Here is a 172,298-nt window from a genome sequence, read left to right as displayed (position 1 = left end):
TTACAACATTTTAAATTCTTCTCAAAATTGTTCCTTTTTTAAAATTACCCAACGGTAACCCGCTTCCCCTGTCCTTCGCTACCCCACTTCTTTCCACCAATTTGCAGTACACACATAAACCAGTATGTACTCAACCGGCTACGCAGGCTTAACAACTATGCAAAAAGGCCTACCCTTCGAGGGTGGTTTTTGCAAATGGTGGTATACACCCAGGGAGCATATTGCCGCATGGCCAACTATCGATCCTGTTACACAATACTTAAGTTCCGAGCCTACCCTTGCCACCGGCAAAGTTTGGTATGGCCCCGTATACGTACCCAATACACAAATTGGGTTCGAGGAACCCATCAAACGCAATGCCGCTGGTTTATTCTACAATCAAAAACTATCCGGCTATCAACCGGGCGATGATCCTGCTGCACGCATAACCCGCAGCAATATGCCCTACCATCAATATGTGGTAATAGGCCAGCAACGGGCAGGTGGTTTTTTCCTGGTATTGGGCAATCAGCAAAGCGGCCTTCGGTTCGATCCTGAATTTACCACCGGCCCGGGTGTAGCCAAACCAGCCGGCAATAGTTACACCTTAACAAAGCAAAGCCACAACCCCGCATTGCCGCTGTTAATGTTCAGCCAAAGCCCATTAGAGCCCCCACCCATCATAGAAACAAATACCAACAATGTGGAAATCATAACATTCAACACAGAACTGGAAAAAACCTTTGAATGGACGGCCCTGCGCCTTTCCAAATTCGGGCAATTCCCCACCATACAGGTATGGCAAACCGGCGATGTGGCAGAGCCCATCATCATCACCGTACCCATTAATGTAGATGCTGCCCCACCCGATAATACCCAATTCACCATATTTACCCCGGGCGTACCGGGTTTCATTGTAATAAAATAAAAAGCTATGCCCAAAACCTTAAAAACAAGTATTAACCCGGCAACAGCACTGCATAGCAGCTTTACTTGCGTCGCACTCTTGTGCGTTCGCCTAAGTAGCAGCTTAAAAGCCAGTACCAAAGCCCTTGCCACCCTATTATTAGCCTTCGCCATCACCAATGCAGCCAGCGCACAGGTAACCTATATTTATGGGGATACCACTAAAATCAAAGCCCGTGGCACCGGCAATAACGAGTTACAAATCTTCAATGCCACCCGCAGCGTAGAAGGCTTTCTGTACAATACCGGTGGCGGCTTAACCAAGTTTAAACCCGCCATTGATACGGCAATTGCTCTAAACGATTCTACCGTTCGTTTCTCCCGTGGCAGTGCATATTTCGATATTACTATTCACTCCACCATCGGCGGCACCTCAACAAGTGGTTGGAGCATCACCGGTAATGCAGGCACAACAGCAGGTACCAATTTCATCGGCACAACAGATGCGCAAAGCCTGTACTTCAAAGTAAACAACGTAGTATCTGGATGGTTAGATGCCATTGGCACCAACACATCTTTTGGCGTAGATGCACTCACCAGCATAGGCAGTGCAGGCGCTAACACCGCCATAGGCCACGAAGTACTACACAACAACAGCACAGGCATACAAAATACAGGGTTAGGTTACCAGGCATTAATGGCCACCACCAGTGGCGATTATAATACCGCCCTCGGCTCCTATGCCCTAACAGGTATAACAACCGCCACACATAACACCGCAGTAGGTGTATTTAGCTTAAGCAGCTTAAGTACAGGCGCAGCGTACGCCAACAACACCGGCATAGGCTACAATGCAGGTTACGGAATGATCAGCAGCGACTACGGCACTTACCTTGGCTACAAAGCCACCGGCAGCAACGACCTAAACAGCGCAACCGCCATAGGTGCCTACGCCAAAGCCGAGCAAAGCAATAGCCTTATATTAGGTAGTGTAAACGGTAAAAATGGCGCAACCCAAACGGTACGTGTTGGTATAGGCACCACACAGCCATCCACAACCTTGCACCTGGTAGGTGATCTACGTATACAAACCGGTGGCGAAGCCTCCGGAAAAGTATTAACCAGCGATGCCGATGGTAATGCCAATTGGAATTACCCAAATGCCGGATGGTCCTTAGAAGGTAATGCAGGTACCAATCCTTCAACCAATTTTCTGGGGACAACAGATGCACAGAGTTTATTATTTAAAGCCAACAGTATTCTTGCCGGGCAAATTGATTTAGATCATACCAATACTTCATTTGGCTATCAATCCTTATTAAATAATACCAGCGGTACCAGCAATGTTGCATTTGGCGATCAGAGTTTAAAAAGCAATAGTTCAGGTACAGATAATGTGGCAATTGGCCATGCAACTTTATATAGCAATACAACTGTTAATGGTAATGTAGGTATTGGTTCTCAAACCTTATTCAACAATGTAACAGGCACAGGGCTAACAGCAATAGGCGCTTACTCTTTATTAAACAGCTTAGGCAATAATAATATAGCTATTGGCCAATCAGCTTTGCCAACGGTGGTAAATAGTACCGGAAATATTGCTATTGGTAATAATACCGATGTTGTAAGCGACGTGATTACAGATGCTATTTTAATTGGCCATGGTGCAAAGGCAGGTGTAAGCAACTCCATTATTTTGGGCGATACCGGAACAGTAAAAAAGGTGGGTATTGGCACGGGTTACCCTTCAGCTAATTTTCATGTAAAAGGTAGTTTAAGATTTGCCACTGGCAATGAAGCTGCAGGCAAAGTATTAACAAGTGATGTAGATGGAAATGCAGATTGGGCTGATGCTCCAAGTGGCACAAATATTTATAATAGCGATGGAACGTTGACAGGAAATAGAATTTTGGATGGAGACAGCCATAATTTGACAATGCAGAATTTAGATGCCATTACCTTGAAATCTGCAACTGATTTGCTTTTGCATTCAGGCAATACAGATATAGGCAACCCAGACGATGCAACCTACTCAGGTTCATTAAATATCAAAACGCAATATCTGGGTATAAGTTCTGCAAATTTTGAAATGACAGCTTTAGAAGCAGGCGATTATGATGGAAGTTTGCCAAAAGCTAGGCTACAATTTTCGCCTAGTGCATACGGTTATGGATCTGATGCTGATATTTATTTAGGTCCGCGATATGCAAGTCAGGATATAGCATTTACACAAGATTACCCTTTTACATGGACAGATGTAGCCGCAAAAAATATTACTGAGCTTTTAATAAATGATGCAGGCACCGCAAGCGGAGGCCATTTTTTAAGTGGTTACGATGAAGATGCAAGAGGTTACGAACCATCAGCATTATTGCACTTAAATGCAACAGATAAAGGTTTTTTAATACCTCGCATGACAACAGCCCAGCGTGATGCCATCAGTAGCCCGGCAAATGCGCTAATGATTTACAATACTACAACAGAAGCATTTGAATATTATACTGGTCTCACATGGACAGCTATAGGTAGCACCACAGAAACCGAACCCCTATTTACCGCCAGCGATGCAGCCGGTATAAGCAGCAGCGATATAACCAACTGGAACGGTAAACTAAACATAAGCGATACCTCTTCAATGCTTAGCCCTTATGCAAGAACAACATCCGTAGCAATTAAATTAAGTATATCAGACACTTCCAGTATGTTAAGCCCTTACGAACGTGCAGCACATGCTACTGCAACTTTTGCAGTAAAGCCGAGTGGAAGTAGTATTTTAAAAGCAAATGGAAGTGGCGGTTTTACCAATGCAACTGCCGGCACAGATTATGTGAGCCCATCAAGTACTGAAACACTTACAAATAAAAGTATAAGTGGCAGCGCCAACACACTTTCAAATATTCCGGAGAGTGCAATTACCCAATACACTAAAACGCATTATGGCACTAGTTTTAATACTACCAATACAATTGGGGCAAGCACTACAAATTACCTGGCAATTCAAGCAAGTGGTGCTACCAATGCCACAGAAAATAACAGACTTTGGGTAGTACCTGAATCAGGCACACTTAGAAATTTATACGTAGCCATTGCATCTACACAGCCTGCAAGTGGAAGTCTTGTTTTTACGATAAGAAAAGGCACAGTTGGTAGTTTAACCGACCAGTCATTTACATTAACAATAGCAGCAGGAAGTACGGCTGGGGTATATAGTAATACATCTTCTACGCTTTCTGTAACTGCAGGTGATATTCTTAGTTACAAAATAGTAAATAATGCAACTGCAACCAGTGCAGGTATTGTAGTAACCTCTATTATTTTAACCAATTAATAATTATTTCTATGCCACTAATTACTTTAGAAAGTTTATCAATCACTCCTGCTCTACTAATAGATATGCCAAATATCATATTGGCTAACACCGAGTACAAGCGCAAAATGAAAGTACTAAAATTGGAATTTAATCCGGCACAGAAAATCGTTAAGGTAGATACTGTTATTGATCTGTTTAACCTGAATGATGAGCCAATAGATTACAGTGTAAACAACTATGCCAAGCCAATTAATTACAGCGTAAATGCTACTAATAACGCGATTTGCAATGCAGTAACCGGTGCTCACATTTGTTACCTGAACGAATTGGGTGATGATACGCTGGAGCAAAGCCCGGCATATGGCATTAACTATATGTACTCGTTTGATTTCTTTTATGCTATGGCAGCTGGTTCGCCTGTAATTATCAATGCAACAATAACTCAATTTTTAATGCCACACATTTTAGCAGGTGATTGCGATTAGCCCCCACAGCCCCAAACGCATAAGTGAGCGACGCAAGCGGCGATGCCATAAGAACCCACTGATCGGTTAATAAACCTTTAAATAAAAACAATGAAAAAACTCATCTTTATGTTGCTGCTTACGGTTAGCCTGGCAGCAACGGCACAAACCAATTTTGGAGTATTAGTAAATAGCAGTGGTAATTTTAATACCACAGATAAAGCCCTAATGGCCCAGCAATTGGGTGTACCATTTGTACGCGAAAACATTATTCTAAACCAGTTTAACGGCACAGAAAAAAGCTTTGATATTTATGAAAGCTATGGTTTTAAATTTTTGTGTAACCTTAACTGGATGGCTGGTGTAAACACCTTCCCCAATATGTCCGCATATACCGCCGCCCTGGAAGATGTTGCCAATAGCAAATACGGCAATTGCCCGGTGTACATTCTACAAAACGAAGAATTAAACCCAAATTTTAACAAGTTTACGGCTGCTCAATATGTACAAATGCTGCAAGCCGCAGCCGGTGTAATGCACCCGCATGGTTTAAAAATTGCCAATGGTGGCATATATGGCACACCCATGTATCAGCTTACTTACAAATTTTTACACGATACCTACGGCGTTGCCGTAGCAGATGAATTTGCCACAAATGCAAAGCTTACCACCAGCCAAAAAAAGCAGGCAATTGGTACACCAAGCACCAAAATGAAAGACATGCAAACGGTAATTGATGGCGTAAAACAATACTGCGATTTTATTAATGTTCACCACTATATTGATCCTAAAAAAGGCATCACCTCGCAGACCGTTTGGCCGCAAGTAAAAAGCTATTTGGAAATGTACACGGGCAAACCCTGCATTACCAACGAAACCTGCATACGCAACAGCGATGATAGCAGCTATGTATCCGCCACGGTAAACACCTTTAAAACTACCAATACATTTTATTGCAGTTGGTTTAGTGGCGATAGTAATATGGCCGGTGCCCGAAGCCTTTTTAACCTAGATAAAACTATACGTGCCAGCGGCATTGCATTTACAGAAACTACCAAATAAAAAAGGGGCAGTGGTAGGCCATAAGCATGTAGTCATGTAACAGCACAAATCAGCATAAAAAACACAACGGGTTTACACTGCCCTTTCACTGTCCTTTATCACCTGCATGAATCAGATAAAATTTGTATCACAATAAAAAGAACATCAAAATTTTCACCATGAAAAAATTATTTGCAATTGCCTTATTATTAAGCTTTACGTTGGCGTTTAGCCTAACGGCTACAACCAGCCATGCACAGTTAATTAAAACTGTTACGCTAAGTAAAAGCTCACTAAGCAGCACTGATACTGCTTATGTTGTAGTAAGCCCGGATGCCAGCTATGTAAGCCTTGAATTAAAAGCAGTAAAAACCAGTGGCACACCCGCAGGCAAGGGATACGTATATGGCATTTTTCCGGATGGTACCAACTCTACAAAACTGGATAGTTTAACGGTAACCAATGTAGCAACAGATCAAACACTACTATTTGCAATACCGGCAAGGATAAATTATAAAGCCTATAAAATACAGTTTGTAAGTAGCGGCGGTGTATGGGTGCCAACTCTATATTCACTCAGGCGAAGTTGATTAGACTAATCACTGTCCTTTCACAGGCATATGTAATAGATCAATTTTACACTATGAGTTTCAAAAAGGTATCGGCAATATTACGAGGTAACTGGCTAATAGATAAAGGTTGGGCGCAAAGCCACATGCCTTTAGTACATAGCTTTTTACAAGGCAATGCACAAGCCGGTGCCCTTATTATGGGCAGTAGCGAAAATGATGATGAGGAGGAAGATGATAGCCCTGAATTAGTACCCAGCACAGTAAATGTGTACGAGGTTTGCCCACGTACCAAAGTGGCTGAAATACCTTTTGGCGCTATTGCTAATGTAGATATTGTTGGCCCCATGATGAAAGATGGCGATTGGTGCAGCTGGGGCATGTGCGATTATGCTATTCTGATGGATGCTTTAAGAGAAGCACCCAATGTTGCCGCAGTGATCATTGACATAGATAGCCCTGGTGGGCAGGTAGATGGCACCGCTACATTAGGCGATGCCATTCGCAATTGTACTACAGTTAAACCTGTTGTTGGATTTATAGATGATGGCATGAGTGCCAGTGCAGCATATTGGTGCATTAGCCAATGTACTGAAGTATATGTAGGCCAGCCAACTGATGAAGTAGGCAGCATAGGTGTATACTGCACTATTGCTGATTGGAACGCTTATTATGCCAGCTTGGGATTACCTGTTACAGATGTATACAGCACTTTAAGCGAAGATAAAAATGCTACTTATAAAGAAGCCATAAAAGGCAACGAGGCACCGCTACAGGAAAAGCTTGACTTTATAGCCAATGCCTTTATTGATGCAGTAAAACAAGGCCGTGCTGGTAAAATAAAAGGCACAGATTGGGCAACCGGTAAAATGTATTACGCACAGGATGCGCTTGCCTTAGGCCTTATTGATGGCGTAAAGAATTATACTCAATTGGTACAACGTACCAACTCCCTCATTAAAATTTATCAATTTAAATCGATACCAATGGCATTTAATAAAATGTTGGAAATAGCACAGGCTGAATCCTTTGCTGTTACAGATGAAGGCTTTGCAATGAGCGAAGAAAACCTAAACCGCATTGAAGCTGCTTTAACTACAGCCGAAACCAATGCCGCCGCTGTTACCGCTTTAACTGCTGCCAATCAACAGCTAACCGCAGATGTGGAAGCCAATGGTGGACAGTTAATCAAGGCAACAGAAGATCTTGCTGCAGCCAACACATTAAACGTGCAGTTGCAGGAAGAAATTGCCACTTTAAAACAAGCAGCCATTGTAAGCGGTACCACCATTGCAACCCTAACCGGCAAGGTAGAAGCCCTTGAAAAAGGCGATGGTAAAAAAGGCTTTACCGGTGCAGATAGTGAGAAGGATGATATTGATACTGAAGATGTAGAAGATGCCAGTTCAATGGCTTTCCAAAGAGAACTCTTCAGCAAAGTATAGCTTCAACCCTAAACTTTTTTTTACAAACAAACAATCATAAAATAAACCCATAACCCATTAAAATTCTTAAAACATGTCAATAGTAGTAACAGATGTGGTAAGCCAGTTTGGTAGCTATTACAAAGCTGGTGGCGACAATTTCTTAACATTGAGAAACGCTATTTATCAGGCATCTCAAACAGCAGCATATTTTCAGTTGCGCCCAACTGAAGATACTCAATGGCGTGGAACATATTCTTCTTTAAACAGGGTGGTACAGCCTTATCAAAAAGCCTTTACCCCTATTGGTACCTTAACTTTTAAGCCTAACAAGTTCGACTTGTTTAAGCTTAAAATAGATCTTCAGGAAACTCCTGACGATCTGGAAGCTACCTACCTTGGTTTCTTAACATCAGTACCTGATGCAGACCGTGCCAACTGGCCATTTGTACGCTGGTGGTTAATGAACCATGTAATGCCAAAGAAAGATGAAGACCTGGACTTAAATGAGTACTTCGATGGTGTACATGCTGATCCAACACCTGGTACTGCAGGCGATGTAAGTACTGCTATGGATGGTTTGAAAAAAATCATCAAAGGCTATAATACGGATAGCCGTACCAATTTAGGTAATGGCCCAATTGTTACCGGTGCAGCTGCCGCAGATGCCGCAGATTTCTGTACTCAGGTAGAAGATTTTGCCGCATCTATGCCGCATGTATTTCGCAAAAAGATTGACTTCATCTTTATGAGCGCTGATCTTGAATTGCGTTACAAGCAAGGCAAGCGTGCAAAATACAATATGAATTATGCCCAGGCACCTGATTTGATTACTGTAGAAGATTTCCCTAACATGAAAGTGGTAGGTCTGGAATCTCATGGCAGCAGCGAATTAATGTGGGCCACCATTGCCGCAAACCGTATTCGCCCAATGAAGAAAGCTTCTTTGGCTGATACCATGCAGGTAAAACAATACGCTCCGCGTGTGGTAAGTGCCTACACAGATTGGTGGGAAGTATTAAACTTCGAAGTACCGGAGTTTATCTTCCATAACGATCAGGATTTAGCTTAACAGCAGTTCTCCCATTCATACATAACCCTGCTGCTTCGTGCAGCGGGGTTTAAATAAAAATCATTCCACATCACAAAAATATTTTTATGGCAAAGAAAACCATAGAGGAGGAATTACAGGAAGCACTTGGAAACTTGGCCCAGGCTAATGAGCAATTAGGCATAGCAAATGCCAAATTGGAAGCTGCCAATAGTGCTTTCGAAGCATTAACTGCAAAGTCAGCTGATGTAGAAAAATCCAATGAGGAATTAGCTGCCAAACTACAGGAAGCATTGGCCATTAACGATGACCTGCAGAGCGAAATTGAAAAGCTTACTGCAACACCTGCTAATGCCCCAGCCAAAGAAAAAGCCCCAATAAAAGCCGGTGATTTTTCTTTTGAACTGGATGGTGCCAAATACGGTTTTAAATGGCCGGTCGTAACGCTTAACAAGCAACGTGTAACTGCGGAGGATATTTGCAGTAACGTGGAATTGCAAAAGCAACTGGTAGCTGCCAACAGCAGCATGTTAATTGCATTATAAGCCTGCTAAACACAGGTAAAACATACACCTTAAACGCTTAAAAAAACTACAATGTCAAACCTTTATAAGGCTTACGGAAAAGGAGATGTAAAAAATGCTGATGGTGGTTACAAACCCCTCATCAAATTTGCACCAATTGATACCTTTTTAACCATCGCTCCAACCGTTGGTACCACAGCGCTGGGCGATACTAAGAAAATCAGCACAGCACATACTTTTGGTGTAGATGATGGTTTTATTGATTTGCTGTGTAAACAACATTCAGTAACTGCCAAATCGACCACCATTGGCGATGATGGCGCCAGCAGCCTGCAACATACTTTTGAAGGTGAAATAATTGGAGATGGAGCTGTACTAATGGAAGAATTGGAAAAGCAATTAAATGATCAATGTATGTATCTGGTAAAAGATGCAGATTGCATTAATGCTACTGATTACGTACAGTTTGGCGATGACTGTGTGCAGCCAACCATTAAGCTGGAATTTGATGGTAAAACCACCAAAGACGGTCTTAAAAAGGTATATAAAATTACCGGTACCATTATTGGCCATAAGTATTTTTATAGCGGTGCAGTAACTGATAAGCCTGCTGAGTAAACCCAATTTAAAAACAGGTAAATAAAATACCCATGGTACAATTTAATAACAATCTGGTAGCTGCCAAATACGAGGCTGTATTTGATAAAGACAAAAACATTACCCTGCCAGGTAAGTTTAGTGGAAAGTTAAGCAATATAACTCCCGAAGTGGCAGAGCTTTTAATACAAACTGGCGATAACCAGATAAAACTAAAAGCCGCTCCAGCACCAAAACCTGAACCAGGTAAAAAAGAAAAAGAAGATCCTAAAAATTAAGTGTGAGTTGTAAAAATGAAAGCCCCGAACGCTGCATGCGTAGCGGGGCTTTTTTATACCAGTTGCACCTATCCATTATACATTCTTGCGTCGCACTCTTGTACGTTCACCTAAAGCCCAACAAAATATGTTTGAACAAAAAGACATAGAAGCCCTTAATACCGATGTTGAAATTTGGGCAGATAATACGCAGCAAAAAGTTGTAGACCAAATTAATGCCCTATACATAAAACACTACCCCTATTCCACAAACCCGGTACCATTAAGCAAAGCCATAAGAAATACCGTAAGCAAGAAAAACGGGTTAGCCAGTCGTATTGGTTATAAAATGCCAAAAAGTGGTGTATTTCTACACAAAGGCGTAAGCCGTGGCCATGGCATAAATAACCCACGCACGGCTAAAGAATTCATTGACCCCGTAATAGATGCCAATATTGATGAATTAAGAGATATAGTGGCCGATGGCCAAGGCACCCTAATTATTAATGCCCTAAAAATCAAATAGCAAATGGGTAACATTAGCAGCAAAACGGTAAGTATATATATTGATCAAACCGCAGCGGTAACTGCATTAGAAAATTTACAGTTTAAAGCAGATGGCTTTAGCAAAAAAATTGAAAATGCCCGTAAGGAACAGGAGAAACTTAAAAAGCAAATTGAAGATACCAGTGCTGCCGGTGGCAGCATTACCAAACTACAGGAGCGCTATGACCAGCTGAGCACTAAAGTTAATGGCTATAATAAAACACTTCGCGAAACTGCAGAAGCTCAAAAGAAAATTCAAGATAGTATTGATAAGGGCCTTCGACCCTCATTTACCCAACAGGAAAGATTGGTAAATGCCTTACGTAATCAGCTAAGGCAAATGAGTGAAGATGCACCCGGATATGCAGAAAAGTTTAAAAAATTCAGAGAATCATCTGCCGAGTTAGACCGTATGAAAACCGCCATTAATGGCGTAGATAAAGCCCAAAGCAATTGGTTTCAGCAAGCAAAAACCGTGGCGTTTGGTGTATTAATTGGAAATACAGTTCAAGCAGCAGTCGCTGCAATTGGCAGCTATTTATCTGGTATTGTAAGTGGCAATGCCAAACTAAGTGATAGCTTGGCAGATGTACAAAAAACTACCGGCTTAACTGCCGCGCAGGTAGCCAGTTTAAATAGCCAGTTAGGTAAAATAGATACCCGTACAAGCACTGCCAATTTAAGAGAAATTGCTATTGGCCTGGGGCAAATAGGCGAAGCTGCCACCGCTGCCAATGTTGCGGCCATTGATAAAATTGTAGTGGCCCTGGGTGATGAATTTGGTGGTGGTGCCAAAGAAATTACCACTACCTTAAGTGTACTTCGTAACAACTTACAGGATATAAAAACCGGTGATTATGGCACCGATGTTGCCAATATTGGTAATGCCTTAAACGTATTGGGTGCAAATGGTTTGGCAACGGCTCCAGTTGTAGTGGATATTGCCAACCGAATGGCTGGTGTTGCCGGCACATTTAAATTAAGCAGTGGCGAAATATTGGGTACTGCAGCAACTTTTCAAGAATTGGGTATTGAGGTTGAGCGTGGCTCTACTGCCTTTACCAAAATACTGCAAAAAATTGCGGTTGAACCAGAGAAGTTTGCCAAGGTAGCAGGCGTACCTATAAAAGAATTTACCAACCTGGTTAATACCAATATGCTACAAGCATTTAGCAAGGTAGCAGAAGGTGCAGGTAAAGCAGGCAGCAGCAATGTGGCTTTTGCCAGAATATTAAAAGAGCTTGATGCTGATGGCACTGGTGCCGGTGAGGTATTGAGTAAGCTGAGTAAAAATCAGGAGCTATTAACCAGCAAGGTAAGCCTTGCCAGCGAAGCACTTACCAACCAAAACAGCTTAACGCAGGAGTTTAATTTAAAGAACGAAAACCTTGCGGCCAACTTAGAAAAGCTGGGTAAAATTATCAATTCATTATTTGCCAATAGTGTACTTTCAAATATACTGGCAAGTATTACCGGTAGTTTGGTAGATATGGCTAGCAGTACCAAAACTGCCACTGAACGTTTTGATGAACAGCAGACCAGCGTAAATAACCTGGAGAAAAATATAAACCCATTGCTGGACAGGTACGATACCCTTAAATCAAAAACCAATTTAAATGCCACCGAGCAGGGCGAATTAAAAAAGATCATCGCCAGTGTTACTTCTATCCTACCATCTGCAGCCAGTGAGTTTGATAAATATGGCAACGTAATTGCCATCAATACCGGAAGGGTCCGTGAATTTATTGATGCAGAAAAAGCCCGTTTAAAAGTCACCAATGCCTCTGCTATTCAGGAAAATAACAGCAAACTTTCAGAGATTGAACAAAGGTTGGCTATAACCAAAAAGCAGATTGATCAAATTGCGAATACAGGGTCATTCCTGGTTACTGTAAAGGAGTCCGGTGATGGTAAAACTGGTGGCACCACATTCCAAAGAAAAGCAACCGAGGCAGAAATAAAACAAAAGCAGGATTTATACCGGGAATTATTATCGCAGCAGTTAGGTTATAGTGCTGAGGTAAAGCGGTTGAACGGTGATCAGTTGCAGGAGCAGATAGATGCAGCAAAAAAATCTACTGAGGAACAATTAAAAAACCAACAAAAAGCAGATGCAGCTTCACTATCTCAAACAATAGAAGGCAATGCTAAAAAAGATCAGGAACTGGAAAAAGCTTTATCCCGTTTAAAAGCCCTTTCCGAAGAATTTAGCAAACTCTCTCAATCAGATTATGCATATGCTTTTCAACAGATCTTCCAGCAAAAGGCAGAAGATGAAAAACTATTCAGAGAAAAGTTTGCAGGTGAAGCGCTTACCAAAGCCTTAGACCAACTACAAAAAACCACCGAGCAGAAGATAATTGACCTTAACGAAAAGCTAGGTAGCAAAGCAAAGGATAACCCGGTAGTGGTAGATGTGGTGCCTGAAATACAGGAGGAAGATATTGCCCTGTTAAAAGCATCGATGGGAAGGTTCTTAAAGTCGCTCAGCGAAGATGAACGCAATGCCGCAGCGAAACGTGCCTTAGCATTACTAAACGGCAACCGCAAAGAAAAACTAAATGCCACTATAGGTAATTTGGATGCAGCCGAACAGAAAGAATTAAGCAATACTGAATTACTTGAAAGTGAAAAGGAAGTAATCCGAGAAAAATACAGGCATCAACGCAGCCAGGCAGAACAGGAATCATTAAATGAGGAACTGGATAACATCAGTAATGCCCTCAGTTATTTTCAGGAAGCGGTAAATATTGCAGATAAGTTTAACCAGGCAAAAACCAGTAAAGAAAATTCTGCTTTATACAAACAGCTTAAAAGCAATGATGTAGAAAAGCAAGCATATAAAAAATTACTCGATACCAAACTAATTACCCAGCAGCAATACAATCAGCAGATAGATAGGCTGGATAAAGATGCAGACGCCAAAAAAGAAGCCTTACAAAAAAAGCAGTTTGAAAGGCAAAAGAAACTGGAATTAATTAATGCCGGTATCAATGGTGCCCAGGCCGTACTTGCTACCATCAAACAATTTGGCGCACCCATACCGCCCAACTTTGCAGGTATAGCAGCTTTTGCATTTACATTGGCCACCGTTGGTGCAGAAATAGCGACCATAGCTTCAAAAAAATATGCATTGGGTGGTAAATTAGAAGGCCCCAGCCACGAGGCAAACGGAATAAAAAGGAATGTAAATGGCCGTCATGTAGAATTTGAAGGCGATGAGGGCGTAATTAAAAAAAGTGCCATGCGCAGTAACCGCATGTACACGGTTACCGGTACACCCAGCCAAATTACAAGCAGCTTAAACGGTATGTATGGCGGTGTAACCTGGGATACAAGCGCCATCGTTACCCCCAGCTATAAACGCCGCCCCTACCAGGCGGTAGATTATAGCCGCATCAATAGCAGCTACAGCAATTTAAAATTTGCCGAAGGTGGTATTACTCCCGGTACCAATGGCAACGGTGGCAATGGGCAGCCGGTAATCATTAATAACAGCGATGAGGAAACAAAAGCACTTATGCGGGCCGTACTAAAAAGGTTAGAAAATCCAGTAGCGCCATACGTGAATTTCAAATTAACTAAACTGGAAGATGCCCAAAGCCAAAAGGCAAGAATTCAAAACAACGCTGGTTTTCATTGATTAAAATTTTGTTTAATACTATCGCCATAATTGTATTTAATTACTAAACAAATAAGATTTTAGTAAATTAAGCGCTCAAATCAAACCCGAAGACTACCATGGAATTAGTGAAGTACCTGAAGAGAAGCGATGGCCCTGAACACAGGAATACTATTGCAACTTTAGTAAAAGAACTAACACCACTGTTTGACAAAAAGCCGGACAAAATCACAAGTGAATTTGTCTTATTATCTGTCTGGCAGTTCGATGAAGACAATGATTTGGCTTCCTCTATTTCTTTTATTGAACAACTAACCCTAACCCTTACGTATCAATTAGCAAACGAACATGATCTGCCTATGAGAAATCAGATTATGAAGCAAATTGAAAAACTAAAAAAACTGCAGCAACTGTTAACTGTATTGTATGGTTGCTGCTAATACAACGCAATGCTGCCCTTTTGGGTAGCATTTTTTGTTTGTATATAATAAAACTTTCGCTAACTTCATAACTCAAAAGTGAGCCACACGTAAAACTGCCAACCGTTATGGATAAAGAATCTGTACATAAATTAATCAATCATGATGGCATTACAGTTGTTTACCGCAAAAAGCCGCCAGTATTTACTGCACAAATAAATACAAGTACTTTTGCTTTAACCAATATTCTTTTTCTGGAACCTATTGAGGAAGGTAAAAAGGAAGCACTATACAAAAAAGCCATCGCCTTTACCAAACACTACTTACGCACCCACAATGACAACAAACGAAGCCTTTGAGCAAATGATTAATACCCGTGGAATTTTTCGTATATTGGGTTTAACTAAAGGTACAGTAGGTAAAATGCGCAGCGACATGCGTGCCGGGCTAAACAATATTTCTTTGGATAAGAAAATTGCGCACCTGCAAAAGGCTGGTTATATTATTAAGCAGGAAATGAAATGGGCGGAAAAAGGGAATACGCAACACGAATAAAACCAATATAAAAATTATTAAGATGGAAAATATATCCTCCATAAAACATCCGGACTATGGATTTAATGTAGATGAAATTGCTTCCATCTTAATTCAAAAGAAAGGGCAGGATGGTGCATTATTATTTTGCGATGAATTGATTGCTAAAAAAAATGAGGAGATTAAAGAATTGATGTTAGATAGCAGTATCTTGGTAACGTCCTTGCTAAATAAAATATATTTCTATAGCCTGGTTAGAAATAGGGTGGAAAAAGGATTTGAATAAATAAATTTCTAATATATTGTAACCATTATCCTTTTTGGTATAGTTATTGCATGAAAGTTAATGGTTTTTAACAGTCAGCCAAATTACTATTTATTATCACCCCAAATTAGTAAGCTATGCCAATAATGCATATACTTTTAATCTCATTTCCAAGTTGTAACAATCCAATATATTACCTTAAAAAAAGTATATAAATCCCTTATTATATTATATAAGCGGTTTGTTTTTTACTTTTTTATTTAGTCTTGCAAATCTATTTAATATAATCGCAATCAATAGCAGCCATTATAACTATCCAATGGTATACGCATTCAAACAAAATATAGACCCCTATCCCAGCAATTGCTTGTTTGATTTAAAGCTAATAGTATTGAATGTTTTAGCCTCAGTAAAAAAAATATTTAGTGATACAACCTTACTCTCTGGATTTATTGATTATGTAAACAAAGACCTTAATAGGCTGCGCAATAGGGTTGAATTTATAAAAAGTATAATCCCCCAAATCCAGAAGGAAGAACTTGCAAATGATTACATAACTATTGAAAAGGCAATAAAAAAATTCAATAAAATTTACGCCTCTTTCGAGAAGTCCAATTTTTTTGATAATGAAGAAAATAAAAAATTATCACAAGGTATTTTGGAAGATTTGTACAGTGTAGAAAACCATTTAAGACATATCCTTTTTAATGAAAATCCAATTCCTGCTTCAGATAAAGAATTGCATAGAATTGCATCCATAATTTCTTTTAAGTCATTATCAAAGCATTCAAAACCATATGCCATATAATCAAAGAGATGTTGTTTATTTAACTGATCCGGTAAGCTCGCCTAAAGGGCAAAAAATTACTCATCCGGTTTTAATTATCAGTAAAAATAAATCAAGTGGGTACGAAAACCATTATACTGGTGTAATGCTATCGTCAACACTGCATAAAGACCGGTATACATTTTCTTGTGACGATACTATGTTTGAAGGAAGTTTAAAGCCCAATTCTCAAATACGTACTTATTTAATTTATTCATTTCATGAATCGGACATAAATATGGTATGCAACAAAATGAAACCTTTTCATTTTAAATTGCTGCTTGAGGAAATTAAAAATACCATATTTATATTTGAATAGCTTTAAAATACATCAAAACCAATCCTAAGGGATTAATGTAAACCCTGTTATGCATAGCATGATGGGGTTTTCTATAGACAGTTGAATAATATTCCCCCGCACAAGAGTGCGACGCAAGTAAAGCTCCAACCCCATTCCCCTGCCCGGCAAAAAAATAATCTTCAATTTCTGCTATCCGCACAATTGTAAAATCGGTTTACACTGTCCTTTACCCGCCCGTATATGAAAGGTATTTTGCATGTGCAATGATACCGGAAACAATTACACTAAAACAAATGGTGCAGGCGATGGATACGGGCCAAACTTTTAGTATTGGCTTTAGAACCTGCAATACCCAATTGAATACAGGTGGCGAGTGGCTGGAATATAAGGAAGCTTACAAAGAAAAAGCCCCCACCCATAATGGTATTGCCAGCGGCGGCCCCATGGAAACCAGCCGCCATAAACGTAACCCCAAACATTGGCAAAACAGTACCCGCAACATAACCATACTGCCCGATGGCAATTTGGTTAAAATTCATTTGCGGCTGGTGCGCCGCTTTAACAATAAAGTAGTAATGTAAATGAGTAATAACGTAATTATAAAAGACGGTATTGGTTATGGTGTTACTACCAAAGCGGCCTTCTATACAGATGCAGTAACCGATAAAAAGAAATTTACCACCGGCAAACCTGGTCCTGAACTAATTAGCAGCGAATGGAGCTTATGGGGCGATAACAATATGGAGCCCATTGCCATTGCCGATGATATTAAACATTGCGGCGTACTAAGTGCAGCGGTACAAACCGAAAGCCGACTTGCCATGGGCCGTGGCATTGATGCTTACCTGCTGATGGATAAGGATGTAGATGGCACTGAACATTTGGAATGGGTTAGTGATAGTGAGATAAATGATTTTCTGGAAGCCAACGACAGCTTTACGCATGGCTATCTAAACCATTATAATATGCTGGGCTATGGCTGGGGAGCCACACAGTTAATGTTAAACGGTGCCCGTAACCGCATTAACCGCATTAAAGCCACAGATATTGCCATGGCCAGGCTGCAAAAGAAAGATACCAGTGGCAATATAAATAATATGTACCTGTGTGGCGATTGGAGTTTAGCCCCTACCACTGCAGATGGCGATAAGGTTAAAAAAGTGCCATTGCTGATAGAAGGCTATGAGCATGATCAACTGGTACAATCGGGCAGTGGCTATGAGTTTGCCATGTTACACCGCATTTTAATTAATGGCCATAACTACTACCCTCAACCCCTGCACCGCAGCGCCAAAGCCTGGGTAGATATTACCCGCAGCGTACCGAGTATTAAAAACGCCATTAACAAAAACCAGATGACGGTTAAATACCTCATCATAGTATCGGAAACCTATTTTAAAAGGGTACACCGCAAATGGGATAGTTATAGTCCGGAAAAGCGGCAGGAAATAATTGATACCAAGTACAACGAGGTAAACGAATTTTTGATGGGCGAGGAAAAAAGCGGCAAAAGTATAATGGCCGGCCGCTACTATGATGTATTAAGCCAAAGCATGGTAGATGATATTACCATTACCGTATTAGACGATAAAATGAAGGATGGCAAAATGCTGCCAGATAGTGCAGCTGCCGATAAACAGATATTATTCAGCATGTTTTTTAACCCTGCAATTTGGGGTGGTAACTTATTAGGGGATGGTGCCAGCGGTGGTGCAGGTAGTGGCAGCGATATTCGCGAAGCCACTCTTGTACTGCTCATGCTGCTTAATCCAGAAAGGCAAAACAACCTGAAGGTGTATAACCTGATTAAACGTTTTAACAGCTGGGACACCCGTTTGCAAACATCCAGACAAATATTCCCGGTTAGTGGTACAGGTGCAGCCCGAACCATAACCCCAAGGCTGGTATTCAGGTACAGCAGCAGCGTCTTAACCACATTAGACACAGGCGGTAGCACACAGCCATTAACTATATAACCATGGCATTAATTACAGACATAAATACAGTTAGGGCCAACGGCGTAAAGGTTATGTTTATTAATAACGACAGTCAGTTGGCCGATATGGAAGCCGGTGAGCTGCGTTTTATTGAACCAGTATTGGGCAGTAACCTGTACAACCGTTTGGTGGCAACCCCTACCAATGCCACATTTACCACCCTGCTAAAAAAAGTACGGGCAGCATTGGCGCCTTTGGCTTACTGGCTTGATTTGCCCAATATTCAAAGCCAAATAACCGACCGTGGTGCAGGTACATTTAGCAGCGATAATATGCAACCCCTGCACCATTGGGAGTTTGAAGCCCTGCGGGATGCACTGGAAGATAAGGGCTGCTTTGCGCTGGAAAACCTGTTGGCATATTTATATGCCAATACTAGCACACTCAACTGGCAAATGCCCGGAAAGTTTGATATTATTTTTAAAACAGGTGAGGAGTTTAGCAATTACTATGTGTTAGAGCAGCCGCACCGCTGCTTCAAAGATTTACGCCCCTGGATAAAGCAGGTAGAAAACATGTACCTAAAGCCCACCATTGGCGATGATTTTTATACGGAGTTAAAAAACAAAACTGCCCCCACTGAAGAGGATAAAATTGCCATTGAATTAATAAAAAATGCAGTGGCCAATTACACCATAAAAACCGCAGTAGAAAAAATGCCAGTTAAGCTAAGCAGCAACGGTTTTTATACAAGATTGGGCAGTGGCGGCACCAGTAATTTGGTTAAGCCAGATGAGAAACAAAGCGACAATAGCGACAGGTTAATGATTCGTGATAGTGCGGAAAAAGATGGTGATCGATACCTGTTAAGGCTAAAAGAATACCTGGACACAAATGCAAGCGATACCATTTTTGCCAGCTACAAAACAAGCAGCTATTATGTGGCACCTGTTGATCCAAGTTTGGTAGTAAACCCAAACACCACCAGGGGTGGCATATATGGTTTTTAGCCAGGCAGAAGAATAAATGTTAGGCTTTACTTGCGTCGCACACTTGTACTATAACAAATAACTCAACCATAAAAAATTACCATAACCAAAGCCCAAAAATTCACGTATGGACAATGTAACAGGCACCGCCATTTCAGAAGCTTTTAAATACGATTTCCTCATTGGTATTTTAACCGTGCTGCTCTTCCTATGTATTGTAGGCATGGTAATGATGTGGAAATATATGACCAACAGCTTTACCAAAGTAGTTGGGGAATTTAATCAAAGCCTTAGCGAGTTCACCGGCATGCTGCACGAAATAAAAGGATCTATTAACTCAAGAAAATAATTATGACCAAAGAAGCATTTATACAAGCCTACCTGCCACATGCTGTACAAACACAGCAAAAAACCGGTATTAGTGCCATTGCCATTTTAGTACAGGCAGCATGGGAAAGTGGCTGGGGCAAATTTGCACCAGGTAATATGTTTTTTGGCGTAAAAGATACCGATGGCATAAATGGCAATGAGCAGCTATTAACTACAACAGAATATAGCAGCCGGGTAGATGCCAAATTTGCCAATATTATTAAAGTAGAACCAGTGGTAAGAAATGGCAAAAAGCTATACAAGTATACCATCAAAGCCTATTTTAGAAAGTATGCTACACCAGAGGAATGCTTTACCGATCATGCCAATTTTATTATTAACAATCCACGCTACGCAAAAGCATTGGCAGTAAAAGCAAACCCTGTACAATTTATTGAAGCCATTGCTGCAGCCGGTTATGCAACAGATCCTAATTACGCCACCAATTTAAAACAGCTGATTGCCAGCGTTGAAAAAATTATACAAACCCAAACCAATCAACCTTAAACATTCAACCCTAAACCCTTTTAATTATGTGGGACAGATTAAGTAAAGTAATGGTACAAAATGCAATAGCCGTAATAGTTATTATCGGCTGTCTGGTAATAGTTGTAATTGGCTGCTACCACGAGTACCCAAAAGAAAACCAACAGGTAATAAACAAGTTTTTCGATATGTGCCTGGTGGGCGTTATCGGATGGCTTTTTACCCAAAGCAAAACAAAAAATCAATCATGATACAATTAAGTAACCACAAGCATTTTTTTACTACTGCAGCAGTGTACACTATTTTTTTAATAGTGGTTACCGTAATTCTGCTGGTAGATAGCTGCCATCATATTGAGATGGCCAAGGATGATGCGCAGATAGAAAAAATAAAAGAAACACCTGTTACCCGCTACACCGATGTAAACGGCAATCATCATGCAGAAAAACAGGTAGTGGTGGCAGATATTACCACCGTTAAAGCGCATTACCAGGCTATTATTGATAGCCTGTTGGGGGTTATACGTACCAAACCAAAAAACATTAAAGCCATTATAAAAGCCGGCACCATTACACAGGGAACTTTTACCCCTGAATTTGATTACGGACAAAGCGATATTGGTAAACCATTCAGTGATCATACCATGACACTGGAAGCTTTAATTCCAAAAACAGATTCCAATAAACGGGAGTACACCATGCCTATTGATGCATGGAAAGGCAACACCACCCCGTTGTATATTGATACGGATACCACGTTATCTATCCATTTTGAAGATAAATGGCTTACCATTAATGGCAGTTTAACAGATAAGCCCTGGACGTATAGCATACGTGATAGCCTAACTTTTGTAAGCTACTATAAAAAGAAAGGGCTGTTTAAAAAACAGTTGGTATTAAACGCCTACAGCGCCAACCCCAATACCACCATCACCGGGTTAACGGCCATTGATATTGCCCAGCCCAAACCCAAACGCTTTGGCATTGGATTACAGGCAGGCTATTACTATACAGGCAAAGCATTTGTACCAGCGGCCGGCATTGGCATCACTTATAATATCATCAGGTTTTGATTGAACTGAAATACGATAAAACAAAAACCATACTGCTTGCGGAAAAAGATGATTTAACCAGCAAGCAGTTTATTGCATTGGCCGATGTGCTAAATGCCCAATACAATGATATTGCCATATCGCTGGATAAAGCTTTGTTTGCGCTTTACAGCAAAAGCCTGCTGCGTTTTCTGCTTACCCCGCCTGATATTCGCCAGCGCTGCTATGAACATATTGGATGGGTATTTGAAAAGCTAAGCATCACCAAACAGTTAATACCACAGTACCGGCACAGGTTTACCACGCTCTACGGTCCGGCAAGTGATTTTGATAATTTAAGGCTTAGTGAATTTCACCATAGCGAACATGCTTACCATAAAATAATCCATTCTGAAACAATGGAAGATGAACTGGAAGCATTGAACGAACTGGTGGCCGTTCTTTACCGAGAACCCAAACCCAATTATGATGTACAACGGAATAGCGATGGCGATTGCCGTAAACCATTTAAACCGGCTGATACCGATTACTATATAAAAAAAGTAGCCCGCTGGCCCCTGGTTGTAAAGCAGGCCATACTTATTTGGTACGACAGCTGCCGCGAAGATCTTCGGGATAGTTACCCTGAAGCATTTAAAAGTAGTGGAACAGAAACCACCGGAGATTATTATGAAGGTTTATTCGGATTAATCAGAAGCCTAAGCGGTAACAAGTATGGCACTTTTCAGGATACAGAAAACCTATTTGTACACAATGCCTTTATGGAAATAGTGGCCAGTATTGAAGAGGAAGAAAAACTAAAACGCATGTATGGCAAACAACAATAATTACGGTTTATCCGGGTTGGGTTTTATAACACCCAACAGCGGCAGTTTTTTAGCATTAGCGCCAAGTGTAAAAAGCTGGCGTTTTCGTTTTAGCTGGGCTGATATTGAAACGGCTGAGGATGTATTTGATTTCACGTACATGCAGCAGCAGTTTGAATATGCCACGCAAAACAACTGGCCAATTTGGTTTAGTGTTACAGTGGGGCCCATTGCCAATACACCAGCCTATTTATTAACAGCACCATACAATGTACCTGTAGTAGAAACTACTTCAGGCGAATACCCGTATTACCTAAACAGCGATTTTATTGCCCGTTACGATAATATGCTGGCGCAGGTTAGCCTGTTTTTGCAAAGCCTGCCAGATAATATAAAAAACAATATTGTTCGCTGGCAAGCCAGCGAAGGAAAAACCGGTGATACAGACCCTTACGCAGGTACCATCACCAATGCCTATATTGATGGTGCACCAGTTGGCGATGCCAGCGTGTATGAAATTCTGGATGAAGACTGGCAAAACCGTAAGCGGGATATTTGGTATAATTTAAACCTTAACCTGGCAGCCAATTTACCCGGCATACAATTGCTGATAAACCCAGGTAACGATTTGCAAAATCTTGCCTATGTAAATAACAATTACCCCAATGCCAATATAAAAACCGGAGACCCAACACATAGCTATGGCATACCGTTTGAAAAATACCTAACCACTTATCTGCAACCATTTAGAGAAGGCGCAGGCGAAACCAAACGCATTGGTGGCGAGTTTGAACAAACATTAGGGCTTGCATGGTTTCAGGAATCGTATAAGCAAAACCTGTTTGCATTATTGTGCAGCGCCTTACACCAGGGTATTGATATTGTAAACATTGCAGCGGGCAATAGTTATACTATGTTGGGTAATGATGGCAGTGCCTACGAGTTTTTTAATAAACATGCCGGCATACGCAGCGCCGCCGATGGGCTGGGCTTTTGTGCCTTTAGGCAGGTGATTGATGTGAATGATGCTACTACCTATGGCATTGAATACGGGGTAATTATTGACCCTGCATTAACCGCCAATTTTACTGCAGCCATTGATAATATCATAGCACAAGGCTACCCAGCTGAGCAGGAGCAGTTTTATATTACCAATAAAACCATTGAGTATTTAAACCCTGCCCGTATAGCTGCACTAAGGGCAGCCTACCCCGATGCGGCATATCATACCATTAGTAATGATGCTGATCAGGATGCATATAATCAGGATTTTGGTGTAGACATGATACCCGGTAACTATTGCCGCTACCTTACGCAATACGATGCAGAGGGAACCAGTAAAGGTTATTGGCGTGTAGGCCCAACGGGTGGTTATCTTGGCCGCTTTGCCCGTGGCTTTGATGTGGTTAATGAGAAAACCGCCATTTTCCTAATAGCAGATACGGATTTGGTGAGTAGTAATTTTTATACCGTAACCATTCAGGTGGCGGTTTTTGATGATGGCAATAATATTTGGGAACTCCGCTATTTTAATGGCAATGCACAGGCAGTTGCCGCCACCATGACCAATACCAATACCGGTGAATGGTTAATACATAGCTTTACGATAACGGATTTTTATGGTGGTAACCAGTTAACCAATGGTGCAGATATTATTTTAACTGATGCCAGCGGCCACAATACCATATTTGGTTTTGTAGAACTGCAGGTGCAGCAGCAAAATATTCCCACCAATACAGTGCCCGATGGTGCCTACAAAAAACGCAGCGACTATTTTAAAAACATAGCCAACAGTAGCCGGGTAGTTGCGCATAACAGGCCGGTGAGTGTGGGCAGCACCGATTTGCGTAAAAGCTTCCACCGCATAAATGATGAAGATGAACTGAATGCAGCCTGTGCCAATTGGGCGCATTTCCCCTGCGTGGTGCATTTAGATTATAGCATGCGGTTTAAAGAAACCGGCAGTTTCCCCGGTAACCGGTTGGTAAATGATAGCCTGATGTTTTTGGCAAAGATTGACATGGATGCCTACGCCAATAACCTGGCAGATGGCATTGAAGCCGCCTATAACGAAGCAGAGCGGGCAATGAATTTGTATATCAGCTTTATGGAAAATGATTATGAAACCAATGGCAGCTGTGGCGGGCTATTTTATTTTGATGAGGGCAAAATTACCGTTAGTAAGATTGGTCCGGTAAACGATAACCTGTTTGGCTGGGTATTGCAAATGCAGGACGAAGCCCCGGCAAAGGAATTGCTATACAATGATGAAGATTGGTATTAATGCATTATTAGCCCGGCAGGGGAATAACCATGAAGCTTTACTTGCGTCGCACTCTTGTACGGTTTGATTATAAATGAGCAAATAGTAAAAATTGGCAAAAATTAAATCATTAAAAAATGGAAAAACCAAAAAATTGCACCGATGTAAAATGTATGCAATTGGGTTGCAAAAACGGAGCATCACATAAAGTTGGTGAGCAAAATATTTGGGACAAAGAAACTGAAAGTGAACAGCACGAACAGTTTAATCAAAGGCATGAATTGACAACTTATTTGTGCGACGAACATTTTAATAAGTTGATGGAAAGGGAAGAATATTATGGAGATGTATTAAAATACAAATCACCAGATTCATCATTAGATGGATGCCCATTTAATTATTGTGATAGCAACCCGAAATGTGAAGGCAAATGCAGGTATGCTTAATTTATTCTTTCGCCAGAAATTTAGCAAATACACCTGTCCTATGCAATTGGCTGTAAAAAGCTGATTTTTAGGTGAACGCACAAGAGTGCGACGCAAGCAGGATGCCCTTTGATTATTGGTTTGGCTAAAAATATTTTTTATGACATTAGATGAACGCCCATATAGTTATTGCTATAGCAAAAATGAAATCAGGTACGTATTTACACTGGCTGATTTAAGCAGGGTTGATTTGTTGCTTCAGGTAAAAATTATGTATGCCGAAATGGGCAGTAGCAGCTTTACCGAACTGATTACCCTGCCATTGATACCCAATGCAGATGGTAAGATTTATTTTTATCTGCAGTCGTACTTAAACAGCCTGGTAAATGCAGTATCGCCCATACCTGCCACCACTATTACCAATGCCAACGATAGTTGTCGACAGTTTTATATTGAATACCGCGAAGTAGATGCCGATAATTTGGACAGGGAATTTGTTACCACTGAAAGTGATCATGTTTGTGTGGTGATTAAGGGCGGCATTGAGTATCATAAAAGCAGCCGCAACAATATTTTTATCAACTATATTGAAAGCGATAAACCCTTTTTAACCTGGCAACCCACCAACCGCTTTATTTATGCAAATGAATTGGTATACCTGAGTTTTTTAAATTTTGATGAAGCCGGCTTTATTGTAAAAATTGATATGGTGGGCGTTAGCGGTGCAGCAACGAGTTACTCATTAAACTACAATGAGGAAACGGGCTTTTTGTATCACTTGTTTTTACAGCCTTATGATTTGGAATTGGAAAGCCTGCTGGGTGAGCCCATTTATTATTTTAATGTAACCATTACCGATGTAGCAGGCACCACCGATAAAGTAAATGCTTACCGCTTTTATATTGAGTACCGCCCGGTATATGATAGTTATGATTTGGTGTATACCAACAGCCTTGGCGGCGCCGATGGAGTGCGGGTAATGGGCGAAACCAATATTAATTACGAAAAAAGCAGCGATGCGGTTAATACCGGCATTGATGTAAATGAATGGAACAGTAACCGCAGAAAAGCCAAAAACAGCACCACCAATATTCTGCTACAGCGTAACTACAAAGGTGATATTGGTCTGATACGTACCAAGGAACAGCAGGAAGCTTTTATGGATATACTGGCCAGCAAAAATATAAACATGGTTATTGATACCCGTATGATTCCGGTAAATAGTATACAGAAGGGGCAGCAATTGGGCAACCGGCTGGATGATCTGTTTAGTTTTCCGCTGGAATGGCAGTTGGCCGAGCAGAACGAGGTATTTACCCCGAGTTATAAAACATTTGGTTTAGGTAGCCTATAAAACTACAGACGCATGTACAAAATAAAGTACCAAAATGAATTTTTTGATATTGCCCCTGATGAGAGCATAGAGATTGAAAGGAAAAGCCCTTTGTTTATTGTGGATGATATTATTATGGAGAATAGTACACCCATCAGTTTCGTTTACACCGATAAGAACTGCCGTTTATTGGGGCAGTATTTTTTTGATATTACGGTTAAAGCAATTAAGAAAATTGCCGTTGAGCTTTACGATGATGATAGTTTTGACAGCAATTGCACCCTGGTAGTTGAGAGTGCCGGCATGGACAGAATGTTTAATGAAAAAAGCAGTGCCAGCGGTTATTTGCTAATTGGCATCAGCAATTTTTACAGTACTATACAAAACAAAAAACTTACTGAACTTTTTTTAGATGGTGCCCGCAGCTTTACGTTTACCACATGGGATGCAGCGGATAGCAGTGGCGGCTTTATGCAGCATTTTCAGGATACATGGGATGGTACTTATGATTATGTAATTGCCCCATGCCGTAATGAGTTTTGGAATGGCATTACTGATGATGTGTACAGCAGCGGTTACATGAATGAAATTGATGAAAATGGTAATCTGAAAGCCGAACAGGATATTGTGCCATTTATAAAACTGGCTTATGTGCTGGAAAAGATTTTTACTGAAAATAACTGGCAGGTAGATTTTACCGGTCTAAATGATACGCAATGGCAAAAGCTGCTATTGTTTTGCGTTAAAGCCATTATTACCAGAACCAGCAGTTATGATATATTTAGCCCTACAGTAGTAACCTCCATACCAGTAGACTCATTAAGTTTTACGCTGAATAATTTTATGCCTGCGGATTACACCTGCAGTGATTTTATTGTGCAGATATGCAAACGCTATGCATGGGTGCCCATTTTTGATATTAATACCAACAGCTGCCGGTTTATTGCTTTAAAAGAAATGAAGAATAAACCGCGTAAGGACTGGACAAGATATGCCCTTTCTACCATTGAAAGCACAGTAAACGGTGAGGCGGTTGTTTTTGGTTTTAAAAACAATTTTGACGGCAACGACAATTTTGTGAGCAGTCCGGATTTTGAAAACTGGAACATTGGCAGTGCGGTATACTCCAAAGCAGATCTACCAGATATTTACGGCTTTACCGGTTTTGACAGTGTGCAGGATAATACATTGGTATACGTGTTTGCAGAAAATAAATATTACCATGTGGTTTATGAAAGTGGTAGCCGCCAATGGGTGGTTTTTGCCGATAATATTTACGATGAAACCAAAGACACAGTAACCAACAGCTTTGAAACCAAGTGCACTACCCTGCCTGTTTACAATACTTTATACCGCACCTTAAGCGGTATTGATTATTATGCATTACTGCCTTATTGCGAGCAGAGCCGTTATGAGAAAGCCGGTTTAAGAACCCTGCTTTATCATGGCATGGTAGATGAAACCAAATTGGATGGTACTGCAGGCCCCAAGCAATACCCATACATGAGCAGTATACATATACCGCCCACGGGCACACCTGCATTAACCTGGAGCAATGTGTACCGCCATAAATATGGCGATGATGATTTTGGGTTAATTAAATATTGGTGGCAGGATTGGATGAACATGATAAGCGGCCCCGAAGATGCTGCCAAACAGCAGTTTTTATTACCAGCCTACGAGCTGGCAAAATTCCAATGGGATGATAAGGTATTGGTAAACAATGTTGAGTACCTGTTTAGAAGCTATGTAAAAAAGCCCATGCAGGATGGCCATGTTTTAATTGAAGCCACTATGCAACGACTGGTATATGGCCAGCAGATTGAAGTGCCTGTTGAGGGTGGCGGTACCATTTACCTGCGACTTGAAGTAGAAATACTAGGCACTGAGCAAACCTTTGATTATTATAGCGGCGGTAACCATACCTATTACACCCATGTTACCAATGCAAATGTATTTGTGCGTGGATATATCGATGCAGCGTGCACCGTAAGGATAAGCCTAACCAACCTGTTATTTAAATACAGGGTTGTTACTACATTGGGCGGTGGATTGTACACATCTGTAAATAGCACCTATTTGCTAAATGGTTATGAGGTAAATATTATACCTGGTATGTTTAGGTTTATTGATTATACCGTGGTGTATACCTGGACGAGTGGCAGCCCGCCACCCAATGGCCATTATGTAATTACTTATGAATTAATTGCGGATGCGGCATATACAATTATACTGTAAGTAGTATATTTGTACTGCCCACGTTACTTATTGCATATACGATCTATAACCTCTCCTGGAGATGAACTTCCGGGTTGAGGTAATTCCGGCTGTAAAAGGTTATGGAATTCGTTGCGTGAGTAGCGTGGGCGCCTCAACCTCTTTTTTATGAGTGAAAATACTACGCCCCCAGCGCCTACCCCACAGCTTAACGCATTAAATGTTTTCTGCAGTTTGTATGCACCCGCTTCAGAAAATAATTTTACCGACACATTTACGAGTTTAGCCATTCAACATATGGTAGAAAAGCATACCGGTATTGATTTAATGCTTATGGAATTGCATGAAATGATGCAACAAATGCATTATGAATATCTTATGATTGATGATGAATTTGTATGGATAGTAAAAAGAGATGAGGCCGCGTGATAAATCACGGGGTGCGTGATTTATCACAGGAAAAATGGCGTGATAAATCACGTTGTTTTGTATTTAACTGATTAATATTTTTGCAAAACAGATTACCATTTACCCGATTGATAACAATAAACCTAACCTTATGCCTAACCTTAATATTGGCTTGTGGAGTGCTGTTTTTTTGGCATTAATAATTTTTGTATGTGGAATTATTTTGGGTTGCATGATAATATCTATGTACAACGATCATGTAAGGAAACGGGATTTAAAAGAGTTGGAAGACAAATTATAAACACATTTACTTGGGGCATAGTTATAGATAGCCCGGGTATTTTAATACAAGGGCGTTATTTAAAAATTTGGTTTCTGCTTTCTGTCATAGATGGTTTTTTGAGGTTAAGCCCATGCATTGGTTATGCGTGGGCTTTTTTGTACCGTGCAGTATGATGCGCATGGGGCTTTACTTGTGTCTCACTCTTAGGCTGGGGTAACAATACTCAGCTATTAATGAATAAGTTTTTATTATCTTAACACTTTAAAAAATACAAATGAAACAAGTTTTATTCACGATTAGTTTTTTGGTTATTGTAAGTTGCTCGATTGCGCAGGTAAAAAAAAGTGATTTTAAAGGTTTATTAAGTGCACATTGTACAAAGGCAAGGTTAGAATATGATTTATCAATTGAGGTAGAGGATGTAGATGATATGGCAGTAACCAGTAACTTTTATATGGTAACTTTCCCATTGTTGGTTGATTCTACATCAAACCCAATTATTAAGAAAAACAGTGCGGCAATAAAGAAGTTTATGAAAAATTTAGTTTTTTTTGGTGATTCAAAGGAAGGGTATTTTCTTTCTGACCATAATAAATTGCCATTTATAGTTTTGAAGAAAGAAACGGGAGAAAGTGTATTGATTTTAAATGCTTTGAAGTCGGATGATATTCTAAATACACTAAAATTAACTGCTAAAGAACGTGCTGCAAAAGAAGCTGAAGCATGGATTTTACCTGCATTAAATGAAATTCCTGATGATTTGGACAAATTAGGTCTCAAAACAATTGGCATTAATATAGTATATGCATCCAAGGATTTTAGTGATGATTCTTATGGAGCAACAAAAGCTGAAAATCTGGTAGTATTGGCCCCTATTATTCAGGTAAAAAAATACAAGAACGGTGATATTACTGAAAACCAATTATTGAAATTATCAGAAGCTTATATGTGCAGCAGAGAAGTTGGTAATGAATTAAAGAAAATTGATTTAGTCATTCAATAAATATTTTTATTTTTAAGTGAACAACAGGCCTGTGTATTTTGATGCATGGGCCTTTTTTGTTGCCCTAAGTTATGGTGTACAAGAGTGCGACGCAAGCGGTGTTTAATGGGTGTGCGGTCGTTTGGCCAATACTGTCCTTTGCCGTTGGGTTTACTGTGCGGACATTGCGGTATGGAAATGATTGAACGCTGGTTGAAGGGCAGCAGAAATTTTATCATCGGCAAAACGCTATACCTGCGCTATGGGCAGGATGGTGCATTGAAAAAAGCCCTAACGGGTGCGGAAACCCCTGCCTTAAAAGTTAAGTTATTGCAAGCCATGCAAGCCCTTTGTGCTGCTGGTGAAAAAACCCCTGCCCCAACTACCGATAAGGGCGAGAAGATGCCCGATGCCCCCAACGATAGCATTTTACAGAGTATAACTGAAGATTGGAAAGCGAAGTATGCAAAAATGAAGTATCTGCAGTATGAGTTGGATAAATACGGTAGCGATAACAGCGATGCTACCAGGAGCACTTGCCATGAAATTTGCAAGCAAATTCTGGCACTTGAAAAAGAGATTAACGCACTGTGGGATAAACGGGATTACTACATTGAAAACGGAACTGTACCAGATGTTAAAACCGATGATTTTACCATTCCTGAAGACCCGTTTAAGCATGCCAAGCTAATTGATAATTTGACCAAATATGTACGGCGTTACAGGTTGATTTGCAGCAAAGAGCCGGGCAATAGCAATGCGGCCGCATTGTTGAAGAAATACCAGGATCAATTAAATATATGCCATGGCAAGAAGGATTGATTTTAATCTGTTTGCCAAACCGGCAGCAGCTACCAATAGCAGCAGCATTATGCCCGAGCAGCTAACTACGGTTATGAGTGATAGCCTTAAACTGGCTGATACCATTAACAATATTGCCCCGGGCTGCTGTGCATTTTGGGTGAGTGATGGAGAATGGAGCATGCACCAAATGCTTATGGCTATTTTGGATAAGACCGGCCCTGCCGAAGTGTACATGAGCACCTATGCCATGAGTGAAACACCGGCACGTATAATTGCTCAACTGGTGGATGAAAAGGTTATTATCGATTTGTATTGTGTGCTGGATAACCGGGTAGATGTACGCACTGCCGGCAGTTTGCAAATTATTAAAGCCATGGCCACTAAATACGCGATGGTGGATACGCATGCAAAAGTTACCGTTATTATAAATGCCCAATGGAAAATTGCTGTAGTTGGCAGTGCCAATTATACAGAGAATAAACGCTATGAAAGTGGTGTAGTGGTTTGCGATGATGCGATTGCAGACCAACAGATTAAATGGATTAAACAAGCATTAGCCGATGGAAGATCTTAACCTTTTGGATGCCATTAAACGTTTAAGCGCTGCGGGGTATACTCCGGAGCAAACTGCATTTAGGCTTGGGCTGGATAAAGATGATTTTAACAGAAGGCTTTCGGTTGGTGAAGACGAATGGAGTGTGGCCTATTTTACCGGGTTTAATAGCATTGAACTGGTAATAAGGGAGAGCGTATTTAATTTGGCGGCAAGCGGTAGCAGTCCGGCACAAACATTAGCAGTAAAAATTTTAGAAGATACCCGTAAAACCTTACGTAAAGATGGAATTGGCGAAAACGAGATTTAGTGATACCAACAGGGATGATATTGTTCGCTATCTGGAAGCAGGCGGCAACAATAATACCGAAGGTTTGATATTGAGTGATAAGCAAATGGAGCTTTACCATCGCTGGCAGTTTGCTGCTGAAAAAATACGGGAGCAAAAATATAAGCGGGAACAAATTTCCCAATTTATTATTGGTGCTTATGGTGTTAGTCGTGATACTGCTTACCGGGATATTGTAAATGCTGAATATGTATTTGCTGCCAGTTACCCGTTGAATAAGCAATTCCTGATCCAGAACAGAATTGAGTTTTTGCAGAAGAAAATTAATGATGCTTTTATTGATAAAGATTATGCCAGTGCTGCCAAACTGGAAAAGGAATTGCGGGAGTATATTGATATGTACCCTGAGAGTAAGCCGATAAGGGCGCCTAAAACCATCAACTTTATTATACAGAATAATTTAATTGTTACTCAATTAACTGCAGACCAAGCTTTTGCTGAAGCAGAAGTGGTAATTAAAGAATTGGAGGGCAAAGATGAATTCTGATAGTATTGAAGTAACCCTTCATGATAGCCAGGCATTAATACAAATTATTAATGCCAACGTTACTTATGCTGCATGGCAAAGGGGTGGCGGTAAAACAGGTGGTGGTATGGGCCCACGCATACAACGGTTAAGTGAAGTGATGCCACGCAGCCAGATTCTTTTATTTAGCGATACATATAAACGATTGAAGGAAAGGATTGTGCCCAATATTATTTTCTTTCTGGAAAAGAAGTTTGGATGGGTAGAAGGTATTGACTATGTAAAATACAAACGCCCTCCGGAGCATTGGGCAAAGCCATTGATACCATTGGATATATTTGAAAATGTTATCAGCTGCAGTAATGGATGTGCATTTTGTTTGGTTAGCCTGGCAGTTGAAGGTAGCGGCAATGCCTTTAATGCACAGGCGGCAATTGGTGATGAGGTTAAGTATTGCGATGAAGATAAAATAAACAGTGAGGTATTGCCGGCATTGCGTGGTGCAGAAGAATATTTTGGTCATTTGCCTGAGTACCTGAGTGTATGGATGTTTACGGATAAGTACGGCCCGAAAGTAAAATGGTTTTTGCGCAAGAAAAAGCTGATGAACGAGAAGGCTGTTGAAATGGTATATGTGATGCAGATGCAGATTCTTTTATGGAAACAGGAGATGCAGCAATATACCAGCACCAAAACGATCTATGAGTATAAAAATAAAATAGATGCTTACGAGGATAAGCTGAGGCGACTTAGAAAGAACCTGGTTTACTTTAGTGATATGAAACCCTTTGAGAACAAAGCCACGCTGGGTGAGTTCTTTTTTAAACGTGCCAGGCGAATATCGAGAAGTGAGTATGAGTTTAATGTATCGTTCCTCAACCATGATCCTGATAAGGTAGAGCATGCTTACTACCCTACTTTTACCAAATTAAATAAGTACAAGAGTACCAATGATTATAACCCAACCCTACCCTTTATTGGGGCAATGGATTACAATTTCAGGATTAGTCCGTTACCTGTAGCGCAGGTAAGTAAACTACCTAACTCAATTTTTGAAACGGTAAACGTGATTGATTATATCTGGGAGCTGGCGCCCAATGGAATTGAAGATACAGTAAAGGGGTTTTGTGAGAAGTACAAGCATCACCAGAATAAAGAATTCCATTACGTGTATGATCATACGGCCATAGGTAGGTCGCCAAGTAAAACAACCTTCCGCGATATATTTATAAATGCGTTCCCCGATGATTGGGATGTGATAGAACATCCGATAGGTAAAGCACCGGAACATGATACTAAGTTTGACAATTTTAAAATATGGTTGGCCAAGAGTGGGCAACATGCGATAAGAGTTAATGAGCTTACGTGTGATACGTTGATAAAAGCGATAGAGCAAACGAAAGCAGAGATTCAAGGTAATGTTACAAAGAAGGATAAGAAGAGTGAGAAGAATCCAAACTTCCCAGCAGAAGAAAGTACGCATGGGCCAGATGCATTTGATACGATAGTGTGGTGGGTATTTGAGTTTGATGGAGTGCATACATTATCAGATGGCTCAGATTTTATGAAAACAAATTAGGGCGTTGCTCACCTTCGGATGAGCCGGGCTTTCCGTTCCAAGTCCTCGCTTCGCTGTGGGCTTTCCACTTCTATCCCTAACGCAAGCAACAATTCAAACGTTATTGCATAACGCTACAATTGTTGCAACAGCCAACGTTAAATAATCATCTCCCGCACTACACCTCACCCGGCATGCCTGGGTGAGGTTCCATTTGTTAGATGTTATTAAACTAATACAATAAGGACATCTTTTATCGCATTGCTATATTGCTTTTGTCCATTCATTCACTGCGTTCATTTCTGTCTCAAATCAACTCAACAATGCTAATAGTAACAGCACTTTGGTTTTCAACCAAACAGCTGTATAAGGGCGGTCTTATGCCTCAATACTTCGGCATAAGGGGGCTGTCCGCTCGTAAACTCGCTCATAAGGGGGGCTTTTCGCCATATAGCGCACCACGGAGCGTAATAGGGCGCACTGTGGAGCGCCATATATCTATGAAAGCCATTGTCCGCACACCTGAACTTTAGGACACGCCGTGCAACTCCGTTGGGGTTCAGACGAATTTTATTTAAAAATTCGCTGAAACACTTGATTTTATTGGGTTTCCTGTTTAAAAAATAATACAAAACTTTTTACCTTAAAGTTTGTATATATTAAAACCTTTTAGTAAATTAGTGTATTATTAAAACGGTGAGACACACCGCAAAAACTGTCCGATTTTTATGTCTATTATTAAAGACACTCCGACCAATGGCGCAACCAAAGATGTTAAGCCAGCAGCAGCCCCAAAACAAGAGCAACCAAAAGCCCCCGAGCAAAAGCCCGAACTAAGCAATTTTGGAGTGCCCGCCCCCGCTAAAACCCCGAGCATTGAAGACCGCATGAACAAATTTCACGCCCTTGGCAAATTGTTAGAACGCAGGGAAAAAATTAGTGATGCAGTTGACAGCCTTTCAGATTTTTACATTAGCCCTTCAGGGGATAGTTGCAACGTTCGCCTAACAGATAGCAAAGGCAAAACCTTTGCCATCTCACACCCTATTGTAATAGGCGAAATAGTGGCAATGGCTAAAGCCAAATTATTGGCTGAACTGGCTACCATCGATAACGATTTTAATTTTAATTTCTAACCAAACCCCCACCAATGCAGCTGCATAATGCAGCTGCATTTTTTTACCTCACTACAACTTTTTAATTAAAAATTTATGGCACACAATATTAACCGCAACGCAATTACAGGAATGGACAGCTTTTTTTCAGTTAAAGAAAAAGCTTGGCACGGATTAGGGCAAATAGTTGAAAACTACCCCACCAGCGCAGAGGCAATTAAATTGGCAGGACTGGATTACAACGTAGTTAAAAAAGACCTGTTTACAGATAGTCAAAAAGTACCCAACTTTTTTGCCACAGTTCGAGAAGACACCGCCCAAATTTTGGGCATAGTTGGCGCAAAGTACCAGGTGGTACAAAATGAAACTGCCTTTACATTTTTCGATAACCTGGTGAGCGATGGCAGCGGCATAAAATACGAAACTGCAGGAGCTTTGGGCAACGGTGAGCGCATCTTTATTACCGCTAAAATGCCCGATGTTATTCGCGTTGGTCGTAATGATGATATAGAAAAATACATTTTTCTTACTACTTCGCACGATGGCAGCGGCTCAATTATGGCAGCATTTACACCCATTCGCATAGTATGTAACAATACCTTAAACATGGCGCTAAGAAACCACAGCAATGCAGTATTTATAAAGCATACAGCCAACGCAGCTGAGAAGTTAACCGAAGCCGCCCGTATTATTGCAATATCTGATAATATTACCGACCAGCTAACCACCCTATTTAACAAATGGGCTAAAACCCGTATAACCGATGAGCAGTTAAAAAAATTGGTACAGCTTGCCATGGCACCAAACAAAGAAGTATTTCAGGCAATAGTAACAGAAAATGCTGCTTTCGAATTTAGCAGCCAGTTTGTTGATACCGTTGATGATGTATTAAGCTATGCATTTGCCAGCCCAACCCAACAAATGGAAACAACGGCAGGCACTTTGTTTGGCGCATACAACGCCATAACAGGCTATTATCAAAATGTGAAAGACTATAAAAATGCCGATGCAAAGCTAAATTCTATCCTGTATGGTACAGGGTTAGTCCGCACTAAAAAAGCCTTTGAAATATGCAGTAAATACAGCGATTTTTTGAACTAACCTGAAACCCACATATTAAGCTTTACTTGCGTCGCACACTTGTGCAGCACCAAAAAGCCCGGCATTGCCCGGGCTACTTTCTTTTTTACTGCGCTTCGCTCACTCCCTCATGCTTCAGTCGTTCGCTCAGCTTGTTAAAAGAAAGTAGCAAAGAAAAAAAGTTATTTTCAGAGGATAATAATTAATTGCAGCATACAAGATGCTGATTTTCTGCTAAAACAGCTAAACGAGTTAGAAATAATTATATATGATATTGATTACCCAAATGGCAAGTATGTGCTCTACATTAATTAAGAACAGTCGCGACATCTCTGCATCACTAATTGCTTCAATCTCATCAATTATTTTCTCTGATAGTACATAAGGATACAAGTATTTTTTAATGTTGTTGCGTACAACCCCTGTGCATTTGCTGATTGATTTTACTCGTTTTTAGGGGGTCAATTTGCACTGGCGGTAGGGGGTCAGTTTACGCTGGTATTAAGGGGTTAATTTGACTGGATTTTCTCCTGATGTTCTATCGACCGTGACTGTAAGCCATTATCCTTTTTGCGTTCCCGTGTCATTGTCTGTTTAGATTTGTGTAATATCTTCTTAAATTTTCTGTTTGAAATTTTCCACCTGACCCATTACTTGATCGAACACTTCATCATTGTGTTGCGGTGGATAACCATTATTTATCAAACAAAAGAATATTTTTTGATTCAAGTCTGCTTTTACATTGGTATTGTTAAGCCAGTCCGTAAACGATGATTGCACATCAATCAACTCTTTAATTTTTTGAGCTAAAACTTTACATTTATCGTTTATAATTAAACTACCCACCTTTTTATCTACACCAAACTCAAAGTTATACTTGTCTCGTAGATGCATAAGTATATCATAGAAAGCTTTTTCCTCAAAAGTTAACCCCAGTTTTCTAAAACTATCTTTGTCTTCTCCTAATTTTGAGAGTATATCCAATGCCTGTTGAGTGGCATTTCTGATAATTGAATTTACCGCCTCTGTTTGTGTTTCTGTGGCTTCTGAAGAAGATAAACTTTCCCTTCTATTGTGGTATTCATCAAGTGTTTTCTTAAGTAACTCTTCATATTTCTCAGCTGCTATTTTGTTTGTATCCTTGTACTCTTTAATCGATTTACGAAGCATCTTAATCAAGACTTCAAGTTTGGTAGCTGGTAATTTTATGTTTTCCAATTGTTCAACAAACTCTGGACTAAAAATGCTTTCTTCTACATCGGTTTGTAGAATACTTACAACAGAATTACATTTCAACGCCTCAGCAACCATTTTTTCAACGGCACTATTCATACTTTCTGTATCGTGTTTTTCACCAGAAGTTTTTCTGATATAAGATGCTACCGCCATAAGGCACTGCGATAACGAGAGTTGCTCATTAGTAAGCACATTTGATGGCTGACAAATGTCATATGCAGTTCTCAATCGCTTCACGTGAGCTAGGAAGAATGTCTTAACGCTAACGGTTTTGGGTTTTTCCCTTTCATTGCTAAGATTTAGCTGCTCTGTCAAAGTGATTATGTAGTCGGCAGCCGATGACAGGCACTCTAATCTATCCAAAGGACTCGTTTTTGGACCAGTAAATGGTGTGATGTCAAAACCGACAAATACTTCTTTGAGTATTTTCAACTCAATAATTAGAGCCTCTAAGGCTTGTTGAACATCATCTTCACTCGGGCCAAATGTTTCTCCTCCAAACTTACGCATTGCCTCCATCATATTATCGCGAATACCTATGTAGTCAATAATATATCCGAACTCTTTGCCTGTATACTTTCGGTTTACACGACTAATTGTTTGAATAAGACTCTGTTTTTGAAGTGGCTTGTCGTTGTATAGATAAGTTAGAGAAGGAACATCGAAGCCAGTAATCCACATATCAACAACAATAACAATGCGGAAATTAGAATGGTCCGTTTTGAATGCATCATCTAACTTTTTACTGCGGGCTTTATCCCCTATGTAGGTATACATATCCGCTGGATCATCTTTACCACGTGTAGCAACCATTGCTATAGTAGGCATTGGAGAAAGTTCTTTAAACTCATCAGAAGTTAATTTACTATCGTCAGGAGATTTCCTTTCTTCGAACCATTGAGGCTTTTGTTCTCTAAACTTTTGGAGTAATCTGTAGGCAATTTTTCGCTTGCTGGCTACAATCATTGCTTTTTGTACTACATCGGGTTTGTTTTCGCAAGCATTTGAGTAGTGTTCTATAATATCTTTTGCAAGGCGACCTAAACGGTCTTCATCACCAAGAATTACTTCCATTGCACTCATTGCTGTTTTGCTGGCAGCCACATCATCTTCTGTTGCACCATCATCAGCGCATTGCTTATAGTACGCGTCTATCTCTTTTACTTTTTCGCTATCGAGCGTAACATTTGCTATGCGAGGTATATATTTTAATTCAACTGTAATATCATCTTCAACAGATTGTTGCATTGTGTATCTGTCCACAACCTCACCAAAAACTTGAATAGTCTCATCGATAGGAGTGCCAGTAAAACCAACAAAAGTAGCATTGGGAAATGCACTACGTAGATGCTCAGCATAAGGCTTTGTTATGAATGCTCCGATAGGTGTATCATCTATGCTTATGCTTTCTGTTTTTTTATCTTTTATTTTTAACTGCGAATTCAAACGTACTTGACTGCGATGTGCCTCGTCAGAAAAGCATATAATGTTTTTGCGGGTATTCAGTTCGCCTATCTCTTCGCAGAATTTTTGGATGGTACAAATAAAGAAACCGCCAGACTCTCTGATGGATAGTTCAGTTTTAAGATCTCTTCTATCAGCAATTATTTTGGCTGCACCCAACGATAAAAAATCTTCTGAACGTAGGAATAATTTACCTGCTTGTGTTTGCAGGTCATCTCTATCAACAATCATCACAATGGTAGGGGAGCCAAGCTCCTCACAACGTAAGGATAGCTGACGAGCCAAAAACATCATTGTATAGGTTTTACCACAACCAGTTGCTCCAAAGTATGTTCCACCTTTTCTATTGTTTGCAGCGTGTGCTTTTAGTACACTCTCCTTAAGCATTCTGGTAGCAAAAAATTGAGGGTAGCGACACACTACCTCTTCATCTTTGTCGTATTTTTTGTCAGGGAAATAAACGAAGTCCCGAATAATTTCTAAAAAGCGATTGGGCTCGTACACTCCTGCAACAATGGTTCTAACCTGGTCGCTACCTCGCTTTGCAGACTCGTCCTCATTATTTACTTTCTTCCACGCATAGTAGTGATTGTAGGGTGTGTAACTTGTACCAAGTTTTGTATTGTTTACCGTGGCATCGCTAATACAAGAGAGTACAGAATAACGTAAAAGATGTGGTATATCTCTTTTATATCGATTATGAATTTGGTCATATGCATTTGCTATTGTTGCATTGAAGTCGATTGGGTTTTTAAGTTCGAAGATACATAGCGGAATACCATTAACGAAGAGTAATACATCGGGTATGCGTTTATCGTCTTTCAGTCCATATCCTACTTCGAATTGATTTACACAGCGATAAATATTGTTACTATTTTCAGCCTCAAAATCGACAAACTCGATATCAAATGTTTTTCCATCTTGATTGCGTGTATAACGAAATCCATCACGCACAAGGTAGTAGGTGTTACGAAGTAACTCGAAATGGGTTTGACCACTTACATAGCGCAAGCGGTTAGTAATTTCTTCAATATCACTCTTCTTTAAATCGGTATAACGTTGCTCAAGATAATCGGTTAAATCATTTACAAGTAATACTTCACGATTGTTGCGAGCTATACTGCCCCCGTGTTTGTACTCCCAACCTTGCTGAACAAGCAGGTCGATAAGGGCTTCTTCATAATCGCTTTCGTAATATTTACCTTTCATATAATCATTCATTTTACTATCCATTTATGGCTCTTTGCACCAATGCAGGACAGAGGTTTTTCATTTTTTCACGAGCATCGTTTGCAATCTTTTTTGCCTCTTCGGCACAATTATATATATCTACAATTGCTTGTTGTACCTCAGGTGGTGGAAGCGGAATAAGAACTTTACATAATTCGCTCCAGTCAAAAGTTTCTCTGGCACTGCCCCAAGAGTTAAAAATTGCATATCTATCAAACTCTTCCCCTCTGAAAATTAGATGCAAGAACCCAATATTTAATTTAGACTCATCTTTAGAACGAATAACTTTATTGACTTGGGTAACAACATAAGTCTCGTTAGTCATATTAAGTGCATTTGCAAAACATTTCTCATTCTTAGTAGTTTGCACATATGACAAATGATTTGGTGGAACTAATTTGTAGCCCTCTAATTCATCTTTATTGACTTTTGCACCAGTTTCTTTGAACTCCTTGGTTACAGATACACTTTTTACAGCTTTTATTTTCTTATCAGAGTTTCTTTTATCATACTCCTCTATATACCCCCCAAGTTCAACTTCAGGGTGCTTTTTTTTGCAATCTACAATATAGGCCTGACAAGCCTCGGTGAGTGGTTTGATTAAGGCTTCGTTTTGTTCTGCCAATGCCTTTAATCCATTATACGTATCAACTAATTCCTGCTGAATCTCAATATCGGGTAGTGGTATTTGAATGCGACAAAACTCACTCCAATCAAATGTTTCTCTGGCACTTCCCCACGAATTAAAGCGAGATAAACGATCAAACTCAGAACGGCTTAAAAATAAATACAGGTATTCTGGTAATAATTTCTTTGTATCAATTGAGCGAAACGTTGTATAAATTGAAGAAATCAGAACAGGTTTATTAGTTGTGTTTAACCCCAACGCAATTTTGTCACCTCTTCGAGAGGTGTCTGATACATATGCAAATTCATCTCTATGAACCACTTTATAGGATGTCAAAGAGACTCCGTCTAAATTTGCTTTTGTTGGGATAAACTTTTTTTCTGTGCTTATTCCTTGAATATCATCAAGTGTATATTCTTCATCATTATTTCTTTCATCGCAAAGCTCAATATAGTCTCCCAAACGAACCAAGTTAGTATCCTCTTTATTAACACTCATAACCAAGTTGCTTAAGGGCGTTACGTAATGTTTCATCGTTTTGTTTTTGACAATTCAATAGCCTCGAAACGGTCGTTGCTGTTTCTGTCAATACTTGATGATAGTCGATGGTGGTGTCACGGTCCACGAACTCGATATATCGGCTTGGAACAAGCGAATAACCATTCTTATCTAACTCTTCAAAGCCAACAGAACGATATGTTTCGGGTTCGGCATAATTTGTTCCATCCGTACCCTCGCTTTGCCACTTGAAATAAATTTGTGCTGCTTTTTTAATTTGGTCGGCTTTCAGTTCCACTTTCTTTTTCTGCTCACCCTTTACCGGGTTTTCAGTCCACTGGCGTAAGTCCATAAACAGAATTTCTTTTTGTCTGTTACGCAATTTGCGACCATGCCACATTCCACCCTTTTTATTCTCGTTCAATATCCAAAGCGTTACAGATATATCGGTAGTATAGAACAGTTCACGGGGTACTACGATAATGGCCTCAATTTTATCATTTTCAATTAGCTTTTTCCGAATTGCTACAGCATCACCATCACCCAAAGCACCATTAGCAAGTAAGAAACCTGCTAAGCCCTTACCAGCCTTCAACTTCGATAGCATATGCAAAATCCAAGCATAGTTGGCATTGCCTTCAGGTGGCACTGAATAGTCTGCCCAGCGTCTATCTTTACTCATTGATATATCATACCATTTCTTTAGATTAAATGGAGGATTTGCCATAATAAAGTCGAATGTCAACCCTTTGTGCAAATCATTGGAAAATGTATCGGCATTTTGCTCTCCAAGGTGATGTGAGATACCACGCATAGCAAGATTCATTTTGGCAAGCCGATATGTTGCTGGGTCTCTCTCCTGTCCATACACGTTCACCATTTTAATATCACCTTGTTTTGCCTCAACATACTTTGCACACTGAATAAACATACCGCCCGAACCACAGCAAGGGTCATAAAGCGTTCCATCATAGGGCTCAATAAAAGCGGCTATCAACTCAACTATATCGTGAGGTGTATAAAATTCGCCTTCCTCTTTAGTTGCATTCACTGCAAAAGACTTTAGGAAGTACTCATACACACGACCAATCAAATCTTTCTCTTCGCCAAAGGTTTTATGCGAAATTTTATTCACCTCGTCAACAACTTTCTTAATAACGTTAGCTTCAAGGTTAATTTGAGTAAACAAACCGATACGTATGCAGCCTTTCAAGGCTTCACCACTATTCTCAAGTTCCTGAATAGCATCATCAAGTGAGGCATTTAATTTTGAAGAAGGTTGGTCTATAATCATCGACCAACGTGCTTTTTCAGGTACAAAGGCTATTCCTTTATAACGACTTGGGCTATTTAGGAATGATTTTATTACTTCTTCATCAGTAATGCCATTGTTGAGACATTCTTGTCTCATTTCACTCTGTGTATTTTCAAACTTCTCGCCAATAAATCGCAAGAATATCAGCGTTAAAAGCAAGTCACGTTTGTCCATTAACGAAGCATTACTTCGTAAATATTCCCTGCAATTAAATAGAATGGATTCTAAATTGAGTGTATCTGTTGTTTTTTGTTTCTTGGCCATATTAAATTATTCATTTCAATTTTATGATTTCCGTGTCAGGATGTCGCTGTCTTTTTACACTTGCTGCCTACGTCGAGAATTAACGCAAGGGGGGGGATATTAGCATTCCGTCTGCCCACTGGTCAAGCCCATTTAGTTGCGCTTTTAATAAAGTTAGCGAAAAAGCAAATTAGAAAATGTCAAGCCGATAACCAATGTACAATACACACAGCCGAAGTTTGAACGTCAAGCCCTGCTTGCACAAAACCCCATGGTACCAGCTGGCATTCGTGTAAGCCGCTGTCACTGTCCGTTGTGAGTGATTTTCAACATTTCCCAACCATACCTTTTGTTTGCAATTGTCATACAGTCAACAAAGGCAATCCGTGTTTTAAGAAAACTGTATTTGCCGTCAACCATATAATCGTCATACTTTTTTAGTTTAATAAGTTCTGATAAAATAATTCTAATTTTTTTGGAACCGATGTCCTTAACTATTGAATTAAAGTCTGCTTCGACGGACAGCGTATGTCCATAATTTTCAAGTATGTCGTCAGCATATTGGTCGTTTAAAAGACCTTGAATTGCCAACGCCCAAACAAGGTTTCTGGCATAGCGAACAAAGAAATATTTATTTTCGCCTCTGCTTTCGATTTCTTTGATAATGGCATTTAGTCTAAATTGAACTTTGTACGAAATAATGATTTTCCTTGTGTCGGCTTTTATAAAATCAGGTCTAAATGTTTTCTCATATAAGGTGTCCGTTTCAAATACTTTCCCAATTTCTGAAACCTTGTCAATTTCACCTTGTATTGCTAAAAATGTTTGAGCCAGTTTTTTTATTTTGATTTCTTTATGGTGTTCAATTCCTAATTCTTCAAGGTCAGAATCTCGTAGGTTAGCAAAAGAATTTTCTTGTCTTTCATAGAATATTCCGTCATTACGAAACTTGTCATCAAATTCAAGTTGTATTAAATCGTTTGCTCTTAAATTCCAGGATTCGACAGGATTTTGTTTATTATTTGAAATTGTTACTTGAGTTACAAACTCCTGTGTACCGTTTGTAATTATTTTTCCGATTACTTCAATTTGTTTTAAAGTTTCTTCGTATTCTGAAAAGTTTGGTTGCTTTTGAATGTCTTCGACAAACCGAGATAGTGTTGTAATTGTCTGTGCTCCATTTAACACACGAGGTTCAACTATTTTAGTTGTTCCGTTTTCAGATTCTAATTTTTCAGCAAATAGTGTTATTCCATTATGATGGAATGTAAAATATTCAGGACTGATTTTTTTATTTAGTACAATGTCTTTGAGTGATTTTTTAATTGCTTGATTTGGTGCTAAATCAGCTTCAAGTCCTGCACGGATATTCTTTTCAAATAGACGTTGTTTCATATCTACGAACATTCTGTAAAGGTCGTAAAGGCTTATGAAACCTAAATGAAGCATTTCGTTACCCGATGCTTTTTTTACAGACTGTGCTTTAAATGCAATGTTGTATTGGAAAGTTTTTTTAGTTCTTGATGTTTGATTTATTTTTTTTGTTTCATTTGAGATATACTGAATTGTCAACGTTATTTCATTGCTGTTAAAGTAGCTGTCTATAAAATGCTTTTTAGATTCCAGTTCCTCCCTTAAACTTTCTAATACTCTGCTTCCTTCTGCCTTTTCAGGTTCGCCATTGAATACAAAGCATATATAAACCTTGTTGATTATGTCCTTATATTCTTGTAATTCGAGTTTGAGTTTTGGAACAACTTTATTTATAAATGAGTCGGTATAAGGGTCGCCAAAAATTCGTTCAACTCCGTGTTTGATTAGCCTTTTATAAGTTTCTTTAAATAATTCATAATTGTCGCTCCACTTGAACTGATACAAATAAAGATTTTTGGCTTCTTTGTCAATATAGTAGCCGTCAATACCATAATCGTTATTTCCAAAAGCACAATTGTCTAAAATAGATTCGATTGGTCTTTCAAACTTATCAGAAATATATATTGGAGTAAAGTAATCTTCTTTTAGTCCGCCGTATTTTGATTTTAAAAGATTGTGGGTTTCTGTCAACCTGTCCAGTGTTATTGCCATTTGTGAAGTTGGTTTTGTCTGTACCTTTAAATTATTAGATTGGTTGTTTTTTGTTTACCGGTAACGTTCCGGGGCTTAGCGAAGTTGGGGATTTTATAACTGTCCGCCCAGAACCGATACTGAATTTATAATTAAATTTTGAAGTTGCGTACAAATGCCCGGTGATGTTGTGTCCGCCCGAACCAATGATGATAATGATAAAATGTTGAAGCTATGTTTGTCCAGCCCCAATTTTGCTAAACCACCTGTTGTAGGCAGTTTTGATGTCTATTGTATTTTTTCCTTGTCAAAACCAAAGGCGTCTGCTTTAACTACTAACTTATAGAAAGAAACTTCAGGAAGTGTTTGTTTTGATGCGGCGATTATTTCGTTTTGTGTTTCTTCACTTGTATTTAGTCCAAAAATGATTTCTTCAACAGCGTCTGCAGGAAATGTATTTACTCTATTTCTATAGAAACCCACACCCACTGTTAAAAACCTTAATTCTTGTTCAGATTGCCACTTTGTTGATTTTCTGAAAAGTTCTTTTTCAAGCAATCCAGAGTTGTCACCCATTATATGATAATCTAAAGGTGTGTCATTATAATCTACAAGTCCAACTGCACAATTTAAAACTCTTGCTAATTTTACTGTGTTGAAGCCGATTGCAAAACCGTTATGATTGTTTCCATAATGAGCCCACATTGGTTCATTGTCAAATGCCGAACAGAAACTAAGCACACCAATAGTGTCATATCTTGAACTGTCAAGGACGTAGTCCATTCTATTCTTTTTAAAATAGGTGACTGGGTCTTGGATAATAGATTGCAATCTTATTTCCACTTCTTGCTCTAATTCTTCATCAGATAAGTCAGGTCGTATTGATTTGCCTGAGTCTCTAATTCTTTTCCGTGCTACTTCCACATCAAAGTTGGGTACAACAAAATTGTAAGGAGGTCTCACATCATACGGGTCATTCAAAGTATGCGGTTGTGCAAAGTATAGCTCTTGCTGTGTTATAATTGTTTTATGAAAATCATTTTCCCAGTCTCTGTACTTATAAATTATTGGAGGTGTTTTTTCTGAAATTTCCTTTGCAATTTCTTCAAAGTTGTTATAAACTGTCATAATAATTGGTTTTATGTCCTGCCGTTCTTTAAAATATTAGAGTGTGTCTGCAAATTGCCTACAACTCAAGGATTGATGATATTATTTGTTATAATATATAATTTAAACACATTGATAATCAACAAACTGTTATTATACATTTTGTATTGTTTATAGCATCAATCTAATTAATTAAAATAGCTACAAAGCAGTTTAACAAATTTATATATCCTGGTAATACAAAAAAGCGTGATTTATCACGCAGTTTGGTCTGTGATAAATCACGCACCCCGTGATTTATCACGTTTTTGGCTAAGGTTTATAGCAATTTAAATTTGTGGCACGATTTTATTTTTAAAATGGGCTGTTTTGCCTTTGTAATAGCCCAATAATAATCCCACCGCACAAGTGTGCGACGCAAGTAAAGCCAAATGCTTATTCAAGTGCCTGGCTAAAAATTTCTATAATGTAAATTGCTGCAGTTAATAAAATAGGCGCCGAGTTTACGGTTGTACCGTTCCATTATGGCGCTGCTCCTGTGGCGGTTTTGCATTTGCTGCCATTTATAACCCATGCTTGCGGTTCGGAGTTCATCTGCATCAATTCTTAAGTATCGCTCCTGATAGCTAGTTAATTCTATCAAGTGCCCGATTTATTCCAGCTTTAATCATATTACCATATCCATTGTCAGGAAGATAAGTTGAAAAAGAGAAAGCTGCCTTGTAATTGATTTTTGCATTTTCAAAATCACTTAGGTCTTCATAGCATTTTCCAATGTTCAAATAAAGAGAGGGCAAAGTTTCTTTAATGCTATCATCGTTAATTTTTAAAGCATGTTTTAATGCCGTATTGTCCCAATTTAATTTATCCAAAATGCTTTTTTGTTGTCGAGCCATATAATGTGCAGCAGTAAATTTTTCAAAGTCAGTTGAAGCAAAATTCCATGCTTCTTCAAACCGATTGTTGGCTTCTATTAATTTGCCTTGTCCTTCCAGTTCCATGCCTGCAGCACAAAGTTGCACAACCTTATTGTCTTGATTAAATTCCATTGATGCTTGAATATATTTCTGCCTTAATTGTCAAATATCGGTTTACCTCGTAGGGTCTCTTTACAATGACCGCTAACCCAAACGGATTGGCGACCAGTTTGCATTTGAAAATCCTCAGCCCGTAACCGCTGCTAAATTTATAAATATAAATTCATTGTTTATTCGTTTGCTCGGCTTTATTCGTCGGCTGGATCTGAAGACGATCAGCGAATAAAAAATTGAGAATATATTCGTCGCCCCGCCATATTGTCAAACCGATTTTTACCGGTTGCTTTGGTTTTTCAGGTCGTCAAATTTTATGTAATTATATTCTGGTGTACATTTTAGAAGTTGGTCTAAAATCGAAATATGTCCTGCTCCAAATAAAACTAAAATTCTGTCATTTGATGAAGTTGTAATTCGTTGAATATTTCTGAAAATTCGCAAATTTCGGTCATACCAATAAGTGGCTAATGCGTCTGCACCATTGTATTTTCCGTTTTTAAATTCTCCCGATAAATAATATCCATAATCACGCAAAAATCTTTTCTGGGAATTAAAATACTTGAAATACTCAAACAGTGGTACTTTTAAATTCTGCTCTGTTTCGTACTCAATCCATTTTTTGTAAGTAGGAATAGCCTTAAAAGAATAGTCCTTGAATATTTCGTCGATATATGGTTTAATTACAGTTGAATCTTTTGATTCGCTTAAATCGTCAGCAATTGTGCTTGCATCAACACAGTAAACTGTATCTAACTTGAATCTATCCATAAGTCTAAATGCTATTTGCTGAATTTCGTCTCGTCCTAATTCTTTTTTCCCTGTTTTATACATTCTATACTTTTCCATTGCATTCCATTGTACAGGAGCTTCAATACAAATTTTAGTTGGCCTAAATATGGCTATATAATCTAACAGTTTTTGTAATTCCTTCTGTTTTTGTTCTGATAAAATATCAATTTGTTTTGACTTGTCCACTTTATTTGCGTCTAAATTTGGATATTCAAAATGAAAAGAACCTAAAAGAAATATTTTAGGTAAGCTGTCAACTCCTTTTGGAATTAAAAAATCATCTGGGTCTTTAATTTTTTGTGCTTGTAAAAAAAATGAAGTCAGTAAAAAACCTACTAATAGAAATTGAGTTCTAAAATTTGTCATATTATATTTTTTTGTGAGTAGTCTGAATTTTCGGTAAAATTACAGATAACGAACCAGTATTGCCGCAGATGGGATATTTAATGCTGTGTCTGCCCACAACTGCAGCCTAATAATAATTTAAAAGTACAAGTTAACAGCTATTTGCCGAACAGAATTCCGTCAAGCTCGGATGCAGTACAGTAGCGATTTTGTCTCGTCCTAAAATTAGTTGACTCGTTAATTCATATAAATTATTTTCCTTAGGAAAAATTCCGTGATTTTTTAAATTGTCAATAATTTGAACAATTTGATTTTTTAAATCTTGTAGAGTCATAATTATAATGGTGGTGAAATATTACGCCCAACGAACATGGCTTTATGCAGGTTGGGAATTAGAATTCCGTCTGCCCTGGCCGCTGCTGATTGTAAATATTTTGTTGAAATTAAAACTAATGCTCAATATTGTTTGTCCAGCCGTAACCAATGCCCGCCTTTGCAATTGACTGAAATTAGTTTCTCAAGCCTAACTTGCATAAAACCCCATGTTGTAGGCAGTTTATTCATATTTTCTCATGCTATTTCTAATTTGGTGCATTTGATTTCTTAACTCTGTGTCAGCTATTTTATATTCTTCGCCAACTTTTTTCATTGCTTGGTCTAAATTATTTTCTGCATCGATATAAATTTGATAGGCCTCAGCTTCTTGATTACCACCGATATTTCTTAAATATTGATCATGTGTAAACTCTACATTTTCTGTATATGGAGCTAACATATTTAGGCTATCATAAAAATGTGTCAAAATTTGATTTGAAGTGAAGTTTGATTGTAAATCAAAATATAGTCCTATTGCGTTGGATAAAGCTAGAGATGAACTATTTGCCAAAGCGATTTTGTCGTCGATTTGCTTTAAAAAATTATTTGTTAAGTCTTGCCCAACATTCGAATCGCTCTCCCTATAACGACTATATAAAATACTTAATTGGTTTAGCGCTTCAGAAAAATGCGAGTATTGCATTATAGCAGCTTCAGCTGCTTGTAATTTTTTTGAGAAAAATTGTTTTTTTAATTCAAAGGAAAATTCATTTTTCTGTTGTACAATCTCCAAAAATTTCGTGATTATTACTGTCATGGTTGACCCAACTAAACCACCCAAAATTCCGATTAGTTCTCCACTCATATTTTAAATTTAGTAGTAACGTCGATGAAATCGCCTACAACTCAAAGATTGATGCTATTAATTGATATAATCCAAAATTTAAAACCATTGATAATCACCAAAGTGTTATTATACATTTTGTATTGTTTATAGCAGCAATCTAATAAAGTAAAATAGTTTGAAATCCCTACCACAAATTTATATATCCTGGTAACACAAAAAAGCGTGATTTATCACGCGGTTTGGTCTGTGATAAATCACGCACCCCGTGATTTATCACGTTTTTGGCTAAGGTTTATAGCAATATGAATTTGTGGCACGATTTTATTTTAAAAATCTGCTTTTTTGCCTTTGTAAAAGCCGAGTAATAATCCAACCGCACAAGTGTGCGACGCAAGTAAAGCCACATGCTTATTCCCCTGCTTGGCTAAAAATCTCTAAAATGTAAATTGCTACAGTTAATAAAATAGGCGCCCAGTTTACGGTTGTAGCGTTCCGTCATGGCGCTGCTGCTGTGGCGGTTTTGCATTTGCTGCCACTTAAGATCTATATTGTCTTTGTTGTTTAACAAGTAATCAATATTACCGGTATGTTTAAGGGCGTACATATCTTTTGTAATGCCCATTCCATTCTTAACAGTGTCAAGCCATCGGGCGGTGGCACGTTGGCGGTTAAGCTTTGTTTTGCCGGGCATAAAACCGGTACTATCGCCACTAAAAATGTAATAATTGCCGGGGTAATTTTGCAGGTTAATACTGGCCAGCAGCTTTTTTAGCGGCGGCACAATTTGCACGTAAGCACCCTGTTTATTTTTAGTTTCGCCCTTTGGGAAACGAATAATGTTTTGCTGCAAATCAATATCAGCAATTTTTAAACGGGCAATTTCGGCAGGCCGAGCCCATGCAAAATAGATCATGCCGAGAAATACAATAAAAGGCTGCTGCCCTTCGCGCAGGTTATGTAAAATAATATCTAACTCCTTACTACTAATAGGTTCAAAACGTTCCACCTTGGTAGGCTTCTGCGTTTTTTTCATGCGATCAATATTATCAAACGGGTTTAGCAAACACCACTTTTTTACTTTGATGGCATGTTTCCAAATGGCCGTAAAATAACTTAGCGAAGAATTGATGGTTTTAACGGATAGGTCCAACTCCTTATCCATATACACCCGGTAATCATCGGCCTGCTGCTCAGTAAAATCTTGCATAGAAAATGATTCCAGGTTGTGGGCTTCTACAAACTTTTTAAACCGGTTAAGTTGCTCGTTCAAAGTATCAATCTTGTATTTGGATGCACTGGCGGTTAAATCTCTAATTATCAATTGCAGTTGGTCAAGCACTGGTGGCATTTCCTGTTTATCCTTTTCAATTGCCGTATAGGGGCTCCAACCACTTTGCAGCTTTTTGTTCATGAACTTCACAAACTCGTTGCCGTAAGCAAGTCTATCTTGTAAATTGGGGATGCGATTGATGTTAAAACGCTCTTTAAATCGTTGGTAGGTATCGGTGGTACCGGGCTTTAGGTAGTAATATTCAATGTACCATTCCTTTGAAAGGTCTCCTTTGGCGAAGTAAAGCTTGGCTTTTTTAAATAAAAAAGAAGTCATGGGTACTTGATTTTTGAATTGTTCAATTAGTCCATAACTTCTTTCTTTTGCCCGACTTTTCGCCCGACTTTTTTTATCGGCATAGCGTAAGTCGTTGGTTTTCAACGGTTTATTTTGTAGAGCGTACGGGAATCGAACCCGTGATTCCTCCGTGAAAGGGAGGTGTCTTAACCCCTTGACCAACGCTCCATTAAGAAAACAAGGTTAAACCTTGATATCCTTTTTTGTTTTGGGAGTGCAAAAATAGGCGAGTGAAATTAACTGGCAAAACTTTTTTTATTTTTTATTCTATTCTTACCTGCAAAGCATTGTATTACCCGTTTAAAAATAATCCCTTTCCTATGCTTCTTTATTTATTATAATCAATGTAGCCTTTTAGGCCTATCTGTTTAAGATTCAACTATTCAACAAAAAAATATGTGGCGAAATGAAGTAAAAAGGGCTAAAAAATCCTGCGTTTCAAACGAGGATTTCAATTAATAATGAAAAAATATCATAAAAAATCTACCGAATCATTGTAAATTCGCGAAGTTTTTAAAAACTTAAATAAATAAAACATGAGCACAGTAAAAGTTGCGATCAACGGTTTCGGACGTATCGGCCGTTTGGTTTATCGTCAAATCTACAACATGGAAGGTATTGATGTGGTTGCAATTAACGATTTAACCAGTCCTAAAGTATTAGCACATTTATTAAAATATGATAGTGCCCAAGGCCGTTTCGATGCTACCGTTACCGCTACTGAAGATTCAATCGTTGTAAACGGAGATACCGTTAAAATATATGCACAAAGAGATCCTGCACAAATTCCATGGGGCGCCCATGAAGTTGATGTAGTAATCGAAAGCACAGGTTTCTTTACCGATAAAGCAAAAGCAGAAGCACATATTACTGCAGGTGCCAAACGTGTAGTTATATCTGCACCAGCAACAGGTGATCTTAAAACAGTTGTATACAATGTAAACCACAACATTTTAGATGGCAGCGAAACCATCATCAGCTGTGCATCTTGTACAACCAACTGTTTGGCTCCAATGGCTAAAGTGTTAAACGACAGCTATGGTATCGTTACTGGTATTATGACTACCATTCACGCTTACACCAACGACCAAAACACATTAGATGCACCGCATCCAAAAGGCGATCTTCGCCGTGCACGTGCAGCGGCAGCCAATATTGTTCCTAACTCAACAGGTGCAGCAAAAGCCATTGGTCTTGTATTACCAGAATTAAAGGGCAAACTGGATGGTAGCGCACAACGTGTACCAACCATCACTGGTTCTTTAACTGAATTAACTTCTATCCTTTCTAAAAAAGTAACCGTAGAAGAAATCAACGCAGCCATGCAGGCCGCCAGCACAGAAAGCTTTGGTTATACCGAAGATGAAATTGTAAGCAGCGATATTATTGGCACACACTTCGGTTCTTTGTTCGATGCAACACAAACCAAAGTATTAACCGTTGGCGATACACAACTGGTTAAAACAGTAAGCTGGTACGATAATGAAATGAGCTATGTAAGTCAACTGGTACGTACTGTAAAGTTCTTCGCCGGTTTAATTACAAAGTAATTTTTTAGCCAGGGGTAAAGCACAGCTATGTAGCTTTACTTGCGTCGCACACTTGTACTTACAAAACACTGCGCAGCAAAGCGCTAAGTATAAAAGAATAAAAGCCGCAGTGGAAACGCTGTGGCTTTATTTTTTAAGGTAAATTATCAACCATTCATTCAATTGAACCAAACTTATTACCATGATCACATTTGCAGACCACAATTTCGCCGGACAAAAAGCACTGGTACGGGTAGATTTTAATGTACCGCTGGATAAACAAACCCTGGCTATTACTGATGATACCAGAATGACTGCCGCATTACCCACCATCAAAAAAATACTTGCCGATGGCGGAAGTGTAATTCTAATGAGTCACCTGGGCCGCCCCAAAGGTGGACCGGAAGATAAATATTCATTAAAACATATTGTAGCCCATTTAAGCGAATTACTACCTGGCACCAGCGTAATATTTGCCAACGATTGTATCGGTGAGCAAGCATATGAATTTGCTGCAGCGCTGCAACCAGGTCAGGTATTATTATTAGAAAACCTGCGCTTTTATAAAGAAGAAGAAAAAGGCGAAGAAGCTTTTGCACAAAAATTATCAAAACTCGGCGATATTTATATCAATGATGCATTTGGTACAGCACATAGGGCACACGCTTCCACTGCCGTAATAGCGCAATATTTCAGCAGCGATAAAAAAGGCTTTGGCTTATTAATGAATAGCGAAGTAGCCAGTGCAGAAAAAGTTTTACATCAGGCCGAAAAACCTTTCACAGCTATCATTGGTGGTGCCAAAGTTTCTGACAAGATTCTCATTATCGAAAACCTGTTGGAAAGAGCCACAGATATTATTATTGGTGGTGGCATGGCTTATACATTTATGAAAGCCCGTGGTGGTAAAATTGGCAATTCACTTTGTGAAGAAGACCGTTTGGACACAGCCAAAGAATTATTACAAAAAGCCCTGGATAAAAATGTAAGTATACATTTGCCCGAAGATTCTGTAATTGCCGATAAGTTCGCAGCAGATGCTGATACCAAAGTATGTATGAGTGATGCCATACCAGATGGCTGGATGGGTTTAGACATTGGCCCAAAAGCTGCCGGCATATTCTCTGAAGTAATTCGCCGCTCAAAAACTATTTTATGGAACGGTCCAATGGGCGTTTTTGAAATGGAAAAATTCCAGGCTGGTACAAAAGCGGTGGCAGTTGCCATTGCAGAAGCAACAGGCAATGGTGCCTTTTCGCTGGTAGGTGGCGGCGATAGCGTTTCTGCCGTTAACCAATTTGGCTTTAATGATAAAGTAAGCTATGTTAGCACCGGCGGTGGTGCCATGCTGGAATATTTTGAAGGCAAAGAATTACCAGGTATTGCTGCTGTAAAGGCATAAAACTAATATCTAAATCATTAAATGCATAAAACTGAGGTGTAATAAGTGGGGTTATATGCCATTTTTGATTGAATAATACGGTAAACCATATTACCACAAAAGCCACCGAATTTACCGGTGGCTTTTGTTTTATGCTATATTGTCATATTTCATTTTCGTGGTGTACGATTTGATGTATATTTATTCAATAAAACAGATAAAGATCATGAAAACTAAAAACCTTGCATTAATAGTTATTGTTGCTTTAATAGTTGTACTGGGCGGTTGTGGCTGCAGCAGTTATAACGGGCTAGTAAAAGGAGATCAGGATGTAAAACAGGTATGGGGAAATGTAGAAACCAATTACCAACGCCGTACAGATTTGTATAGCAGCGTTATTAAAACCATTGAAGGTTCGGCCAATTTTGAAAAATCTACTTTAAAAGAAGTAATGGAAGCCAGGGCAAAAGCCACCAGTGTTACAGTTGACATTAACGATCCCGAATCTCTGGCAAAATACCAGGCAGCACAGGGACAGTTACAAAGTGCATTTGGCCGTTTAATGGCAGTTGCAGAAGCTTATCCTGATTTAAAAACTACCAAATCTTTTCAGGATTTTCAGGTTCAGATTGAAGGAACTGAAAACCGTATAAATCGTGCACGCCAGGATTATAACCAATCTGTAAACGGGTATAACCTAAGTGTAAAAACTTTCCCTAACAGCATTTTTGCAGGTATTTTTCACTTTACTGAAAAACCATACTATAAAGCAGATGCAGGTAGCGAAAAAGCACCGGATATTGAGTTTAACATCAAATAACCTACAACACCAAGATGTTTTCACTATTTAAGAAAAAAGCAGTTGATCTTTTATCGCAGGCAGAAAAAGAGTTGATTTTGCAGGCAATACAGGCAACAGAAAAAGCAACCAGCGGAGAAGTGCGTGTTTATATTGAAACAAATTGCACTTATGTAGATGCCATGGACAGGGCAGTTGAGTTATTTTATAACCTGCAAATGGATAAAACAGTGTACCGCAATGCCACGCTGGTATATGTTGCCTTAAAAGATAAACAACTGGCTGTTTTTGGCGATGAAGGTATTTATGCTAAAACAGGCAAAGAATTTTGGCATGAGGCGGTAGCACATATGTTACAGCATTTTAATAAAAGCGATTATGCCAGAGGCATTTCGGCAGTAGTTACAGAAATTGGTGCAGCGCTGGCCCACCATTTCCCCTACGATGCAGCTACCGACAAAAATGAATTGCCTGATGAGATTGTTTTTGGAAAATAATCAAAATAAATGCTGCCCGTTTGGGCAGCATTTTTCTATATGACCATGAAAAAAATATTACTCTTTTTAATAGTTAGCACAGTTGCCATTAACTCATGGTCACAGGATGTATTACCCAAACCAAACCCGCAACGTTTGGTTACTGATGCCGGCGAGGTGCTTTCACCTGAGCAGGAAGCGATTCTAGAGGAAAGATTGGTGGCATTAGACGATAGTACCGGAAACCAGATTGCTATTGTAACCATACCAACACTTAATGGATATGATGTGGCTGATTATGCCAATAAATTATTTAGGGACTGGGGTATTGGCGGCAGCAAACATGATAATGGTGTATTAATATTAGTTGCAGTAGAAGATCACAAAATAAGAATTGAAGTTGGTTATGGACTGGAAGGTGCCATACCTGATATTACGGCTAAAAGCATTATAGATAACGATCTTACCCCCAACTTTAAAGCCGAAAATTATTACCGTGGATTTGATGAAGCCATTACCTCCTTAGGTAAAGCAGCTGCCGGGGAATATAGCGAAGCCCGTTCTCGTGAAAATAACGATAGTGGCGGCGGATCAATATTTACATTTTTGATTGTGGTGGCTGTAGTAATCATGTTGGTATCCCGTGGTGGCGGTGGTGGACGTGGTGGTGGTATGATGAGCCGCAGAGGATATGGTAATTTACTGCTTCCATTTTTATTAAGTGGCGGTGGCCGCGGTGGTGGCGGTGGATTTGGCGGCGGCGGTGGCGGTGGCTTCGGTGGATTTGGCGGCGGCAGTAGCGGTGGCGGTGGCGCAAGCGGTGGCTGGTAAAGCTGCATTTTAGCTAACAATATTTTTTAAAGGGCAATGGAATTTAACCATTGCCCTTTAATAAAGCTGCATAACCCAAACCCTTTTGCTGAATAGCATTACCATACGTACAAGAGTGCGACGCAAGTAAAGCTGAAGCTATTGTTTAGCCGGCCTAATAAATATGCTAAATTTACTCCAACTCCACTGCTGCAAAAACATCCAGAGATTTACCTTTTACAAGAATATGTTGTGTTGCATTATGCAGTTCTTTCTGCAGCTGCTTGATTTTATTTTCCCGAAACTTGATATCTTCCTCATTTGCTGATTTATGGATCTTGTTTTCGTGAAATTTAATTTTAACGTGTATCATTTGCGTTAATATTTCAATGGCTTCCTGAGCTGTAAAGTGCCCATTTATTAATTGTATTATCATGGTATTTTATTATTGGCCCTGCCCTAATGAGAAGGCATCAATGTTATTAAATGAGTAAAGATTTTCAGTTTTAATAGTATCTATATTATTGGCAATGGCACTGCTTAGCAATTGAATAATATGCTCGGGGAAAATGCTTTTGCCAACCACTGGTTTATACCTGCAGCGCCAATGATCGGTACAAAAAGTTTCTTCAAAACCTTCGGGCCACACTTTGATACCACGATTTGTAATCATGGTTAATTTAATAGCATTGGTTTCCATTTGTTGCATGATTGAGGCCAGCGTAGCCGGGTTGGTGCCAGACCAATGTACAAATACATCCACCCCCTTTAATTCCTTTTTAGCGGCTGGCTTGCGTTTATAGGCAGGTAGTTGCAAAACATGTTCTTTCTCGTAAGAAACCGGTTTAAAGGAATGTGGTGTTTTACCAAGATTATTTATTACAGCCTGCGCAAACTCTTTGGTACCTAGTTTTTGCAGGCTTACCCCTTCTTTATAAATATCGTTTGTATGTAACCCTTTTTCAATCGTTGTTAACCATGCATTTTGTATTTTTTCGGCTACCTCACTTTGTCCAATATGGTTTAGCATCATAATAGCGCCTTGCAGTAAACCAGAGGGGTTGGCCCTGTTTTGTCCGGCCATTTTGGGGGCAGACCCATGGATGGCTTCGAACATGGCGCAGGATTCACCAATATTTGCAGAACCAGCCAAACCCACTGAGCCAGTAATTTGTGCTGCTACATCAGAGAGTACATCACCATATAAATTGGGCATTACAATAACATCAAACATTTCGGGTGTATCGGCCATTTTTGCTGCACCAATATCTATAATCCAATGTTCATTTGCAATTTCCGGATACTCAACAGCAATCTCATCAAACACCTTATGAAACAATCCATCTGTTTGTTTCATTATATTATCTTTTGTAAAACAGGTTACTTTTTTTCTACCATATTGCCTGGCATATTCAAAAGCATATCGTACTATTTTCTCGCAACCTGGTCTGCTAATAAGTTTTAAACATTGCACTACTTCATCTGTTTGCTGGTGCTCTATTCCTGCATATAAATCCTCCTCGTTCTCCCTGATAATTACAATATCCATTTGCGGATGTTTTGTTTTTACAAATGGGTGAAGGCTAACACAGGGCCTTATATTGGCATATAGCCCCAAAAATTTTCGGGTGGTTACATTCAGGCTTTTGTACCCTCCTCCTTGCGGAGTGGTAATGGGGGCTTTCAAAAAAATCCGGTTGCGGCGAATAATATCCCAGGCATCCTTGGCAATACCAGCTGTATTACCTGCCAGATACACCTGCTCTCCTACCTGTATTTCTTCTACCTCAATTTGTGCGCCTGCAGCAAACATAATTTGAAGGGTAGCATCCATAATTTCCGGACCTATCCCATCCCCTTTTGCAACTGTAATTTTTGTCATATATGCGTGTTTAAATATTTGATGCCGCAAAATTGAGCAAGCCAAAGCATATATTTTTATTTAACTTTATAATGACTATCATAAAATATATTTATGAACTACACTTTACATCAGCTACAGATTTTTTTAAAAATCACTCAAACACAAAGCATTACAAAGGCTGCGGAAGACCTGCACCTTACACAGCCGGCCGTTTCTATTCAGCTTAAAAACTTCCAGGATCAATTTGAAATTCCATTGATAAACATAATAGGACGGCGCATTTTTATTACCGATTTTGGGAGGGAAATTGCAGTAGCAGCAGAAAATATTTTAAATGAAGTATATGCCATCAATTACAAAACAATGGCGCATAAAGGGCAGCTTACCGGGCGACTAAAAATTTCTATTGTTTCAACAGGGCAATATATTATGCCTTATTTCTTATCCGATTTTTTGCAGCAGCATACCGGGATAGAATTAATGCTGGATGTGACCAATAAAGCAAAAGTGCTGGAGAGTTTAAAAAACAACGAGGTAGACTTTTCGCTGGTGTCTGTGTTGCCCGAACAATTGCCCATTGATAAAATTACATTGATGGATAACAAATTATTCCTGGTGAATAATAAAAACACGAGTTTTAATACTAAAGCCTACGATAAAAATTTTCTGGAAACACTGCCCCTTATTTACCGGGAGCCGGGTTCTGGAACCCGTTATGTTATGGAGCAATTTATTGAACAGAATAATTTATCAGTGCGCAAAAAAATGGAACTCACCTCTAATGAAGCGGTTAAACAGGCAGTAATTGCGGGCCTTGGATGCTCTATCATGCCATTGATTGGTATAAAAAACGAGATTACAAATGGCGACCTGCAAATTATACCGGTAAAGGGTTTGCCCATCATTTCCAAATGGAATATTATCTGGATGAAGAGTAAAAATTTCTCGCCTGTTTCAACTTCATTTTTAAAGTATTTAGAGGAAGAAAAAGACAGGATTATGCTGGAAAAATTTGATTGGATAAAATAAAAATTATAAAAAATGGTGATACCAACTGTAGTATTTTATGGCATCGACTGTTGCGTCGCAATCCTTTCATCTGCAGATTAAATATTGAGCAAAAAACATGTATTACTACCAAATTTGCTGCAATGCATTCTGGAGTAAAAGTGTGCGACGCAAGTAAAGCCTAATTTATGCAATTAGCCAGGTACATTACACAGGAAAATTTAACAAACACACCAAAAAATTTGCAGTATTTTACAAATGATATGCATAGGAAAATGAAGATATTATTACTGGCAACGGGATTATTTATTTGCCACCGTGTACAGGCCCAAACCATTGACAGGATTGAATTTCACTTGTATACGGATAGTTTAAAAAAGGTTGTTCACAACTACATAAACGTAGATGCAACATTATCAAACGGGAAATATTTACCGCTTACCCAAAAGGAGCTTATTTTTTGGAGTAATACGGGCAAGTTTATAAATAACGATTTGATTATTGACTCAAGTTATAAAGGAGACTCTGTAATAATAAAAGCCACACTTAAAAACAATACTTCTATAAGCGCCCTTATTACCGTATTTATAAAAAAAATACCTGATGACTCCATTTTAAAAACTGAAGCAGAAATACTGCAGGAAATAAGGAAGAATAAAAAGAACAAACCATAATTTATTGTTGATATACCAATTCACCATCAATATAAGTGGATTGTACGGAGAAAGTTTCATTGACGGCTAAATGACCCGTAAGTGCTTTGTCGAGAATGATAAAATCAGCCTTTTTACCAGTCTCTAAACTACCATTCAAATGATCAGTACCATTAGCTTTGGCAGCACCCAATGTATATGCATATATTGCTTCCTGAAGGGTAATTTGTTCTCCATTGCCCAATGTATTACCTGCAATATCATTTCTGTGTAATGCAGCAATTATGCCGGTAACCGGGTTAAAGTCTTTTACCACAGGTGCATCGCTGGATAATGCCAGATTTACGCCGGCATCCAGTACAGACCTGTATGGATAACAACGATCTAATCTTTCTTTTTCCAGATACATGGCAAAATTTTTGCCTAGCTCTTTTAGAAATATACTTTGCGATACACAATGAATTTGCATGGCCTGCATTTGCTGCAAATCGGTTACAGAAGGTAATCCCAGGTGTTCTATACGCAAGCTCCTATGCCCTTCATTATACAATTGTTTATATACTGCCAATACCACCTCAATTGCCCTGTCGCCTATGGCATGTGTACCAATACCAAAACCTTTAATGACTGCTTCTTTGGCAAGTGGATAAAAAAAATCTTCTGTTAAACGAAGAACGCCAAGAGAATCGCTGTTCTTATATGGTTTATTCATGGCAGCTGTCATACCGCTAAGGCCACCATCCGCAAAAAACTTTACTGTATTCACCTGTAATTTTTCACTGTTGTATAGTTCAGGAACAGGCAAAATTTCACTGGCACCATCCGGCACGCGAATTGGCATGGCATTAATGCGAACAAGTAATTTTTGCGCTGCCGCCATTTGATAATAGGTGGCTAATAAATCGGGCATTACTGCCGGATCTGTTGCAGCCGTAATACCATAACTGATAAGTTCATTTTGGGCAGCTTCTACCATTAGCGCATAATCATCTGCAGTATAGGCAGGAATATGTTGGGTAATTAATCCTAAAGCAGTTTCGGTAAAAATGCCATTTAAGCTACCGTTGGCTTGTAACCGCATTTCGCCGCCAACCGGAATGGCAGATTGATTGGTAACCCCAGCTAATGCTATTGCAGCTGAATTGGCTACGCCAATATGAGCACAGGTGCGTATTACCCATAATGGCCTGTTGGGTACCACTTTATCAAGATCTTCTTTTGTGGGCATGCGGCCCTCTTTCATATTCGCCTCATTAAAGCCACGGGCCTGAATCCAGCTATTTCCAGGGTTTTGTTGTACAAAATCAGAAATCCGATCCTGCATTTCCACAATGGAGGAAACACCACGAAGATCAAGGAGAAATGTTTTTAAGTTACCTACTTTCCAAATGTGAATATGGGCATCTATAAACCCTGGCAATATCGTGTTACCCTTGGCATCTACAACTATTGTATTTGATTGCTGTAAGGGCAGTATATCATCAGCATTACCTATTGCTGTAATGCTGCCGTTTTCTACAGCAAATGCATTTGCAACAGGCTGTTGCGTGTTTTGGGTGAGTACCTGTGCATTATATACAATTAGTTGTGCCACAAAATGCTATTATACTGTTTTGGAAAAATGATGGCATACCATGGTAAAACCTTTGTTTAAATAAAGGCGATGGGCATCAAAACGGGTGTAACCTGAGTCGAGTGTAACGGCGGTATAATTTCTTTTACGTGCTTCTTCGCAAACAAAATCTATTAGCATGCCAGCAAAGCCATGGCCCCGCTCTTCGGGAAGTGTGCTTAAATCATCAATATAATAATGTTTGCCATTATACAAATATTGCTGATATCTGTACCCTACTACTGATGCTGCTTTACCATTGTTTTCAATAAATGCCAGTATATACCCTTCCTGCATCATTTCTTTTACAAGGGGTAAAAAATTTGCTGTCTGCAGATGAGGACGAAGTACCAACATTACGTCCAGACATTTTTCTATATCTGCATCTGTTTTTGCTATTTGAACCTGCATGAAAACCTGTATTAATTGCTGATAATATATCCAGGCCCTGAAGTGTGCGACGCAAGTAAAGTTGCATTAGCTTTCTACTGCCGGGCCCATTATTTATTTACTTCTTTTTGCATGTGCCCTTTGAATGGCGGCTTCCAATACTGCCAATCCTTCGTGCAGTTGATCGTCGTTCATTACAATTGGGGGCAGCAGGCGAATACAATTGCTATATAAGCCGGCACGTATTAGAATAATACCATGTTGTACGGCATCTTTTAGTACTTCCATAGCCAGTTCAATATCGGGCTCTTTGGTGGTTTTATCTTTTACAAATTCTACCAGGCACATGGCACCTATGCCACGTACATCGCCAACAAGGGCATATTTTTCTTTCCATGCATCAAGTGTAGTTTTTATAAGCGCACCAACGTGTGTAGCTTGTGCAAGAAACTCTGGAGTGCTTAATATTTTCAACGCTTCTATGGCGGCAACGGCGGCAACGGGGCTACCTCCGTAGGTGCCACCCACACCACCCAAATGTGTGCAGTCCATAATTTCTGCTTTACCTACTACTGCGCTTACTGGCATACCTGCGCCCATTGATTTGGCGATGGTCATCATATCGGGCACTACGCCGGTATGCTCTATGGCAAATAGTTTACCGGTGCGGCCACTGCCGCTTTGAATTTCATCGGCAATCATTACAATGCCGTATTTATCACACAGTTCGCGAATTTTTTGGATAAATGGTGCAGGCATTTGTATAAAACCGCCTTCCCCTAAAACGGGTTCTATAATAAATGCGGCTACTGCTTCTGGGTCTACCTGGGCTATAAATGCATGCTCCAGATTACTGATACACCAATTGAGGTATTGCTCTTCAGTCATACCCGCAGGGGTACGATAAAGATTGGGCACCGGCAACCGATAAATATCGCTCACAAATGAGCCAAAACCCTTTTTAAATAAACTGTATTTACTGGTTAAGGAAAGTGTAAGCATACTACGGCCATGATATGCCCCTTCGAAACAAATAATGGCCGGCCTTTTGGTATAATATTTTGCCAGCATAATAGCATTTTCTACCGCTTCGGTACCGGTATTGGCCAATAAGGTTTTTTTAGGGAAATCACCCGGAGTTAACCTGTTTAGCATTTCTGCCAATTCGATATATGGTTCAAAAGTGGTAACCAGCGAACAGGTATGAATGTATTTATCCAGTTGGTCTTTTATGGCGTTTACTACTGTTTCCGGTCGGTGCCCCACATTAATCATTCCAATACCACCGGCAAAGTCGAGCAGTTGATTACCATCTACGTCCCAAACCAGTGCACCTTCTGCTTTTTCTACTACCACTTCTGTTGATTTGGCAAGGCCCTTTGGTGTGGCTGCTGCCCTACGTTCCAGCATTAAGGCACCCTTAGGGCCAGGTATTGCTGTTTTTAATTGAATGTAAGCCATGATCGTTATTTATATTTTTAGTGTGTTTATATATTTTTATCAACCGGTAAAACAATGATAGCGCCTGCATTGCCACAGGTAGGATCGTTCAGATAATCTTTCATTAAACCCCTTATTTCGAACCCTATTTTTTCCTGCACAGAAACGGTAGGATCGAACAATTCGTGCGACTTTACTTTATCGTAATAGGCTTCTATGGTCATGTAAGCACTTTGTTTGGCATAACCATTTAACATGCCCACCGTCATTTGCCCTTTTAGGTTTAACTGTTTACAGGTAAAATGTCTTGCCCTATATAATGCTTTGGCAATGCCCAGGTTGCGGTATTGGGGATGTACACTTACATCCATACCATATAACCATTCTCCATTTGGTTCGTGGGTAGTAAACCAGCCACCGCCCATAATTTCAAAAAAGCTGTGGTGCTCAATTATATCCGGATTAAAATGGTACCGGATAGAACTGGTTGCGCCAATTATTTTTTCGCCATCTGTAGCTACAAATTGTCCTTCAGGAAAAATATTTACATGTTGCCTGTATTGTGGTGCATGTAAAATCTCATCTTCCTGTAAATCGGGGAAAACGATATACTGCAGCTGCTCCAACGCATCAGCATGAGATTGTTGCATGGGCACAATACTTATTCCTGATGGCAAAATTTCTGAATAATTCATATCTGCGTTCAAATACAATTTTGTAATAGTTACCGGCTGTTTTTGCCGCCACTTGTTTTACAGTACAAGAGTGCGACGCAAGCGGTGCTTAATTATGTTATTTAGTCCGGCTAATACTGACCTTTTTACTTTAATAAACAGTATAGCCAAAAATAATATAGGCAATACAGCTTAGTGCAAAAGCCAGAAAAGCATAGGGCAATTGAGCCAATCCATTATCTAAATTACTATTCTCTGTGCTTTGCGATGTTAAAACGGTAGCATCGCCATATAAACAGGCATTGGCACCAAATACACCGGCACTTACCACGGCCCCGCAACAAACCAACACATTACCCCCCAGATGCTGCGCCAACGGCACTACAATGGGTATTGCCACTGCATATAAACCCCAGGAAGATCCGGTAGTTACAGAAATTGTTGACAAGGAGAAAAACACGGCAAAAGGCAACCATTGTTTACTAACATAGGGCGATACTGCATTTAACACATATTGCGTTAAGCCCATTTTATCATTTACATCTTTCAACACATAACTCATCATTAAAATAGCCAGGGCATATACCATACTGTTAAAACCGCTAAAAACCGTTTCGCTTAACTGGTGAAATGTGCCCAGTTTAATAATCAGGTAATAAATAAAGGTAAAAGCAACAGCAATCATTACGCCTTTTAAGGCATCTATATCAAACCAAATGGTGGCGGCCAGTGCAACGGCCATGGGTAGAATAAAATAGATAACTTTTGATTCTTTCTTTGGGTTTAATAAGGTAATATCCAATACACCCGACATGGTTAAACTGCTGCCAAATAAATTACCGGTGGTTTCGGCGCGTTCGTTGGCTTTTTTCATTTTACCAAACCAGGGAAAAACGCCATAAATAAACAATGGTATTAGCAACACACTTATATAACCATAGGCTACAAAAGGAATCATTTTCCAATAAGTGGCTAGTCCCTGACCAGTAGCGGCTACATGCGTTGTTTCGAGTATTGACCCAATAAAAATTGTCCAGGTAGAAATAGGTGCAATTACACTCCATGGGGGTGCAGTGGTGTTTACAATATAGGCCAGTGTTTCTCTGGGTACTTTATAGGCATCAGTAATTTTGCGCATAGAAAGGCCAACAGCCAATGCACTTAAATAATCGTCTAAAAAAATAACCAAACCCAATAACCAGGCACCCATTAAAGCTCCTTTTTTCGAGCGGATTCTTTGCAGTGCCCAATCGCCAAATTTTAATGTACCACCGCTTCGCACCATTAAACCAATCAGCGAACCATACAGACCGCAAACAAGAATTACCCAAACTGAGCCACCGGAAGAGGAATCTCCAATTACACGCATGGTAGATTCAACAAAATCAGTAAAAAAATTGGTTTGATTATGCGTTGCAATTATTACAAACCCCACCAAACACCCAATCAGCAAGGGCTCGAAAGAGGTACGCATAACAATGGCAAGTACAATTACTACCAGGGGCGGTATCAAAGCAAGGGCGCCGTAATCCATGTAATTCTAAATTGGTTTGTTGGTGAACATAATTATTGCACAATCAATTTTTTGTAGCCCATCATGGCAAGGCTATTTGGCTTTACTTGCGTCGCACTCTTGTGCGGCAACAATACTATGCAGCAAAACAGCCATACCACTTATAAAGATCCAAAACTTATCAGCTTCTTCTCCATGTATTCATATAAACCTTCGCTGCCACTTTCATGTCCAATACCACTTTGCTTCCACCCGCCAAACGGGGCTTCGGTACCATGTGGTGCCCATTCGTTAATACCTACCATTCCAAATTCAAGTGCTTCTGCAAAAAAGAATGCATCGTTTATATTATTCGTCCAAACATAAGATGACAACCCATAGGGCGTACTATTGGCCCATTCCACCACTTCGTTCTTCGATTCCCATTTAATTACAGGCATAACAGGCCCAAATATTTCCTTATTTACGGCTGCTGATTGCGCATCGATATCTGTTAACATGGTAGGTGGTACAAACCAGCCTTTATTATTTGGTATTGTTCCCTCAGCAGCTGTAGCACCGGCATTTTTTGCATCTGCAATAATTTGCAATACCTGCTGTTGCTGGCGCTGATTAATTAATGGACCCATATTACTGTCAGCATCCCAGCCAAAACCCACTTTTATATTGCGAATGGTTTCACTTGCAATTTTTACAAACTGGTCGTAAACAGCAGCATGCACAAAATAGCGTTGCGGGGCAATACAAACCTGTCCGGCATTGCGCAGTTTTGCAATTACTGATGATTTGGCCAGTGCTTCAATATGTACATCAGGCGTTATAATTACCGGCGCATTACCACCCAGTTCCAAGGAAAGTTTGGTATTGGTTTGCGAGGCGCCATCCATTAATAATTTGCCTACCCGGGTACTACCTGTAAAGCTTATTTTTTTAACAATGGGGTTGGATAAAAATTCGGCCCCTATTGCTGCAGCATCACCGTTAAGGTTGTTTATTACACCGGCAGGCAGACCTGCTTCTGCCAAAGCTTTTACCAGGTTATTGGTGGTGCGTGGCGTAAACTCAGAGCCCTTGGTAACCAGGGTACAACCCGCAGCCAATGCTGCAGCCCATGCCCTTGCCGGATTATAGGCAGGAAAATTCCAGGCTGTTATAACACCTACAACACCCATTGCTTGCCAAATGGTCAGGGAGCGTTTATCGTTACGTGCGGTGGGGATGGTTTGCCCATAAGCCCGTTTGGCTTCCTCGGCATACCATTCAAATAAATTGGCAGCCACGGCCCATTCTCCTCGGGCTTCGGCCATGGGCTTACCACTTTCAAGCACCGTATCATGGGCATATTGATCTATATTGGCACGCATAATATCAGCCGCTTTTTTAATGATGGCAGAACGCTGGTACACATTGGTTTTACTCCATCCTTTAAAAGCGGCTTCTGCTGCTTCTATGGCGTTAATACAATCGACTGTATTACCCCATGTTAAGGTATCAATTTGCTCTTCTGTTGCGGGGCTAATCAGCGGTTCTGTTAGTCCGGATTGCGCCGTTACATAAACGCCATTTATATAGTTCAGAATCATGGTTTACATTTTTATAGATTACCTAAATCTTTGTCATGTTTTAATTTAACCCAAGGCTGTTTTGGCTGACTATGGTTTTACAGTACAAGTGTGCGACGCAAGTAAAGCCGGGTATTATTTCTTTGCCTGGCCAATACAATTAAGCCAGTTCTTCAATTACAGATTCCAAAATATCCAGGCCTTTGTTTAACAGAGTTTCCTCAATTACCAACGGACTTAAAATTCTTATAACATTGCCATTAACACCGGCACTAATTATTACTAAACCTCTTTCGGCACAGGTATTCATAATTTTAGTGGTAAGTGCAGCATCGGGTTGCAGGTAGTCGCCGTTTTTAACCAGCTCAAATGCAAGCATGGCGCCCAATCCACGCACTTCACCTATGATTTGCGGAAACTGATTTTGCCATTTTTCGAAACGGGCCCTAACAATATTGCCCACTTTTGTACCCAGTTCATTAATATTAATCTGCTGCATATATTGGATAGTGGCCAGCGAAGCAGCACAACAAATAGGATTGCCTGCATAAGTACCTCCAATGGTACTTGGCGCTGCTGCATCCATTATGTGTGCCTTACCCATTACAGCTGCAATTGGCACCCCGCTACCCATGGACTTAGCCCAGGTTGAAATATCGGGTATTACATTATAATGTTCATAGGCCGCCCATTTGCCGGTGCGACCAAAGCCACTTTGTACTTCATCAAAAATCAGCAGGATGCCAGTTTCATCGCAAAGGCGCCTGAGTTGTTGGATGTACGATTTTGGGGCCACAAAAAAACCACCTTCGCCCTGTACAATTTCTATAATGATGGCGGCAACATCCTCGGCACGTACATTGGTTTTAAAAAAATCTTTTAGCCTGCGTATTTCCTGTTCCGCAAATGCTTCTTCAGAAATGGTTTGCACGGCTTTACGGTATACCGGAAAATCTATGCGGTATACTTCAGGGGCAAAAGGGCCGCAGCCTGCTTTATAATTTACTTTAGAGGTAAGTGTCATTCCCATCATGGTACGGCCATGAAAGCCACCGCTAAATGCAATCACCGCCTGTCTTTTTGTTGCCTGACGTGCAATTTTAACTGCATTCTCTACGGCTTCTGCACCACTGTTTAAGAACATCACTTTGGTAGCATCACCATGAGGCAGTATTTCTACCAGCTTTTCTGCCAGTGCTAGGTATTCTTCATAAATAGCCACATTAAAACTGCTGTGTATGAGTTTCTCCGCCTGTTTTTGTATGGCTTCAACCACCGGTGGCGGACAATGCCCCGCGTTTAATACACCTATACCTCCAGCAAAATCAATTAACTCTTTTCCATCTGCATCAATCATAATGGCACCATGTGCATATTGTACCGAGGATGGATTAAAAATGCCCAATCCGTTTGGCACAACCGCTTTTCTGCGTTGATATAATTCGTCTTTCTTAGAAATTAGTGCTGCAATTTGTTCCATATAGCAAGTATTTTATAATAAATTCAATTTGTCTATAAAGCTTGGCCCTGCCAACATCCTAACTGATATAAACAGTTTTCAGGTTCATAAATTCTTTTATACCAAAAGAAGAAAGCTCTCGTCCATAACCGGATTTTTTTATGCCTCCAAAAGGATACCTTGCATCGGATTTTACCATGGCGTTGATAAACACGCCACCTGCATTTATTTCTCCGGCCATATGTTCCGCTTTGGCAATATCTGCCGTCCAGATAGAAGCGCCCAAACCATATCGGGAATCATTGGCAATAGCAATAGCATCTGCTTCATCTTTTGATTCCACAATACAGGCCATTGGACCAAAAGCTTCCTCATCATAAGCGGGCATGCCTTTATGTACATGAGTTAACAAAGCGGGATTAACATTACAACCATTACGTTCGCCACCCGAAATTAGTATAGCCCCATTTGCTATCGAGCCTTTTAACTGACTTTCAATTTTCTCTGCCAGGTCAATTCTTGCCATTGGTCCGGTAGTGATATTTTCATCAAAAGGATTGCCTTGTTTTAATGCAGCTATTTGTAATTGTAACTGATGTAAAAAAGCATCTTTGGCTTTGCCAACGGTAATAAAACGTTTGGCAGCTATACAACTTTGTCCGGCATTCTGCATTCTTGATAAAGTTGCTACTTGTGCTGCTTTTTCCATATCGGCATCTTCCAGAATAATCAGCGGATCGCTGCCACCCAGTTCTAATACTGATTTTTTAATGGCTTTACCCGCCAATGCACCAACCTGCGAGCCTGCAAATTCACTACCAGTTAAAGTAATGCCCTGTACAATATCATGATCTATAATGTTTGGAATAATATCTACATCCACTATCAGTGTTTGAAAAACTCCCTTTGGAAAACCAGCTTCAATAAAAATATCCTGAATGGCCAGTGCAACACCACACACATTTGGCGCATGTTTTAATAATGCCACATTGCCTGCCATTAAATAGGGCGCTGCAAAACGAAACACCTGCCAAAAAGGAAAATTCCAGGGCATGATTGCGAGCACAGCACCTATGGGATCGTATCGTACATAACTATTGGCTGCATCAGAAAGCATATTAACTGGCTGTAAAAACATGGCAGCATTTTCTGCAAAATAGCGACAGGCACCAGCACATTTCTCTACCTCGCCTTTTGCCTCTTTAAAAGTTTTACCCATTTCATAGGTAATTAAACGGGCAAAATCATCACTCTTTTTAAGCAATATATCTGCAACTGTTTGCATCAAACCGGCACGACACTCAAAGCTGGTACGGCGCCAATGCGCAAACGCTTTTGATGACAATGTTAAACAATCATCCACTTCGGAGGCAGACATTACAGTATATTCTGCAATCTGCTCTCCGGTGAATGGAAATATGGATTTAAAAACGGGTATCATTCTATGGGTTTTGTGCTTTTTCAGCTATTTGCAATCGTTACGGTATCATCAATTTTTATGAAGCCAGCATTTAGTTATTTGGGCATCTGCGCTTGCCACGCTCGGTTCAAGGTTCCGGTTGCATGGCAGCAAAGACCTAATACAAGTGCGTCGTATTTAATATCCCGGATTTTGCGTTACCAACGAATTAGTAGCACTTATTTCGCGTTGCGGTATTGGCATGATGGGGTTTACACCTTCGCCCAGGTATTCGTCTACCTTACCTAAACGTACCAGATCAAATAAGCGGTGGCCTTCAAAATTTAATTCAGCCCTGCGTTCATCTAATACAGCGGTAATAAAAGCACCTTCGCCGGCAACATCTTCGTTGGTTAATTCTGTCATACCTCTTGCTTCTCTTATTGTATTTAGATCGGCAAGGCCATCAACGCTACCCAATGCTTCTGCACGTATCAGGTACATTTCAGCCAGGCGGATAATGTATGCCGAATTATCCTTTGCTGTTTCGCCACGGTACTTTTGGGAACGGCCATCGGGTTCAATACTAACATCGTTGTTTATAAAATCAACCAGAGCGCTACGTTGATCATCGGGACGGCTTTCAAAGAACGTATTCAAATCTGCATTGGCTAAAAAGGTAACATCAGAACGTAGGGCATCATCTCTTAAATAGGTAGCCCCATTAAAAAAGCTGGTATTTTGCGGATCGAATTTTAATTCAAACACACTTTCTTCTGTAAGCTTATTGGTATATATTTTTTGAAAATCGGCTGCATCAAATAAGGCATAATTATTATCGTTTATTACTTCTGTAGCATAATCTGCAGCTTGCTGCATATCGCCATGATACAGGTATACCCTGGCCAGTAATGCATTGGTAGCTGCCAAAGAGGCATATTGATTACCCTGATAGGAGTTAAACAAAGATTTTGCCTTTAACAAATCAGTAAAAATTTGCTGATAGGATTGTTCTACGGTACTGCGAGCCACAGATTGCGCTGGCGCATCGGTATTGGTTACAATAGAAATACCATAGGCCGAGGATTTATCCCAATGCTCGCCCCAGAAACGAAGCAAATCAAAATTGGCAAGTGAGCGGATAAATAAGGCTTCTGCCAATGTGTTATCGTGTTCTTCTGATGAAAGATTGGGCACAATATCTATATTATTGATTACTTTATTGGCAACATAAATGGTGCTGTAAATAGCATTATAATTTTGCTGAATATATATATTGGTTGGGCTAACAGTTCTTCCGGCCAGATCGTTTAAATCAATTAAATCGTAACCGCCGGTTGAACCATTATCGGTATAACTTTCTGCCACCAACTGATAATAGCCCCCGTAATAATTTCTATCCTGCAGGCTGCTGTACATGCCTATACGTGCATTACGTAATCCATCCACAGAAGTAAAAACAGTGTTATCATCCACCTCGTTGGGAGATACCACATCGAGTATTTTTTTGCAGGAAGTTTGTGCAAGGCTGCTTAGAATAAGCAGCAGCAGACTCCATTTACGGATGAGGTATTTAGTATTTTGAACTGCTATCATAATATATTATTTGTAGTGTTGTAATTTGTTTGTGTTTCTTTTTTGCTGCCCTACCAGACGAACGTACAAGTGTGCGACGCAAGGAAGCTTTATAGCCTAACTATTGCCGGGCCAATTATTGTTTTAAAAATTTAAGTTTACCCCAAATGTGATAGTGCGTGCCTGCGGATAAGCTGCATAATCTACACCGGCAGTTTGTTCAGCATCGCCACCATTGGAGCTTACTTCGGGGTCGAACCCATAATAATTGGTTAACACAAAAAGGTTTTGCACCTGTGCATACACCCTTAACGAAGAGAATACCTTACGGCTTTTTGGCCTGATATTGTAACCCAGATTTACCGTTCTGATACGGAAAAAAGAGGCGTCTTCAATAAACTGTGATGAGTTTTGCAGGTAATTCTGGAAAATGAGTGAAGCCCTTGGAATATCGGTTTTATCTCCCGGATTTTTCCAGCGGTTGTTTACAATAGCTGCATTGTTGGCATATACCTGATACAGGTCTCCATTTTCGTCCCAACCCTGATCGCTCCAGCCCAGTGTTTGGTATGTGGCGCGGATAAGGTTATACACTTTGCTACCTACACTAAACTGTGTGGCAATAGACATATCCCAGTTTTTGTAACGGAAATCGTTGGTAAGTCCGCCAAAAAAATCTGGCGTTGCTTTGCCTAAAACGCGGCTATCGGCATCATCTATTACACCATCTTTATTCAGGTCGTTATAGATAGGGTCGCCGGTTTGAGGGTCTACCCCATCGTATTGAATACCCCAGAAAGAACCTACTGCTTCTCCTACTTTTAAAATATGGGTTGGGAATAAATCGGTATAGGCATTTATGAGTTCATTATCTGAATACAGGGATTTGATACGGTTTTTAATAAAGCTGATATTGAAGGAGGCATTCCAGTTAAAGTCTTTTTTCTTAATTACATAGGCATTTAATGAAAACTCAACACCGCTGTTTTCTACATTACCTGAATTGATGGTAAGTGAGGAGAACCCTGATGTGGCGGGTAATACAGCATTGGCCAGCAATTTGGTTCTGTTACCTTTAAAATACTCTACCGACCCACTGAATTTACCTTTAGCAATTTCAAAATCGGCACCTATATTAAACATTTTATTGCGTTGCCAGGTAAGATCGTTATTACCCAGATTTCGCGGACGTAAACCCGCATAACCATCATAACGGCCGGGTGACCAATAGCTGAGGTATTGAAAATTACCAATTTCCTGATCGCCGGTTAAACCATAACTGGCCCTTATTTTAAGATTGGTTAGCCATTTGGAATGATCGAGAAATGCTTCTCTGGTTAATACCCAACCTGCAGAAACAGCCGGGAATACACCCCAGCGGCCGGAAGGATTAAAACGGGAGGAACCATCATAACGGGCACTGGCAGAAAGCAGGTATTTAGAATCATAACTATAATTGGCACGGGCAAGAAATGAAACCAATCCCCAACCCGTGTTTATATCACTGGCAGCCGTTATAGAAGAGGCACTGGAAATATTCTGTAACCCGCTACCAGCAGGAAAACCCTGCCCACGGATAGAGGAAGCATTTATTTTGGAAGACTGCACACTAAAACCACCCAGTACGGTAAGACTGTTTTTCTCTTTAAATGTATTTTGATAGGTTAATGTATTCTCGTTAATCCATGTAGTATTGCGGAACAACCCTTTAATAGCTTTACCTCCAACTGCCACACCATCTGTGGTAGAAGGGTCAAAAAATTGATCATCATTAATATTGGAATAATCGGTACTAAAGGAGCTTCTGAATTTAAGATTGTTTACCACATCTACATCAGCAAATACGGTTCCTATAAAACGGTAGCTGGAAGTGTAGGCAGTTATTTTTTTGGCCGACTTTACCGGATTATCACTTAACCAGCTAGCCTGGTATTCTGTGTAATCGCTAAAGCTGCCATCCTCGTTATACACCGGTTCTAATGGAGATGCGCCAATGGCATTGGTAACAATACCTGTATAGGCATTATCATTAAAGCTTCTGTGATTACGGGAATAGGTAAAGCTGGCGCTGGCGCCAATAGAAACCCGCTCACTTACTTTATTATCGAGATTTATTCTAAATGAGCCTCTTTTATAAGAGTTTTCTATTACAGTTCCTTGCTGATCAAAATAATTGCCGGCAATGAAAAACCTGGTTTTATCATTACCACCACGGGCAGATAATTGAATATTGCTTATTGGTGCTGTATGAAAAATTTCGTTTAGCCAATTGGTGTTTACACCCGTATTCCATGAGGATGGCAGTGGGTTGGTAAGAATACGGGAATCAAAATCATCGCCAAATAAAGATGGATCCTGCTGGTATAATGTATAGTCCTGGGCACGGGCATCTTCTGTAAGTGCAACAAAATCAGCACTGCTTAAAAAGGGAATTACCCTTGCCACATTTTGCACGCCTGTATAACTATTAAAGCTAAAATCTGTTTTACCCGATTTACCCCGCTTGGTGGTAATTAGTACCACACCATTTGCAGCACGAGCCCCATAAATAGAAGCTGAAGAAGCATCTTTTAATACTTCTAAGGATTCAATATCATCCGGGTTTATATCGGCAATTGAGCTAATGTTCTGCCCCTGCCCTACTACTTCACCATCGGTATTATAAGAAGTGGCTAATGATGAATTACTTTCACTTATCATCGGCACGCCATCAACTACATATAAGGGATTACTGGAACCACGTACACTTACCAGCAAGCCTGCCCCTGGCGTACCCGAAGGGGTGGTAACCAGGATACCTGCTACCTTACCTTGTATACTTTGAGCAATATTTACTACCGGCTGGTCTTTAAAATCCTTATTACGGACAGATGAAATGGCCCCGGTAATATCGCTTTTCTTTTGTTTAATATAGCCGGTTAACACCACATCATTCAATACACTTACTGATTCTTCGAGCTGTACACTTAAGTTGGCAGCGGCGCCGTTAAATGCCAGTTCTTTGATGCTGTACCCAACGGTAGAAAAAACTAATACACCAGAAGCTTCTTTAGTTTTTAGTGAAAATGTTCCATCAGCATCGGATAAGGCAGCTGCTTTTGATTTGCCTTTTACCACAATACTTACACCGGGCAATGGCAAACCATCCTTACCCGTTATTTTCCCTTTTACAGTTATTTCTGCGGTTTGGGCATGGCTATGCATAGCCGTAGCCGTAAACAAAAACAGTACAAATGCCATCAGTAATTTCTTACCATTCATAAGCGTTGGTTTTATGTTTGTTACTTACTAAAACAATTATTTCACCCACAGATCTTTTACCAGGTCAAGATCGGGTTGGGCTATTTTAAATACTTTGAGATACATATTGGTTTCTGTTTCAAATACCCCTTCCAATGGATGAATGCGCTCCATTAATTCAATCAGGTGGTTATTATCACGGCACTGTACATTCAATTCCAGATCGTATTTGCCAGAAATCATGGCTAAAAAACTTACTTCGGGGAATAGGGATAATTTTTCTGCAGCTTCCTGTATAAGCTTGGCAGGTTTTACTGAAATAAAAATTCTTGCGTAGGCATGAAACCCCACTTTATTGGGGTCTATTCTGCCAATAATTTGTACTGTATTATCTTCCAATAATTTGGCCATACGGTTACGTATGGTACCAATAGAAACATCCAGATTTTTAGCAATTATGGTTAACGACATGCCGCCATCCTGCTGTAATTCACGTAAAATAAGGAAATCCAGTTCGTCCATTATTATTGCATTAAATTACAAATACTGTATAAAAACGCTTTAAAATTACATTTTTTGCATTAATAATGCAATTTTTTATAATTTTTTAATAAAGCCAAGATATGGTTTAATTAAAAAACATACTGTTTAATAAAATCGTTAGAAATAAAGGCAGTTAAAATATGGCAGGTAAAACAATTATTTAAATGGGCAACTTTACAGCCGGCAATGCTGCTTATTCCTATAAAAAACATAAATAAATTTTGGTACCCGGCTACAGATTAAGCAGCAACTTTACTTGCGTCGCACTCTTGTGCGCTTGGCAAATAATTGGGCACCGGCTGGCAGACTAAGATAGTATATAAAAATAATATTTGGGAAAGGTTATTGGTATTTTCTGCTGGGCAGCATTACTACAGTACAATTGTGCGACGCAACCGGGCTTCATAGCAGTGCAACTGCCAGGCTCATAAATAATAAAACTGTTTTGTTATTGGTGTTTAAGAATGGCTTCCAGTAAATCTTCGGGCTCAAATGGTTTTAATACAATATCGTTGGCTCCACAATCTCTGATTTTGGTATTATCGTCGCCCTGGCTACTGGCCGTTAAGGCAATAATGGGGACCTTGCTGCCAGATGATCTTATTTTAATGGTGGCCTGATACCCATCCAGTACCGGCATATGTAAATCCATCAAAATCATTTTATGTTGCTGGGGATTAAACATGTCTAAAGCCAGCTGCCCATTTTCGGCCACATCAACAGTTGCTCCCCAGTTTTCTAAAAAATTAAGTGCTACCATTACATTAAATTCATTGTCTTCTACCAATAGCATGTGGTAGCCGGTTAGCGGGGTTTTGTTTACCAGTTCTTTTATATTAAGCTCGGTTTTTTCATCTAAAATAGGCGCATCGGTTAAATAGGTTTGGGTAAAATAAAAACTAGAGCCCTGGCCAGGTATACTTTTTAATTCGAGTTTGCTACCCTGCATTTCTACCAGATTTTTGCAAATAGATAAACCAAGTCCGGTACCCCCAAAAACCCTTGTTGTTGTAGAATCGGCCTGTGTAAATTGTTCAAAAATAGCAGCTTGTTTTTCTGGCGAAATACCAATACCCGTATCTGTTACGCTGATGGTGATAGTTATGGTTTCATTTGTTTTTTCTTTTACTTCCAGCGCTACAGTAACGCTTCCTTGTTCGGTAAATTTAATGGCATTATGCACCAGATTAGAGATAATCTGTGTTATGCGGGTAGGATCAAGTATGATAGTAACATCCAGTTTGGGATCTTTTTTTAATTGCAGGTCTACTCCCTGGTCAAGCGCAAAAACATTAAAGCCCCTAACTATATTTTCTGCGATCATGTTAAGGTTGCTGGGTATTGCCTCGAATTTTATTTTACCGGCTTCAATTTTATTATAGTCAAGAATATCGTTAACGATAGACAATAGGTTTTTGGCAGAGAACAACATTACTTCCAGTTCTTTTTTCTGATCTTCCCTCGGGTCTTTTTTTAGTAATAAATGCGTCATGCCAATTACGCCATTTAAAGGGGTTCTAATTTCATGAGACATGATAGACAGAAACTCGGATTTAGCCTGCAACGCTTTCTCAGCCTGCACGGTAGCCATTTTTAAACTATGCGCAAAGCGATAAGAGAGAATAAGCGATTGTAAAAAGAAATAAGTAATATAACCCAGCAATATGGCTGAGGAATAAGTACCTAAAATATCAAAATAATGAAGGTTGATTGTAATAAAAACACTAATCATTATTAGAATACTGGCAAGCGAGGCAAATGCGCCAGTTCGCTTATTTTTTGCGGCAATAGTATATACATAAAGGGCATATGCCATATATATAAATACAAGTATTAAAAAATAATTGATGAACTGGGTAAATATATAAGGTGTAAAAATGAGTGTTGTTAATACAAAGAAAAATCCAATTGCAACCATTATATGAATGATGGCTTTGTTGGTATCCTCAGGATATAAATGCCTGGTATAACTTAAAAAGAAAATCGCAGAAAAGTATAAAGACAAATATTCCAGATGAATGGTAAACCACCAGGGTAAATTGGGTAAAAAAACATGCAGGGAATATGGATCTGATCCCACAATTCTATAACTATACACCATACAGAAAAGCGAAAAATATAATATTGCTTTATCGTGCTTACCATACAGGAATAACCCAAAAAAGAATAAACCACCCATAAACAGGCAGCCGGTAAGCAAAAAATCCAGCGATATTGATTTTGTTTGATTACCCATTAGTTCCTGTACATTACCAATTTTTATTGGATTTGCCGGCCCGCCTTTATAATGATTAAAATTGGCAATTTGTAAAACAAGATCTAGAGTATCAGTATTTTCTGGCAATGGTTTTACAATATTATTCCAATGAGGTGTATTGGTAGTTTTACTGGTGCCGGGGTTACCATCATTGGCAAATACAACACCGTTTACAAATAACTTATAACAGGAGTAGACATCTTGTAAATCAAGAGCCAGTGCAGGGTGATTTTTTGGCAAAATTACCCTGGTAGCATAGGTGGCATAGCCTACTGGGGTAATAATAGGTTGTTTCGTATGCAAATTGTTCCATAGCTCAGGGAAATTGACATATTCACCTTTTTGATGTTCGATGGATGCAGGGGTAAGCAGTTGATTCCAATAAAATTTCCATTCTCCGTTTAATTGGGTAACCGAATCGGTGAAATTAAAGCTGCTTAAGTTTATTTGACCTTTAACTGCAACGGCACTAGCAACAGGTAGTTGGGCAAAAACATTGCGGGTTACAAAAAACAGGACAAAAAATAGAATATAAGGGTATCTGCTTTTCAAGGTAAAGTTAGATTATCATACAAATTACTACTTTTTAATATTCAATTCTTAATCTGTATACTGGATTTTTAGATTTTTTATATGAATGGTGCTGGTATCTTCTGTAGTGTCTTTGCCGGTAATTGTGGTGAATTAATAACCTATATAACCATTCAATGCTTAAACAATAACAAATGTTAGCAAAATAAAAGCATAAGAAATTGGGGCTCAATGGGTAAACGTGGGCTAATTCGCCTACATTTGCCGCACTAAAATATAGGTGTGTTTGACACAATTTGCCCACCTGCTGTTTAAGTTATGAATGTAAAAAATGTACGTCTTGAAGTAATGCAGTTCCTGGAAAAAGATATGGAAGGAATTGTAAATGAGTTTCTTAAAACACCTGAAATTAACTGGCAGCCTAGTGATTTGTTGCCAGAGAGTACCAGTGAGAATTTTAGCGAGGATATAAAAGAATTGCAGGCCCAATGCCGTGAGCTTCCCTACGATTATCTCGCTGTTTTAGTTGGAGACGTTATTACCGAAGAAGCATTACCCACTTACGAAACCTGGCTTACTGATATTGAAGGCATCGATAAACTTAAACCCGAAGGCTGGAGCCGTTGGATGCGTTTATGGACAGCAGAGGAAAACCGCCATGGAGACTTACTGAACAAATACCTATACCTAAGCGGCCGTATTAATATGCGCCAAATGGAAATAAGTACCCAATACTTAATTGCCGATGGTATGCAAATTGGTGCTGCAAGGGACCCATACAGAAACTTTGTATACACCTCTTTTCAGGAGTTGGCTACCAATATTTCTCACCGCCGAACAGCTACGCTGGCCAAACAATATGGCAATAATCAATTGTCTAAAATATGCGGCGTTATTGCCTCAGACGAAATGCGCCATGCCAAGGCATACAAAAGTTTCATTAGCAAAATATTTGAGATAGATCCCAGCGAAATGATGCTGGCTTTTGAAGATATGATGCGTAAAAAAATTGTAATGCCTGCCCATTTTTTAAGGCAAAGCGGCGAAAAAATTGGTTCTGCTTTTACTCATTTTAGCGATGCAGCACAAAGGCTGGGCGTTTATACTACTATTGATTATACCGACATTATGGATTCGTTGATTGTAGATTGGAAAATTGCAGACATTACCGGTATTAACGATGCTGCAGAAAAAGCCAGAGATTACCTGATGGCATTACCCGACAGGTTTAGAAAAGTGGCCGAACGTAATTTAAAAGCGCCAATACCTTACGAGTTTAACTGGATAAAATAAAAATACCAAAGCTGCTTTTGCAGCTTTTTTTATGCCATTATGCACCAATGGTTATCAAGGAAATACCATTTTTGGTAGTCGGCAAAGAAGCTTTATGCAGCTGCTCTTGCCACGCTCGGTTCAGGGTTCCTCTTTCATGGCGGCAAAATATATGGAGTGAATGTATTTTTATACGCCATAAGTAATTGTATAAAGGCCATTTTATCCGCATTACTTATTGCTGCCATTACAACAGAACGTACAAGAGTGCGACGCAAGCGGCGATGCCCAAAGTGTTTAAGTTGGGTGCATAAAAATTATTGTGCATATTCGCACTAAATAAAAACCAGAGTTATGCAATTGCCGCCAAATATTACCAAGTTTACCATTAGGGTTTATGGTATTTTACAAGACAATGAACAACGTGTACTGGTAAGCGATGAATATATTCGCGGAGATTATTTTACCAAGTTTCCCGGCGGTGGTATGGAATTAGGCGAAGGTACCCGTGACTGCCTGAAAAGGGAATTTATGGAAGAAACCGGGTTGGATGTAACGGTTGGTGCACATATATATACCACCGATTATTTTCAGGTGTCGGCGTTTAAAAATACCGATCAGATTGTATCTATCTATTATTTTGTACAGCCCAATAATATGGAAGCCCTTGCTGGTTTACCCATAAAAACAACACCATTTGATTTTACACCCGCCCAGGTGGCCGATCCTATGGGCCAGAGCGAAGTGTTGCGCTGGCTTAGCTGGAACGAGTTTACTGCCAATGCAGTATCGTTACCTATTGATAAAATTGTAGTAAACATGCTAAAGACAGCAACAGTATAGCTAACCTGCTGTAGGTATATTTACTAATTCATCCTCTTCCTGCCCCATGGCCGCCAGTTTCATTTTGCGGGCAGTATCGTTACCTACATATTTTTCTATCTGCTTTTCTACCAGGTAAATAACCGGTGTTAATACAATGGCCATAATAAACTTATAGCAATAATTCATCATGCCAATAGCCAGTACCTGCGGCCAACTCCAGTTATTACCTAATTTAAATGCTATGATAAGCACAATATAACTATCTACCAGTTGTGATACCAGCGTTGAGCCGGTGGCCCTTAACCATATCTTTTTTTCACCGGTTATTTTTTTTATTTTATGAAAAACGGTTACGTCTACAATCTGGCTTACTAAAAATGCTACCAGGCTGCCAAGTATAATCCACATGCCCTGTCCAAAAATTCCATTATATGCATCCTGCATATTGGGTATGCCACTATCTGTTTTGGTTCCAATCCAAAAATCTGCCGGTGGAATGTGTATGCTGGAATAAAACATAACAAAAGCATAAGTAATAAGTATAACAGCGGTATAGCTAATACGGCGAACGGCTTTGGGGCCAAAATACTCATTCACAATATCCGTCATAATAAACTCAATAGGCCATAGCAATACGCCGCAGGTAAGGTTAAAAGCTAAACCGCTTTGCCCAAAAAGCGTAAAGTTGGCAGGTGCAAAACCCAACAATTTCTCCAGGGAGAATATTTTGCCGCCAATACATTCCGCAATTAGCGCATTGGCCACAAAAAACGCGGTAAAACCAAGGAAAAGCTTGGTGGGTTTGTCTTTTAGAATATTATGTATCATATGTTATATAGCGTGAAATATGATTTGTACAATAATGAATATAAATGCAGAGGCGCGCAGCCAGGAAGGCGTAGCCGATTTTTTTCGGTTTAACAACAAAATCGCTTCCCATATGTTCACAATTACATTAAGCAAAAATGAAACAACAAATCCCAGGATAATAATATAGCTCTGCAACTCTTTGCTGCTGATGAAATTTTGCGAATACATAATTATCACGCAAACAAGAAAAAGCAGGTTACATAAAAAAGCCATTCTTTGTAATAAAACCAGCAGGCGCATTGTTTTTTTTCGTAAAATAATCAATATTTATAATGTTGAAATAAAAACATGTATTTGCAGGTCCATTTGTTTTAGGGTAACATTTGTTAATTGCCATGCGCTGCATCGTTTTATAAAAAATTGAGGCATGGCTGGTAAAAATATCAACGCAATGTGTAAGTAAATTAGTTCCCTTTACTGTTATCTTTGTTTAAACATGACTATTGATTGATTTCAAAATATTTGTATGAAAGTTTTTAAGTTTGGTGGTGCAAGTGTAAGTAGTATTGAGCGTATAGAAAATTTAAGAAACCTGCTACAAGGTTTTGATGGAGACCAGTTGATGATTATTATTTCTGCCATGGGTAAAACCACCAATGCCCTTGAAAAAGTAACAGAAGCTTTTTTTGCTGGTAATACAAAGGAAGCCCTGCACCTTTTCGACGGCATTAAAAAACAACATTTAACCACGGCTAAATATATATTGGTAACCCATTTTAATGCTTGCCTGGCCCAACTGAACGATTTTTTTACCGAGGTAGAATGGCTGTTGCACGATAAACCGGTACGGGAATTTGATTATTATTATGATCAGATTGTTTGTATGGGCGAATTGTTTAGCACCTGTATTATTAGCCATTACTTAAACGAATTCAAGGTGTACAATAGCTGGCTTGATGTACGGGATATAATCAGAACCGATGATAATTTTAGGGATGCTACTATTGATTGGGAATACTCCGCCGCCAAAGTAACTGCAATGCAACAAAGCTGGCAACCGGCTATGGGTACTCCAAATCAAAAAGAAAATCCATTAATTCGTATTACCCAGGGGTTTATTGGATCTACTGATGAAAATGAAAGTACCACACTTGGGCGTGAAGGCAGTGATTTTACGGCAGCCATTTTTGCCAATTTATTAAATGCCGAAAGCTTAACCATTTGGAAAGATGTGGAAGGCGTAATGAGTGCCGACCCCAAACAGTTTGCAGATGCACAACTAATTAATGAACTGAGTTTTGATGAAGTAATTGAAATGGCCTACTATGGTGCACAGGTAATACATCCAAAAACAATCAAGCCCCTGCAGAATAAAGGCATTCCCCTGCATGTGAAATGCTTTTTGGATGCTGGTTTACCCGGCACTACTATTTATAAAAAGCAGGTAAAAAATTTACCACCGATTGTTATCATCAAACAAAATCAGGCCTTAATACATTTACATAGTCAGGATTTTTCCTTTGTTGGCGAGAAGCCCATGAGTCTTTTATACGAAATTTTTGGTCATAGAAAAATAAGGCCAACACTTATACAAACAGGTGCCATTAGTGTACAAATTTGTTTGGATGATAAAGCCGAGAAAATAGATCAACTGGCGGCAGATGCCGGTAGCATTTTTGATATTCAGGTAGAGAAAGGCTTAAGTTTGCTCACCATCCGTCACTTTAATATCGATTTGCTCAATACTATGCTTACAGGCAAAGAAGTGGTTTTAAGGCAACAAACAAAAGATACCGTACAGGTGTTATACCGCTAAAATGGCAGAGGTATTATTTACTGATGTAATTTATTAACGCTTTATTGCCTGTGTAATGCTGTATATTCACTTCACTGGTAAATAATATTATTGTCAACTGTTTATACTATAAATAAAAATTTAAATCTTAATACTGTCAATTACGTTAAAAACAAAAATTAAAGCCATGAAAAAAGTATTTATGCTTACAGCATTTACTGCTGTACTTTTTAGCACTTTTAGTGCCTGTGCACAAGATGATAAATCTAAAAGGCCAAGTCCACCCGCAATTGCCACTCAAACCATTGCCAGTGGTGCAACTATTACCATCAATTATAGCCAGCCAGCATTAAAAGGCAGGGTAATTGGTAAAGATATAGAACCTAAAGATGGTCAAATTTGGCGTGCAGGTGCAAATGAAGCCACTGTGTTTGAGGTAAATAAAGCTATAATGGTAGAAGGCAAAGCATTGCCCGCCGGCAAATATGCTTTTTTCACTATTGCTAATGGCAACGAGTGGACCCTTATCTTCAATAAAACCTGGGATACCTGGGGCGCTTACGATTACGATAAAAACAAAGCCAACGATGCTTTGCAGGTTAAAGTTAAAGCAGGTACCAGCGCTACTTCTGTAGAAAGACTAACCTATACCATCAGCAAAGCTGGTAAAGTAAGCCTTAACTGGGCAACCTTGCAGGTAGATTTTAATGTAAAATAATTTGTATATCATACTTTGAAAGGGGAGTTCTGTATTACAGAATTCCCTTTTTTATGTCCACCCAATAAAACCTTTACACTTATATATTGTAATAAGTAGGCAATTATTTTGTAACCCGGCTTTTGTGCACTAATCGGCTTTACTTGCGTCGCACTCTTCAGGGCCAGCAACACATTCGGCTGCAGGTTTTGTTTCAATCGGGTTCTACATTTTCTATAATAACTATGGTACAAGCATATAATTTTTTAGCATCATGGCAACTCTTCCCCGAAAAATGCAATTACGAGTTTGAAGCTGCCCCTAAATCTGGTTTTTATAAAATTGAAAGTATTGGCAACGGCACGCAACTATCCATCAGCATCAACTGGATATCCTTAGATAATCAGGCTTTTTACAGCCAATATGTTACCATACCCGATGGTAATCCTCACCTATTTGAAAATAATGTATTGGCAGATGTTTTGGTTACCACAATTGTAAATGCTTCCCTCATTAGCTCCCAATTTATTAAAGACGATAAAGTGGTATTGGAAGTACAGCATTCAATAGAACCTAACGGCTATTTAAAAGTTACGCAAAAAGGCTTTACACCAGACCATAATGCATTTACCAATGTGCAGTTATACCACAAACAATTAAGTGTGCTGCCTTATGCATCCTCTGTAGGTAGTGTAGCCATCAAACCCACTGAAGAAGGCTTGATAAAACATAATGCCTTACTTGCCATGGAAGAGCAAACCAATATGCACCTGGATCAAATAAAGCAACAGATTGAATTACTGGCCCGCCAGGCACAGGAAATTCGTAAGCGTAAAGAATTATCCTTAATGGTGTATCAAAGCAAGCTAAGTTTTCAACCCGTTATTGGTCAAACCTATCACTTGTACGAAAAGCACGACAATTCCTATCTGCTTTCCCTTATAAGTCCTGCAGAATGGGGTAGCAACAGCCCCTTTAAAAACTTTATAGCATCTGTAAAACTCCTTGCCGATCATACCTGGACCGAAATTGCCTAAACTAAATAAATATAGCTCTAAAGAACTATATTCATATATTATAGTATATTTATACTATTTTTTACAATTATAGTATATTTATACTATTTTTATTATAAATTTTCACATGTCACAAAACAAAGCAGTTGCAATAACCGGCGATATAATAGGCTCATCCACCCTGAATGCAACACAAAAAACGTTAATGAATGCTACTATTGATGCATTTTCAACAGAGCAGTCTGCCTTATGGCCCGATTGGCAGTTCCAGCAATACAGGGGCGATAGCGTGCAGGCCCTGCTTACCAATAACCGTTCACAGGCATTACGCGTTGCTTTATTATTACAAACCAAACTAATTGGTAATGGCATCCGGTTAAGGGCTGCAGTAGGTGTTGGTGAAATTAGCTTTATGGGTAAAGATCTCATAACATCCGATGGTACAGCCTTGCAGCTATCCGGTACCTGGCTGGATCAAATTAAAAAGCAAAAAGAAGAAATAGCCATTACCGGTAGCCAACCCGCATTTGCGGCCGAATGGCAGGTGCATAGCGTTTCACTCAATTATTTTTTACAAAAAATTACGGTGCCTCAGGCACAGGCCCTGTACCTGCACTTACAAAATAAACGGCAGGACGAAATAGCCAATTTATTAAATATCTCACAGCCAAGTGTGCACCAACGGCTACAGGCAGCAGGCGCATTTATATTTACTACAATTGTAGCACGTTTTGAAACAAGTGATGCATTAGTTTGATATTTTTATAACATGCTAGTTTTATACCAATGGATATTTGCACACTTAATGGCCGATTTTGCATTGCAAACCAGGGCAATGGTACAACACAAAAAAAGGTGGATGGCAAAATCCTGGCTATTATACCTGCACTGTCTGTTACATGGGGCATTGGTATACCTTTTTTCGCCCGATAAAACCAATTGGGTAATACCTGTAGCGGTAACCGTTTCTCACTATGCAATAGACCTCTGGAAACTACACCGTAAAGAAAGCCCCGTTGATTTTATTACAGATCAGCTTTTACATCTAAGTGTTTTAATAACCCTTTGGATACTTTATTACCAGCCACTACCGGGTTGGTGTATAGCGCAATTAAATACCATATTACAAAACAGCCGCTTGTGGATTATACTGGCAGGTTATATGTTTATCATTTTCCCCTTGTCTTTTATACTGGGTTTTGCAACAGCCAAATGGCGTAACCAGGTAGAACCCGATATAACCCGATCCGTAACCAGCCTAAGCGAAGCCGGAAAATGGATTGGTATTTTTGAAAGAATACTCGTATTTACCTTTGTAATTAATAATCATATGGAAGCCATTGGCTTTCTAATAGCCGCAAAATCCATACTACGGTTTACAGATATGAAGGGTAATAATATCCGCAAAGAAGCAGAATATGTTTTAATTGGCACTTTAATGAGCTTTACCTGTTCCATTATAACCGGCTTGCTAATAAATGCATTAAGCGCCTGAGGAAAATAAAGCACTAAAGAATTGGTTAGCCAGGCAAATAAACAGGCAGCTGACTTTACTTACACAGTTTACCCCAAACTTGATCCGGGGCACACTTATACAGTTGGTTAAAATGCAATCGGAATACATGTTTTACAAACCGCCCTCTCCCCTCCCGCCCAACATACCGAAAACTGAACCGGGTATGGCAAGGTGTTCAAAATTATTTAGCTGTTACATGTATAATAAAATTGCATGAATACATATTGGGCCCGGCAATTGGTTATCATGGCATCGCCGCTTGCGTCGCACTCTTGTGCGGTTAGATTATATATGCAGCTTTAGCTAACTCAAGTGAATAGGGAAGCAGGTGCTGTTGGTCAGGCTAAAAACATGGGTATAGAGAACACTTACCAAAGAGATATCATGTGCAGATGTTGAACAACATTCGCACTTATTCTCAAACTCTTCAACAGTGGCAGCATAATTTGTTATGTAATTGTTATAGAAAAAAATAAGTTCAACTACTTCTCTATTTCTATGTTCCATTAATCAAAATAAATATTATGAAATTAATTAATCGTCTTGTTTTATTTCTTGCGGTTGCATCTTTTACCGCAGGTACAGTTTCTGCACAAACAAAAGCTGATGTTGTTGATATCGCTATCAGCTCAAAAGCACACACAACCTTAGTAGCTGCTGTAAAGGCTGCAGGATTGGTTGAAACACTTAAAGGTGCAGGGCCGTTCACAGTTTTTGCTCCCACAAATGATGCGTTCGAAAAACTGCCGGCAGGCACCGTAGAAACTTTGCTTAAGCCAGAAAACAAAGCAATGTTGGCGGGTATCCTTACCTATCACGTTGTAGCAGGTAAACTCGATGCAAAAGCAGTATTGGCAGCAATTAAAAATGGCGGTGGCGAAGTTGTACTTACTACAGTAGCAGGTGGTAAACTAACTGCTTCCCTGGAGAATGGCAAGGTTATTTTAACCGACGAAAAAGGGGGAAAAGCAACTGTAACAGCAACCGATTTAAAAGGAACCAATGGTATTGTGCATGTAATTGACAGCGTTTTATTACCTAAATAAATTCTGCTAAATTAAAAAGAACGGCAGTAGTGTTTACTACTGCTGTTCTTTTATTACACTTGTCGTGATTTTTTGCCCCCTTCATCACTAAAACGTTAAACATAGAAAAAAGCTGCTGGTGATTATTTAAAAAAGTTATTGTTACTACAAAGTACATCCAAAATTTTTTGCTGCTGTTTGCGTCCCCGCCAACTACTACCGAAATGTGCAGTGTGGCTTTGATAAAAGATGATGAGTACCCCAAACTCCGTTGTTCAAGATGTGCCGAAGGGCATCTTGAACCTGAATAATTGCCCTTTTGCAAAGGGATTAAGAAATACAATCACATTCTGCCGCAAATATCCTATTTAAAAAACGCACTATAAAAACATTGATTTTCAATAACCCATTTTTTTGGTAAGGCTATTTAGTTCGTCTATTTTTGAGTTGGTGGCAATGGCCAAACCGACTCTAAAAATTGAAAGATGAGACAAGCAACAAAAGACATTTTATTAAAAACAAAACTGCATCTTGACAGTCTAAGCAATCAACTAATTGCCGAACTTACGAAAATCATCGAAGGAGATTGGGGGCTTAGTAAATCAACTCATATTGGCAAAGTCGACTTGTTGGAAATTGAAGTATTTATTGACGGGTACAGATTAGGATTGTATCCTATGGACAGTTCATCAAATCAACTCGGTTACAGAAGTTTGTTAAAAGAAGAATATCCCAATGGGTTACTAATTGACGAGGAATTAAATCCAAACTTAGACCAGTATGATTTTCAAAATGAAGATGACAATCAAGATTTAGATGAATTTGAAAAAGCTCAAAAGGAAATTTTTGTAGAATGGTTCAAAAGTGGTTGGAATAAAACTGACAATCGTAGACTAAGTATACCAATTTATCTAAAATTTCATGACACCGATGATTCATTTGAGTTAAAAATGAATAAGTGAGCGAATTAAAAATAAAGTAGTCTAAACAACTGCAACTCCTTTGTACAAGATGTTCCGAATGTATCTTGTACCTGAATAAATGGCCTTTCACAAAGGGAATAAAAAAGAAAACGGGGGAAGGTTACACAATCCTTTCCTTCTCCAAGGAGTCACATACCAAAAGCTTTGTGTGCGGGAGGTGTAACCTACCCCGTTATTGGAAAACCAAATGCTGTTATTGTAAATAAGTAGCTGTGCAACATATTGACTATTCTGCAGGTGGCATGCCCCCAATTTATACGAATAAAAAACAAAAAAAACAAAAATCCAGGCCCTTCGCGTGATAAATCACGCCAAAACCGCGTGATAAATCACGTTGTTTTTTTAAAATAAATAGTTGAAGTTTGTTTTATCAAAATTTCAACCGTGCCAAAAGCATATAACCTACTCCAATTATCCTACACACAAAAACCGATGGAAAATCTTTTTAAACCGGATGTAAACTCATATGCAAAAAGAAAATTCACACTTTAAAATTAAAAACAACAATAGGGTTATAAAAAAATAGTAAACACCGCAGCAAGACTTTCCGGCACTACAAAGACTCAAAACCATCTACAGTTCAGGATGCCCGTTGGAACATCCCTAAAAAACGTAGAAAGCAGGTGTTTCTGTTAGCAATGACGGTAAATCAAAAAGTGTAGAAACTTGGATAACTGCTGCCCAAAAAATTAACAACTCACAAATCACAAAATCACTTTTCTTCAACATAAAATGGTAATTATGGAAAATAAGAGATTAATACAGGCAATACCCACTCTTATCCTTTCAGGAATTTTAATTAATACTTGGATTATAATATTAAGGACGGATTATTTTGCTACAATAAAGCACCAGATTGGTTTATCGCTATTTTTGTTAATCGTAGCTCTTTATTTTTATAAGTTTAAATATGGAATAATTTTAACCGGATTCTTTTTATCATTGGCAACATTCAATGCTATTGCAATATTTCCTGATATAATATCATCATCATATTTCATTAAAATTGGTAATACAGAAATCTCAACGCCTTCTATTGAATGGAAATCATTTTTATTATTATTTTTATTTTTTGTTTGTTCAGGAGGATATTTGATTAGTCTATACTCTGAGTATAAAAATAAAATAAATAAATAAGCTATTAAAAATAATTAGATTAAGACAGCGCTATTTTTTGTATTTCATTATTTTAATCTTCTTTAAAAATTAAAAAGTTCTGATTTTCTCTAATAATTAAATACATGTTGCTTTTATTATTAGCCACCCTACTATAAATGTTTTAAAAATTAGAGGCAATGCACTTAAATGAAATTAATTTTTAAACAGATGTTAAATACTAGATGCATATGTTAGTTTCTCTCCTATATTTAATAATTATAAAGGTTTGGCTTATTGCGTTGTATACTAATACTAAAGTTGACTGAATTAATCTTCACTTCTTCCTAATACTTTTATTTTCTCCGCAGAGTTTCCTAAAATAGGTATGTGTGTGGCAGGGACTCTGCGGATCGTTGGCCCTGATATAAATTTCCAATACCTAATAATAAGATTATACCTGCTGCCTTGCTGCGTTAACCTGGCCAATATGTATAAATTCTCCAATCTGATCATCAAGTTTTTGCCAGTAAGAAAAACCATACAGGAGAAAGATGGGGGTTTACTTTATTACATTTACCTGCACTGGTTGGCTGCCATTATTTATTATTGCCAATGGATATAGATTAGTTTATCAATGGCTTGATATGTTGCAACCATCCAAACATTGTATTGTTGGTTACGTAATCATGCCGCATCATATACATGCTATTATTGCCTTTAGTAATACCAGTAATAGCATCATTAGTAATAAGAAAAGTTTTCTAGCCGATGATCTGGTAAAAGAATTGGAGCAAAATAATTAGCAAACCCTGCTCCTTTCTCCACACCACAAAACACACCCGTTTACCCTCCGCAAAACAGTACCAACACACCCAACAACCTTTCTCCAAACGGGGACAACACCCCCTTTTTATTACCCCTGCTGATAGAAAAACATGAGCTGTTACAACAGCTACAAATCTGCGACCGCACCCTCCGTAACTGGCAAAATAAAAAAGCATTGCCTTTTATTAGTGTAGGTAACAGGGTGTATTTTACCCAGCCCGATCTGCAGCAATTCCTCTATAGCCACCGGGTATGTAAACAACCAGTGCAGCAGGAAAAAAAGAAAAAAGGCAGGTAGGTTTTCCTGGTTACAGGGGCCGGTACAACCATCCAGCTTTACTTGCCACAGTTTACCCCGATAAATTCGGGGCTCGGTTCATCGTTCCAATGGTATGGCAGCTGTAGTTAGGCCATGCCTGTAGGTATGGGTAAGAACCGGCAGCACCGGGATGTTACCCCCTTGCTGCTAACTACCGTATAGGTACCTTTTAGGGCCATAATAGCCTTTAGCAAAAATAAAATCATGCCAGTTTTGCTAATTGCTACAATGTTTAGCCAAAAACGTGATAAATCACGGGCAGCGTGATTTATCACACCAAAAAATGCGTGATAAATCACGTTGTTTTTAATAGTAGGGTACTATACATTTGAAGCATACTTGTCAGTATACGCTTATGCACCCCAACAAAATTTTAATGGTAGGAATGGTGAAGGCAAAAGCTGGAATGATTAATAAAATCGTAGCAGTACACAATTGCATGTTTAAATAAAGGGAAATGCTGGTTGGCTGTTAATAACAGGGCTTGCAACATAGTGTAGGCGGAAAATAGGAATAGTACATGATAAAAAAAGGTTAGTTGCTGATGTGACTGACAGTGGCAGCGCCGTATTTAGCTGGAATACATTATATCCTAAATGCAAAACAGCAGATTTATGACAACCTGAAAATATATTTTACTAAAATGCTTTATTAACCTCAAAATTAAGCCTTTACAAATTTGCAGCAATATGTGTATTAGCTTGAAGGCCTAATAATAAATGAAATGTAAATTAATTAGGCTTTGTATAAACCTGAAACTTAACCTTGCAAATCCTTATTAAACTTAATTAATGAAAATAATAGAAAAAAGCTTAAGCCATGAAAACATGCCGTGCCATCAACAGGTTTCAGGTAAACTTTAAACAAACAATTTAAAGCCTCTTTTAGCGATCTCTTTTTTGAATCTTTTCTTTAAAATAAAATGTTCAATATATTGCACCGTGTGTCTACTAATTTCCTTAGCTTCATAATTCAAAAGCGGGGGCAACGCTATACAAACTGCACATGAATAATGACAACACAATTGAACAAGGCACTTCAAGTAGGTGACAAAGTAACTTTTGACAACAGCCAAATAGAATTTTTCAAAGCCGAAACCAACAGCGATGATAAAGCGGTAAGGCAATATCAGCAATTAGTATTAGGCGGTATAAATCAGGTAGGTGTGGTTAAAGAGTTAGATGGTAATTTAACTACAGTCTCTTATCCTGATGGCTGGGATTTACCAGTACCCACAAAGTACCTTATTGTGTTACCGGTAGAATAGTAAGCTTATTTTTAAATGGCATTGAATATTTATGAATAAAAAGTCCAGGCCTTCAGAGCAATATATTCAGGAAAACCGGGAAGTGATTGGTAAGCAAATCCGGACATTCCGGGAAAATAAAGGTTTTAGTCAGGATGAACTAGCAGAGATAATGGAAGTAAACCGTTCCACTATTTCAAAAGTTGAAACCGGAAAATTTGCAATTACTATAGATTATCTGGTAAAGTTTGCCTGGTACCTGGACTTTGATATTTCGGTACTGGAAAAAAAAGGCAAGTAGTATGGCTGATGTTCATACAAAGGAGGTCAGAAGCTATAATATGAGCCAAATCCGGTCAAAGAACACAAAGCCGGAATTAATAGTTCGTAAATATTTATTTGCAAAGGGATTTAGATACAGGCTGCACACTAAAGATCTACCCGGCAAGCCGGATATAGTGCTGCCAAAGTATAAAACCGTCATATTTGTTCATGGTTGTTTTTGGCATGGACATGAAGGGTGTAAATATTTTGTTGTACCTAAAACCAAAACAGAATGGTGGTTAAATAAAATTGCCAGAAACAAACAACTGGACAATGACCATATTAACAAATTAAGAGCAGATAAGTGGAATGTAATTACCCTTTTTGAGTGTAAGTTAAAAAGAGCAAATATTGATTCAACTTTAAAGACTCTCATTAAAAAATTGAATAAAATACTAACAAAATGATTACCAAAATAGAAACGGCTGAAGATGTAAAGGCATTTGCGAAACAGTTAATTACAGAGGGTGTTAGTTTTCACCCGGATGATGATTTTAATGACTATGTAAATTTGGAAGAAAGCATACCAACTTATTCAAAAGAAGAAGCTGATGTAAGAAATGGCTTAATGAATAAGTGCTTTGAAGTTTGTGAAAAAGAAGGTATTGATATTTATGATGTAGCGCTTGAAGTATCATTAATTGAAACAGAAATGGATAAATTTATCCCTCTCCCATCACAAACTTATCCTGAGAATAACTAAGATGAATTTTATAGACCTTTTTGCTGGCGCAGGTGGGCTTTCTGAAGGATTTACGAGAGCAGGGTTTAAACCAATTGTCCATGTTGAAATGGATGAAGCGGCATGTTTTACATTAAAAACAAGGGCGGCATATCATTATTTTAAGGACATTGATAAAAACATCTATAAAGATTACCTAAAGGGTAAGATTAAAAGAGAAGATCTTTACAAGGACCTTCCAGATGAAATATTAAACAGTATAATAAATCTTTCGATTGGACCAGAATATAATGAAAGAATTCATCGTCGCATACAGCAACAACTTCAAAATCAAGCAGTTGATCTTATAATTGGAGGCCCTCCATGCCAGGCATATTCACTTGTTGGTAGAGCAAGATCCCAAAATGGAATGAAAGGCGACCCTCGTAATTTTTTATATGTACAATATGCACAATATTTAGAAAAGTATAAACCAAAATTGTTCGTTTTTGAAAATGTTATTGGTCTAAAATCTGCAAATAAAGGTGGATACCTAAAAAATATGGAAGCTCTTTTTTTGAAGAAAGGTTACAAAATGCATCTTTTTACTGTTGAAGCAGACAATTTCGGAGTCTTACAAAAAAGAAAAAGAATCGTTATTATTGGTTGGAAAGATGATTTTATACCCAATCTTCCCGATTTAGAAGCTATCAGAACACGATCGCCTTATAAAGTAAAAAATATATTTAACGATTTGCCAAAACTACAAGCAGGTGAAGGAAGGGATAAATCACAATTATATAGAACAAAGTCAAATATTTATTTGGATAATTATAATATTCGTAATAGTCTAAAAATTTTGACACAACATGTTGCTAGGCCACATACAATTCAGGATAAAAAAATATACAAGATAGTTGTTGATACATGGAACCAAAAAGGCGAGCGATTAAACTACAACGATTTGGATACGTCATTAAAAACCCATTCTAATAGGCATTCATTTGTTGATCGGTTTAAAATTGTAGCTGATAATTTAAATTATTCTCAGACTATAGTTGCACATATTTGTAAAGATGGTCATTATTATATTCATCCTGATATTGAACAGAATAGATCAATTTCGGTTAGAGAAGCGGCCAGACTGCAATCATTCCCTGATGATTATTACTTTGAAGGTGTAAAAGAAGCGAAAAACAGAACCGCCGCATTTAAACAGATAGGAAACGCAGTTCCCCCCCTAATGTCTTATGAGATTGCAAGAGAACTTCTGAGGTCGTTATAGAATTCACAGGCTCATTAATAGTAGAGAAATATACAAATCTTAAATTGGGCTAAAGTGTTTGGCTGTTGAACTCTGCAAAAACTATTGGAGACAGTAAAAAGCCGTATTTGTAATTATCATTATTCATAAATCAATTATAAATGGAGGCGGAAAATAATCCTCAAGTTGATAAAGCAGAAGTATATAACAATGCAGTTACTGAAGATGCGGATCCCGATCCTGAGTTCCTGATTAAATCAATCGCAGAACAAGGGTATACCCTTGCTACATCTCTATCAGATCTAATAGACAATTCAATTGCGGCCAAAGCTAATAAAATTGAAATTGTAGTTGGATTTGACAGTGAACCTTTTAAATTGTTTCTTGCCGATAATGGTAATGGGATGACTGAGAAAGAATTAAAAATCAACATGCAGTTTCCCAGTAGTTCCCCCGCAAGTAAAAGGATCGGTTCTGATTTGGGAAGATTTGGTCTCGGGATGAAGACAGCATCGTTTTCGCAGACTAGGCGTTTTACCGTTTTGTCAAGGAAGAAAGGAGCGACTGTATACGCAGGACGAACTTGGGATGTTGATTATCTCACCACAAAGAAAAAATGGAAAATACTTGTAACAACAGAAAAGGAAATAAATGCATTAATTGATGAGTACCGGTTTCTGAGCGAGAATTTTATGAAGACATTTGATGACTTCATTCCTAATACAATTGTTGTCTGGCAGGGGCTATACAAATATGAACAGTTCCTTTCCCAGGAAAATAAAAAACATGCCGTCCAGCAGGAACTTAATGAAATTACAAATGAATATCTCTCAGTTGTATTTCACAGGTTTATGCAGAAGACAAATACCCCTCTTATGATTAGGGTAAATAATCAGAGAGTTGAGCCATTTGATCCCTTCCCAAAAGCTGAGCTGGATTTCCGAGCTATAGAACCCAAACATAAAATTATTAAATCAGACTCGTTGAGTCTGACAGGTTTTGTTCTTCCAGCTAGGAGTCTCAAAGAATCAAAAAACGGTATATCTATATGGACTACTTGTTCCAAAAGCCTTATGGATATGGAAGGGATTTATGTATATCGATCAGATCGGCTAATAAGATTTGGTGGCTGGAACGGAATCATAAAAAAAACACCAAGGCTTCAACTAGCTAGGCTTATGGTGGAAGTTGGTAACGGTATTGATGATATTATCCATCTCAATGTTTCAAAATCCCAGATAACTATTCCTTATGAAACAAAGCAGGCACTTCTCAAATGTCTGGCAGAGCTTAAGCTGGAGGCAGAAAAGGAGTATCTAAGTACTACAATTACCGATGAAAGGGTAAGACTGGCAGACCATAATAATTTTCAAATTTTTATAAAACAGTCAACTAATAAAGGTAGCCTGATCAGACTAAACGAAAATTTCCCTCTTCTTAGCGATCTTCGCTCTCGTTTGAAAAAGTCTGAAAACATGCAGCTATCAGTTTTATTCAGGGTGTTTCATACTGCGATAAATAAAATGAAATTCGGAGATGATTATCCTTCCATTAAATCTATAATTGACGAAGGAGAAAATTCTGAAGGAGAAAATCTCTATGCAATCAGAGATTTGATTACAGCCGGTATGGCAAAAGAAGAAATAATTAAACATTTTCTGCCTCTTATAGGATATGAAATCAATGATCTCCCACAAAGCATTAAACATCTGCTGAGCCATGAACAGTAACAGAAAATATATCGACAAACTAGTCGAATTTATTGACTCAAAGTCCGCTGAAAAAAAGGATGTCGGTGAGCATTTAACTGAAAACTATCTGCGGGCTGGGGAATTCAGAGAAGAAGCATTTGCAACACTGAAAGCACTGTGCACAATATTCAGATATCCGATTCCTTTGAGTGGTGACTTTGAATTACTGCTTTCAGTTGCTGTAAGCGAATACATTTCTACGAACCCTATAGTAGTTGAGGCAAGCAGTTCACTAGTTGGCGATCAGACCAAAAAAACCTGGCTTACTGAACATCGGTTCAACGACATTAAGTGGAACTATACAGACCGTTATTTCAATTACCTGCAGGCAAACGGGCGATCAGAGAAAATTATAGAAGAGACCTTTAATTCAAGCAGAAGAATTGTTGAAAAGCTTGCAGATCCAAAATCCACCGAAGAGGTTTTTGTGAAAGGACTGGTGGTTGGTAGTGTCCAATCAGGTAAAACAGCAAATTTTAACGCAGTAATCAATCGTGCAATAGATTCAGGGTATGGGTTAATTATAGTGCTTGCAGGTATAATGGAAGACCTTCGCAGTCAGACCCAGTCGAGGATTGAAAAAGAAGTTTCCGGAACTGGCACAGCAGAAGGAGTGGGCAGCAAACACCCATTTGGAGAGATGGGAGATGCTTCTGTTCACCAGGTAGTGATGCCAACTTCGGTAAAACATGATTTTAAAAAGACAATCAAAGAAGCTGATTTCTCTCTTTACAACAAAAACATTCTTGTCTGTAAGAAAAATACAGGAGTCCTTAAAAATCTAATTCTCTGGCTAGATGAACATTTTGTCGGTAAAAGAGATCAGCACGATATTCCCCTGCTCATTATAGACGATGAAGCTGACAACGCCTCGTTAAACAATATGGGGAGTCTTGGTAAGGAATATGCAAATAAAGTTAACGGATACATTAGGGCCCTGCTTGGTCTTTTTACACGAAAATCATACCTAGGTTATACCGCAACTCCTTTTGCAAATGTTTTACAAGATAGAAATGAGACCCCTGAGACAAAATGGGAAGTTCCATTTAAAAAAGATGGTGTTTCAATTTCGAAAGAATTTGAAATGGTGGGAAGTATATTTCCGGAAGATTTTATCGAGCTGCTTTTCCCACCTACTAATTATATAGGAGCAAAACATTTTTTTGAAACCAGAATTGAAGATATCAGGAAAATTGAACCGCTAATTCCTGAGCCGGTAACTGATTTTACAGATTCATTTCCTGTCAGGGTAAACAGGATCGACGGCAACTGCTTTCCGGCAACTGCATCTGATACTAGATTTCCCAAAGCCGGAAAAGATGATCCCTTTCCTATGAAACTTCCGGATTCTCTGAAAGAGGCTATTCAATGTTTCATCATAGCGACTGCAATTAGGCTCAGCCGCAGGACTGTGATGATAAGTTCAAAGATGTTTAACCCTCATAATTCTATGCTGATACACGTTTCCCGGTTTACTGCATGGCAGATTCGGACAAAGATACTTGTGGAAGATTATGTTAAAAATGAACTTGTTGTAAAATTGAACAACGATCTTCCCAATTCACTTGGATCAATTTACCAGGAATTTGAAAGAACATGGAATAAGTATTATGCTCATGTCATCGAAAATATTAAAACCTACCTGCCCGAAGGGTATGAAGATCCGTTTCTCATATCAAAGAATTTCGCTAATGATATTAAACCACTGTTGGTTGAGGCAGTATCCAATATTGATATCAAAGCGATCAACAGTGAGACAAAGGAATCATTATCATATGCGTCAGGCACAGAGAAAAAATATATAGCAATCGGGGGTAACAGACTCTCCAGGGGTTTCACTCTTGAGGGATTAACAATAAATTATTTTATAAGAACAACTGATTATGCAGATACACTGCTTCAGATGGGCCGGTGGTTTGGTTATCGCCCCGGTTATCTTGACTGCTGCAAGCTGTTCACCACCCGTGATAGTATTAATAAGTTTGACCTAACTACTTCAACCATTGAAGAGCTAGAAGAGGAATTCAAAATCATGGAGAAGCGAAAAGCCACACCACGGCAGTTTGTACTAAGAGTGAAAACCCATCCCCGGGTACTGAAAATTACTCGTGCCTCCATTTTAAAGGGAACTGTTGAGGAAAAAGTAGACTTCAGTGAAAGTGTTATTCAATCTACCCAGTTTATTATGGAAAAGGAAAGGATAGAGAAGGCATGGAAGGCATTTACCGGTTTGGCTGAAACAATCAAATGGAGAAACGTAAATGGTTTTTTTATTTACAAAACTGATGTAAAAGGACTTATGAGATTTATCAATCTTGATAATTCATTTAAAAATTTCGAGGTTCAGTGTCTTCCTGAATGGTTGAGGCTTTGTAATGAGGAAGGAAAAATGAAGAACTGGACAATTGCTGTAAAAACAAATCAATCGACCACAAATCCTGAATTAACGGACAGTGTGAAAATATTCGGAGATATAATGAATCTCACAGTTAGGCGCGGTCCTGTAAAAGGTACCGATGCATGGGATTCTCTGATCAATAATGATGTGTTTAAAGTATCAGGGAAAAGTGCACAGTTGGTTGCTGCAGGCGAAGACTTTTCAATCACATTGTCTGGTCCAGAAAAGAAGGTCGCAGAAGAAGAATTCAGAAAACAAAAAATAGATAAATGGTTAAAAGTGCCTGGGCTTCATGATTTAAAAAAGCTAGAAAAAGATGCTCAGAAGACTACTATACCTGAAAGAGCATACAGACAAGCTATGGATGAGAATGATGGAATTTTATTGATTTATCTTGTTTCATTAGAAAAAATATTTGAAAACGGAGATACTGAGTCTGATGCTGGTCTGAAGGAATACTTGCAAAAGCATGGGTTTGACACCAAAGTACCAGTTGTAGGTTTTGCTTTGGGATTTCCAAAAGTCTCGGGTGATATTGGCGGTAGTTATATAAGAGGCGACTTTAATATTGATACACAGGAAAATGAAGAGGAATTTGATGAAAATCTTATAAAGGAAGATGAATAAATAATTTATGGAATATTCTGATATTGAAAAAAAATGGTCACGTATTTCCCTTGCTGCAGATGAAAACTATTCTTCTCTTCAACTTGCAGCTGATATCAGCGTGCGTCTATTGATTGCTTATGACAGAAAAATGAAACGTTGTCTGATTCTTAGTATGTTGAATGCTGAGAGCCTTGATTTTGTAAACAATCTACGAGAACATATTTCATTTCAGTATTTCGATCAGTCCGGACATGTTATTGTTACTCTTATTGATGATAGATTTAGAGAGCAGTTCAATGCCTTTATTTATTCCGCTTACTTAAACTTGAAGCCAATAACCATCGTAAAAGACGCAGCATTGATACTTGCAAAAACATATCATAAATGGAGTGATTTTTTCAGTGAAATAATCATTTCAAGTCTGTCAACCGAAGAAGTAATGGGATTGTGGGGAGAACTTTTTTACTTAAAAAGAAAAATGGACAACACGAAAGCCGAATTGCTTAATGATCATCTTAAATGTTGGGTTGGACCATTTGGGAAAACCCACGACTTTGAATTCCCAGATTCAGATACAGAAATTAAAACAAAGGTTGAAGAAATCTCCTATGTGAATATTTCGAGCGAATTTCAGCTAGATACAGTAAACGGTAAACCTCTTTTGCTGCATGTAATATCGGTTAACAAAAATACCTATTATGGAATCACATTAGGTATAATTGTCAGGGATATATATGAAATGATAAGTTCAAAACTTGGCGATGTCTCTTTATTTCTCAAGGCTCTTTCCAGAGCCGGACTGCCATGGCAAGACATTGATAAATATAATGAGCACAGTTTTTCTGTCAGAGTTGAGACAACATATGATTGTCTAAATACGAGGTTCCCGAAGATTATAAGAGCCAATTTGGCTAGTGAAATTTCAAATGTAAAATATAGACTGAATCTTGATAGTCTTTCTGATTTTATAACTGATAAAGTTAAACACTAATGGAGATTGATGAATTCTTCAAATACAGGAGCGAACTCCTTACCGAAGCACAAGACGAAACTGGTTTTTTTTCTGCATCTGGTTTTCTGAACACAATACTTCCCGCTATACTTGATTCAAAACTAATTGAATCCGAGGATTATAATGAGGCATTTTATTCCTTTCCGGATAGCTCCCTAAGGCTGCTAGGATATTCAGTTAACGAATCCGGGGAAAGATTGATACTGTATCTTGTAAATGAAGAAACACTCACAGAGAAAAATACAGACAATTTAAGGGTTTCACAGAAGGCAGTTTACGAAATGCAATTTAACAAAGCCCAGAAATTTGTTCTGTCTGCAATTAAAGGTGATCTATCAAACGAACTTCAGGAAACAGACGGAGTAAATTTCTTGGTTAATCAGCTATCTTCTGATGCAGGTCTTGATGAATTCGACATGGTCGAATTTTTTCTGATAACTGCAACCGCCACTGTAGAAACTCGCGGAACAGAAATGTTATCAAAACAAATTCTTTTTGAGGAAGATTCTGTTAAAGTAAGGTTCAAAAGGGACAAGCTTAAAATGGAAAAGAATATTGGGCTTGTGAAACAAGTAGTTGATCTAAATTTTTTGTACAGCATTCATGTTTCACAAGGGAACAGGATTCCGCTGCTTGTTGAGTTTGAAAAAAAATACCATCAAAAAATAGAGGCAATCAAAGCGGCGGATGAAAGGTTTTTTGAATCTTATCTCTGCGTTTTGTCAGGATCTTTGCTTGCTGATCTATACAAAGACAGCGGTTCGAGGATGCTTGAAAAGAATGTTCGTTCTTTTCTGTCGTTTACTAAAAACAGCGTTAATTCGGGCATTAAAAAAACGATTCGGGAAGAGCCTGAGAAATTCTTAGCTTATAACAATGGACTTACAATTACAGCCACAGGTAAAGAAATAAAAGAAGAAAATGGTAAGTTTTTCATTACATCTCTTACCGATTTTCAGATAGTTAATGGTGGGCAAACTACTGCTACAATTTTTTTTTCACGAAAGGAAGGATTGGATGTCGGTGGAATAAAAATTATGGCTAAAATAAATATAGCCAAGCAGGCAACTGAAGACGAACTTGATGAACTTATTGCAAATATAAGCACCAACTCTAATGCACAGAATCGCGTTTCAAAGGTAGACCTGAAGGCGAGAAGCAAAGCGATGGTAAAACTCAAGTCGCTTAGTGGAAGCGTTTTAACACCAAAAGGACAACGGTGGTTCTTTGAACGTGCTAAAGGAGAGCTTGCTACTATGATCAGGAGATCTGGAAGTAAGGATGCACTTAAAAAATATCCGAAGGAAAGACAATTTACCAAAGAAGATCTTGCGAAATATTATACAGCGTGGGGCGACTCACCCTATAAAGTAAAAAAAGGTGGGGAGAAGGTATTCAGAGAGTTCATTGAGGAAATTTCTGGTGAGGGAAAATCAAAAGCTGTCGAAATTGACAGGTTGTTTTATGAAAATGTCATTGCCAGAATAATAATGTTCAGGGGCATGGAAAAGATATATGCTTCGGCAAAAATAGGAAATCTTAGAGCTGCTGTCATTCCTTATTCTATTTCTGTGATATTTAACTGTACAGATGGTTCAGGTAATGAAAGATATTTCAATTTTGAGAAGATCTGGATCGAAGAAAAGTTAAGCCAGAACTTGAGTGAGTATCTTCTTGAACTTATGAAGTTGATGAACACGCTTATTAAAAAATATGCTACAAGTGATGACCCGAGTGAAAACTCAAAAACAAAAGATCTGTGGGAGCGTGTTCGAGAATGTGATGAATTATCTTGTTTTGTTTCTTCCGATGATACAAAAAAGATAGTTAAAGCATATACAATGGACAAGCAGGAATATAAAACCAGAATAGCGAAGTACCAAAAAAAAGAAGCTGACTTCATGCTGGTTCAGGAGAATATTTATATACAGAATAATGGTGCATTATTCTACCAGAAATTACGTGATCAGTATCATAATTTTACGCCCTTAGAAAAAGAAAATCTTGAGAAGATAATCGATTCAGTGTATAAACACAGGGATATTAGTATGGACCTCGTTGAAGCAGAAAGGGGAATTATCAATAAAATGATCGCTTATCAACCTGATATCCTGGATGCTGTTACGGTAAATAATGACAGTATATTTCAGTCAACTCTTGATCTCATAATTAATAGGTATAATGCGGCTGCATCGGATAAAAAAAATATTATTGCAGAGTTTAATTTGCTAAAAACTGAAGCAGAGGAAAAAAGTATTAAAAATCCAGCTGTTTGGTTGGAAATTGGAGAACAACTGTCAAATGGCACTTCACCTACATTCCAACAAGTGTATGTGGCTTCATCATTACTCAGTGGCACAAAACAGGCTGCGCCTGCAGGGGTGGCTCTTTTACCTTTGAATACGGAACTGATGCGACGAATGATTGAGTGGGCAGGTATTAAAAAAGCACTTACCAATGGCGAGCTAAATTATATTTCCGACTATACATTTGGATTAAAAATACTTACGCCATTCCATGAGGCTAATATCAGAAGGCATCTTGATACATTGATAAAAAAAGGGTTTAAAATATAGATTTAAGCTTTACTTGCTGAATTTATTCTCCGCAAGGCGTCCTCTCAGAAAATAAAAAAATCTTCCTTCTCCACAGTTTTTATGTTTGAAATCCGCAAATGAATATTCATTCTCCGCAGGGTGACCAGGAACTAATAATAAATACCTATCTGTAGAAGGAGAAAATAGGGATAATTAAAATTGTAAATGGGTTTAATATAAAACAGAATATTGATTTTAACAGCGCTAGTTCATCCCTTAATAAAAGGGTAAATATCTATATAGTTTATGATGCCAGTTGGAACATACTTATAAACGTAACCATATGATAATTTCCTTCTCCGCAGAGTCCCTTCCATGAGCTGTCCATTTGAGGAGAGGCTATGGAGAAGGGAAATTTTATTGTTGATATTACTACCACCGAGCCGCAGTGTTCCTGCCATGCGCTGGCCTTGTTGTGGAGAGGCTGCGGATAAGGAATAGATGATTCAGGGTTAGACGATATGGGTTATGATTCGAAATGTAGTAAATACAGATTAAGCGTATCTAAGACCGATTTAAAGTCAAAAAAAGAAGTTCTTAAGAGTTTAATTTTAAAAGCGTTTGAAACCTATAATGCGTAAATAAATTTGTCTTTATAAATATTATTTTAATTGATGGCAGAGTTCCTAAATACCTACCTAAACGCTTTCTCAAAACTAAAGCGTGCCACCAAAAACGGCATCAAAGCCCCACACAAACCAATACTATTATTAGCCATCATAAAATCCATAGAACTTGGTGAGATAAAGAATAACAAAATTTACATCACACCGGAACTGGTAGCACGATTTAAAGATTATTGGAAATGGCTGGTCCGGGAATCTTTTTTCAGTCCAAACTTTTCGTTACCGTTTTTCCACCTTACAAATGATTATACCCGAAATCGGTTGGATAGATTTTGGCATTTACAAACCTATTTCGGAAAAGAAATTTTACTAACCAGTTCACATTCCATAAGGAGCTTTTCTCAATTGCAGGAATCTGTTCAATATGGTTATTTCGATGATAGGCTGTTTTCATTATTATCGAATCATGATTCCCGTCAGATCGTCTCTCGTTTTTTGTTAGAACATTATTTCTCTGGTCAAAAATTGTACGATAATAGGTCTGATTTGTTTGAATCGGTTACTAAGCAAATACTTCACGATTCCCCTGTGGAATATCTGCACGTTATTGAAAGGGCAGATGAAGAAGAAGTGTTTATCAGAAGTGGTGTATTTAAGAAAGTAGTTCCGCGTATTTACGATTATACCTGTTGTATTTCCGGGCTGCGAATTGTGTCCGGTTACGATATTCAAATGGTAGATGCCTGTCACATAATTCCGTTCGCAAATTCCCATAACGATACGATCAGCAATGGAATTTCGTTGTGCCCTAATCTACATCGTGCGTTTGATCGTGGACTGGTAAGTATTGATTGTTACTATCGTGTTCTCGTGGCCGAAAATTTTGTGGAATCTTCTCACGAAAATGGAATAAAAGCATACCAAGGAAAGCGAATCATTTTACCAGATGAGGAATCTTATCGTCCTGCAGTGGAAAATTTGGATTGGCATCGGGTAAATATTTTCAAATCCAAAGCGCAACATTAATAAAAAAGTCCTAATAAGGAATCTCCCTTCTCCGCAGAGTCTCCTAAAATAGTCATGTGTGCGCCAGGGACTCTACGGTTCGTTGGCCCGTTATAACTTTCAAATAACTAATAGTAAGAATATACCTGCTGCCTTTCTGCTTTAACTTGGGTAATATGCATACTTTATTCAGGATGATTTATCTTAGTAAACAAGATATAGGATTAAAAGCCTCAATGAGTTAACCTATTTTAGTACATGACTGTATTCCAACTTTAAAATAAATCTGCCAATAATGAAAAAATATCTGCCATCTAAATGGATCAAGTTAGGCTCCGTTATAATAATTCTCATTTTGCTAGTTCTTCTATTCAAGACTATCTATTCATATATTGACAGTTATTTTGAGGTGCCAGATAATGGGTCACTTATTCCGAATCTAAATGATCCAGATAAATTTGTTAAGTATGGTTATCCGGAAATTAAATCTCTTTCGATTCAATTTTTGACTTTAGTTACAGCAATTCTTGTTTTTTCAATTACATTTTCTGAAAAGATTATCAACTATAACCAAACAAAAAATTCTATTCGGTTAACGCTAACTTTAGGTTGGGCTTTTTTAATTTTTGCAATTGTAACTAACGGAATTGGCCTAGCATATAATGCTTTTGCGTTATCAATATCGCTAGTAGATTTAAACATCAACCAAACCGATAGTCTTAAAATTGCTGGAAGCTTCAATCCCATAATATCAAGTAGTAATTCAGTAAACTCAAGTATAGCTAATTCAGAACATAAAATTGTAAGTGCAGAATTTTATGAACCGGCTTTTCAATCTCTCAAAGCAATACTTATGAGTGGTGTCTTTTTTGTCTCAGGACTAATATGTATACTTATAGCTGGAGTTGTTTCAATATTCCAAAGAACAAAAACTTCTTCCTAACCTTACCTTATGTGTTTTTCTTATCCAAATCTTCCTCTAATTAAGCATATTAGGTGGCATACTATACCAATAAAGGAAAGCTACATAGCATTACCCACCGTACAAGCGTGCGACGCAAAAGCAGCCAAATAGTAGTTACCTGGTTGAGCTAATAATACCTTCTCCAAAGCGTCCCTGCCATGCGCTGGCTTTTTGAGGAGACTATGCGGAAATGGGAAAGGAGGTAATGAAATTGATTTAAAGGGTGGTTAAATCCTATTTTAGCTATAACTACCCCCAAGCCGAAAATTCCTTACTGAATTACGTAGATTATTTTCTCCCTTCCGTTAGTTTCTTATTTTATTGTTATTTATCTATATCTTTTTGTATTTTGTTAAAACAAAATTGGAAAATAATGGCTCGAATATTTTTTGTTCTCTTTTTACTATTTCATGGTGCCTTGAAAGCACAGGATAAATATAAATCACTTTTGAAAGTTTATAACCAAAAACTAGATACAGTGGACCTGTTGCTACAAAAGCGAAATGAAACATCTGCTCTAAATATAATTTCACAGTATAATGGCATCTACCAAAAATTGATTGAAATTGATACTGTTGCAGCAAAGCCATTATTCATCGAAAATATTCGAACATTTGATATTTTTATCGACTTATTAAAAAATGAAACTACCACAAACAAAGTATTAAATGTTAGTGTAAAATCTTTGGAACAAAATGCTGCATGGTATAACCAAGCATTAATAAACCCTGGCCTCGAAAGTTGTCCTCAATGCTTTCTGATACGTAAAGTTCGAGTTATAGTGCTTCGTAGAGTAAATGATCAAAAACTAGATACAGTGAAATGTGCTTTGGTTGATTTTAGAAAAGTGTTACTTAACAATACAATTCTTAATGAAGGACACATGACTTCGTTTCCTTGTCCTGAGTATGAACGTACCTTATCTACAGGGCCAAAATATTATTTCGTCGTTTCCCAAAATGGCAATGATGAAGTTTTTGAAAAATCAATAAATATTGGAAATGCATTAACTGACATTCAAGATATAACGTTGATTTTACAGCGCAAGTAAATTTACAAAAATGAAAGATTTTAAAGTTGAAATCGAAACAGTCATTCAATTTGCAATTGGACTAACACAATTGGTCGGAATATTTGTAGTCAAGCCATCTTTATTTGACCAATATAACCATGGTGCCCAATTCTTAGCTGGGGATCCTGGTATTTATTTTATGGTTCTGATTTCCGTTGGTTTTATTTTATTCAGTTTAACCTATAATAAATCCATTCACACCAAATTCTGGGTTGGCGGTATGCTTTCTGCCATGGTGCTCTTTACTTATTTCATAATTGATTACAATTCTAATCTCCGGGAAAAAACATTTTTAGCTGTTTCGGCAACAGGCCCTGAACCAATCCGTATCATAAAGGGGAATAATTATAGCGCCGAGCTAAAGAAAAACTGCCCACTTTTGATTTCAGGAATGCCCGTTAAAGAACTTGAAGTAATCCAACAATGTTCTAATATCACAGACTGGAATGAAATAGACAAGATTTGGCCCAAAGAAGAAATAGAAAGTAATTCAAATAGATTATTGGCAAATTATTACTTCTGCCTTTTGTTAGGAGGGATATCACTAATTTGCGGAGTACAGGCAATTAAATGTTTAAGAAATAAAGTTTAAAATGAATAAATTATTATTTTTCTTTTTGCCCTTGATTTTTTTTTGTAAAAATGGTCTATCACAAAGCTTAATTAAAGCAGATCAGCTTTACAATTTAAATGAAAGCGATCCTATTGATAAAATGATTCTTGCTGAATCCGCCAACCTGGATTCTTTAGTGGTACCTACAAGAGTATGGCTGAGCGACCAAATATCAACGCAGTTTGATCCTCTTTTTGGTGTTATTATTAATAAACAGCATGTACTTAAACTTGCAAAAAAAAATAACATTGGAGATATAAGTAATGTTTTCAGACTTATTTTAACTCATGAGAAAATGCATGCCCTCCAATCAATAAGGCTTACCTATATAGGGAGTTCTTACCAGCTACTTACGACTGAAGAGAAGCAAATTTTGGAATGCCAAGCCGATATGTGTGCTGGCTATCTTTTTTTGTTTCCCATTATAAAACAATATTCAGAGCTACTTACTAAATCTTTTTTATACACTTACCGGAATTCAAAGTTGTCAGGTGGAAATACGTTCCCTATCCCTGATTTTTCATATGCAGATTCAATACTGACGTTTACTTCTCTTCAACGCAACTATGACGGGCTTCAACTCTTTTTTGATATTGGTGAGAGTGATGGTGTGTTTGGTACTCATCCTAATCCAATTAATAGAAAAACGGCTTTTGAAATGGGATTAAATGCCTTTCAACTTTCCGCAATCCAAATTCCACTCCCTCCTTCATTGTCTAACAAAATATCGCCACAAGAATGGAAATACCTAAATGATATCTATAAATCCATTTTAGCTACTTTGGGAATTCTGCCTCAGCATATTCAGCCACAGGGTTTTTTTGAGTTATGGAGCCAGCATATAGCTAAAAAAATAATTCATCTTTCTAACAAAGCATCTACAAATATTTTATTTACAATTGAAAAAAGTAAATGGGATACCTCAATTAATAATAGTTTCAATTATTATACGATTAAGGCAAGTAATGACAATCCAGATTCCATGGAAATTGATATGGACGTAATGACCAAACTTGTGGACAGAATAAAAAGTGATGACCCTATAAAAAGTAAGATAACAGTTGCAAACCACTACAAATTCACACTCCCCCCAAACGGTACCTACACCATAAATGATTCAATAATGTGGATACCCGGCACTGATTCCACAATGCCAAGGGTAGTATACCCCGGTGATGAAGGATCGCTTTATATTGTATATCCATCAAGCCTCAAAGTGATAAATTCTTACAAACCCTCTGGCTATTTACTCCATTCCAATCCAGCGCTTAGTGACATTTCTTCGGCTAATGAAAAACTGTTACGGCTACTACCCCTTATACAAAGAGAATTTAATTTGAATGATGCAAACAAATTCAAAGATGGAGCTGGTATTATCTGGAATAAATCACTTCAAATACAGTACAATGCTTTTATTAGTGGCGAACATTTCTTACTTTACATGCCTGTATCAACCAAGGGAAAACCATTCATATCCAAGGTAATCAACTCTTTCAACACATTTTCAGAAGCTTTGGATGCATATGATAATTTCAAAAAGGAGCTATTGGAATTAGGAGATAATTATACGTTATATGAAGAACAATATCAAAACAAAAATAGCAGGTATACAGAAATATTAAATGCAGACAAGAAAAGCATTTATTCTTTGAGCATTACAAAAGAATATCTGGTCTATAAGCTTTATATTGAAGTTATTAAATAACAATAATTTACAAGCAGGAATTAAAAAAAATCCTTTTTCCCTTCTTCCTTCTCCGCAGCGTCTCCTGCAATTAGCTTTGTGTGCGGCAGGGCCTCTGCGGATCGTTGGCCCGATAGTATTTTCCACTAACAAATAATAATAATTCTTCTTTCTTCGTAGCGTCACCTAAAAATAGCATTGTGTGCAGCAGATTATGCAGAGAAAAAAGCTGCATAGCATTACCCACCGTACAAGTGTGCGACGCAAGGATGTTTAATAAAAGTACCAATGCCTGGCCAAAAAATACCGATTCAATTTTATTACTACCATAGATGAGTGGGCACTTTACACCTTGCACCATAAATACCCCATATACGCTACACCAGTGAACTAAAATATAGTTGCTAACAAGATTGTACATTTAATAATTTACATTCGTATAATGCGCCAAAGAGCGCAGTGTAATAGTAATTGCCGAAATGTACAATATTGAATTAAGCCGCCATATGATAAAAAGATACTTGCACAAATTAATAACCGCATGTACAATTGCAGGTGTACTTATTAGCTGTAATAACGAACCCAAAGTGCCATTAGACCTTGTTAAACCTGCATTATATGTACCCGATGATTTGGAGGTAAGCCTATGGGCAGAAACGCCGATGCTGTATAACCCCACCAATATGGATGTGGATGCAAAGGGCAGGATATGGATTACAGAAGCTGTTAATTATCGCAATTACAATAATGACTCTACTCAATTTTTTCATCATCCAAAGGGCGACAGGGTGATGATACTGGAGGATACGAACCATGATGGAAAAGCAGATAAATCAACTGTATTTGTGGAAGATGAAGACCTGCTGTCGCCAGTTGGCATTGCAGTAATAGGGAATAAAGTAATTGTTTCCTGCTCACCCAATTTGATTGTGTATACTGATGTGAACGGCGATGACAAACCAGATAAAAAAGAGATTTTATTAACCGGTTTTGGAGGTAAAGATCACGACCATTCACTACATGCGGTGTATGCCGGGCCTGATGGCAACTGGTATTTTAATACCGGCAACGCCGGCCCCCATATTGTAAAAGATAAGGCTGGCTTTACACTTCGTTCGGGAAGTATTTATGCAGGTGGATCGCCCTATAATAACAGCAACCAGGGCAATATGAAAAGTGATGATGGTAAGGTTTGGGTGGGTGGTTTGGCTTTGCGTATACAACCTGATGGCAGTGGTTTAAAAGTAATGGCGCATAACTTTAGGAACTCTTATGAAGTAATCCCCGACTCCTACGGTAACCTTTGGCAAAATGATAATGACGACCAGGTAGTAACCTGTAGAACTACATGGCTAATGGAAGGTGGAAATGCCGGTTATTTTAGTAATGACGGAACACGTTACTGGCAGGCAGATCAACGACCAGGTCAGGATATTTTTAATGCGCACTGGCACCAGGATGACCCCGGTACCATGCCCGCCGGCGACAGAACAGGGGCAGGCGCACCAACGGGAATTGTGATGAATGAAACTGATGCCTTGGGTAAACAATACCTTGGCATGCTGTTGAGTGCAGATGCTGGTAGAAATACAATTTTTGCATACAACCCGGTTTTAAAACAATCAGGGTTTGATCTTGGAAAGAGAACCAACCTAATTACTTCCCTGGCAGCAGATAATGCGGCTTATGTATGGAACGATTCTGCCCAAAATAATGATAAAGACAAGTGGTTTCGCCCAAGCGATGTAACCATTGGCACCGATGGCGCTATTTATGTTGCCGACTGGTACGATCCTGTAGTAGGTGGCCACCAGATGAAGGATACAAAAGGCTATGGTCGAATTTACCGCATTACCCCAAAAAATAAACAGCTGATAGCCCCTCAAATTGATTTGAATACCATGGAGGGGCAGTTACTTGCCTTTAAAAGCCCCGCCATTAATGTACGTAACCTGGGCTTCGAAAAAATAAAACAACAGGGTGATATTGCAGTGCCTGCAGTTAAAGCATTGTTGAACGATCCCAATCCTTTTATTGCAGCAAGAGCTGTATGGTTACTGGCGCAATTAGGCGAAATGGGAAAAGAAGCAACCGAACATATTTTAAATGATGCTAACCCGCAATTAAGGGCCACCGCATACAAAGCTTTGCGTGTGGTTGTTCCCGATATGTTGCCATATGCTATAAAAATGGCAACAGACCCTTCTGCTTTTGTAAGAAGGGAAGTTGCTGTTTCATTAACGGATTTACCCTATAATAAAACAAAGGATATTTTGCTGGCGCTTATTAAAGGATATGATGGTGAAGACAGGTGGTATGTTGAAACAGTAGGTTCCGCTTTACGGGGGCATGAGTCAGACATTTATCCCGAAATTAAAAACCTATTTGCAAAAGACCTGCCTGCAACTGCCTGGAATAAACAGATGGCCACTCTTGCGTGGAGGTTGCATCCTGCTGAGGCTGTAAATGATTTTAGCATGAGGGCTAATGATTCATTGCTTTCGCCAAAAGAAAAACAGGCAGCTTTAACCGCATTGGCCTTTATCAACACTACATCTGCTGCCAATGCAATGGTTGCACTTTCAACATCCACCATGAAAGATGTTGCCGAAGAAGCTACTTATTGGCTATCGTTTCGGCAAAGTAATGACTGGTACAAATTACTCAACTGGAACAAAATAGACATTAACACTGCCTATCAAAGAAAGCTTGCCCAGATGAAGGTTAAAAAACAAATTATTTTAGATGAGCATCAATCTTTAGATGAGCGCAAATGGCGGTTGCAGGAAATGGCCGCAGATTCTCTTGGCGGGCAGTTGCTCATTGGTCTTGCTGCCGAAAATAAATTGCCCAAACAATTATTGGCTTTTACTGAAGAAAATATTTTTAAAAATCCTGACCCTGCGGTGCGTGTACAGGCAAGCAATTATTTTAAAAGGCCGGGTGCAAATAAAACTTATTCTATTGATGCTATTGCCAAACTGTCCGCGGATATCACACGTGGTAAAACCATTTTCACCACGCATTGCGCATCCTGCCACAAAGTTGGTACGGAAGGCAACAGTATTGGCCCGGAGTTAACAGGCATCGGTAAAAAATTTGGTAAACCCGCATTGCTCGATGCGATTATTAATCCCAGTGCCGCCATTGTTTTTGGTTACGAACCATGGTTGGTAAATACAACTGATGGCGAATCGGTTTATGGGTTCCTGCTATCCCAAAGCAAGCAAACCATCATTGTAAAAGATATCAGCGGCCAAAAGCATATTATTCCTGTAAATAAAATAAAATCAAAACAAAAGCAAGATCAAAGCCTCATGCCCGATCCCATCAATAATGGATTAACCGGGCAAGACCTGGCAGATATAACAACGTTCTTACTGGCACAAAAAAACATCGAACTCCATTAAAATCATTCCTTCTCCGCAGAGTCTCCTAAATTAGGCATGTGTGCGGCAGGGACTCTGCGGATCGTTGACCCAATATTATTTTCCTCTAACTTATAATGAGATTATAACTGCTACCATTTTGCTTTAACCCGGCCAAGATGCATACATATTCTACAACCCTATTAAAAAGGCTATGCCAATAAGAAAAACCATACCTGAGAAAGATGGGGTTTACTTTGTTACATTCACCTGCACAGGTTGGTTGCCTTTATTTAGTATTACCAATGGTTATAGATTTGTTTACCAATGGTTTGATGTTTTACAGGCTTCCAAACATCACATTGTTGGTTATGTAATCATGCCGAATCACTTACATGCCGTTATTGCATTTAGTAATACCGGCAAAACAATCAATAGCATCATTAGTAATGGGAAAAGATTTTTAGCCTATGATATGGTAAAAGAATTGGAGCAAAATAATCAGCTAACCCTTCTACAGAAATTGGCAAGCCGGGTAAATAATACGGATATAAACAGGAATAAACTGCACGAAGTATTTGAACCCTCCTTCGATTGGAAAGAATGCCGAACAGTTCCATTCATAATTCAAAAGCTGGATTATATGCACTGGAATCCCTGCAAATCAGTGCCCAAACTGGCAGCCATCCCTGAGGACTATGCGCATAGCTCAGCCAGATTCTATTTAACTGGTCATCATGCCGCCTATACGGTAACAAGCTATATGGATTTAAATGATATCGATTTAACGGGTGGCTAAATTCTATTGTTGATATAACTACCCCCGAGCCGCAGAGTCCCTGCTCTGCGCTGGCCTTTTTGAGGAGACTCTGCGGAGAAGAGAGAAGGGAAATTCTATTGTTGATATTACTACCTCCGAGCCGCAGAGTCCCTGCTTTGCGCTGGCCTTTTTGAGGAGACTCTGCGGAGAAAGGAAAGGAAGCTATTCTGCTGTTGTTCCTGCTCCGCAGCGTCTCCTACAATTAGCTTTGTGTGCGGCAGGGACTCTGCGGATTGTTTGCCCGATATTAATTCGGGTAACAATTTACCAATATAACAAACGCAGCTTTTTTATTTTAACCTGTTTTGCTGCCATTAGCGTCCCTGCTAAGAAATAACCAAATGCGCAGTGTTGCTTTAATAAAAGATGATGAGCACCCCAAACGTACAAGTGTGCGACGCAAGTAAAGCCTAATACATGCTATTTAGTTGGGCTTATAATCTCACATTTTGTATAATTTCTTCCTTCTCCGCAGAGTCTCCTTGGGTAGCTTTGTGTGCAGCAGGGACTCTGCGGCTCGTTGGCACTGATATTAATTCGGGTAACAATTTACCAATATAAAAAACGCAGCTTTTTATTTTAACGTGTTTTGCTGCCATTAGTGTACTTGCTAAGAAATAACCAAATGCGCAGTGTTACTTTGATAAAAGCTGATAAGCACCCCAAACGTACAAGTGTGCGACGCAAGTAAAGCCTAATACATGCTATTTAGTTGGGCTAATAATCTCACATCTTGTATAATTTCTTTGGTATAATGCCTTTTGGTAACTCCTGAACAATATTGTAACTGGTTCGTTTATGTTGAGATTAGTTGTCATTTTAATTGAACAATGAACTTTACCAAACAGCCATGAATAAAATTTTATTTTCCCTCTTTATTGTATTGTCATCATTAGCCTACGGGCAAACCAATAAATATGACGAAGTATTAAATTATTACAATGCTAAAAAGAATTTTAATGGGGTAGCTTTAGTGGCTACAAATGGGAAAATTGATTATTTGCGTGCAATAGGCATCTCGAACAGACAAACAGGTACCAACTTTACCATTAACGCTAAGTTTAAAATTGCTTCCATTACCAAAGCCTTTACTGCCGTTTTGATTGTACAACTTTACCAGGAAGGAAAAATTGATTTAAAAGCACCATTTGGTATTTATTATCCCAACTATAAAGGGGAAGCAAAAACAACAGTTACCATTGAAAACCTGCTTACTTACAGTTCCGGGATTCCAAATGATGCTGAAAGCCTTGAAATGAAATCTTATCAGCTACCCTTAAAAATTGATGATTATATTGATACTTATTGCAGTGGCAATTTGGTAGATACGCCAGGTACAAAAAGTAATTATAGTAATACGGAGTATATTATTTTGACCAAAATAATTGAAATTGTTACCAATAAGCCATTTGGCACTGTATTAAAAGAGAAAATATTACAGCCGCTAAAAATGGAAAATTCTGGTATGCTTTTTTCAAAGGACATTGTTGCGGGTCTTTCAAATGCATATACGATTGATGATAGTTCACAAACAATTACTAATGATGCACCCTATTTTATAGAAAACTTTTATGGTGCTGGTTCTATGTATTCGACCATTGAGGATTTATTAAAGTTTGACGAAGGAATTTTTAATAATAGATTACTAAATAAGTCTAATACAGCATTGCTGTTAGCACCCAATAAAAATTTAAATGATGTGGCTTTTGGCGTTTGGTATGCTAGTGGATATGGCACTTTTAGTAAGCCATTCATTTACCGTACAGGTGGCATTTTAGGCGCTTGTTCAAATTGGATACATACTATAGATGACAAGAAAAGCATTATTGTATTTAACAACACAAACGGGACTAACCTATATGAAATGTCGGAACAATTGTATTTAGTAAATCAGGGAAAAGCACCCGACGCCATAATGCCCCAATAATACACTGGAAACCAAAAGTGCCCTGTTGGTTTGAAAGATGAATAATACCCTGAACATACAAGTATGCAACGGATCTGGTCTTTGGTAATCTATGCAGATAAAGCCAAATAGCAGCTATTTAGCTGGGTTAATCATTTTCCGTTTTGTAGCTGGTATTAAGTCGGTTGCAATTTGGAACATCCTGAATAATGTATCGGATAAATGCTTATTTTTTTCTCTATCTACTTTTGTTGGGGCAAGTGATCAGGTATTTGACTTTTTGTAGTTAACTTCAAATGCAATTTATGTTGGGCTTTTGTTGTGGGCAGGACGAACATATATACCATCACAATGGCAAGCCATAAAATAAAAAGCAATTCTCCAAACTAATACCTTTCAATTTTACACTACAAGTATGACACGTACACTAAAAAGCGCTGGAAAATTGTCCATCTTATCGTGCACCTTATTGCTATTATCTATTACCGTAATGGCTCAGGATGGTACCATCTATCCATTAAAAGCACCTGCCGAACCAAATGCAATACTGCTTGGTACAGGAGGTGTAGATAATCAGCCGGCAGCTGAGTCCTGGTTTCGCCAGTGGGGCGACCCTATGGCACGTAATATTACCATAGCAACATTGACGCCTTTTCTCCCAGCACCGGGTAAGGGAAATGGTGCGGCTGTAATTGTAGCACCCGGTGGTGGGTTCCGGTGGCTTTCTATGGGTAACGAAGGCTGGGAAGTGGCACAGGCACTTGCAGACAAAGGCATTGCCGCCTTTGTGCTTAAATACAGGCTGTACCCGACACCAGAATCACTTGATGAATTTACTGCATGGATGAATCGCCCACGCCCAACACCTCCGGCATCTTCCGATAGCTCAAAAACTGCAACAGCACCAAGACCACCGCAAATGGATCTATCTAATCAATTAGCGGATGCCGAGGCAGCCTACGCCATGATTCTGAGAAGAGCAAATGAGTGGGGTGTTGATACCACCAGAATCGGTATGATTGGCTTTTCGGCCGGTGCGGGTCTTACTATGTATTCAACACTGCACTCAACAACGATGAAACTGGCTTTTATAGGACCAATTTATGGGGGTATGGGAGCGGTAGAAGTACCAAAGAATGCGCCTCCTATGTTCAATGTAATTGCGTCTGATGATTTTCTTTTTGGTGGTCAGTTTGGTGTGGTTGAATCCTGGTATAAAAGTGGAACACCTGTTGAGTTTCACCTATACCAAAATGGCGGTCATGGCTTTGGTCTGGGAAACCCCGACAGAACTAGTAATGGCTGGTTTGACACCTTTATACACTGGATGGATGTTAACCGCTTTCTAAAGGCCAAATCCAAATAAAGTAATAATGGTTTTTCCCGGCAGCGTTAGCCAGAGTTAAATTTTATGTGGCAGACTGTGGAGGGAGAAGTAGCTGCATAGCATTACTCACAGCACAAGAGTGCGACGCAAGTAAAGCCCAGTAGTAGCTATTTTGTTGGGTGCAAAACCAGCTATACATTTCTTTCTGGAGTAACATGATCCCTGGTGTTCCATTCCTTCAGGCTGTAGCATTTGCTGCGATGGTGCACAGATAGAAATACAATGCTTTAATTAGACAGTATGCCTACTTTCGTGAATGATTTAATATTTATTTCGATCATTATGAAAGACCTAGTGCAGTCGCCCCCACAAATACAAGCTGTTTCCAGTTTTGAAGACCTTGTTTCAACACCATTTCAGGGCATTATAAATGCGATTTGCTGGAACCGCACCCTCACTTGCGATTTTAAGGAAATAGTAAATAAGATAGACCTTAACGAGAATATAGTGGTATTGGATGTAGCAGCGCTTTACGCACTTGATTTAAGTAAAGCAGGACAACTTGCCAGAGATATATTGTTACAGGATATGGCATTACTTACAGCCCATGGTGCGGCACCCATACTTAACCTGATCAGGTGTTATGAGCAGGATGATGCTTTCCCATTTTTTCCAACCGATGTATATTCTTTTCATGTAGACCGCTCACCGGTACCTACCGATACTTTTTTATGCACTTACTATGGTGCGCCCAGTGAGCTATTACCCAATGCACAAACCCAGCAAAAAGTACTTGTTCCCGAAATAAGGGAAGCACTTAAACAACTATACGATGGCGCAGAAGAGGATTTTGAAGCATTTTTAAGTGAGCATTTCTTTGACCTCCATTATCAGGCTTTACCCGGAGCTGAGCCCATTAGCCTGGGGCTTGGCCATTTATGGCGATTGGCAATTGATCATCCTGGACTTCAGGTGCCGCCCTGTGTGCACCGTGCCCCAAGGGAAGTAGCTGGTGAACCCAGGTTATTGTTGATTTGCTGAGGAGCGATGCAGAAGGGCTGCAATGTGGAAATTTGCCATTAGCTGTTAGCCTTTAGCCAAATAGCCGATCATTTTTAGCTAGCAGCTAATAGCCAGCAGCAAACAGCTTTCCTGCTTTCCAAAAAAGAACCAAAAAAAGACACCCGAAAACGAAACTGCCCGTTTTCGGGGTGGAATAAGCATATGGCTTTTGAACTACTGTGGTGAATTGCTGCAAATCGCTATTCACCAAACAACAATTGAATAAAAGCTTAAGGTGAAAAAGACCAAATCAAAAGCAAACAAAACTTCCAAACTCATTGGCACTGAAGGAGGCGTGAGCAAGGACCAATGCGCGGAGCGTTCATGTGGTCCTTGAAATGCGCAGCATTCATGAACACCAAAATAGACAATAAAAAAGAAGTGAATATTTTTCTTTGTGCGCAACCTCCCATTCCGGTTGCCTTTCTTTTCATCAAGGCAAAGAAAGTGACAAACACTGCAAAGAATCCATTTAAAAAAATATAACAACACCTGTTTCAATGCCTAAAACCAAGCAACCTACGATAGTACTATTTACACGCATCAAGATCAGGTGCTTGTTCTTTTTTGCTTGTCCAAAAAAGAACCAAAAAAAGACACCCGAAAACGAAACTGCCCGTTTTCGGGGTGGAATAAGCATATGGCTTTTGTACTACTGTGGTGAATTGCTGCAAATCGCTATTCACCAAACAACAATTGAATAAAAGCTTAAGGTGAAAAAGACTAAATCAAAAGCAAACAAAACTTCCAAACTCATTGGCACTGAAGGAGGCGTGAGCAAGGACCAATGCGCGGAGCGTTCATGTGGTCCTTGAAATTCGCAGCATTCATGAACACCAAAATAGACAATAAAAAAGAAGTGAATATTTTTCTTTGTGCGCAACCTCCCATTCCGGTTGCCTTTCTTTGCATCAAGGCAAAGAAAGTAACAAACACTGCATAAAAAAGAATTTGGAAATGCATTGCGTTTCTGTTTTTAATTTTCTAAAAGTTAGCATTTAAAAAAGAGCTAAACAATTTTATGCATTAGTCTCATCATAAAGCGTGTCTGTTCTTTTTTGCTTGTCCAAAAAAGAACCAAAAAAGGACACCCGAAAACGAAACTGCCCGTTTTCGGGGTGGAATAAGCATATGGCTTTTGTACTACTGTGGTGAATTACAGCAGATCGGTATTCGGCAAACAGCCATTGAATTTGGCTATTAGCCATTAGCTATTAGCCAAACAGCCAATTATTTTTAGCTAGCAGCTAATAGCCAGCAGCTAAAAGCCTTCTAATTAAGCGTAGTATCATCTGCAAAACAATCATCAGGCGGTTAACTCCTCATAGGCGGCGGTAAGGGGGCGTTCTATGCCGGCGCCCTTCCATTCTTCAGCGCCGGGGATAATGGTTATTTTTAGTATTTCTTCTTTTGATTTTCCTGATTGGATGGCTGTTGCTACATAGGTTAATGTTTTGTCCAGATAATTACGGAAGGCTTTGATATCTTCTGCATTGCCGGTTACTTCATAGCCTTCGGCAGCATGACCAAATACATAGATGGTTTTTTTATTAAAAGTAGCCAGGGCTTTGTCTAACACCGTTATCCAGCTTTTCATACTGGCGCCGGCACTTCTGTCAACAAATGGATGGCGGCGGTTAAATGCCAGATCGCCCATATGCACAATATTTTCTTTTTCAAATTGAATAAGGGCATCTCCATTGGTATGGCCGGCACCAAAATAATGCAGGCATATTTTTTCTTTACCCGTTTTCTGGCACCAGGTAGTTCCAAAAACCTGGTCTGGATATAACTGTTTGTCTTCTGTATTTTTTTCTTTTGCTACCCGCTGCTGATTGGCTTTACTGTTTTCGTGCGCCAGCACATTTTCTACTAAGCCTTTAAAAGCAATATTGCCGCTGCTATGATCGCCGTGATGATGCGTATTGATAAGTAATTTGAAGGATAAAGCTGATTGCTTTTTTAGTTCCTCAATTAAGTGGGTAGACTGCTCGGGAAATTGGGAATCTACCACGATAATGCCTTCTTTATTAAAGGAAAAAAGAATGGTGCCGCCCTTCTCGGTAAAGATGCCTGTTTCGGTGGTAAGCATTTTTATTTTCCAGGCAGGCTGCTGAAAAATGGCTGCTATTAACTGTTGTTTAGATAATAGCAATGCACCCGTTGCCAGTGTTGTATTACGAAGAAATGTTTTGCGGTTCATAGTGTAGTTTTTATGTTGTTATGCAAGATGATTAAAGATACAAAGTACAAGTGTGCGACGCAAATGGGATGCTATGCAATACCAATGCCGGGCCCCTAAAAAATGACGCCTCCTTTTTTTAACTGATGGTGATTTATTGGAATAGCAACAGTTATCAGGCAGCCTTTATGGGTTTAAACTCAAAATAAATATGGGTGCCGTTTGTTATTTCTTCCCGCATGGAGCCGCTTAATTGCTGGGTGAGTAATGATACCAACTGCCCGCCAAAACCGGTGCCATGCGTGATGCCTGATTTGCCAATGCCATTGTCGGACACTTCGAGGTGCAATGCGCCATTGGTTTGCTTTTGTAGTTTTATCATCACTTTACCGGGATGCCCTTGCGGGAATGCATATTTGAGGGTATTGGTTAATAGTTCGTTTACAATTAAACCGAGTGGTACAGCTGTATCAATATCAACATCTATCCGATCCATTGCACATTCAATGGTTACCCTTTTTTCAGCGCCAAAAGAATCTAAAATGCTTTCGCTTAGGTTGATAAAATAATCCTTCATTTCTATGGCACCCAGGTTGGTGCCCTGGTACAATTTCTGGTGTACAATGCCGATGGATTGTACACGGTTCTGTCCTTCAAGCATAGCTTCCCTGGTATTTTCGTCTTGTACCTGGTTACTTTGAAGAGCCAGCAGGCTACTTACTACTTCCAGGTTATTTTTTACGCGGTGGTGAATTTCTTTTAATAACAATTCATTCTCTGCATTTCTTACTAGCAGGGATGCCTGGGTAGTATTGAGTTCCTGCACTGTTCTTTCTATTTTATCGTTTTTGTCTTGCAATGACAGGTTTACTTTTTGTTTGTTACGATTGTTGCGATAAAGAATAATTGAAATTACAAGTGCACTTAAGAACAGGCCGGCAGTGGTATTAAAACGCAACTGATCCTGGGCAGATTTTTCAGCTAAATGCAAATCATCAACACGTTGCTTTTCTTTAATTTCGAGTTGTTTTACCTGCCTGGTTTTTTCAACGTTTGTAACAGTATCATATGCTGCTGTTGATATCTTAAGATAAGTATATGCTTTTGCAGGGTCAGTTTTCTCAAAAAATAGCGACAGTAAATTGGATGAATTTGCTATTACAAGATAGTTTTTTAGTTGAGTTGCATTATGGAGTGCCAGGCCTGCATATTTTTTAGTAGAATCTGGTTTGTTTGCGTTAAAATAAATAGTAGCCAATTCATTTTCTACTTCATTTGCAAAAAAGATTTCATTGGTTTTTTTTGTAGCATCCAGGGCTTGCATTCCGTAACTAACGGCTTCATCATATTTTTTAAGTTTGCTGTTAACCCGCGCTAATATTAGCATTGGGTAATCTTCCTGGAAAGGAAAATAGCGTTTTGAATAGTCAAGCGTTTCCAGGGCGAAATGTTTGGAAGAATCCAGGTTGTTTTGTCTTTCATGTTCCTGTGCCAACAGGAACATTGCACTCCATTGCGTAAAATTATCTGCCTGTTTTATATTTGGATGATAGTATGCTATTTGCGCCCACTTAAGTGCTTCTTTATCATCTCCTAATTTCTGGTAAAGTAAGCCCATCATATTTATTCCAAATATTTCCCGTACAGGGGCATATTTTTTACTTAAATCCATAGATGCATAAGCTGTACTAAAACCTTTTTCAAATGAAGAAGTAATGGCATAAGAGAATGAAAGAGCTTCCAAACATTCCAGCTCTCCTATTGGGAATTTTATTTTTCTCGCTAAGTCGAGGCCCTTATTGCCCATCTCTACAGATTTGCTTGTATTGCTAAGTGTATTACCGCGGCTAAGCAAATAAAAAGCATGCACCTCGTTTGAATCTTGTTTATTAAGTGCTATTATATATTGCAAACTATCCATAGCATGTTGCTCCATAAAAACAGGTTGTGCTTTTAGAAGGGAGGCAATAAATAAAAATGCCAGCGAAACCAGCATTTTCTTTTTATCTACAGCTATTTTTTTTACAAAAAGATGAACACAACAATACATAGTTTTAGTTTTATACGTAGCTGGCTTATTCAAAATTGAGGGAGATTATATTGTTATTAAACTAGGTACAGTGCAGGTTTTAGCTGGATAATAGATGCTTACCAACTAAATTTTCGCTGTTGTAGTCTTCAACCACTTTAATCGTTATGTGGAAGGTAATGATTTTATATTGGCCGATATACTTATTGTTTTTTATTTATAAAAGTCGCTTATGTGGTTATTCTTTCCTACAACTTTTAAAAGCTTCCTTCGCCGCAACGGCTCTATAGAAAGTCCATGTTTATCTAATGAGGCGTTGCGGTTTGGTTACCTATTTACAATCCTCACTGGCAAATCCCCCAACCTTTCCCTACATATTAATTAGCTGTTTTTATAAAGCGCGTACTTAAAACACAAGCAGTTTGCATATTGCTCCATTTATAGCTAACAGTACAAGTGTGCGACGCAAATGGGATGCTATACCATACCAATGCCGGGCTCAAAATAAATCCCGATACTCAAAGCAGGTAGTTATGCATCAACTTGTAATCAGAAAATGATTAGCCAGGCTATAGTACCTATGGCAACTCCGTTGCGTCGCACATTTGTACTCAGGTAATTGATCTCTGCTTTCTACAGCCATTGTATGCCGTTGTTAAATACTTTGCTTTCAATGAATATGGCAAGCAAGGGTTTTACCAAACTATCATTATAAGGTTTGCATGCGTTGCATTAATTGCTCACGCATACCTGTTCCAAGCGGTATGGTTTTTTTGGCTAAAATCACCTGGTTTTCGGTTACTTCATCTACCTGGCCAATATTGATAAGAAAAGAGCGATGAATACGCATAAATAATTGCATGTTAAGTTTTTCTTCTATGCTTTTTAACGTGATGGATAATAGGTAATCCTTATTAAGCGTAAAAACATGGCTATAGTTGCGGTCGGCTTCTATGTATAAAATATCTGCCAGCATAATTTTTATCATCTTCTCCTTATACCGCACAAAAATTCGGTCGCTTAAAATAAAGGGCTGTTCTTCTCCTTCGGTCTTTGGTTCGGTGGGTTGACTTTGTTCATTTTCAGCCATACGGCTAATGGTAAGTTCAATAGCCCTTTGCAGATCGAGCTGTTTAAAAGGTTTGGCAATAAAAGCATAGGGCCTGGTTGCCTTGGCTTTATTAAAAGTGGCATCATCCGAATTGGCGGTTAGGTAAATCACCGGAATATGGCCATATTGCTGTAATTGGGTAGCCGTTTCAATACCATCTAATTTGCCTTTCAGGTTAATGTCAAGCAATACAATATCGGGTTTATTATCTGCCACATGCAAAATGGCTTCTTCGCCGCGGGGCAAAATGCCCGTTACCTCGTAGCCAAGATTGGTAAGCTGCATAGAAATTTTTGCCCCGATGATCATTTCATCTTCTACCACCAGTATTTTAATTAAGGTACCCATTAACGCAGGTTTCTGTTTTTAAAGTGAATAGTTTTTGAAGTGATTTTATTAGGTTAACCGTTATTCGCCCTGCCAATTGGGGCGCCAATAAACTTACAAATTCTGTTTCAATTGCAATAACTTTTGTACAGGCATTATGTTTATGGCTATACGCATAGTTTAAATTCCCATGCTGATTGGGAGTTAAAGCAAAAAGATCAGCAAACTGGCTTTTAACCGCAATAGCAATTAATACAACCCCAATTAAATAAACGCAAAGTCGCTTTGGTGGCTGCAATCGCATGAAATAAGCACTTTAATTTTTGTTATAAAAAGCACAGTATTGCTTTTAGGTGAAGATAGTAGAATTGAATGGCATTTTGGGATAGCCTTTATTTGTATTTGATTGTAGCTCTGCCTGTTATGTGCGTGGCGCTTTTTTTGAGCGATGGTAAACAGTTAACATTCTGTCTGTAACAGCTACAAAAAATCGGTTATCTTTATTCAAACTCTTTTTTTATGCGTATTCCTTTTTTGATGCTATCCATTTTGATGGTATGTACCTCCGGTGCACAAAAACTTACTTCCGGTGGGGTGCTAAAGCCCGAACAGGCCATTATGGATATCAGGCATTATACCATTGTGCTGGATATAGATACTGCAGCGCAAAGCATCAGTGGTTATACCAGTATTGATATTGTGCTCTCCCAGTCAACCCCGCTATTATTATTTGACCTGATGAACGACCTGCAGGTGAGTAAAATATGGATTAACAACAAACCAACCAATTTTACCCATGCCAATGCCTTGATCCGTATTACCCCTGCCGAAGCCTTGCCCGCCGGTAAAGCAGTGGTTAAAATACAGTATGCAGGTAAACCACATATAGCCGTTCGCCCACCATGGGATGATGGCTTTACCTGGACACATGATTCACTGGGACATACCTGGATAGCCATTACCGCAGAAGGTACCGGTGGTAAAATATATTTCCCCTGTAAAGATCATCCTTCCGACGAGCCGGATGCAGGGGTAGACATGATGATCACCGTACCCAAAAACCTGGTAGTTGCCGGCCCCGGTGTATTGCAAACCGTGAAGCAAAAAGGCAATAAGGCAACTTATTTCTGGAAAACCAATTATGGCATTAATAATTACAGCATTGTGTTTAATGCCGGCGATTATAAGGTGGTTAGCCGGGATTATACTACCATTAATGGCAATAAAGTACCCATGCAATTTTATGTGCTTAGTTACCATACCGCTTATGCGGCCTATCATTTGGAATTACTGGCACAAATGGCGGCTGTAAAAGAAAAATATTTTGGCGAATATCCCTGGGTAAAAGAAAAAATTGGCATAGTAGAAACACCACACCTGGGCATGGAGCACCAAAGCATGAATGCCTATGGCAACCATTTTAAATACACAAAGGTAAACGGCAAGGATTTTGACTGGCTAATGAACCATGAGTTTGGCCACGAGTGGTGGGGCAATAAAGTAACGGCCAAAGACTGGGCCGATTACTGGATACATGAAGGCATTGGTTCTTATGGCGATGCACTATATATCAGGGATGCCGAAGGCGAACAGGCCTATATCAATTATTTTAAAGACAATGTTTTTGGTATTAAAAACACCACGCCCATTGTGCAGGGTACCAATATAGATGAAGAGTCGGCCTATATTGGCGACATCTATTCCAAGGGGGCTTTTTTTATGCATACGCTGCGCTATGTAATTGGCGATAGCATTTTCTTTCCCACCTTAAAGCAACTTGCAACCGATCCCAAATACACCTACAATAATTTAGCCACCACCGATGATGTGGAGCAATTATTTTCAACTGCTGCGGGGTATAGTGTAAAGCCCTTATTTGATTTTTATTTGCGCACCATACAAAAGCTGGAGATACATGTTAAGGCATCTAAGAAAAATGAATACGAAATCATGCTGGCGCAAACTGATATGGTGTTGCCGGTTGATATTGTTACCGATAAAGGCACGCAAAGAATGCTGGTTGGTAAAACCCCAATCACTATAAAAAGCAGCACCACCCCGCAAATAGACCCAGATGGGTATTATTTAAAACGGGTAGTATTTGAATAGATTTTTTTGTACTTAGCTGTAGTGCATTTGGCATCACCGCTTGTGTCACTCACTTGTACGGTTGGGGTGCAAATCATCTTTTAACAAAGCAACACTGCGCATTTCGTTATCCGTTGGCGGGGATGCTAATGGCTGCAGGCAAATAACAAAACTTGTTAAGGAATTGCTTATGCATAATAAAGCAAAACATATTTTTCAAATTGTTGATTACCTGATTATAGGGTTTAAAATTTTTTGTTTTATTTACGTTGCAGTTGAATTTGTTTTTAGTACTTCCGCCATGGGCAAAAACATGTATAGCTATTTTGGTATACCGTATTCTGTGTATGCCATTATTCAAATCATCCGGTTGTTTAGAAGGAAAATGATACTGGTAGTTTTAGTGGAGATGGTTATTAATATTTGCAGTCTTGCCATATTTAGTGTTAATCATATCTATTTCCTGATACTTACAACTCTTAGTTTTATGATTCTTTTTTTTAGTTATCGAAAAGCAGATGGGAATTAACTATGGCACAGACACTCTGCGCAGTAATGGCTTAGCCGAATAGGCTATTTGGGTAATAGTTACTTGAAACTAATATCAGTGCCAACGAGCCGCAGAGTCCCTGCCGCACACAAAGCTTTTGGTAGCTGACTCCGCAGAGAAGGAAATGCAGATACTGATTTTGCAGTTATGAAATCAAGTTTATTAAATTCAACTGATGTAATATGGATAATTATGAATCACTAATTAATCCTTGCCTTTTTTCATTATCAGATCTAAAGTTTTATTTAAAAATATAAACGACGCCAATATTGAAAGTGTACCTACAATACAATATTTTAAATTGTCATAATAATGGTAGATGGTTAAATAACCTCCTTCATCCACTCGAAAGTCTCTTATTTTAACCGGATAATTCATTATAAAATATAGCCCAATAGCTATCAGCATTACCATAGGTAATAAGTAAATAAATAGAAGATTTTTGTATTTCATTGTAAAGCCTGTTTAAGAATCGAAAACGCTTTCGGCACCCTTGCAATTGGTCACCTGGCAAAATGGAAATGCTTGTACCCCTTCAGCCTATGTACCAGGAATTTGCGCAAATGAAGGTTGCTGAGCATACAAATCCTGGTTGAAAGTACAGGGGTTTTATTTGGACTTATTAACTATATATTCAATGGTTAATTGATAAGATAAAAAGCAAATAATAACCCAAATGCCTATATAAAACCCAAACCTCACATACTAATATCGCGAAAACTTCTCAAATTAACATTACGGCTTTCAGTAAATAATCCAATATAGTATATCCTTTCTTCATTAACTACGGGCACTCCCAAAAAAATGATGCATATAAAGCCAATAAGTGCTATGAGTAAAAAGGCAGATTTGATTGACATTTGATACGATTTAAGTTCTTATTATAAGCATGCATGATACATTTTATATAATGTGGAAAAGCTAAGGTTCAAGGTATTGCAAGTATGTATTTAGTTGGTTGGCGTTTTTAATATAAACTCTTTTCTTAACAACAACTATAAGTGTACTTATTGCACTAAGCAGCAGAAAAAGTAAATGATTAGAGCCATACATAAATGCAAAAACAACATTTAATATCATCTCCACAAAAAGCAGGGCAAGCAAATTGCTATAGAGTAATCTGCCTATATTGATAACCCCATATACTACAATTGGAATTAACAGATGCAGGTAAACATTTTTAATTTCTTTTGACGAAGCGTCCTGGTACCGTAAAAATAATGTGACTAATACCGCCAATTTATATTGGATGATTAACAGGTCGGCCAGTTTTAAAATAGTGTACCAGATGGGCACCAGTATTTTATTATTAGCTTGGGGCATGGTCTATTTTTTTGGGGATTTAAATTTCATATGGCTTGTAACAGCAGATAATTGATTGCCTTATTATTTGCATTTGTTAAAGCTCAATAAAGTATCTAACTGTGCAGGAATGCAACGCAAATAAAGCTACGTAGAAAATCAAAAGAGAGAAAAAAATAAAATCATTGTTTTTATTTTTCTCAAGACAATCATATGACCGATCAGCATTTGTATAATATATATACGCCAACCTGATCATTTATTCGGGGCAGGATTGAGATATGGTGAAACAATATATTTACCCTTTCTTTAAGGACCGGATGAAATGAAAAACCAAACCAAGCACCATCATAATTACCCCGGAGATTTGAACAACAACCGGATTTAAAAAAATGAGTGAAAAACCAAAAATAATCAGATAGGCATCCCGACCCTGCTTTTCAAAAATATACATGGCAGCATTTACTATAAATGAAGTAAGGGCAAGATAAGAAAAGGATGACTTTGTAAATACCGTAGAAAGAATTATACCTTCATCCTGATCTAAAACATTGGTTGCTGAAATGGCCGAAGTAATAATACAAAACATGGCAATTGCATAGATGAACTGCGGTATTATTACATTATTTTTTATCATTGTTATAATTTTTTTGTAAGAGAAAATTGAGTGTATGATGTTATTTGGAAAGTGGAAGTTGATGTCGATGAGACAATTCCTTTATTAAGGTAGTTTATCGAATAAGTATGTACAACAGTTGCACTATAAACATAGCCAGTAACAGTTATTGAGGTGCTTGCAGAAGGGTTATTATATGATCCAGTATTTGTATGTGTTTGATTTTCAATATTTATAGCTGCATTTGCTGTTCCCGAGGTTGTACCTGAAATATTTACGCCTATCTTCTTTGCTTCATCCAATGAAAGGTTATATGAAACACTACCAGATTCGGTTTTTTGCAAAACAGTAACGCCTTCAAGGGTTGCATTTCCTTTAAATTTAGCTCCAATATATGTGATGGTCATTTTATCATCAGCAATAGGAAAACGTTGAGGCACAGGTATTTCAATCGAAGAATTTCCATTTTCATTTAAAGCTAAATTTGATTGAATCATATTCCCAATTTCATTGGTAGTTTTTGCTGTGAATGTACCCTTTTGACCTAAATTATTACTTGCTACCATTTCATTTAATTTCTGTTTTGCCTCTTCAGTTGCTTGGGCTTTTCCTTTTCCTGGGTCAATTGCCGTTGCTCCATTTGGCACCTCTTTACCATCCACTTTAGTTTGATTTTTTTCATTAGGATCTTTGAAACTCATTCCATCTGGATCTAATAAACGAATCGGATTGTTAGCGCAGTATACATATGAAGACCACCTTCTATACTTTTCTGCCAACGGATCAATACACATCCATCTTCCAACTTGGTTATCATACATCCGTGCACCGTAATCATACCATTCCAATCCGCTACCGTCACTAAACTCTTTTCTTTGCTCTTCCTTATTATTGTATTTGTATTTGTTGTCTATACCATCAGCCATAGCCTTACAGCTTATCCCACTCATTGCCATCCCAAACGGATAATAATCCGTAGTTTCCAAAAGGGGCCCCCGCGCATGCGTTACCTGCAAATTATCAAAGAACACATTTACATTTTGTGTTTCGTTACTTACGTAAATATACAAATATCCGCTCTTGGTTATTTGCCTGCCCGTAATATTATGTGTTGTAAAAACATTATCTCCACCCACTTGTTCAAAATAACTGTTTTTTCCATCATTTGTTAGCACCGGGTTCAGCTGTTCATCCAGCAGCACTAAGTTAATATAGGCTTTTGGCTTGCCTGGTAATGTACCCGCATCCCTGTAGGTTAAAAAATTGCCAACATTTGAGTTTAGTACTGTGCCTGCAATTTGTGGCTGCAGAATCTTATTTCCGCTTACTCCGGGTACACTATTTATCAACGCATTTACAATATCAGTTAATGGGCTAGAATTACCAGTTGGGGTAATTCCATTTAATTTGTACCAACTGTTTACCCTTACATTTACTTTGTCGCCAGCCATCACTTTCAGTAAAATGTTAGAACCAGTTTTATTTTCACCTACGGCACCACTAAGCTTTTGTATAAAATCATTTGGCTTGGTGTAGGTATCTGTGGGGTATCCTGGTATACTGCTTTTTATAACCCGGCCATTATCTAATCCGCTATAATATAATTTCTCAGTTGGAAGCGGGGTTGTTTCCAAAGATGCAACCATATAAGCATCAGTTTGCTGTTCATCAGTTAAAACTACCCTGGTATTGCCTAAATGATCTTTCAGAAAATAATCATATACGAAAGCTGTTGCAGGCTGTCCACTTATTACTGAAAATTTAGGCCTTATCCGCCCTTCCTCTTGACCAAAAAACTGTAATACACTATTCTCATATACAAAACTACCAAGGTAAGCTGTATTGGTTTGCTTAGATGTATTACCGTTTGCTATAGAAGCCAATTCATTCACCCGCTTTTCTAATTTGTTACCTGTGGCATCATAGATATATGTAATGCTTCCCTTTGCCGATCCATCATCGTTTTTTACGGTGATTTGCCAGGGCAGATTAAGAAAATTATAGGTAATAGCTCCACCACTTGTCTGGTCGATACCAGTATTACCATTTAGCCTTTTGTTTAAGTCTGTAATCATGTTGCCATTCAAATCATACCCGTAGTCATCAGCGGTGGTATTCTTATTGGTAAAATCCCCAAGATGATTATCTGTTGTACCAGTAGCATCGTTTACTGCTCTTAACTTATTACCAATGCCTCCGTTTTGATAAGTATAGTTCAGGTTATCAATTTGCGGACTGGCATTTAGCAGCAATCCCCACTGCTGCATTTGTTTTATATTACCATTCTCATCATAAGCAGATGAAGCAGAATTTCCATCTCCCATCTTTACACTAAAATCTATCGTAAAACCGGCATTCCCCGGGTCAGTATTTGCCCAAGTAGGGCTGCTGCCACTCCCAAAATTTTGTTTAAAATCTGCCTTCAATAAACGATTGGCTGCATCATAGCCATAACCATAAGCCCTTTCTTTTCCGTCCCCTCCATTTACCCAGCGAGAACCGCCAATATTGCCATTGTACTGGTTATTGCTAAAGCCCCAGTCATAACTCAAATCCATACCAAACCATTTGTTGTTCTGGATATTCACCTGCGAACTGGTAGGTTTACTGCCATAACTCCAGTTGATTCCTTTTAACCAGCCACGGATATTATAAGCATAGCTCTGATCCTCCATCGCCGTATTATCGACAGCTGTTTTTTGACCAACTTGTTTGCGCTTGATTTGTCCTGTTGCGTCATAGTCAAACCTGCTGATAAGCCTTTTGGTAGATACATCATCATTAATTTGCTTAGTAATAGTCTTTAACCGTCCAGCAGCATCATAATCCATATTTGTTTTCACACGTAGGTTGTTTGTATTACCAGATGCATTGTTATGAACTAAGTAATTACAAACAACTTTATTAATAAAATTATATCGGTTGGTTACCACATCTGTTCCACCCTTATAATTACCAGCACTTACCTGTATTACCCTGCCTTTGTCATCATAAAAATTCACTGTTTCCAGCCATGCGCCCTTTGTGAGGTCTGTGGCATTTTCTATTACCCTGACTTTTGAACTGGTGACCATTCCTTTCACCTGCACACTTGCTTGCGTCGGCAAAGCCTCAGCGTATGTATTGGCCCCTTGATCTAATTTGCTATTATTGCTGTTGTCGTAGGTTTTGGCAGTATTGCTGTAATTGTCATAATTAGTAATGGTCAATACTGTAAAGGTGGAACCTGTGGGTAAAGGGTTATCACTTATCGTAACGGAATTACTAAAGCCTGCACCGGTACTGCCACTGATGAGAGTAGAAAATGCTGCACCGGTTTCACTGATAAACCCATTTTCAAAAAATATGTTTGTAGTTGCCTGGTAGATTGATATTCCCGGCTGCCTGTTTGCTAAATAGAGATTTTTTTCTGCTACTGTAGGATTATTTCCAGTAACAGATTGATTACTTTCATTAAAACTACCAGTATTGGCCGTTACCCAAGCTTGTAAACTGGTTGCTCCACTACTATAGGTTAACACCCCTGTTTGTATAGGTCTGCTTAGTCCATCATAAATAGTTCCCATCCATTGGTTTTTGACACGCATATTGGCATCTTGTACAAATACCAGCCTGTCGTTCTGATCATACACCATATATACCCAGCCTGCTCCGGGCACTTTTTTAGCAATCATCCGCTGGCGGTCGTCGTATTCATAACGGAAACATAATTCATTAACTAGTGCTGAAGTCAATGTCCAATTCCCTGCACTAATCATTTGTGCTACAGCTTTTGGTGGAATTACAAACCTTAACCTGCCAAGATCGTCATATACATAGAAAGTACATAGCCAATTGGTATATGGAGCAGCACCGTTAACTGTACCTATTTGTACTTTGTTTAGTACCGTATTCCCCTGGTTATCCTTATATTCAATTACCTGATTATTGTGTTCATCGATACTCACGGTTTCGGATAGCTGGCCCGCTGCATATGTTGTTATGCTGGTAGGGATATTGGTAGTAATGTCATTATTGATATATGTAAGCAATGAATAAGTAATATCCCATGCACGCACAAGATCGTTGCCGTCATTTACAAAATACTGCTGCTGGACGCCCTTATTATTTCCTGCCCAACTATTGCCTGATGCCATAGTTTTCAAAACCCTGTTTAAAGGTGAGGCTTCATACTGTACCATGCTGTAATAAATTTTTTCATTGGTATAGGCAGGTTGCTCGCTGGTGTATGTTGTTCCGTAAAAAGTACTTTGTTCCCCAAAAGGGTCTGCTTTAAAGGTTCCGTCAGTACCAGTAGAAGTATATGGTAAAAATTTATACTGTTCCCTGCAATATGCATCATAAACCACCGGAGCAACAATATCTTTTCCTGAAGGTGACGCCTGCCAGCCAACGGTTTGCAGCGGCCTGCCCAACCCATCAACATATTGCGTTGTATGTGCTACTTCCGCCGCTGTTCTTGAATTGGAGTATACATCTGTTTCGAGCATATAGGGTTGCTGCGGATCAAATGACCGGATAAGGCTTAGTGGTATACCTGTAGCATAAGCACCCGGTTTGTTAACAGTTACTCCACCCCCTAAAGCCGATGCCTGATTGGCTGTAGTAGGTATATTGGCCTGTGCCTTTACTGGATACGGATTTGCCAGACAACCTGCCATTAGCAATAGTAAAAGCCTTCGGGTATGAAGTATCTTCATAATCTTACTTAATTAATAGTGATACATGGTTTGGTCTGCCTGCTTTTATTGATGGTTTTTTAGTTTACCAATCGCTGCCTGCATATCTTTTAATACCGCCTGCTGCTCATTTAGCAACTTCGCCTGTTGGTCAATAAGTTCCTGCTGGGCCAGTTGCTTTTTATGTTGATCAATCAGGTAGAGCGTTAATTCTTCGATTTTTTTTAATAGTAGTATCTGATTTTCACCCAGGCTCACACCATTTTTTTGCATTTCTTCAGCACTGGCTATTTCTGGCAGATGATGATTGCTATTTATAAAATCTTCTACCTGACTTAGAGTTGCAAGCTTATATGACTGATCAAATACATAATCTGCTCCGTTTGTATTAACTACCACCTGATTAGATCTTATTATGCCGTTCACATCCAACATATAGGTACTGTTTGCCTGTGTAGATTTTCCAATCAATACATTACCATTTCCTAGAATAGTCATTCTTTCTATCAGATTAGCATAAGTATTTGTGCCAGTATTTTGAACCAGAAATGCCAACCTGGGGTTTAATGGAGATGGAGAACTTTGTGTGTATATATTTCGGATTGAGCTACCATTAAAATTTCCTGCACCAAGGTTGTCGATAGTGATTTCTGAAAATCCATTTGCTGCAGCAGTGTTACTAGATACACTCAGTTTTCCTGGAGGTGCTGAATTGCCGATTCCAATATTACCTAAAGCGTTAATGGATAATGCTAACAATGGAGTATTATATCCATACTCTGTATAAAAACGAAATCCTGTTGTGTTGACTGTTTCTTTTTGAGCAGATATTGCTGCACCGTAATGATTGGCAAAACCAAACCCCAATCTGGTTTCACCAGATGAGTGTGTTGAATTATAGTTTGTATTTCTTAGGAGCGCAACAAGCTGGGAACTGCCACCGACAGTTGTTCCCGCAGCATTAATCTCAAGCGCTGTTAAAGGAGTTAGGGTTCCTATTCCCGCATTCCCAGTTGCTGGAAATTTGTTAGTTTGCCCCATAATTATAGTGGTTAAAATTAAATTTAGCGCGGTTAAAGAAATTATTTTTTTGAGGATATTTACCTTAATGTTATTATGCATCTTCAATAATTTTAATTGTATTAATATAAAAGTCTGATTTATGTTTTTTATATTTTCTGTTTGATATTTATCCCTTTAGAAATTATTAAACTCTCATTCGTTGTTGAATAATAATTTCATTACCTGTTAAAAGCTTATGCCAACTTATATCAAAAAGAAACGGTATTAAGAAAAGGGGCTTGCGGAAAAATGTTTTGAAGTACAAGTGTGCGACCCAAGAATGTTTCATGTTGATTCTGTAGCTTGTCTCATAAATTATTAATTTTTAAGTATAGTACAGGAGCATTTTTTTAAAATTCTTATTCTGCCGGTTCATTATTTATTAGAAATTGAATCAAATCCTTTTCAAAAATATTCTGCCTGCTGAGGCTTGCATATAACAATCCCTTTTTGCTAATAATAAAAAGCTGCCCTGCTTCAGTTATATCATTATCTACGTGTCCATTTTCACTTTGGGTAGTTATCCATTTCATAAGTATATGCTGATTAGAGGTGGGCTTTTTTTTTGCAAAACCAGTATCAGTGATTGAAAAACTTAAATTTAGTGTATCAAGTAAAAGCTTCCTCATGTTTTCAATATTGGCCGGGTAGCCAAAATCTAAACAAGGAACAGCAATTATTTTAATATTTTCTGTATCTGTTTTGTACAATGAATCAAGAGATAGCAATACATCTCTGTCAGGATTTGATGCATCAAATTCTACTACCACTAAATGTTTATTCTGGTAATCAGACATATTAATCAGGATATTGTCAATGCTTTTAAACTGGAGATCAAAAATATTTACAGCACTGGATGGCATTAAAGGATGTAGTAGAAAAATATACAATAAAAGAAAAATAGCTTTGCTCATTTTCAGAAATTTTAATGTTGGTTTGAAACTGATATGATTCCGCAGGTTGAACAAATCGTTGGCATGTCGACATAATTAAATGTGTGTATGTTGTTTTGAATATAACTATACACCTGATAACTATACAAAAATGAACCGTTTGTTGGAGTTATTGTTACATCGTAAGGTCCTCCCTGCATTATTTGGCCAATAATTGTTTGGGTTGTAACATTTGCAGCTAAAGAAAAAGTGTATGTTGTTCCTGATGGCATATGCTTAAATACAGCAACCATTGAAGTAGGAGTAGAATTGGTATACTTTAGATTAATCATTGGTGGTATAGTACAAGTGCCATTTGCATTTGCATAATTTTGACCATTCGCAACAATGTCTTCTAATGCTTTTTGATCAGCATCGGCCTGGCTTATAAAAGAGTAATATTTATTCGCATTAACATTGTATGTAATGGAACTGCCATTATAATATGTGGGGGAGCAATCTTTTTTTGTAAACACCTGAGATTTAGCAACATTGTAAAAAATATTTCCGTCACAATTTGTAGGCTGACCTGCATAGTTATAGCAAAATTGTTTAATGATATTCTTATTCTGATCTCTGATGAGGCTTAGCCTATGAAGTCCGTCATATTCATAATAGGAGATTCTGTTGTTGATATCACACTGGCTGGTAATACCACCAAAAGCATCGTAGGTATAGGTAGTCATCTGCGCGTCAGCAGGATATAATCTAACTTCATCTATTGCCCCAGTCCCTGTAATTGCTAAAGTATTTAATGATGCCGTTGTTTTTTGTTCATAATAAGTCCATGCTCCTACAGTAATACCAGTTGTATTAATGGTTGAGCCGCCACCTGTAATATTGTAAATACCATTTTTACTCCAATATGAAATTGTATATGATTTGCCTATGGTCACGACTTTTGAAAGTGGAGCTGAGGTAGTAAGATTATAATATTTATTACCGGTTGGAGGATAGGGTGTTGAGGTAACATTAGTAATTAGGCCAGTAAAATTATTCCAATTTCCCTTGCCATCTGATTCAAAGGAGGTTGATGCAACCTGGTCACTTGTAGCTTTTATTACCTGAGCTACAGGGTACTGATTGTTATAGTCGTAAACAAAAGCAGATGGTGCATGATTAGCTTGTGTAAACTGAAGGATATTGTAATTATTATCGTAAGTGTCAAAGCTAATCATTTGCCTATATCGGTTATCCTGAGTGGTAGAGTTGCCACTAATTGTGTATGGTTGAAAATTTGTAACTGGAGAGGCTACAGCTAACTGGTATTGCTTATCTAACCCTAAAACATTTTGGTTTAAAAAACGGTACTTACTTAATTGAGCTCCGATAACATAACCTGTAGAAGAACCCGAATAATATAAACTGTCCCTTTTTTCAATTACAGTCCCGAGCATATTTTTTCCTATCAAGCTGTCAAGAATTGTGTTTCCTGTAATATTTCCCGAGGTAATGTAATCTTGTGGATATTTCATAAATGCCACATGAGTGTTTAATTTACTGTCTGTAGTTTGGTTCCTTGTTAGTTGGAAATGTTTGGGATTATCATAAAAGTTATAAGATTTTGTAACAATTATTTTGTTTATATCATTTTGGTCAAAAATTTTTTCCACTGTCGAGTCGAAAAGTATTTTCTCAGAACTGATAGCAGGATAAAAGCAAGTAATCAAAGGTGTTGTAAGTGAATCAATACCTAAAGGGCAACCAGAATTTGATCTGACAGCATTTATTATATCCCAATAAAAATTATATTTTGGGGCATTATATAAAATGCGGTTTGTGCTATGATAATAGTAATTACTTTCAGAAACCTTACTATAAACTTTACCTATTTTTTTAAAATTTGTTTTTGATTTTGAAAGTCCATTCAAATTATTGGGTAAATTGCTTACACCGGGTAAACGAAATCCACCATAACTAAATGAAGTGTCTGAGCTGTTGAAAAAAGTGTAGACCGTTTTACCGTTATCATCATTGTTTGAAGGATCAATTGTATATTCTATAACCTGATCATATCCAACAATGTTTCCGGAAGACATACTTGTAAATCCTGAGAAATTGCTTGAATAACGGCTAAGATTCCGGCAAAGAAATTGATTGGAAGGTTGTGGAGGATTGCTGATTGTTATAATAACAGGTTCATAACGTGCATAAGAAATATACCCCATTAACCTGCCATAGGAATAGTTTTCACTCGTACCATCTGCATTTCTATCCTGCTGATAGCCGTAATCATAAGTTCTTTTTTTTGCCAGCGTTCCACTTGCAGCATAATCAGCGATGGACTTAATTCTTAGACCGCCTGCCATCATGATCGTTTTCGTTTTGTATTCCGGTATCAAATAAGTAAATGTGGCCGTAATATCCAAAAAACCCGAAGAGATATTAATTTTTGGATCAATGTAGCCAGTCCAGCTATAAGTGGTTGCTGATTCGATAGTTATAGGAATAGCCATAGAATAGACTGTTCCGGAACAGTTCCCGCCGTTCATTGTTCCGCTGCATTGTAAACCGCTATTCGAAATATCCGTTGTATTGTTCTGAAATACAAAATTTATTTTGCCATATCCTAAAGCATTGTGGTAATAGTTCAAACTGTCACTTTTCGCCGCCCGGAAAGAAACAGTGAGGTTCGCATTTGAAACAAGATTAGATGTTAGATAAATATCTGAAAAATCAATGGTACCGGTATATGTCCCGTTATTGTTTACATTTACCTGTACCACTTTGCTAATTGTCTTTACATATTCAAAATCCTTACAACCGGATAATCCTTTGGAACTGTCATAGTCGTAATAATTGGGATCATATTCAAGTACAGTAAATCCACCTGTAGGGTAATTAACCTGTTTTAAAACGAAGGCTTTCATAAAAGCTGAATCGGCTTCCCTGTCTGCTCCCGTCAGATTAATATATTGTGCTGTATTAATATTACCACTATAGTTATCGCCAATATTGATTATCCCTGTAAAAGGTGCTGTGAACCCTTTTGCAAAATCTCCGTTTATAGCATTTGATTTTCCATTAAAATAACCCCAGTGATCTACGCTGGAATAATGTTTTCCAAGCAAATTTTGAAGTGTTGCAGGCATATTATATGTAAAAAAATACGGTGGCAAAACTGTATTCCCGGAAAGTTCTTTTACACTGTCAAGTCTGAGCCTTTTGAATTCCAGCTCATCGGAAGCGGTATTATTGAAATAACTATAATAAAGCCTGTGTTCTTTCAGATAGAGGAGCGACCCTGATTGGTCTTTGCTGTAGACTTTTACCGTGTTTAATTTTTTACCATTTTGCAAATCAGTCCTGATTGCATCGTACTCAAATTTTATCTGTCCATTTGCCCAATCAATATTATCCAATGTTTTATTAAGATAAGTTTGAGCAACATCATTGGTATAAATTGATCCGTCAAACCCAGTGCACCCAGTACGGAATGTTTCATGGCCTATACCTTTAACAGTTGTCCAGGTATTATCGCTTGAATAATTAAACATGACGCTGTCTTTTTGCTGGGTTACTATTTTAGAAAGCAACCATGAACTTTTCGTAAAACCGCCAATACCTGTAGCTGGTTGGGAAAGCTCAATATCTAAGAAATAAAATTTATTACCATGGTCGTCTGTTATTGCAAACCAAGCACCGTTCGGTGCATATTCAACCTTTAAGTTTTCCTGCTTTTGTAATACTACTTTTCCATCCCTTGCAATTATGAACTTGCCACTTCCGCCTGGAAAATTAAAAGTGTACTGATCCGGCTCCATATCTTGAGATACAGTCCCGGTATTGAAAACAGGGAAAAAATTGTAGTTGCTTTCAGCCGAATATACCGTGTACCTGCAGCCGAAATCGTAACCATATAAACCCATACCAATCGGGGTATAGCTCATAGGATTCTGAAGACCATTACCAAATTGCTCAAGTGCAGTGGACACAGTGTGATATACCATTTTTCCCTTAACTTCTGGAACACTGCTAGCCCCAAGATTTGCATTAAAATAAGTTCCATCAAAATCATCCTTATCATTTACTGTTCTTGAGATCATCCCCCCTGCATTTAAAGCCCAGCCAAGCCCGACTAAGCCCGATTCTTCAGAAAGGCGGATGCCACCAGTATGATAATCAAGTCCTACCGGTACTGAAATACTTTTTGTACCGACTGTATATATCGGAATTGAAATATCTGTGGTGCCTGTATATGGGCTTACTGGTATATCCCCGAATTTTGCAATTGTAGCTGCATTTGGAGAAGGCGGGATTATTTTGGGGGTGAATGAAGTTGTAGCAGTCTGTGAGAATGCTGTTACCCACGCAAATAGCAACACTATTGTTATCGGTATTGATGAATTTTTAAGGTACATATATTTTAAGGTATATCATTATTTTATAAAGTATATCCAATGCGGAATTTTAAAGACTGGCCTGCGGGTACCTGTCTTAGAGCCAAAAAATCATAGAGCAATTGCATATTCCCTTCTTTCTTACCCGCTTTATATTTTTTAGATAATCCCATTAACGCACTACGCTGCCAGACATCGATATTTTTTAAGTTAGAGATATCACTAAAGCGTTGTAAATAGTTATACTCAAAGCCACCCGAAATCCAGATGCTTCCTTTAAGCTTTAGATCAGCATAGCTACGAAAACCAATTCCCTCATTAGAAAAATGGATGTCATTTAATCCTGTTCCCCAACCAAGTGAATATGAAATACCAATACCCATCACTTTGGTGCTACTTAGCTTATAGCCGAGCGTTAATGCTATTTCACTGGTAGCTGGCAATAAATATCTACTCTTTTCACTTTGAATATTTAAACCATATTCAAGTCTTTGTAAAAATGATTTTGTGTGCTCATTATTTGGCTTAAAATCAGGCATTGTCATATCGCTATTTTCGCCCCCAAACTTGCTTAATTTATCTTTTAATATACCTGTCTGTTGTTGAACTAACCCTAGTTCTTGTTGTAAATATTGCCCCGCATTTACGCTAACTGCCCCTGAGATTTTTTCTGTAATAAGGCTTTGCACATTTTCCCTAGTTTGTAACCCTATCAAAGCTTCTGGCGTATTAGTATTATCAGGCATTTTAAACAGTTGAGCCAGATAACTATTCTTTTGCATAAATTGTTGAAACGCAGGTAAGTGCCTTACTGATACAAGCAGTTTTTCTTCAAGGCGGCGTTTGTCATACAGGATTGCCTTATATTCTTTCAAGCACTGCTGATAATAAACAACCTCCTTATTATACCCAAGTAATGCTTTAGATAAATCTTTATTTGCAAATGCTGATTTTAATGTTGCTTCCCGTTCTTTGATGAAACTCTGAATATTATTCGCCTGTTGTAATCTTGATTGTAATGATTGCAACTGGCTATTTAAAGATTGCAATTGTTGAAGTTTATCGCTTGTAATTCCTTGCAGGTTAAGATTGGGTTGATTGAGAAACTTTATCATAGACTGAATACTATCAAAGCCAGGTATATACTCTAACAAAGGATTTACAACTGTTTTATCGATCGGCCCCTTTATAATGGTCTGCAATTCAAGGTATTTATTTTTGGCACCATCAAATAATTCATTTGATTTTATACTATCAAAAGATTGTTGTCTCTTTTGGATTTTTGCTTCTTTCGTTTGTATATTTTTCAAAAGTTGTACACTTTTATCTTGAATGCTATTGGCAAGCCTTTTATACTTATTAGTTATTTCATAAATAGATTTTGAAGAAATGGAATTCATTATCTGATTATATGAATCAAGATGAACATCATCTGAAATTGAACTTTCATTGTATTGTCCATTCACATTTTCTCCAAGAAATATTGCCGTTATGAGTATGTAAATTTTCATTTCTTTATGATTATGCTTTATCTATAATAATTGCATTAAAAAAATTTGAAATATTGAAAAATAAAATTGCTAATTATCATTCAAATTTTATTAAGTGGCTCAATAATCAGAATTTATAAATAGTTTTTTTTCGATTACTTATGTATGCCAGCTTAAATATTGCTGATATGATTTCTGGGTTTGTTCACACATGAAATTTCCTCCTCAGTTTAAGTAGCATTTTCTTAAACTGACTCACAATCTCTAAATTTGAGATTATAGCAATACATGCATAGCAAAAAAGATTTAATACAGTAATAGCATCACCTCTAAAACAGGAAATACATTAACTGCATGCGTTTATTATTTATAATAAACGACAATGTTTATCAACACGTATAGCAAAATGTAAAACATAAAATAAGGCACATGGGCTAAGCTGCAATTTCAAGTATAAGCCTTATTTAAAAATGAATTTGCTTTACAAATTGATGGTGCATTATGTGCAAATTGGTATTCGCATATGGCATTAAGGTCTGGTTGTTAAAAAATTTCTTAAAGTAGGATTTATATTAGCATTCAGTATTCTAAAGGAATTATGAAGTAAGAAAAAATATTTCAAATAGAAAACTTTTTTTGCTTAAAATTTTAAATAAATTTTTAGAATTAAAAGTGCGGCAATGCATGAAAGTATTCTTTGAAGTAATAAGATATTCATAATCAATATTTAAGTTAAAAAAATGTATTCTTCAAATTAATGCTCCAATCATAAAATAGATTTGTCAAATAGTTTTTTTATAACCACATTAATCTTTTCACAGAATATTTTACTACAAAGCAATTACGTTGCATATAGCATTGTTACTTAATTCTAGCTTTTTTTAGTAATACATAAAGAGTATTTTTTATGTGTTCTTATTTGATTTGCAAGCGATATATTTTCTATGAAACTATAATGGAGACATGTTTTAAACTAAGCTTATTCTATTTGTTATTGTTAGTCAAATTTTAGAATGGTTGAATATTTTATTGTTTGTTTCAGCGTCAAACAAAAAAATAAATGATTTTTTTGAGTATTGCATTTAAATGAGTTGCGCTTATTACTTTCATGCCATGGAAAATGGGGCAGCTATTTTTGAATTGGATTTTAAAGCAGGCAAGATCAGGGTGCAACGCCATTTGGTGGCGAATCAAACCATTTACCGGGTGGTGTTTTCTGATAAAAGAAGTCCGTTGGTGGTTACCAGAGCGCTTACAGATAATGCCAACCATTGGTGGACTTCGATACCAGAAGGCCGGCAACAGGAAGCGGAAGCAATTGGAATATTAATTGCCCAATATATTAAAGCCAATCAATTATAATTTATGTGTTATTACAACGGACAAAAAGTTACCCATGCAGAATTTATTAGGCTGAAGCAATTGGAAAAGGCCTTGGCCAAATATGATTTTCATGCGCATGATTTGAATATTGGTTTTGATTATGGATTGAACCTTGTTTTAAAACCCATTGCCGGTGTGGAAGATTTTGATATTGTTCCCATGGAATGGGGATTTATACCGCATTATATGCATAACAGGGAGGATTTGCATCATTTCAGGTTTGGTGGCACTAACCCTAAAACAGGTAAATACGATGTACCTATCATAACCTTAAATGCCATTGGTGAGGAATTGTTTGATAAGGTTACCTACAAAAAATCAGCATTGGAAAAACGCTGTTTGGTATTATCCTCCGGGTTTTATGAATGGCGGCATATTTTCCCTGCCAATAAAAGAACCGGGCTACCGGTAAAAACGGCTATTAAATATCCTTACTATATTACGGTAAAGGACAAGCCATATTTTTATATGGCAGGTATTTGGACTGGCTGGACAGATAAAAATACCGGGGAATATGTAGAGAGTTTTGCGATTGTTACTACTAAAGCCAATGCACTGATGGAACAGGTGCATAATACCAAAAAAAGGATGCCGGCAATACTAAATGAAGCACTGGCTTATGAATGGATGTTTGGTAAGCTGGATGAAAAAAGAATAAGCGAAATAGCTGCTACACAATATCCGGCCAATGAAATGACAGCCTACCCGATAGCAAAGGATTTTATTACTGCTTTAAAACCTGAAGAACCTTTTGACTATGCTGATTTAGCACCTCTGGAATTAGTAGAATAAATGGCTCCGTTTACACTTTTCTTGCTCCCGTAGCCCTTATCAGCAAATCTTCACCAAATCTTTTTTTAACGCTATCAATGGCCTGGTAAAGATTGATGCTTTCCTGTGTATCATCAAATAAACTAATTTGATAATTACCCGGAATAAGATTGGTAAACCTGATACCAATTAAGCGTATCAACATACGCCTTTCATACAGCTTGGCAAATAACTCTTTTGCTGTTTTTAAAATAATATGATCGGCATTTGTATAGGGTATGGTTAATTGCCGTGTAAATGTTTCAAAATTGGAGTACCTGAGTTTTACGGTAATACAGCCCGTTAGCTTATTTTGCTGTCTTAGTTCAAAGGCAATTTTCTCTGTCATTCTTACCAACTCGCTATTAAGAAAATGGATGTCAATAGTATCTTGCTGAAAAGTGTTTTCCGTTGAAATAGATTTTTGTTCATGAAAGGGTACTACGGGTGTTTCATCAATGCCATTTGCTTTACGCCACAGGTCGGTACCGCTTTTACCTAATAGGTTTTGCATCATTTCAATAGGTATCTCGCTGAGTACTTTTACCGTTTCTACACCCATTTTAAAAAGCAGCAAAGCAGTTTGTTTGCCCACGCCGGGTAATTTGGCAATACTCAAAGGTGCCAGATAAATTTTCTCGTTACCAAATGGTATTTCAATTTGCCCATTGGGTTTTACTTCATTGGTAGCTACTTTGCTGATGAGTTTATTGCTGGCCAGCCCAAAAGAAATGGGTAAGCCACTTTCTTTGTATATCTTTTTTTTTAGTTCGCCGCTAAATAACTGGCAGCCAAAAAATTTATCCATTCCGGTTAAATCCACATAAAACTCATCAATGGAGGATTTTTCAAATAAGGGCACTGTATCCTGAATAATATTAGTCACCAGCCGGGAGTATTTGCTGTAGGCTTCCATATCGCCACGAACAATAATGGCATGAGAACATAGTCGCCTTGCAATCTTCATGGGCATAGCACTATGTATACCAAATTTTCTGGCTTCATAACTACAGGAAGCCACCACACCACGGTCTCCGCTACCCCCAATTAATACCGGCTTGCCCAATAGTGCAGGATTGCGCAAACATTCAACTGATACAAAAAAGGTATCAAGATCAAGATGGGTAATATGTCTTTCCTGGTGGTATAGCACGGCTTATAAGTTGGCATATTTTCTTTCCTTGTAACCTATCTTATACAATTTGTGCACTTCAATATTATACACTCCAAAATCGGAAACAACTTTTCCGGTTACTTTATAAAAACCTCTTCCTTTAATGGGATAGTTCTTTAAAGATTCAGGAAAATGCACCGTGTCTACCCAGTCTAAATTAACATCCAGAAAAGTACCAAAACTCATTCTTTCCTGTCTAATGGTGGTAACTACTTTATAATCTATAAAATAAATAAGGGTAGTAACTATCTTATTCAGGTTAGCGGGCAGGTCTTTAGCCAGATGATATTTATGGGGGTCGTCATTTACCAAATCAAAAGGATTGCCTAAAGTAAAATCCAATGATTCCAGTTCATCATACAAATCATCCAATGGATCATCCACAAATGCAGGCAGTTGAAATTTAAAAGGTGCATCTGCAAACAAAGAGCTGGCAGCCGGAACATGGGTCATATTTTTCTTCTGTAAAAAATTTGCTTCCCATAACAATTGTTTTTTCTTTTTACCCGTGAACCTGAAAGCGCCAATGCTCACCAGCATATTTAGTTGTTCTTTGGTAATATTGGTTCTTTCAATAAAATCCTGTAAGTGAAGAAAGAGTCCATTTTTATTACGTTCCTCCAATAGCTGTTGTACCACTTCTTCCTGAAATGATTTGATATGTATAAAACCGGTATACACATCATTGCCGGTAATATGGGTATAGTACTCACTTTTATTTACACAGGGTGCATGAATGGTGGCCCCTGTTTTTCTAAGTTCTAAAAAGTATAGTTCCCTGCTGTAAAACCCGCCAAAATTATTAATCACTGCTACCATAAATTCTTTTGGATAGTAGGTTTTTAAATATAAACTCTGATAGCTTTCAACCGCAAAGGAAGCAGAGTGTGCTTTGGAAAAGCTATATCCGCCAAAACTTTCAATCTGCCGCCACACTTCAGCAGTAATATTTTCAGGATAGTTTCTTTCCCTGCAATTCAAAAACCATTTTTCTTTAATGCGCATCATTTCCTGATTGCCCCGGTATTTACCACTCATGGCACGGCGTAAAATATCTGCCTCGCCCATATCAAGTCCGGCAAAATGGTGTGCCACTTTAATCACATCTTCCTGAAATACCATTACGCCAAAGGTTTCCTGTAATAACTCTTTCATTACGGGGTGGATATAATCAATATTTTCCGGATCATGGTACCGCTCAATATAGGCTTTCATCATCCCGCTGCTGGCCACACCGGGGCGAATAATAGAACTGGCAGCCACCAGTGTTATATAATCATCACATTCCAGTTTTTTTAGTAATTGCCGCATGGCAGGCGATTCAATATAAAAACAGCCAATGGTTTGTACCCGTTTAATCTGATCATTTACCCGCTTATCTGTTTTAAATTTTTTAAAATCGTGTATATTAATATCTACCCCCTGATTCTCCTTAATAAGGCGCAGACTTTCTTTTATATGACCCAACCCACGCTGACTTAAAATATCCAGTTTATACAGCCCGATATTCTCTGCCACAAACATATCCATCTGCACCGTGGGAAAACCCTTGGGCGGCATAAATACGGTGGCATACTCGTATATGCTTTCTTCCGCAATCAGCATACCGCCAGGATGTATGGATAAATGATTGGGAAAGTTTTCAATTAACCTGCCATACCGTAAAATTTGCTGCTGTATTTTATCATCCGCATTACCACCTGCAGCCAGTTGATCTATTTCTTCCTTTGGCAAGCCAAAAACCTTTCCCAGTTCCCGCACTACCGCCCGGTATTGAAAAGTGGAATACATGCCCAATAAAGCCACTTGCTTTTTTCCATAACGTTTAAATACATAATCAATCACCTCATCCCTGTCCAGCCAGCTAAAATCAATATCAAAGTCTGGCGGCGATGTACGATGTGGATTCAGGAAACGCTCAAAATACAAATCCAGTTCTATAGGGTCTACATCTGTTATTTGTAAACAATAGGCCACAATAGAATTGGCACCGCTTCCACGGCCAACATGATAAAAGCCCCTTGACTGCGCATAACGGATAATATCCCAGGTAATAAGGAAATAAGCATTAAAACCCAACTCATCAATAATCTTTAATTCCTTCGCCACTCTTTCGGCTGCCAATTTGTTTTTCCCATACCTAAAGGCAAAACCATCTGCCGTTAATTTTTTTAATAAAATCCGGTCGTCTTCTTTGGTACTGCTAAATATTTTTTTGTTTTTATCGGTTTTAAAATCCATTTCAATACTACAATTATCCATCAGCTTGTAGGTATTGGTAACAATAAAAGGGTATTGTCTAAATGCATCCAGTAATTTATCCGGTGGCATAAAATATTCATCCGCACTGCAATAATCAGCTGTGGATAATTTAGACAGCAGCACATTTTTATCAATGGCCCTCAGCAGCCGGTGTACATTATAATAGGTTTTATTTTGAAAACTAACCGGCTGCCGAATAATCCATTTATCGGCAGTTAATTTTAGGTCAATGCTGTATAATTTATTTACTTCTGATGGCAGCACACCAATCCTTTCATTGACAAATAACTGTTCCGGTGCTTTGGTACCCAATGGATAAATCACATACCCGTCTTTCGGGTCAGTAAAAAAAGGCTGCTCCTTTGCTTGTTCAGGGAAGGGTTTGCCATTTTGCAGATGGGTACTTAGTAATTCATTTATCCAATACAAGCCCTTATTGCCGGCAGCAATCAGTATATAGAGCAGTTGACCATCATTTCTTATTTCAGCGCCAGTAATAGGCTTAATGCCCTGCTGCCGGCAAAATTGTACAAAGTCCCAGATATCGCAGGTTGAATTAATATTGGTAAGCGCCATGGCCGTAACACCTATTTGGGTAGCTGCTTTTACCAGTTCTTCCGTAGCAAATGTGCCATACCTGAAACTGAAATATGTTTTACAGTTGAGGTACATATCTTGTTTTTAGGATGTAAATATAGGAGCAAATACTAAATTATTTAGCATTTTATTTATTTTAATCCATTCAAAATGGGTAAATGTTTCCACCCCTCGGTTGGGAAATAAGCGGATAGCTGTTAGCTGCCGGCTATTAGCTGCCAGCCAAAGATGATTGGCTGTTTCGCTAAAAGCTAACAACCAATGGCTAATAGCTTTTAGCAAAAGAAGTTTATATCTCCTTCATGCTGAACTTGTTTCAGTTTCTCCTGGTAAAAAACTGTGAAATAGTAAATAGGTCTTATAAAAGTTCCCGTTTGCGGTAAAAATCATTGCATTAATCAGCTGCATAAAGCATCTAACAGCACAAGAGTGCGACGCAAGAATAGCTGCATCATGATATTTCAGCCGGCTACAAAACAGGCTGTTTAATCTTCATCCATTTCCAACAGTAAATTGGCTATCAGGGCCGTCCAACCGGTTTGGTGGGAGGCGCCTAAACCCTGGCCGGTATCGCCATGAAAAAACTCGTAGAACAGATGATGGTCTTTGAAATGTTCTGCCGACCATTGGGGGTGTTTGGCATCGTGGTATTGATAGGCACCTGTCTCATTTTTCTCAAATATTTTTAATAACCTTTTTGTGAGTGCATTGGCTATTTGTTTGAGGTTGAGCATGGTACCCGAACCTGCCGGAAACTCAAATGTATACTTGTCTCCATAATAAACATAGTATTTTCTGATGGAGTTGATAATGAGATAATTCAAGGGCATCCAGATAGGACCCCGCCAGTTGGAATTACCGCCAAACATAGAACTGGAGCTTTCGCCCGGCTCGTATTGTATGCTGTAATGGCTGCCCATATAGCCAAAAGTATAAGGATGTTCTTTGTGACTTTTGGAGAGGGAGCGGATACCATAGTCAGATAAAAATTCTGCTTCATCCAACAGCCTTTTTAACAGGCTTTCCAGCCGGTCATCTATCATGATGGCGAACAGGTAATTGCCGTCCTGATTCTTTTTATCAATATCGGAGATAATGCGGGTAAGATCGGGTCGGGTTAGGCGAATTACTTCCAGACGGGTATTAAACTTGCGCAGGTTTTTAAACTGATTACCATGAATAATTTCCACCGCCAATAATGGAATAATACCTACCAGGGAACGGATGCGTAAACGCTGACTGGTACCGTTTTCAAACTGGATGGCATCATAATAAAACTTATCAGTTTCGTCCCACAGAGAAATATCTTTTTTACCAATATGGTGCATGGCCCAGCCGATATTTAAAAAGTGCCTGAAAAACTTGGCTGCTGATTCTTCGTAAGCTTTATTATGTTCTGCCAGTTCCAGCGACATGCGCAGCATATTAATGGCATACATGGCCATCCAGCTGGTAGCATCGGCCTGTTGTAATTTTTTAATACCGGGTGGCATATGGTTTCTGTCGAACACCCCAATATTATCCAGACCAAGAAATCCACCTTCAAAAATATCTGTGCCGTTGGTATCTTTTTGGTTTACCCACCAGGTAAAATTCATGAGTAATTTCTGAAAAGCCCGTTCCAGAAAATCCCAGTCAGAAACACCCGTCTTCTTCTTATCCGCCTCATATACATACCATACGCCCCAGGCATGTACAGGTGGGTTTACATCGCTAAAATTCCATTCGTAGGCGGGTATTTGTCCGTTGGGATGCATATAATATTCCCGCAATACCACCAGCAATTGCTGTTTGGCAAAATCGGGGTCAATATGTACAAAAGTAGACGCATGAAAAGCAAGATCCCAGGCCGCAAACCAGGGGTATTCCCATTTATCGGGCATGGAAATAATATTACGGCAGGTAAGGTGCTGCCAATCGTAATTGCGCTGATAATGGCGGTTGGGTGGCGTTTCATTCGGTTCGCCAAACAGCCATTTAAATACATCTAAATAATAGAATTGCTTTGTCCACAATAATCCGCTTACGGAGCTGCGCAGCAGCGATTGATGAGCTGGCGAAAGATGCTTTGGTGTTAGCTGCTTATAATAAGCATCTGCTTCGGCCTTGCGTTTGGTAAAAACTGCATTAAAAGAACCCCATGGATTATCCAGCTCTGCTTTACTAAGCCTTACTTTAAATACGGCAGCTGCGCCGGGTTTTATTTTTTGCTGCCACCAAATGGCCGATTTGGTGCCTTTTTTATCGGGGTTAACCGTAGCTTCCTGATGAATAACATGGTTATTAATGCCATCCTTTACAAAAGGCAGGTCGTTGGGCCGGTTGTACATGCGCTGGTTATTGGTTTCGTTGTCGCAAAACAACTGCTCCCCACCATCATGATACAGAAAAAAATGGCCGTTGCGGGCAGAACGGGTTTGCAGACAATTGGCTGAAACCGCTGTTATCTCCGGCCTGGTAAAACGGGGATTGTGTTTCCAGAAATTACGAAACCAAAGATGTGGTAGTACATGAATGGTAGCCGCTTCAGGGCCGCGATTGTACACCGTTACCTGCATTAAAATATCGTTGATATCAGCTTTTGCATATTCAATAAAACAATCAAAATAGCGGTTGTCTTTAAATATACCGGTATCCAACAATTCATACTCCGGGCTTAAACGGTCTTTCTTGTTTTGCTGTACCAAATCGGTGTAAGGGAATGCCTGCTGCGGATACTTATATAAAAATTTACAATACGAATGTGTGGGGGAAGAATCCAAATGAAAATATAATTCTTTTACATCTTCGCCGTGATTGCCTTCCTCGTTGGTTAACCCAAAAAGCCGCTCTTTCAAAATGGCATCTTTGCCATTCCAAAATGCAGGTGCCAGGCATAAAATCTGGTCTCTGTCGCAAAAGCCGCCAATGCCTTCTTCGCCCCAGCGATAGGCGTAGCTGCGTGCCAGATCGTGATTGATATAATTCCAGGTATTGCCGTGCGGACTATAATCCTCCCTAACTGTACCCCATTGCCTGTCAGAAAGATAAGGCCCCCATTTTTTCCAGTTTTTATTACTGGCCGAAACAGATAGCCTTTCATTTTCTACATTATCCATCTTATTATACTTAAATTTTAATATATATACTTAACACCCGTACTTAAGCGTAAATATATTTATATCCTTATATTTTTTATAATATATTATTAACCACAATATAAGAATTCAGCTAAATAAGTAGCAGGTTTGGCCGGGATAACTATTCAAAAGAATCTTATTAGCCCGGCGGCAATGCGCTGTGGCGGCTTTACTTGCGTCGCACTCTTGTACTTTGGCACAATGGGCAGCATTTAAAAAAGCACAAAAAATGGCATGATATTTCAACTGCACTATTTGGGAGCACCTAACAGCGTAAATACGGCGGGTAGATAATTAGCTGCAACAACTAAAATAATAAAAACAAATTACTACATTCAATATATAATCTGTTTTTATGCTATTAAAACACTATGCTACCCTCCTGCTTTCTTTTGTTTGCTGCCATGTATTTGCCCAACAAAAAGGATATTACCGTACTCCCTGCATTTACCAAAACACAGTAGTATTTACCGCCGAAGGCGATTTGTGGAAATATGATCTTAGCAGTGGTATTACGGCCAGGCTTACCACCAATCCCGGTATGGAAAAAGATCCCATTTTTTCAACAGATGGCAAAAAAGTAATTTTTACAGGCGAATATGAAGGTATTCCCGAATTATACGACATCAATATCAATGGCGGGGTACCCAGGCGGCTTACCTGGGAATTTGACAATAGTGGTATTCATGCCTGTGGATATACCAATAATGGCCATATCCTGTTTCGCACTGCCTCCTACTCTACCCTGCCATCCACCCAGTTAATTACATTAGACCCTGTATCTCTTGTTACACAACCTATACCACTGGCACAGGCTTCCTTTGGTACTTATGATGAAAATGGGGTGTTGTTTTTTACCCGTTTTCCCAATCAGGGCAGTAAAACCAAAAGATATAAAGGCGGCTTTATAGAACAGGTATGGCGCTTTGATGGCAAACAGGAAGCTATTTGCCTTACTGCCGATTTTGATGGCACCAGCACCAGTCCCATGGTATATAAAGACCGGGTATATTTTATTTCTGATCGTGATGGCACCATGAACCTATGGTCTATGACCAAGGATGGCAAAGACTTAAAACAACATAGTTTTTCCAGCGGCTGGGACCTGCAATCGCCTTCCATCAGCAACGCCAATATTGTATATCAAAAAGGGGCAGATATATGGCTCTATGACATTGCCACCGGTAAAGAAAAAATGCTGGACATTTCCCTTCTTTCCGATTTTGACCAACGTAAACCCAAATGGATAAAAAGCCCGGTTAATTCCATCAGTAATGCAGACATTTCCCCTAATGGTAACTATGCTGCTATCATAAGCCGTGGACGTGTATTTGTATCTCCTGCCAAGAGCGACCGCTGGGTAGAAGTTACCAGAAAAAGTGGTATACGGTTTAAGGAAGTACATTTTATCAACGATAAAAGCCTGGCACTCCTTTCTGATGAAAGCGGTGAATTTGAAGTATGGAAAGTAAATGCAGATGGCAGCGATACCGCCAAACAAATTACCAAAAACAGCAAAACACTTATCACTTATTTCTCCGTTTCCCCCGATGAAAAACACATCGTTTATAACGACAAAAATGAAGTATTACGCATTGCTGATGTGGCAACAGGTGAAGTAAAATTTACTTACGATAGTTCCTATGGCGGTGTATTTGAAGCCGGCTGGTCGCCGGATAGCCGCTTTTTAAATATTACCAGGTCTATTGAAAACAGCAATACACAAATATGTGTGCTGGATATGCAGACTATGCAAATGACACCCATTACCACCACCCGATTAAACAGTTACGCCCCCTCCTGGTCGGCAGATAGCAATTGGTTGTATTTTGTGTCTGAACGTAACCTCCAAACCAAAATTACCAGCCCATGGGGGGCCAGGCAGCCGGAACCCATATATACTGAAACCCAAAACATCTATGCCATACCTTTGGTTAGCGCCGCTACATTTCCATTTCTGTCAACAGATTCCTGGTTAACCGATACGGTATTTACGCCGGCTGTACCTGCTACTAATATGGCAACAGATAAAAAAAGTAAAAAGAAAACACCCCTTCCACCAGTGGTAAAAAATTATAACTGGAACCAGTTGAGCAAAACGCTTTATCAGGTACCGGTTAAGAGTGCCAATATGGGCAGTTTTGCTGCATTGGATGGTTATTTGTATTGGATAGACGTGGGCCATTTGGGCAACCAGGATGGAGGCAAATTGTTTGCGCTTAAAATAGAAGAAAGCAAAAAATATGAGCCGGTAGAAATAGCTGCCGGTGTTGGCGGATTTAGCCCCTCTGCCAATAAAAAGAAGCTGCTGATATTTTTCCAGAATCAAACCATTGCTATTGCAGATGCCAACGGACAGAAACTGGATATGGATAAAGCAAAGCTGGAATTAGACAATTGGAATTTTGTGCTAAACCCCATACAAGACTGGCAGCAAATGTTTGATGATGCCTGGCGCATGATGCGGGATTATTTCTACGACAGGGATATGCACCAGGTAGACTGGGTGGCTATTAAACAACATTATCAACCCTTACTGGCCAGGGTAACCGACCGCTATGAACTGGATGATTTGATAGCACAAATGGTAGCAGAATTATCAGCGCTGCACACTTTTGTATATGGCGGCGATAAACGCAAATCACCGGATTATATACCTACCGGATTTTTGGGCGCCCAACTTACTAAAACAACTAAGGGACTGGCTATTACCCATATTTTTAAAAGCGATCCGGATTATCCTGATTTCTCCTCACCTTTAAACAAACCCGAATTAAAAATAAAAGAAGGCGATATTATTACCCAGGTAAACAATGTATCCGTTTTACAGGTAAATAATATTGCCGAATTACTGGCCAACAAAGTAAATATTCCGGTAAAACTTAGCCTGCTAAATGCCAGCAACCAATCCTACGAACAGATAGTAATACCTTTTGATAAAAGAAATGACTATTTTCTGCGATATGGGGAATGGGAATTGGAGCGCCGTGCAAAAGTGGATAGTTTGAGCCAGGAAGAAATTGGTTATATACACTTGCAAGCTATGAGCGGTGAAGACATGGATGCATTTGTAAAACAGTACTACCCGGTGTTTAACCGAAAGGGTTTGATAATAGATGTGCGCAGTAATAACGGCGGCAATATAGATAGCTGGGTGCTGGAAAAATTGATGCGCAAAGCATGGATGTACTGGCAGGCCCGCAGCGGTGGCCCTACCTGGAATATGCAATATGCGTTTAACGGGCATATGGTAATGCTGTGCAATCAGGAAACAGCTTCAGATGGCGAAGCCGTTAGTGAAGGCTTTAGAAGATTAGGGCTGGGTAAAGTAATTGGCATGCGCACCTGGGGCGGAGAAATATGGCTATCGGGCAGCAACCGCCTGGTAGATAATGGTATTGCCAGTGCCGCAGAATTTGGGGTATATGGCCCCGAAGGCACCTGGCTTATTGAAGGCCGTGGCGTTGAACCCGATTTTGTAGTAGATAACCTGCCTTACGAAACCTATCAAGGCAAAGATGCCCAATTGCAGTTTGCAGTAGACTATCTGCAAAAACAAATAAAAGCAAACCCTGTTATTGTGCCCAAAGCACCACCACACCCCAATAAATCATTTAAATATCCGCAACAACAATAATGCATTAATAGCAATAATAAAGCCCGGACCAATATTTTTGAGCCGGGCTTTATAGCTTTTATCAGGCGGCCCTTGCGTCGCACTCTTGTGCGCTGGCAACTATGGCAGCAGGGAAAATGGTAGTAGTTATTTTACGGTTTCCTGCCTGGGCATTAAGCGAGTAATTCCTCACAAAATATAAGCATAGCAAAACGCGTAAAACGCTCCTTCCTCCCAATGCTTTAATCCTTTACACAACGAACAGAAAAACCATTGTTCTTATAATCTGTAGTACCAGAAATAGTACCATAGAAATAAGTAAGGTACCTGTAATAAGCCGCATTGGTATACCATTCCGTGGCAGACCACCAATAGCCATATCCACCAACATCTACAAACTCACCCAGATAATAACGCGTACCGCCCGGCAATGCAGTAAATCCACTGCTATTGGTAGCATCTGCATTTGGCGATTGCCAGTGTACTGTACCGGTTTCTTTCATTTTACCACCGGCCACCGTTGCACCACCCAGGTTATTGGTTAAAGTAATCCACTCCTCGTTACTGGGCACATGCCAGCCTGCGGGTGCTAACCCACGCGGATCCTTTACTGCATACCAATTATACAGTTTACCATAGCGTGGATCGTTTTTATACCAACACCAGGCACCGGTGGTTAATTTGGCCCATTTGGCAGGGTCTTTTACTTCGGGTATTTTATCGCCATTGCGGTAATAGCTGGTAATTAAATCCCGTTTCATCCAAACCTGAGTGCCTATTTGTATGGCTGGTGTACCGGCAATTATAACACCGGTGCTGAGGCTTTCACTGGTATTGGCTGATAAAGCGGTGAGGCTGTTGTTTTTTATACAGGACGAAGCCAGCAGCAGCATTAATGCCGCCACCCCTGTTTTTATGGATGTTTTCATACCTGATTTTTATTTGCATAAAAGTAGTTTAGTTGCCAGGCGCAGTCTATGATAAAAATCATTTAAATACCGGGATAACTAAGCCCCAAAGAACGCAAGAACGGCAAAAACGAATCTGGTATTCAATATGCACCCAATTGTCCCTACCTAATGGGTTTCAGCACAATCTGAATTCCGTAAATTATACCGTATAAAAAACATTTATCTTTAAGCAAGATTGTGTAGTTATTTGAATTGGCTGTTTACAGTTGCCTGCATTGTTGCAGTACAAGTGTGCGACGCAAGCGGTGATGCCATAACAATATATGGCCGGGCCCAAAAAATGCACAATTCCTTTTTTGGGTTTCATAAGGATAGATACCAGCTTCCATTTTATTAAAAAATATACCCATGCAAAAAATACAATTGCCATTGTTGTGCTTATGTTTATTGATAGGCGCTCATAGTTTTTCGCAGCAGATTACCAAAAAACACCTGCCCATTATTGATGTGCATGTACATGCTATGAAAGTAGATACCGGGTGGAGCAGGGAAATGTGTCCCTGGTTTTTAAGTGATATGCCGGGTGGGGACCCTAACCAGCCACCACCCAATTTAAACAATACAGATTGTGCCGAACCCTTAAAAGCGGCCAATAGCGATCAGGAATTTCAGGATGCCTTAATTGCCACCATGAACCGTTTAAACATTACCATTATTGCAAGTGGTGATGCCACTATTATTCGCAACTGGCAAAAAGCGGCTGCACCGGGCAGGGTTATTCCAAGCATCGGTATCAGCAGTTCTGAGGAAATGTCGGTAGTGGCATTTACAGATTCGCTTAGCAGCGGTTTTTATAAAGTAATGGGCGAAGTGGCGCCGCAGTATGAAGGCATGTCGCCAAGCGATGCTTCACTGGATGCTTATTTTGGTGCTGCCGAAAAATTAAATATTCCCGTTGGTATTCATATGGGCACGGGTGGTAATGGCATGGCCAATATTATGTCTCCAAAATTCCGTGCTTCACTTGGAAACCCCTTATTACTGGAAGACCTGCTGGCAAAGCATCCCAAACTAAAGGTATGGGTAATGCATGCAGGCTATCCGCTGGCAGATGAAATGATTGCCCTGATGGGTGCCAATGCCTATGTGTATGTGGATGTGGCCGGCATGATTTGGAGTTATCCATTGGCCGAAGTAAACGATTATATTAAAAGACTGGTACAAGCCGGTTTTGGAAAAAGAATAATGTATGGTACAGACCTGATGATGTATCCCAAATTGCTGGAAACTTCGCTGGGGGTTATAGAGAATGCCAGCTATTTATCCTTTGATCAAAAAAGGGATATTTTATTTAATAATGCGGTTCGTTTTTTTAGGTTAGATGCCAGCAAATTGCAGTAGTTATTTATTAGCCGGGCAATAGAACAAGCATATAGCTTTACTTGCGTCGCACTCTTGTGCGGCTGGATGGGTTACGCAGCAAAATTCGGTCTTATTTCATATCCACCGGTGCGTGTCCTCCCGCAACGGAAAAAATGATATGGTTATTAAGGTTCGCTAGGACACGAACCTTAGCGACGCAGGGCATACAACAATCGTCCCGCTGTAATCAAGCATAAATGCTCAATCGTTTATAGCACTTTATTTTAACACTAACATGCTAAAAACATGAAACACAATAGAAGAAAATGGCTTAAAAAATTGGGCTTAGCCCTTGCCGGTGTTGGGTTCTTTAGACCCAATACTTTTGCATTACCTACATATAAGTTGTTTAATAAATTTACACCAGCAGTAAATAAATCATTCACCCATAAAGCAAATAACATGAAACTAGGTGCATTTTCGGTTAGCCTTAATGTAAAGGATATTAATGCTTCAAAAGAATTTTATGAGCATCTTGGGTTTAGGGTATTGGGAGGCGACATCAAACAAAATTATCTCATCATGAAAAATGAGCATGCCCTTATTGGACTATTTCAGGGAATGTTTCAGGGTAATATTTTAACATTCAATCCGGGATGGGACGAAAACGCCAACAATATTGACCCTTTTGATGATGTTAGAGAAATTCAACGACAATTAAAAAGTAAAGACATTACATTAGTAGCTGAAGCTGACGAAAAAACTACAGGGCCAGCCAATATTATGACAACCGATCCAGACGGAAATATTATTTTGATAGACCAACATAGATAACAATTTAACCCAAAAATTGCATTATAATTAAACAGTTGCGAACCAAGAAATAATGCTCAAAAAAAAATATAAAAAGAAATGACAGGCATTATTTTTTGCCTTATCAATTACTTTCAACAAACAAATAATCCCGCCTATATTTGTAAACATCCGTTTTACAATAGCGCAAACATAAAACCCATTTGTGGTGTTGGCTAATAGTAAAAAAATTTAATTGCACAATACCCCTTTCATGAAAATACAGATTAAGTTTTGGCATAAAATAGTACTGACCCTGGCAGCGTTTGCAGTAGCTATTGCTGGTTTTATGCTAAGGTTGCCTTCCGGCTTCTCGCATTCAGACAAAGAGCTACATAGCTTGTTTTATTTTCTGGCTGCCGGGTTTCTTAATGTATTGTTTGCCAAAAAAAACATTGTAATACATGCTTTTATATTTGCATTACTATATACGTTTGGTTGGGCTATTGAATATGCCCAGCAATACTCCAACAAATTCTTTAGTCACCGCATTCATGGCAATGCCGACCCTGAAGATATACATGCCAACCTGCTTGGTATCATAGCATTCTCCGCCATATGGCTTTGTGTTGTTGGGCTCGCCTTAATATGGAAAAATATCACTAAAAAAGAGGGTGCGGAAAGTGCTATTGAAACTAAAGAAAAGTAATAAGATATTTGGGAGGTGCACGGGTGGTGATATGCTATACAGCAAAACATTCAGCAGCCAGGGTAAGTGAGAATTTGAAGCCTGGAAAAAGTAACAGCAATTACACAAATCTCGATTTGCTATAACAGGTTTGTGGTTTTGGAATTTTGCGCCTTTATATTCGTATTGCAATTAAATAAGTAAAAAACCTGCATAATGTTTACCAGGTTTTCCTAAAAAAAATCACTTAATATGAAATACTTATTGCTATTATGCTTCACTGTTGTTTTTATTGTTAGCTCAACCCGCAGTTTTGCCCAACTACCGGTTAAGCCACTTACATCACAAGCCAATCTTCTCAAAAGCACCAATAAAACACTGGAGCGCAACAAAAAACTGGTATACGACATGTGGCGGGAATTTTTAGAGGGCGGTCATCTTGAGTTGGCAGAAAAATATTTTGATGAAAATTATATGCAACACAATCCAAATGCTGCCACCGGAAGAAAAGCAGTTGTTGATTTCTTTTCAAAATTCTCCAAACCTCAACCAATTGCAGATTCAATCAAATTAAACGTTGTTGCCATTATTGCTGAAGGAGACCTGGTGATGTTGAGTTTTGTAAGAGAAATGCCCGATCCTGTTGATTCATCTAAAAAATACACTACTACCTGGTTTGATATGTTTAGAATTGAAAATGGGAAAATTGCTGAGCACTGGGATTGTGCTGAAAAGATGAAAATGAACTAGATATTGCAGATGTATATAATAATTTACTTTTCTTTTTCGTGCAGGAACAAAATTCGGAAATGGTGGTAATGATGTTAAATGGGCAGACCGATGGATTTTGTATAAAAAGAAGACAGTTACTGCAACGTAATACGATACAACTACCGGCGACCTGCTTGGTGTCAAAGAAATCAAAAATCACTGAACCGGCCATATTAATAGAAGATATTGAAGACGGCGCACCAATTGCAGGAGGCATTTTTTCCGGAATGGCAAAAAATATATCTGGATACCTCAAGGTGATTGAAAACACCAGGCTGATTTTGGTGAAAGCTGGTGAAGCAAACAACCTTTACGCCACAAATTTTGATTCAACCAAGGCACTTACACTTTCCTTTATAAAAGCGGCATAGCCTATAGAACGTACAAGTGAGTGACATAAGCAAAGCCCAATAGCACTCCCCTGGCTTAGTACAAAAAACTGCTTCATTTACCCTGGCCTTTTGCGGTAATTGAAATACTGCTTACTTTTATTGGTGTAATAATCACACTTATACATTTTTCATCATCTACCTGCCATATGTGTACAAAAATTACCCTCAGTTGTATTAGCGCTTTGTTGTTTTGCCAAATTGCTTTGGCGCAATACCCCAAAATGGATAAGCTGCTGTTTGGTGTAGCTTATTACGATGAATACATGCCCTACGACCGGCTGGACAAAGATGTACAAATGATGAAGTCCGCTGGCATTAATGTAGTACGCATTGCAGAATCTACCTGGAGCACCGAGGAACCACAGGATGGTGTATATGATTTTTCGCATATTGACCGTGTACTGAATGCCATGCATGCAGCCGGCATTCAGGTAATTGTAGGTACGCCTACCTATGCCATACCTACCTGGCTGGTAAAAGCACACCCTGATGTACTGGCCATTACACCCAATGGACAAAACAGGTATGGTGCCCGCCAAAATATGGACATTAGCAATACTAATTTTCGGTTTTATGCTGAACGCATTATTAGAAAACTAATTGATCATGTAAAAAATCATCCGGCTGTAATTGGGTATCAGGTTGACAATGAAACCAAACCCTACAACACATCGGGCCCCGAAGTACAACAATTGTTTGTACAATATATGCAGGCAAAATATCCTTCACTCGACAGCCTGAACAAAGCATTTGGCTTTGACTACTGGAGCAACCGTATTAATAACTGGAACGATTTTCCTTCAACCGTGGGCACCATTAATGCCAGTTTAGCAGGAGAGTTTGCCAAATTTCAACGGATGCTGGTTACCAATTACCTGGCCTGGCAAACGGCCATTGTAAACGAGTATAAACAACCGGGGCAGTTTATTACCCATAATTTTGATTTTGAGTGGCGGGGCTTCTCCTATGGCATACAGCCGGATGTAGATCATTTTGCTGCTGCTAAAGCATTGGATATTGCCGGCGTGGATATTTATCATCCCACGCAGGACCATCTTACCGGCACAGAAATATCTTTTGGGGGCGATATGGCCCGCTCTATGAAAAACGGTAAAAACTATCTGGTAATAGAAACCGAAGCACAGGGCTTTCCGCAATGGGTGCCTTATCCCGGTCAGTTAAGGTTACAGGCATTTAGCCATATAGCATCGGGCGCCAATATGCTGGAATACTGGCACTGGCATTCTATTCACAACTCCGCAGAAACTTATTGGAAAGGATTATTAAGTCAGGATTTTGAACCCAACCCCACCTACGAGGAAGCCAAAACCATTGGTAAAGATTTTGCCAGGTTAAGCAACCATCTGGTAAACCTGAAAAAGACCAATAAGGTAGCCATACTTTTTAGTAACGAAGCACTAACCGGCTTTAATGCTTTTGGTTTTGGCTGGGGTGCACCAGGTAATTATAATGATGTTTTGCGCCCCATGTACGATGCTTTGTACCGCATGAATATTGGCTGCGATTTTGTTGACCCCACCAGCACCACTATTGAAAACTACCAATTGCTGATTGTGCCTGCCCTGTATGCTGCACCCGACAGTTTATTGCAACGGCTAAACCGTTTTGTAAAAAATGGTGGCCATATTGTGTACAGTTTTAAAAGCGGCTTTAGCAACGAAAATGTAAAAGTGCGCAGCACCCGGCAACCGGGTATTATCAACGAAGCCTGTGGCATCTACTTTAGTGAGTTTACGCTGCCTGAGAATGCAGGTTTGAAAGACGATCCCTTTAAAGTGGGCAAACCCAACAATAGCATTCAACGATGGATGGAACTGATTACCCCCACCACAGCAAAAGTATTGGCCTGGTACGATCATCCGGTTTGGGGTAAGTATGCTGCCATAACCGAAAACCATTATGGCAAGGGCCTTGCCACCTATATGGGTTGTATGCCAGGCGATGTATTGCTGCAAAAAATACTACAGGATGCAGTAACAAAAGCGGGCTTATGGGGTACCGACCAGCAATGGGCATTTCCCATAATTACCAAGTATGGTGTAAATGAAAATGGCAAAACGGTGCATTATTATTTTAATTATGCGGCCACGCCAGCCACTATTATCTACCCTTATGCCAATGGTACCGCTTTATTGGCAAACGAGCCGGTGAGGAAAAACCAACAGCTCACTTTAGCCCCCTGGGGTGTTACCATTATTGAAGAGAAATAATACCGCCAGGGCATTTATAGTGTGGGCCAAACAATTGTACAAGTGGGCACCCGCTTGCGTCGCACTCTTGTACGTTCAGTTCTGTATGCAGCAAAAAAAACTACTATAAACCGGTATAATTTAAAGCATTACATCTCATAGCAAAACAAACAGCATATTAATACATTAGCCAGGCTTTACAATTTTGGCAAAACAGGTTTTATGGGTGGGTTAAATGTATTGGCACCCCTGGTGTTTAGTTTTCTTCTATACACTTTATCGCCGCAAGACACATATATGATATTAAAATCAGGCCCGCCAAAACAAATATTTGAAGGATTAAATCCACTAAATGGCAAAGGCAATATGGCATTCACCCGCCCTAACTGATCCATTATCTGTATACCCAGATTGGTGGCAACATATACCCTTCCTGAGGTATCGCATTTAATACCATCGCCCCAGGCATTTTCTTCTTTATCAGGATGATGCAGCCAGCCATAGTGTTGCTTATAAGTTAGGGTACCATCGGGTTTTATTTTGTAAATCCAAACCCAATGCGAGGCCGATTCTGTAACATATATCTGCGTTTGATCAGGCGACAGGGTAATGCCATTGGGGAATTTCAATCCATCATCCACCAACACCTTTTGGCCATTCGGGCGAATCAGGTACAGTTTGCCCGGTTTGGTAGTACCATCGGGTACGGTTATATACATATTTCCGTTATGTGCCACCACCAAATCATTTCCTTCAATACTGTCTGCAATAACAGTTGCCTGTTCATTTGCATCATAACTGATGATTTGTTTGGTGCCACCTGCCGCGCTATATCTTTTACCATCGGGAGTAAAGCAATTGCCACTTGCTTTTTTTGCATCCAAAGCAAGTGTGGTTAATTTTCCGTTTACATCCACCTTATAAGTTTTAGAGGCGGGTATATCGTGAAAATACACTTCGCCTTTTGCATTGGCGGCCGTACCTTCTGTAAACAGGTAACCTTTACCAACCAACTCCCAATCTGCGCCGGGAATTAGCAGGTCTTTTAAAAACTGGTTACTGGAATTTCCTTTTGCAACGGGCATTGGCCAATCCTTCCATAACCAACGCATGGCATCGGGGAATATGGAGGCTCCCTGTTTTCCATTATGGCCATCCTCGCCCCATACATGATGTACTTCATAGCCGGCAAAACTCAATGCACGTTCCATGGTTTGGTTAGCCATCCACCAATCGCCAGCATAAATATTTAAATCATTACTGCCATCCTGTAAAAAAACACGAATGGGTTTGGGTTCGTATTTTCTAATAAGCGTAGGGTAGCGATCGGCGCCGCGCAGGCCAATATAAGTGCCAATGGCGCTAAATACCCTGGTAAATGCTTCAGGGTGCTCCCATGCGGCTGTAAATGCGCAAACAGCGCCACTGCTGGAACCACCAATGGCCCTGTCGTTCCCATTGGTTGATAAGTGTATGGCACGGCCATCAGGGGCTTTTAGCTTTTCTACTTCGGGTAATATTTCATTTAGTATAAAACGTGCGTAGGCATCGCCCAATCCATCGTATTCAAAGCTTCGGTTAAAACGGTCAAGGGCATTGGCACCGCTGTTGGCCAATACTTTACCCGGTGTTATAAACACACCAATGGTAACAGGTATTTCCTTTTTATCAATCAGGTTATCAAATACGGTAGGTGCATTCCATTGAATACCGTCCTGGTTAATGTACACACAAGCTGGCTGACTGGGATTGTATTGTGCGGGAATGTATACCCAGCATTCATGACTGGTACCTGGGAATATTTTTGATTGGGTATATACAAATTGTATGATTGCTCCTTTAGGTACACCAGCTTGTTCTATACTTGCCTGATCAACAGTATATTGTATGGCGGGTGACTGGGCATATAGATCTAATTGCGCCAGTATGCACAGGCAAAAAAATAATTTTTTCATGATGGAGCTCGTTTTGGTAGCATTGAAGATAAAGTGTTTTGAGATTGTATAGGTTATTCTGCTGCACTTTGTGGTTTAATTTTATGTCTGTAGCAAGCAAGCAGTTTGCCATGTAGTTTGCTCGATGCCAGCAGCTGAGGTTTGGACTAAACGCACAAGAGTGCGACGCAACGGATGCCCTGGTTTTGCACTGCAGCCGGGTTAATAATGCATATACAAGTATGCTTACCGGATTTGCAGGATTAACTTATTCTTACATAAATGGCCTGGCTTTATGCTTTAATTTTAAGGAGCCTAAAATAGAAATATATGAAACCATATTTGTACCTGATTGCGGCTGGTTTTTTAATGCAATCCTGCGCCACCTCGCATATTACCACAGAGGTAAAAGATACTCCGTCTAAGCCTTTAACCAAAATTCTGGTACTTACTACTGAAACAAACCATGATTATTACCGGTTAGATTCTGCCACTTATAACAATAAAATTCGCGGCAATTTTAATAATATGGATAATGCTATTTTCAGGCAGCAACTGGAAAAATCGATGCAACGAAGTATGGGCTCTTATGCAACTACTATTGTTCCCGCTTCGAATGTGTACACCACCAATAGTGATATTGGTTTTAGTGATTTTATTGAAAAAACCACCCAGCTGGGTGTTGACGGAATATTGTTGATTAATCTTGATAATTACTGGAATACCAATTCTACCAGGGTAGTTAATACCTATAATAACCAGATTGAAACAAAAACAGAAGAATCACCCAATGCTGCATACAATTGTTATCTGTTTAATGCTACCGGCGATAAGATACTGTGGCTGGCACATGTAGAAGTAAACGGACAAGCCATTGCAGGTTATGATGTATTAAATAACAGGCTTACGGCAAAGCTAAAAAAAGACCTTACGAAGGCTCGTTTTATAGAAGATACTGAATAATACGGTAGACCTTAAGTACATTAAACCCTGCAGCAAAATAGATGACTAAGGCACAACAAAGCTTACCGGATTGGTGGTAGTGCTGTTAATGTTGGGAAACACTGTTTTACCATTGGTAATATCCAGATAATCGTTACTCCAGAAAGATTCTCCATAGGCCCTTATATAGGCCGTAGTACCCGAAACAAAACCCATACTATTTAAATCGCTTTTAGACAGTGTATGGGTATATGGATTTATCTGGGCAATATATACTGCTGAAAAATTATTATAGCTGGTATTACTAACATTGCCGGCAGAAGCATAAAAGAAACGCAGGTATCTTTTATTGGAGCTATTGCCTGCCGGATTGGTTGTGGCATTTACCAAAACATCGGTACCTACTACTTCGGCAGTAAGCGCCGTTATCGTTGTAGCTGATACCTGTCCAAATGAAGGAATGGCTGTTATTACTGTTGAAGTACCGGTATTCTTATGTTCGATGCCTGATTTTTTTGAAGTGCCATAGCCTGCTTTTTCATATACCAGTGTATAGGTACCAAAAGGTACATCGGCTAGGGTAAACTTTCCCGCATTATCGGTAGTGGTACTTATTAGTGGTGAAGTACCTTCAACACTAACTTTCATTCCTGATTTATCTAACAAGTTAGTTCCTGCATCATATAAAATTACCGAACCAGTAATATTGGCTTTGGTAGGTGCCGGGTCGCTGCCACTATTTTTAGAACAGCCAACCACAAAAAAAAGGGCAAAAAACAAGTAAGTGCAAAGTGCTTTCATAATAGTTATTTAAGGTGGTAAAGATAATCATATTTGATACAAGCTATACTCTGTGATGGGCGGTTTTAAAAAGATACCTTCAGGCAAAAGCACAGTTAAGTTATAGCCGTACAAGAGTGCGACGCAAGTAAAGCTAAATACATTTTAGATTGACCGGCAAATAAAGAAACTTCATTTTGGTCGCAGCATTTTTAAGAATGGTCGCATTTTAAAAGCAAGCCTTCTGATTTTAAATGGAAAGCCATAACTTAACAGCTTATTGCGTACTTTTAACGCAATCAAACACTATTTTTTATTGCCATAAACATGCTGTACATGAAATCATTCTCTACTACAAAAAAAGCCATTTACCTGCTGCTATTATTAACTACCAGCACCGGCAGCTTTGCCCAGTCTTCATCGGGCACCGATTTTAAAACGGTAAAAAATACCAATGGACCCACCCTTGGGTATTCGCCTGCTTCGGGTGTAACCATTATAACAGATAAAGGACTTCAATTTAAAGACCTGAATAAAAATGGCAAATTGGATGCTTACGAAGATTGGCGCCTGCCAGCTGATATAAGGGCAAAAGACCTGGCCAGTAAAATGACGGTAGAACAAATTGCCGGTCTAATGCTATACAGTGCACACCAGGCCATACCTGCCAACTCCAGAGGCTTTGGTGCAGGCACCTATAACGGCAAACCCATTGATTCCAGTGGCATGCAGACTTATGATATCAGCGACCAGCAAAAGAAATTTTTAAAAGAAGATAACCTGCGCCATGTATTGGTAACAAGGGTACAAAGCCCTGAGGTGGCTGCCAAATGGAACAATAATATACAGGCATTTGTAGAAGGTTTGGGCTTTGGTATTCCAGCCAATAACAGTACCGATCCGCGCAATGCAGTAGTGGCCAATGCCGAATATAATATAGCAGCCGGCGGCACTATTTCTATGTGGCCGGAATCTATTGGCATGGCCGCTACATTTGACCCTTCTATTGTACAACAATTTGGGCAAACCGCCGCTCAGGAATACAGGGCATTGGGTATTGCCACCGCCCTATCACCGCAGGTTGACCTGGCCACCGAACCTCGCTGGAGCAGGTTTAACGGCACATTTGGAGAAAACCCTGCTCTGGCAGCCGATATGGCCCGTGCCTATGTAGATGGCTTTCAAACATCATCGGGTATCTATGAAATAAAAAATGGCTGGGGCTACCATAGCGTAAATGCCATGGTAAAACACTGGCCCAGTGGCGGACCTGAAGAAGCCGGTCGTGATGCGCATTTTGCCTATGGTAAATTTGCCGTATACCCCGGTAATAATTTTCAAACCCACCTAACACCCTTTATTGATGGTGCGTTTAAACTAAATGGCAAAACAAAAACGGCGGCAGCCGTAATGCCTTATTATACCATATCATATAACCAGGATACCAAAAATGGAGAGAATGTTGGTAACAGTTATAGCAAATACATTATTACCGATTTGCTAAGAAATAAATATGGTTACGATGGTGTAGTTTGTACAGATTGGTTGATAACTGCCGACGAAGGTAAAACACCGGATATTTTCATGGGAAAATCATGGGGCGTAGAAAAACTTAGTGTAGCTGAGCGCCATTATAAAGTGCTGATGGCTGGTGTTGACCAGTTTGGCGGCAATAATGCTGCCGGCCCCGTATTGGAAGCCTACCAAATGGGTGTAAAGGAACATGGCGAAGCGTATATGCGTAGCCGTTTCGAGCAATCAGCCTATAGGTTATTGCGTAATATTTTCCAGGTAGGTTTATTTGAAAACCCTTACCTCGATCCGACGCAATCGGTAAAAACAGTGGGCAATGCCGAATTCATGAAAGCCGGATACGATGCCCAGTTAAAATCTATTGTACTGCTAAAAAACAAAAACAATGTGTTGCCTTTGGCCAAAAACAAAACAGTATATATTCCAAAACGCGTTGTACCTGCAGCCAGAGATTGGTTTGGCAATACAACACCAGAACGCATTGAGTATCCTGTAAACATCGACATTGTAAAAAAATATTTTAATGTAACCGAAGATCCGGCAAAAGCTGATATGGCCATTGTATTTGTAAAAGGCCCTGCAACTGGCGTTGGCTATAGCAAAGAAGACAGGCAAAAGGGCGGCAACGGCTATGTGCCTATCAGCCTGCAATATGGCCCTTATACAGCCACAGAAGCCCGGGAACAAAGCATGGCTGCTGGCGACCCTGTAATTGACCCTACCATTACCAACCGTTCGTATAAAGGCAAAAGCATTACAGCCAGTAATGTATCAGACCTCACATCAATTTTAGATACCAAAGCCGCCATGAATGGCAAGCCCGTTATTGTTAGTATGGCGTTGTCCAATCCGGCAATTGTTGCTGAATTTGAATCGAAAATAGATGGACTAATCGTTTCCTTTGGTGTACAGGATCAGGCCTTGATGGATATCATTTCAGGTGCCGTAGCGCCTTCCGGTTTATTGCCCCTGCAAATGCCTGCCAATATGCAAACAGTAGAAACCCAACAGGAAGATGTTCCCCAGGACATGAAACCCCATGTAGACAGCGAAGGCCATGCCTACGACTTTGCCTACGGACTAAACTGGAAAGGCGTTATTAACGATGCCAGAACAGCCAAATACAAAAAGAAATAATTGCAGTAAATATACTATCCTAAAAAGGGCGGCATTGCTGCCCTTTTTTTTTTGTAATCCCCCTTATTAATATTTCATTTTTTATGGACCCGGCTGCAGGTGATTATGGAGCTTTACTTGCGTCGCACACTTGTACGTTCGGGAATATACTGAGCTTTCCCAAAGTGGAGATTAGGGTGAAGGTTGTTGGCGGGGACGCCAATAACAGCGAAAAAGTGGAGATTTGAGAGAAGGCAGTGGGTGGGGACGCCAGCAACAGCGAAAGATATTGAATGGTAAAAAATATACCCCAACCATTTGAAAAAATGCACTATAAAGGCATTGATTATCATTAACGCATTTTTTTGGAAAGGCTATTTAGTTCGTTTATTTTTGAGTTAGCGGCAAGCTTATTTGACACCTCACGAGATTCGTAAAATATAAATTATGAAACAGTTTATCCCTTTACTTATTTCACTTCTTGCATCTTGTTCGAATCAATCGAATGAAAATGCCTCTGAATCAGCTGAGAAGCCCGTTATTAAACCCGACTCTTCCTATGTTTGGACAAAAATACTTGATAGTGCAGATTGGAAGAAGAATTACAATTTCCAAATGTTCAGCAATAGAGATACTTTATGGACATTCCATCCTGATGGAAATTGGTTCTCAACTAATGGCACCAATTGGACAAAATCACAACTGCCAAACTCAATTTACAACCTTGCTTTTCTGGACTATGTTCAATTTAATGAGACAATATTAGGACTTGGACATTTTGAAGGAAATATTGAGCAATTTACTTTCAAGCCAGAAATATATAAAACATCGGACTTTAAAAATTGGGTTACCATATCAAGCCTGAGCAACATACCAAAGCGGTTCTTTTATCATCCCTTTGTATTTGACAATAAAATCTGGATAATTGGTGGTGAAGATAAACAAACAAAATACTCAGACATTTGGAATTCCCCTGACGGAATAAATTGGACAAAGCAAAAAGAGAACCTGCCTTTTGGAAAAAGAGGTGGGAGCCAAATTGTATTTTTAAATGGCAAATTATATTTACTTGAGAATGACGTTTGGAGCTCAACTGATGGTTTAAATTGGCAAAAAGTTACAGATGAAATCGTAAAAGGTGAGCAAATATTTGGCTATTCAACACAAGTGTTTGACAATAAAATTTGGTTATTGGGTTGCAACAGAAATGGACAGTTTTCAAGTCAGGTGTTATTTAGTTCCGACGGCAAAAATTGGCTAACTCAAAATGCACCTTGGCTACCTCGGGGCGGTATTGCTTCAACAGTTTATAAAAACAAAATTTATATTACCGGAGGCAAATATGGCGGCACTCCCAATCATCCAAATTTCAGGTATGATAATGATGTTTGGACACTGGAAAAGAAGCTTTTTTTTTCAGGTCTTCCATAGGGTGACCTGTAACTTCAAATAAATACCTTTCTGTGAAAGGAGTTGACGGGAGGATTAGAATTGTAAAAGAGATTACCCTTTGTCCTGCTCACCCTTTCTGTCGTAAATATACAGCCAGGCCATTGCACCACAACGTATTTAAAACATCATAAACCACCATTGGTAAATAGCACAAGCCCTTTTAATGCCTTTTGAAAGAAGAGGAATATTAAATTGTAAAAAATATACGTACTATAAAAGTATTGAGTATCAATAGTGCCATTTTTTTGGAAAGGGTATTTAGTTCCTATATTTTTGAATTGCCTGCAACCCTCTAGTGACCGTATGGCATAAAACTAACTGACACGACAGACATGCAATATTTCCCTATTTTTCTTATGCTACTTATTGGTTTGGTTCTCATAACAAGACCCTTGACGGTGTTGTTTCATGAGCTTGGACATGCCATATCTGTAATATTGCTAACAAAACAAAGGGCGACAATTTACATTGGCACTTACGGTGACCCCAAAAAGTGTGTCAAAATAAATTTCGGATTGTTGACAATTTTCTTACGCAGTAATCCTTTCGCTTGGCGGCTTGGAATTTGTATTCCGTCTGCAAAATCAGTTTCCGTAAAAAGACAAATTATTTACACTTTGACAGGACCAATTGCATCTTTAATAATTGCGACAACAGCTTGCTATTTCACATTTGCATATGACCTTCACGGTTTTTTGAAATTGTTTCTTATTATATTTCTTGGATCTGCATTTCTTGACCTTCTTATTAATCTGATACCTAGTAAAAAACCGATTAAGTTGTACGACGGTAAAATTACATACAACGATGGATATAGCTTAAAGCAACTCTTTTACTATATAAGATTACCAAAAGAATATACACAAGCGGCTGACTTATACAATGAACAAAAATTTGCTGATGCCGCAGTTCTATTGGAGAAACTTCTTTCATCCAAAGAAGATGAAAACATATACCGGTTAGCAATCAGCTCTTACCTGCAAGAAAAAAATTATCATAAAGCAAAAGAAATTTCAGACGCATTTGCAATAAGAGGTAAAATGAATTCGGATGATTTATCGAACATTGCATTATCAAATTCCATGCTTGGGTTTCATGACGAAGCTTTGGAACTTTATGATAAATCATTACGTTTAAATCCCTTCAACAAATACTCCTTAAATAACAAAGGATACACTTTAAACCTCATGGAGAAATATAAGGAAGCTATTTCTCTCTTTGACAAATCCATCGAGCTTGATACAGACTTCGCATATTCATACAACAATAGAGGGCTTGCGAAAATTAAATTAGGACAGACAGAAGAAGGTTTGCAGGACATCAACCGATCATTTGAGATTGATCCAGACAATTCTTACGCATATATGAATATGGGCATATACCATTTTGACAAAGGAGAAGTTGATGAAGCCTTACAAAATTTTGCGAAGGCAAAAGAGATTGACAGTAGCACATATATGATAGACAAATTTATAAAAGACGCCCAAAAAGAAATTTCGATAAGAGCGGCAGGCAATAGTGGCATTGCCGAAAGTGGGGCTTGACATTGGAACAATCAACAGCTGCAATGCCTCGTCCTGAATAGGTTGACTAAAAATGGACATCAAGCAACAGTGTATCACCGAGTATTTTACAAAGAGAACAGGTTATCCCATTCTGACTCAAGTATGCAGCCAGGCTTATGCAGGATAGCTTACTTGTGCCATATTAAACCTCTATTTGGTAAATAGTATTAGCCATTTGTTGACTTTTGGTAGAATGTGCATATTAAATGGAAAAAAATAGACGCACCATCTTTTTTAAAAAATCAACTAAAAAAGTATTGGTTACCAATAATACCTTTTTTTAGAAAGGCTAATTAGTTCGTCTATTTTTGAACTATCTGCCACTTTAAATGAGCACCCTACAAATATTCATACTTGTTGACTTTACACTTCTGCTAGTTGCAGCCAAACTCATATTTAAAGACTTTAAGTCATTTAAAAAATCTATTTATTGGTTTATTTATCCAAACATTTTATCTATATGGTCAAAGAAAAAGTGGGACAAAGACTTGAACAACTCTTTTAAAATGGAAATGTTTTTGCTTTTTGCATTTATCCTTTTCTGGCTGAGTGTATTTCTTTATAAATGGCTTTTTCATTGACACATACTTCTAATCAAACATTTTGACAAATTAAAATGGAATGAAACAACACATATCTTGCAGGAGAATCTTTTGTTGCTGCTGAATTGTATTGCAGAGGCTTATCTATTGGTGTGACAATAGGAAATGCAAAAGCTATTGCCCTATTCGCTAACAAAGACATTATGACTTTATCTGTTCAAGTAAAAGCAATTCCCATTCTGTCGCAAGTATGCAGCCAGGCTTATGCAGCATTGCGTACTTACGCCATCTTAAACCTCCATTTGGCAAATAGTATAATCCCCTTTGATGACTTTTGAAAGAATGTGCATATTAAATGGTAAAAAATAGACGCACCATCTATTTTAAAAAATCAACTAAAAAAGTATTGGTTACCAATAAGGCATTTTTTGGAAAGGCTATTTAGTTCGTCTATTTTTGAGTTGGCGGTAATGCTAAAAGATGTATCACGAGAAATAAAATTAAAATGAAACACGAAATTTTAATAGCAAACGGAATTTTAATTTTACATGCCATTGTAGTTGGAATTTCGGTGGCGGGAGGCGTTGCCTTATTTACAGGAAGGTTTGCCAAGTTTCACAAGAAAGACTTTTTTGCTTGGGCTTTCATAGCTTGCTCATTTGGACAGATTATTTCACTGGTTTTTACTGGGGGATGCATTTTCACAACGTGGGAGAAGGAACTCAGACTTCATGCTGACCCGTCATCTTCCTACTCAAAGACATTTTTACAGGAATACTTACCTTTTTTACCAGACGGTTTTGTTCATGCTGTGCCATTTCTAACTCTTGGGGCATTAATAGGAGCAATAATCCAAATAAGCTTTGCTATTAAACGAAAAAAACACAAACAGACAATAAAATAAACCTTAAATGACTGCTCTAAATTTAATAAGACACTCATAAGAATAAAAGCACATACCGCCAACAGCCGTTTTGCAAAAGCGGGGGTTTCGTGCTTCTATAAAAGTGAAGTGCTAAGTTCAAGCTTTTTGCATCTATTGAAGTTTAGTGCTGAAAATCCCCGCCTTCGCAAAGCGGCAAAACGTTAACGGTAATCAAACGACCTTACATTTTTAGATACATGTGGAATTACATAGTGCCATGGATTGACAGACGACAATATGCATTTGTTTCATTTTCAATATTGATTGGACTTTGGCTTTTGTTTTCTTCAATAATTACAGAAAAAATATCATCGCCTTCCGAACTAATTACAATTAATGGAACACTTGCGAAATATTCATTTATTGACGGAAAAAGGGGAACAAAAAAATATTACATTTGGCTGACACAGCATGAAGCAACTTTCCAAATACCTGCTGACTTTTTAAATTTCTTTGACAAAAGCGAATTTGAAAAAGTTGCTAACATCGGACAGTTTATTTCTGTAGAAATTTCAAAATCTGACAAAACTAACCTTACGAAATCAAATGAACGAATTCGCATTTACGACTTACACAATGACAATTTATCATTTTTAAAAAGCAGTTTGACAATAAAAAAAGAAAATAATATTCTGCAATATTTAGTTGGGCCTCTATTTATTCTAGCAGGAATTTGCTACTATTTTTATAGATGGAAAAAACTGAGACATGACTACCGCTAACATTGGGTTTTATGCCCCCTTCTGGCGCAAGTATGCAGCCAGATTTATGCAGCAAAGCGTACTTGTGCCTTAACAAACGCAATCATCAACCAAGACATAACCCATTCTGTGGCAAGTATGCAGCCAGGCTTATGCAGTAAAGCGTACTTGTGTCATCATAAACCTCCATATGGTAAATAGTATAAGCCCCTTTGATGCCTTATGGAAGAAAGGGAATATTGAATGGTAAAAAATAGACGCAATATCTATTTTAAAAAACAGAATATAAAATCATTCATTATCAATAACCCATTTTTTTGGAAAGGCTATTTAGTTCGCCTATTTTTGAGTTAGCGGCAAGCATAAAACCCTCGAATGGCAAACCTCTCTTACATAAACACTGAAAAAAGTATTACGGATGGACGGCTTTCCATTAATCGTAGCGGACTTAACAAGGTTGAGCATATAACTGACACTATTGCTTGGTCGACACTCTGTGTAGCAATGGTATTTTATCCGACATTCGCATACTTTCATGTTAATTTAAATAATTCAAATGACAGAGCTCTTGCGTTTGTGCTATTTCCACTTATTATTTTGTTTGGACTGTTCGGACTTTTCAGAAAACTGATTGAAAAGAAATTAATTGTAATAGAAACTTCTTCACCCAGACACACGAACAAAAAACATCTTCTTGAATTTTTAAAGCTAAACGGTTATGAAGTATTTGGAGAAAGTAAAGAAGTAATTATTGTGAGTTTTGAGGAAAATCTTTCATATGATAACCGTTGGACGAAGACTATTACATTTATTATAGATGACGGGAGAATTTATTTTACGATGGTAAAAAACTATCCGAAGGTAAATCCGCCAGTGTTTTTTTCTCATTGGTCTTTAAAAGCAGACCTAAAAAAATACTTCAGGGACAAATAAAAAAGTTCTTGTTTGACAAATATCCCAGTCGCTAACACTGGTTTATTGAAAAAGCTGGGCAAACGGAAGACTATTTCCAAACCTGCCAAAAAATACCTGGCCGTTTACTGCAACTACCTACTCTGTCGAAAGTATGCAGCCAGGCTTATGCAGCATAGCTCACTGGTGCCATCTTAAACCTCCATTTGGTAAATAGCATAAACCCGTTTGATGACTTTTTGATGAAAGGGAATATTGAATTGTAAAAAAAATAAAGGCACTATCTATTTTAAAAGATCAACTAAAAAAGTATTGGTTACCAATAAGGCATTTTTTTGGAAAGGGTATTTAGTTCGTCTATTTTTGAATTAGCAGGTATTTTATATGGATACATTAAAATTATCAGAGTTAATTGGACAAGAGATTGTGGAGCTAAGATTTCATTACGTTCCAAGAAATGAGTATGACCTACAATCCTTTCACTCTTATATAAAACTTGCGAATGACATAATTATTGACATTCCCCACTTTGACGATGAGGAGTATTTGCAATTAACTCAAGACAACCTAAGTTATTTTAAAAATAATTTTGATACAGGTGATTCAGTTACCAACATAGCAAAATCATATTTTGTAGGACAAAAAATTGTAGACTTTTATTTTAGCTATTTTAACGACGAAATTAATTTTGACTATTCTGCATTTATTAAACTATCCAACGGTTTTTACCTGACAGAAAGAAATTTTGGCCCAATTGGACTCACTAATATTGACTTGAATATACTTGATGAAAAACAATTTCAACAAGTAGTAAAAAGACTAAATGGCATTGAAGTTGACGTTCGTTCATTTGTAAAGACAAAAAACGCCTGCTAATATGAGGCTTGTTGCTATGCTGGCTAACAAATAAATTCTCATGTTTTTGTTCGAAATCAGCAGCAATTCGGGCAGACGCAATACTATTCCTATTCTGGCGCAAGTATGCAGCCAAGTCTATGCAGCACAGCGTACTTGTGCCTTAGAAAACGCAATCATCAACCAAGGCATTTACCATAACACAACACGCACACCAATTGATACCGCAACAAGTTTGGGGTAATGGCTC

The 172,298-nt window shown here is 38.8% G+C and carries 136 protein-coding genes and 1 tRNA gene; 96 read left to right on the top strand and 41 right to left on the bottom strand.

Annotated features, from left to right (window positions below; translation table 11 throughout):
• Positions 1 to 157: 157 nt before the first annotated feature.
• The 40 genes from GD597_RS18210 (at position 158) to GD597_RS18015 (ending at position 36,130) form a co-directional block, all read left to right on the top strand.
• The gene (locus tag GD597_RS18210) at positions 158 to 907 is read left to right on the top strand and encodes a hypothetical protein (RefSeq protein WP_171609338.1); all 750 of its coding nucleotides are present in this window, start codon (positions 158 to 160) and stop codon (positions 905 to 907) included.
• 6 nt (positions 908 to 913) lie between these two features.
• A complete protein-coding gene (locus tag GD597_RS18205) occupies positions 914 to 4,213 on the top strand; it encodes a beta strand repeat-containing protein (RefSeq protein WP_171609337.1) in 3,300 nt (1,099 codons plus the stop codon).
• An 11-nt stretch (positions 4,214 to 4,224) separates the two neighbouring features.
• Positions 4,225 to 4,680, top strand: coding sequence for a hypothetical protein (locus GD597_RS18200; RefSeq protein WP_171609336.1), 456 nt, complete (start codon positions 4,225 to 4,227; stop codon positions 4,678 to 4,680).
• Positions 4,681 to 4,770: 90 nt separating this feature from the next.
• Positions 4,771 to 5,721, top strand: coding sequence for a hypothetical protein (locus GD597_RS18195; protein WP_171609335.1), 951 nt, complete (start codon positions 4,771 to 4,773; stop codon positions 5,719 to 5,721).
• A gap of 158 nt (positions 5,722 to 5,879) precedes the next feature.
• Positions 5,880 to 6,290 carry a hypothetical protein gene (locus GD597_RS18190; RefSeq protein WP_171609334.1) on the top strand — a complete coding sequence of 137 codons (411 nt, stop codon included), beginning with the start codon at positions 5,880 to 5,882 and terminating at the stop codon, positions 6,288 to 6,290.
• 53 nt (positions 6,291 to 6,343) lie between these two features.
• Positions 6,344 to 7,714 (top strand): S49 family peptidase, encoded by a 1,371-nt coding sequence (locus GD597_RS18185; protein WP_171609333.1) that lies wholly within the window; start codon positions 6,344 to 6,346, stop codon positions 7,712 to 7,714.
• Positions 7,715 to 7,787: 73 nt separating this feature from the next.
• Entirely contained in the window at positions 7,788 to 8,765 is a 978-nt protein-coding gene (locus GD597_RS18180) for a hypothetical protein (RefSeq protein ID WP_171609332.1), read from the top strand.
• 86 nt (positions 8,766 to 8,851) lie between these two features.
• Positions 8,852 to 9,289 carry a hypothetical protein gene (locus GD597_RS18175; protein ID WP_171609331.1) on the top strand — a complete coding sequence of 146 codons (438 nt, stop codon included), beginning with the start codon at positions 8,852 to 8,854 and terminating at the stop codon, positions 9,287 to 9,289.
• A 51-nt stretch (positions 9,290 to 9,340) separates the two neighbouring features.
• Positions 9,341 to 9,886, top strand: a complete 546-nt coding sequence (locus GD597_RS18170) for a hypothetical protein (protein ID WP_171609330.1) — start codon at positions 9,341 to 9,343, stop codon at positions 9,884 to 9,886.
• Positions 9,887 to 9,918: 32 nt separating this feature from the next.
• Positions 9,919 to 10,143: a hypothetical protein gene (locus GD597_RS18165; RefSeq protein WP_171609329.1), complete on the top strand. Its 225-nt coding sequence runs from the start codon at positions 9,919 to 9,921 to the stop codon at positions 10,141 to 10,143.
• A 127-nt stretch (positions 10,144 to 10,270) separates the two neighbouring features.
• Positions 10,271 to 10,648 carry a hypothetical protein gene (locus GD597_RS18160; RefSeq protein ID WP_171609328.1) on the top strand — a complete coding sequence of 126 codons (378 nt, stop codon included), beginning with the start codon at positions 10,271 to 10,273 and terminating at the stop codon, positions 10,646 to 10,648.
• Positions 10,649 to 10,651: 3 nt separating this feature from the next.
• Positions 10,652 to 14,311, top strand: coding sequence for a phage tail tape measure protein (locus GD597_RS18155; protein WP_171609327.1), 3,660 nt, complete (start codon positions 10,652 to 10,654; stop codon positions 14,309 to 14,311).
• 98 nt (positions 14,312 to 14,409) lie between these two features.
• On the top strand, positions 14,410 to 14,730 hold the full coding sequence (locus GD597_RS18150; protein ID WP_171609326.1) for a hypothetical protein: 321 nt from the start codon (positions 14,410 to 14,412) through the stop codon (positions 14,728 to 14,730).
• A gap of 107 nt (positions 14,731 to 14,837) precedes the next feature.
• A complete protein-coding gene (locus tag GD597_RS18145; protein ID WP_171609325.1) occupies positions 14,838 to 15,068 on the top strand; it encodes a hypothetical protein in 231 nt (76 codons plus the stop codon).
• Positions 15,046 to 15,264 carry a hypothetical protein gene (locus tag GD597_RS18140; protein ID WP_171609324.1) on the top strand — a complete coding sequence of 73 codons (219 nt, stop codon included), beginning with the start codon at positions 15,046 to 15,048 and terminating at the stop codon, positions 15,262 to 15,264. Before GD597_RS18145 ends, GD597_RS18140 begins: the two co-directional genes overlap by 23 nt.
• 22 nt (positions 15,265 to 15,286) lie before the next feature.
• A complete protein-coding gene (locus GD597_RS18135; protein ID WP_171609323.1) occupies positions 15,287 to 15,529 on the top strand; it encodes a hypothetical protein in 243 nt (80 codons plus the stop codon).
• A gap of 298 nt (positions 15,530 to 15,827) precedes the next feature.
• Positions 15,828 to 16,316, top strand: a complete 489-nt coding sequence (locus GD597_RS18130; protein WP_171609322.1) for a hypothetical protein — start codon at positions 15,828 to 15,830, stop codon at positions 16,314 to 16,316.
• A complete protein-coding gene (locus GD597_RS18125; protein WP_171609321.1) occupies positions 16,306 to 16,653 on the top strand; it encodes a type II toxin-antitoxin system PemK/MazF family toxin in 348 nt (115 codons plus the stop codon). Before GD597_RS18130 ends, GD597_RS18125 begins: the two co-directional genes overlap by 11 nt.
• Positions 16,654 to 16,898: 245 nt before the next feature.
• The gene (locus GD597_RS18120) at positions 16,899 to 17,216 is read left to right on the top strand and encodes a hypothetical protein (RefSeq protein WP_171609320.1); all 318 of its coding nucleotides are present in this window, start codon (positions 16,899 to 16,901) and stop codon (positions 17,214 to 17,216) included.
• Complete coding sequence (locus GD597_RS18115) at positions 17,217 to 18,611, top strand: hypothetical protein (RefSeq protein ID WP_171609319.1); 1,395 nt, start codon at positions 17,217 to 17,219, stop codon at positions 18,609 to 18,611.
• A gap of 2 nt (positions 18,612 to 18,613) precedes the next feature.
• Positions 18,614 to 19,582 carry a DUF6712 family protein gene (locus GD597_RS18110; RefSeq protein WP_171609318.1) on the top strand — a complete coding sequence of 323 codons (969 nt, stop codon included), beginning with the start codon at positions 18,614 to 18,616 and terminating at the stop codon, positions 19,580 to 19,582.
• A gap of 106 nt (positions 19,583 to 19,688) precedes the next feature.
• Complete coding sequence (locus GD597_RS18105; protein WP_171609317.1) at positions 19,689 to 19,910, top strand: hypothetical protein; 222 nt, start codon at positions 19,689 to 19,691, stop codon at positions 19,908 to 19,910.
• A 2-nt stretch (positions 19,911 to 19,912) separates the two neighbouring features.
• Positions 19,913 to 20,437 carry a glycoside hydrolase family 73 protein gene (locus tag GD597_RS18100; protein ID WP_171609316.1) on the top strand — a complete coding sequence of 175 codons (525 nt, stop codon included), beginning with the start codon at positions 19,913 to 19,915 and terminating at the stop codon, positions 20,435 to 20,437.
• A gap of 26 nt (positions 20,438 to 20,463) precedes the next feature.
• Entirely contained in the window at positions 20,464 to 20,667 is a 204-nt protein-coding gene (locus GD597_RS18095; RefSeq protein ID WP_171609315.1) for a hypothetical protein, read from the top strand.
• Positions 20,664 to 21,488 (top strand): DUF6808 domain-containing protein, encoded by an 825-nt coding sequence (locus GD597_RS18090; protein ID WP_171609314.1) that lies wholly within the window; start codon positions 20,664 to 20,666, stop codon positions 21,486 to 21,488. Before GD597_RS18095 ends, GD597_RS18090 begins: the two co-directional genes overlap by 4 nt.
• Complete coding sequence (locus GD597_RS18085; protein WP_171609313.1) at positions 21,485 to 22,294, top strand: hypothetical protein; 810 nt, start codon at positions 21,485 to 21,487, stop codon at positions 22,292 to 22,294. Before GD597_RS18090 ends, GD597_RS18085 begins: the two co-directional genes overlap by 4 nt.
• Positions 22,278 to 24,557 carry a hypothetical protein gene (locus GD597_RS18080; protein ID WP_171609312.1) on the top strand — a complete coding sequence of 760 codons (2,280 nt, stop codon included), beginning with the start codon at positions 22,278 to 22,280 and terminating at the stop codon, positions 24,555 to 24,557. Before GD597_RS18085 ends, GD597_RS18080 begins: the two co-directional genes overlap by 17 nt.
• A gap of 116 nt (positions 24,558 to 24,673) precedes the next feature.
• On the top strand, positions 24,674 to 24,982 hold the full coding sequence (locus GD597_RS18075; RefSeq protein ID WP_171609311.1) for a hypothetical protein: 309 nt from the start codon (positions 24,674 to 24,676) through the stop codon (positions 24,980 to 24,982).
• Between the two features lie 139 nt (positions 24,983 to 25,121).
• Entirely contained in the window at positions 25,122 to 26,315 is a 1,194-nt protein-coding gene (locus tag GD597_RS18070; protein ID WP_171609310.1) for a hypothetical protein, read from the top strand.
• Between the two features lie 12 nt (positions 26,316 to 26,327).
• The gene (locus tag GD597_RS18065) at positions 26,328 to 28,532 is read left to right on the top strand and encodes a hypothetical protein (protein WP_171609309.1); all 2,205 of its coding nucleotides are present in this window, start codon (positions 26,328 to 26,330) and stop codon (positions 28,530 to 28,532) included.
• Positions 28,533 to 28,679: 147 nt separating this feature from the next.
• Entirely contained in the window at positions 28,680 to 28,940 is a 261-nt protein-coding gene (locus tag GD597_RS18060) for a hypothetical protein (RefSeq protein WP_171609308.1), read from the top strand.
• A 130-nt stretch (positions 28,941 to 29,070) separates the two neighbouring features.
• A complete protein-coding gene (locus GD597_RS18055) occupies positions 29,071 to 29,220 on the top strand; it encodes a hypothetical protein (RefSeq protein ID WP_171609307.1) in 150 nt (49 codons plus the stop codon).
• Positions 29,221 to 29,476: 256 nt separating this feature from the next.
• Positions 29,477 to 30,205 (top strand): hypothetical protein, encoded by a 729-nt coding sequence (locus GD597_RS18050; protein ID WP_171609306.1) that lies wholly within the window; start codon positions 29,477 to 29,479, stop codon positions 30,203 to 30,205.
• Between the two features lie 171 nt (positions 30,206 to 30,376).
• The gene (locus GD597_RS18045; protein ID WP_171609305.1) at positions 30,377 to 31,006 is read left to right on the top strand and encodes a hypothetical protein; all 630 of its coding nucleotides are present in this window, start codon (positions 30,377 to 30,379) and stop codon (positions 31,004 to 31,006) included.
• On the top strand, positions 30,990 to 31,562 hold the full coding sequence (locus GD597_RS18040) for a phospholipase D-like domain-containing protein (RefSeq protein ID WP_171609304.1): 573 nt from the start codon (positions 30,990 to 30,992) through the stop codon (positions 31,560 to 31,562). The genes GD597_RS18045 and GD597_RS18040 overlap by 17 nt, the downstream gene beginning before the upstream one ends.
• The gene (locus GD597_RS18035) at positions 31,549 to 31,851 is read left to right on the top strand and encodes a hypothetical protein (protein WP_171609303.1); all 303 of its coding nucleotides are present in this window, start codon (positions 31,549 to 31,551) and stop codon (positions 31,849 to 31,851) included. Before GD597_RS18040 ends, GD597_RS18035 begins: the two co-directional genes overlap by 14 nt.
• Positions 31,826 to 32,377 (top strand): hypothetical protein, encoded by a 552-nt coding sequence (locus GD597_RS18030; RefSeq protein ID WP_171609302.1) that lies wholly within the window; start codon positions 31,826 to 31,828, stop codon positions 32,375 to 32,377. The genes GD597_RS18035 and GD597_RS18030 overlap by 26 nt, the downstream gene beginning before the upstream one ends.
• Entirely contained in the window at positions 32,367 to 33,935 is a 1,569-nt protein-coding gene (locus GD597_RS18025) for a hypothetical protein (RefSeq protein WP_171609301.1), read from the top strand. The genes GD597_RS18030 and GD597_RS18025 overlap by 11 nt, the downstream gene beginning before the upstream one ends.
• A gap of 707 nt (positions 33,936 to 34,642) precedes the next feature.
• Positions 34,643 to 35,050 carry a hypothetical protein gene (locus tag GD597_RS18020; RefSeq protein ID WP_171609300.1) on the top strand — a complete coding sequence of 136 codons (408 nt, stop codon included), beginning with the start codon at positions 34,643 to 34,645 and terminating at the stop codon, positions 35,048 to 35,050.
• A gap of 75 nt (positions 35,051 to 35,125) precedes the next feature.
• Complete coding sequence (locus GD597_RS18015; RefSeq protein WP_171609299.1) at positions 35,126 to 36,130, top strand: DUF932 domain-containing protein; 1,005 nt, start codon at positions 35,126 to 35,128, stop codon at positions 36,128 to 36,130.
• 594 nt (positions 36,131 to 36,724) lie between these two features.
• On the opposite strand, the gene GD597_RS18010 is transcribed toward GD597_RS18015, so the two are convergent.
• The 10 genes from GD597_RS18010 to GD597_RS17965 form a co-directional block, all read right to left on the bottom strand.
• Positions 36,725 to 40,042, bottom strand: coding sequence for a type I restriction endonuclease subunit R (locus GD597_RS18010; RefSeq protein WP_171609298.1), 3,318 nt, complete (start codon positions 40,040 to 40,042; stop codon positions 36,725 to 36,727).
• A complete protein-coding gene (locus GD597_RS18005; RefSeq protein ID WP_171609297.1) occupies positions 40,035 to 41,201 on the bottom strand; it encodes a restriction endonuclease subunit S in 1,167 nt (388 codons plus the stop codon). Before GD597_RS18005 ends, GD597_RS18010 begins: the two co-directional genes overlap by 8 nt.
• Positions 41,155 to 42,744, bottom strand: coding sequence for an N-6 DNA methylase (locus tag GD597_RS18000; RefSeq protein WP_171609296.1), 1,590 nt, complete (start codon positions 42,742 to 42,744; stop codon positions 41,155 to 41,157). The genes GD597_RS18005 and GD597_RS18000 overlap by 47 nt, the downstream gene beginning before the upstream one ends.
• A 282-nt stretch (positions 42,745 to 43,026) precedes the next feature.
• Positions 43,027 to 44,808 carry an AIPR family protein gene (locus tag GD597_RS17995; protein WP_171609295.1) on the bottom strand — a complete coding sequence of 594 codons (1,782 nt, stop codon included), beginning with the start codon at positions 44,806 to 44,808 and terminating at the stop codon, positions 43,027 to 43,029.
• 267 nt (positions 44,809 to 45,075) lie between these two features.
• Entirely contained in the window at positions 45,076 to 45,915 is an 840-nt protein-coding gene (locus tag GD597_RS17990; protein ID WP_171609294.1) for a DUF2971 domain-containing protein, read from the bottom strand.
• Between the two features lie 605 nt (positions 45,916 to 46,520).
• Positions 46,521 to 46,943: an rRNA adenine methyltransferase gene (locus GD597_RS17985; protein ID WP_171609293.1), complete on the bottom strand. Its 423-nt coding sequence runs from the start codon at positions 46,941 to 46,943 to the stop codon at positions 46,521 to 46,523.
• 261 nt (positions 46,944 to 47,204) lie between these two features.
• Positions 47,205 to 48,083 (bottom strand): DUF5694 domain-containing protein, encoded by an 879-nt coding sequence (locus GD597_RS17980; RefSeq protein WP_171609292.1) that lies wholly within the window; start codon positions 48,081 to 48,083, stop codon positions 47,205 to 47,207.
• 535 nt (positions 48,084 to 48,618) lie between these two features.
• Positions 48,619 to 49,242: a hypothetical protein gene (locus GD597_RS17975; protein WP_171609291.1), complete on the bottom strand. Its 624-nt coding sequence runs from the start codon at positions 49,240 to 49,242 to the stop codon at positions 48,619 to 48,621.
• 406 nt (positions 49,243 to 49,648) lie between these two features.
• Positions 49,649 to 50,830 (bottom strand): tyrosine-type recombinase/integrase, encoded by a 1,182-nt coding sequence (locus GD597_RS17970; protein WP_171609290.1) that lies wholly within the window; start codon positions 50,828 to 50,830, stop codon positions 49,649 to 49,651.
• A gap of 117 nt (positions 50,831 to 50,947) precedes the next feature.
• Positions 50,948 to 51,019 (bottom strand) — tRNA-Glu (locus GD597_RS17965).
• 368 nt (positions 51,020 to 51,387) lie between these two features.
• Here GD597_RS17965 and gap point away from each other — a divergent pair.
• The 5 genes from gap (at position 51,388) to GD597_RS22105 (ending at position 55,867) form a co-directional block, all read left to right on the top strand.
• The gene (gene gap, locus GD597_RS17960) at positions 51,388 to 52,401 is read left to right on the top strand and encodes a type I glyceraldehyde-3-phosphate dehydrogenase (RefSeq protein ID WP_171609289.1); all 1,014 of its coding nucleotides are present in this window, start codon (positions 51,388 to 51,390) and stop codon (positions 52,399 to 52,401) included.
• Positions 52,402 to 52,582: 181 nt separating this feature from the next.
• A complete protein-coding gene (locus GD597_RS17955; protein ID WP_171609288.1) occupies positions 52,583 to 53,782 on the top strand; it encodes a phosphoglycerate kinase in 1,200 nt (399 codons plus the stop codon).
• Positions 53,783 to 53,987: 205 nt separating this feature from the next.
• The gene (locus GD597_RS17950) at positions 53,988 to 54,581 is read left to right on the top strand and encodes a LemA family protein (protein ID WP_171609287.1); all 594 of its coding nucleotides are present in this window, start codon (positions 53,988 to 53,990) and stop codon (positions 54,579 to 54,581) included.
• A gap of 14 nt (positions 54,582 to 54,595) precedes the next feature.
• Positions 54,596 to 55,057 carry a TPM domain-containing protein gene (locus GD597_RS17945; protein ID WP_171609286.1) on the top strand — a complete coding sequence of 154 codons (462 nt, stop codon included), beginning with the start codon at positions 54,596 to 54,598 and terminating at the stop codon, positions 55,055 to 55,057.
• A gap of 45 nt (positions 55,058 to 55,102) precedes the next feature.
• Complete coding sequence (locus GD597_RS22105; RefSeq protein WP_171609285.1) at positions 55,103 to 55,867, top strand: TPM domain-containing protein; 765 nt, start codon at positions 55,103 to 55,105, stop codon at positions 55,865 to 55,867.
• A 172-nt stretch (positions 55,868 to 56,039) separates the two neighbouring features.
• On the opposite strand, the gene GD597_RS17935 is transcribed toward GD597_RS22105, so the two are convergent.
• Both GD597_RS17935 and GD597_RS17930 read right to left on the bottom strand, forming a co-directional pair.
• Positions 56,040 to 56,282: a hypothetical protein gene (locus GD597_RS17935; RefSeq protein ID WP_171609284.1), complete on the bottom strand. Its 243-nt coding sequence runs from the start codon at positions 56,280 to 56,282 to the stop codon at positions 56,040 to 56,042.
• 9 nt (positions 56,283 to 56,291) lie between these two features.
• Complete coding sequence (locus tag GD597_RS17930) at positions 56,292 to 57,728, bottom strand: NADP-dependent isocitrate dehydrogenase (protein ID WP_171609283.1); 1,437 nt, start codon at positions 57,726 to 57,728, stop codon at positions 56,292 to 56,294.
• A gap of 93 nt (positions 57,729 to 57,821) precedes the next feature.
• Here GD597_RS17930 and GD597_RS17925 point away from each other — a divergent pair, with 93 nt between their 5' ends.
• Together GD597_RS17925 and GD597_RS17920 are read left to right on the top strand one after the other, a co-directional pair.
• On the top strand, positions 57,822 to 58,739 hold the full coding sequence (locus GD597_RS17925; RefSeq protein ID WP_171609282.1) for a LysR family transcriptional regulator: 918 nt from the start codon (positions 57,822 to 57,824) through the stop codon (positions 58,737 to 58,739).
• Between the two features lie 254 nt (positions 58,740 to 58,993).
• Positions 58,994 to 59,392: a hypothetical protein gene (locus GD597_RS17920; RefSeq protein WP_171609281.1), complete on the top strand. Its 399-nt coding sequence runs from the start codon at positions 58,994 to 58,996 to the stop codon at positions 59,390 to 59,392.
• 1 nt (position 59,393) lies between these two features.
• Here GD597_RS17920 and GD597_RS17915 read toward each other — a convergent pair whose 3' ends face one another.
• From GD597_RS17915 to GD597_RS17860, 12 genes are all read right to left on the bottom strand, one after another.
• Positions 59,394 to 60,965: an amidohydrolase gene (locus GD597_RS17915; RefSeq protein WP_171609280.1), complete on the bottom strand. Its 1,572-nt coding sequence runs from the start codon at positions 60,963 to 60,965 to the stop codon at positions 59,394 to 59,396.
• A gap of 9 nt (positions 60,966 to 60,974) precedes the next feature.
• Positions 60,975 to 61,394, bottom strand: coding sequence for a GNAT family N-acetyltransferase (locus GD597_RS17910; RefSeq protein WP_171609279.1), 420 nt, complete (start codon positions 61,392 to 61,394; stop codon positions 60,975 to 60,977).
• 93 nt (positions 61,395 to 61,487) lie between these two features.
• Entirely contained in the window at positions 61,488 to 62,834 is a 1,347-nt protein-coding gene (locus tag GD597_RS17905; RefSeq protein WP_171609278.1) for an aspartate aminotransferase family protein, read from the bottom strand.
• Positions 62,835 to 62,860: 26 nt separating this feature from the next.
• The gene (locus GD597_RS17900) at positions 62,861 to 63,508 is read right to left on the bottom strand and encodes a GNAT family N-acetyltransferase (RefSeq protein ID WP_171609277.1); all 648 of its coding nucleotides are present in this window, start codon (positions 63,506 to 63,508) and stop codon (positions 62,861 to 62,863) included.
• Positions 63,509 to 63,638: 130 nt separating this feature from the next.
• Positions 63,639 to 65,021: a Na+/H+ antiporter NhaC family protein gene (locus GD597_RS17895; RefSeq protein WP_171609276.1), complete on the bottom strand. Its 1,383-nt coding sequence runs from the start codon at positions 65,019 to 65,021 to the stop codon at positions 63,639 to 63,641.
• Positions 65,022 to 65,161: 140 nt separating this feature from the next.
• Positions 65,162 to 66,583, bottom strand: coding sequence for an NAD-dependent succinate-semialdehyde dehydrogenase (locus tag GD597_RS17890; RefSeq protein WP_171609275.1), 1,422 nt, complete (start codon positions 66,581 to 66,583; stop codon positions 65,162 to 65,164).
• Between the two features lie 139 nt (positions 66,584 to 66,722).
• Positions 66,723 to 68,042, bottom strand: coding sequence for a 4-aminobutyrate--2-oxoglutarate transaminase (gene gabT, locus GD597_RS17885; protein WP_171609274.1), 1,320 nt, complete (start codon positions 68,040 to 68,042; stop codon positions 66,723 to 66,725).
• A gap of 58 nt (positions 68,043 to 68,100) precedes the next feature.
• On the bottom strand, positions 68,101 to 69,462 hold the full coding sequence (locus tag GD597_RS17880) for an NAD-dependent succinate-semialdehyde dehydrogenase (protein WP_171609273.1): 1,362 nt from the start codon (positions 69,460 to 69,462) through the stop codon (positions 68,101 to 68,103).
• Between the two features lie 156 nt (positions 69,463 to 69,618).
• Positions 69,619 to 71,016: a RagB/SusD family nutrient uptake outer membrane protein gene (locus GD597_RS17875; RefSeq protein ID WP_171609272.1), complete on the bottom strand. Its 1,398-nt coding sequence runs from the start codon at positions 71,014 to 71,016 to the stop codon at positions 69,619 to 69,621.
• Between the two features lie 123 nt (positions 71,017 to 71,139).
• On the bottom strand, positions 71,140 to 74,256 hold the full coding sequence (locus GD597_RS17870; RefSeq protein ID WP_171609271.1) for a SusC/RagA family TonB-linked outer membrane protein: 3,117 nt from the start codon (positions 74,254 to 74,256) through the stop codon (positions 71,140 to 71,142).
• A 36-nt stretch (positions 74,257 to 74,292) separates the two neighbouring features.
• Positions 74,293 to 74,757, bottom strand: a complete 465-nt coding sequence (locus GD597_RS17865) for an Lrp/AsnC family transcriptional regulator (protein ID WP_171609270.1) — start codon at positions 74,755 to 74,757, stop codon at positions 74,293 to 74,295.
• 469 nt (positions 74,758 to 75,226) lie between these two features.
• Entirely contained in the window at positions 75,227 to 77,587 is a 2,361-nt protein-coding gene (locus GD597_RS17860; protein WP_171609269.1) for an ATP-binding protein, read from the bottom strand.
• A 297-nt stretch (positions 77,588 to 77,884) separates the two neighbouring features.
• Here GD597_RS17860 and GD597_RS17855 point away from each other — a divergent pair, with 297 nt between their 5' ends.
• Entirely contained in the window at positions 77,885 to 78,859 is a 975-nt protein-coding gene (locus tag GD597_RS17855; RefSeq protein ID WP_171609268.1) for an acyl-ACP desaturase, read from the top strand.
• Positions 78,860 to 79,192: 333 nt separating this feature from the next.
• Positions 79,193 to 79,681, top strand: a complete 489-nt coding sequence (locus GD597_RS17850; protein WP_171609267.1) for an NUDIX hydrolase — start codon at positions 79,193 to 79,195, stop codon at positions 79,679 to 79,681.
• On the opposite strand, the gene GD597_RS17845 is transcribed toward GD597_RS17850, so the two are convergent.
• Complete coding sequence (locus GD597_RS17845) at positions 79,682 to 80,491, bottom strand: queuosine precursor transporter (RefSeq protein ID WP_171609266.1); 810 nt, start codon at positions 80,489 to 80,491, stop codon at positions 79,682 to 79,684. It lies immediately after the preceding gene.
• A gap of 508 nt (positions 80,492 to 80,999) precedes the next feature.
• Here GD597_RS17845 and GD597_RS17840 point away from each other — a divergent pair.
• The 28 genes from GD597_RS17840 (at position 81,000) to GD597_RS17705 (ending at position 115,975) form a co-directional block, all read left to right on the top strand.
• A complete protein-coding gene (locus GD597_RS17840) occupies positions 81,000 to 82,289 on the top strand; it encodes an aspartate kinase (RefSeq protein ID WP_171609265.1) in 1,290 nt (429 codons plus the stop codon).
• A gap of 166 nt (positions 82,290 to 82,455) precedes the next feature.
• Positions 82,456 to 82,986: a DUF2911 domain-containing protein gene (locus GD597_RS17835; protein WP_171609264.1), complete on the top strand. Its 531-nt coding sequence runs from the start codon at positions 82,456 to 82,458 to the stop codon at positions 82,984 to 82,986.
• Between the two features lie 224 nt (positions 82,987 to 83,210).
• Positions 83,211 to 84,002 carry a DUF2452 domain-containing protein gene (locus tag GD597_RS21905; protein WP_216368623.1) on the top strand — a complete coding sequence of 264 codons (792 nt, stop codon included), beginning with the start codon at positions 83,211 to 83,213 and terminating at the stop codon, positions 84,000 to 84,002.
• A 106-nt stretch (positions 84,003 to 84,108) separates the two neighbouring features.
• A complete protein-coding gene (locus GD597_RS17825) occupies positions 84,109 to 84,738 on the top strand; it encodes a sigma-70 family RNA polymerase sigma factor (RefSeq protein WP_171609263.1) in 630 nt (209 codons plus the stop codon).
• 12 nt (positions 84,739 to 84,750) lie between these two features.
• Positions 84,751 to 85,476 carry a DUF3307 domain-containing protein gene (locus GD597_RS17820; protein WP_171609262.1) on the top strand — a complete coding sequence of 242 codons (726 nt, stop codon included), beginning with the start codon at positions 84,751 to 84,753 and terminating at the stop codon, positions 85,474 to 85,476.
• Between the two features lie 545 nt (positions 85,477 to 86,021).
• Positions 86,022 to 86,543: a fasciclin domain-containing protein gene (locus GD597_RS17815; protein WP_171609261.1), complete on the top strand. Its 522-nt coding sequence runs from the start codon at positions 86,022 to 86,024 to the stop codon at positions 86,541 to 86,543.
• Positions 86,544 to 87,007: 464 nt separating this feature from the next.
• Positions 87,008 to 87,484, top strand: a complete 477-nt coding sequence (locus tag GD597_RS17810) for a hypothetical protein (protein ID WP_171609260.1) — start codon at positions 87,008 to 87,010, stop codon at positions 87,482 to 87,484.
• Positions 87,485 to 88,246: 762 nt separating this feature from the next.
• Positions 88,247 to 88,642 (top strand): hypothetical protein, encoded by a 396-nt coding sequence (locus tag GD597_RS17805; RefSeq protein ID WP_171609259.1) that lies wholly within the window; start codon positions 88,247 to 88,249, stop codon positions 88,640 to 88,642.
• Between the two features lie 512 nt (positions 88,643 to 89,154).
• Complete coding sequence (locus GD597_RS17800) at positions 89,155 to 89,406, top strand: hypothetical protein (RefSeq protein ID WP_171609258.1); 252 nt, start codon at positions 89,155 to 89,157, stop codon at positions 89,404 to 89,406.
• Between the two features lie 1,353 nt (positions 89,407 to 90,759).
• Positions 90,760 to 91,014 carry a hypothetical protein gene (locus GD597_RS17795; protein ID WP_171609257.1) on the top strand — a complete coding sequence of 85 codons (255 nt, stop codon included), beginning with the start codon at positions 90,760 to 90,762 and terminating at the stop codon, positions 91,012 to 91,014.
• A 31-nt stretch (positions 91,015 to 91,045) separates the two neighbouring features.
• Positions 91,046 to 91,294, top strand: coding sequence for a helix-turn-helix domain-containing protein (locus GD597_RS17790; RefSeq protein ID WP_171609256.1), 249 nt, complete (start codon positions 91,046 to 91,048; stop codon positions 91,292 to 91,294).
• 1 nt (position 91,295) lies between these two features.
• Positions 91,296 to 91,724, top strand: a complete 429-nt coding sequence (locus GD597_RS17785) for a very short patch repair endonuclease (RefSeq protein ID WP_171609255.1) — start codon at positions 91,296 to 91,298, stop codon at positions 91,722 to 91,724.
• Positions 91,721 to 92,020 carry a hypothetical protein gene (locus GD597_RS17780; RefSeq protein WP_171609254.1) on the top strand — a complete coding sequence of 100 codons (300 nt, stop codon included), beginning with the start codon at positions 91,721 to 91,723 and terminating at the stop codon, positions 92,018 to 92,020. The genes GD597_RS17785 and GD597_RS17780 overlap by 4 nt, the downstream gene beginning before the upstream one ends.
• Position 92,021: 1 nt before the next feature.
• Entirely contained in the window at positions 92,022 to 93,263 is a 1,242-nt protein-coding gene (locus GD597_RS17775) for a DNA cytosine methyltransferase (RefSeq protein WP_171609253.1), read from the top strand.
• A 140-nt stretch (positions 93,264 to 93,403) separates the two neighbouring features.
• Positions 93,404 to 94,972, top strand: a complete 1,569-nt coding sequence (locus GD597_RS17770) for an ATP-binding protein (protein WP_171609252.1) — start codon at positions 93,404 to 93,406, stop codon at positions 94,970 to 94,972.
• The gene (locus GD597_RS17765; RefSeq protein WP_171609251.1) at positions 94,962 to 98,018 is read left to right on the top strand and encodes a Z1 domain-containing protein; all 3,057 of its coding nucleotides are present in this window, start codon (positions 94,962 to 94,964) and stop codon (positions 98,016 to 98,018) included. The genes GD597_RS17770 and GD597_RS17765 overlap by 11 nt, the downstream gene beginning before the upstream one ends.
• A gap of 7 nt (positions 98,019 to 98,025) precedes the next feature.
• Positions 98,026 to 98,991, top strand: coding sequence for a PD-(D/E)XK motif protein (locus GD597_RS17760; protein ID WP_171609250.1), 966 nt, complete (start codon positions 98,026 to 98,028; stop codon positions 98,989 to 98,991).
• Complete coding sequence (locus GD597_RS17755; protein ID WP_171609249.1) at positions 98,991 to 101,588, top strand: AIPR family protein; 2,598 nt, start codon at positions 98,991 to 98,993, stop codon at positions 101,586 to 101,588. Before GD597_RS17760 ends, GD597_RS17755 begins: the two co-directional genes overlap by 1 nt.
• Positions 101,589 to 102,223: 635 nt before the next feature.
• Positions 102,224 to 103,201 carry an HNH endonuclease gene (locus GD597_RS17750; protein ID WP_171609248.1) on the top strand — a complete coding sequence of 326 codons (978 nt, stop codon included), beginning with the start codon at positions 102,224 to 102,226 and terminating at the stop codon, positions 103,199 to 103,201.
• 274 nt (positions 103,202 to 103,475) lie between these two features.
• Positions 103,476 to 104,123 carry a hypothetical protein gene (locus GD597_RS17745; protein ID WP_171609247.1) on the top strand — a complete coding sequence of 216 codons (648 nt, stop codon included), beginning with the start codon at positions 103,476 to 103,478 and terminating at the stop codon, positions 104,121 to 104,123.
• 394 nt (positions 104,124 to 104,517) lie between these two features.
• A complete protein-coding gene (locus tag GD597_RS17740; protein ID WP_171609246.1) occupies positions 104,518 to 105,195 on the top strand; it encodes a hypothetical protein in 678 nt (225 codons plus the stop codon).
• Between the two features lie 10 nt (positions 105,196 to 105,205).
• Complete coding sequence (locus tag GD597_RS17735) at positions 105,206 to 105,808, top strand: hypothetical protein (protein WP_171609245.1); 603 nt, start codon at positions 105,206 to 105,208, stop codon at positions 105,806 to 105,808.
• Position 105,809: 1 nt separating this feature from the next.
• A complete protein-coding gene (locus tag GD597_RS17730) occupies positions 105,810 to 107,534 on the top strand; it encodes a hypothetical protein (RefSeq protein ID WP_171609244.1) in 1,725 nt (574 codons plus the stop codon).
• Positions 107,535 to 108,019: 485 nt separating this feature from the next.
• Positions 108,020 to 110,923: a PVC-type heme-binding CxxCH protein gene (locus GD597_RS17725; protein WP_171609243.1), complete on the top strand. Its 2,904-nt coding sequence runs from the start codon at positions 108,020 to 108,022 to the stop codon at positions 110,921 to 110,923.
• Between the two features lie 172 nt (positions 110,924 to 111,095).
• The gene (locus GD597_RS17720) at positions 111,096 to 111,680 is read left to right on the top strand and encodes a hypothetical protein (RefSeq protein ID WP_171609242.1); all 585 of its coding nucleotides are present in this window, start codon (positions 111,096 to 111,098) and stop codon (positions 111,678 to 111,680) included.
• A gap of 871 nt (positions 111,681 to 112,551) precedes the next feature.
• Complete coding sequence (locus GD597_RS17715; protein WP_171609241.1) at positions 112,552 to 113,628, top strand: serine hydrolase domain-containing protein; 1,077 nt, start codon at positions 112,552 to 112,554, stop codon at positions 113,626 to 113,628.
• Positions 113,629 to 114,022: 394 nt separating this feature from the next.
• The gene (locus GD597_RS17710; protein ID WP_171609240.1) at positions 114,023 to 114,973 is read left to right on the top strand and encodes an alpha/beta hydrolase; all 951 of its coding nucleotides are present in this window, start codon (positions 114,023 to 114,025) and stop codon (positions 114,971 to 114,973) included.
• A 303-nt stretch (positions 114,974 to 115,276) separates the two neighbouring features.
• Positions 115,277 to 115,975, top strand: coding sequence for a DUF1826 domain-containing protein (locus GD597_RS17705; RefSeq protein ID WP_171609239.1), 699 nt, complete (start codon positions 115,277 to 115,279; stop codon positions 115,973 to 115,975).
• A gap of 1,327 nt (positions 115,976 to 117,302) precedes the next feature.
• Here GD597_RS17705 and GD597_RS17700 read toward each other — a convergent pair.
• From GD597_RS17700 to GD597_RS17690, 3 genes are all read right to left on the bottom strand, one after another.
• Positions 117,303 to 118,199, bottom strand: a complete 897-nt coding sequence (locus tag GD597_RS17700) for an MBL fold metallo-hydrolase (RefSeq protein ID WP_171609238.1) — start codon at positions 118,197 to 118,199, stop codon at positions 117,303 to 117,305.
• Between the two features lie 154 nt (positions 118,200 to 118,353).
• The gene (locus tag GD597_RS17695; RefSeq protein ID WP_171609237.1) at positions 118,354 to 120,228 is read right to left on the bottom strand and encodes a sensor histidine kinase; all 1,875 of its coding nucleotides are present in this window, start codon (positions 120,226 to 120,228) and stop codon (positions 118,354 to 118,356) included.
• A gap of 688 nt (positions 120,229 to 120,916) precedes the next feature.
• Positions 120,917 to 121,666 (bottom strand): LytR/AlgR family response regulator transcription factor, encoded by a 750-nt coding sequence (locus GD597_RS17690; RefSeq protein WP_171609236.1) that lies wholly within the window; start codon positions 121,664 to 121,666, stop codon positions 120,917 to 120,919.
• A 498-nt stretch (positions 121,667 to 122,164) separates the two neighbouring features.
• Here GD597_RS17690 and GD597_RS17685 point away from each other — a divergent pair, with 498 nt between their 5' ends.
• Both GD597_RS17685 and GD597_RS17680 read left to right on the top strand, forming a co-directional pair.
• Complete coding sequence (locus GD597_RS17685) at positions 122,165 to 123,754, top strand: M1 family metallopeptidase (RefSeq protein ID WP_171609235.1); 1,590 nt, start codon at positions 122,165 to 122,167, stop codon at positions 123,752 to 123,754.
• Positions 123,755 to 123,923: 169 nt separating this feature from the next.
• Positions 123,924 to 124,262 carry a hypothetical protein gene (locus GD597_RS17680; RefSeq protein WP_171609234.1) on the top strand — a complete coding sequence of 113 codons (339 nt, stop codon included), beginning with the start codon at positions 123,924 to 123,926 and terminating at the stop codon, positions 124,260 to 124,262.
• Between the two features lie 942 nt (positions 124,263 to 125,204).
• On the opposite strand, the gene GD597_RS17675 is transcribed toward GD597_RS17680, so the two are convergent.
• From GD597_RS17675 to GD597_RS17645, 7 genes are all read right to left on the bottom strand, one after another.
• Positions 125,205 to 125,606 (bottom strand): hypothetical protein, encoded by a 402-nt coding sequence (locus GD597_RS17675; RefSeq protein WP_171609233.1) that lies wholly within the window; start codon positions 125,604 to 125,606, stop codon positions 125,205 to 125,207.
• A gap of 277 nt (positions 125,607 to 125,883) precedes the next feature.
• Positions 125,884 to 126,222, bottom strand: a complete 339-nt coding sequence (locus GD597_RS17670) for a hypothetical protein (RefSeq protein ID WP_171609232.1) — start codon at positions 126,220 to 126,222, stop codon at positions 125,884 to 125,886.
• A gap of 2 nt (positions 126,223 to 126,224) precedes the next feature.
• On the bottom strand, positions 126,225 to 130,901 hold the full coding sequence (locus tag GD597_RS21900) for a DUF6443 domain-containing protein (protein WP_216368622.1): 4,677 nt from the start codon (positions 130,899 to 130,901) through the stop codon (positions 126,225 to 126,227).
• 45 nt (positions 130,902 to 130,946) lie between these two features.
• On the bottom strand, positions 130,947 to 132,002 hold the full coding sequence (locus GD597_RS17660) for a hypothetical protein (protein WP_171609231.1): 1,056 nt from the start codon (positions 132,000 to 132,002) through the stop codon (positions 130,947 to 130,949).
• Between the two features lie 299 nt (positions 132,003 to 132,301).
• The gene (locus GD597_RS17655; protein ID WP_171609230.1) at positions 132,302 to 132,856 is read right to left on the bottom strand and encodes a thioredoxin domain-containing protein; all 555 of its coding nucleotides are present in this window, start codon (positions 132,854 to 132,856) and stop codon (positions 132,302 to 132,304) included.
• Positions 132,857 to 132,867: 11 nt separating this feature from the next.
• Positions 132,868 to 137,235 carry a DUF5977 domain-containing protein gene (locus tag GD597_RS17650; protein WP_171609229.1) on the bottom strand — a complete coding sequence of 1,456 codons (4,368 nt, stop codon included), beginning with the start codon at positions 137,233 to 137,235 and terminating at the stop codon, positions 132,868 to 132,870.
• Between the two features lie 23 nt (positions 137,236 to 137,258).
• Positions 137,259 to 138,725, bottom strand: coding sequence for a hypothetical protein (locus tag GD597_RS17645; protein WP_171609228.1), 1,467 nt, complete (start codon positions 138,723 to 138,725; stop codon positions 137,259 to 137,261).
• Positions 138,726 to 139,817: 1,092 nt separating this feature from the next.
• Between GD597_RS17645 and GD597_RS17640 the strand changes: the two genes are divergently transcribed.
• Entirely contained in the window at positions 139,818 to 140,066 is a 249-nt protein-coding gene (locus GD597_RS17640; RefSeq protein WP_171609227.1) for a hypothetical protein, read from the top strand.
• 3 nt (positions 140,067 to 140,069) lie between these two features.
• The gene (locus GD597_RS17635; protein ID WP_171609226.1) at positions 140,070 to 140,879 is read left to right on the top strand and encodes an SOS response-associated peptidase; all 810 of its coding nucleotides are present in this window, start codon (positions 140,070 to 140,072) and stop codon (positions 140,877 to 140,879) included.
• 10 nt (positions 140,880 to 140,889) lie between these two features.
• On the opposite strand, the gene dinB is transcribed toward GD597_RS17635, so the two are convergent.
• From dinB to GD597_RS17620, 3 genes are all read right to left on the bottom strand, one after another.
• On the bottom strand, positions 140,890 to 142,050 hold the full coding sequence (dinB, locus tag GD597_RS17630) for a DNA polymerase IV (RefSeq protein WP_171609225.1): 1,161 nt from the start codon (positions 142,048 to 142,050) through the stop codon (positions 140,890 to 140,892).
• 3 nt (positions 142,051 to 142,053) lie between these two features.
• Positions 142,054 to 145,005 (bottom strand): DNA polymerase III subunit alpha, encoded by a 2,952-nt coding sequence (locus GD597_RS17625; protein ID WP_171609224.1) that lies wholly within the window; start codon positions 145,003 to 145,005, stop codon positions 142,054 to 142,056.
• A gap of 410 nt (positions 145,006 to 145,415) precedes the next feature.
• Entirely contained in the window at positions 145,416 to 148,028 is a 2,613-nt protein-coding gene (locus GD597_RS17620; protein WP_171609223.1) for an MGH1-like glycoside hydrolase domain-containing protein, read from the bottom strand.
• A gap of 376 nt (positions 148,029 to 148,404) precedes the next feature.
• Between GD597_RS17620 and GD597_RS17615 the strand changes: the two genes are divergently transcribed.
• Positions 148,405 to 151,686 (top strand): S41 family peptidase, encoded by a 3,282-nt coding sequence (locus GD597_RS17615; RefSeq protein WP_171609222.1) that lies wholly within the window; start codon positions 148,405 to 148,407, stop codon positions 151,684 to 151,686.
• A 221-nt stretch (positions 151,687 to 151,907) separates the two neighbouring features.
• Here GD597_RS17615 and GD597_RS17610 read toward each other — a convergent pair whose 3' ends face one another.
• Positions 151,908 to 152,594, bottom strand: coding sequence for a fibrobacter succinogenes major paralogous domain-containing protein (locus GD597_RS17610; RefSeq protein WP_171609221.1), 687 nt, complete (start codon positions 152,592 to 152,594; stop codon positions 151,908 to 151,910).
• A 390-nt stretch (positions 152,595 to 152,984) separates the two neighbouring features.
• Here GD597_RS17610 and GD597_RS17605 point away from each other — a divergent pair, with 390 nt between their 5' ends.
• The 6 genes from GD597_RS17605 (at position 152,985) to GD597_RS17580 (ending at position 158,812) form a co-directional block, all read left to right on the top strand.
• Positions 152,985 to 153,977: an amidohydrolase family protein gene (locus GD597_RS17605; protein ID WP_171609220.1), complete on the top strand. Its 993-nt coding sequence runs from the start codon at positions 152,985 to 152,987 to the stop codon at positions 153,975 to 153,977.
• Positions 153,978 to 154,244: 267 nt separating this feature from the next.
• On the top strand, positions 154,245 to 154,772 hold the full coding sequence (locus GD597_RS17600; RefSeq protein ID WP_216368621.1) for a VOC family protein: 528 nt from the start codon (positions 154,245 to 154,247) through the stop codon (positions 154,770 to 154,772).
• A gap of 232 nt (positions 154,773 to 155,004) precedes the next feature.
• Positions 155,005 to 155,439: a hypothetical protein gene (locus GD597_RS17595; RefSeq protein ID WP_171609219.1), complete on the top strand. Its 435-nt coding sequence runs from the start codon at positions 155,005 to 155,007 to the stop codon at positions 155,437 to 155,439.
• 231 nt (positions 155,440 to 155,670) lie between these two features.
• Positions 155,671 to 156,168, top strand: a complete 498-nt coding sequence (locus tag GD597_RS17590; protein ID WP_171609218.1) for a nuclear transport factor 2 family protein — start codon at positions 155,671 to 155,673, stop codon at positions 156,166 to 156,168.
• A 38-nt stretch (positions 156,169 to 156,206) separates the two neighbouring features.
• Complete coding sequence (locus GD597_RS17585; protein ID WP_171609217.1) at positions 156,207 to 156,560, top strand: hypothetical protein; 354 nt, start codon at positions 156,207 to 156,209, stop codon at positions 156,558 to 156,560.
• Between the two features lie 242 nt (positions 156,561 to 156,802).
• Positions 156,803 to 158,812 (top strand): beta-galactosidase, encoded by a 2,010-nt coding sequence (locus GD597_RS17580; RefSeq protein ID WP_171609216.1) that lies wholly within the window; start codon positions 156,803 to 156,805, stop codon positions 158,810 to 158,812.
• A gap of 176 nt (positions 158,813 to 158,988) precedes the next feature.
• Here the strand turns inward: GD597_RS17580 and GD597_RS17575 are convergent, their stop codons facing one another.
• On the bottom strand, positions 158,989 to 160,746 hold the full coding sequence (locus tag GD597_RS17575) for an SMP-30/gluconolactonase/LRE family protein (RefSeq protein ID WP_171609215.1): 1,758 nt from the start codon (positions 160,744 to 160,746) through the stop codon (positions 158,989 to 158,991).
• Between the two features lie 309 nt (positions 160,747 to 161,055).
• On the opposite strand from GD597_RS17575, the gene GD597_RS17570 reads away from it, so the two are divergent.
• Positions 161,056 to 161,688, top strand: a complete 633-nt coding sequence (locus GD597_RS17570) for a hypothetical protein (RefSeq protein ID WP_171609214.1) — start codon at positions 161,056 to 161,058, stop codon at positions 161,686 to 161,688.
• Between the two features lie 45 nt (positions 161,689 to 161,733).
• Here the strand turns inward: GD597_RS17570 and GD597_RS17565 are convergent, their stop codons facing one another.
• Entirely contained in the window at positions 161,734 to 162,468 is a 735-nt protein-coding gene (locus GD597_RS17565) for a carboxypeptidase-like regulatory domain-containing protein (RefSeq protein ID WP_171609213.1), read from the bottom strand.
• Between the two features lie 315 nt (positions 162,469 to 162,783).
• On the opposite strand from GD597_RS17565, the gene GD597_RS17560 reads away from it, so the two are divergent.
• The 7 genes from GD597_RS17560 to GD597_RS17530 all read left to right on the top strand — a co-directional run bounded on the left by GD597_RS17560 (position 162,784) and on the right by GD597_RS17530 (position 172,069).
• Positions 162,784 to 165,117 carry a glycoside hydrolase family 3 protein gene (locus GD597_RS17560; protein ID WP_171609212.1) on the top strand — a complete coding sequence of 778 codons (2,334 nt, stop codon included), beginning with the start codon at positions 162,784 to 162,786 and terminating at the stop codon, positions 165,115 to 165,117.
• A gap of 426 nt (positions 165,118 to 165,543) precedes the next feature.
• On the top strand, positions 165,544 to 166,527 hold the full coding sequence (locus GD597_RS17555) for a Kelch repeat-containing protein (protein ID WP_171609211.1): 984 nt from the start codon (positions 165,544 to 165,546) through the stop codon (positions 166,525 to 166,527).
• Positions 166,528 to 166,904: 377 nt separating this feature from the next.
• The gene (locus GD597_RS17550) at positions 166,905 to 168,092 is read left to right on the top strand and encodes a tetratricopeptide repeat protein (protein ID WP_171609210.1); all 1,188 of its coding nucleotides are present in this window, start codon (positions 166,905 to 166,907) and stop codon (positions 168,090 to 168,092) included.
• A gap of 1,068 nt (positions 168,093 to 169,160) precedes the next feature.
• Complete coding sequence (locus GD597_RS17545) at positions 169,161 to 169,559, top strand: DUF2784 family protein (RefSeq protein WP_171609209.1); 399 nt, start codon at positions 169,161 to 169,163, stop codon at positions 169,557 to 169,559.
• Positions 169,560 to 169,777: 218 nt separating this feature from the next.
• A complete protein-coding gene (locus GD597_RS17540; RefSeq protein WP_171609208.1) occupies positions 169,778 to 170,302 on the top strand; it encodes a hypothetical protein in 525 nt (174 codons plus the stop codon).
• 354 nt (positions 170,303 to 170,656) lie between these two features.
• Positions 170,657 to 171,214: a hypothetical protein gene (locus GD597_RS17535; protein WP_171609207.1), complete on the top strand. Its 558-nt coding sequence runs from the start codon at positions 170,657 to 170,659 to the stop codon at positions 171,212 to 171,214.
• Positions 171,215 to 171,577: 363 nt separating this feature from the next.
• A complete protein-coding gene (locus GD597_RS17530) occupies positions 171,578 to 172,069 on the top strand; it encodes a hypothetical protein (RefSeq protein WP_171609206.1) in 492 nt (163 codons plus the stop codon).
• The last annotated feature ends 229 nt before the right edge of the window (positions 172,070 to 172,298 follow it).

It is taken from the genome of Limnovirga soli, assembly GCF_013106755.1.
Taxonomy (GTDB): domain Bacteria; phylum Bacteroidota; class Bacteroidia; order Chitinophagales; family Chitinophagaceae; genus Limnovirga; species Limnovirga soli.
Note: the sequence above shows the minus strand (reverse complement) of the source record. Positions and strands in the feature narration are given on the sequence as shown.

Excerpts from the sequence above, each read along its gene's own strand:
- GD597_RS17815 (WP_171609261.1), top strand. The coding sequence starts at position 86,022 with ATGAAATTAATTAATCGTCTTGTTTTATTTCTTGCGGTTGCATCTTTT.
- GD597_RS18120 (WP_171609320.1), top strand. The coding sequence starts at position 16,899 with ATGATACCGGAAACAATTACACTAAAACAAATGGTGCAGGCGATGGAT.
- GD597_RS17720 (WP_171609242.1), top strand. The coding sequence starts at position 111,096 with ATGCCAATAAGAAAAACCATACCTGAGAAAGATGGGGTTTACTTTGTT.
- GD597_RS18040 (WP_171609304.1), top strand. The coding sequence starts at position 30,990 with ATGGCAAGAAGGATTGATTTTAATCTGTTTGCCAAACCGGCAGCAGCT.
- GD597_RS17690 (WP_171609236.1), bottom strand. The coding sequence starts at position 121,666 with ATGGGTACCTTAATTAAAATACTGGTGGTAGAAGATGAAATGATCATC.
- GD597_RS17570 (WP_171609214.1), top strand. The coding sequence starts at position 161,056 with ATGAAACCATATTTGTACCTGATTGCGGCTGGTTTTTTAATGCAATCC.
- GD597_RS17615 (WP_171609222.1), top strand. The coding sequence starts at position 148,405 with ATGCTATTAAAACACTATGCTACCCTCCTGCTTTCTTTTGTTTGCTGC.
- GD597_RS18060 (WP_171609308.1), top strand. The coding sequence starts at position 28,680 with ATGAGTGAAAATACTACGCCCCCAGCGCCTACCCCACAGCTTAACGCA.
- GD597_RS17930 (WP_171609283.1), bottom strand. The coding sequence starts at position 57,728 with ATGACAAAAATTACAGTTGCAAAAGGGGATGGGATAGGTCCGGAAATT.
- GD597_RS17900 (WP_171609277.1), bottom strand. The coding sequence starts at position 63,508 with ATGAATTATTCAGAAATTTTGCCATCAGGAATAAGTATTGTGCCCATG.
- GD597_RS17980 (WP_171609292.1), bottom strand. The coding sequence starts at position 48,083 with ATGACAAATTTTAGAACTCAATTTCTATTAGTAGGTTTTTTACTGACT.
- GD597_RS18140 (WP_171609324.1), top strand. The coding sequence starts at position 15,046 with ATGACAACAAACGAAGCCTTTGAGCAAATGATTAATACCCGTGGAATT.
- GD597_RS17670 (WP_171609232.1), bottom strand. The coding sequence starts at position 126,222 with ATGATAAAAAATAATGTAATAATACCGCAGTTCATCTATGCAATTGCC.
- GD597_RS17945 (WP_171609286.1), top strand. The coding sequence starts at position 54,596 with ATGTTTTCACTATTTAAGAAAAAAGCAGTTGATCTTTTATCGCAGGCA.
- GD597_RS17905 (WP_171609278.1), bottom strand. The coding sequence starts at position 62,834 with ATGGCTTACATTCAATTAAAAACAGCAATACCTGGCCCTAAGGGTGCC.
- GD597_RS18070 (WP_171609310.1), top strand. The coding sequence starts at position 25,122 with ATGACATTAGATGAACGCCCATATAGTTATTGCTATAGCAAAAATGAA.
- GD597_RS18115 (WP_171609319.1), top strand. The coding sequence starts at position 17,217 with ATGAGTAATAACGTAATTATAAAAGACGGTATTGGTTATGGTGTTACT.
- GD597_RS18200 (WP_171609336.1), top strand. The coding sequence starts at position 4,225 with ATGCCACTAATTACTTTAGAAAGTTTATCAATCACTCCTGCTCTACTA.
- GD597_RS18190 (WP_171609334.1), top strand. The coding sequence starts at position 5,880 with ATGAAAAAATTATTTGCAATTGCCTTATTATTAAGCTTTACGTTGGCG.
- GD597_RS18150 (WP_171609326.1), top strand. The coding sequence starts at position 14,410 with ATGGAATTAGTGAAGTACCTGAAGAGAAGCGATGGCCCTGAACACAGG.
- GD597_RS18045 (WP_171609305.1), top strand. The coding sequence starts at position 30,377 with ATGGAAATGATTGAACGCTGGTTGAAGGGCAGCAGAAATTTTATCATC.
- GD597_RS17775 (WP_171609253.1), top strand. The coding sequence starts at position 92,022 with ATGAATTTTATAGACCTTTTTGCTGGCGCAGGTGGGCTTTCTGAAGGA.
- GD597_RS17790 (WP_171609256.1), top strand. The coding sequence starts at position 91,046 with ATGAATAAAAAGTCCAGGCCTTCAGAGCAATATATTCAGGAAAACCGG.
- GD597_RS17530 (WP_171609206.1), top strand. The coding sequence starts at position 171,578 with ATGGATACATTAAAATTATCAGAGTTAATTGGACAAGAGATTGTGGAG.
- GD597_RS17750 (WP_171609248.1), top strand. The coding sequence starts at position 102,224 with ATGGCAGAGTTCCTAAATACCTACCTAAACGCTTTCTCAAAACTAAAG.
- GD597_RS21900 (WP_216368622.1), bottom strand. The coding sequence starts at position 130,901 with ATGAAGATACTTCATACCCGAAGGCTTTTACTATTGCTAATGGCAGGT.
- GD597_RS17835 (WP_171609264.1), top strand. The coding sequence starts at position 82,456 with ATGAAAAAAGTATTTATGCTTACAGCATTTACTGCTGTACTTTTTAGC.
- GD597_RS17725 (WP_171609243.1), top strand. The coding sequence starts at position 108,020 with ATGATAAAAAGATACTTGCACAAATTAATAACCGCATGTACAATTGCA.
- GD597_RS17555 (WP_171609211.1), top strand. The coding sequence starts at position 165,544 with ATGAAACAGTTTATCCCTTTACTTATTTCACTTCTTGCATCTTGTTCG.
- GD597_RS17580 (WP_171609216.1), top strand. The coding sequence starts at position 156,803 with ATGGATAAGCTGCTGTTTGGTGTAGCTTATTACGATGAATACATGCCC.
- GD597_RS17660 (WP_171609231.1), bottom strand. The coding sequence starts at position 132,002 with ATGCATAATAACATTAAGGTAAATATCCTCAAAAAAATAATTTCTTTA.
- GD597_RS17560 (WP_171609212.1), top strand. The coding sequence starts at position 162,784 with ATGAAATCATTCTCTACTACAAAAAAAGCCATTTACCTGCTGCTATTA.
- GD597_RS18160 (WP_171609328.1), top strand. The coding sequence starts at position 10,271 with ATGTTTGAACAAAAAGACATAGAAGCCCTTAATACCGATGTTGAAATT.
- GD597_RS17825 (WP_171609263.1), top strand. The coding sequence starts at position 84,109 with ATGTCACAAAACAAAGCAGTTGCAATAACCGGCGATATAATAGGCTCA.
- GD597_RS17755 (WP_171609249.1), top strand. The coding sequence starts at position 98,991 with ATGGAGATTGATGAATTCTTCAAATACAGGAGCGAACTCCTTACCGAA.
- GD597_RS17545 (WP_171609209.1), top strand. The coding sequence starts at position 169,161 with ATGAAACACGAAATTTTAATAGCAAACGGAATTTTAATTTTACATGCC.
- GD597_RS17910 (WP_171609279.1), bottom strand. The coding sequence starts at position 61,394 with ATGCAGGTTCAAATAGCAAAAACAGATGCAGATATAGAAAAATGTCTG.
- GD597_RS18075 (WP_171609311.1), top strand. The coding sequence starts at position 24,674 with ATGGAAAAACCAAAAAATTGCACCGATGTAAAATGTATGCAATTGGGT.
- GD597_RS18005 (WP_171609297.1), bottom strand. The coding sequence starts at position 41,201 with ATGAAACATTACGTAACGCCCTTAAGCAACTTGGTTATGAGTGTTAAT.
- GD597_RS18175 (WP_171609331.1), top strand. The coding sequence starts at position 8,852 with ATGGCAAAGAAAACCATAGAGGAGGAATTACAGGAAGCACTTGGAAAC.
- GD597_RS17880 (WP_171609273.1), bottom strand. The coding sequence starts at position 69,462 with ATGATACCCGTTTTTAAATCCATATTTCCATTCACCGGAGAGCAGATT.
- GD597_RS17680 (WP_171609234.1), top strand. The coding sequence starts at position 123,924 with ATGCATAATAAAGCAAAACATATTTTTCAAATTGTTGATTACCTGATT.
- GD597_RS17565 (WP_171609213.1), bottom strand. The coding sequence starts at position 162,468 with ATGAAAGCACTTTGCACTTACTTGTTTTTTGCCCTTTTTTTTGTGGTT.
- GD597_RS17795 (WP_171609257.1), top strand. The coding sequence starts at position 90,760 with ATGACAACACAATTGAACAAGGCACTTCAAGTAGGTGACAAAGTAACT.
- GD597_RS17610 (WP_171609221.1), bottom strand. The coding sequence starts at position 152,594 with ATGAAAACATCCATAAAAACAGGGGTGGCGGCATTAATGCTGCTGCTG.
- GD597_RS18025 (WP_171609301.1), top strand. The coding sequence starts at position 32,367 with ATGAATTCTGATAGTATTGAAGTAACCCTTCATGATAGCCAGGCATTA.
- GD597_RS17870 (WP_171609271.1), bottom strand. The coding sequence starts at position 74,256 with ATGAATGGTAAGAAATTACTGATGGCATTTGTACTGTTTTTGTTTACG.
- GD597_RS18000 (WP_171609296.1), bottom strand. The coding sequence starts at position 42,744 with ATGGCCAAGAAACAAAAAACAACAGATACACTCAATTTAGAATCCATT.
- GD597_RS17895 (WP_171609276.1), bottom strand. The coding sequence starts at position 65,021 with ATGGATTACGGCGCCCTTGCTTTGATACCGCCCCTGGTAGTAATTGTA.
- GD597_RS17595 (WP_171609219.1), top strand. The coding sequence starts at position 155,005 with ATGAAAATACAGATTAAGTTTTGGCATAAAATAGTACTGACCCTGGCA.
- GD597_RS18100 (WP_171609316.1), top strand. The coding sequence starts at position 19,913 with ATGACCAAAGAAGCATTTATACAAGCCTACCTGCCACATGCTGTACAA.
- gabT (WP_171609274.1), bottom strand. The coding sequence starts at position 68,042 with ATGGAACAAATTGCAGCACTAATTTCTAAGAAAGACGAATTATATCAA.
- GD597_RS17645 (WP_171609228.1), bottom strand. The coding sequence starts at position 138,725 with ATGAAAATTTACATACTCATAACGGCAATATTTCTTGGAGAAAATGTG.
- GD597_RS17650 (WP_171609229.1), bottom strand. The coding sequence starts at position 137,235 with ATGTACCTTAAAAATTCATCAATACCGATAACAATAGTGTTGCTATTT.
- GD597_RS18125 (WP_171609321.1), top strand. The coding sequence starts at position 16,306 with ATGCCATATAATCAAAGAGATGTTGTTTATTTAACTGATCCGGTAAGC.
- GD597_RS21905 (WP_216368623.1), top strand. The coding sequence starts at position 83,211 with ATGGTACAAGCATATAATTTTTTAGCATCATGGCAACTCTTCCCCGAA.
- GD597_RS17540 (WP_171609208.1), top strand. The coding sequence starts at position 169,778 with ATGTGGAATTACATAGTGCCATGGATTGACAGACGACAATATGCATTT.
- GD597_RS17600 (WP_216368621.1), top strand. The coding sequence starts at position 154,245 with ATGAAACACAATAGAAGAAAATGGCTTAAAAAATTGGGCTTAGCCCTT.
- GD597_RS18010 (WP_171609298.1), bottom strand. The coding sequence starts at position 40,042 with ATGGATAGTAAAATGAATGATTATATGAAAGGTAAATATTACGAAAGC.
- GD597_RS18080 (WP_171609312.1), top strand. The coding sequence starts at position 22,278 with ATGGCAAACAACAATAATTACGGTTTATCCGGGTTGGGTTTTATAACA.
- GD597_RS17975 (WP_171609291.1), bottom strand. The coding sequence starts at position 49,242 with ATGAGTGGAGAACTAATCGGAATTTTGGGTGGTTTAGTTGGGTCAACC.
- gap (WP_171609289.1), top strand. The coding sequence starts at position 51,388 with ATGAGCACAGTAAAAGTTGCGATCAACGGTTTCGGACGTATCGGCCGT.
- GD597_RS18135 (WP_171609323.1), top strand. The coding sequence starts at position 15,287 with ATGGAAAATATATCCTCCATAAAACATCCGGACTATGGATTTAATGTA.
- GD597_RS17575 (WP_171609215.1), bottom strand. The coding sequence starts at position 160,746 with ATGAAAAAATTATTTTTTTGCCTGTGCATACTGGCGCAATTAGATCTA.
- GD597_RS17605 (WP_171609220.1), top strand. The coding sequence starts at position 152,985 with ATGCAAAAAATACAATTGCCATTGTTGTGCTTATGTTTATTGATAGGC.
- GD597_RS17840 (WP_171609265.1), top strand. The coding sequence starts at position 81,000 with ATGAAAGTTTTTAAGTTTGGTGGTGCAAGTGTAAGTAGTATTGAGCGT.
- GD597_RS18095 (WP_171609315.1), top strand. The coding sequence starts at position 20,464 with ATGTGGGACAGATTAAGTAAAGTAATGGTACAAAATGCAATAGCCGTA.
- GD597_RS17780 (WP_171609254.1), top strand. The coding sequence starts at position 91,721 with ATGATTACCAAAATAGAAACGGCTGAAGATGTAAAGGCATTTGCGAAA.
- GD597_RS17700 (WP_171609238.1), bottom strand. The coding sequence starts at position 118,199 with ATGAACCGCAAAACATTTCTTCGTAATACAACACTGGCAACGGGTGCA.
- GD597_RS17770 (WP_171609252.1), top strand. The coding sequence starts at position 93,404 with ATGGAGGCGGAAAATAATCCTCAAGTTGATAAAGCAGAAGTATATAAC.
- GD597_RS18155 (WP_171609327.1), top strand. The coding sequence starts at position 10,652 with ATGGGTAACATTAGCAGCAAAACGGTAAGTATATATATTGATCAAACC.
- GD597_RS18185 (WP_171609333.1), top strand. The coding sequence starts at position 6,344 with ATGAGTTTCAAAAAGGTATCGGCAATATTACGAGGTAACTGGCTAATA.
- GD597_RS17705 (WP_171609239.1), top strand. The coding sequence starts at position 115,277 with ATGAAAGACCTAGTGCAGTCGCCCCCACAAATACAAGCTGTTTCCAGT.
- GD597_RS17785 (WP_171609255.1), top strand. The coding sequence starts at position 91,296 with ATGGCTGATGTTCATACAAAGGAGGTCAGAAGCTATAATATGAGCCAA.
- GD597_RS17845 (WP_171609266.1), bottom strand. The coding sequence starts at position 80,491 with ATGATACATAATATTCTAAAAGACAAACCCACCAAGCTTTTCCTTGGT.
- GD597_RS18210 (WP_171609338.1), top strand. The coding sequence starts at position 158 with ATGCAAAAAGGCCTACCCTTCGAGGGTGGTTTTTGCAAATGGTGGTAT.
- GD597_RS18195 (WP_171609335.1), top strand. The coding sequence starts at position 4,771 with ATGAAAAAACTCATCTTTATGTTGCTGCTTACGGTTAGCCTGGCAGCA.
- GD597_RS18035 (WP_171609303.1), top strand. The coding sequence starts at position 31,549 with ATGGAAGATCTTAACCTTTTGGATGCCATTAAACGTTTAAGCGCTGCG.
- GD597_RS17735 (WP_171609245.1), top strand. The coding sequence starts at position 105,206 with ATGAAAGATTTTAAAGTTGAAATCGAAACAGTCATTCAATTTGCAATT.
- GD597_RS18105 (WP_171609317.1), top strand. The coding sequence starts at position 19,689 with ATGGACAATGTAACAGGCACCGCCATTTCAGAAGCTTTTAAATACGAT.
- GD597_RS17850 (WP_171609267.1), top strand. The coding sequence starts at position 79,193 with ATGCAATTGCCGCCAAATATTACCAAGTTTACCATTAGGGTTTATGGT.
- GD597_RS17955 (WP_171609288.1), top strand. The coding sequence starts at position 52,583 with ATGATCACATTTGCAGACCACAATTTCGCCGGACAAAAAGCACTGGTA.
- GD597_RS18065 (WP_171609309.1), top strand. The coding sequence starts at position 26,328 with ATGTACAAAATAAAGTACCAAAATGAATTTTTTGATATTGCCCCTGAT.
- GD597_RS18130 (WP_171609322.1), top strand. The coding sequence starts at position 15,828 with ATGGTATACGCATTCAAACAAAATATAGACCCCTATCCCAGCAATTGC.
- GD597_RS17800 (WP_171609258.1), top strand. The coding sequence starts at position 89,155 with ATGGGGGTTTACTTTATTACATTTACCTGCACTGGTTGGCTGCCATTA.
- GD597_RS17805 (WP_171609259.1), top strand. The coding sequence starts at position 88,247 with ATGGAAAATAAGAGATTAATACAGGCAATACCCACTCTTATCCTTTCA.
- GD597_RS17655 (WP_171609230.1), bottom strand. The coding sequence starts at position 132,856 with ATGAGCAAAGCTATTTTTCTTTTATTGTATATTTTTCTACTACATCCT.
- GD597_RS18020 (WP_171609300.1), top strand. The coding sequence starts at position 34,643 with ATGTCTATTATTAAAGACACTCCGACCAATGGCGCAACCAAAGATGTT.
- GD597_RS17920 (WP_171609281.1), top strand. The coding sequence starts at position 58,994 with ATGAAGATATTATTACTGGCAACGGGATTATTTATTTGCCACCGTGTA.
- GD597_RS17810 (WP_171609260.1), top strand. The coding sequence starts at position 87,008 with ATGAGACAAGCAACAAAAGACATTTTATTAAAAACAAAACTGCATCTT.
- GD597_RS17865 (WP_171609270.1), bottom strand. The coding sequence starts at position 74,757 with ATGGACGAACTGGATTTCCTTATTTTACGTGAATTACAGCAGGATGGC.
- GD597_RS22105 (WP_171609285.1), top strand. The coding sequence starts at position 55,103 with ATGAAAAAAATATTACTCTTTTTAATAGTTAGCACAGTTGCCATTAAC.
- GD597_RS17855 (WP_171609268.1), top strand. The coding sequence starts at position 77,885 with ATGAATGTAAAAAATGTACGTCTTGAAGTAATGCAGTTCCTGGAAAAA.
- GD597_RS18205 (WP_171609337.1), top strand. The coding sequence starts at position 914 with ATGCCCAAAACCTTAAAAACAAGTATTAACCCGGCAACAGCACTGCAT.
- GD597_RS18180 (WP_171609332.1), top strand. The coding sequence starts at position 7,788 with ATGTCAATAGTAGTAACAGATGTGGTAAGCCAGTTTGGTAGCTATTAC.
- GD597_RS17685 (WP_171609235.1), top strand. The coding sequence starts at position 122,165 with ATGCGTATTCCTTTTTTGATGCTATCCATTTTGATGGTATGTACCTCC.
- GD597_RS17935 (WP_171609284.1), bottom strand. The coding sequence starts at position 56,282 with ATGATAATACAATTAATAAATGGGCACTTTACAGCTCAGGAAGCCATT.
- GD597_RS17535 (WP_171609207.1), top strand. The coding sequence starts at position 170,657 with ATGGCAAACCTCTCTTACATAAACACTGAAAAAAGTATTACGGATGGA.
- GD597_RS18165 (WP_171609329.1), top strand. The coding sequence starts at position 9,919 with ATGGTACAATTTAATAACAATCTGGTAGCTGCCAAATACGAGGCTGTA.
- GD597_RS17590 (WP_171609218.1), top strand. The coding sequence starts at position 155,671 with ATGAAATACTTATTGCTATTATGCTTCACTGTTGTTTTTATTGTTAGC.
- GD597_RS18090 (WP_171609314.1), top strand. The coding sequence starts at position 20,664 with ATGATACAATTAAGTAACCACAAGCATTTTTTTACTACTGCAGCAGTG.
- GD597_RS17625 (WP_171609224.1), bottom strand. The coding sequence starts at position 145,005 with ATGTACCTCAACTGTAAAACATATTTCAGTTTCAGGTATGGCACATTT.
- GD597_RS17675 (WP_171609233.1), bottom strand. The coding sequence starts at position 125,606 with ATGCCCCAAGCTAATAATAAAATACTGGTGCCCATCTGGTACACTATT.
- GD597_RS18110 (WP_171609318.1), top strand. The coding sequence starts at position 18,614 with ATGGCATTAATTACAGACATAAATACAGTTAGGGCCAACGGCGTAAAG.
- GD597_RS17635 (WP_171609226.1), top strand. The coding sequence starts at position 140,070 with ATGTGTTATTACAACGGACAAAAAGTTACCCATGCAGAATTTATTAGG.
- GD597_RS17820 (WP_171609262.1), top strand. The coding sequence starts at position 84,751 with ATGCTAGTTTTATACCAATGGATATTTGCACACTTAATGGCCGATTTT.
- GD597_RS17765 (WP_171609251.1), top strand. The coding sequence starts at position 94,962 with ATGAACAGTAACAGAAAATATATCGACAAACTAGTCGAATTTATTGAC.
- GD597_RS17760 (WP_171609250.1), top strand. The coding sequence starts at position 98,026 with ATGGAATATTCTGATATTGAAAAAAAATGGTCACGTATTTCCCTTGCT.
- GD597_RS18030 (WP_171609302.1), top strand. The coding sequence starts at position 31,826 with ATGGAATTGGCGAAAACGAGATTTAGTGATACCAACAGGGATGATATT.
- GD597_RS17715 (WP_171609241.1), top strand. The coding sequence starts at position 112,552 with ATGAATAAAATTTTATTTTCCCTCTTTATTGTATTGTCATCATTAGCC.
- GD597_RS18170 (WP_171609330.1), top strand. The coding sequence starts at position 9,341 with ATGTCAAACCTTTATAAGGCTTACGGAAAAGGAGATGTAAAAAATGCT.
- GD597_RS18050 (WP_171609306.1), top strand. The coding sequence starts at position 29,477 with ATGAAACAAGTTTTATTCACGATTAGTTTTTTGGTTATTGTAAGTTGC.
- GD597_RS17730 (WP_171609244.1), top strand. The coding sequence starts at position 105,810 with ATGAATAAATTATTATTTTTCTTTTTGCCCTTGATTTTTTTTTGTAAA.
- GD597_RS17995 (WP_171609295.1), bottom strand. The coding sequence starts at position 44,808 with ATGGCAATAACACTGGACAGGTTGACAGAAACCCACAATCTTTTAAAA.
- GD597_RS17710 (WP_171609240.1), top strand. The coding sequence starts at position 114,023 with ATGACACGTACACTAAAAAGCGCTGGAAAATTGTCCATCTTATCGTGC.
- GD597_RS17925 (WP_171609282.1), top strand. The coding sequence starts at position 57,822 with ATGAACTACACTTTACATCAGCTACAGATTTTTTTAAAAATCACTCAA.
- GD597_RS17990 (WP_171609294.1), bottom strand. The coding sequence starts at position 45,915 with ATGACAGTTTATAACAACTTTGAAGAAATTGCAAAGGAAATTTCAGAA.
- GD597_RS18055 (WP_171609307.1), top strand. The coding sequence starts at position 29,071 with ATGCCTAACCTTAATATTGGCTTGTGGAGTGCTGTTTTTTTGGCATTA.
- GD597_RS17890 (WP_171609275.1), bottom strand. The coding sequence starts at position 66,583 with ATGATTCTGAACTATATAAATGGCGTTTATGTAACGGCGCAATCCGGA.
- GD597_RS18145 (WP_171609325.1), top strand. The coding sequence starts at position 14,838 with ATGGATAAAGAATCTGTACATAAATTAATCAATCATGATGGCATTACA.
- GD597_RS17970 (WP_171609290.1), bottom strand. The coding sequence starts at position 50,830 with ATGACTTCTTTTTTATTTAAAAAAGCCAAGCTTTACTTCGCCAAAGGA.
- GD597_RS17985 (WP_171609293.1), bottom strand. The coding sequence starts at position 46,943 with ATGGAATTTAATCAAGACAATAAGGTTGTGCAACTTTGTGCTGCAGGC.
- GD597_RS17875 (WP_171609272.1), bottom strand. The coding sequence starts at position 71,016 with ATGATAGCAGTTCAAAATACTAAATACCTCATCCGTAAATGGAGTCTG.
- GD597_RS18015 (WP_171609299.1), top strand. The coding sequence starts at position 35,126 with ATGGCACACAATATTAACCGCAACGCAATTACAGGAATGGACAGCTTT.
- GD597_RS17640 (WP_171609227.1), top strand. The coding sequence starts at position 139,818 with ATGGAAAATGGGGCAGCTATTTTTGAATTGGATTTTAAAGCAGGCAAG.
- GD597_RS17695 (WP_171609237.1), bottom strand. The coding sequence starts at position 120,228 with ATGTATTGTTGTGTTCATCTTTTTGTAAAAAAAATAGCTGTAGATAAA.
- GD597_RS17745 (WP_171609247.1), top strand. The coding sequence starts at position 103,476 with ATGAAAAAATATCTGCCATCTAAATGGATCAAGTTAGGCTCCGTTATA.
- GD597_RS17620 (WP_171609223.1), bottom strand. The coding sequence starts at position 148,028 with ATGGATAATGTAGAAAATGAAAGGCTATCTGTTTCGGCCAGTAATAAA.
- GD597_RS17950 (WP_171609287.1), top strand. The coding sequence starts at position 53,988 with ATGAAAACTAAAAACCTTGCATTAATAGTTATTGTTGCTTTAATAGTT.
- GD597_RS17740 (WP_171609246.1), top strand. The coding sequence starts at position 104,518 with ATGGCTCGAATATTTTTTGTTCTCTTTTTACTATTTCATGGTGCCTTG.
- GD597_RS17550 (WP_171609210.1), top strand. The coding sequence starts at position 166,905 with ATGCTACTTATTGGTTTGGTTCTCATAACAAGACCCTTGACGGTGTTG.